The 221,121-nt window shown below is 59.9% G+C and carries 229 protein-coding genes and 1 pseudogene (2 of these 230 cut by a window edge); 87 read left to right on the forward strand and 143 right to left on the reverse strand.

The window, feature by feature from the left end; translation table 11 throughout:
- Positions 1-617 carry the 3' end of an LLM class flavin-dependent oxidoreductase gene (locus CCGE531_RS23435; RefSeq protein ID WP_120668246.1) on the forward strand. 781 nt of this gene lie to the left of the window's left edge, so only the last 617 of its 1,398 coding nucleotides appear in the window; the start codon falls outside the window, past its left edge; its stop codon occupies positions 615-617.
- 70 nt (positions 618-687) lie between these two features.
- Here CCGE531_RS23435 and CCGE531_RS23440 read toward each other — a convergent pair whose 3' ends face one another.
- Positions 688-1,725, reverse strand: coding sequence for a dipeptidase (locus CCGE531_RS23440; protein WP_120668248.1), 1,038 nt, complete (start codon positions 1,723-1,725; stop codon positions 688-690).
- Positions 1,726-2,163: 438 nt separating this feature from the next.
- Between CCGE531_RS23440 and CCGE531_RS34375 the strand changes: the two genes are divergently transcribed.
- The 4 genes from CCGE531_RS34375 (at position 2,164) to CCGE531_RS23455 (ending at position 4,716) form a co-directional block, all read left to right on the forward strand.
- Positions 2,164-2,310, forward strand: a complete 147-nt coding sequence (locus CCGE531_RS34375) for a hypothetical protein (protein ID WP_162943984.1) — start codon at positions 2,164-2,166, stop codon at positions 2,308-2,310.
- An 89-nt stretch (positions 2,311-2,399) separates the two neighbouring features.
- Positions 2,400-3,587 carry an AraC family transcriptional regulator gene (locus CCGE531_RS23445; RefSeq protein WP_245459258.1) on the forward strand — a complete coding sequence of 396 codons (1,188 nt, stop codon included), beginning with the start codon at positions 2,400-2,402 and terminating at the stop codon, positions 3,585-3,587.
- 275 nt (positions 3,588-3,862) lie between these two features.
- Positions 3,863-4,084 carry a hypothetical protein gene (locus CCGE531_RS23450; protein ID WP_120668252.1) on the forward strand — a complete coding sequence of 74 codons (222 nt, stop codon included), beginning with the start codon at positions 3,863-3,865 and terminating at the stop codon, positions 4,082-4,084.
- A gap of 191 nt (positions 4,085-4,275) precedes the next feature.
- Positions 4,276-4,716 carry a VOC family protein gene (locus CCGE531_RS23455; protein ID WP_120668254.1) on the forward strand — a complete coding sequence of 147 codons (441 nt, stop codon included), beginning with the start codon at positions 4,276-4,278 and terminating at the stop codon, positions 4,714-4,716.
- Positions 4,717-4,850: 134 nt separating this feature from the next.
- On the opposite strand, the gene CCGE531_RS23460 is transcribed toward CCGE531_RS23455, so the two are convergent.
- The 4 genes from CCGE531_RS23460 to CCGE531_RS23475 form a co-directional block, all read right to left on the reverse strand.
- On the reverse strand, positions 4,851-5,228 hold the full coding sequence (locus tag CCGE531_RS23460) for a hypothetical protein (protein ID WP_120668256.1): 378 nt from the start codon (positions 5,226-5,228) through the stop codon (positions 4,851-4,853).
- Between the two features lie 223 nt (positions 5,229-5,451).
- The gene (locus CCGE531_RS23465) at positions 5,452-5,808 is read right to left on the reverse strand and encodes a hypothetical protein (RefSeq protein ID WP_120668258.1); all 357 of its coding nucleotides are present in this window, start codon (positions 5,806-5,808) and stop codon (positions 5,452-5,454) included.
- A gap of 118 nt (positions 5,809-5,926) precedes the next feature.
- Positions 5,927-6,751, reverse strand: a complete 825-nt coding sequence (locus tag CCGE531_RS23470) for a hypothetical protein (RefSeq protein WP_120668260.1) — start codon at positions 6,749-6,751, stop codon at positions 5,927-5,929.
- A gap of 181 nt (positions 6,752-6,932) precedes the next feature.
- Positions 6,933-7,931: a LacI family DNA-binding transcriptional regulator gene (locus CCGE531_RS23475; RefSeq protein ID WP_120668262.1), complete on the reverse strand. Its 999-nt coding sequence runs from the start codon at positions 7,929-7,931 to the stop codon at positions 6,933-6,935.
- A gap of 169 nt (positions 7,932-8,100) precedes the next feature.
- On the opposite strand from CCGE531_RS23475, the gene ltnD reads away from it, so the two are divergent.
- The 6 genes from ltnD (at position 8,101) to CCGE531_RS23505 (ending at position 13,563) form a co-directional block, all read left to right on the forward strand.
- Positions 8,101-9,009 carry an L-threonate dehydrogenase gene (ltnD, locus tag CCGE531_RS23480; RefSeq protein ID WP_120668264.1) on the forward strand — a complete coding sequence of 303 codons (909 nt, stop codon included), beginning with the start codon at positions 8,101-8,103 and terminating at the stop codon, positions 9,007-9,009.
- Between the two features lie 6 nt (positions 9,010-9,015).
- Positions 9,016-10,290, forward strand: a complete 1,275-nt coding sequence (gene otnK, locus CCGE531_RS23485) for a 3-oxo-tetronate kinase (protein WP_120668266.1) — start codon at positions 9,016-9,018, stop codon at positions 10,288-10,290.
- A complete protein-coding gene (otnC, locus tag CCGE531_RS23490; protein WP_120668268.1) occupies positions 10,287-10,937 on the forward strand; it encodes a 3-oxo-tetronate 4-phosphate decarboxylase in 651 nt (216 codons plus the stop codon). The genes otnK and otnC overlap by 4 nt, the downstream gene beginning before the upstream one ends.
- A gap of 2 nt (positions 10,938-10,939) precedes the next feature.
- Positions 10,940-11,704, forward strand: coding sequence for a TIM barrel protein (locus CCGE531_RS23495; RefSeq protein ID WP_120668270.1), 765 nt, complete (start codon positions 10,940-10,942; stop codon positions 11,702-11,704).
- A 99-nt stretch (positions 11,705-11,803) separates the two neighbouring features.
- Positions 11,804-12,790, forward strand: coding sequence for a D-erythronate dehydrogenase (gene denD / locus CCGE531_RS23500; RefSeq protein ID WP_120668272.1), 987 nt, complete (start codon positions 11,804-11,806; stop codon positions 12,788-12,790).
- Positions 12,787-13,563 carry an SDR family oxidoreductase gene (locus CCGE531_RS23505; protein WP_120668274.1) on the forward strand — a complete coding sequence of 259 codons (777 nt, stop codon included), beginning with the start codon at positions 12,787-12,789 and terminating at the stop codon, positions 13,561-13,563. Before denD ends, CCGE531_RS23505 begins: the two co-directional genes overlap by 4 nt.
- 57 nt (positions 13,564-13,620) lie before the next feature.
- On the opposite strand, the gene CCGE531_RS23510 is transcribed toward CCGE531_RS23505, so the two are convergent.
- The 4 genes from CCGE531_RS23510 to CCGE531_RS23525 form a co-directional block, all read right to left on the reverse strand.
- On the reverse strand, positions 13,621-14,583 hold the full coding sequence (locus tag CCGE531_RS23510; RefSeq protein WP_120668276.1) for a trypsin-like peptidase domain-containing protein: 963 nt from the start codon (positions 14,581-14,583) through the stop codon (positions 13,621-13,623).
- A gap of 162 nt (positions 14,584-14,745) precedes the next feature.
- Positions 14,746-16,329, reverse strand: coding sequence for a diguanylate cyclase (locus CCGE531_RS23515; RefSeq protein ID WP_245459277.1), 1,584 nt, complete (start codon positions 16,327-16,329; stop codon positions 14,746-14,748).
- 620 nt (positions 16,330-16,949) lie between these two features.
- A complete protein-coding gene (locus CCGE531_RS23520) occupies positions 16,950-17,894 on the reverse strand; it encodes a sialidase family protein (RefSeq protein WP_120668278.1) in 945 nt (314 codons plus the stop codon).
- A 392-nt stretch (positions 17,895-18,286) separates the two neighbouring features.
- Entirely contained in the window at positions 18,287-18,793 is a 507-nt protein-coding gene (locus CCGE531_RS23525; RefSeq protein WP_120668280.1) for a hypothetical protein, read from the reverse strand.
- A 169-nt stretch (positions 18,794-18,962) separates the two neighbouring features.
- Here CCGE531_RS23525 and CCGE531_RS23530 point away from each other — a divergent pair, with 169 nt between their 5' ends.
- Entirely contained in the window at positions 18,963-19,595 is a 633-nt protein-coding gene (locus CCGE531_RS23530) for a hypothetical protein (protein WP_120668282.1), read from the forward strand.
- A 291-nt stretch (positions 19,596-19,886) separates the two neighbouring features.
- Positions 19,887-21,107: an ROK family transcriptional regulator gene (locus tag CCGE531_RS23535; RefSeq protein WP_120668284.1), complete on the forward strand. Its 1,221-nt coding sequence runs from the start codon at positions 19,887-19,889 to the stop codon at positions 21,105-21,107.
- A gap of 85 nt (positions 21,108-21,192) precedes the next feature.
- Here the strand turns inward: CCGE531_RS23535 and CCGE531_RS23540 are convergent, their stop codons facing one another.
- The 8 genes from CCGE531_RS23540 to CCGE531_RS23575 all read right to left on the reverse strand — a co-directional run bounded on the left by CCGE531_RS23540 (position 21,193) and on the right by CCGE531_RS23575 (position 29,799).
- On the reverse strand, positions 21,193-23,214 hold the full coding sequence (locus CCGE531_RS23540; protein ID WP_120668286.1) for a beta-N-acetylhexosaminidase: 2,022 nt from the start codon (positions 23,212-23,214) through the stop codon (positions 21,193-21,195).
- A gap of 28 nt (positions 23,215-23,242) precedes the next feature.
- On the reverse strand, positions 23,243-23,713 hold the full coding sequence (locus CCGE531_RS23545; RefSeq protein ID WP_120668288.1) for a GNAT family N-acetyltransferase: 471 nt from the start codon (positions 23,711-23,713) through the stop codon (positions 23,243-23,245).
- Between the two features lie 13 nt (positions 23,714-23,726).
- Entirely contained in the window at positions 23,727-24,653 is a 927-nt protein-coding gene (locus CCGE531_RS23550) for an ABC transporter ATP-binding protein (RefSeq protein ID WP_120668290.1), read from the reverse strand.
- On the reverse strand, positions 24,650-25,465 hold the full coding sequence (locus CCGE531_RS23555) for an ABC transporter ATP-binding protein (RefSeq protein WP_120668292.1): 816 nt from the start codon (positions 25,463-25,465) through the stop codon (positions 24,650-24,652). Before CCGE531_RS23555 ends, CCGE531_RS23550 begins: the two co-directional genes overlap by 4 nt.
- Positions 25,462-26,364 carry an ABC transporter permease gene (locus CCGE531_RS23560; protein WP_120668294.1) on the reverse strand — a complete coding sequence of 301 codons (903 nt, stop codon included), beginning with the start codon at positions 26,362-26,364 and terminating at the stop codon, positions 25,462-25,464. Before CCGE531_RS23560 ends, CCGE531_RS23555 begins: the two co-directional genes overlap by 4 nt.
- A complete protein-coding gene (locus CCGE531_RS23565) occupies positions 26,361-27,344 on the reverse strand; it encodes an ABC transporter permease (RefSeq protein ID WP_120668296.1) in 984 nt (327 codons plus the stop codon). Before CCGE531_RS23565 ends, CCGE531_RS23560 begins: the two co-directional genes overlap by 4 nt.
- A 22-nt stretch (positions 27,345-27,366) precedes the next feature.
- Positions 27,367-29,058 (reverse strand): ABC transporter substrate-binding protein, encoded by a 1,692-nt coding sequence (locus tag CCGE531_RS23570; protein ID WP_120668298.1) that lies wholly within the window; start codon positions 29,056-29,058, stop codon positions 27,367-27,369.
- A gap of 345 nt (positions 29,059-29,403) precedes the next feature.
- A complete protein-coding gene (locus CCGE531_RS23575) occupies positions 29,404-29,799 on the reverse strand; it encodes a RidA family protein (protein WP_120668300.1) in 396 nt (131 codons plus the stop codon).
- A 392-nt stretch (positions 29,800-30,191) separates the two neighbouring features.
- Here CCGE531_RS23575 and CCGE531_RS23580 point away from each other — a divergent pair, with 392 nt between their 5' ends.
- Together CCGE531_RS23580 and ligD (CCGE531_RS23585) are read left to right on the forward strand one after the other, a co-directional pair.
- Positions 30,192-30,986, forward strand: a complete 795-nt coding sequence (locus CCGE531_RS23580) for an SDR family oxidoreductase (protein WP_120668302.1) — start codon at positions 30,192-30,194, stop codon at positions 30,984-30,986.
- A gap of 91 nt (positions 30,987-31,077) precedes the next feature.
- Complete coding sequence (gene ligD, locus CCGE531_RS23585) at positions 31,078-31,965, forward strand: non-homologous end-joining DNA ligase (RefSeq protein ID WP_120668304.1); 888 nt, start codon at positions 31,078-31,080, stop codon at positions 31,963-31,965.
- A 2-nt stretch (positions 31,966-31,967) separates the two neighbouring features.
- Here ligD (CCGE531_RS23585) and CCGE531_RS23590 read toward each other — a convergent pair whose 3' ends face one another.
- From CCGE531_RS23590 to CCGE531_RS23615, 5 genes are all read right to left on the reverse strand, one after another.
- A complete protein-coding gene (locus CCGE531_RS23590) occupies positions 31,968-32,534 on the reverse strand; it encodes an isoprenylcysteine carboxylmethyltransferase family protein (protein ID WP_120668306.1) in 567 nt (188 codons plus the stop codon).
- A gap of 3 nt (positions 32,535-32,537) precedes the next feature.
- On the reverse strand, positions 32,538-33,275 hold the full coding sequence (locus CCGE531_RS23595; protein ID WP_120668308.1) for a glutathione S-transferase: 738 nt from the start codon (positions 33,273-33,275) through the stop codon (positions 32,538-32,540).
- Positions 33,276-33,466: 191 nt separating this feature from the next.
- Positions 33,467-33,781 (reverse strand): plasmid stabilization protein, encoded by a 315-nt coding sequence (locus tag CCGE531_RS23600; RefSeq protein ID WP_120668310.1) that lies wholly within the window; start codon positions 33,779-33,781, stop codon positions 33,467-33,469.
- Between the two features lie 39 nt (positions 33,782-33,820).
- Positions 33,821-34,012, reverse strand: a complete 192-nt coding sequence (locus CCGE531_RS23605; protein ID WP_120669357.1) for a hypothetical protein — start codon at positions 34,010-34,012, stop codon at positions 33,821-33,823.
- A 274-nt stretch (positions 34,013-34,286) separates the two neighbouring features.
- Positions 34,287-34,559, reverse strand: coding sequence for a DUF2934 domain-containing protein (locus CCGE531_RS23615; protein ID WP_120669359.1), 273 nt, complete (start codon positions 34,557-34,559; stop codon positions 34,287-34,289).
- Between the two features lie 350 nt (positions 34,560-34,909).
- Between CCGE531_RS23615 and CCGE531_RS23620 the strand changes: the two genes are divergently transcribed.
- The 3 genes from CCGE531_RS23620 (at position 34,910) to CCGE531_RS23630 (ending at position 38,332) form a co-directional block, all read left to right on the forward strand.
- On the forward strand, positions 34,910-36,373 hold the full coding sequence (locus CCGE531_RS23620; protein WP_120668312.1) for a phosphatidylserine/phosphatidylglycerophosphate/cardiolipin synthase family protein: 1,464 nt from the start codon (positions 34,910-34,912) through the stop codon (positions 36,371-36,373).
- 123 nt (positions 36,374-36,496) lie between these two features.
- Positions 36,497-37,336 carry an endonuclease/exonuclease/phosphatase family protein gene (locus CCGE531_RS23625; RefSeq protein WP_120668314.1) on the forward strand — a complete coding sequence of 280 codons (840 nt, stop codon included), beginning with the start codon at positions 36,497-36,499 and terminating at the stop codon, positions 37,334-37,336.
- Positions 37,337-37,534: 198 nt separating this feature from the next.
- Entirely contained in the window at positions 37,535-38,332 is a 798-nt protein-coding gene (locus tag CCGE531_RS23630) for an NAD(P)-dependent oxidoreductase (protein ID WP_120668315.1), read from the forward strand.
- 101 nt (positions 38,333-38,433) lie between these two features.
- On the opposite strand, the gene CCGE531_RS23635 is transcribed toward CCGE531_RS23630, so the two are convergent.
- The 12 genes from CCGE531_RS23635 to kdpF form a co-directional block, all read right to left on the reverse strand.
- Positions 38,434-39,480, reverse strand: a complete 1,047-nt coding sequence (locus CCGE531_RS23635) for a sulfate/molybdate ABC transporter ATP-binding protein (protein WP_120668317.1) — start codon at positions 39,478-39,480, stop codon at positions 38,434-38,436.
- 11 nt (positions 39,481-39,491) lie between these two features.
- Positions 39,492-40,364: a sulfate ABC transporter permease subunit CysW gene (gene cysW, locus CCGE531_RS23640; RefSeq protein WP_120668319.1), complete on the reverse strand. Its 873-nt coding sequence runs from the start codon at positions 40,362-40,364 to the stop codon at positions 39,492-39,494.
- The gene (cysT, locus tag CCGE531_RS23645) at positions 40,354-41,211 is read right to left on the reverse strand and encodes a sulfate ABC transporter permease subunit CysT (protein ID WP_120668321.1); all 858 of its coding nucleotides are present in this window, start codon (positions 41,209-41,211) and stop codon (positions 40,354-40,356) included. The genes cysW and cysT overlap by 11 nt, the downstream gene beginning before the upstream one ends.
- A 6-nt stretch (positions 41,212-41,217) precedes the next feature.
- Complete coding sequence (locus tag CCGE531_RS23650; protein WP_120668322.1) at positions 41,218-42,246, reverse strand: sulfate ABC transporter substrate-binding protein; 1,029 nt, start codon at positions 42,244-42,246, stop codon at positions 41,218-41,220.
- A 161-nt stretch (positions 42,247-42,407) separates the two neighbouring features.
- A complete protein-coding gene (locus tag CCGE531_RS23655) occupies positions 42,408-42,863 on the reverse strand; it encodes a PTS sugar transporter subunit IIA (RefSeq protein WP_120668324.1) in 456 nt (151 codons plus the stop codon).
- Positions 42,864-42,965: 102 nt separating this feature from the next.
- On the reverse strand, positions 42,966-43,658 hold the full coding sequence (locus CCGE531_RS23660; RefSeq protein WP_120668326.1) for a response regulator transcription factor: 693 nt from the start codon (positions 43,656-43,658) through the stop codon (positions 42,966-42,968).
- Positions 43,655-46,366 (reverse strand): sensor histidine kinase KdpD, encoded by a 2,712-nt coding sequence (locus CCGE531_RS23665; protein WP_120668328.1) that lies wholly within the window; start codon positions 46,364-46,366, stop codon positions 43,655-43,657. The genes CCGE531_RS23660 and CCGE531_RS23665 overlap by 4 nt, the downstream gene beginning before the upstream one ends.
- A gap of 59 nt (positions 46,367-46,425) precedes the next feature.
- Entirely contained in the window at positions 46,426-47,031 is a 606-nt protein-coding gene (locus CCGE531_RS23670) for a K(+)-transporting ATPase subunit C (protein WP_120668330.1), read from the reverse strand.
- An 11-nt stretch (positions 47,032-47,042) separates the two neighbouring features.
- On the reverse strand, positions 47,043-49,130 hold the full coding sequence (gene kdpB / locus CCGE531_RS23675) for a potassium-transporting ATPase subunit KdpB (RefSeq protein ID WP_120668332.1): 2,088 nt from the start codon (positions 49,128-49,130) through the stop codon (positions 47,043-47,045).
- Between the two features lie 48 nt (positions 49,131-49,178).
- Positions 49,179-49,340 carry a hypothetical protein gene (locus tag CCGE531_RS34380; RefSeq protein ID WP_159444778.1) on the reverse strand — a complete coding sequence of 54 codons (162 nt, stop codon included), beginning with the start codon at positions 49,338-49,340 and terminating at the stop codon, positions 49,179-49,181.
- A gap of 12 nt (positions 49,341-49,352) precedes the next feature.
- Positions 49,353-51,056 carry a potassium-transporting ATPase subunit KdpA gene (kdpA, locus tag CCGE531_RS23680; RefSeq protein ID WP_120668334.1) on the reverse strand — a complete coding sequence of 568 codons (1,704 nt, stop codon included), beginning with the start codon at positions 51,054-51,056 and terminating at the stop codon, positions 49,353-49,355.
- Between the two features lie 27 nt (positions 51,057-51,083).
- On the reverse strand, positions 51,084-51,173 hold the full coding sequence (gene kdpF / locus CCGE531_RS23685) for a K(+)-transporting ATPase subunit F (RefSeq protein ID WP_041678183.1): 90 nt from the start codon (positions 51,171-51,173) through the stop codon (positions 51,084-51,086).
- A 497-nt stretch (positions 51,174-51,670) separates the two neighbouring features.
- Here kdpF and CCGE531_RS23690 point away from each other — a divergent pair, with 497 nt between their 5' ends.
- Entirely contained in the window at positions 51,671-52,690 is a 1,020-nt protein-coding gene (locus CCGE531_RS23690; RefSeq protein ID WP_120668336.1) for a LacI family DNA-binding transcriptional regulator, read from the forward strand.
- A 24-nt stretch (positions 52,691-52,714) separates the two neighbouring features.
- On the opposite strand, the gene CCGE531_RS23695 is transcribed toward CCGE531_RS23690, so the two are convergent.
- The 7 genes from CCGE531_RS23695 to CCGE531_RS23725 form a co-directional block, all read right to left on the reverse strand.
- The gene (locus tag CCGE531_RS23695) at positions 52,715-53,725 is read right to left on the reverse strand and encodes a zinc-dependent alcohol dehydrogenase family protein (RefSeq protein ID WP_120668338.1); all 1,011 of its coding nucleotides are present in this window, start codon (positions 53,723-53,725) and stop codon (positions 52,715-52,717) included.
- 101 nt (positions 53,726-53,826) lie between these two features.
- Positions 53,827-54,885 (reverse strand): carbohydrate kinase family protein, encoded by a 1,059-nt coding sequence (locus CCGE531_RS23700; protein ID WP_120669361.1) that lies wholly within the window; start codon positions 54,883-54,885, stop codon positions 53,827-53,829.
- Positions 54,885-55,556: a D-lyxose/D-mannose family sugar isomerase gene (locus CCGE531_RS23705; RefSeq protein WP_120668340.1), complete on the reverse strand. Its 672-nt coding sequence runs from the start codon at positions 55,554-55,556 to the stop codon at positions 54,885-54,887. The genes CCGE531_RS23700 and CCGE531_RS23705 overlap by 1 nt, the downstream gene beginning before the upstream one ends.
- Positions 55,553-56,710, reverse strand: a complete 1,158-nt coding sequence (locus CCGE531_RS23710) for a Gfo/Idh/MocA family oxidoreductase (RefSeq protein ID WP_120668342.1) — start codon at positions 56,708-56,710, stop codon at positions 55,553-55,555. Before CCGE531_RS23710 ends, CCGE531_RS23705 begins: the two co-directional genes overlap by 4 nt.
- A 21-nt stretch (positions 56,711-56,731) precedes the next feature.
- Positions 56,732-57,556, reverse strand: a complete 825-nt coding sequence (locus tag CCGE531_RS23715; protein ID WP_120668344.1) for an aldolase — start codon at positions 57,554-57,556, stop codon at positions 56,732-56,734.
- 193 nt (positions 57,557-57,749) lie between these two features.
- Positions 57,750-58,748: a Tim44 domain-containing protein gene (locus tag CCGE531_RS23720; protein ID WP_120668346.1), complete on the reverse strand. Its 999-nt coding sequence runs from the start codon at positions 58,746-58,748 to the stop codon at positions 57,750-57,752.
- Between the two features lie 201 nt (positions 58,749-58,949).
- Positions 58,950-59,171 carry a hypothetical protein gene (locus CCGE531_RS23725; RefSeq protein ID WP_120668348.1) on the reverse strand — a complete coding sequence of 74 codons (222 nt, stop codon included), beginning with the start codon at positions 59,169-59,171 and terminating at the stop codon, positions 58,950-58,952.
- 347 nt (positions 59,172-59,518) lie between these two features.
- On the opposite strand from CCGE531_RS23725, the gene CCGE531_RS23730 reads away from it, so the two are divergent.
- Positions 59,519-59,797 carry an HU family DNA-binding protein gene (locus CCGE531_RS23730; RefSeq protein ID WP_120668350.1) on the forward strand — a complete coding sequence of 93 codons (279 nt, stop codon included), beginning with the start codon at positions 59,519-59,521 and terminating at the stop codon, positions 59,795-59,797.
- A 126-nt stretch (positions 59,798-59,923) separates the two neighbouring features.
- Here the strand turns inward: CCGE531_RS23730 and CCGE531_RS23735 are convergent, their stop codons facing one another.
- The 3 genes from CCGE531_RS23735 to CCGE531_RS23745 all read right to left on the reverse strand — a co-directional run bounded on the left by CCGE531_RS23735 (position 59,924) and on the right by CCGE531_RS23745 (position 62,126).
- Positions 59,924-60,787, reverse strand: coding sequence for a glycerophosphodiester phosphodiesterase family protein (locus CCGE531_RS23735; protein WP_120668351.1), 864 nt, complete (start codon positions 60,785-60,787; stop codon positions 59,924-59,926).
- 461 nt (positions 60,788-61,248) lie between these two features.
- Entirely contained in the window at positions 61,249-61,791 is a 543-nt protein-coding gene (locus CCGE531_RS23740) for a DUF1269 domain-containing protein (RefSeq protein WP_120668353.1), read from the reverse strand.
- Between the two features lie 44 nt (positions 61,792-61,835).
- Positions 61,836-62,126 (reverse strand): hypothetical protein, encoded by a 291-nt coding sequence (locus CCGE531_RS23745; protein ID WP_120668355.1) that lies wholly within the window; start codon positions 62,124-62,126, stop codon positions 61,836-61,838.
- 356 nt (positions 62,127-62,482) lie between these two features.
- Between CCGE531_RS23745 and CCGE531_RS23750 the strand changes: the two genes are divergently transcribed.
- On the forward strand, positions 62,483-62,962 hold the full coding sequence (locus CCGE531_RS23750) for a pyridoxamine 5'-phosphate oxidase family protein (protein ID WP_120669363.1): 480 nt from the start codon (positions 62,483-62,485) through the stop codon (positions 62,960-62,962).
- A gap of 184 nt (positions 62,963-63,146) precedes the next feature.
- Here the strand turns inward: CCGE531_RS23750 and CCGE531_RS23755 are convergent, their stop codons facing one another.
- Positions 63,147-63,371 carry a hypothetical protein gene (locus CCGE531_RS23755; RefSeq protein ID WP_120668356.1) on the reverse strand — a complete coding sequence of 75 codons (225 nt, stop codon included), beginning with the start codon at positions 63,369-63,371 and terminating at the stop codon, positions 63,147-63,149.
- A 311-nt stretch (positions 63,372-63,682) separates the two neighbouring features.
- Positions 63,683-63,850 carry a hypothetical protein gene (locus tag CCGE531_RS34385; protein ID WP_162943985.1) on the reverse strand — a complete coding sequence of 56 codons (168 nt, stop codon included), beginning with the start codon at positions 63,848-63,850 and terminating at the stop codon, positions 63,683-63,685.
- A 176-nt stretch (positions 63,851-64,026) separates the two neighbouring features.
- Between CCGE531_RS34385 and CCGE531_RS23760 the strand changes: the two genes are divergently transcribed.
- Positions 64,027-64,791, forward strand: coding sequence for a putative nucleotide-diphospho-sugar transferase (locus CCGE531_RS23760; protein WP_245459279.1), 765 nt, complete (start codon positions 64,027-64,029; stop codon positions 64,789-64,791).
- A 61-nt stretch (positions 64,792-64,852) separates the two neighbouring features.
- On the opposite strand, the gene CCGE531_RS23765 is transcribed toward CCGE531_RS23760, so the two are convergent.
- Positions 64,853-65,782 (reverse strand): phytanoyl-CoA dioxygenase family protein, encoded by a 930-nt coding sequence (locus CCGE531_RS23765; protein ID WP_120668358.1) that lies wholly within the window; start codon positions 65,780-65,782, stop codon positions 64,853-64,855.
- Positions 65,783-65,879: 97 nt separating this feature from the next.
- On the opposite strand from CCGE531_RS23765, the gene CCGE531_RS23770 reads away from it, so the two are divergent.
- Both CCGE531_RS23770 and gabD read left to right on the forward strand, forming a co-directional pair.
- Positions 65,880-66,704: an AraC family transcriptional regulator gene (locus tag CCGE531_RS23770; protein ID WP_120668360.1), complete on the forward strand. Its 825-nt coding sequence runs from the start codon at positions 65,880-65,882 to the stop codon at positions 66,702-66,704.
- Between the two features lie 198 nt (positions 66,705-66,902).
- Positions 66,903-68,357 carry an NADP-dependent succinate-semialdehyde dehydrogenase gene (gene gabD / locus CCGE531_RS23775; RefSeq protein WP_120668361.1) on the forward strand — a complete coding sequence of 485 codons (1,455 nt, stop codon included), beginning with the start codon at positions 66,903-66,905 and terminating at the stop codon, positions 68,355-68,357.
- Positions 68,358-68,384: 27 nt separating this feature from the next.
- Here the strand turns inward: gabD and CCGE531_RS23780 are convergent, their stop codons facing one another.
- From CCGE531_RS23780 to CCGE531_RS23790, 3 genes are read right to left on the reverse strand one after another with little or no spacing between them, the layout of a single operon-like run.
- Complete coding sequence (locus tag CCGE531_RS23780) at positions 68,385-69,092, reverse strand: DUF2807 domain-containing protein (RefSeq protein WP_120668363.1); 708 nt, start codon at positions 69,090-69,092, stop codon at positions 68,385-68,387.
- A 34-nt stretch (positions 69,093-69,126) separates the two neighbouring features.
- A complete protein-coding gene (locus CCGE531_RS23785; protein WP_120668365.1) occupies positions 69,127-69,699 on the reverse strand; it encodes a DUF1700 domain-containing protein in 573 nt (190 codons plus the stop codon).
- Entirely contained in the window at positions 69,696-70,022 is a 327-nt protein-coding gene (locus CCGE531_RS23790; protein ID WP_120668367.1) for a PadR family transcriptional regulator, read from the reverse strand. The genes CCGE531_RS23785 and CCGE531_RS23790 overlap by 4 nt, the downstream gene beginning before the upstream one ends.
- Before the next feature lie 173 nt (positions 70,023-70,195).
- Between CCGE531_RS23790 and CCGE531_RS23795 the strand changes: the two genes are divergently transcribed.
- From CCGE531_RS23795 to CCGE531_RS23805, 3 genes are all read left to right on the forward strand, one after another.
- A complete protein-coding gene (locus CCGE531_RS23795) occupies positions 70,196-71,179 on the forward strand; it encodes a dienelactone hydrolase (RefSeq protein WP_120668369.1) in 984 nt (327 codons plus the stop codon).
- Positions 71,180-71,277: 98 nt separating this feature from the next.
- Entirely contained in the window at positions 71,278-71,697 is a 420-nt protein-coding gene (locus CCGE531_RS23800; protein ID WP_120668371.1) for an NUDIX domain-containing protein, read from the forward strand.
- Positions 71,698-71,954: 257 nt separating this feature from the next.
- Positions 71,955-72,512 (forward strand): MucR family transcriptional regulator, encoded by a 558-nt coding sequence (locus CCGE531_RS23805; RefSeq protein ID WP_348633017.1) that lies wholly within the window; start codon positions 71,955-71,957, stop codon positions 72,510-72,512.
- Positions 72,513-72,654: 142 nt separating this feature from the next.
- On the opposite strand, the gene CCGE531_RS23810 is transcribed toward CCGE531_RS23805, so the two are convergent.
- The 4 genes from CCGE531_RS23810 to CCGE531_RS23825 form a co-directional block, all read right to left on the reverse strand.
- Positions 72,655-73,926: an MFS transporter gene (locus CCGE531_RS23810; RefSeq protein ID WP_120668375.1), complete on the reverse strand. Its 1,272-nt coding sequence runs from the start codon at positions 73,924-73,926 to the stop codon at positions 72,655-72,657.
- Complete coding sequence (locus CCGE531_RS23815) at positions 73,923-74,600, reverse strand: FadR/GntR family transcriptional regulator (protein ID WP_120668377.1); 678 nt, start codon at positions 74,598-74,600, stop codon at positions 73,923-73,925. Before CCGE531_RS23815 ends, CCGE531_RS23810 begins: the two co-directional genes overlap by 4 nt.
- Positions 74,601-74,691: 91 nt before the next feature.
- A complete protein-coding gene (locus tag CCGE531_RS23820) occupies positions 74,692-75,894 on the reverse strand; it encodes an MFS transporter (RefSeq protein WP_120669367.1) in 1,203 nt (400 codons plus the stop codon).
- Positions 75,895-76,058: 164 nt separating this feature from the next.
- Positions 76,059-76,751 (reverse strand): GntR family transcriptional regulator, encoded by a 693-nt coding sequence (locus tag CCGE531_RS23825; RefSeq protein WP_205586507.1) that lies wholly within the window; start codon positions 76,749-76,751, stop codon positions 76,059-76,061.
- Between the two features lie 441 nt (positions 76,752-77,192).
- Between CCGE531_RS23825 and CCGE531_RS23830 the strand changes: the two genes are divergently transcribed.
- The 5 genes from CCGE531_RS23830 (at position 77,193) to CCGE531_RS23850 (ending at position 84,177) form a co-directional block, all read left to right on the forward strand.
- Positions 77,193-79,019, forward strand: a complete 1,827-nt coding sequence (locus CCGE531_RS23830) for an ABC transporter ATP-binding protein (protein ID WP_162943986.1) — start codon at positions 77,193-77,195, stop codon at positions 79,017-79,019.
- Between the two features lie 44 nt (positions 79,020-79,063).
- Positions 79,064-80,599: an ABC transporter substrate-binding protein gene (locus CCGE531_RS23835; protein WP_120668379.1), complete on the forward strand. Its 1,536-nt coding sequence runs from the start codon at positions 79,064-79,066 to the stop codon at positions 80,597-80,599.
- Between the two features lie 63 nt (positions 80,600-80,662).
- A complete protein-coding gene (locus CCGE531_RS23840; RefSeq protein WP_120668381.1) occupies positions 80,663-81,586 on the forward strand; it encodes an ABC transporter permease in 924 nt (307 codons plus the stop codon).
- A 5-nt stretch (positions 81,587-81,591) separates the two neighbouring features.
- A complete protein-coding gene (locus CCGE531_RS23845; protein ID WP_120668383.1) occupies positions 81,592-82,440 on the forward strand; it encodes an ABC transporter permease in 849 nt (282 codons plus the stop codon).
- Positions 82,441-82,446: 6 nt separating this feature from the next.
- Complete coding sequence (locus CCGE531_RS23850) at positions 82,447-84,177, forward strand: M14 family metallopeptidase (protein ID WP_120668385.1); 1,731 nt, start codon at positions 82,447-82,449, stop codon at positions 84,175-84,177.
- Here the strand turns inward: CCGE531_RS23850 and CCGE531_RS23855 are convergent.
- On the reverse strand, positions 84,174-85,046 hold the full coding sequence (locus CCGE531_RS23855) for a LysR family transcriptional regulator (protein ID WP_120668387.1): 873 nt from the start codon (positions 85,044-85,046) through the stop codon (positions 84,174-84,176). The two genes, CCGE531_RS23850 and CCGE531_RS23855, sit on opposite strands and share 4 nt — an antisense overlap.
- Positions 85,047-85,150: 104 nt before the next feature.
- Between CCGE531_RS23855 and CCGE531_RS23860 the strand changes: the two genes are divergently transcribed.
- The 3 genes from CCGE531_RS23860 (at position 85,151) to CCGE531_RS23870 (ending at position 88,231) form a co-directional block, all read left to right on the forward strand.
- Entirely contained in the window at positions 85,151-86,389 is a 1,239-nt protein-coding gene (locus CCGE531_RS23860) for a YbfB/YjiJ family MFS transporter (RefSeq protein ID WP_120668389.1), read from the forward strand.
- Positions 86,390-86,406: 17 nt separating this feature from the next.
- On the forward strand, positions 86,407-86,889 hold the full coding sequence (locus CCGE531_RS23865; RefSeq protein WP_120668390.1) for a nuclear transport factor 2 family protein: 483 nt from the start codon (positions 86,407-86,409) through the stop codon (positions 86,887-86,889).
- 76 nt (positions 86,890-86,965) lie between these two features.
- Positions 86,966-88,231: a glycoside hydrolase family 5 protein gene (locus tag CCGE531_RS23870; protein ID WP_120668392.1), complete on the forward strand. Its 1,266-nt coding sequence runs from the start codon at positions 86,966-86,968 to the stop codon at positions 88,229-88,231.
- 33 nt (positions 88,232-88,264) lie between these two features.
- Here the strand turns inward: CCGE531_RS23870 and CCGE531_RS23875 are convergent, their stop codons facing one another.
- Both CCGE531_RS23875 and CCGE531_RS23880 read right to left on the reverse strand, forming a co-directional pair.
- On the reverse strand, positions 88,265-89,329 hold the full coding sequence (locus CCGE531_RS23875) for a glycosyltransferase (protein ID WP_120668394.1): 1,065 nt from the start codon (positions 89,327-89,329) through the stop codon (positions 88,265-88,267).
- Between the two features lie 237 nt (positions 89,330-89,566).
- Positions 89,567-90,361, reverse strand: coding sequence for an SDR family oxidoreductase (locus tag CCGE531_RS23880; protein WP_120669373.1), 795 nt, complete (start codon positions 90,359-90,361; stop codon positions 89,567-89,569).
- 156 nt (positions 90,362-90,517) lie between these two features.
- Between CCGE531_RS23880 and CCGE531_RS23885 the strand changes: the two genes are divergently transcribed.
- A protein-coding gene (locus CCGE531_RS23885; RefSeq protein WP_162943987.1) for an IS3 family transposase occupies positions 90,518-91,656 on the forward strand; the annotation gives its coding sequence in 2 pieces (ribosomal slippage) (positions 90,518-90,776 and positions 90,776-91,656; 1,140 coding nt in all).
- Between the two features lie 323 nt (positions 91,657-91,979).
- Here the strand turns inward: CCGE531_RS23885 and CCGE531_RS23895 are convergent.
- Together CCGE531_RS23895 and CCGE531_RS23900 are read right to left on the reverse strand one after the other, a co-directional pair.
- Complete coding sequence (locus tag CCGE531_RS23895) at positions 91,980-92,558, reverse strand: hypothetical protein (RefSeq protein WP_120668398.1); 579 nt, start codon at positions 92,556-92,558, stop codon at positions 91,980-91,982.
- Between the two features lie 590 nt (positions 92,559-93,148).
- Positions 93,149-94,483, reverse strand: a complete 1,335-nt coding sequence (locus CCGE531_RS23900) for an aspartate aminotransferase family protein (RefSeq protein ID WP_120669375.1) — start codon at positions 94,481-94,483, stop codon at positions 93,149-93,151.
- A 143-nt stretch (positions 94,484-94,626) separates the two neighbouring features.
- Here CCGE531_RS23900 and CCGE531_RS23905 point away from each other — a divergent pair, with 143 nt between their 5' ends.
- Together CCGE531_RS23905 and CCGE531_RS23910 are read left to right on the forward strand one after the other, a co-directional pair.
- Complete coding sequence (locus CCGE531_RS23905) at positions 94,627-95,175, forward strand: cupin domain-containing protein (RefSeq protein WP_120669377.1); 549 nt, start codon at positions 94,627-94,629, stop codon at positions 95,173-95,175.
- A 424-nt stretch (positions 95,176-95,599) separates the two neighbouring features.
- The gene (locus tag CCGE531_RS23910; protein WP_120668400.1) at positions 95,600-96,442 is read left to right on the forward strand and encodes a S1/P1 nuclease; all 843 of its coding nucleotides are present in this window, start codon (positions 95,600-95,602) and stop codon (positions 96,440-96,442) included.
- Positions 96,443-96,464: 22 nt separating this feature from the next.
- Here CCGE531_RS23910 and mnhG read toward each other — a convergent pair whose 3' ends face one another.
- Genes mnhG through CCGE531_RS23940 form a run of 6 tightly spaced genes read right to left on the reverse strand, consistent with a single transcriptional unit; the run spans position 96,465 to position 102,486 of the window.
- Positions 96,465-96,848 carry a monovalent cation/H(+) antiporter subunit G gene (mnhG, locus tag CCGE531_RS23915; RefSeq protein WP_120668402.1) on the reverse strand — a complete coding sequence of 128 codons (384 nt, stop codon included), beginning with the start codon at positions 96,846-96,848 and terminating at the stop codon, positions 96,465-96,467.
- Positions 96,845-97,126, reverse strand: coding sequence for a K+/H+ antiporter subunit F (locus CCGE531_RS23920; RefSeq protein ID WP_068393522.1), 282 nt, complete (start codon positions 97,124-97,126; stop codon positions 96,845-96,847). Before CCGE531_RS23920 ends, mnhG begins: the two co-directional genes overlap by 4 nt.
- On the reverse strand, positions 97,123-97,599 hold the full coding sequence (locus CCGE531_RS23925) for a Na+/H+ antiporter subunit E (RefSeq protein WP_120668404.1): 477 nt from the start codon (positions 97,597-97,599) through the stop codon (positions 97,123-97,125). Before CCGE531_RS23925 ends, CCGE531_RS23920 begins: the two co-directional genes overlap by 4 nt.
- Positions 97,599-99,230, reverse strand: coding sequence for a monovalent cation/H+ antiporter subunit D (locus tag CCGE531_RS23930; protein ID WP_120668406.1), 1,632 nt, complete (start codon positions 99,228-99,230; stop codon positions 97,599-97,601). The genes CCGE531_RS23925 and CCGE531_RS23930 overlap by 1 nt, the downstream gene beginning before the upstream one ends.
- Positions 99,227-99,565, reverse strand: a complete 339-nt coding sequence (locus tag CCGE531_RS23935; protein ID WP_120668408.1) for a Na+/H+ antiporter subunit C — start codon at positions 99,563-99,565, stop codon at positions 99,227-99,229. The genes CCGE531_RS23930 and CCGE531_RS23935 overlap by 4 nt, the downstream gene beginning before the upstream one ends.
- A complete protein-coding gene (locus CCGE531_RS23940; protein WP_245459389.1) occupies positions 99,565-102,486 on the reverse strand; it encodes a monovalent cation/H+ antiporter subunit A in 2,922 nt (973 codons plus the stop codon). Before CCGE531_RS23940 ends, CCGE531_RS23935 begins: the two co-directional genes overlap by 1 nt.
- Positions 102,487-102,609: 123 nt before the next feature.
- Here CCGE531_RS23940 and CCGE531_RS23945 point away from each other — a divergent pair.
- A pseudogene (locus CCGE531_RS23945) lies at positions 102,610-102,850 on the forward strand (helix-turn-helix domain-containing protein); the annotation flags it as partial.
- Between the two features lie 363 nt (positions 102,851-103,213).
- Here CCGE531_RS23945 and CCGE531_RS23950 read toward each other — a convergent pair.
- The 8 genes from CCGE531_RS23950 to CCGE531_RS23980 all read right to left on the reverse strand — a co-directional run bounded on the left by CCGE531_RS23950 (position 103,214) and on the right by CCGE531_RS23980 (position 109,014).
- Complete coding sequence (locus CCGE531_RS23950; protein ID WP_120668412.1) at positions 103,214-103,546, reverse strand: cytochrome C oxidase subunit IV family protein; 333 nt, start codon at positions 103,544-103,546, stop codon at positions 103,214-103,216.
- A gap of 9 nt (positions 103,547-103,555) precedes the next feature.
- Positions 103,556-104,278, reverse strand: coding sequence for a heme-copper oxidase subunit III family protein (locus CCGE531_RS23955; protein ID WP_120669381.1), 723 nt, complete (start codon positions 104,276-104,278; stop codon positions 103,556-103,558).
- 12 nt (positions 104,279-104,290) lie between these two features.
- Positions 104,291-104,995, reverse strand: coding sequence for a cytochrome c oxidase subunit 3 (locus tag CCGE531_RS23960; protein ID WP_120668414.1), 705 nt, complete (start codon positions 104,993-104,995; stop codon positions 104,291-104,293).
- A complete protein-coding gene (locus tag CCGE531_RS23965; RefSeq protein WP_120668416.1) occupies positions 104,992-106,770 on the reverse strand; it encodes a cbb3-type cytochrome c oxidase subunit I in 1,779 nt (592 codons plus the stop codon). Before CCGE531_RS23965 ends, CCGE531_RS23960 begins: the two co-directional genes overlap by 4 nt.
- 56 nt (positions 106,771-106,826) lie before the next feature.
- On the reverse strand, positions 106,827-107,630 hold the full coding sequence (locus CCGE531_RS23970) for a cytochrome c oxidase subunit II (protein ID WP_120668418.1): 804 nt from the start codon (positions 107,628-107,630) through the stop codon (positions 106,827-106,829).
- Between the two features lie 76 nt (positions 107,631-107,706).
- A complete protein-coding gene (locus tag CCGE531_RS35240; RefSeq protein WP_281024460.1) occupies positions 107,707-107,829 on the reverse strand; it encodes a hypothetical protein in 123 nt (40 codons plus the stop codon).
- 13 nt (positions 107,830-107,842) lie between these two features.
- Positions 107,843-108,229 (reverse strand): cytochrome c family protein, encoded by a 387-nt coding sequence (locus CCGE531_RS23975; RefSeq protein WP_120668420.1) that lies wholly within the window; start codon positions 108,227-108,229, stop codon positions 107,843-107,845.
- A 425-nt stretch (positions 108,230-108,654) separates the two neighbouring features.
- On the reverse strand, positions 108,655-109,014 hold the full coding sequence (locus tag CCGE531_RS23980) for an SPW repeat protein (RefSeq protein WP_120668422.1): 360 nt from the start codon (positions 109,012-109,014) through the stop codon (positions 108,655-108,657).
- A 387-nt stretch (positions 109,015-109,401) separates the two neighbouring features.
- Here CCGE531_RS23980 and CCGE531_RS23985 point away from each other — a divergent pair, with 387 nt between their 5' ends.
- On the forward strand, positions 109,402-110,322 hold the full coding sequence (locus CCGE531_RS23985; RefSeq protein ID WP_120668423.1) for an ornithine cyclodeaminase family protein: 921 nt from the start codon (positions 109,402-109,404) through the stop codon (positions 110,320-110,322).
- Positions 110,323-110,802: 480 nt separating this feature from the next.
- The gene (locus CCGE531_RS23990; RefSeq protein ID WP_120668425.1) at positions 110,803-112,767 is read left to right on the forward strand and encodes a methyl-accepting chemotaxis protein; all 1,965 of its coding nucleotides are present in this window, start codon (positions 110,803-110,805) and stop codon (positions 112,765-112,767) included.
- Positions 112,768-112,969: 202 nt separating this feature from the next.
- Here CCGE531_RS23990 and CCGE531_RS23995 read toward each other — a convergent pair whose 3' ends face one another.
- Positions 112,970-113,365, reverse strand: coding sequence for a VOC family protein (locus tag CCGE531_RS23995; RefSeq protein ID WP_120669382.1), 396 nt, complete (start codon positions 113,363-113,365; stop codon positions 112,970-112,972).
- Between the two features lie 132 nt (positions 113,366-113,497).
- Between CCGE531_RS23995 and CCGE531_RS24000 the strand changes: the two genes are divergently transcribed.
- From CCGE531_RS24000 to CCGE531_RS24015, 4 genes are all read left to right on the forward strand, one after another.
- Complete coding sequence (locus CCGE531_RS24000; protein ID WP_120668427.1) at positions 113,498-114,001, forward strand: NUDIX domain-containing protein; 504 nt, start codon at positions 113,498-113,500, stop codon at positions 113,999-114,001.
- A 129-nt stretch (positions 114,002-114,130) separates the two neighbouring features.
- Positions 114,131-114,481, forward strand: a complete 351-nt coding sequence (locus CCGE531_RS24005) for a metalloregulator ArsR/SmtB family transcription factor (RefSeq protein WP_120668429.1) — start codon at positions 114,131-114,133, stop codon at positions 114,479-114,481.
- The gene (locus CCGE531_RS24010) at positions 114,474-114,992 is read left to right on the forward strand and encodes an SRPBCC family protein (RefSeq protein WP_120668431.1); all 519 of its coding nucleotides are present in this window, start codon (positions 114,474-114,476) and stop codon (positions 114,990-114,992) included. The genes CCGE531_RS24005 and CCGE531_RS24010 overlap by 8 nt, the downstream gene beginning before the upstream one ends.
- 242 nt (positions 114,993-115,234) lie before the next feature.
- On the forward strand, positions 115,235-116,290 hold the full coding sequence (locus CCGE531_RS24015) for a 2-oxoglutarate and iron-dependent oxygenase domain-containing protein (protein WP_120669384.1): 1,056 nt from the start codon (positions 115,235-115,237) through the stop codon (positions 116,288-116,290).
- A 52-nt stretch (positions 116,291-116,342) separates the two neighbouring features.
- Here CCGE531_RS24015 and CCGE531_RS24020 read toward each other — a convergent pair whose 3' ends face one another.
- Both CCGE531_RS24020 and CCGE531_RS24025 read right to left on the reverse strand, forming a co-directional pair.
- A complete protein-coding gene (locus CCGE531_RS24020; RefSeq protein WP_120668433.1) occupies positions 116,343-116,663 on the reverse strand; it encodes a 2Fe-2S iron-sulfur cluster-binding protein in 321 nt (106 codons plus the stop codon).
- A gap of 29 nt (positions 116,664-116,692) precedes the next feature.
- Complete coding sequence (locus CCGE531_RS24025; protein WP_120669386.1) at positions 116,693-117,925, reverse strand: cytochrome P450; 1,233 nt, start codon at positions 117,923-117,925, stop codon at positions 116,693-116,695.
- Positions 117,926-118,047: 122 nt separating this feature from the next.
- Between CCGE531_RS24025 and CCGE531_RS24030 the strand changes: the two genes are divergently transcribed.
- Positions 118,048-118,929 carry an AraC family transcriptional regulator gene (locus CCGE531_RS24030; protein ID WP_245459280.1) on the forward strand — a complete coding sequence of 294 codons (882 nt, stop codon included), beginning with the start codon at positions 118,048-118,050 and terminating at the stop codon, positions 118,927-118,929.
- A 148-nt stretch (positions 118,930-119,077) separates the two neighbouring features.
- Positions 119,078-120,004 carry a cation transporter gene (locus CCGE531_RS24035; protein WP_120668435.1) on the forward strand — a complete coding sequence of 309 codons (927 nt, stop codon included), beginning with the start codon at positions 119,078-119,080 and terminating at the stop codon, positions 120,002-120,004.
- Between the two features lie 29 nt (positions 120,005-120,033).
- Here the strand turns inward: CCGE531_RS24035 and CCGE531_RS24040 are convergent, their stop codons facing one another.
- From CCGE531_RS24040 to CCGE531_RS24050, 3 genes are all read right to left on the reverse strand, one after another.
- Positions 120,034-121,197, reverse strand: coding sequence for an acyltransferase (locus tag CCGE531_RS24040; protein WP_245459281.1), 1,164 nt, complete (start codon positions 121,195-121,197; stop codon positions 120,034-120,036).
- Between the two features lie 253 nt (positions 121,198-121,450).
- Positions 121,451-122,827: a HAMP domain-containing sensor histidine kinase gene (locus tag CCGE531_RS24045; RefSeq protein WP_120668437.1), complete on the reverse strand. Its 1,377-nt coding sequence runs from the start codon at positions 122,825-122,827 to the stop codon at positions 121,451-121,453.
- Complete coding sequence (locus CCGE531_RS24050) at positions 122,827-123,501, reverse strand: response regulator transcription factor (RefSeq protein ID WP_120668439.1); 675 nt, start codon at positions 123,499-123,501, stop codon at positions 122,827-122,829. Before CCGE531_RS24050 ends, CCGE531_RS24045 begins: the two co-directional genes overlap by 1 nt.
- Before the next feature lie 251 nt (positions 123,502-123,752).
- On the opposite strand from CCGE531_RS24050, the gene CCGE531_RS24055 reads away from it, so the two are divergent.
- Entirely contained in the window at positions 123,753-124,385 is a 633-nt protein-coding gene (locus tag CCGE531_RS24055) for a methyltransferase domain-containing protein (RefSeq protein WP_245459283.1), read from the forward strand.
- Positions 124,382-125,029, forward strand: a complete 648-nt coding sequence (locus CCGE531_RS24060) for a VTT domain-containing protein (RefSeq protein WP_120668443.1) — start codon at positions 124,382-124,384, stop codon at positions 125,027-125,029. Before CCGE531_RS24055 ends, CCGE531_RS24060 begins: the two co-directional genes overlap by 4 nt.
- A gap of 136 nt (positions 125,030-125,165) precedes the next feature.
- Here the strand turns inward: CCGE531_RS24060 and CCGE531_RS24065 are convergent, their stop codons facing one another.
- The 4 genes from CCGE531_RS24065 to CCGE531_RS24080 form a co-directional block, all read right to left on the reverse strand.
- Positions 125,166-125,978 carry a class I SAM-dependent methyltransferase gene (locus CCGE531_RS24065; protein ID WP_120668445.1) on the reverse strand — a complete coding sequence of 271 codons (813 nt, stop codon included), beginning with the start codon at positions 125,976-125,978 and terminating at the stop codon, positions 125,166-125,168.
- Between the two features lie 102 nt (positions 125,979-126,080).
- Positions 126,081-126,839 carry a phosphonate metabolism transcriptional regulator PhnF gene (phnF, locus tag CCGE531_RS24070; RefSeq protein WP_120668447.1) on the reverse strand — a complete coding sequence of 253 codons (759 nt, stop codon included), beginning with the start codon at positions 126,837-126,839 and terminating at the stop codon, positions 126,081-126,083.
- 248 nt (positions 126,840-127,087) lie between these two features.
- A complete protein-coding gene (locus CCGE531_RS24075; protein ID WP_120668449.1) occupies positions 127,088-127,867 on the reverse strand; it encodes an MBL fold metallo-hydrolase in 780 nt (259 codons plus the stop codon).
- Between the two features lie 82 nt (positions 127,868-127,949).
- Positions 127,950-128,318, reverse strand: coding sequence for a nuclear transport factor 2 family protein (locus CCGE531_RS24080; protein ID WP_120669392.1), 369 nt, complete (start codon positions 128,316-128,318; stop codon positions 127,950-127,952).
- Between the two features lie 177 nt (positions 128,319-128,495).
- Between CCGE531_RS24080 and CCGE531_RS24085 the strand changes: the two genes are divergently transcribed.
- Entirely contained in the window at positions 128,496-129,377 is an 882-nt protein-coding gene (locus tag CCGE531_RS24085; RefSeq protein ID WP_120669394.1) for a LysR family transcriptional regulator, read from the forward strand.
- Positions 129,378-129,562: 185 nt separating this feature from the next.
- On the opposite strand, the gene CCGE531_RS24090 is transcribed toward CCGE531_RS24085, so the two are convergent.
- A protein-coding gene (locus tag CCGE531_RS24090) for an IS5 family transposase (RefSeq protein WP_120663716.1) occupies positions 129,563-130,332 on the reverse strand; the annotation gives its coding sequence in 2 pieces (ribosomal slippage) (positions 129,563-130,018 and positions 130,021-130,332; 768 coding nt in all).
- A gap of 94 nt (positions 130,333-130,426) precedes the next feature.
- Complete coding sequence (gene greA / locus CCGE531_RS24095; protein WP_120669396.1) at positions 130,427-130,909, reverse strand: transcription elongation factor GreA; 483 nt, start codon at positions 130,907-130,909, stop codon at positions 130,427-130,429.
- Positions 130,910-131,032: 123 nt separating this feature from the next.
- Between greA and CCGE531_RS24100 the strand changes: the two genes are divergently transcribed.
- The 3 genes from CCGE531_RS24100 (at position 131,033) to CCGE531_RS24110 (ending at position 133,129) form a co-directional block, all read left to right on the forward strand.
- Positions 131,033-131,491 (forward strand): DUF1801 domain-containing protein, encoded by a 459-nt coding sequence (locus CCGE531_RS24100; protein WP_120668450.1) that lies wholly within the window; start codon positions 131,033-131,035, stop codon positions 131,489-131,491.
- A gap of 163 nt (positions 131,492-131,654) precedes the next feature.
- A protein-coding gene (locus CCGE531_RS24105) for an IS5 family transposase (protein WP_120663716.1) occupies positions 131,655-132,424 on the forward strand; the annotation gives its coding sequence in 2 pieces (ribosomal slippage) (positions 131,655-131,966 and positions 131,969-132,424; 768 coding nt in all).
- A gap of 78 nt (positions 132,425-132,502) precedes the next feature.
- Positions 132,503-133,129 (forward strand): LysE family translocator, encoded by a 627-nt coding sequence (locus CCGE531_RS24110; protein ID WP_205586508.1) that lies wholly within the window; start codon positions 132,503-132,505, stop codon positions 133,127-133,129.
- Between the two features lie 97 nt (positions 133,130-133,226).
- Here the strand turns inward: CCGE531_RS24110 and CCGE531_RS24115 are convergent, their stop codons facing one another.
- Entirely contained in the window at positions 133,227-134,180 is a 954-nt protein-coding gene (locus CCGE531_RS24115; RefSeq protein ID WP_120668452.1) for a hypothetical protein, read from the reverse strand.
- A gap of 316 nt (positions 134,181-134,496) precedes the next feature.
- Here CCGE531_RS24115 and CCGE531_RS24120 point away from each other — a divergent pair, with 316 nt between their 5' ends.
- Positions 134,497-136,206: a winged helix-turn-helix domain-containing protein gene (locus CCGE531_RS24120; protein WP_120668454.1), complete on the forward strand. Its 1,710-nt coding sequence runs from the start codon at positions 134,497-134,499 to the stop codon at positions 136,204-136,206.
- Between the two features lie 104 nt (positions 136,207-136,310).
- Here CCGE531_RS24120 and CCGE531_RS24125 read toward each other — a convergent pair whose 3' ends face one another.
- The gene (locus tag CCGE531_RS24125; RefSeq protein ID WP_120668455.1) at positions 136,311-136,733 is read right to left on the reverse strand and encodes a helix-turn-helix domain-containing protein; all 423 of its coding nucleotides are present in this window, start codon (positions 136,731-136,733) and stop codon (positions 136,311-136,313) included.
- Between the two features lie 147 nt (positions 136,734-136,880).
- Here CCGE531_RS24125 and CCGE531_RS24130 point away from each other — a divergent pair, with 147 nt between their 5' ends.
- The gene (locus tag CCGE531_RS24130; protein WP_120668457.1) at positions 136,881-137,273 is read left to right on the forward strand and encodes a DoxX family protein; all 393 of its coding nucleotides are present in this window, start codon (positions 136,881-136,883) and stop codon (positions 137,271-137,273) included.
- 40 nt (positions 137,274-137,313) lie between these two features.
- The gene (locus CCGE531_RS24135) at positions 137,314-138,057 is read left to right on the forward strand and encodes an SDR family oxidoreductase (protein WP_120668458.1); all 744 of its coding nucleotides are present in this window, start codon (positions 137,314-137,316) and stop codon (positions 138,055-138,057) included.
- A gap of 109 nt (positions 138,058-138,166) precedes the next feature.
- On the opposite strand, the gene CCGE531_RS24140 is transcribed toward CCGE531_RS24135, so the two are convergent.
- From CCGE531_RS24140 to CCGE531_RS24200, 13 genes are all read right to left on the reverse strand, one after another.
- Entirely contained in the window at positions 138,167-139,003 is an 837-nt protein-coding gene (locus tag CCGE531_RS24140; protein ID WP_120668460.1) for a bifunctional allantoicase/(S)-ureidoglycine aminohydrolase, read from the reverse strand.
- A gap of 90 nt (positions 139,004-139,093) precedes the next feature.
- Positions 139,094-139,759 (reverse strand): ankyrin repeat domain-containing protein, encoded by a 666-nt coding sequence (locus CCGE531_RS24145; RefSeq protein WP_120668462.1) that lies wholly within the window; start codon positions 139,757-139,759, stop codon positions 139,094-139,096.
- 133 nt (positions 139,760-139,892) lie between these two features.
- Complete coding sequence (locus CCGE531_RS24150; RefSeq protein WP_120668464.1) at positions 139,893-141,344, reverse strand: HAMP domain-containing sensor histidine kinase; 1,452 nt, start codon at positions 141,342-141,344, stop codon at positions 139,893-139,895.
- Positions 141,341-142,015, reverse strand: coding sequence for a response regulator transcription factor (locus tag CCGE531_RS24155; protein ID WP_120668466.1), 675 nt, complete (start codon positions 142,013-142,015; stop codon positions 141,341-141,343). The genes CCGE531_RS24150 and CCGE531_RS24155 overlap by 4 nt, the downstream gene beginning before the upstream one ends.
- Positions 142,016-142,160: 145 nt before the next feature.
- On the reverse strand, positions 142,161-142,505 hold the full coding sequence (locus tag CCGE531_RS24160; protein WP_120668468.1) for a type II toxin-antitoxin system RelE/ParE family toxin: 345 nt from the start codon (positions 142,503-142,505) through the stop codon (positions 142,161-142,163).
- Positions 142,492-142,767, reverse strand: a complete 276-nt coding sequence (locus CCGE531_RS24165) for a type II toxin-antitoxin system ParD family antitoxin (protein ID WP_120668470.1) — start codon at positions 142,765-142,767, stop codon at positions 142,492-142,494. Before CCGE531_RS24165 ends, CCGE531_RS24160 begins: the two co-directional genes overlap by 14 nt.
- Before the next feature lie 81 nt (positions 142,768-142,848).
- Positions 142,849-143,505 carry a class II aldolase/adducin family protein gene (locus tag CCGE531_RS24170; protein ID WP_120669400.1) on the reverse strand — a complete coding sequence of 219 codons (657 nt, stop codon included), beginning with the start codon at positions 143,503-143,505 and terminating at the stop codon, positions 142,849-142,851.
- Positions 143,506-143,537: 32 nt separating this feature from the next.
- Positions 143,538-144,926, reverse strand: a complete 1,389-nt coding sequence (locus CCGE531_RS24175; RefSeq protein ID WP_120668474.1) for an FGGY family carbohydrate kinase — start codon at positions 144,924-144,926, stop codon at positions 143,538-143,540.
- Complete coding sequence (locus tag CCGE531_RS24180; RefSeq protein WP_120668476.1) at positions 144,923-145,981, reverse strand: ABC transporter permease; 1,059 nt, start codon at positions 145,979-145,981, stop codon at positions 144,923-144,925. Before CCGE531_RS24180 ends, CCGE531_RS24175 begins: the two co-directional genes overlap by 4 nt.
- Positions 145,974-147,008: an ABC transporter permease gene (locus CCGE531_RS24185; RefSeq protein WP_120668478.1), complete on the reverse strand. Its 1,035-nt coding sequence runs from the start codon at positions 147,006-147,008 to the stop codon at positions 145,974-145,976. The genes CCGE531_RS24180 and CCGE531_RS24185 overlap by 8 nt, the downstream gene beginning before the upstream one ends.
- A complete protein-coding gene (locus CCGE531_RS24190; RefSeq protein ID WP_120668480.1) occupies positions 147,001-148,494 on the reverse strand; it encodes a sugar ABC transporter ATP-binding protein in 1,494 nt (497 codons plus the stop codon). The genes CCGE531_RS24185 and CCGE531_RS24190 overlap by 8 nt, the downstream gene beginning before the upstream one ends.
- 72 nt (positions 148,495-148,566) lie before the next feature.
- A complete protein-coding gene (locus CCGE531_RS24195) occupies positions 148,567-149,574 on the reverse strand; it encodes a substrate-binding domain-containing protein (RefSeq protein ID WP_120668482.1) in 1,008 nt (335 codons plus the stop codon).
- Positions 149,538-150,608, reverse strand: coding sequence for a LacI family DNA-binding transcriptional regulator (locus CCGE531_RS24200; RefSeq protein WP_120669401.1), 1,071 nt, complete (start codon positions 150,606-150,608; stop codon positions 149,538-149,540). Before CCGE531_RS24200 ends, CCGE531_RS24195 begins: the two co-directional genes overlap by 37 nt.
- Positions 150,609-150,786: 178 nt before the next feature.
- Here CCGE531_RS24200 and CCGE531_RS24205 point away from each other — a divergent pair, with 178 nt between their 5' ends.
- Positions 150,787-151,683, forward strand: a complete 897-nt coding sequence (locus CCGE531_RS24205; protein ID WP_120668484.1) for a sugar phosphate isomerase/epimerase family protein — start codon at positions 150,787-150,789, stop codon at positions 151,681-151,683.
- 134 nt (positions 151,684-151,817) lie between these two features.
- Here CCGE531_RS24205 and CCGE531_RS24210 read toward each other — a convergent pair whose 3' ends face one another.
- From CCGE531_RS24210 to CCGE531_RS24250, 9 genes are all read right to left on the reverse strand, one after another.
- Positions 151,818-153,092: an IS4 family transposase gene (locus tag CCGE531_RS24210; RefSeq protein ID WP_245458850.1), complete on the reverse strand. Its 1,275-nt coding sequence runs from the start codon at positions 153,090-153,092 to the stop codon at positions 151,818-151,820.
- 212 nt (positions 153,093-153,304) lie between these two features.
- Positions 153,305-154,072: a L,D-transpeptidase gene (locus tag CCGE531_RS24215; RefSeq protein ID WP_120668486.1), complete on the reverse strand. Its 768-nt coding sequence runs from the start codon at positions 154,070-154,072 to the stop codon at positions 153,305-153,307.
- A 190-nt stretch (positions 154,073-154,262) separates the two neighbouring features.
- Entirely contained in the window at positions 154,263-155,603 is a 1,341-nt protein-coding gene (locus CCGE531_RS24220; protein WP_120668488.1) for a cyclopropane-fatty-acyl-phospholipid synthase family protein, read from the reverse strand.
- Between the two features lie 419 nt (positions 155,604-156,022).
- Positions 156,023-156,796 (reverse strand): SDR family oxidoreductase, encoded by a 774-nt coding sequence (locus CCGE531_RS24225; RefSeq protein ID WP_120668490.1) that lies wholly within the window; start codon positions 156,794-156,796, stop codon positions 156,023-156,025.
- 11 nt (positions 156,797-156,807) lie between these two features.
- The gene (locus tag CCGE531_RS24230) at positions 156,808-157,533 is read right to left on the reverse strand and encodes an SDR family oxidoreductase (protein WP_120668492.1); all 726 of its coding nucleotides are present in this window, start codon (positions 157,531-157,533) and stop codon (positions 156,808-156,810) included.
- A gap of 23 nt (positions 157,534-157,556) precedes the next feature.
- Positions 157,557-158,834 (reverse strand): D-tagatose-bisphosphate aldolase, class II, non-catalytic subunit, encoded by a 1,278-nt coding sequence (locus tag CCGE531_RS24235; RefSeq protein ID WP_120668494.1) that lies wholly within the window; start codon positions 158,832-158,834, stop codon positions 157,557-157,559.
- Entirely contained in the window at positions 158,834-159,811 is a 978-nt protein-coding gene (locus CCGE531_RS24240; RefSeq protein ID WP_120668496.1) for a sugar kinase, read from the reverse strand. The genes CCGE531_RS24235 and CCGE531_RS24240 overlap by 1 nt, the downstream gene beginning before the upstream one ends.
- 29 nt (positions 159,812-159,840) lie before the next feature.
- Positions 159,841-161,049, reverse strand: a complete 1,209-nt coding sequence (locus tag CCGE531_RS24245; protein WP_120668498.1) for an ROK family transcriptional regulator — start codon at positions 161,047-161,049, stop codon at positions 159,841-159,843.
- A 65-nt stretch (positions 161,050-161,114) separates the two neighbouring features.
- Positions 161,115-161,999 carry a sugar phosphate isomerase/epimerase gene (locus CCGE531_RS24250; protein WP_120668500.1) on the reverse strand — a complete coding sequence of 295 codons (885 nt, stop codon included), beginning with the start codon at positions 161,997-161,999 and terminating at the stop codon, positions 161,115-161,117.
- 293 nt (positions 162,000-162,292) lie between these two features.
- Between CCGE531_RS24250 and CCGE531_RS24255 the strand changes: the two genes are divergently transcribed.
- The 6 genes from CCGE531_RS24255 (at position 162,293) to CCGE531_RS24280 (ending at position 167,614) form a co-directional block, all read left to right on the forward strand.
- The gene (locus CCGE531_RS24255; RefSeq protein ID WP_120668502.1) at positions 162,293-163,726 is read left to right on the forward strand and encodes an extracellular solute-binding protein; all 1,434 of its coding nucleotides are present in this window, start codon (positions 162,293-162,295) and stop codon (positions 163,724-163,726) included.
- A 96-nt stretch (positions 163,727-163,822) separates the two neighbouring features.
- Entirely contained in the window at positions 163,823-164,698 is an 876-nt protein-coding gene (locus tag CCGE531_RS24260) for a sugar ABC transporter permease (protein ID WP_120668504.1), read from the forward strand.
- Positions 164,699-164,702: 4 nt separating this feature from the next.
- A complete protein-coding gene (locus CCGE531_RS24265; protein ID WP_120668505.1) occupies positions 164,703-165,539 on the forward strand; it encodes a carbohydrate ABC transporter permease in 837 nt (278 codons plus the stop codon).
- Between the two features lie 4 nt (positions 165,540-165,543).
- Positions 165,544-165,750 (forward strand): DUF2160 family membrane protein, encoded by a 207-nt coding sequence (locus CCGE531_RS24270; protein WP_120668507.1) that lies wholly within the window; start codon positions 165,544-165,546, stop codon positions 165,748-165,750.
- Positions 165,751-165,814: 64 nt separating this feature from the next.
- Positions 165,815-166,876: a sn-glycerol-3-phosphate ABC transporter ATP-binding protein UgpC gene (gene ugpC / locus CCGE531_RS24275; RefSeq protein ID WP_120668509.1), complete on the forward strand. Its 1,062-nt coding sequence runs from the start codon at positions 165,815-165,817 to the stop codon at positions 166,874-166,876.
- Between the two features lie 12 nt (positions 166,877-166,888).
- Positions 166,889-167,614, forward strand: coding sequence for an SDR family oxidoreductase (locus tag CCGE531_RS24280; RefSeq protein WP_120668511.1), 726 nt, complete (start codon positions 166,889-166,891; stop codon positions 167,612-167,614).
- 234 nt (positions 167,615-167,848) lie between these two features.
- On the opposite strand, the gene CCGE531_RS24285 is transcribed toward CCGE531_RS24280, so the two are convergent.
- The 5 genes from CCGE531_RS24285 to bhcA form a co-directional block, all read right to left on the reverse strand.
- The gene (locus tag CCGE531_RS24285) at positions 167,849-168,847 is read right to left on the reverse strand and encodes a glyceraldehyde 3-phosphate dehydrogenase NAD-binding domain-containing protein (RefSeq protein WP_120668513.1); all 999 of its coding nucleotides are present in this window, start codon (positions 168,845-168,847) and stop codon (positions 167,849-167,851) included.
- A 76-nt stretch (positions 168,848-168,923) separates the two neighbouring features.
- The gene (bhcD, locus tag CCGE531_RS24290; protein ID WP_120668515.1) at positions 168,924-169,889 is read right to left on the reverse strand and encodes an iminosuccinate reductase BhcD; all 966 of its coding nucleotides are present in this window, start codon (positions 169,887-169,889) and stop codon (positions 168,924-168,926) included.
- Between the two features lie 43 nt (positions 169,890-169,932).
- Complete coding sequence (bhcC, locus tag CCGE531_RS24295) at positions 169,933-171,096, reverse strand: 3-hydroxy-D-aspartate aldolase BhcC (protein WP_120668517.1); 1,164 nt, start codon at positions 171,094-171,096, stop codon at positions 169,933-169,935.
- A gap of 13 nt (positions 171,097-171,109) precedes the next feature.
- Complete coding sequence (gene bhcB / locus CCGE531_RS24300; RefSeq protein WP_120668519.1) at positions 171,110-172,057, reverse strand: beta-hydroxyaspartate dehydratase BhcB; 948 nt, start codon at positions 172,055-172,057, stop codon at positions 171,110-171,112.
- Positions 172,058-172,068: 11 nt separating this feature from the next.
- Positions 172,069-173,259: an L-aspartate--glyoxylate aminotransferase BhcA gene (bhcA, locus tag CCGE531_RS24305; RefSeq protein ID WP_120668521.1), complete on the reverse strand. Its 1,191-nt coding sequence runs from the start codon at positions 173,257-173,259 to the stop codon at positions 172,069-172,071.
- A 194-nt stretch (positions 173,260-173,453) separates the two neighbouring features.
- On the opposite strand from bhcA, the gene bhcR reads away from it, so the two are divergent.
- From bhcR to CCGE531_RS24325, 4 genes are all read left to right on the forward strand, one after another.
- Entirely contained in the window at positions 173,454-174,263 is an 810-nt protein-coding gene (gene bhcR, locus CCGE531_RS24310) for an HTH-type transcriptional regulator BhcR (RefSeq protein WP_120668523.1), read from the forward strand.
- Positions 174,264-174,398: 135 nt separating this feature from the next.
- Positions 174,399-174,704 (forward strand): type II toxin-antitoxin system RelE/ParE family toxin, encoded by a 306-nt coding sequence (locus CCGE531_RS24315; RefSeq protein WP_120668525.1) that lies wholly within the window; start codon positions 174,399-174,401, stop codon positions 174,702-174,704.
- Positions 174,697-174,990, forward strand: a complete 294-nt coding sequence (locus CCGE531_RS24320) for an addiction module antidote protein (protein WP_120668527.1) — start codon at positions 174,697-174,699, stop codon at positions 174,988-174,990. Before CCGE531_RS24315 ends, CCGE531_RS24320 begins: the two co-directional genes overlap by 8 nt.
- 565 nt (positions 174,991-175,555) lie before the next feature.
- A complete protein-coding gene (locus tag CCGE531_RS24325) occupies positions 175,556-176,848 on the forward strand; it encodes an NCS2 family permease (protein ID WP_120668529.1) in 1,293 nt (430 codons plus the stop codon).
- A gap of 225 nt (positions 176,849-177,073) precedes the next feature.
- Here CCGE531_RS24325 and CCGE531_RS24330 read toward each other — a convergent pair whose 3' ends face one another.
- Complete coding sequence (locus CCGE531_RS24330) at positions 177,074-177,559, reverse strand: ureidoglycolate lyase (protein ID WP_120668531.1); 486 nt, start codon at positions 177,557-177,559, stop codon at positions 177,074-177,076.
- 43 nt (positions 177,560-177,602) lie between these two features.
- Positions 177,603-179,057: an allantoinase PuuE gene (gene puuE / locus CCGE531_RS24335; protein ID WP_120668533.1), complete on the reverse strand. Its 1,455-nt coding sequence runs from the start codon at positions 179,055-179,057 to the stop codon at positions 177,603-177,605.
- Positions 179,058-179,217: 160 nt separating this feature from the next.
- Here puuE and uraH point away from each other — a divergent pair, with 160 nt between their 5' ends.
- From uraH to xdhC, 4 genes are read left to right on the forward strand one after another with little or no spacing between them, the layout of a single operon-like run.
- Positions 179,218-179,583: a hydroxyisourate hydrolase gene (gene uraH / locus CCGE531_RS24340; RefSeq protein WP_120668535.1), complete on the forward strand. Its 366-nt coding sequence runs from the start codon at positions 179,218-179,220 to the stop codon at positions 179,581-179,583.
- Between the two features lie 3 nt (positions 179,584-179,586).
- The gene (xdhA, locus tag CCGE531_RS24345; protein ID WP_120668537.1) at positions 179,587-181,071 is read left to right on the forward strand and encodes a xanthine dehydrogenase small subunit; all 1,485 of its coding nucleotides are present in this window, start codon (positions 179,587-179,589) and stop codon (positions 181,069-181,071) included.
- A gap of 3 nt (positions 181,072-181,074) precedes the next feature.
- Entirely contained in the window at positions 181,075-183,429 is a 2,355-nt protein-coding gene (gene xdhB, locus CCGE531_RS24350; RefSeq protein ID WP_120668539.1) for a xanthine dehydrogenase molybdopterin binding subunit, read from the forward strand.
- 4 nt (positions 183,430-183,433) lie between these two features.
- Positions 183,434-184,282 (forward strand): xanthine dehydrogenase accessory protein XdhC, encoded by an 849-nt coding sequence (gene xdhC / locus CCGE531_RS24355; RefSeq protein ID WP_120668541.1) that lies wholly within the window; start codon positions 183,434-183,436, stop codon positions 184,280-184,282.
- Here the strand turns inward: xdhC and CCGE531_RS24360 are convergent.
- Positions 184,272-185,216 (reverse strand): LysR family transcriptional regulator, encoded by a 945-nt coding sequence (locus CCGE531_RS24360; protein WP_120668543.1) that lies wholly within the window; start codon positions 185,214-185,216, stop codon positions 184,272-184,274. The genes xdhC and CCGE531_RS24360 overlap by 11 nt on opposite strands.
- 169 nt (positions 185,217-185,385) lie before the next feature.
- On the opposite strand from CCGE531_RS24360, the gene CCGE531_RS24365 reads away from it, so the two are divergent.
- The 5 genes from CCGE531_RS24365 (at position 185,386) to ligD (CCGE531_RS24385) (ending at position 193,644) form a co-directional block, all read left to right on the forward strand.
- Positions 185,386-186,624 carry a urate hydroxylase PuuD gene (locus CCGE531_RS24365; protein ID WP_120668545.1) on the forward strand — a complete coding sequence of 413 codons (1,239 nt, stop codon included), beginning with the start codon at positions 185,386-185,388 and terminating at the stop codon, positions 186,622-186,624.
- Positions 186,621-187,973, forward strand: a complete 1,353-nt coding sequence (gene guaD / locus CCGE531_RS24370; protein ID WP_120668547.1) for a guanine deaminase — start codon at positions 186,621-186,623, stop codon at positions 187,971-187,973. The genes CCGE531_RS24365 and guaD overlap by 4 nt, the downstream gene beginning before the upstream one ends.
- 262 nt (positions 187,974-188,235) lie before the next feature.
- Entirely contained in the window at positions 188,236-189,864 is a 1,629-nt protein-coding gene (locus tag CCGE531_RS24375; protein WP_120668549.1) for an MFS transporter, read from the forward strand.
- A gap of 313 nt (positions 189,865-190,177) precedes the next feature.
- A complete protein-coding gene (locus CCGE531_RS24380; RefSeq protein WP_120668551.1) occupies positions 190,178-191,065 on the forward strand; it encodes a Ku protein in 888 nt (295 codons plus the stop codon).
- A 2-nt stretch (positions 191,066-191,067) separates the two neighbouring features.
- Complete coding sequence (gene ligD, locus CCGE531_RS24385) at positions 191,068-193,644, forward strand: DNA ligase D (RefSeq protein WP_120668553.1); 2,577 nt, start codon at positions 191,068-191,070, stop codon at positions 193,642-193,644.
- 9 nt (positions 193,645-193,653) lie between these two features.
- On the opposite strand, the gene CCGE531_RS24390 is transcribed toward ligD (CCGE531_RS24385), so the two are convergent.
- Positions 193,654-194,460 carry a Ku protein gene (locus tag CCGE531_RS24390; RefSeq protein WP_120668555.1) on the reverse strand — a complete coding sequence of 269 codons (807 nt, stop codon included), beginning with the start codon at positions 194,458-194,460 and terminating at the stop codon, positions 193,654-193,656.
- 179 nt (positions 194,461-194,639) lie between these two features.
- Here CCGE531_RS24390 and CCGE531_RS24395 point away from each other — a divergent pair, with 179 nt between their 5' ends.
- Both CCGE531_RS24395 and CCGE531_RS24405 read left to right on the forward strand, forming a co-directional pair.
- Positions 194,640-195,497 (forward strand): AraC family transcriptional regulator, encoded by an 858-nt coding sequence (locus CCGE531_RS24395; protein ID WP_120668556.1) that lies wholly within the window; start codon positions 194,640-194,642, stop codon positions 195,495-195,497.
- 203 nt (positions 195,498-195,700) lie between these two features.
- Complete coding sequence (locus tag CCGE531_RS24405; protein ID WP_120668560.1) at positions 195,701-196,573, forward strand: NAD(P)H-binding protein; 873 nt, start codon at positions 195,701-195,703, stop codon at positions 196,571-196,573.
- Between the two features lie 15 nt (positions 196,574-196,588).
- On the opposite strand, the gene CCGE531_RS24410 is transcribed toward CCGE531_RS24405, so the two are convergent.
- The 3 genes from CCGE531_RS24410 to CCGE531_RS24420 form a co-directional block, all read right to left on the reverse strand.
- Positions 196,589-198,196: a DHA2 family efflux MFS transporter permease subunit gene (locus tag CCGE531_RS24410; RefSeq protein WP_120668562.1), complete on the reverse strand. Its 1,608-nt coding sequence runs from the start codon at positions 198,194-198,196 to the stop codon at positions 196,589-196,591.
- A gap of 1 nt (position 198,197) precedes the next feature.
- A complete protein-coding gene (locus CCGE531_RS24415) occupies positions 198,198-199,337 on the reverse strand; it encodes an HlyD family secretion protein (protein WP_120668564.1) in 1,140 nt (379 codons plus the stop codon).
- Between the two features lie 62 nt (positions 199,338-199,399).
- Complete coding sequence (locus CCGE531_RS24420) at positions 199,400-200,050, reverse strand: UdgX family uracil-DNA binding protein (protein ID WP_120668566.1); 651 nt, start codon at positions 200,048-200,050, stop codon at positions 199,400-199,402.
- 143 nt (positions 200,051-200,193) lie between these two features.
- Here CCGE531_RS24420 and CCGE531_RS24425 point away from each other — a divergent pair, with 143 nt between their 5' ends.
- Positions 200,194-200,547 carry a hypothetical protein gene (locus tag CCGE531_RS24425; protein WP_120668568.1) on the forward strand — a complete coding sequence of 118 codons (354 nt, stop codon included), beginning with the start codon at positions 200,194-200,196 and terminating at the stop codon, positions 200,545-200,547.
- 441 nt (positions 200,548-200,988) lie between these two features.
- Here the strand turns inward: CCGE531_RS24425 and CCGE531_RS24430 are convergent, their stop codons facing one another.
- Positions 200,989-201,390, reverse strand: coding sequence for an SgcJ/EcaC family oxidoreductase (locus tag CCGE531_RS24430; RefSeq protein WP_120668570.1), 402 nt, complete (start codon positions 201,388-201,390; stop codon positions 200,989-200,991).
- Between the two features lie 129 nt (positions 201,391-201,519).
- On the opposite strand from CCGE531_RS24430, the gene CCGE531_RS24435 reads away from it, so the two are divergent.
- Positions 201,520-202,422, forward strand: coding sequence for a LysR family transcriptional regulator (locus CCGE531_RS24435; protein WP_120669403.1), 903 nt, complete (start codon positions 201,520-201,522; stop codon positions 202,420-202,422).
- 264 nt (positions 202,423-202,686) lie between these two features.
- Here CCGE531_RS24435 and CCGE531_RS24440 read toward each other — a convergent pair whose 3' ends face one another.
- Both CCGE531_RS24440 and CCGE531_RS24445 read right to left on the reverse strand, forming a co-directional pair.
- The gene (locus tag CCGE531_RS24440) at positions 202,687-202,878 is read right to left on the reverse strand and encodes a hypothetical protein (RefSeq protein ID WP_120668571.1); all 192 of its coding nucleotides are present in this window, start codon (positions 202,876-202,878) and stop codon (positions 202,687-202,689) included.
- On the reverse strand, positions 202,875-203,231 hold the full coding sequence (locus CCGE531_RS24445; RefSeq protein ID WP_348633018.1) for a DUF982 domain-containing protein: 357 nt from the start codon (positions 203,229-203,231) through the stop codon (positions 202,875-202,877). The genes CCGE531_RS24440 and CCGE531_RS24445 overlap by 4 nt, the downstream gene beginning before the upstream one ends.
- A gap of 175 nt (positions 203,232-203,406) precedes the next feature.
- Between CCGE531_RS24445 and CCGE531_RS24450 the strand changes: the two genes are divergently transcribed.
- Positions 203,407-203,796 (forward strand): response regulator, encoded by a 390-nt coding sequence (locus CCGE531_RS24450; protein ID WP_120668575.1) that lies wholly within the window; start codon positions 203,407-203,409, stop codon positions 203,794-203,796.
- A 59-nt stretch (positions 203,797-203,855) separates the two neighbouring features.
- Here the strand turns inward: CCGE531_RS24450 and CCGE531_RS24455 are convergent, their stop codons facing one another.
- Positions 203,856-204,359, reverse strand: a complete 504-nt coding sequence (locus CCGE531_RS24455) for a sigma-70 family RNA polymerase sigma factor (RefSeq protein WP_120668577.1) — start codon at positions 204,357-204,359, stop codon at positions 203,856-203,858.
- Positions 204,360-204,675: 316 nt separating this feature from the next.
- Complete coding sequence (locus tag CCGE531_RS24460; protein WP_120668579.1) at positions 204,676-205,233, reverse strand: NADH-quinone oxidoreductase subunit B; 558 nt, start codon at positions 205,231-205,233, stop codon at positions 204,676-204,678.
- Between the two features lie 169 nt (positions 205,234-205,402).
- On the opposite strand from CCGE531_RS24460, the gene CCGE531_RS24465 reads away from it, so the two are divergent.
- The 3 genes from CCGE531_RS24465 (at position 205,403) to CCGE531_RS24475 (ending at position 207,113) form a co-directional block, all read left to right on the forward strand.
- On the forward strand, positions 205,403-205,723 hold the full coding sequence (locus CCGE531_RS24465; RefSeq protein WP_120668581.1) for a hypothetical protein: 321 nt from the start codon (positions 205,403-205,405) through the stop codon (positions 205,721-205,723).
- Between the two features lie 126 nt (positions 205,724-205,849).
- Entirely contained in the window at positions 205,850-206,077 is a 228-nt protein-coding gene (locus CCGE531_RS24470) for a hypothetical protein (protein ID WP_245459285.1), read from the forward strand.
- A gap of 67 nt (positions 206,078-206,144) precedes the next feature.
- Positions 206,145-207,113: a DUF72 domain-containing protein gene (locus CCGE531_RS24475; protein ID WP_120668585.1), complete on the forward strand. Its 969-nt coding sequence runs from the start codon at positions 206,145-206,147 to the stop codon at positions 207,111-207,113.
- 44 nt (positions 207,114-207,157) lie between these two features.
- Here the strand turns inward: CCGE531_RS24475 and CCGE531_RS24480 are convergent, their stop codons facing one another.
- The 4 genes from CCGE531_RS24480 to CCGE531_RS24490 all read right to left on the reverse strand — a co-directional run bounded on the left by CCGE531_RS24480 (position 207,158) and on the right by CCGE531_RS24490 (position 208,431).
- The gene (locus tag CCGE531_RS24480) at positions 207,158-207,427 is read right to left on the reverse strand and encodes a hypothetical protein (RefSeq protein WP_120668587.1); all 270 of its coding nucleotides are present in this window, start codon (positions 207,425-207,427) and stop codon (positions 207,158-207,160) included.
- A 44-nt stretch (positions 207,428-207,471) separates the two neighbouring features.
- On the reverse strand, positions 207,472-207,660 hold the full coding sequence (locus tag CCGE531_RS24485; RefSeq protein ID WP_120668589.1) for a DUF3008 family protein: 189 nt from the start codon (positions 207,658-207,660) through the stop codon (positions 207,472-207,474).
- A 37-nt stretch (positions 207,661-207,697) separates the two neighbouring features.
- Positions 207,698-207,868 (reverse strand): hypothetical protein, encoded by a 171-nt coding sequence (locus CCGE531_RS34390; protein ID WP_162943990.1) that lies wholly within the window; start codon positions 207,866-207,868, stop codon positions 207,698-207,700.
- A 101-nt stretch (positions 207,869-207,969) separates the two neighbouring features.
- On the reverse strand, positions 207,970-208,431 hold the full coding sequence (locus CCGE531_RS24490) for a YbhB/YbcL family Raf kinase inhibitor-like protein (RefSeq protein WP_120668591.1): 462 nt from the start codon (positions 208,429-208,431) through the stop codon (positions 207,970-207,972).
- 140 nt (positions 208,432-208,571) lie between these two features.
- On the opposite strand from CCGE531_RS24490, the gene CCGE531_RS24495 reads away from it, so the two are divergent.
- Positions 208,572-208,808, forward strand: a complete 237-nt coding sequence (locus tag CCGE531_RS24495) for a DUF2934 domain-containing protein (RefSeq protein WP_120668593.1) — start codon at positions 208,572-208,574, stop codon at positions 208,806-208,808.
- Between the two features lie 118 nt (positions 208,809-208,926).
- Here CCGE531_RS24495 and CCGE531_RS24500 read toward each other — a convergent pair whose 3' ends face one another.
- A complete protein-coding gene (locus tag CCGE531_RS24500; protein WP_120668595.1) occupies positions 208,927-209,265 on the reverse strand; it encodes a hypothetical protein in 339 nt (112 codons plus the stop codon).
- Between the two features lie 342 nt (positions 209,266-209,607).
- Between CCGE531_RS24500 and CCGE531_RS24510 the strand changes: the two genes are divergently transcribed.
- Entirely contained in the window at positions 209,608-210,048 is a 441-nt protein-coding gene (locus tag CCGE531_RS24510) for a hypothetical protein (RefSeq protein ID WP_120668599.1), read from the forward strand.
- An 11-nt stretch (positions 210,049-210,059) separates the two neighbouring features.
- On the opposite strand, the gene CCGE531_RS34395 is transcribed toward CCGE531_RS24510, so the two are convergent.
- From CCGE531_RS34395 to CCGE531_RS24530, 5 genes are all read right to left on the reverse strand, one after another.
- Complete coding sequence (locus CCGE531_RS34395; RefSeq protein WP_162943991.1) at positions 210,060-210,203, reverse strand: hypothetical protein; 144 nt, start codon at positions 210,201-210,203, stop codon at positions 210,060-210,062.
- Positions 210,204-210,217: 14 nt separating this feature from the next.
- Entirely contained in the window at positions 210,218-210,715 is a 498-nt protein-coding gene (locus CCGE531_RS24515) for a BON domain-containing protein (protein ID WP_120668601.1), read from the reverse strand.
- Between the two features lie 69 nt (positions 210,716-210,784).
- Complete coding sequence (locus tag CCGE531_RS24520) at positions 210,785-211,513, reverse strand: MgtC/SapB family protein (RefSeq protein ID WP_120668603.1); 729 nt, start codon at positions 211,511-211,513, stop codon at positions 210,785-210,787.
- Positions 211,514-211,791: 278 nt separating this feature from the next.
- Positions 211,792-214,866, reverse strand: a complete 3,075-nt coding sequence (locus CCGE531_RS24525) for an efflux RND transporter permease subunit (RefSeq protein ID WP_120668605.1) — start codon at positions 214,864-214,866, stop codon at positions 211,792-211,794.
- Positions 214,867-214,875: 9 nt separating this feature from the next.
- Entirely contained in the window at positions 214,876-215,997 is a 1,122-nt protein-coding gene (locus CCGE531_RS24530) for an efflux RND transporter periplasmic adaptor subunit (protein WP_245459286.1), read from the reverse strand.
- Here CCGE531_RS24530 and CCGE531_RS24535 point away from each other — a divergent pair.
- Positions 215,975-216,349, forward strand: coding sequence for a hypothetical protein (locus tag CCGE531_RS24535; protein ID WP_162943992.1), 375 nt, complete (start codon positions 215,975-215,977; stop codon positions 216,347-216,349). The genes CCGE531_RS24530 and CCGE531_RS24535 overlap by 23 nt on opposite strands.
- A 144-nt stretch (positions 216,350-216,493) precedes the next feature.
- On the opposite strand, the gene CCGE531_RS24540 is transcribed toward CCGE531_RS24535, so the two are convergent.
- The 7 genes from CCGE531_RS24540 to CCGE531_RS24570 all read right to left on the reverse strand — a co-directional run.
- On the reverse strand, positions 216,494-217,264 hold the full coding sequence (locus CCGE531_RS24540) for a LuxR family transcriptional regulator (RefSeq protein WP_120668610.1): 771 nt from the start codon (positions 217,262-217,264) through the stop codon (positions 216,494-216,496).
- Between the two features lie 287 nt (positions 217,265-217,551).
- Complete coding sequence (locus CCGE531_RS24545) at positions 217,552-218,151, reverse strand: acyl-homoserine-lactone synthase (protein WP_120668612.1); 600 nt, start codon at positions 218,149-218,151, stop codon at positions 217,552-217,554.
- Positions 218,152-218,226: 75 nt separating this feature from the next.
- Entirely contained in the window at positions 218,227-218,991 is a 765-nt protein-coding gene (locus tag CCGE531_RS24550) for a LuxR family transcriptional regulator (protein ID WP_120668614.1), read from the reverse strand.
- A 383-nt stretch (positions 218,992-219,374) separates the two neighbouring features.
- A complete protein-coding gene (locus tag CCGE531_RS24555; protein WP_120668616.1) occupies positions 219,375-219,845 on the reverse strand; it encodes an MEKHLA domain-containing protein in 471 nt (156 codons plus the stop codon).
- Between the two features lie 118 nt (positions 219,846-219,963).
- Positions 219,964-220,563 carry a TetR/AcrR family transcriptional regulator gene (locus CCGE531_RS24560; RefSeq protein ID WP_245459288.1) on the reverse strand — a complete coding sequence of 200 codons (600 nt, stop codon included), beginning with the start codon at positions 220,561-220,563 and terminating at the stop codon, positions 219,964-219,966.
- Positions 220,564-220,577: 14 nt separating this feature from the next.
- Positions 220,578-221,006: a hypothetical protein gene (locus tag CCGE531_RS24565; RefSeq protein WP_162943993.1), complete on the reverse strand. Its 429-nt coding sequence runs from the start codon at positions 221,004-221,006 to the stop codon at positions 220,578-220,580.
- A protein-coding gene (locus CCGE531_RS24570) for a hypothetical protein (protein WP_120668620.1) crosses the window boundary here: on the reverse strand, positions 221,003-221,121 show its 3' portion. The gene runs 94 nt beyond the window's last position; the window shows 119 of its 213 coding nt (coding positions 95-213); the start codon falls outside the window, past its right edge; it ends in the stop codon at positions 221,003-221,005. The genes CCGE531_RS24565 and CCGE531_RS24570 overlap by 4 nt, the downstream gene beginning before the upstream one ends.

Below are 221,121 nucleotides of genomic sequence, written 5' to 3' on the forward strand. Positions count from 1 at the left end.
TTCGCGAGGCGGCCGAGCGCGTCGGTCGCAACCCGCGTGAAATCCTCGCCTTCAATCTCCAGACCGTCATCCTTGGCGAGACCGATGCCGAGGCGCAACGCAAGTTCGACGAATATCGCCAATATATTTCGCTCGAAGGCGCGCAGGCCTTGATCTCCGGCTGGACCGGCATCGATTTCGGCCAGTTCGCCCCCGACGAGGTGCTTCGTCATCGCCATACCAACGCCGTGCAATCAGCCGTCGAGACCTTCACCACGATCGATCCGGGCAAGGAGTGGACGGCGCGTGAAATGGCTGACTGGGTCGGCATCGGCGGCTTCGGCCCGGTCTTTGTCGGGTCGCCGCAAACCGTTGCGGATCTGATGGAGGAATGGGTCGCGGATACCGATGTCGACGGCTTCAATCTGGCCTATGCCGTCACTCCCGAGAGCTTCGAGGATGCCGTCGATCTTCTGGTGCCGGAATTGCAAAAGCGCGGCGTCTACAAGACCGAATATCGCGCAGGCACCCTGCGCGAGAAGCTCGACGGCAACAGCCCAAGGCTCGCGGCACCGCATCCCGCGACCGGCTATCGCAATCTCGGCGAAGCCGCCGCCCTTTCGAGACGCGTCGGATAGGCTCCAGGCAAAGGCTCCGCCAGCTTTTGGCCACTTGTGCTGCCTTGGGCAGAAACGAGGACGTCTGGTCTCAGCCGCCCCAGGTCTGCTCGAGAACGCGAACCCAGTTCTGATGGGCGATCTTTGCAAGCGCCTGCTCATCGAACCCATGCGCGCGCAAGGCGTCGATCAGCTTCGGCAAGCCGCTGGCATCGCCAAGCGCCGCCGGAATGGTCGTGCCGTCGAAATCGGAACCGAGCGCGACGTGCTCTATGCCGATCCGTTCGGCAATGTAGGCAACGTGGCGAACGAGGATGTCGAGCGGCGTATCCGTGTTCCTTACACCGTCGTCGCGCAGGAATAGCACGCCGAAATTGATCCCGACCAGACCGCCGGTATCGCGGATCGCGTCGAGCTGCCTGTCGGTCAGGTTGCGGCTATGCGGGGAAAGCGCATGCGCATTGGAATGCGAGGCGACCAGCGGCGCATTCGACAATTTCGCAATATCCCAGAATCCCTGCTCGTTCATGTGCGAGAGATCGATCATGATCCTGAGCTCGTTGCAGGCGCGGATCAGATCCTTGCCGGCATCGGTGAGGCCGGGGCCGATATCCGGCGTCGAGGGAAAGCGGAAAGGCACGCCATGGGCAAAGACGTTCGGGCGGCTCCAGACAGGTCCGAGCGTGCGCAGGCCAGCCTGATGCAGGACGTAAAGGGCATCGAGATCGGCCGCAACCGCTTCCGCGCCCTCGATATGGAAAACGGCGGCGAATTGGCCTTCGGCGATCGCCCGCTTGATATCGGCGGCCGAACGGCAAACCTTCACGGCACCCTCGGACCGGGCCTCGATCGCAAGGAGAAGCCGCGCCATGGCCAGGGTTTCGTTCAGCGCGTCGGGCTGGGCAGGTGTGGCAAAATCGGCGTTCTCGGACTTCGGCTGATCCGGCGACGGGATGAATATGGCACAGAGCCCGCCTGCGAGGCCGCCACGGCGAGCGCGGGGCAGATCGATATGCCCGGCAGCTTCGCCATTCAGGAAAGCGTTGACGGAATTCAAGCCGCCGCGGCGCAGCCGAAGCAGCACGTCGTTGTGGCCATCAAAGACGGGGATAATCGAGGATTCGGTCATGTCTCATTCCAAAACTGCAGTTGATATCTGCGTAGGCAAACTTGGCTGGATGGGCAAATGCAAACTACGCATAGGCTCCGCGAAAAACGGAATCCGCTGCTCGCAAGACACACCGTTGAAGCTCCACGAAGATATGATGGAGACCGGGCCGCGCCAAGCCTCGCCATATGTGGCATAGAGCTAACACCAAAAGACGGCAACGCCTTCAGGCGAATACCGGCATGACATTAGTCTGCAGCGCAGCCCGAAGGCACAACAAATCCCGAATAATTTCAGACCAGATTTGCGGAGGCGCCCATTGCGCGGCCGCAGTCGGCTCTTGCGCGGACCTCGATCGGCCCGCCATCCTGAAATCGCTCCATGTGTGTACCGGCGCGATACAAATCAACGCGGCCTGATGTCATGGTTTAGAACAATTGCCACGCGAATATGACGTTGATGACCCGCAAGGCTTGCCTTTTTGAAAACGCGCTGCAAATGAAAGGTTTGGCGTCATCAGGTAACGAAGGATGCGGCAAGGTGCAACATGTCGTTTCGCTGGAGAAAAGACAGCCCGAAGCAGGCTTTGGACCTTATTCCCATTGAAACAGGCGACCATCTATCCGCCGACATCATGAGCGGCCATTTGAAAGGCGACGCCATGTTTTATCCTGACGGTATTCGAGGAGACCGGATTGTCTGATTTGCGGCGCGAAGAACAATCCGCATCTGCGTCCGTCGAGGCGAAGGATCGGTCTTGGCGCGAGGACAGAAGGCCCCAGCCGTCAGACCGGCGACGCTTTCCGCGACCGGAAAAGGCAGCCGCCGAAGAAACTTTGCCGCCACCGGCCCTGCAGCCGCTGCAGTTTTCCACGCGCGCGCTCGAACCGGCGGCGCAATTTGCCGCGTGGCAGGCCTATATCGCGCCGCTGGCCGACATCCGGCTGCCGGATAATGTCCCGCAGGAGACCGGCTTTCCTGCAGACCACATGGCCTGGAATCTTGGTGGCATGCTTATCACCCAGCAGGATACGCCCCCTCACAGCTTCATGCGCTCACAGGCGAAGGTAAAAGCCAACCTCGTCGATCATTGGCATATTTCGGTGCTGCGCGATGGCCGGACGTGGACGGAGGTCGACGGGCGTGTGTTGGAAGGTGAGCCGGGCAAGATAGAATTGCGCTCTCTCGGACAACCATTTCGAGGGCGATCGACCGCCGCGAAGACCCTCTCGCTCTTTCTGCCGCGAGCATTGCTGTTCGAGGTTCCCGCCCCAGTCGAGATCGAAAACAACATCGCCCTTTCCGGGATCTTCACCGATATGCTGATCGAATATCTCGACAGCATCACTGACAATCTTCCTCGCTTTGCGGTCACGGATCTGCCGCATGTCGTCCAGACGGTGCGCAACATGATCGTGGCTTCCGTTTCGACGTCGGCGGCGCAATCGACGGGCGTCGAACAACATAACACCCTCGCGGTGACGGAGCGCGTGCGGCGGTTCGTCGAAAGCAATCTTGCCGCAGGCGATCTGACGGTGGACCAGATATGCCGGCAGCTCGGCATATCCCGCACCAGGCTTTACCAAATCTTCGAGCAATATGGCGGCGTGCATCATTATATCCAGCGACGCCGTCTCTTGTCGGCCCATGCCGCGCTCAGCGATCCGGCCAACCGGGAGCAGATCCTCGATATCGCCTTTAGCGTCGGGTTTTCGTCGGCAGCACACTTCAGCCGGGCGTTCAGCAAGGAATTCGGCTACAGCCCTCGCGAGGCAAGAAACCTCACCATTCCGCGCTATCTTGGGCAAGTCGCCTCGCCGGCATCGCCCGGCAGCACCCATTCCTTCGAAGAATGGCTAAGGACCCTCGGCTACTATCATTAGAGACGATCGATTTGATATCCGACAAGGGCGCGTTAAGCGGATTGCTTCGCGCAATGGGCGATACATTCGCTTCCGCCATCTCGCGGCTGAGCCGCCAGATCGCACTTCAGCAATTGCGAAAATGGACGCTGCTGCAAGTTTCAGGATGCACGGCTAACGACATGCCGCGCGTAACCTATTAGAAAAGAAGCATAATAATCGTTTGGACATCAAAGTCTTGATGTGTGGCGAATGTACCCTCCGTCCACCAAGACACAGCTTTAGGGAACATAGCAATGGTATCGACCCGCCAGACAATAAACATCAGCAAGCCTCAGCATCCTTCCAATGACGCCTATCGCGCGGTCGAGCGCGAAGAGGTCCTTGAAGTGGCGTTTCGCGATTTCGTGCAAATGATGCTTGCCGCCGGCTGGAATGAACCGGAAGTCGCTTTGACCCTGGCTGATATAGCCGACGACTACGTCATGGCTCTCGCTGGTAGAGTTGCCGAAAAATAGTGTTGCGTACCCGTCCGTGCCCCGCAGGGGTGGGCACGAACGGTCAGCGGCAATTCTTCAGCATGCCGCCGGCGCCACCGCTCACCAAGAAGGCGGCTCGCCGGCGGCACGAATTTTATCCACCGACACGGCAGGCATGTCTCCTTCATGCGGCGCCCTATTCGGGCGGGACTTGAAGAAAGCGAATAGTGATGAAAGTCAGGCAACATCTCTGGTTTCGGCGCGACATGGAATCAGCGATCGAGTTTTACGCGGCGCTTATTCCGAATTCGGCAACCGGGTGGATCTCGAGCATCTTGACCGACAATCCGAATGGTCCGGCCGGCAGCGTGAAGTTCGCAGGTTTCACGCTCGGCAACCGTTCTTTCATGGGCTTCGAGGCCGGGCCACTCGATCGCTCCGAGCATTGCTCTTCCATCATCTTCGAATGCGCAACGCAGGCCGAGGCGGATCGTTTGCGCGATGCTCTGGGAAAGGGCTATTCGACGGACAGACGCAGCCCGGTGGTAGATCCCTGGGGCGTGTCCTGGCAGTTCATGGTGACGTCGCAAAGCGATGACATCGAAGCATCAGCCGTATCCGACATGACCGGCAGCGCTGTTGCTTCGAAAAAGAAATTCGCCGCCGCCTGAGATTGGGCGAGAAACGGCAACAAAGCTCAAGAGCAGCAACGGCGCATTCTTTTCAGCCAGTCGAAGGGATGCGCGGCCGCGAAGGTAAGCGGAAGCCGATCCACACTCGGCTTCCGCTTACGCAATATCTGCTATCAGTTGAGAGCCGGGCAACCGCTTCGGTTGGCGAAGGCCATGCGGTCTGGGCCGCCGTCATTCCAGCCACGAACGATGATACGCCGTCCATTGTTTTCAACGGAATCGATGCGCCGGAAGCCTTCGGCACGGGCAGCCCGCATGAGATCGCGCCGGCTGCAGCCGCGATCACGGTCCCAATCGCGATTCCGGTCCCGGTCACCGTCCCAGCCGCGCGGCGGGCGGTTCCAATCCCGGCCCTGGTCACGTTGCCAGGGCGGCGGTGCGTAGCCGTCATCGCCGCCATAGTACTGCGCCGAGGCGGCTGAGGTCATCAGTTGCAGTGCGGCCAGCCCGATCAGGGCGACACGCGATACTCGTACGAAACGTTCCAACATTTCCCTTACCCCATTTTCTCTTATGGACGAGGCAGAGATATACCAACTCGCCTGAACTCTGCCTGAACGCCATCGGAGCCTGATCATGGCACACGGTCGGACGTCAAGGGGACTAGCGAAGGAATAGTCGTTGGCGACCGTGCAGATGCGCTCGCAATTTCCTCGACTGCAGCTAAAGTGCGTCGATATCGCAAAACTGCCGCACATTTTTGCGCGACGTGCATTAGGGAGTACGATCTCCATCCCGCCAATCGCTGATGGCCGAATGGACCGACTGGGACAGAAGCATTGCGCCGGCGAGACAATAGAGCAGCGCGATAATGGCCGTCTCCATGATCAACGGCAGGAAAGCAAAACGAGCACCCGGGCTGTCTTCCTCTTCAGGAAGTAGATCCGGCAGCCCAAGGATCATGGCCACCAGCGGCGAGGCCAGGATCGTGACGAAGGCAGCTGCATGAAACCAGAGGCGTAGCCGAGGTAATTTTCCCGCCGCCCAGAAGGCCAAAAGCGGCGCGCCGATATTGCAGATCAAGCCAAGCAAAACGGCAATCTCTGTCGGCAGGATCGAATCGTCGTACATGAATCTCCAATCCCCTGATGCTACCCAGATTAGTGTCACGCACACGAAATGACAACTTGCTTATATGCCGGCGCTGTCGCCGCAATTCGGGTTTTCAGTGCCCGCAGATGATCGGATGTCATCGCCACCACGCCTCCCGCCTGCCCCACTTCAGATCGCTTCGGCGGCTCCTGCCGGCCGATTTCCTATCGCCCTTCAGATGATCGAGATAGCCACCGAGGACGCTGTTTATGAAGACATGGGTCTTGGTCAGGCTTGAGCCGAGACGCTTGAAGCTCGCTTCCTTGTCGCTTTCCATCTGCTGAAGCACCTTCCAGAAGACGAAGCTGTCATGGCTCTCCTTCATCGTCAGGAAATAGCCGGAGGAATAAGCGCCCTCGAAGCGTTCGGCAAAGGTCAATATTTCGCGATGGCGAAGATTGTACCCCACCCATCCGCATTCGGGATAGATTCTCCGGTTGAGATAGGCGGCAAGCTGATCTCCGCGCGGCGCGATCCCGTCGAGAAAGCTCTTCGGGATATCTCTGTGGGTGATCGTATCGGCGTCCAGCCATATCAGCTGGTCGACCATGTTATGGTAGCGCCTGACGGCATCGGCGACCGCGAAGACCTTGTTGGAGAAGCGCACCGCATCCCAGCGGAAATCGCGCGCGAGCCACTTGCGCGAGGGCCGAAATCCATTGGCCTGCGGGTTGTTGCCATAGGCTTTTCGAAAGTCGCGCAACCGCGGCAAAGCCTCAAGATGATCGAAAACCAGAAGACGGCGATCCTTCTCTTCGATCTCGACATTCTCGGCATAAACCACCAGGGAAATGTCCTTCGGCCAGCAAGCGAGGAAGGTCTCGATACACCTCTTGCCGTAGTCGCGATAACCCTTTTCGTGAAAGGTCGTGACAACGATATGGCTCAACTCTTCCCGTCGCCACGGATTTATGGAAAGCATCGACACTCGAACTCCGCTAGATAGCAAACTCGATGCCGGTCTAGCCGACGAGTTCGGCCCGCCCATGTCCGAATGTTTCTGTCTGGTGGAATTTGTGGGAAATCTTGTTGCTGAACGTAAGAGGCCGCACTGTCTTCAATACCGGCCTGACATCGCGGCTCCGCTGTGCGGACGGCGATATCTAACGCCCGATGCCGGTGATCGTCGGTTTGAACACGATGGTTTTCTCGCCGATATCTCCGTCGTCGGCGACAGCGCGGCGAACCAACTGCGCGGCCATCTCGCCCATGGCGCGCCGTGGCGAACGGGAGGTCGCGATCGGCGCCGGCAAGGAACCAACCAGATCCAGCCCATTGAATCCGGCAATCAGCACCTGGCCGGGAACCGCAACGCCGAGTTCCATACAGGCGAACAATCCGCCGCTCGCCATGTCATCGTTCGAGTAATAGATACAATCGACGTCGGGCGCCGCCGCGAGCATCGCCGTCGTCAGCTGCTTTCCGAGCGCGATCGAGGAAAAGGCGTCGTCAATCTGCTGCGCGGTGAAACCCAGGCCATGCGCGTGCAATATTCGCTCGAAGCCGGCCTTGCGCTTGCCGGCACGCAGGTCCCTTTTCAGCGCGCTGCCGACATAGCCGAACCGACGGCGGCCTGCGCCAACGAGCGCTTCAGCCATGTCTTCGCCCGCCGTGCCATGCGACAGCCCGACATTGAAATCGATCGGCGCACCGTCCAGATCCATCAGCTGGATGACCGGAATATTGGCGTGGCGGAGCAAGTCCACCGTCTCCTCCGGCTGGTCCAGACCGGTGACGATAATGGCACAGGGCTGCCAGGAGAGCATGTCGCGAATGATGTCGCGCTCCTTTGCCATGTCATAGTCGGAGATGCCAAACACGGCCTGCATGCCGGAACCGTCCAACCCGGCGGAAATGCCGGCAAGAATCTCCGGAAAGACGATGTTCGACATGCTGGGAACGACGACGGCCACCAGACTGGTACGCTGCGAGGACAGCGAGAGCGCCAGCCTGTTGCCCACATAGTTCATCCGTGTTGCCGCCTCGATGACCCTGTCGCGCGTCTCGCTGGAGACGTCAGCCACGCCGCGCAGGGCGCGCGAAGCCGTCATCTTGCTGACGCCCGCTTCGTTCGCGACTTCTTCCAGAGTGGGTTTGCGCATCCCCAAGCAACCCTCGATGAACCATAACGGCTGGCACAATGCCGCTCTTCTTCATAGAATGTTTCTCCGAAAAGGCAAACATCGGCCTATTGACAATTCCCGGGAGAATAGGGCTATGTTACCGATACCGGTACCGGTAACATGAGCTGAAAATCGTAGAGGTAGCGCCATGCAGAACACGAAGAAGGCCGCCGTCATCGGCCTGGGGTCCATGGGTTGGGGCGCTGCCCTATCGCTTCTGAAAGCGGGCTTTACCGTGCGCGGCTGCGATGTTCGCAGCGAGGTCCTCGCCCGCCTTGCCGAGAACGGCGGCACACCCTGCACGACGCCGGCGTCGGCGGCGGAAGACGCCGACGCGGTCCTCATCTATGTCGTCAACAGCAAGCAGACCGAGGACGTCCTTTTCGGGCAGAATGGAGCGTTGCAGACCGCGCGGCCCTCGACGGTGTTTCTGCTCTGCACTACCATGGCTCCGAGCGCCACAACAGCCATCGCCGAAAGGCTGGAAGCATCCGGCATGCTCGTCATCGATGCCCCCGTCTCCGGTGGCCACATTCGCGCCCTTGCGGGCGAGATCACCGTCATGGCGTCCGGCGCGCCCGAGGCCTTCGATCGCGCATCCGGGGTACTCGACGCCATTTCAGCCAAGGTGTTCCGGCTGGGTGATCGCCCCGGCGCCGGCTCGCATGTCAAGATGATCAACCAGTTGCTGGCCGGCGTGCACATCGCCGCGACAGCCGAAGCGATGACCCTTGCCGCCAAGGCCGGCATTGACTTGAAAACGCTCTATGAGGTGATCCGCGTTTCCGCCGGCTCGTCCTGGATGTTCGAGAACCGGGGCGAGCACATCGTTTCAGGCGACTATACGCCGCGCTCGGCGGTCAACATCTTCGTCAAGGACCTCGGCATCGTCACATCGGAGGCCGGCAGAGCCGGAGCTGTCACGCCGCTCGCCGCAGCCGCGCTCGATCTCTTCATGGAAGCATCGGAAGCCGGTCTCGGCCTCGAGGACGACGCCGCGGTCGCTAAAATCCTGGCGCGCAAGAGCGGCGCCAGCCTGCCGGGCGTAAAGGACTAGTAGACAATGACGCTCCTACTTGGCTGCATTGCGGATGACTTTACCGGGGCAACCGATCTTGCCGCACTGCTCGCCCGCAGCGGATTGCCGGTTTCGCTGCGGATCGGCGTACCGCAGGAGAAACGCGATCGGAGCGAGACCGCCGCCTTCGAGGTCATCGCCCTGAAATGCCGGACATCACCGATCGACATGTCAGTAAAACAGGCTCGACAAGCACTGGACTGGCTAAAGGAAGCCGGTGCAAGCCGCTTCTTTTGGAAATATTGCTCGACATTCGACAGCACGGCCGAAGGCAACATCGGTCCGGTCGCTGAAATGCTGATGGCGGAGACCGGCGCGGCCCAGACGATCTACTGCCCGGCCTTCCCGGAGAACGGGCGTAGCGTCTTCATGGGTCATCTTTTCGTCGGCGAGCAGCTTCTGTCGGAAAGCCCGATGAAGGACCATCCGCTGACGCCGATGCGCGATTCAAGCCTTGTGCGGCTTCTGACGCCGCAAGTGGCCGGCGCAGTCGGCCTTGCCAACCGCAATGTCGTTGTGAAAGGTGCGGCAGCACTGAGAGTAAAGTTAGCGCAACTCGGCAGCGACGGTGTTCAACATGTGATCGTCGATGCCGTATGCGACGATGACCTCCGCACGATCGCCGCAGCATCCTTCGACATGCCGCTGCTGACGGGCGGCAGTGCGATTGCCGGCCAGCTTCCGCAATTCTACATCGAACAGGGTCTCGCCAGCCTCTCCGAACATCGACTGGCGCTGCCCAAGGTCGCCGGCGGCTCGATCGTTCTATCGGGGAGCTGCTCCGCCATGACGCGCCGGCAGGTTGCCAATTATGCCGGACAGGTCGCCAGCCTGCGGCTCGATCCGATCGCGCTTGCAGAGGAAAGTGCCGATACCGCGCTGGAATGGCTGCGTCGGCAATCTGCCGATGCGCCGAAGCTCATCTACGCCACCGCCGAGCCCGGCGAGGTGCGGCGGGCACAGGAGCAATTGGGCCGGCACAAGGCGGGTCAGGTGGTTGAGGACGCTCTTTCCGAAATCGCCCGCGCGGCCTTCGATTGCGGCACGCGCCGCTTCGTCGTCGCCGGCGGCGAGACCTCAGGCGCGATCACGCAGGCGCTCGGCGTCACCCATCTGGCGATCGGCCCGGAGATAGCGCCGGGTGTCCCCTGGACATTCGCGACAGTCGAGGGAGAGGCGATCGCACTCGCCCTGAAATCGGGCAATTTCGGCGGCGAAGGCTTCTTCATGGATGCTTTCGACCGGTTGGAGGCTGCATGAGCGAAGAAGCCGGACTGCGCGAACACATATGCATGATGGCGAAATCGCTTTACGATCGGGGCCTCACCGCCGGCTCCTCCGGCAATATTTCCGCGCGCCTCAGGGACGGTCGGCTGCTGGTGACGCCGACAGGCAGTTCCTTCGGGCGTCTCGATCCCGCGCGCCTCTCGCTCTTCGATGCAGAAGGGCGCCTGATCGGCGGGGACAAGCCGACGAAGGAAATGCCGCTGCATTCAGCCTTCTACGAGACGCGGCCGAAAAAGACCGGCGCCGTCGTCCATCTCCACTCCAGCCATTCGGTTGCGCTCTCGATCTTGCCCGACGTCGATGCCGACAACATGCTGCCGCCCTTGACAGCTTATTCGATCATGAAGCTCGGCAAGGTGAAGCTTCTGCCCTATTTCATGCCGGGCGATCCGGCCATGGGCGATGCCATTCGCGGCCTTGCCGGCAAGCGCAGCGCCGTGATGCTAGCGGCGCACGGACCTGTTGTCTCTGCCAAGGATCTGGAGGCGGCTGTCTATGCGATAGAGGAATTGGAGGAGACGGCAAAGCTTGCCATGTTGACGCGCGGGGCCAATCCTTCGCTGCTGACGGATGCGCAGATCGCCGATCTCGTTCGCACCTATGATGTGGAGTGGGACTGAACATGACGCGCTTTTCCGCCAATCTGGGATTCCTGTGGCAGGAGCTTTCCCTTCCCGATGCGATCCGCGCCGCCAAGGCTGCCGGTTTCGATGCCGTGGAATGCCACTACCCCTATGACACTTCCGCCGAAGCCGTGCGTCAGGCATTGGACGAAACCGGTCTTCCCATGCTTGGCCTCAATACCGCCCGCGGCAATGTCGCGGCTGGCGATAACGGGCTTGCCGCCATTCCGGGGCGCGAGGACGAAGCGCGTGGCGTCATCGATCAGGCGATGGACTATGCGGCCGCCATCGGCGCACGAAACGTGCATGTGATGGCCGGCAAGGCTGCCGGCGACGAGGCTCGAACCACCTTCATCGCCAATCTGCGCTATGCCTGCGAACGCGCCGGCAAAGTGGGAGCGACCGTGCTGATCGAGCCGCTCAACCATCGCGACGCGCCCGGCTACTTCCTGCAGACGGCGGATCAGGCGCTCGAGATCATTGCTGAAGTGGGCGCCGAGAACGTCAAACTGATGTTCGACTGCTATCACATCCAGATCATGCAGGGCGACCTGACCCATAGGCTGCAAGCACATATGCCGGCCATCGGCCACATCCAGATCGCCGCCGTTCCGGACCGGCGCGAACCGGACCATGGGGAGATCGATTACCGTCACCTTCTGCAGTTCCTGGAAACGCTTGGCTATGACAAGCCGATCGGCGCGGAATATCGGCCGGCAACCACGACGGACGCAGGGCTCGCCTGGCTGCAGGCATACAGATGAAACAACGGCCGGCATCCCGGATGCCCGAAGGCCGCCAAAGACATTCACTCGGGAATGATCCCGAAGACTGATACCAGCCTATTGGGAGGAAAAGCCGATATGCATGTTTTGATCTTGGGCGCTGCGGGCATGGTCGGCCGCAAGCTTGTCAACCGCATCGCCGCTGAGCCGAAGGCTCTCGGACAGACCATCGAGCGCTTGACGCTGGTCGATGCCTTCCAGCCACCGGTGCCGGAAGCGCTTGCATCCGTATCGAAGGCCCTGACGATCGACCTTGCGACCGTTGGTGTTGCAGACAAGCTCATCGAAGACCGCCCGGATATGATCTTCCATCTCGCCGCCATCGTCTCCGGCGAAGCCGAAGCCGATTTCGACAAGGGCTATACCGTCAATCTCGACGGCACGCGGGCACTGTTCGAAGCCATTCGCCAACGAGGCCTGAAATCCGCCTATGCCCCGCGCGTCATCTTCGCCTCCTCTATTGCCGTGTTCGGAACCCCCTTCCCCAACGTCATCGGCGACGAATTCCTGACTGCGCCGCTGACGAGCTACGGCACGCAGAAGGCGATCACGGAACTCCTGCTCGCCGATTATTCGCGTCGCGGCATTTTCGATGGCATCGGCATCAGATTGCCGACCATATGCGTGCGCCCCGGCGCTCCGAACAAGGCCGCTTCCGGCTTCTTCTCCAACATCCTGCGCGAACCGCTTGTCGGCAGGCAAGCCATTCTGCCGGTCAGCGATACCGTGCGGCACTGGTTCGCGAGCCCGCGCTCGGCGGTCGGCTTCTTCGTACACGCCGCAACGCTCGACACCGCGAAGGTCGGGCCGCGGCGCAATCTCACCATGCCCGGGCTTTCGGCGCTCGTTTCCGATGAGATCGACGCCCTGCGCCGCGTCGGCGGCGACAAGGCGGTTGCGCTCATCCGCCGGGAGCCCGATCCGGTGATCGAACGCATCGTTTCCGGCTGGGCGACCCAATTCGACGCCAAGCGCGCGAGCAATCTCGGCTTCAAGGCAGAACAGAGCTTTGACGAGATCCTGCGGGCGCATATCGAAGACGAACTCGACGGGAGGGTCGCATGACGGAGGTGTCAGCGCACATGCAGAACGCAATCGCCTTGGTGACAGGCGGCGGCACGGGTATCGGCCGCGCCATCGCCAAGGCACTCGGCTCGGCCGGCTTCAAGGTCGTCATCTCGGGCCGTCGGGCCGACGTTCTGGAAAAAGCCGCCCGCGAGCTCACCGAGGAAACCGGGGCGGAATTTCTTGCCGTTACGGCCGATGTCAGCGACCCCAACTCGGTCCGCAGCCTCTTCGATGCCATTGCCGGCCACTTTGGCCGCCTTGACCTTCTGATCAACAATGCCGGCATGGGCCTGCCGGCCGTGCCGATGGAAGAGCTGAGCTTCGAGCAATGGAGTGCCATTCTCGGCGCGAACCTGACCGGCGCATTCCTCTGCACGCAGCAGGCCTTCCGGCTGATGAAAGCTCAGGTGCCCCAAGGCGGCCGCATCATCAACAATGGCTCGATCTCGGCCACCACGCCACGGCCGCATTCCGCGCCCTATACCGCGACGAAGCACGCGATCACCGGCCTGACAAAATCGACTGCCCTCGATGGCCGTCCTTTCGACATTGCCTGCGGCCAGATCGATATCGGCAATGCCGCCACCGACATGACGGCGCGGATGAGCGCCGGCGTGCTGCAGGCAAATGGCGAGACCGCAGCCGAACCGACGATCTCGGCGGAGCATATCGCACGCGCCGTCGTCTACATGGCCACGCTGCCGCTGGATGCCAACGTTCTCTCCATGACCGTCATGGCAACGAAAATGCCGCTCGTCGGCAGAGGATAACAAGCAATCGGCAGTGTCGAGGGCACGACGCTGCCGATTGTATGGATGGCGTACGCGCTAGATGGCCGGGCGCGCCGAAGGCTTGATTTGCCTTCGTTCGATCAGGCCACCGACACTGAAGATCAGCACCTCGATCTCCGTGTCGATCTTGTCTCCATCAAGCAGCCTGACGACATCGTCAATGCCGGATACCGCCTGGCCGTCGATGGCAAGCAGGTAGTCACCCTCCTGCAAGCCGCCCTTTTCGGCCGGACTATCCTTTTCGACACGGCGCAGACGGACAGCCGTCGAATGCGTGATGCCGGCCTCCAGCGCGACGCGCCGATGCAATTCGACCGTATCGGCGGCAATGCCGATATAGGCACGCCTGACATGGCCGAAGCGCAGGATCTCGGACACAACATGCTTGGCGGTGTTCGAGGCGACCGAAAACGCGATGCTCTGCGCACCCTGGATGACGGCGGTATTGACGCCGATCACCTCGCCGGCGGACGAAACCAGCGGCCCGCCGGAATTGCCGGGGTTAAGAGCAGCATCCGTCTGGATGATGTCTTCCATCAGGCGGCCGCTCGCCGCGCGCATCGACCGGCCAAGCGCCGAGACGATGCCGGCGGTAACCGTCCATTCGAAGCCAAGAGGATTGCCGATGGCAATCGCAATATGCCCGCGCTTCAGCGATTTGGAATCGCCGAGTCTCGCCCAATTGCCCGGCCAGTCATTGGCGCGGATGAGCGCGAGGTCGGTATCCGGATCGCGCCCGAGCACCCTTCCCTCGACGGTTGCCCCTTCCGGGGTCTTGATGCGCACGGTCTTTGCGTCATCGACGACATGATTGTTCGTCACAACGAGGCCATCCGGCGAAATGGCGAAGCCGGAACCATGCCCGGCGCGGCCGCCCAACCGCTCGATCCGGCTGACGGCCGGCCCGACGACGTCGACGGCACTCGATACCGATTGAGAATAGGCATCCAGCAGCCCGGCATCGGATGACGGCTGGATGTCGCGATCAATAAAGCCCATGAAAACTCCTCCGACGCGGACGCGTCGCAACGAGGACCGGCAGCAGCTGTGAAAAGCAGGAGGCTGTCAGTTCGACAGATTGAAACAGTGGCTACTGAAATGAGGAGAGATCAGGCCAAGTTCAAGAGCCGCGCATGGCCGGTGCGTTTCCGAACCGCCCTCTTATCTCAAGCGCCCTGAAACAGTCTGTTGACGGCGGCCATCGCTCGCCGTCCGCCAGGTATTCCGGCCATTGGCTTTAGCCCGATAAAGGGCGCGATCCGCCTCCTGAACCAGAACCTCTCCGTCCTCGCCATTCTCCGGCGCCGCCGAAACGCCGATGCTGATACCGATATCGACCGTCGCGCCCTCGACGCGAAACGAGGATTTGAAGGCAGCAATGCAACCCTTGGCCACATCGGCGATATCGCCCACTTCCCCGATCATCAGGATGGCAAATTCATCGCCGCCCAAGCGCGCAACCATATGGCCTCTGGCCGCACCGCGCAGCCGCTCGGCCACCATCTTGAGAACCTCATCGCCAGCCGCATGCCCGAAAGTGTCATTGACCGGCTTGAACCCATCTAGATCAAGGCAGAAAACAGCGATGCCCTTTCCACAGTTCATCTTCAAGGCTTCATCGAGGGCCTTGTAGAAGCACATCCGGTTCGGCAATCCGGTCAGCATGTCATGTCGTGCCAGTCGATTGGCTTCGGCCTCGGCGAGAATGCGGTCGCTGACATCGGCGATGGTCAGCAGGAGACGACGTTCCAGGCCTTCATGGAGTAGCCGAACGTAAACGAGCACGTGGCGTTCCGTCCCATCGGCCACTCTCTGGCGCCAAACGGTTCTCGCCTCGCAATCGCCTTCGAGTTCGAGAAGCCCATCCGCAAAGCGATCCGCCTCGCTCTCGACATGCATGTCGCACGCCCTCCAGGAGAGCAGTGTCGCTTTTGCGAAGCCATAGAAGTCGATTGCCGCCCGGTTGACCTGAAGGATCTGCAGACTACTGCCATCGCATAGAAGCATCGGCATCGGATTGGCATCGAAAAGCTGGCGCAACCGCTCTTCGCGCTGTTTCAACTCGCTGATGTCTATCCGCATGCCGATGGCGCCGCCGTCGGGCGTGCGCCGATCATCATGTCGAAGCCATCGCCCGTCCTGGAGCTGCTGCTCCTCCTGCGAAACCGGCTGGCGAAATTTTCGCATGCGCTGCTTCAGCCACATATCCTGGTCTTCGACGACCTCGGGCATGCGGCCGCTGGCAAGGCTGATCTTCAAGATCTCTTCGAAAGCGATACCCGGTTTGAGGTGATCGGCGATATCCGGATAGAGCTCGGCGTATTTCTCGTTCCACAGAACGTAGCGATCCCCCGCATCGAAGACGCAAACGGCTTCCGGCAGCATTTCGATCACATATCGAAGGCGCAGATTGGCCTCTCTCGCCGCCACCGCCGCATGGCGGTCTTCGCTCTCCGGCTCGATGAGAACCGCCGTCAGTATCCCATGCGCCGAAGGCCAGGTCATCACGCTCACCCGGCAATCCCGTCGATGGCCAGCGCCTGTGACGATCAATGGCTGCGACGCAGCGGCAGAGAGCGGCCAGTCCGGTATCAAATCCGAAACAGCCAAGTTGCGAGGCGGGCCTGAAAGGGCAAAGAGCTCCCGAGCTCCGGCATTGGCGAAGACGATCGTGCCGACAGCGTCGAGCACGAGTGCCGCCATCGGACACGCTTCCAGGAATGCGACGATTTCCGCGTCCAGCATCTTCTCCCAGTAGGCCTTCAAACTTATCCCCGGGCCTCGACTATAGCAGCCGATGGTAAAGGAATGCCGTAGATCATGGCAAGACGTACCGCGCGGATATACCGGATACGGATGGCATAATGCGCATGACATTCGGAGAGAAGGCCTTCTTCGGTTACATCAAGACGGCATCCCATCCTGTCCACCGGTTCGATTCCTCCCCGCCGATGCCCCCGATGCGCTACGCGCATTGGAGCCCGAGGCGCTGGCTGCTCACGTTCGCCAGATGCATGGCGCAAATTGTTTGCGTATCGGGCCGATGTCGAGCCTTCAGGCTTGTGCGGCATGGAGAGGCCGGTCAAAAGTTCCGCGAGACGTTGCCTGAACGACCTACGCCAACATTTGTGACTGGGCTCATGAAGCAGTTTGCCAAGCTCTGTCACAGCAGGACAGGACAGTGCTCGTGCCGCCGTATAGTGTCGGCGACAGGACGCTTGCCGCATCCCGTCGCAAACTCGTTTTGAGATCGCCTTGGTCACTCGGCTAATTCGAGCCTGTGCACCAGCTGCCCTGGCTGTGGGAAATCTAACTCTAAACAATGCCGTTCCCGCACCGGACCTCGGCTTTATTTCCAATTGCATTTATGCCGAAGGGAGCGATCCGCACCAAAGCCAACCATCATCGTGCCGGCCTTGATGAAAGCAATAGAGCTGGTTGTTGTATACGACCAGCGCCGGTGAGGCCGATATGCCGTATGCGTTGTCAGGGCTTGGAATGAGCCGGTCGTTCGTCCATGTGTTTCCGTCGAAGGTAGCGCCCCAGATCCAGCCGCTACCGCCGCGGCCCTGACGGAGGCAATAAAGTTTGTTCTGGAAGACGGCCAATGCCGGGGAATCGGATACGCCATAGGCATTGCCGGGAGTGGGAATGAGCTGGTCATTCGACCAGGTGCTGCCGTCAAAGGACGCACACCAGACCCAGCCGCTGTTCTCCCTGCCCTGACGGGCGCAATAGAGCTTGCCGTTGTACACGGCAAGCGCCGGTGAGCCCGAAAGGCCGTAGGCACTGTCGGCACTCGGAATCAGCTGATCCGCAGACCATGAGTTACCGTCGAAGGTGGCGCACCATAGCCATCCGCTGTCGCCGCGCCCTTGGTGAACGCAATAGAGCCTGTCATTGAAGACCGCGAGGGCAGGTGAGCCGGAGATTCCATAGGCATCGTCGTTGCTCGGAATGAGCCGGTCATCCGACCATGAATTGCCATCGAACGTGGCACACCAAACCCAGCCGCTGCTGTCCCGGCCTTGACGCACGCAGTAAAGCTTGTCCCGGAAAACGGCCAGGGCCGGCGATCCGGATATTCCGTAGGCGTTATCCTGGTCTTTGATGAGCTCGTCCGCCGACCACGAATTGCCATCGAAAGTGGCGCACCAGACCCAACCGCTGCCGCCTCTTCCCTGGCGTACGCAATACAACTTATTTCTGTAAACCGCCACGGCGGGCGTGTTCGAGAGACCGAAAGCATTGGATGAATCGGGAACCAGGGCATCGATAGCCCAATTGTCTGAACCAATAGGCGCGTTCATGTTTGCATCCTTTCAGGTTTGTCGGATTGTTTCAAAATCTTCCTCGATGGCTCAAGCTGTGCTTGAGTCATAGTTCAATAACTTCAGATGCTTATGTTCAATCTCGTTGGAGTTCGAGATTGGCAATGCGCGATCATCGCGAAGTCGGGCGAGATGGAGACTAGAAAAATTTCCGCGCGCAGTCTGCGTCCATTTTTGATGATACTAAAATTCAATGAGGAAAAGAAAAATAAACGATAAGGTTGAATAATCTAAAAAGTGAAATCGTCCTGTCATGGCGACGCCGCGCGACTCGCGGGGAAAGAGATTCTCGGACGACCTTAAGGCATGTCAGCCCGGCAAACGGCATGGTTTGAGGACGGATGGACGCCCCGCCAACGGTGCCGCAGGGACTATCTGCGTGGCCAGGCCAGCCTGCTCCAATTCACGATATAGAACACCACCGCGATGAACATTCCGGATCCGATCAGGTCGAGCCGATGGTGGCCGAAAAGGAAAAGCCCGAGAAGGGCTAGTCCGATCGCGGATGCGATGAGGAAAAGAGACGGGATCACGCTTATGATGCGGGTTCCCGCCTCGCCTTCGGCCTCGATGCCCCGACCAGTGATGTGACTGTTGGAGCCGGGCGATCTGCTGCCGAGCCTGACGGTGACCTGCCCTCTCCTTGCGCCGATCTTGCCTTTGGTTTTCTTCCCCGACGCCAGAAGCACGAGCATCATCGATATAACCATGCTGCCGAAGGCCCAGGAAAAGACCGGGCATGCCGCCATGGCGGTCGGGTTCGCATAGGTCTGGTAGAGGTGGACGGCGAAGGCGCCCATCCCGATGGTGATGGCAAGAAACAGGGAGCCGACAATCAGGAATGTAATCCTGCCGGATAGTTGCGTTTCGCCCTCCACGTGACCTCCCCATCGATCTTCATCTGCTGAGACCGTCAAAACTAGGGAAGTTCCGGCGATCTTCAAATGCCGAGGCGGTATTTGTCGAGTTTGCCTCAGACGTAGGCAAGACCTTTACGAAGCCACGCCGAGGCATAGTTAGCTGACGTATCGGAGAATGGAGGTATCCATGAGGATTTCGAGATCCGCCTCGGCGATGGTCATCGTCACTCTGTTTGCAGTACCCGTCAAAGCGGCCGGCATTGATTGCGCCAAGCCTAGCTCGACAAGCGATCAGATGATTTGCCAGGACAAATCGCTGCTTGCGCGGGATGAGATAATGGGGGCTCTGTATGCCTCCGCCCTGAAGCACGACGACGCGGACAAGATCCGGGAACGGCAACGGCGCTGGATTACGAAGGTGCAATCCTGCAGCGATGCGGCTTGCATCCGGCAGACCTATGATGACCAGATCGTCCTTCTCCAGGCGACACAGGGCGGGCAAAGCCTGTCGGCGGATTTCGCTTCGAAAAGCGCCGACGGCAATGAGGGCAACCTTGCGATCTTCGGACCCGTCGACGGCCTCGTCGCGGTTTTTCTCACCTCGACCTATGTCGGCCCGGGCGGCGCTGAAGCCGGGGACGTCAATGCCGATGGTATGAACGGTGTCGTTCCGCTAACGAAGGAACACGCCGAGCTTTCCAGAGACAGGTGCAAGGTCGGCCTTGATCGCCTCAACGCAAAGACCTGGCATGTGTCACAGACGGGTGTCTGCAATCTTGCCGACGGCGTGACCTTGCAGGGGACCTACCGCAAACAATGAGGTGATCTGCTTCGCAAGCAGGCATTGCTATCCCTGCCACGGTAATGTGCGGCGGCACGAGGCATCCGTAACAGTTCGCCGCCGGCGAAAGGCTGCCCGCCCCGCTTCGTGCGACAGGCGGCACAGTCGCCAGGCAGAAACGCGCGGCCACTTGAAGAGCTCGACAAAAGGATGGAAAATACCCGCTGGGGCAAACGCCGGCGAATGCGGCCATTTCCCCGTCACGCCACGGCGGCTCGTGACAAGCAACAACGCCAACCGAACGCCGACATAGAAAATCCCCATCCTCTCATGAAGACAATTTCAGGCACGAATCTCGAACAGGCCAAATCGCATAACCGGCGTGTCGTGATCGAGGCCATCCGCACCAACGGGCCGATGTCACGCGCGGCGATCGCCCGCATGACGGCGCTGACCACGCAGACGGTTTCGAACATCGTGGAGGAACTGGCGCGCTCGCACCTGCTGATCCCCATGGAAGCGCAGAGGATCGCCCGCGGCCAGCCGATCATTCCCTATACCATCAATCCAAGCGGCGCCTATTCCATCGGCCTCGAGCTTGGCCGCCAGCGTGCCGCCGGGGTGCTGACGGATCTATCGGGCACGGTCTGCGCCCGCATCGAGCGCCATGTCGACAGGCCGGGGCCGACCGAGGCGATGCCGGTCCTCGCCGGTATCGTTCAAGATCTGCATGAGGCCTTTTCCTTCCCCCGCGACCGGCTGCTTGGCGTGGGCATCGCCCTGCCGGGACGCTATGCCGATGGCGGCGTGACATCGCTCAGTCCGCTCAACCTGCCCGGCTGGCAGGATTTTCCGGTTGCCCGCGAACTGGAACGGCTTATCGATCTGCCCGTGCTCGTCGAAAACGATGCGACGGCCGCGGCGATCGGCGAGCGGCTCTATGGCGTTGCCCGCGGCCTTGGGAGTTTCGTCTATCTCTTCCTGGCGGGTGACGGCGGTATCGGCGCCGGCATGTTCCTCGACGGCCACCTCTACAAGGGCAGCCGCGCCAATGCCGGCGAAATCGGCCACATCATCGTCGAGCCGCATGGCAGGCTCTGCACATGCGGCAAGCGCGGCTGTCTCGATCGCTATATCTCGCCATCCGTCGCCTATGAATGTCTCGGCATAGACGATGCGCAGGAACTGGCGCCCGATGATCTCGATGCGATGATCGCAGCCAATAGTCATGGTCTGGAGATCTGGCTGGAACAGGCCGTGCAGCCGCTTCGCCAGACGATCGATTTTCTCGAGCTTGCCTTCGATCCGCAGACGATCGTGCTTGGCGGCAGCGCGCCGACGTCGCTGATGACGCGGCTTGCCGAGCGCGTGGAGCCGCTGCATGTTCCAGTGAACCCGACGGAGAAGCGGACCATTCCCCGCCTGATGATCGGCGCAACAGGGAAGGATACCGCTATCCTCGGCGCGGCCGCCCTGCCCATCTTCTCGGAAACAAACCCGCAATTCGACGTGCTGCAAAAGCCGCTGACGCATCGCGCCATGATGGGCTGATCAAGCCAGCCGATTTAGCCGCTATCGGCTTTTCTGCAGGCGCGGCCTATATAGGCCGCGCCTGCAGGATTCACGTATCAAATCGTCAGAATTGATAGAAGCCGTAGAGCAGCGGCATGGTTCCGGCCAGCGCCTTGAACCGCTCCCAGGATTTGGCAGAGGGCTTCGTCCAGCCGGTTTCCGCCAGTGCAGAAAGCCGCGGGAAGACCAGACGGTCGAAGACCGCGCGGTCGGTCATCGGCTCCGACCAGATGCAAGCCTGGATGCCGCGAAGCTTTTCCTTCTGTGCGTCCGTCCAGCCGCCGACCGGATCGAAGGTGTAGATCTTCTCCGCGTCGGAATATCCGGCCCAGCTGCCGCCCGGCTCGTCCCAATCGGGGCGCATCGCCATATCGAGATAATAGACCTGGCCCGGGCAGACGACGATTTCATATCCGCGTCCCGCAAGCTCGGCCGCCACTTCGACATTGCGCCAGCTGCAGAGATAGCTCTTGTCCTTGTCGATCCTGTCACCGTGAGCCGCCTCCTCCCAGCCGCCGGTGACGCAGCCCTTCGAGGCGAGAAATGCCTGGATGCGTTCCAGGAATTCGGCCTGCAGGACGGCAGCACCGGAGCCGTGAATATCGTCGGCCCCATGCGTGTTGGTGATGACGTTCAGGCGCTTGGCATGCGCATCCGCAATCTGGTCGCCAGCCAGCTCGCGTAGCTGTGCCAAAGCTTCCGGCGAGCCGGACCAGGCGCCGAGCGGCACTTCGTCGGCACCGATATGGATCGTCTTGAACGGGAAGAGCTCGATCAGTTCGGAGAGGATGGTCTCGGCCACCTCATAGGTCTTCTCGCGGGCCGGATTGATGCAGTTATCCGGAAAACCCTGAACCGAATAATAGCTGCCGATCTCGTCGGGATCACGAAGCTCAGGGATCGCCTGCTGCATGGCATAGCAATGGCCGGGCATGTCGATCTCGGGCAGGATCTCGATGCCGAAGCCTTTGGCGTGAGCGACGATCTCGCGCACGGCCGCCTTGGTGTAGTAACCGCCGGTGCGAGCCGGGCTGGAGCCCAGAAGCGGCGGCAAGGGCAGGCCGTGGCCGCGCCATGCGCCGATCTCCGTCAACGCCGGATAGGCGTCGATCTCGACGCGCCAGGATTCGTCGTCCGACAGGTGCCAGTGGAAGCGGTTGAGCTTGTTCCAGGCAAGCACCGCCATCAGCTTCTTGATTTCGGCCGAGCCGTAGAACTGGCGGGAGACATCGAGATGCAGACCGCGCCAGCCCATCGAGGGCTCGTCGACGATCTCGCCGACGGCCGGGAAATGGAAGGACTGCGGATGCAGGCGCGCGCCGCGCCAGATCTGGCCGATGGTCACAAGGCCATAGACGAAGCCGGTCTGGGCACTTGCCTCGACTATTATCGCCTGCGGCGAGAACGTCAGCTTATAGGCTTCCGGGCCAAGGCCCTCGACGGCCCGCAGCTCGACCGGCACGGCGCCTTCGGCTTCGGAACGTACGAGACCCTCGGCTGCGAAGAGATGTTCGACGAGAGCGGTGAAGCTTGCAGCCGCAGCCTGTGCCTCCGGCGCACTCGCCTTCAGCACAAAGCCTGCCGGCAGCGGTCGCCGCGAAGAGACCGCGACATGGTTCGGCCATGGGATGATCGACAGGGGCACCGGTGGATTGGCCGGCACGGGATAGATCTCGGCCCCGCGCTTCAATGGCGCATTGCTCGACGATGTGCGTGTCGGTTCAGCGGCAAGCGACACGGCGGCTCCATCTGGCAGCGCGAGATAGGCGCTGGTGGCACCGTCGGTCCAGTGGCGGAACGGCCAGCTCAAGGCATGGACCGTGATGGTCCATGTCTCGCCACCAGCCAGCACGAAGCCTTCCGGCGGCTGGAATTCGGTGAAGTTGGAAAGCCGCTTGGTGACCGTCGCACCGTCGACGACGCCGGCCGGATCGACGCGGCCGGGGCCGCTGACGCAAAGCGAGAAGCCGGAAAGCGGCTCCGACGACAGGTTCTTCAGCCGCAGGACATAGGAAAATTCCTTGTCGTCGGTCGGCGGGTTCCAGGTTGTTTCAAGCCGCAGAGCCAGGGATCGCGGTGTGGACATGAGCACTCTCTCTTCCTGAAGGGATCGTTCAAAGCTTGAGCATGCCGGCATAGATGCCGGGTGCGGAATTGGGGATCTGTATCGCGCCGACCGTCTTCTCATAGAATTCCGATGGGCCGACATCGCCGATGACGGTGTACGCATAGCCCATGGCCTTCTGGTCGTTGAGGCAGGCAAAGAGCAGCGCGCGGCCGATGCCGAGGCCGCGAACGCTTTCATCAACGCCGGTCGGGCCGAAGAAACCGCGTGCCGTCGCCTCGTGGCAGGCAAAGCCGACAAGCTCCTGATTGCGCGTGGCGATGAAGCATGTCGGCGGCTGGCGCGTCATCGCCGCCGTCGTCTCGCTTGCCCACCCCTCGCTGAAATGCTTGCCGACCCAGCTCGTGATCAGCCGCAGCTCCGGCGGCAGCGCGCGCCGGATGGTGACGCCCGCTTTCGCCATGCGCTCGGACGATTGCGTGTCGACCGGCAGGGTCGATAGATTGGCCAGGTAATCCAAGGGCAAAATCCTTCTAGTTCGATGCGACGAGCGCACGCATGAAATGATTGGGACCTATCTGCTCGACCACGGTCGAGACCGGCCGGCTGAGCGCGCGGATCTTCTCGGCCTGCTCGAGGAAGCGGGCACTGCCGCCGGTCACGAACCGGCGGCCGCCATCCGGCACCGCCGAAAGCAGAAGCTGAGTGTAGGGGTGCTTCGGATTAGCAAGGACGGCATTGGTCTCGCCCCACTCCACCATCTGGCCGGCAAACATCACCACGATCTCTTCGGCAACGTGGGCTGCCGTTGCGATATCATGGGTGATGTAAAGCATGGCGAGATCATTTTCCCGCTTTACCCGCGCCAGCAGATCCAGAATGTCCTTGCGGATCGACACGTCGAGCATCGAGGTCGGCTCGTCCGCCACCAGCACGCTCGGCGCGACCGCCAGTGCGCGGGCGATATTGACGCGCTGGCGCTGACCGCCTGACAGTTCGTGCGGGAATTTCTGGCGCGTCACCGAGGGATCGAGCCCAACGCTCTCGAGCAGCTTCGATATGTCGTCGTCGCGTTCCGCCTTCGGCTTGTCCTGGCCGTGCAGCTGCAGCGGTCTTGCGATGTGATGATTGATCGTAAAGGCCGGGTTGAGCGACGAGAACGGGTCCTGGAAGACCATCTGGACCTCCTTGCGGTACATCCGCTCGTCCTTGCCCGAACCCCACGCCGTGCGGTCCTGCCCACGGAAGAGGAGCCGTCCGGCCGTCGGCTTGTCGAGCCGGGCGATGATGCGGGCACATGTGGTCTTGCCGCAACCGGATTCGCCGACGAGCGCCAGCGCCTTTCCTGCGAAAAGCGAGAAGGAAACGCCCTTCAACGCATGCACGGAGCCGAAATGGCGCTGGATATCATCCAGCTGGATAACGGGTTCTGCAGTCATAGCCTGTATCTGCGGTTTCATGCGAAAACTCCGGAAGGGTCGGCGCTAGCCGGAAGCTGCGGGATGGCGTTCCAGAGCTTGCGCGTATACTCATGAATGGGCGACCGGCTGACCTGCGCGACATCGCCGACCTCGACCAGCTCGCCCTTCAGCATGACGCCCATGCGGTGGCAAAGCTGCGCCATCAGATGCAGGTCATGGGTGATGAACAGCACCGAGAAACCATAGGTCTGCTGCAGGTCGAGAACCTGTTCCAGTATCTCGCGCTGCACGACGACATCGAGCGCCGTCGTCGGTTCGTCCATGATGATGAGTTCGGGACGCAGCGCCAGGCAGATGGCGATGACGATGCGCTGGCGCATGCCGCCGGAAAACTGGTGCGGGTAATCGCTGACGCGGTGCGGGGGAATGCCCACCAGCTTGAACATCTCTTCGGCACGAACGCGCGATTCCTGGCGCGAGCATCCGGTATGGCGATGCAGGACGTCGTGGAACTGCGCCTCCACCCGCATCAGCGGATTGAGCGAATTCATGGCGCTCTGGAACACCATGCCGATCCGCTTCCAGCGGATCCTCTGCAGCTCACCTTCCGGCATCCTCAGAAGATCCTGCCCATCCAGCCGGATGCTTCCGCCGCTGATCCAAGCAGGCGCCTTCGAGAGCCGCGTGATCGCATAGGCGATCGTGCTCTTGCCGCAGCCGGATTCGCCGGCAAGACCGAAGATCTCGCCGCGGCCGATATTGAAGGATACATCCTTCACGGCCCGGAAGTCGCCCTTGTCGAGCAGATAGTCGATGTCGAGATGTTCGATCTCAAGCAGATTGCCGCTCATTGCTCGGCCCTCATCATGCGATTGCGGGCGCGCGTCAGGCGGAACCAGCGGGTCAAGGCCGGGCCGGAGCGCAATTGCGGATTGGCGATTTCGTCGAAGGTGAAGTTGATCAGCGCGAGACCAAGCCCGGTCAGCGCGATGCCGATGGCCGGCATGCCGATATCCCACCAGGCGCCGACCATGACGGCCGAGGCATTCTGGGCATTGTAGAGCATGGTGCCCCAGGTGACCTTCAGCGGATCGCCGAAGCCGAGATATTCGAGTGTGGTCTGGGCGACGATCGCGTAGATGATGCTGCCGACGAGGTTGATGCCGATGAGCGGCGTCAGGTTCGGCAGGATCTCGACAAAGATGATGCGCCAGGCCGGTTCACCGATCATCTTGGCGGCGGTGACGAAATCGCGGTTGCGCAGCGCCATCGTCTGCGAACGCGTCATGCGCGCACCCCATGGCCAGGACGTCAACGCGATGATGGTCATGATCGTCATCGGGCCGACCGTGCCCGCAAAGGAGGCGAGCAGGATGAGGAGCGGCATGTTGGGTATGACCAGCACGGCGTTGGTCGCAAGATCGAGCGCGGCGTCCGTCTTGCCGCCGGTATAACCGGCGACGAGGCCGATGGCCGTGCCCAGCACCGTAATGGCGATGCCCGTCGCAAAGCCGACGGACAGCGAGCTTCTCGCTCCCCAGACGAATTGCCTATAGACGTCACGGCCCATCTTTGTGGTGCCGAAGACATGCTCGACGGATGGCGGCTGATGCGAGCGGCCGACGCGTGCGCCGGGTTCGCCCGGAGCGATGACCGGGGCGAAGATCGCCATCAGGCACAGAACGGCAACGATGACGAAACCGACAAGCGCCTTTTTCTGACTGAAAATGGATCGCAGCGAAAAGCTCATCGGCCTGCCTCCCTCAATCTTGGATCGACGAGGCCATAGATGATGTCGACAAGGAAATTGGCGCCGAGGGTTGCGAGCGTCATCAGCAGCAATTGCCCCTGGATGACAGGATAGTCGCGCGCCACGCTGGCGGTAAACAGTGTCAGGCCAAGGCCCGGATAGTTGAAGACGATCTCGGTGACGATCGAGCCGCCAAAGACCGCGCCGAGCATCAGCGCCAGGTTGGTCAGGACCGGCAACAGCGCATTGCGCGCGCCATAGCCGAACATGACGGCGAGGTTGCTCAGCCCCTTGGCCCGCCCCATCGTCACGTAATCCTCTCCGAGCACGACGATCATCGACGAGCGCATGGTCGTCTGGAATTCGCCGACCAGGAACGGAGACAGCGTCAGCACCGGCAGGATCGCGTGCATGAACACGCTCCCGAAGAAGGTGAAGTTGAAGCCCGGATCGAGGTTGGGATCATAGGCATATCCCACAGGGAACCAGCGCAGCGACACGGCAAAAGCGAACAGGGTGGTGAGCGCTATGATAACGGGCGGTATCGAGAACAGGATGACGGCAAAGGGCGATACGATCGTATCGAACCGCCCGCCGCGCCTCCAGGCCGCGATGGCGCCGAGCACGACGCCGACGCACAACGAAAAGATGATCGCCGTTACCACAAGGAAGAGGGTCCACAGCGTCGCCCGGCTCAGCACCTGAACCACTGTCTGCGGATAATATTTGACCGAAACGCCAAGATCGAAGGTGGCGAGCCCTTTGAGATAGTCGAGAAACTGCATGATGATCGGCTGATCGATCTCGCCGAAGCGGGCCTTGATCGCCTCGACAGCCGCAGGCGTGGCCCGCGGCCCGAGCTGGGCGATCATGGCGTCGACGGGACTCCCCGGCATAAGCCGGGGAAGAATGAAGTTCACGACGATCGCGAAGGCCAACGCCACCGCATAGACGCCGAGGCGCCGGCTTGAAACACGCATCTCTGCTTCCTTCGCTTTGGCCTTATTGGACCGGCTTCAGACGCAGCAGATGCACGAGACGCATGCGGTTGTTGTCGTGGTTTTCCGGGTTCATCACCGGATCCTTGTCCGTGACCCAACCGGTGAAACGCTTGCTCGAATACTGATACCAGGTCGGGCCGTTGAAGACGGGAACGACCGGGAATTCGTCGGCGATGACAAGCTGAATGTCGTTGAAGATCTTCTTGTGATCGCCATCGGAAGACGACTTCAGATACTGATCGAACAGCGCATCGAGCTTCGGATTGGAGTAACGGGCCGCAGCGACAGTCAGCTTGCCGGCATAGGCCGTCGACAGGCTCTGATAGTAGCCCTGGAACGGGGTAGCGCTATCGGCACGCGAGTTCATGACGACATCGAAGCTGCCATCGAGAAGCTGCTTGCGCCACTGCTCGTATTCGGGCGTGGCGACGGAAGCATTGATACCCACGGCGCGCAGCCCTTCGACGGCGATCTGCACTGCGTCGATCCAGTCGGTCCAGCCATTCGGCACGATGATCGGGAAGGTGATCGGCTTGCCGCTCGGCGTCGTGCGGAAACCGTCGGCACCCTTCTTGTAGCCGGCATCATCGAGGATCTTGTTCGCCTTGTCGGTATCGAAGCCCATGAAGGCGTCCTTATCGCCTTCGGCGGCCTTATCGCGCCAGGATTCGAAACGCGGCGGCAGGCCGCTGGCATGCAGATTGACGACCGGATAGCCGAAACCGGCAATATCGACCATCGATTTGCGGTCCATCGCCAAGCTGAAGGCATGCCGGAAGTTGAGGTCCTTGAAAGCCTCGAGATTGCCTGTATTCGTCGATTTGAAGTTCATCTCGTAGGCAACGGTTTCCGCCGGCGGCTGCCAGTAGCCATTGTGCTTGGGATCGAGCGCAACGAAGGTCTTGTCGATCTGTGGCAGGAACGAGCCGATCCAATCCACAGTGCCCTCAGGCAGCAGCGCCAGCATCTGGTCGTTGCCCGAGATCTGCGGCAAGCGCAGGCAATCGACATGCAGCGAAGCGGCATCCCAATAATTCGGATTGCGGCACTGCTCGTAGATCTGCGGCGTGAAGCGGCGGACCTCGGTCATGGGACCGGATCCGACCGGCTTGTCGTTCTTGAAGGCGACCGGATCGGCAACATCCTTCCAGATATGCTCCGGCACGACGGCAAGGTCGGCCAGGGATTCGGGGAATTGGGAATTCACGGCCTTGAGGTTGATCTTCACCTGCGTCGGCGAAGGTGCCTCGACGGAAGCAACCGTTTGGCCAACGCCCACGATATCTACGGCCGGGTTCTTCAGCATCAGGTCGAGGGTGTATTTCACGTCGGCCGGGGTCAGCGGCTGGCCGTCCGACCACTTCACGCCGGGACGGAGATCATAGGTGATCGACATCAGATCATCCGAGAACTTGTAGCTTGTCGCCAAACGCCAGACGGGCTTGCCGCCGTCATTGGCGTTGAAGATGACCAGCGGCTCATAGATGAAATCCATCGTGCTCTGGCGGCGTCCGGCCAGATCGAACGGATTGAAGTTGCTGACCCAGCTGGTCTGTTCCTCGATGTGCATCGTCAGCACGGATTCAGCTGCCGAGGCGATGCCGGAACCGAAAGCCAGCGAGGCGCCAAGTGCCGCCACTGCCCAAGACGTCCGGCAGAAGAGATTGCGCAGTGTCCTTTTCCTCATTCCCATTTGTCGTTCCCTCTTATTGTTTTCGAGTAGTCAATCAAATTGATTTAATATTGAGTTTTGAGACTCGTCAATCGCTGATTGGAAATCAACAGGGATGGATTGGACGTGATGGGAGACTGCCGCCGATGGGACGGCGATCTCAAACAATGGGGTTTGGGGAAATCGGCGAAGCTTCGCCATCTCATGCCGGCACATGCAGAACCGGCATCACAAGCGCGAAAATCAGGCGCGTTGGAAATCAGTTATCGAGCGACCCCTACCGCAAAGCGGATGGAACAGCCGGATACGCCGATCGGGATGCAAGCGCAGAGCTCACTGCGATCGAAACCGTCAAGCAATTTCCGCTCAGTCGAGCGGCTTGTAAGCCACGACGTCCATCTCAACCTTGACATCGACCATCATCGGCGACTGCACGGTCGAGCGCGCTGGCGGATGGTCGATGAAATGCTTCTCGAATACCGCATTGAAGCTCGAGAAATCGCGGGCATCGTCCAGCCAGACATTGACCTTCACGACATGTTCGAGCGTGCAATCGGCAAGTGCAAGAACATCCTTGATATTGGCGATGACCTGCTCCGTCTGCGTCACGACATTGCCGGTGACGATTTCACCGTTGATGGTCGGCACCTGGCCCGAGACATAAACAAAGTCGCCGGCGCGAACTGCCTTGGCAAAGGGACGGCGCTGGCCACCAGCCTGATTGTCGGCAACATCGAAACGGATCAGCTTGTTCTTGCTCATGATATGTTCGGTCTCTCTTTGTTGCCGGCCGCCATCGCCTCATCATCGTGAGGAGCGACCAGCTTCTTTGGCATCTTCATTATCCACCACGGCGCTTCCACGCCAGATCGTTTTCGTGTCGTTCAGTGGGCATTCTCGGATATTCCGGATTTTTCTCAATTAGAACGTGAAGTTCGAGATTTCAATAACTTATAGTTAAATCAATATGTTATATAAGAATCCGCAAGTACGATTCAGCTCCAACGATGAAAGCTGGCAGACCAGACATCCGATCCAAAGAGCATATCGCGTCCTTTTGTCAGTCCCTGCCCCGATTGCCTTTCCGCCTCTGCGCCTGATAAGACAGGCGCATATTTCGTCATATGATTCACTGACATTCAGGAGGAGTTATCATGGCAGAACTCGCGCAATTGCTTGCGTCTATCCGCATCCCCGATCTGGCTGGAAAACGGGTGTTGATCACCGGTGCTTCGACAGGCATCGGCGCTGCCGTCGCGCTGGCCTTTGCCGCACAGGGCATGAAGGTCGGCCTTCATTTCAATGCGAGCCGCGAACCGGCGGAAAAGCTGGCGGCCGAGATCAAGGCCAGTGGCGGGATAGTCCATCTAATCCAGGGTGATATCTCGCAAGATGGCGAGACCGAACGCGTCGTCAGGGATGCGGCCGAAGCGCTGGGTGGCCTCGATGGGCTGGTCAACAATGCCGGTGGCATGCTGGGGCGGCTTCCCACCACCGACATGACGGATGAGCATTACGACCGGGTGATGAACCTCAACGCCCGCTCCGTGCTCGCGGCAACCCGCGCGGCCCACCCCTATCTCAAGCGACAGGGCGGCTTCATTATTAACACGACCTCGATCGCCGCGCGTAATGGCGGCGGCAACGGCGCGATCCTCTATGCGGCCTCCAAGGGGTTCGTCTCGACGATCACCCACGGCCACGCCAAGGAATTTGTCAACGACAAGATCCGCGTCAATGCGGTCGCACCTGGCGTCATCGCAACGCCCTTCCACGAGCGCTATACCAACGACGAACAGATGGAAATTCAGCGCAAGACGATCCCCATGGGCTTCGTCGGCACGCCGGAGGATTGCGTCGGCGCCTATCTGTTCCTCGCCTCCGCAACGCTCTCCGGCTACATCACCGGCCAGGTCGTCGAGGTCAATGGTGGCCAGCTCATGCCGTGACAATGGCAGCTGATCGACTTTATGCGCCGGACAATGCTAATCTTGCCCGGCGCGGCGGCTCTCTCGTCGCAGAGAATGGAGCGCATGCGAGATGGCAAAGACGCCTCTTCAGGACGGTATGAAGACGTCGGTCGAACTGACGCATCCGGAGCGGGTCTATTGGCCCGATGACGGGGTCAGCAAGCAGGATCTTCTCGATTACTATGCGCGGGCCTGGCGGCGCATGGCCCCTTTCGTCGTCGATCGCCCGCTGGCGTTGCTGCGCTGCCCTGATGGTATCGACGGGCCGCGATTCTTCCAGAAACACGCCTGGAAAGGCATCAATCCGCATATCGCGGAAATTGCCGATCCCGAAGATAAGGATGCCGCAAAGCTTCTGAAGATCGAGGACTTCGATGGCCTGGCTGCTCTCGTTCAATCCGCGGCGCTGGAAATACATCCCTGGGGCACGACCACCGATCACTGGGAAAAACCCGATATGATCATCATGGATCTCGATCCAGGCGAGGATGTCGCCTGGGGCAAGGTCACCGCCGCGGCGAAGGAAATAAAGGAGCGCTTTTCCGCCCAGGGATTGACTTCATTCCTCAAGACCTCGGGCGGCAAGGGCCTGCATGTCGTCGTATCCCTCAAGCCGCAGGCAAACTGGCAGCAGGTCAAGGAGGCTGCCGAGACGATGGCGCATGCGATGAGCGCCGATAGCCCTGAGGCGTATTTGTCGGTCGCCAGCAAGGCGAAGCGGACAGGCCACATCTTTATCGATTACCTGCGCAACGGCCGTGGCAATACCGCCGTTGCCCCTTATTCGACGCGCGCAAGAAAGGGTGCCGCGGTTTCCATGCCGATCAGCTGGGAGGAATTGGACGGCAAGATCGGTCCGGCTTCCTTCACCATCGGAAACGCAGCCTCACGTTTGAACCAATCGAGCACCGATCCCTGGGCCGACTTTTTCGCGGCAGCATCGCCGCTCAAAGTCTGACGCTATAGAAGAAACGGGACCAGTGCCGGCGTGCTGGCCTTGTAATCGGCGTAGGTCGAACCGAAAGTCTCGCTCATCCAACTTTCCTCGATGGATACGCGACGCAATACGGCATAAAGCACCGCGACGATCGCAAGGACGGCGGCAATATCGCCGCGAGCAATTGCCGAGCCGACAATGGCGAGCATCAGACCGGAATAGATCGGATGGCGGACAAGCGCATAGGGGCCGGAACGGATCAGCGCGTGATCTTCCTTGAGGGTGATTACGCCGCTCCAGTTGCGGCCGATGTGGTAGCGAGCCCATACGGCGAAAAGCAGTCCGATGACGGTCAAAGCCGCGCCGATCGTATAGAACGCCAGATCATGCGGGATGATGCGAAACCGCAAGGCCCCCAGCCACGAAGGATTGGCGGCCAGAAGGAAGGCGCCGATCCAGATCGGCGCGGTATTGCCGAGCCGCGACAGCGAGTCTTCCTGCCGCACGGTTTTCTTGGCCCCGAAGGACGCAAAGAGCCAGATCAGCAGCCAGATGATCCAGCACGCGGGAATGAATTGATAGAGGAGCATCGCTCACGCCATATCTTTATCCAGCTCCGAATAGTGCCGGAAAATGCCGTCCTCATTGAAGGGGATGCGGCGATCGGATTGAAGATAGCGAGCAATATTGGGCAGTTTCATGACAGCATCATGCAGCGCCGTCAAAAGCGGATAGTGCTGGCCGAGACAGGCGGTTGCGCGTGGAAAAGCATAGCGCAATCCTTCATGGATCTGGAAGAGCGAGAGATCGACATAGGTCAGGCTCTTGCCGAAAATATGGCTCGGTCCATCCGGGTTCTGCTGCAGCACGCGCTCGAAATATCCGAGGAATTTCGGAATACGATTGTCGATGAATTCGGCGGTGCGAGCCTTGGCCTCTTGCTTCTGGTCTTCGTAATATTTCGAAATGGCGATCGGATGATGCGTATCGTGTACCTCGGCGACGAGATCGGTGATCGTCAATTGTAGGCCATTCAACACATGGCGCTGTCCTTCGTCCTTTGGCGCAACACCAAGTTTCAGGCCGAGATACATCAGGATATTCGCCACATGCGGAATAAGGAGGTCGCCATCCTTGAGAAACGGCGGAGCAAACGGGATGCCGGATTCCACACCATTTTCCATGATCGCCAGCATGGCCGGCATTCCCTGCCCTTCGCTGGCCTGGCCACGGCAGATATCGACATAGTCGGCACCGGCATGCTCCAGCGCCAGCCGGACGAATTCGCCACGTCCCTGGATGTCATCCCAATAATAGAGTTCATAACGCATTCGGCTTTCCCTCCCGAGAATTGAAGACAACCACCAGCGACGATCGGCGTAAGGCACTGGTTGGCCTCGCGCGGAAATCTAGCGCCGGTATCGCGGAACGGAAGGGGCGTTGACGATCGCAACCGGCCGAAATGACATCACATCACCGGCCGGAAGCAGGCCAACCACAGAATTCGCGCCTCACACACAGCCTATGAATGCGTGCGATGTTCGTGACGTTTACGCGTCGCGGCCGCCTTCTTTGCGGAGGCGGAGCGCTCGGACGCTGGCCGTTTTGCCGCGGCGCGTCCGCCGATCTTGCCGCCTTTCTCGGAAGATTCATGACTTTCCGGATGACCGCGGCCCGAGCCGGACTTTTTGCCGCCGCCGCTTTCCTTGTTGACGGTCGCCCAAGCGCGTCGCTCCGCTTCTCCGTGAGAAACGCCGCGGTCCTCATAGCCTTCCTCGATATGCTCGGCCTTGCGCTTCTGCTTGCCGCTATAGGCGGATTTGTCTCCTCGTGGCATGGTCTTTCTCCTCACTATGGAAGAAAGACCAACACGTCGTCATGGAAAAGGTTCCGATACACGGCCAGGAGAATTGCGATTGGCCGATAATGGCCACAAGCGCCGCTCATGTCGCGGCGTCCGGCGCTTGGCTGAAGCCGGGAAAAACACGCCGACGGAACGGTCGATGATCAGGATGAGGATCAGTGCCGCCAGAAGATAGATCGCCGCAAGCACGAGAAGGGACGTCACCTCATCACCTCCGCGCTGCCAGCGAAACGCAAAAGACAGCACGCTGCGACGATCGTCGTAACAATCATTTCCGGATCATCTTTACGGCTGCGGCTCATTGCGTGGCTCCCTTCTCACTCAGTAGCACCGATGTGTGACAACTATTTCGCGATTGGGACCCAAATTACCGAAATTATTGAGAATATTTCGCCAACGGCAGTTCAAAAAAGAGAGGCGGCTCGATGTCTGCCATCGAACCGCCCCGTCTCCGCCACACCTCTAAAACCGGCGCGCCCTACGCCTTTGCGGTTGCGGCTTTCTTCGATGCCTTCTTGGAAGCTGGTTTGGCGACCACCTCATCGGCGGCTGCCGCCGCGGCAACCGCCTGCTTGCGTTTGATCTTGAGTTTGGCCTCGCCTCCACCGGCGGTCGTGACACTTTCGTCGAGCGCGGTTCGCTCACCGCTCGCCCGTTCCCAGTGTTCGACATCGCACCCGAAGGGATGACCCTCCTCTTCCCAGATGGCATATGCGCGCTTCTTGATCCATTCGTCCCGAGGTTCCAACATCTGCTGTTCTCCGTTCGCATCATTGAACATGGTTTTGATGAACAATGCCCGTTCTTGAAATGCGGGCTTTCATGCCTCCCCCGAGCAGCCAAGACGCCATGACTTTAAAATGCCATGGCTCGTTTTCTATGGGTCTCGGCTCTCGAACCGCAGTGGCGCCTCAAACAAGAAACAAGGTTACCGTAGGGGACAGTAGCGAAGCAGCCGAAGCACCCTAAGTATGAAGGCGGCAACAATGGTCTTCAATTAAAATTATCTAATAGGATGAGTTTTAGCACCATAATCGACCAAAGATCTTTGATCGCAAGCCCGCTTATTGCAGCTTTTGCGGGCAAAGATATACTCGCGCCATGATCGACCTGGTGGATGCCCATTGGGGCCAAATTCTCGCTGTCCTGTCCATTACGCTGGGGGCAGCCGCCGCGATCCACGCGGCAATGACCAAAGAGGATGTTCGCGCGGCGATCGGCTGGGTCGGTGTCGTCATCCTGTCGCCCATCATCGGTGCCGTGCTCTATGCTTTCGCGGGTATCAATCGCATCCGCCGGGCCTCGCTCAGTTCACAGAGAGACGCACTCTTTCGCAAGGATGCGAATGGAGAACTCTCCAGCTTCGATGCCGATGACGACCAGGTGCGGCGGCTTTTCGGCGAGCGTTTCCGCTCGATGAAAACGCTCGGCGACCGCGTCGTCCGCTATACGATGAGCACCGGCAACACGATCGAAATGCTGAGCAGCGGCGATGCTGCCTATGCGGCAATGAAAGCCGCCATAGACGGCGCCGAACGCAGCATCCTGATGGAAACCTATATCTTCGATCGCGACCCGATCGGCCTGCGCATCGCCGACGCCCTGATCGCCGCCGCCAAGCGTGGCGTCGGCGTGCGCGTGCTGATCGACGCCGTCGGTGCCCGCTACTCCGTGCCGAGTATCATGGGTTATCTCAGCCAGGGCGGAGTGGACGTCAACGTATTCAATGGCAATGTCATCATCGGCCTCAGACTGCCCTACGCCAATCTGCGCACCCACCGCAAGATTCTGAGCATCGACGGGCGGATCGCCTTTACCGGCGGCATGAATATCCGCCAGGGATTCACGCGGGAATTCGCCCACGACCATTACGCCCGCGACATGCATTTCTGCGTGACGGGCCCGGCGATAGCCGATCTCTTCAACACCGCCGCCGAGGACTGGCGCTTTACGACCGGCGAGGTCCTCAGTGGTCCGGAATGGCGGATTGCGGCGCCCTCCAACGAGCCGGGAGCGCCGGTCTTCATGCGGGTGGTCGCTTCCGGTCCCGACCGCAGCGTCGAGACCAATCACAAGATGCTCATCGGCGCCTTGTCGGTGGCGCATAAATCGATCCGCATCATGTCGCCCTATTTCCTGCCGGACCGCGAACTGATCAGCGCGCTGGTCACGGCTGCCCGGCGCGGCGTCGAGGTCGACATCGTCGTGCCGACCGCCAACAATCTCGTGCTTGTCGACCGCGCCATGACGGCGCAGTTCGACCAGATGCTGAAAAATTATTGCCGCATCTGGCGCGCCGAGGGGCCGTTCAATCATTCCAAACTGCTGGCGATCGACGGAATCTGGGCTTATGTCGGCTCCTCCAATCTCGATCCCCGTTCCCTACGCCTGAATTTCGAGGTGGATCTGGAAGTGCTCGATCGCGGTTTTGCCGACACCATCGATGCCCATATCGGCACAATCCTGGAAACGGCGCATCCGGTCGAACTCGAAAAACTGCGGGCACGGCCCTTTGCCATCAAGCTCATCGAGAAGGTTCTCTGGCTCGGTTCACCCTATCTCTGACGGTCGAGCCCCATGGACAATCTGTCCCTGTCGCAGCCTTTTTACATGACAAGGCCGATTGTCGCTTCTTATACTCCCTTGAATGTGCCCGACAGGTCTGATCAAGGAACGGTCGACGGATAGATGAAAAAGAACAAAGAAAGTCTCCGTGCGAGCATTCTGGAAAGCCTGAAGAGCCGAAACAAATCGCGCCCCAAGCCGGCCGGCAAGCCGGATCGTATCGAGGGCACGTTGATCGCCTCCTACAATGTCCATAAATGCGTCGGCGCCGACCGGCGGTTCGATCCGGAAAGAACCAGCAGGGTCATTCATGAGATCGATGCAGACGTCATCGGCCTGCAGGAAGCCGATACGCGTTTCGGGGAACGCACGGGCATTCTCGATCTGCGCCGGCTCGAGCGCGAGACTGGGCTTATCCCCGTGCCCGTCGCCGGCGTTGCCAAGGCACATGGCTGGCATGGCAATGTCGTTCTTTTCAAGCAGGGCACGGTGCGCGAGGTGCATCAGATAAGCCTGCCGGGACTGGAGCCGCGCGGTGCCCTGATCGCCGAACTGGAATTGGCGCGCGGCGGAAACCTCAGGATCATTGCCGCGCATCTCGGCCTGCTCCACCGATCGCGGGCCCAGCAGACACGCCTGATCGTCGACCTGATGAGCGACGGCGGCGAGATCCCGACCATCCTGCTCGGCGACCTCAACGAGTGGCGGCTGGGCGACCGCTCATCGCTCAACACCTTCCAGGCCGCCTTCGGCCCGCTTCCTCCCGCTGTTCCGAGCTTTCCCTCGACGCTGCCGCTGCTGGCGCTCGATCGTATCATGGCAAACCGCCGCGGCATGATCTCGGCGGTCGAGGTGCATGACTCGCCGCTGGCCCGCGTTGCTTCCGACCATCTGCCCATCAAGGCCGTGGTCAGCCTGGAAACACTGGACAGTGACGCAGAGGCACGGTCGCAGACCGCCTAAGGCGCGCAAAAGTGTGCAGCGGTTTCGCGCGACATGCGAAAAATCAAGAACTTAAAGCGCCCGGAGCGAATCTGAAAGATCGCGATGCGCTTTGGACATCATCGATACGCTTCATGTTAACTTCGCATATATAGGTGATGACTGCCGAAAAATCATCTTATAACCTGCTCGCCGAAGAGACCGATCCCGGAGACAATCATGCTGAAAACTCTATTGCTGACTGGCGCCGCCGGCGGCGTCGGCCAGGCAATCAGGCCGCTTCTGTCGCAAATCGCCGAGAGCGTCGTATTGTCCGATCTGGCGCCGATAACCGATCTGCGTCCGAACGAGCGTTTCGTTGCCTGCGACCTTTCCGATCGTGGCGGCGTCGACGCCATGGTTAGGGGTGTCGATGGCATCATCCATCTGGGCGGCATCTCGGTGGAGAAGCCCTTCGACCTGATCCTGCCGGGCAATATCGTCGGTCTCTATAATCTCTACGAGGCGGCGCGCGCCGCCGGCAAGCCGCGCATCGTCTTTGCAAGCTCCAACCATACGATCGGCTTCTATCGCCGGGACGAGCGGATCGACAATAAGGTACCAACGCGGCCGGATTCGCTTTACGGCGTTTCGAAGGTATTCGGCGAAGCGGTCGCCAGCCTCTACTTCGACAAGTTCGGCCAGGAAACGCTTTCGGTGCGCATAGGCTCCTGCTTCCCCGAGCCGCGCAATACGCGCATGCTCGCCACCTGGTTCAGCGTCAGGGATTTTCTCTCCCTTTGCGGCTGCGCTTTCGACGCCCCCAGGCTCGGGCACACGATCGTCTACGGCGCCTCCGACAATGACGAACAATGGTGGGACAACAGCAACGCTGCCTTCCTCGGCTGGAGGCCGCGCGATAGCGCAGCACCTTGGCGGGCCGAAATCCTGTCGAAAGCGCCTCCGGAGGATCCGAATGATCCGACCGTCATCTACCAGGGCGGCGGCTTTGCCTCAGCCGCCCATCCGGAGGACTGATCCTCAGGCAATTCCAGGAAAAGTGCGCTGCGGCCTTCCTGGAATTGCTGGAAAACAACGACGTGGAGCGGCCCGGAGATTCCGAGAAAAGCTGAACCGCCTTAGTTGCCGTTGCGAAACAGCTTCCAGCGTGTCGGCCTGAAGGCGATGCGGTTGCGATCCAAGGCATCCGCCTTGTTCGGCGGCAGTTCGATTTCGATAGGATCGTGCTGGGCGCCGATGTTGATCTCGAGATGGCGGGTGCCTGCCACACGCCTGCTGGCAACGAGCAGGCCCGCGATCGCGCCGCCGTCGCCATCACGGAGCTCGATGTCATGGGGGCGGAAATAGAGGTAGGCTTCGCCATCGGGCTCATGCGGCGTGCTAAGCCCTAGCGGCTTGTCATCGAACCAGATCTCGCCGCTGGTGATGCGGACCTTGAGGCGATTGGACTGACCGATGAAACCATAGACGAAAGGAGAATTCGGCGTGTCGTAGATCTCGTCCGGCGTTCCGACCTGCTCGATAGCACCCTTGTTGAGCACGACGACGCGGTCGGCGAGCTCCAGCGCCTCTTCCTGGTCATGGGTCACGAAGACGGTGGTATGGCCGGTCCGGTCATGGATTTCCCGCAGCCATTTACGCAGGTCCTTGCGGACCTGTGCATCGAGAGCGCCGAAGGGCTCGTCCAGCAGCAGCACGTTCGGCTCGACCGCCATGGCGCGCGCCAGCGCCACACGCTGGCGCTGGCCGCCGGAAAGCTGGGCCGGATAGCGCTTCTCCAGCCCGTTCAGCTGCACAAGTTCCAACAGCTCCACGGCACGCCGGCGAATTTCATCGCGTGGCGGACGGCGCGATGCCGAGCGGACTTTCAGGCCGAAAGAGATATTATCAAGCACGGTCATGTGCCGAAACAGCGCGTAGTGCTGAAACACGAAGCCGATATTGCGCTGCTGCACCGTCTTTCGCGACGCATCCTCGTCACCGAAGAAGATCTGTCCCTCCGTCGGCGTCTCCAATCCGGCAATCAGGCGCAGCAGCGTCGTCTTGCCGGAGCCCGATGGACCAAGAAGCGCAATCAATTCGCTCGAGCGGATATCCAGGGACACATCATGCAATGCGGGAAAGCGACCGAATTCCTTGCGCAGTTTTTGAACGCGAACTTCCATCAAGAATTCCTTCAGTGACGCCGGCTGGCTGCGATCTCTTCGCTATAGCGCATTTCCAGCAACGTCTTCAGTATAAGTGTGACAAGGGCGAGCAGGGCCAGGAGCGTGGCAACTGCGAAGGCCCCCGAGAAATTATATTCGTTATAAAGAATCTCGACCTGCAGGGGCATGGTGTTGGTTTCGCCACGGATATGGCCCGAAACGACCGAAACGGCTCCGAACTCCCCCATGGCGCGGGCATTGCAGAGCAATACGCCGTAAAGCAGGCCCCATTTGATATTCGGCAGCGTGACATACCAGAAGGTCTGCCAGCCATTGGCCCCAAGCGAAAGGGCCGCCTCCTCGTCCGCGCTGCCTTGCTCCTGCATCAGCGGGATCAGCTCGCGCGCGACGAAGGGAAAGGTGACGAACATCGTTGCCAGGACAAGCCCCGGAACCGCAAACAGGATCTGTATGCCATGGCTCTGTAAGTAAGGGCCGAGCACGCTGTTCGAACTGAAGAGCAGCACGAAGACTAGGCCGGAAATAACAGGAGAAACGGAAAACGGCAGATCGATCAGCGTCGTCAGGAAGGCTTTGCCCTTGAATTCGAACTTGGCGATCGCCCATGCGGCGGCAACACCGCAGACGAGATTCAGCGGCACACTGATGCCCGCAACGATCAATGTGAGCCGGATCGCCGCGAAGGTCTCTTCATCGACCAGGGCCTCAAAGAAAGTCTCGATCCCCTTGCGGAAAGCCTCGACGAAGACGGCGGCCAGAGGCAGGAGCACCATCAGCGTCAGAAAGACGAGCGAAATCAATATGAAAATGATGCGGGCCGCCCGGCTTTCGGTGATGACGGAATGACCCGTTTCAGCAGCGGCAGAAAGATCATGCGCCATAGCCATATCTCCTTCTGCTCCACGACTGGATGAGATTGATGATCAAAAGCATGGTGAAGGAAATGAACAGCATCACCGTCGCGATCGACGTCGCCGCGGCGTAATTGTATTCCTCCAGACGAATGACGATGAGCAGCGGAGCGATTTCCGAGACATAGGGCCTGTTTCCGGCGATGAAGATGACCGATCCGTATTCGCCGGCCGCACGCGCGAATGCGAGCGCAAAGCCCGTCAGCGCCGCAGGCGCCAATCCCGGCAGCAGCACGCGCGTGATCGTCTGAAAGCGGTTCGCTCCAAGGGTTGCCGCCGCCTCTTCGACCTCACGGTCGATCTCCTCCATGACCGGCTGCGCCGTGCGAACCACGAAGGGCAAGCCGACGAAAATCAGCGCGATGACGATACCGACCGGGGTGAAGGCGATCTTGATGCCGAGCGGCGCCAGGAACTGGCCGATCCATCCATTCGGCGCATAAAGCGTCGTCAAGGCAATGCCGGCAACCGCCGTCGGCAGCGCGAACGGCAGATCGACCATGGCATCGAGGATGCGCTTGCCTGGAAAGCGATAACGCACCAGCACCCAGGCAAGGATAAGCCCAAGCACGGCGTTGACGAGCGCGGCAATGAAGGCGCCGCCGAAGCTCATGCGCAGCGCATAGAGCGTGCGCACATCAAGAGCCAAAGCCCAAAATTTTTCCCAGCCGAGAGAGCTGCTCTTCCACAGCAAGCCCGACAGCGGAATGAGAACAATGAAGATGAGCCAAGCCAAGGTAACGCCGAGCGCCAATCCGAAGCCCGGAATGACGCTCGGCTGCCGTAACCGCCACCGTTTGCGGATTATAGAATGCATTCAGTCTTATTGTCCCGGCTTGTAGATCTGATCGAAGACGCCCCCGTCAGCGAAGAATTTCGGCTGAGCTTGAGACCATCCGCCGAAATCGTCAATGGTCGCCAGCTTCAAGGCCGGGAAACGGGCGACATCCTTGGGATCTGCCGCTTCCGGCTTGATCGGCCGGTAATAGTGCTTGGCGGCGATCTTCTGACCTTCATCCGAGTACAGATAGTTCAGATAGGCTTCCGCGACCTTGCGCGTGCCCTTGGTGTCGACATTGCCATCGACGACGGCAACCGGCGGATCGGCGCGGATCGAGACGGACGGGGTCACGATCTCGAATTTGTCCGGGCCGAGCTCATCGAGCGAGAGATAGGCTTCGTTTTCCCAAGCAAGCAGAACATCGCCGAGGCCACGCTGAACGAAGGTCGTCGTCGCGCCGCGCGCGCCGGTATCGAGAACCGGGACATGCTTCAGGAGTTGGGCGACATATTCCTGCGCCTTGGCATCGTCGCCGCCATTGGCCTGCTTGGCCCAGGCCCAGGCCGCAAGGATATTCCAGCGGGCACCGCCCGATGTTTTCGGGTTCGGCGTGATGACTTCGACGCCGTCCTTGACCAGGTCCGCCCAGTCCTTGATGCCCTTGGGATTGCCCTTGCGCACCAGGAAGACGATTGTCGAGGTATAGGGAACCGAATTGTTCGGGAACTTGGTCTTCCAGTCGGCGGGGATCTTGTGCGTCGCCTTGGCGATCGCGTCGATATCGCCTTCAAGCGCCAGCGTCACGACATCGGCGTCGAGACCATCGATGACCGAGCGGGCCTGCGCGCCGGAACCGCCATGCGAAGCCTTGATGTTGATGGTTTCGCCCGTATCCTTCTTCCACTTGGCAGCAAAAGCGGCGTTGAAATCCTTATACAATTCACGCGTCGGATCGTAGGAAACATTGAGAAACGTCTTGTCCGCCGCCCAGGTCGGCGCAACGGCCGCGACTGAAAAACCGCCGATCAGAACCGCGGTGGCGAGAAGCCGGGAAAGCTTTATCGTCTGCATGGATGCACCCCTTCGTTTGTCCCTAAACCCTATCAACTTGGTCGTATAAAGTAACGAAGACCGTTCCCGTTTTGGGCAACTCCAGAGAACAGCATCCCATAGAATCCCGAAAAGTGAAATCACATTCCAGAATAGCGGGCAGCCGCTTGATCCGAGCGCCCTCAGACGACGGAGTCGGACATAAAAACCGAATAGAGCTCGTCGGCGCTCCTGGCCTGCCGCATCGCCGTCAAGACGCCCTCTGTGCGCAGCCGCCTGGCGATCGCGGCAAGCACATTCAGATAGTCGCTGCGGCCGCCTTCCCCGAAAAGCAGCACGAATGCCCATTCCGTCGGAACGTCGTCTATAGCCTCGAAATCGACGGCATGGGCAAAGCGCACCATCAATCCGCGCGGTCTGGTCATGCCGGCGATAGCGGCATGCGGAACGGCAACGCCATTGCCGATGCCGGTGGTGCCCAGCCTCTCGCGAGCCTCCAGCACCCGCAGGACCATGGCCTCATCCAGGCCGAAGCAACTGGCCGCCTTCGATGACAGCATCTGCAGCGCCCGCCATTTGGTCGGCACCGACAGGCCGATGAAGGCATGTTCGGGAAGAATGATCGTGGAAAGGTCCATGGTCGCACTCAAGGTCGAGCAATCGGTCGTTCTGAAATGATTTTCATCGTTGCGAGATCGAGGTGGAAATACCTCGACAACGGATTAGAGGTACTGACGACATCAATCCGGCTCGCGCAGGCGATAGCCGACGCCCGTCTCGGTCGTGATATAATGCGGCTGATCGGGAATCTCCTCGATCTTCTGCCGGAGCTGGCGAACATAGACGCGCAGGTACTGCACGTCGGCCGCCGGCCCCCAGATCTGCTTCAACAGGAACTGATGCGTCAGCACCTTGCCGGCGTGCTGGGCAAGCACGCGCAGGATGTCGTATTCCTTCGGCGAAAGCTTGATCTCCTTGCCGTCGACCTTGACGATGCGCTTGACGAGATCGATGGAAAGGCCGCCGGTCTGGAAGATCGCCTTCTCGCCCTGCTGCTGCAGCCGATGGCGCAGCGCCACGCGAATGCGGGCCGCAAGTTCGTTGACGCCGAAGGGCTTGGTCACATAGTCGTCGGCGCCGCTTTCGAGCGCCTTGACGATACCGGCCTCGTCCGTGCGGCTGGATAGAATGACGACCGGGATCTGCACCCCATCCTCGCGCCATTCCAAGAGCAGATCCTGGCCCGATTTGTCGGGGAGGCCGAGATCGAGCACGATCAGGTCGGGCTGGTCCTCGTCCACCGAGGCTCGAGCAGACGCTGCATTCTGCGCCTCGTTGACGACGTAGCCCTGGGCACCGAGACCGACGCGCAGCAATTTGCGGATCGGCGGCTCGTCATCGACGACGAGAATCTTGACGGCGGTGGTGTTCATTTCAGTTCATCCAGCTTCGGGACATCTGTTGGTTTTGGCAGGCGAATGGTGAAGACAGCCCCTTGCCGATCCGTTCTGTTGCCGGCGGCGATCGTGCCGCCCATCGCCTCGATGAAACCGCGGCAGATGGAAAGGCCAAGGCCGGTGCCGGCGCGCACCTGATCGCCCTTGCGCACGCGGTAGAACGTATCGAAGACGCGTTCGAGGTCGGCGGGCGGAATGCCCTGCCCCTCATCCATGACCCTGAAGACGATATTGTCGATATCGGCCCAGGCTTCGAGGCGGATGGCCGATCCTTCCGGCGCGTATTTGGCGGCGTTGTCGAGCAGGTTGAACAGCACCTGCTCGAACAGCACCGGATCGACCTTCACCATCGGCAGATCGACGGGCATCTGCACGTCGACGCGGTGATGGGCCAGGATTTTTTTCGCCCTCCGCAACGCGCTGCCGACGATATCGCCGGCATAATGCAGGGCATAATTCGGCTCCATGGCGCCGGATTCGATCTTGGTCATATCAAGCAGATTGGCGATGAAGCGGTTGAGCCGTTCGGACTCATCGATAACGGTGGAAAGAAGGTCGACCCGGTCTTCGTTCGGCAACGTCTCCAGATAATCGCGCAAGGTTCCGGCCGCACCGAGGATGGCGGCAAGCGGCGTCTTCAGGTCATGGGAAATGGATGTCAGCAGCGCGGAGCGCAGCCGATCCGCTTCCACGGCCAGCTTCGCGCGGTCGACATCGGCCACCAGTTGCACGCGCTCGATGGCGAGTGCCGCCTGGTCGGCGAGAGCATCGAGCAGCCGCTGCTGCTCAGGCGTCAGGAGCGGGCCGTCGCGACGATCGCTATCGAGGCCGATGACGCCGACGGCGGTTCGGCCTGTGCGGAGCGGAACGTAAAGGCGCTTGGCGCCGGGCAACGTATCGGCGCCGCGACCGGCCGCATGATTGTGCTCCCAGGCCCAGCGCGCCGCCGCGATATCGGCGTCATCAAGCGTATCGTCAGGCGGATAGCCGGCCCTGACGGCGATGGTGCCATGCTCGGGAAGAAGCAGCACGACCCGCAGCTTCAGCATCGAGGCCAGCTGAAAGGCCGTTGCCCAGAGAACGTCGTCGAGCGTGCCGGTGCCGGCGAGCTTCTTGGAGAAGAGATAGAGATCCTCGGTCGTCCGAGCGCGCTGTCGCGCCGCCACCGCCTGCCGTTGCACCGTCGCCGTCAGATTGCTGGCGATCACCGCGACGCCTAGGAAGAAGAAGAAGGCGAGCACGCTTTCCGGATCGCTGATCGTTAGCGTATAGCGCGGCGGCAGGAAGAAGAAATTGAAGGCGAGCGCGCCGAGAAAACAGGAATAGAGCGCCGGACGCAGCCCTTGCGTGACAGCGCTGGCAAGAACCGCCATCAGGAAGACGAGCGCTAGGTTGCGCACATCCAGCACCTGATCGAGGATGACGCAGAAACCGAGCGCAATGGCCACATAGAGCGTTGCCAGAATATAGCCGCGCAACTGGAAAGGCGGTGGCGAAGGCGCGACCTTGACGCCGCGGTTCGTCGCCTGGCCATCCGCATCGCTGCCGGAAATGACGTGGACGCTGATGTCTCCGGCCTTGCGGATGAGATCATAAGAAACCGAACGGCGGGACCAATCGCGCCAGGAGCCGATTTTCGGCGAACCGATGACGATGTGGGTCACATTGTTGCTGGCCGAATGGCGAAGCAGTTCCTCCGCCACCTCGCGGCCCGGAAGGGTAATAGCCTCGCCGCCGAGCTGTTCGGCAAGCCTGAGCGTTGCGGCAATCGTGTCACGCTGCGCCTCCGTCAAGCCGATCGAGCGGTTGGTTTCGACATAGACGGCCGCCCAGGGCGCGCGCAGGCGCGACGCCATGCGCGCGGCATAGCGCACCAAGGATGCCGAGCGCGGATGATGATCGATGGAGACGAGCACGCGCTCGCCGGCAGCCCAGGGACCTGGGATCGCATGCGCCTGCATATGGGTCAGGAGCTGGTCGTCGACGCGCTGGGCGGTGCGCCGCAGCGCCAGCTCGCGCAGCGCCGTCAGGTTGCCGGGCGTGAAATAATTGGTCAGCGCCCGCTCGGCCGTCTTCGACACATAGACCTTGCCGTCATGCAGCCGCTTGATGAGATCGTCCGGCGTCAGGTCGATGATCTCGACATCGTCGGCAAGATCGATGATGGAATCGGGCACGGTCTCGCGCACGCGGATGCGGGTGATCTGCGAGACGACGTCGTTCAGGCTTTCGACATGCTGGATATTCAGCGTCGTGTAAACGTCGATCCCGCGTTCGAGAAGCTCCTTCACATCGAGGTAGCGCTTCGGATGCCGGCTGCCATGCGCGTTGGTGTGGGCGAGTTCGTCGACCAGCACCAGTTCGGGACGGCGCTCCAGGATCGCGTCGAGATCCATCTCCTCGAGCGCGCGCCCCTTGTAATCGACATTGATGCGCGGAATGATCTCGAACCCGTCGAGCAAGGCCTGCGTCTCGCGACGGCCGTGAGTCTCGACGACGCCGACGACGACATCGACGCCGTCCGCGATCTTCGCCCTGCCGGACATCAGCATCTCGTAGGTCTTGCCGACGCCGGGGGCCGCACCCAGGAAAACCTTCAATCGCCCGCGTGTCTCGGCCCGCGCCTTTTCGAGAAGCGCATCGGGGGAAGGCCTGCTCAACATGTCGCGGCTTTCATCTGCCATTCGCGGGTCGTCTTTCCTGATAAGGTTGAGACGGCACTAACCGTCTCAACCCCTTCAACTTATTGAGTCATAGAAGCATCGAGCGCCTGGTTCAATGCCAGCACATTGACCACCGGCTCGCCGAGAACGCCGAGCTCTCGCGGCTCGATGGCAGCCTCGACGAGTGACTTGACCTTGGCCTCATCGATGTTGCGCGCCTTGGCCACGCGCGGGATTTGGAAATAGGCATCTTCAGCCGAGATGTCAGGATCGAGGCCGCTGCCCGATGTGGTCACCATATCGATCGGAACCGGCACATTCGGGTTCTGCGCCTGCAACGTCGCGGCGTCGCTCTTGATACGGGTGATCAGGCTCGAATTGGTCGGACCGAGATTGGAGCCGCCGGAATTGGCGGCATTATAGGGTGCGGAAACCGATTTGGTCGGGTCATTCGGGTCGGCGCCTGTCGTGGCCGACGGGCGGCCATGGAAATAGCGGTCGGTCGTGAAACTCTGGCCGATGAGGCTGGAGCCGATCACCTTGCCGTCCTTCTCCACCAGGCTGCCATTCGCCTGATGGGGGAAGAGGGCCTGGGCGACGCCTGTCATGGCGAGCGGATAGGCAAGGCCGGTCAAAACGGTCGTGGCGACGATCATAACGATGGCGGGTCTGATTTGTTTCAGCATGGGAAATCTCCTTAGACCAGGCCGATGGCGGTAATCGCCATGTCGATGGCTTTGATGCCGATAAAGGGTACGATGATACCGCCAAGGCCGTAGATCAGCAGGTTGCGGCTGAGCAGCGCGCCGGCACCGATCGGGCGATAGCGAACGCCCTTCAGCGACAGCGGGATCAGCGCGACGATGATCAGCGCATTGAAGATGATCGCCGAGAGGATGGCGCTTTGCGGCGTCGCCAGCCCCATGATGTTCAGCATCTTCAGCTGCGGATAGAAGGCAATGAACATGGCCGGGATGATAGCGAAGTACTTCGCGATGTCGTTGGCGATCGAGAAGGTCGTCAGCGCGCCACGGGTCATCAGCAGCTGCTTGCCAATCTCGACGATCTCGATGAGCTTCGTCGGGTCGCTGTCGAGATCGACCATGTTGCCGGCTTCGCGGGCGGCGACCGTACCGGTGTTCATGGCAACGCCGACATCGGCCTGGGCAAGTGCGGGCGCATCGTTCGTGCCGTCGCCGCACATGGCGACGAGCTTGCCCTGCGCCTGCTCCTGGCGCATCAGCGCCAGCTTCATTTCCGGGGTCGCCTGGGCGAGGAAGTCGTCGACGCCGGCTTCGGCGGCAATGGCGGCTGCCGTCAGCGGGTTGTCGCCCGTGATCATCACGGTGCGGATACCCATGCGGCGCAGTTCCGCAAAGCGTTCGCGGATCCCGCCCTTGACGATGTCCTTGAGGTGGATGACGCCGAGAAGGCGGCCATCACGGGCAACGGCAAGCGGTGTGCCGCCGGCCTTGGCGATCTCGTCGGCGATCACCTGCAGCTCGCGCAGCGTTTCGCTTGATGTGCGGGACATGACGGCGGCGCCTTCATGGCTACCGTTGGCAGCACCTTGCACATAGGCGACCACGGCATCGACGGCGCCTTTTCGGATCGAGGAGCCTTCGAGGTCGACGCCGCTCATGCGGGTCTGCGCGGTAAAGGGAACGAAGGTCGCCTTCAGGCTCGTCATGTCGCGGCCGCGGATCGCATATTTCTCCTTGGCAAGCACGACGATCGAGCGCCCTTCCGGCGTCTCGTCGGCAAGCGAGGCAAGCTGTGCGGCATCGGCGAGATCCTGCTCGCTGATACCCCGGACCGGGCGGAAAGCGGTCGCCTGGCGGTTGCCGAGCGTGATCGTACCGGTCTTGTCGAGGAGCAGTGTGTCGACGTCGCCTGCGGCTTCGACGGCGCGGCCCGACATGGCGAGCACGTTGAAGCGCACCAGGCGATCCATGCCGGCAATACCGATCGCCGAAAGCAATGCACCGATGGTGGTCGGGATCAGCGTCACGAAGAGCGCGACGAGCACGACCGTCTGGATCGAACCGCCGGCATAGGCGGCAAAGCTCGGGATGGTGACGGTCGCCAAAACGAAGATCAGCGTCATGCCGGCCAGCAGGATGTTGAGCGCGATTTCGTTCGGCGTCTTCTGCCGTTCGGCACCTTCGACCAGCGCGATCATGCGGTCGATGAAGGTCGAGCCGGCGGCAGCGGTGATGCGCACGCGGATTTCATCCGACAGAACCTGCGTACCGCCGGTGACCGCCGAGCGGTCGCCGCCCGATTCACGGATCACAGGCGCGGATTCACCGGTGATCGCGGCTTCGTTGACAGAAGCGACGCCTTCGATGACTTCGCCATCAGACGGGATGATATCGCCGGCTTCGACCAGAACGACGTCACCGACCTTCAGGCTGGTACCAGGCACCATCTTGTAGTCGGTGCGGCTGTTGCCGGTCAGAAGTTTGGCTTGCGTTTCGGTGCGCGACTTGCGCAGCGAATCCGCCTGTGCCTTGCCGCGGCCTTCGGCGACGGCCTCGGCGAAATTGGCAAACAGCACCGTGAACCACAGCCAGATATTGATCTGCAGCGAGAAGCCGAGATTGCCGCCGCCGGTGATGAGATCGCGCAGGAAGAGGACAGTCGTCAGTGCCGAAACGACGGCGACCACGAACATGACGGGGTTTTTGGCAAGCGTACGCGGGTTCAACTTCGTGAACGAAGCGCCGATCGCCGGAACGAGAATGCGAGAATCCAGAATACTCGCTGATTTTAACTGGCTCATAAGAGGCTCCAGCGTGAAGAGGAAAACGTCAGATCGGAACGCAGCCGATCAGCCGATCAAAAATCCGAAGACGACAAGGCCGAGGAACAGGGCAACCATCGCCAGCAAAATGGCGTCGGACGCACAGGTTATTCCGGCCGGGCCACGCCCCCTGTCGAAGGGGCGTGGATCGATGACTTTTCTAAGCTTGCCTAGAAGCGGTTGGCTCATGGCCGTCATTCCTTAAAAGGTCTGGCCCGCGATCATCGCCAGATGCTCGACGATCGGTCCGAGCGCCAGCGCCGGGAAGAAGGTCAGGCCGCCGACGATGAGGATGGTGCCGACCAGCAGGCCGACGAAAAGCGGGCCATCCGTCGGGAAGGTGCCGGCCGAAGCGGGAACCGTCTTCTTGCTGATCAGCGAGCCGGCGATCGCAAGGGCCGGAACGATGACCAGGAAGCGGCCGATCAGCATGGCGATACCAAGCGTAATATTGTACCAAGGCGTGTTGCCGGAGAGGCCGCCGAAGGCCGAGCCGTTGTTTGCCGCCGCCGAACTGTAGGCATAGAGGATCTCCGAGAAGCCGTGCGGGCCGGCATTGCTGACCGACGCAACGGCGGACGGCAATACCACGGAGATTGCCGTGAAGATCAGCATGCCGGCGGGCAGGCAAAGCACGGCGAGCATTGCCATCTTCACTTCCTTGGCCTCGATCTTCTTGCCGAGATATTCCGGCGTGCGCCCGACCATCAGGCCGGCAACGAAGATGGCGATGACGACGAACATCAGAATGCCGTAGAAACCGGCGCCGACGCCGCCGACAATGACTTCGCCGAGCTGCAGGTTGATGAGGGGGATCAGGCCGCCGATCGCCGTGAAGCTGTCGAGCATGCCGTTGACCGCGCCGCAGGATGCCGCGGTAGTGATGACGGCGAAGAGCGAGGAGGCAGCAATCCCGAAGCGGACTTCCTTGCCTTCCATATTGCCGCCCTGGATTCCGAGCGCGTGAACAAGCGGATTGCCGGCCGCTTCAGCCCAATAGGTGACGATCACGCCGGCGATGAACAGCGTGCCCATCGCGGCCAGGATCGCCCAGCCCTGCCGCTGGCTGCCGACCATGCGGCCGAAGACGTTGGTGAGCGCCGCGCCGACGGCGAAGATCGACAGCATCTGCAGGAGATTGGAGATCGCGTCCGGGTTTTCGAAGGGATGCGCCGAGTTGGCATTGAAGAAGCCACCGCCGTTCGTGCCGAGCATCTTGATGGCAAGCTGCGAGGCAACGGGTCCGACGGCAATCGTCTGCTGCGCCCCTTCGAGCGTCGTCGCATTGACATAGGGTCCAAGCGTCTGCGGGACGCCGAGATAGACGAATACAATCGTCAAGACGATGCAGATCGGCAGCAGGACGTAGAGCGTGGCTCTTGTCATGTCGACCCAGAAATTGCCGATAGCCTTGCCCGAAGCACGCGCAAATGCGCGGATCAGCGCAATGGCGATGGCAATGCCGGTTGCGGCAGACACGAAGTTCTGCACGGTCAGGCCGGCCATCTGCACGAGATAGGACATCGTGCTTTCGCCGCCGTAGTTCTGCCAATTGGTATTGGTGACGAAGCTGGTCGCCGTATTGAAGGACAGTTCCGGCCCGACCGCGGTCATGCCAGCCGGATTATACGGCAGGCCGGCCTGCAGTCGCTGCAGCGCGTAGAGGACGAGAAAGCCGGCAAGGCTGAACAGCAGCATGGAGACCGAATAGGTCGTCCAGTGCTGCTCTTCGCGCTCGTTCGTGCCGGCCAAACGATAAAGCCCCCGCTCCACAGGACGGAGGACGAAGGAGAGGAAGGTGCGCTCGCCGGTAAAGACACGCGTCATGTAACCGCCGAGCGGTTTGACGAGCAGGAGTAGGATCCCGATGTAAAGGAGGATCTGAAGCCATCCGTTGAAGGTCATGGAGGTAACTTTCCCTATCCAGCGCTGTCAGAAGCGCTCGGGGCGAATAAGAGCATAGACCAGGTAGACAGTGAGAAAGATCGTCACGCCGCCACCAAGAATGTAATCGAGAAGCATTGCCGTCTCTCCGACTAGAGGCTGTCGCAGGCCTTGGTATAAGCGACGCAAAGGAGGAAGAATAAAACGCCGATCCCGACAAGAATGATGTCCATCATCGATCGCGAGTCCTTGATTGTTATTGTTGAATGCAGAAATAATGGAGGGCGCTTCACACGAAAGCGCCTCTTTTCATTCTGCCTGGGGAAGAGCACTTCAGGTGTATCTTCGCCATGCAATATGCGACCGAACCGCATTAAGGTTCGAGACGGACGGAAAGGGAAAGATATAAAAATCTTATAAATGCCGATGGGGTTGCCGAGATGAGCGGGGATGGCCCTATGTCCAGCCTGGACCGCTCGCCTGAGGCAGTCGACAAGGATATAGCGAGATACGAATGCTGAGCCGGCATCGCGCTTGATGCCGCTTCCCACCAGTGATTTAGTCGACGGATACGGATCGAGTTTTTACAACCCGGTCCCACGATATGCGACCGCCAGAAAAAGAAATGCGAGCCAGTGACAACCAGCATCAGACATATCGCCAAACTCGCGGGAACATCGGTCTCATCGGTCTCGCGTGTGCTGAACAATAGCGGCTATGCCTCTCCGGAACTGCGGGAGCGCGTGGAGGCTGCCATCCGCGCACTCAACTACACGCCGAGCAAGGGCGCGCGCATGCTTCGCGGCGCCCCGAGCCGGATGATCGGACTGATGCTGCCGTCGATCGACGTGCCTTTCTTCGGCATCCTTGCCCATGCCATCGAACAGGACCTGTTCCGGCGCGGCTATCAGACCCTGATCTGCAGCACGGCCGAAAACATGGATCACGAGGCGCGCTACATTTCCATGCTGCTGTCCCAGCGCGTCGACGGCGTCATCGTGGCAAGCGCCTTCGGCAGCACCGAGCATTTCGAAGCGCTGCGCGACGCACATATCCCGATCGTCGCCATCGACCGTGAGCTCACGGGAATTGCCGACGATGCCGTCATGGCCGATCATGAGGAGGGCGGGCGCTTGATGGCCCGCCATCTGATCGGCCTCGGCCATCGTTTGATCGGCATTGTCGGCGCACCTGCACACAGCCAGCCCGTCCAGCTCCGCCTTCGCGGCATCACGGCGGAAATGGCCGAGAGCGGCATAGCACCAGCGATCGTGACCATGGCCGAGGAGCACAGCTTCGCGGCGACCTATCCGCTCGCAAGGGAATTGGTGGCCTCCCGCCCCGAGGTGACGGCCATCATCGGCACAACGGATATTTCAGCGATTGCCGCAATCCATGCCGTTCAGGATCACGGCTTTTCCGTACCGCGCGACTATTCGGTCATCGGCTTCGACGATCTGCCGGAGGCGGCCTATGTCTTCCCCCGGCTGACGACCGTCGCCCAGCCGATCCGCAGTGTCGGCGAACAGGCGGTCCGGCGATTGGAGACGCTGATCGAAGAGCACGAGGCGGATCGGGAGCCCGGAAAAGACACCATCGTCAAGGTTCCCGTCACCTTGATCGAGCGCGATTCCACCGGGCCTGTCCGCAAATGAATGCATGTCGCCTGGAGGCGGCATTCAGGGCCGGACGATGACCTTGATCTCGCCGGCCAGTGGCGCGCTGCCGACTACTTCGGCAACATCTTCGAGACCTATGGTCTTGGTGACAAGCGAATCCAGCTCCAGAATGCCGCCCGCGACCATGGCCGCAGCCCGGGAATGGGTGAAGGGATTGAGATAGGCCGGCCTGATTTCGACTTCGTTGACAAGCAGATCGAACGGCAGAACGGGTACTTCGAGGCCCGCCGGCGTCACTCCGAACAGCACGAAGGCACCCCCGCGCCGCACCATCCGCACGCCGGTCTGCAGCGTCTCTGGGACTCCAGCGCATTCTATGACGACATCCACGCCGCCATCGGTCGCGTCCTTGACGGCGGCAACCGCATCCGCCGCCGTCGGGTCGAGGGCCAGCGTCGCCCCGAGCCGCAATGCCGCCTCGCGCCGCGACAGCTGGCGGGTGATCAGGATGATCTGGTCGGCACCCGCAAGACGGGCCAGCTGCACCATCAGCAGGCCGATCACGCCGCCGCCCAATATGGCGACGCTGTCGCCAGGGCGGATCTTCGCCTTGTCGATGGCATGGATGCAGCAGGCGAGCGGCTCGCAAAAAGCGCCGTGGACGGGATCGAGATCGGGAGGCAGTGTGAACGCCTGGCCGCAGGGAACCGCGACATATTCGGCAAAGCCGCCGTCCCGCGTCACCCCGATGGCTTTCAGATTGGCGCAGAGATTAGGCCGCCCGCGTCGGCAGGCGGGGCAAGTGCCGCAAGCGATATTCGGATCCACGGTCACGAGCTCACCGCCTATGAAGGACGAAACGCCCTCGCCCACCTCCTCCACGAGACCACAGAATTCATGGCCCAATGCCACCGGCATGGCCGTCGGATATTCACCCTTGTACATGTGCCGGTCGGACCCGCAGATGCCGGCCGCCAGAACCCTGACGATGATATCTCCTGGTCCGGCGCTCGGCTTTTCCACAGTGCGCATGGCCATGGATCCGATCGATTCCAAACGGACTGCCCTCATTCTCCTCCTCCGAGCATAAGGTTCAATGTCTTGATCCTATCGCGCCACTCCCGTCGGCACCATAGCATCAAATGATACACTGCCGCTCTGCAGCCGGCACATCAAGCACATGCATGCTGCATCGCCTTCACATCCTTGAGAAGCGTTGCCATGTCTGGGATGCCGTCCGTCGCTGTCACGCCTCCGAGGCAACGGGCGGCGGCGGCATGGGCGGCGGCGCAGATGCGCTCGACGGGCCAATCCTCATGCAGGCCGTAAAGTACGGCGGCGCAGAAGGCATCGCCGGCACCGACGGTACTGACGATTTCAGCCGGATCGACCGGTCGCGAACGGCAAACGATTGGCGGGCGGCCCGGCGCAAACCAGAAGCAGACCTCCGGGGCATGGATGATAGCGCCCCTGGCGACGCCCGCCGCCAGCAGCCGCTCACCGGCCGTCAGAAGTGCGGATTCGATCAACTCGCCTTTCACGTCACGCACGCTCACGCCGGTTGCACGCCCCGCCTCGATTTCATTGATGACGAGGAAATCACAATAGGGCAGAGCCGCGCCGACCTTTGCCGCAAACTCGGGATCTTCGCTGGAGACGAAATCGACACAGGTGGTCAGGCCGGCGTCGCGTGCGGCTTTCAGCAGACGCGATGCCCCGGATCGGCCGTCCGCATCAATCATGTCGAGACCGGGCAATAGCATCAAATAGCCGAGATAAAACAGCCGGTAACCGGCGTCCGCAAAGACTGCAGGCGAGACCAGCGCATCCGTCACCGCATCACTGGCGCCGCCATGATAGAAGAAGGTGCGGTTCTGCCCCGGTACATTCATGACATGCGTGTGCGCCGTCGCGCGGTCGGGGAGTTCGCGCAGACCGCTTGCATCGATGCCGGCGCTCTGAAGCCGTGCCCTGACGATCTCCCCATCGATATCCGCACCGATGCAGCCGGCCGCGGCGAGCTTGCCGGGAAAACCGAGCGAGGCGAGGTCTGTGACGACATTGGCCGCCCCTCCTCCAACGCCGATGTCCTGATGCAGGATATGGGCGAGATTACCCTGCTCGGGCCAATAGGACAGCGTATGCACGCGATCGACGATGAAATTTCCCGCGCAGACAATGCCTCCCTTGTCCTTCTTCTCGCCGCCTCGAACCTCCTCCCCGGTCCGCATCAGCCACCCGCCTCGTTCCATAAGGGTATGAGAGGCGGCTCATCCTCCTCGATTACGGCAAAGCGGCCGATCGGCTCCAGAAAGTAGTTATCTCTGTTATCGTCATTGACCTGGCTGACTTCGCCGACGAACACAGGCCCGCCGCCCTTTCGGCCATAGAAGCGATGATAGAGGCCGGTATGGATCGTCACGCTCTGGCCGGGGGACAGAATGAGCGGCTCCCATGCGGCAAGCTTTCTCGGCAAGCCATCGACCGGAACAGTCACATCATCCTGCAGCGCATTGCCTTCGGCGTCGACGGCAGTAAATTCGATGACGAGGTCGCCGCCGGCCCTGTTGATGATGTCTTCCATCTTGGCTTGATGGCGATGGGTCGGCGTCACCTGCCCCTCCTCGACGAAAAGCAGCTTCTCGGCATAGGTGCGCTCGCCCTCGACACCGACGATGCCGTTGCGCAGGCAAAACAGCACGAGGCCGCATTCGGCGAACCGGCCTGAGCCGAAATCGGTGACGTCCCATCCCAATTGATGGCTACGCAGATAGCGCGCCGCCTCCGGATTGGCGGCGAAATCCGCCGCCGTCCAATATCCCCATCTCGGCAAGGACCATCGCCAATGGTCTAGGGTTTTGCTTGCGCGCCGTAGCGCTTGATTGATCTCGGAGCGCTTCATCGGGCGGGCGCTCCTTCATAGCCGACCGGCACGACGATATTCTCGCGACCGGATTTCAGTGCCGCCGTCAGCACAGCGTGGTGCGCCTGCGCTTCTTCCGACGTCGCACAGGCAAAGCCATTGGCATTCCCGCCTGCCAGCTCGTCGACGAAGGCGGCCCACATCTGCTGGATAGCATCGGCGAAGCCGAACTCGAAAATCTTGCCAGTAATTGCGGGGAAGAGCGAGCCATAGCCGAGGTCCTCGGTGCTCCAGGCCTGCGCGCCACCGGTATAATCCATCCACTGCCATTGCCGTGGCGACTTGGTGGTGAAGAAGGCGCTCTTCTTCATGCCGAGGATGCGAATGTACCAGGTATTGGCTTCGCCCGGCGCGATGCGCCAGGTCTTCAGCACCATCGGGAAATCCTGATCTTTTGTCTGCACGCGGCTGCTGATCGTTGCATTGTCCCAGGTCGTGCATGGCACCGTGCCGCCCTTGCCGTCCGGGCGCTCGGTGATTTTCTTCACCAATTGCGCATGCAGCGTTTGCGGGCGCCAGCCGAGCCGCAGGGGCACGTGTAGGACATGCATGCCGAGATCGCCCATGCAGCCATATTCGCCGTTGATATCGGCCATGCGCTTCCAGTTGATCGGCTTCTGCCTGTCTATGTCGGAGGAATGCAGGAAGCCGGCTTCGACTTCGAGGATATCGCCCATCTCGCCGCTTTCGGCGAGCGCGATAACTTTCTGCGCACCGGGAAAGAATGGCATTTCCGACGAGCAGCGAACCAGAAGCCCAGGGTTTTCGGCCAAAACCGCCATGATCTCGCGGTTCTGCGCCGCATCCATGCCGAACGGCTTTTCGCCGAGCAAATGCTTTCCGGCCTTCAGGATATCGATATAAAACTGCTGGTGAAGCACGTGCGGCACAGCGCAATAGACAGCATCGACATCCGGATTGGCGAGCAGCTCCTTGTAGTCGCCGGTGCACTGACGGACCGACGGCACATTGTCCTTGAACCAGTCGAGAAGTGTGGCATTGGTGTCGCAGACGGCAACGATTTCCGGCCGCGCCCTGGTATCGGCAAGATGCAGCCAGCGGGCGGCGGCACTTGCGAATTCGCGTCCCATCAGGCCGCAGCCGATGACGCCGAAGCGGAATACTCTTTTCATGTTTCCTCCTCCCAGGATGCGTCAGGCGAGATGCCGCGAGGCATCTTCGACGGAAGCCTCCTCATGGACGATCGCCATCAGGGCGCGAGTCATGCCCGCGGGATTGTTGTGCTGGATGACGTTGCGGCCATAGACGATGCCGCGGGCGCCCTGCTCCATCAGTTGCTTGGTGCGTGAAAGGATTTCCCGATCCGACACGCGGCCGCCGCCGCGCACCAGCACGGGCAACCCTTGGGCGATCTCGATGACGCGGTGGTATTCCTGCACATTGTCGCAGGGGTCCGCCTTGATGATGTCGGCACCGAGCTCGGCGGCCTGACGTACCAGCGGCAGGATCTTGTCGATCGCGCCATCGACCATATAGGCGCCCTTGGAATTGTCCTGCATGACCAGCGGCTCGACCATCAGCGGCATGCGGTAGATCTCGCATTCGCGCTTCAGGCTGTTCACGTTGCGCACGCAAGCGCGGTAGACCTCGGGCTGGTTCGGTAGCATCAGGAGATTGACGACGACGCAGGCGGCATCCAGCGCGACCGCCTGCTCCACGCCCCGATCGATCATCTCGGAAAACAGCGCCGAGGGCAGCGGATTTCCGTAGATATTGGCGATGTCAGTCCGCAGGACCAGGGCCGGGCGATGCTTGCCGCGGATTGCCTGCAGAATGGGCGCAGTCCCCGGCGGAAGCTGGATGGCATCGGGCGCGGCATCGGCAATGACCCTGATCGCCGTCCGCATATCCTCGATGCCGGAAAGAAAAGTCCGCTCATTGAACATGCCGTGATCGATGGCGACGTCGAAGCAATTTCCGGACACGCCGAACAGGCGGTTGAGCCGCGCGGATTTCATCCATTTCCTCCCAATGTGGTAACGTTTCCACATGGGCACATTAGAGGACAGGCTTGGCGAGTCAAGGCGGCTGCCGCATCGTTTCGACACCGCTCGACTTCTTCAGGTTTTAAAGAATAGGGATTATCAGTTTCCGGATATGACCAGCCGCCCCCGATCCCTCGCGGGGCGGCCCTCTACGGAAGCCGCGTGATTAGTGCAGCTCCGTCCCCTGAATGGCGGAAAGCGTCCAATCCGAACCCGGCTTGCGCACGAAGGTCCAGAGTTCGGTCGTCTCGGAGTGATTGCGATCGTCACCGTCGACGAGCTTTCCTGTCTTGCGGTCGACCAGGGCATCGATGCTCGAATAGTGCATCGCAAGCGTTGCATATTCGGCATTGTCCTCGCGCCAGGCCTCGGCAACATCCCCCTGCAGCAGGCGGACGTCGGAAACGCTGTTGCGCACGCCATTCGTGGCGTTTTCCCCGAGCTCTTCGGCCAGGTAGGACATCGCCTCCGGCGTGGTCAGCCGGCGTAGCGTGGCATAGTCCTCTTTGCCGTAGGCCGACTGGATTTCGGTGAGGAGACGCTCGAAGCGATCGAGGTCAGCCTGCTGCAACCCGATCTCGTCCTGAGCCTGCCGCGCTTTCTGTGCGGACGCCGCTCCACCGCCGATGGACGGAATGGAGAACGAAGGCCGCGACGATGCGCTCGCATCGTTCATCGGATTCATATTGTAGGGGGCGCCCGAGCCGGGTGCTGCATATGGCGTGCGCTGACGGTTTGCGAAGAACCGCATGGCAAAGCTGATCAGCAGCACGATCAGAGCGATCTGCAGCAGCATGCCGAGGAAGCCGATTCCGCCGCCGAAACCATGGCCGAGCAGCATGCCGAGAAGGCCGCCGGCGATCAGGCCGCCGATCATCGATCCGCCGAAACCACCGAAGAGTCCCGGACGCTGGGGCGCGCTAAGCGGCGGCTGGGTCGTTGTCTGCTGCTGCGGCCGCTGCGTCATGGTCCGATCAATAGGAGCTGCCTGTGTCGGAGCAGTCCTCGTGATGGCCGGCGTATCGAAGGTCCGCGTCCCGCGGCTTCCGAATCCGCTCGATCCGGCCCGACGCGCATCGGCAGCGTCAAAGGTCGCTACGGACGAAGCGGCGGCAAGGATGACGATGGCTGCGATCTTGGCAAAACGCGGAACGGCACTCGGCATTGGCTCTCCTGTCATCGGGCAGAAAATCACTTTTGCACCCATATGGGAACGTCAGGCTGCGATTGTAAGTTGGCACCCCGTTAAATCTCAATCCAGGGCACGGGAAGACGGGCCACCGATCGGCCGGTTTCGTCTTCGGACGCGCCGAAGACCATGACCTTCCCAATGTTTCGGAAGTGACCGGCTGCCGGCGCGACGCGCTTAATTTTCGTCAACGCCTTCGAACAAACCGTCATAAACCTCCATCAGCGCATTGGTGATCGCCTGGCCGAGCGCGTTGCCGGCTTCGCGGACATCGTCGTCCGTCCCATCCCGCGCCGCCTTGGCCAGTTCAAAGCCCTGCTCGCTGATGATCTGCTTTGCGACCTCGATGGCCCAGAGACCGAAGTCGCCGCGATTGTCTATGTTGATCGCGCCGTCCATTGCTTGTCCTAATCATTCGCCGTGACCAGTCTCTATACCCCCATCCGGCAAAAAGGCCAGCCTTGATTATACCACCTCATTGTATGGCCATCGGCAGAATTTAAAGGCGACTCGCAGCCGATCGCGGGCAGATTCGCAGTGAATCAGCCTTGGGCGCGCCTTCATCCCAATAGGCGACGCCTAGCGCAGCTCTCATGAAATCGCCCGCGGACGGCTTACGAAATGGCTTCAATATGACGGAAATTGTGGAAATGCAGGCTTTCTCGGCCTTTCATGTCAGGACTCCTCGTGACAATGAACATCTCCAATGGAAATGATTCCGCTGTTAACAATACGGGGGAAGCCTCATGACCACTACCAATGAAATTGCAGACAAGATTGCCGCTGACCATAAGCTGACCAAGGCTCAGGGCAAGACGATCGTCGAAGCCGTCTTTGCCGCCATCGCCGGAGCCGCAACCTCCGGCGCCGAAACCTCCATTCCGGGTTTTGGCAAGTTCAAGGTCAAGGACACGCCGGAAAGGGAAGCACGCAATCCCGGAACCGGCGCGACCATCAAGGTTGCGGCATCGAAGAAGCTTACCTTCGCGCCCGCAAAGGCGCTGAAGGATACGCTCAACAAGTAATCGCGATCCAAGCCGTCAAGGTTCGATGCATTGAACGGCCGGCCGTACCGAGTAAGGCCGGCCGTTCACTATAGTTACCGAATGCTTGGCAGACATCCGGGCTCAATCGGAAGGGACCCGGTGTTATCAGCCTTGAAAGCGTGACATCGAAAACGGCGGCGGCGCTCGACGGGCGTCGAGATAAGTTCTCAATGCCTCTGCTTCGTCGGTCTGAATGGCGGAGACGCCGGCGTCGATCAAGCGGCCCCAGACTGTTTCCGGATTGTTCAGCGCGGCGGAATCCGTGAAGCCTGCGCAGGAAACCGAATTGAGCGTATTGACCCACAGGCTGATGCCCGCCTGCCGGAAGAGCGCCTTTCGTTCGGCAACCTGCTCCAATCGGTCGAAATAGATCTCGCACAGGAATGGGTTCAGCTGAAACAGGACGTCGAGCTGGCTTTCCGCATCCAAAGCCTCAAGCCGGGTCTTGGCCATGAACGGAACCGCTTGCGACGATATATTGTCCCGGATCCAGGCGAGATCTTCCCGGGTCTTCAGAGCGCCCCAGAAATCGACTTGCTGATCAACGCGCATGGCGCGGGCACAGGCAATCACCTCCGGGATTATGGCCCTGTGCTTGACATCGAGATGCACGAAAATGCGGTCCCGTGTCAGATCAAAAACATCCTTCAGGCTCGGCAGCTTCTCTCCCGTCATCGGGTTTGTTTCGCCCCCGTCGCGGTCGCGCAGACCAAGGCTCGACAATTGCTGCAATGTCAGCCGCTCCGGCTCCTGGTCGACGCCGGCCATGCGCTCGAGCGTATCGTCATGCAGAAGGAAAAGCTCGCCGTCGCTGCTGCGCCGCACGTCGATCTCGACCACGTCGTAACCGGCGGAAATTGCCCGCTCGATCGAGAGCAGGCTATTTTCCGGCGCAGCTTGCCAGATACCGCGATGGACGACGACCGCGCAGTCTCGCGTCGGATCGGCGATATAATCGATATAATTCATGTTATGTCCCGATCGAATCGCCCGTAATTGGACATTTCGATCGGGGCGTATCATGGGACTTTGACAGATCTGCAAAGCGCAATGCCTGTTGCAACCGATGACATACGCCTTCCGCGCCTCGAACCTGCTTGCAGGCGATCATCACCCGCAGCGCCTGCACCGCTGCGCGCTGGGTTTGAATGAGGGACGCTTTGGGTTTTGACGGAGGCTGGCTTTGACGAGATGCGGGCTCGGTCATCGCGCAACTTTTCGTCCGGAAACGTATGCTGACAATGGCCGTTTGGGTCTTGCCCCTCCCCTTACTGCAATGCCGCTGAGCGCCGGATGAACCCGCCCTCAGAATGGCAGCATTCGGCATAATATGGAAAGAGCGCGTCCAACGGCAACCAGCTGATTGCACCGCCTTCTGCCGTGCTTCTTGTTCCGAAGCACGGCCGTTGGCTGCGGCTCAGACCCCGCGCTCAAACCGTGGCGGGAGCCGCGGATGTCGGCGTGGTCTCGTCAACGAGGACCTGTCGCAGTCGCGTTTCCTGATCGGGCGATAGCGAGGTGCGCAACAGCCTTGCATGCTCGCCCTTGAACTCGGCAAGCACCTTCTCCGGCTGAACCTTGCGGATCAGCAGGAAGAGCGCGGAACTGTTCGTGGGGATGGTTTCAGCAAGCTTCTTGATGAGATCGTCGTCGATCCCGTAATCGGCCATCGATCCGGCAAGAGCGCCGGAACCGGCGCCGATTGCCCCACCGACCACAAGTCCGGCAAGAGGATTGAGGAACAGCAGGCCTACGAGCGATCCCCACAGGGCGCCCGAAAGTCCGCCGCTGGCGGCGCCTGCCGCAGTCAGATTGACGCTCTGCTTGAGACGGACCTTGCCGGACTCGTCGCGAACGGCAATCACCGCGTCTTCCAGGTCGATCAGATATTCCTTCTCGAGCTGGACGAGGCGATTGAGGACGGCATCCGCCTCATCGGCACTATCGAAACCAAGCACTATGAGTTCTGACATCGAAATCCTCCGGGTCGTGTTGTCGGAACAGGAACTAGGGCCGATTAGTGAACAGCCATGCTGATCAACCGGTAAGGATGAGTAGCATTGAACTGCGAGATCATTGCGACAGCCTGCTGCAGCAATTCTTCGGCTTGTTCGGGATCATCTCGCGCTAGTTCGTCGGCATTGACGCGGATCGCTTCCGCCATGTCGGTTGAAAGCGCGGCAAACTGCTTGTTGCCCTCGACAAGGGCCTCAAGCGCCGTGCCTTCCAGCGTCCTGGCGACATCGATGAGAATTTCCTCGCGCTCTTCGATGCTGAGATCTTCGATCGTTTTGGTTTTATCTTCCATTTTGGTTACTCACTCTTCATAGACGTGATGACAACCGAGCTCATGAAGCCTCGGCTACTCCTCACGTAGGAAGACGCAATTTCGGGTTCAAGGTTCCCTTGCTTGACCCGGCATCTGCTAAATCATGATGCCGTCGACCGGAGAAGGACCTTCGCCGGGAGCCACCAAGCGCAACCTTGTACCAGCATCTCCATGCAAGGCGCCCAACCGTATCGTCCTCGCCAATGCGGAACAATGCCACCGCCGCACGGTTTGATTGACGTAGCCGGTCGCCTCTTCGTTCGGAAAAGGCTTTCGGCTGCGCTGCCTTCGAAATGACGCGAGATTTCGCGGATCAGACGAACGGGATAATCGACATGACGAACACCGACGAGAATACCCACGTTTGGGAACTGGTCGACAAGATCGGTTTTTGTATGCTCACCACTCAAATATCCGGCAGCCTGCGCGCCCGGCCGATGGCCGCGCACCCGGAGCCGATTGAAAATGCAATCTATTTCCTGACGGATATTGCCGGCCACAAGGATGAAGAGATCGCCCGCTGGCCGAATGTCTGCCTTTCTTTCGCAGATACCAAGGGCCAGAAATATGTCTCGATATCCGGCACGGCGGAAGTCAGCAACGACCGCGAACGCGTGGAAGACCTCTGGACGACCGGTGCCAGGGCCTGGTGGCGCAGTGCCGACGATCCATCCATTCGCGTCTTGAAAGTGACGCCTTCTTTCGCCGAATACTGGGACAGTCCCGGGACCATCATCAGCTACATCAAGATGGCCGCCGCCGCCGTTTCGAATTCAAAGCCAGACATGGGCGAGAACGTGAAGGTCGAGCTTTAGAGGCGACAGATCACCCGCTAGCCATGCCGCGCCAACCAGGGCCGCGTGGTTTGCGCAGCGCCCAGGCCAGAGCGGTTCAGCCTTTAATGGAATCTCTGAACCGCTCTATCTCTTTGTTTCCTAGCAATTCCGGACGGAAAACCGCTGCGCACTTTTCCCGGAATTGCTGTAGGTGCATGAATTCCTATTCTTCCCATTCCTCTTCGTCGGCGGAAAGCAGATCCACCAAGGCTGCCACGTTGCCGGCAGGCAAATGGTGGCCCTCGCCGATCAAAGCCTCATCGCTGTTTACCCAGGCCCAAGCCTCGGACAATTCCGTCGGCGTTGCGCCTGTTGCAACAATTTCGGCGATAAGGGTCTCGTCTACAGAGCCGAGTACGGAGGTGACGTCTTGCGAGGTCAATGTCATGTCCTGCTCCTCTTCCTGTTTGCCAGACCATGAACATCCCTGGGATATAGAAACTTGAGGATAAACTTCCACCCGTGACCACGCCGCGCTTGCACGAGATATCATCCTTAACGAACTGAAATAGCTTGATAAATACCCAATGATCGGCCGCGGAAAATCCCGCCAGTCGCCGCGCAGCGTTTACTCCGCAACTACGGCGGCGGCTTCCCGAGACTCATCGAACGCATGCACCAGCTATACGACGTGCTTACCGAAATACCCTGATCAGGCGATCAGGAGATCGGTTCAGGATCGCATCAATCGCAAACTCATCAGAAAGTCGGGCCGGCCGCGCCGCTTTTCAGCGTGAAATAAGCAAAGGCTGCTACGAAAAACGCGATGACGGCCAGGATCGACAACAAACGCTTGAGCCAAGGAGGCGTTTGCCTCGGCGGCTTTGGCTTAGGACGACGTTCAAATTTGATGACATTATCGGACATGACAATCGATTAGCGAAGATCAAACAGTTTGCCAATCCGGTATGGACGTCAGGGCGACGTTTCCAAAAGGCGGCCGGACTAGGCGCTCAATTCATCCCAACTTTTAATCTTGTCCGCAACGCCTCGGGAGCGGTGGCGGATATTCGACTGAAATCCACTAACTCTGAAGGTGCCTCTTGAATATCCTGAATAAAATTCGCCCCTGGACGGCGCAGCAGCGTGCATTGATTGTCCCATTCCCGGCAGAACAAGATCTGGCCGAGCGCAAATCCACGGCAACGACCGCCGACGGCCCGATCGTCGCCTTCTTCACCGAAGGCAGTTTCTACGAAGACGAGAAGGATCGCATGTGCCGCTCGGCCGAGCGCATCGGACTGAGCGTTCGGGCGACGGCGCTGCCCAGCGCCGGCAGCTGGGTACTGAATGCCGGGCTGAAACCCGGCTTCCTGCTACAGGAAAGGGCGAGGCTGCGCGGGCCTATGCTTTACGTCGACGTCGATGCGGTCTTTCACCGCAATCCCTGGCCGGAACTTCGCAAGCTCGATTGCGACCTTGCGGCCTATTACGAAGCCGATGGACGCCTCGTCAGCGCGACAATTCTCATCAACGACACGCCAGAGGCCGCGCGCCTCATCGAATGCTGGCGCGAAGGATGCCTTGCCAAGCCCGACATGTGGGATCAGCTCGTTCTCGAGCAGATCATCGCCGAGGACGCCGCGCGTGCGCAACCGCGGTTCCGCATCGCCCAACTGCCCGTCTCCTTCTGCTGGATCTTCGATCGCATCGAAAACGAGCCCGTCGGCGAAGTCTTCATCGAGCAGCTCCAGGCAAGCCGCGAGGCGACCAAGCGCAAGCGCTGGTTCGGCCGCATCGGCAAACGCCTGAAGCGTCGCCGCGATCGGGTCGAGGAAATCGAACGCATTCTCGGCAGTCACGATTGAGGTAAGCCACCCAGTTCGTGCTTTGACTTCGGCAAGCAACGGCAAGCCGCCGGCGGCATGATCACAGCATGTCGCCGAGCGTCCAATGGTTGTTCCACCTGATATCGATCTCGTCCTCGACGTTCTGATACCGGATGTCGGTCGAGAGGCGCAGTCGTTGCTGCCGGTCCTGGTTGGTGGTCGAGGCGTGAATCATGAAGGGCGAATGGAGCATGACGTCGCCCGCCTCGTACTCGGCGACCAGCCAGCGTGTATCGAAGCGCTCCGCCATATCGGGCAGATCCTTTGAAACCCAGCCGCCTTCCGTCATGTTGCGGTTATAGGCACTCACGCGCTCCTCGGGACCGAGATCCTTGTTCTGCTCGCTGAACTCGCGCTCCATCCTGGCGCCGATGGCATGCGATCCCTCCAGATAGGTGAGGCCGCCCATTTCGACGGGGATATCGCCGATCGGTATCCATGACGTCACGATCCGGCTGGTTCCGCCGCGAAGATAGACCAGGTCGTAATGGGCCGGCGTCGCCGTTGTCGTTCCCGGCCGGACATGACGCATGATCTTGCGCTTGTGCAGGTAGGAAATGCCCGACAGGAATTCGTCCATGAAGCGGGACATGCGGGGCTGCGCGCAGAAGCCCTCATAGGCGACCGAACGGACGAGCGACATCAGGCAACGATCGACATCCCTGCCTTCGGGTGCCGCGGCAGACGCGATGCCGTCCCTCGGATCCGTTCCCTTCTCGATCAGCCCCGTCGCCGCCATATGGCCGAAAACCCAGCCGCGGAAGTCGATGACGTCCTGGCGCGGCAAATAACCCTTGAGCCACACATAGCCATTCTCTTCATAGAGGCGACGGATGGCCTTAACGCCGATGCCCGGATCGGTCGGCGTCAGATAACCGAGCCGATCGGGTGCTGCGGAAAGAACCTTCCCGTTGGCGACCAGATTGAGCTCGCGCTCGCCGGATTGCGTGACTTGCATGGAAATCGACATTTCACTCGCCTATGGTTCGATGTGATTGCCCATTGAATCTAGCAGTGAGCGATGTTTCACTACATGGACGAAAATCATACTGGACTTTTCGCTCATCATGAGACCGACAGAAGCCGTCTACCGATCACCACTCGTAGCCGCCGGCGGATTAGCCATCACCGGCAGCGGAAGGCAGCATGCCATGCACGCCGTCAAGGCGCGGAAGCTGCCGAGCTATGCGGTGGTTCTTGTCGAGAATGGCCAGGGTTTTCTCGAGACCGACGCTTGCGGTCGCCTAGATGTGAAAGGCCCGGCCCTCTTCTGGCTCTTTCCAAACCGCCAGCACTCATACGGCCCGGATGCGGATGGCTGGAACGAGCGATGGGCTCTTTTCGAGGGCTCCCTGCTGCGGGACTTTCTGAGGCTGCGCCTCATCAGCGAACAGGATCCGCTCGTCAATCTGCGCAATCTCGATCGCATCCAGCGCCTTTTCGGCGGCATTCATGCCGATCTGCTCGAAGATTCGAATCTTGCGAGAGCTTCGGCCGCCGCCTCGCTCCACCAGATCGTCATCCTGGCGGCGCAACAGGCCAGCCAGGCCACGCCTTCCCTTCAGGAAGGAGCCGATATGGCCGAAATCGTCGAGGCGCTTCGGCACAGGGCGACGCAACCCCTCGATATCGCGGCTCTCGCCGCCGAATACGGAATGTCGCCCGCGACATTCCGCAGAAAGATCGCAAGGGAAGTCGGCCTGCCGCCGAAAGGCTTTCAGCTTAGGGTGCGCATGGATCATGCCAAGGAACTCCTGGCAACGACGGACGACAAGATCGAGATCATCGCCGCCAAGGTCGGGATCGACGATGCATTCTACTTCTCGCGGCTGTTCCATGAGCGGGAAAACTGCACGCCGCGTGAATTTCGCTCGCGGTTCAGGAGGAGTTGAACGGTCAGCACCACGACCGTCAGGCCGCTGGAGTATCTACTCCCAAATCCGGGTTCGAACATGGTAGCCTGTTTACCGGTGCGGAAGTGGCGGAGCCTCGATTAAAGGCACAGCCGATTATCGCGCCTTAAACGTTACCCTTGAGAGCGGGTGAAAACGCCCGCTTCTCATCAACGTTCGCGAGGCGAGGAGGCAGTCATGAATTTGAAAGACGCAACATTGTTCCGGCAGGCCACATTGATCGGCGGCGACTGGATCGAGGCCGATCCATCCAACGCGATCAAGGTCGACAGTCCGGCGACGGGCGAGATCATCGGCCTTGTTCCCAATCTGGGCGCTACGGAGACCAAGAAGGCGATTGCAGCGGCCGAAGTCACACAGAAGGAATGGGCTGCCCGCACCGCCAAGGAACGCTCCGGCATCCTGCGCCGCTGGTTCGAGCTGATGATGGAAAACCAGGATGATCTTGGGCGCATCCTGACGGCCGAACAGGGCAAGCCGCTGCCCGAGGCCAAGGGCGAGATCGCCTATGGCGCAAGCTTCATCGAATGGTTTGCCGAAGAGGCGCGCCGCGTCTATGGCGACATCATCCCCGGCCACCAGAAGGACAAGCGTATTCTGGTCATGAAGCAGCCGATCGGCGTCGTGGCGGCGATCACGCCCTGGAATTTCCCGAATGCCATGATCACACGCAAGGCCGGTCCTGCCTTTGCCGCCGGCTGCGCCATGGTCTTGAAGCCGGCCTCGCAGACGCCGTTTTCGGCGATCGCGATTGCGATCCTTGCCGAACGCGCAGGGCTTCCGAAGGGTCTCTTCAGCGTGATCACAGGTTCTGCGCGCGCCATTGGCGCCGAGATGACGGCAAGCCCGGTCGTGCGCAAGCTCACCTTTACCGGCTCGACCGAAGTCGGCGCCGAGCTCTACAAACAGAGCGCGCCGACCATCAAGAAGCTCGGGCTGGAGCTCGGCGGCAACGCGCCCTTCATCGTGTTTGACGATGCCGATCTCGATGCCGCCGTGGAAGGCGCGCTGATCGCCAAATTCCGCAACAACGGCCAGACCTGCGTCTGCGCCAACCGTCTCTATGTGCAGGACGGCGTCTATGACGCCTTTGCCGAGAAGCTCGCAAGAGCCGTCGGCACGCTCAAGACCGGCAACGGCTTCGACGAAGGCATCAATCTCGGCCCGCTGATCGATGAGGCAGCCCTTGCCAAGGTCGAGGAACATGTTGCCGACGCGCTCTCCAAGGGTGGCCGCATCGTTGCCGGCGGTCATCGCCATCAGCTCGGCGGACGTTTCTATGAGGCAACCGTGCTGGCCAATGTCACGCCGACGATGGCTGTCGCGAAGGAAGAGACCTTCGGTCCCGTGGCTCCCCTCTTCCGCTTCAAGGACGAGGCCGATGTCATCGCGCAGGCCAACGACACCGAGTTCGGTCTTGCCTCCTATTTCTATGCCAAGGATCTCGCCCGTGTCTTCAGGGTCGCCGAAGCGCTGGAATATGGCATGGTCGGCGTCAATACCGGCCTGATCTCGACGGCCGAAGCGCCCTTCGGCGGCGTCAAGCTCTCCGGCCTCGGCCGCGAGGGATCGCGCTACGGCATCGAGGAATTCACCGAAATCAAATATGTCTGCCTCGGCGGTATCGTTTGAGTTCAAGAAAGGGCCATCCGGCCAGGTTTACGGCACCTGCACGAGGCGGCCGCTGCCCCTGATTTCGGAATGCCGCAGGACCGGGTGCCCATACAGCTCGATGTTGCCGCTTCCGCTGATCGATATATCCGCATCGGTGGCGGCGGCAACCTGAGCGTCGCCGCTACCGCGGATTCTAATCTTCACGGATTGAGCAGCCAAATCCTTGAGACGAGCAGCGCCTGAACCGGAAACCTCCAGATCGACGGAGTGTGCGCTGCCCACGGCGGTGACACTGCCGCTTCCCGATATGCTCAAGCGCAGGTCGGCCTGGTCGAGCTGAGACAAGGCGAGATCGCCGCTACCACGCACCTTCCAATTAGTGACGCGCGGCCCCGACAGGCTGACATCGAATTTGGATGTGGACCAGCCCGGATTGCAATCCAGGCTCAGTCTGCCTCCCTCCAGCCGCACATGATCGAGAAGCGCTGGATCGCCGCTGACGACCGCTTCTGCCTTCCCGCCGGGCTGATACTGAACGGAAGCCGGTATATCGATCGCAAGACTGCCATTGGAGCTGAAAGGCAACGTGATCTGCCGTTTGCCGGAGGTCGCAGACCCGCAAGAGGATTGCATGCCACCCCACCAATGCCCCGCATTGGCCCAGTCCGGCCCGGAAAGCCCGATTCCCAAAGCAAGAAAGACGAATGCACAAATCAGTCCGGTCGTCGCGACAGTCGCTAATTTCCCGTTCATTGTCCATTTCCTCCAACGATGTACGGTCCGGCGCTCAAGCTCGATGGTCATCTGCCTGCGCCAAGCGGAAATGCAAGCGGGCATATTGCCCAAGCATGCGTATGCCCAAGCTCAATCCCATCAGCAGCAAGGCGCCCCCGCCCACGAAGCAGCTCACTAATCCCGCACCGATCAGCAGGCGGGCCAGCATGCCGACGGAGGGCAAACCGATGTGGAACAGCACGGTCGTGACGACGATCTTCAGGCCAACGACACCAACTGCCACTAGTGCGATCGTAAGGCCGAGCGTGACGAACATCGCCACAAACAACAGAGGCAACAGGAAGAAGATATCGACGATGGCAAGGCCGGCCAGCGCCATCATGGCAGCCAGCAGATTCGGCACGCTCCAATGGGCCTCAAAGCGGCGCAGCCCCACATCCGCGCGCAACTCCCTTGCGATCCTGGCGGGATCGCCCAGCGCGGCTGAAACCTCATCCTCGCTTCGGCCCGAGGCCTCGGATTCGGCAAAATGGGCAGCATAATCGGCCACGACATCGTCGACCTCGTGAGGAGGAAGGCCTGCAAGTCCCAGTTTCAATGTGCGCAAAAAGGCTTCCCTGGTCATGGCAAATCCTCGAGTAGCTTGTCGACGGAGCTTGCTAGCGAGCGCCAGTCGCGGCGATGGGCTTCGAAAATCGAACGGCCGAGCGGCGTGAGCCGATAATATTTGCGCGGCGGACCATTGCTCGACTCGACGATGCGGGTTGCGACCAGGCCGTCATTCTGCATTCGGCGCATCAGCGGGTAGATCGTTCCCTCTCCCATGCCGACGGCCGCGACCAGCGTGCTGGCGATCTCGTAGCCGTAGCTTTCGCCCCGCGACAGCACGGCCAGGACGCATAGATCGAGAACGCCCTTCCGCAATTGAACTTGGATCGAGTCAGCCATGAACGCCTCTGTTTACAAGACGAATATAACAAGCTATCTGTTTATGCAAGATAGCTCGATGGTTTTCACGATCGACATACGCGGCCTTCGCGTCATGGGATTTACAGACCGGCTCGCTTTTCCATCGCAGCCCATCGCGCAGCGTATATCTCTGGTTAAATGGAGCAGTTTTAATGATCCGCTTTGGCCTTGCCCTCGTGGCCGCACTCTCTCTTGTCGCGCCATCGGGATATGCGGCAGGTTTGAAATTCATTCAGATCTCAGGTGATGCGGATAACCCGGCGATCGACGCCGCCATCTGGTCTCCTTGCGCAACCCCTCCCACACAAATGAGGATCGGAGCCCTGGCAGTACCAGCAACGCCGGATTGCCCGATTTTGGGCGAGGGGTTACCACTCATCATCATCTCGCACGGCTATGGCGGCTGGTATCTAGGCCATCACGATACCGCAGAAGCGCTTGCCGACGCTGGCTTCATTGTCGTTGCCATCAATCATCCGCACGCCAATCATGCAGACATGAGCAAGGCAAACGGTCTTGGCGTATTGATCGAGCGTCCTGCCGACATCAAGCGCACCGTCGATTTCATGCTTGACGCCTCCCCCGATGCTGCAAAGATCGATCCTCGGCGGGTCGGCTTCTACGGATTTTCCCAGGGCGGGTATACGGGCCTCGTCGTTGCGGGAGCCAATCCGGATTTCACCAAGCTGCCGCCACGCTGTGCAGATCCGAAAGCAGCCGGCTGTCCGCCAGCCGGTCAAGCCCAGCCTTCCCGGCGACAACCGCCACCGCAGTCATTGACCCACGACCCTCGCATCAAGGCGGTCGTTGTCGCCGACCCATTGAGCATCATATTCCCGACCGCCGACAGTGTGAAAGATGTCAAAATTCCACTTCAGCTTTGGGGCTCAGAACTGGGAGGGGGCGGTGGAGCATCTCCCGAAAATGTCGCAACGCTTGCACGGCTATTGCCAGAAAAGCCTGATTTTCGGATCGTCCCCAATGCCGTACATTTGTCGTTTCTGACGCCTTGTCCGGAAAAAAGCCCATCGTCCGATGCCTGCACCGATGCGCCGGGCTTCGATCGCGCTGCGTTTCATAAGCAATTCAACGCCACAGTCGTTGCATTTTTCCGCCAGCATCTGACGCAGCAGTAACGGCAAACACATCGGAGCGCGAAGCGGCATATGGCGCGGAACTATTCGCAGACGTTATGAGCGTTGAAACTCGCCCGCGAATCCGATCAGATCAGATCATGGCAAACACGATACGCATAGCGGCGGCCCTGATGCTGCGCCCGGATGGGAAGACATTGCTCGTGCGCAAGCGCGGCACTATTGCCTTCATGCAACCCGGCGGCAAGGTGGAACCGCAGGAGACGGAGGAATCGGCGCTGGTCAGGGAACTCTTCGAAGAGCTGGGCCTTGCGGCAGAGACGAAGGATCTGACTTTCCTCGGCCGCTTCCAAGCACCGGCCGCCGACGAACCGGACCATATCGTCGTTGCGGACATATTCCGGCTGCATGTGGGCGATGCGGCAATCACGGCAGCGGCAGAGATCGAGGAGATATGCTGGGTATCGCCCCACAATCCGGGACACATAGCTATGGCTCCCCTGACCGAGTATCATATCCTTCCCCATTATCGGCAGCAGAATATGTCCGCGAGCCAATAACGTCGAATTCCACCCGGCTCGAAACGGGCGGAGGGCGACTCGCCGATTTCCTGGAAATTCGTGGCCCGGAATATTGCGTAGAACGCAATTTCGTCCGCCTGTTCACCTATGCGCGGCAGACGCTTTGCCCGCGCGCGCCAGCCGCCAATTGTGCGTCGCTTTACGTGGTAGAGAGTGAAATTTAAACATTGTAACAAAATGAAAAATTAAAAGATTTCAACTTTAGCGGCGAGCATATTTACTACGAATATGATAACATGCGCAGAATACACAAAGGTCTCGTTATTTTAATTGAAAGTAAAAACAACTTTAGATACACAAGTAAAAAAACACGACGTGAGGCCGAAATGAAAAGAGAAAATACCGCCAGCCGCGAGAGGTTTATTGAGCTGACAAGCAAGATCGTCTCTGCCTATGTTCTTTGCAATGCGACCGCGCCTGAGGATTTGCCAAGGCTCATCTTGGAAACATATGCCGCGCTTACGGGTTCTTGGCAACCTGCGCAGTCGACATCGGAAAAGTCGCCGAAGCCGGCGGTGCCGATCAAGAAATCCGTTACCGATGAATATCTGATCTGCCTGGAAGACGGCGGGAAGTACAAATCGCTGAAACGGCATCTCAACACCAAATACGGCCTGACGCCCGAAGAATATCGAAAAAAATGGGGCTTGCCCGCGGACTATCCGATGGTCTCGGCGAGCTATGCAGCCACACGGTCGACGCTGGCGAAGAAAGCGCTCCTCGGCCATACCAAGAGCGTGGCCGATATCACGCCAGCCCCCGAACCGGTCCGGCGGCAGCGGAAGGCCGGCTGATTTAGAGCATTTCCGCTTTTCTTCGAATGGCGAAAACGCTCTATCTTCTTATTTCCCAGCGCATTCCGGACGCCCCCCGCGCGCACCTTGGCGACAATCAGGCACTGGCGCCCAGACACTGCGCGATCAAGACGCTGCACGATCAGGGAGTTTCGATCGTCCTGGCATTGACGGTGATCGCGCGACCGGCAAACCAGCCGTTGATGGCAGCGCCGAAGCCGAGCAGCACAAACAATACGGCGCTCCATGCGAAGCTTCCGGTCCAGCCGTGGATCATGCCGACGACGAGCGGACCGACTGCAGCAAGCAGGTAACCGACGAATTGCGCCATTCCGGAGAGATGGGCCGCCACATGCGCGTCGGGCGACCGCAACACGATCACGGTCAGCGCCACCGCGATCAATCCGCCCTGCCCGATACCTTGCAGCACGGCCCAGAACCAGACTGTCCAAAGCGGTGCGAAGAGCAGGCCCAGCAGTGCTACGACCGCGATCAGGCAGAGAATGACATTGATGGCACGCTGGTCTCTGCCCCTGACGGCGATATGAGGTGCGACGAGGCACGCGGCCGCCTGCACCACGACCGAGGCGGAGACAATCGCGCCGGCGGTGACGCCATCGAGGCCGCGTTCGCGCAGGATAGGCACGAGCCAGCCGAAAACGCAGTAAGCAAGTGCCGATTGCAGCCCCATGAAAAGCGTCACTTGCCAGGCGATGCGATCCGACCAGAGGCCGGTGACACGAAACCCACTGCGACGCACCTGGCGGCGCGTGCTGATCACCTGAGGCAGCCAGAGAAGTCCGACAACGAGGGCCGGCAAGGCCCACGCAGCAAGCGCACCACCGAGCGATCCACCAAGGGCGTGCTCGATCGGAAGCGTGAACCCGGCGGCGCTTGCCGCGCCGGCGCATAGCGCCATCGTATAGCAACCCGTCATCAGGGCGGCCTTGTCCGGGAAATCGCGCTTGACGAGCCCAGGCAACAGCACGTTGCCGATGGCAATACATGCGCCGGTCAGCGCCGTTCCGAGGAACAGCAGGGAAATAGAGGAAAATCCGCGCAGCGCCGTGCCAAGCGCAAGCAGGACGATGACCCCAAGCAGGACGCGCTCGGTTCCCATACGCTGCGCAAGCCTTGCCGCAAACGGCGAAAACAGCCCCATGCAGACCACCGGCAAGGTCGTGAGGATGCCGGTGCCGAAGGCCGAAAGGCCAAGCCCGGACCTGATTTCCGGCAGAAGCGCCGAAGCGCTCGAAAAGACCGGCCTGAGATTGAAGGCGATGAGCACGAGGCTTGCGCCCAGCAGAAACCTGCCGATCGGCGATTTGCCTCCATGTGGCTGCGGCGCCGGAATTTCATCGGCCTCGGCATCGATCAATTCGAGCGAGGCAGCATTTTGCGAAGACATGGTCATGACATCAGCAACCGATCAAGAGTGGCAACGATGGGCGCCATGAAGCGGCGTACGACGGCATCGGCCGCTTCAGGATTGCCGGCTTCGATGGCGTCGACGATCGCGATATGCGCCTGCATATCCGGCTCGGGAATATCCTCGTCGAGCGTCGCAGCGATCGTCTCGGCAATGGAGAGAGAGAAGAAATCGTAGATCTCGATCATTGCCCTGTTCTGTGAAGCCGCAACGACCGCCTTGTGGAAGGCAAGGTCACGCTCGATGAACGCAGCCTTGTCACCGCCGGCATAGTTCCCGCGCGTAACCAGCAAGACGCGCAGCTCAGAAACAATTTCCGGCGAATGGCGTAAGGCAGCGAGCCGTGCGGCCTCGACCTCGAGCGCAAGCCGGGCCTCGAACTGATCGCGCAAGCCGGCGCGGCGCGCCATGTCCAGGGGGCGGCTGACATCCGTCACCGAACGCACATAGGTGCCCGACCCCTGCCGCGTTTCGAGATAGCCCTGGGAGGCCAGCACCCTCACCGCCTCGCGGATCGTGCCGCGGCTGACTGATAGCATGGATGAGAGCGAGGCTTCATTCGGCAGCTTTTCGCCGACAAGCCAACGTCGGGCGGTGATTTCGGCGCGGATTGCTTCGATGGCATTGTCCGCAAGTGTGGTTTTGGTCAGGGCGCGCATGATCGATTGCCATCAAGTCATCGGATGACTTTACGATTTAGCCGGCCGATGGCTTCACGTCAATGCCGTTTGCCCGGAAGGGATAGAATGGCTAGTTGTGGCGCCTCGCCTTTTCGAAGAAAAGCAGCAAGGCAAGGCCAAGCAGACCGGCCGTAGCACCGATAAGTGCCGTTCCGGAATAGCTGCTGATCGCCGTGCCGATGGCGAAGAGAAGAGCGCTCAAGCCTGCACTGAGGAAGATATTGACCGATATGAGAGCGCTGCCGAGACCGGGACGCTCGGCGATCAGATCCTGCAGATAGGTGATGGGAATGCTGATGAGCGCCGCGGCGCCGATGCCGCTGATGAGGGTCAGCGCATAGACGTGCCAGGGCTCGTAGGCCAATCCGAGCAGGACCAGGTAGACGACGTAGATGACCGTGCCGATCGCCAGCTCCATGACATGGGTCATGATCCGCTGCGCGCGTCCCCAGAGGATGATGAATATGACTTCGAGAAGGGCGACGATCCCGACGAGGATGCCGATATCAGCCACCGTTCCGTGCGCCGCGCCGGTGACAATGAGCGGCAGAATGGCGCCGTTGACATGCAGCGTACTGCTGATCAGCGCGACTGCGATCAAGCGCACGAAGACCGGTGGCGAAATGACCTCGCCCAGCGCAGCAAGATAGGAAAGATGGTGCGCCGCCGCCCTGTCGGTTCCGTCCTGATGCGGAAGGAAAACGGCGATCAATCCGAAGCAGACCGCGCAGGCGAGGCCCGCGAAGAGATAAGCCGGCAGCATGCTCGCTGAATTTGCAAGCAGCGCGCCGGTTATGCCGGGCACCAAAACCCAGGAGAGCGAGATCATCGCACGGACGCCGGAATTGACCGTGGCGACATCGTTGCGCTCCATTCCGCTTGTCGCGACCCTGACATTGGCAAAGAGCAGCGAGTTAAGGGAGCCGTAGACCGGCAGGAAAAGCAAGGCGCTGAGAATGAAAGTCGCTTGCGCCGGAACGACATAGACGGCGCCATAACCCAGCACACCGAAAATGGCGACCGTCAGCATCATCACGCGGTATTCGCCGAGGCGGTCGGCCAGATTTCCCAGCAGGATGCTGACGACGACATTCACCGCCGCCGCGCAGAAGATCAGCGTCGAATATAGTCCGTTGCTAAGCCCGAGTTCGCGGATGCCGACGATCGACTGATAGGGCGATGTCGCGGCTCCGGCGAAACCGAAGGCAAAGATGGCAAGCATGCTCACCCGGATGGTCGGGTCGCGGAAAACATCAGGAAGAAGGCGGGTCATCGGCGGGTCTAGGATTTGAGAATTACCCGGAAGCTGGGCGAAATACTTGTCGCCGCCGATCTTTCCGTCAAAGGCGATCAAGACGCAAATGGTTGCATCGCGCTTTGACTCATCCGGCAGGGATTGTCCACAGCATTCATCGTATCAATCGCAGCAATCGGGCTTCAGCCGGGCATCGCCCTCGAATAGGCGGCCAGGATGAAGCGCTCCGCCTGATAGAGATATTTCTCCAGCGCTTCGGTGGCACTCGCCGGCACCCCTTCCTCGAGGTGCGAAAGAATGGTCGCGTTCTGGCCGACATAGGGAGCATGCAGATATTCAGGATCGCGGATCAGGCCGAAGACGAGACGCAGTTCCAGGGAGATCTGCGCATAGAAGGCGGAAAGCCTGGGACTGTCGGCCAGCTCCACGATGGCGGCATGAAAGGCGATATCGGCGCTGCCGACCTCCAGCCATTCGCCACGGTCGCGATGCTGGACAGCGGCATCGACGGCCGCCCGCATCTTGTCGACGCTCGGATGCCGGTGATGTGCATTGGCAAGCGCCGCACATTCGATCAGGCGGCGAATATGGAAGATATCCATGATCGTCGAGATGCTCGGGGTGGAAACGAAGACGCCGCGATTGGCCTCATGGCGCAGCACGCCGTCTTTCGTCAGCAGCCGGAACACTTCTCGGAGCGTATTGCGCGAGACCTGCAACTCCTCGCAAAGGGCCGCCTCGGACAGGTGGCTGCCGGGCGACAGCGTGCCGCTGATCACGCGCTCGCGGATACGGGCGGCGGTCAGCTCCGCGACCGTCTGCCCGGTCTCCACCGCTGCCGTCGGCTCGATGCTCGCAAGATTTGTCTGCTTCATTTGCTCTCCCGGCGCCTGCGCTCAATCGTCTGCCGATACCCGCCTATATCAATCATTTCCTGGAAAGCGAGTAGCAATCCCATGCTTGTCTGCGGCTGTCAGAATGTCCCTGACGGAGATGTCCGTTGGACGATTTGTGCAGGTTTGTCCCCATTTTTGATTGCGAGCACGAAAATTGTTCAACAATATAGACCAGATTGTTGTTTGATGCTATCTCAAGCCCTAACAAATATAATGGGAACGCGGATACAGATGTTCATGGAACGCCCGTTTTGTAGAAAACGTCACCCCGCCTTGCCAGGCTTGAATTGATATGGGCGTGCACATGCTAGTATCCGATCTCAAAGGCGACCTCGGCGAGGTCTTTAGCGCGTTTGATGAAAAGAGCGGCGGCGCCATCCCGTGCTCCATGAACGACCTTCCCAAGGCCGAGGTAAGCGCATGACGAATGCGATGGGCGACAACAAACCGCTTCTGTCTGTGGCGGATCTGACCGTGCGGTTCGGCGAAAACCGCGTGGTCGAAGGGCTTTCCTTTTCGGTCGAGCCGGGCCGGACGCTCGCGGTGGTGGGCGAATCCGGCTCCGGAAAATCCGTGACCTCGCTTTCGATCATGCGCCTTGCCGATATGATGGGTGCGCGCTTCGAGACTGGCAGCATCCTTTTCAACGGGAAAGACCTGCTCAAGCTCTCGCAAAAGGATATGCGCTCCGTTCGCGGCAAGGAGATCGCCATGATCTTCCAGGAGCCGATGACCTCGCTCAATCCCGTTTTCACCATCGGTGACCAAATCTGCGAAGTCCTTGTTCTTCACGAAAACATCGGCAAATCCGCCGCAGTGGCGGAAGCCCACCGCCTTCTCGAAATGGTGCGCCTGCCGGATGCGGAGGCGCTGTTGAAGCGCTATCCGCATCAGCTGTCCGGCGGCATGCGCCAGCGTGTCATGATCGCCATGGCGCTCGCCTGCCGCCCCAAGCTCCTGATCGCAGACGAGCCGACGACAGCGCTCGACGTGACCATCCAGGCGCAGATCCTCAACATCATGCGGGACCTGCAGAAGGATCTCGGCATGGGCATGATCTTTATCACCCACGACATGGGCGTGGTTGCCGAAATGGCCGACGACGTGGTGGTCATGTGGAAGGGCAACAAGGTCGAGGAAGGCCCGGTGCGCGAGATATTCGCCAATCCGAAGCACCCTTATACGAAGGCGCTGCTGGCCGCGGTGCCGAAGCTTGGCAGCATGACCGGCCAGGATTTTCCGAAGCGCACGCCTTTGACCGTGCTCGATGGCGGCGAGCCGAAAGTCGTCGGTGAGGAACGGGTGCAGAATACCGCCCGCTACGACCAACAGCCGCTGCTGTCGGTGCACGATCTCTTCGTACGCTTTGATATCAGAAAGAACATATTCGGCCAGGTCACGCATCGCTGCAGCGCCGTCCAGAAGGTCGCTTTCAACATTCATCCCGGCGAGACACTGGCGCTGGTCGGCGAATCCGGTTCCGGCAAATCGACCATCGGCCGCACCATCCAGCAATTGCAGAAGGCGCGCTCCGGCGAAATCACCTTTAACGGCAAAAGCTTCGCCGCCATGTCGGCGCTCGAGCGTTTCCGCCTGCGGCGCGATGTGCAGTATATTTTCCAGGATCCCTTCGCTTCGCTCGACCCGCGCAAGACTGTGGGATTCTCGATTGCGGAACCGATCAACACGCACGGCATCATCTCCGGATCGAAGGCGGTGCGCCGCAGGGTGGACGAGCTTCTGGAGCGCGTCGGCCTGACGTCTGCCCATGCCGATCGCTATCCGCATGAGTTCTCCGGCGGTCAACGCCAGCGCGTCTGCATTGCCCGCGCGCTTGCCTCCGACCCGAAGCTCATCATCGCCGACGAAGCCCTCTCCGCCCTCGACGTGTCGATCCAGGCGCAGATCATCAATCTCCTCATGGATCTGCAGGCCGAGCGCGGGCTCGCCTATCTGTTCATCAGCCACGACATGGCCGTAGTGGAGAAGATCAGCCACCGCGTCGCCGTGCTCTATCTCGGCCAGATCATGGAGATCGGCAGCCGCCGGCAGGTCTTCGAAACGCCGATGCACGCCTATACGCAGCGCCTGCTCTCGGCCGTGCCGATCGCCGATCCGACGCAGGAACGCCGAACCGCCCTGAGCGAGGGAGAGATCCCCAATCCCGTCCGCCGTGTCGGCGACGAGCCGCCGGTTCTGGCTCACGAGGAAATCAATTCAGGCCACTTCATCGCCAAGAGCGCCTGACCGACCGCCAACCATTGCATCGATCTGAAGAGGAAACAGGGTCAATGAGAAAAATGAAATGGGGATTGAAAACGGCTTTGACAGCGCTTGTCCTGTCGAGCGTCGCCATCAACGCCGAGCCCGCTTTGGCGGCGGGCAAGTTGACGGTGTCATCGTCGCAGGATCCAGGCAGCTGGGACCCGATCGATACGTTCCTTGTGGCATGGGCGGCCGTCTCGACCAATATCTTCGATGGGCTCACCTATCGCGGCCCCGACCTCAAGCTGGTCCCGGGCCTCGCCGAATCCTGGGAAGAACTGGATCAGGGCAAGCGCATCCGCTTCAAGCTGCGCCACAACGTGAAATTCCATGACGGCGAGCCCTTCAATGCCGATGCGGTGAAGTTCACCTTCGACCGCCTGCTCGGCGAACAGGGCGCCAAGGGGCCGCAGCGCTCGAACTATACCGCGATCGACAGCGTCGACATTATCGACGACTACACGGTAGACATCAAGCTGAAGACGCCCGATCCGGTGCTGCTGACCAAGTTGGCCGGCTATGGCGCCATGATCGTGCCGCCGAAATACATCAAGGAAAAGGGCGAGGACTATTTCAACCTCAACCCGGTCGGCACCGGCGCGTTCAAGTTCGTTTCCTATACGCCGAAGGTGAACATCAAGCTCGAAGCCAATCCGGATTATTGGGGCGGCGCGCCGAAGCTCTCCGAGCTCGAATATCGCTTCATCAGCGAGCCGGCGACGGCGGTTGCCGAGCTTCAGGCCGGCCGCGTCGATCTCGTCATCCCGCCGACCATCCCGATCGGCATGCTGCCGGTCATCCAAGGCGACTCCAAGCTGGAAATCGCCAGCGTTCCCGGCCCGACGGTCGATGCGCTGCGCTTCAACACCCGCGGTGGCATTACGGCCGATCCGCGCGTGCGCAAGGCGATCATCATGGCCGTCGATCGCGACACGATCGTCAAGTCGATCCTCGCAGGCCAGGGAACCGAGATCGTCAGCTTCCAGAACGCCCTGTCCTTCGGCTACGATCCCGCCCTGAAGCCGCTCGCCTATGATCCGGCAGGCGCCAAGAAGCTGCTCGCGGAGGCCGGCATCAAGCCTGGAGCCGCACTCCAGATCGACATTCGCGGCAATGACGCGACCATGAACGAAGTGGCGCAGGTCGTCGCGAGCTACCTGCAGATGGTTGGCCTGACGGCCACCATCAAACCTTATGAAACCAACGTTCTGCTGAACGACATCATCCCGCAGGGCAAGACCGGCGCGATGTTCCAGCAGAAATGGGGCGGCTGGACCTTCGACTACGACAACACCGCCTATTCGATGTACCACTCGGGCGAAAAGTGGAATCCGTACGAAAAGGATGCCGCTCTCGACAAGCTGCTGGAATCGCAGCGCCCGCTCACCGATCGCGCCGAGCGCGAGAAGGTGCTGAAAGACATCGGCAAGTATGTCGCCGACAAGGCGCTGGAGCTGCCGCTTTACAACAGCAATGCGATCTACGGCGTCAGCAAGCGGGTCAAGGGCTTCGTGCCCGCACCCGATACCCGTATCAAGCTGAACGAAGTCACCGTCGAATAGTCGTCAAACAAGACGCCGCCGGCTCAGTCGGCGGCGTCGTCCGAAAGCTCTTAGGGTAAAAACGTGGCCGGTTTTCTCATCAAGCGATTGCTGCAGGCGATTTTCGTCGTGATTGCGATCACCCTTCTCGTCTCATTCGCCATTCGCCTGACGGGCGACCCTGCTTTGATGATGTTTCAGGGCGGCGGCAGCATGACGGAAGACGATCTCGCACGCATTCGCACCGCACTCGGCACGGATCAGCCCTTCCTCGTGCAATATTTCACCTTCTTAAAGGGGCTGCTGACGCTCGATTTCGGGCGCAGCTTCACCGGCGGCACGCCGGTTTCGCAACTGATTGCCAACGCCCTGCCCGCGACGTTGCTGCTTGCCTTCATTTCCATGGTCGTGTCGATCGCGCTGTCCATTCCGCTCGGGATCAAGGCGGCGACCGCGCGCGGCAAGACGGCGGACCAGATCATCCGCGTTCTCTCGCTGCTTGGCCTTTCCTTCCCGAACTTCTGGCTGGCGCTGATGCTGGTGCTCTTGTTTTCCGTTACGCTCGGCTGGCTGCCGCCAAGCGGCATGGTCGGGATTTCGAGCTACATCATGCCGACCGTGACGATGGGCGTGATCCTGACGGCAACCAATGTGCGTTTGGTGCGCACCGCCATGCTAGAGACGTTGCAATCGCAATATATCATGGTTGCGCGCGCCAAGGGCCTCAGCGAGAGCAAAGTGCTCTACAAGCATGCGCTGCGCAATTGCGCGATACCACTCATCACCTATTTCGGCATCCAGTTCGGCGGGTTGCTCGGCGGCATCGTCGTCATCGAGCGCGTCTTCAATTGGCCCGGTCTCGGGACGCTTGCATTCGATGCCGTAGGCGCCCGCGACTACCCGGTGCTGCAGGGCGTCATCACCGTGCTGGCGCTCTTCATCGTCGGCGTCAACCTTCTCGTCGACATCGCCTACGGGCTTGTCGACCCCCGTATCCGCACGGAGTAACGCCGATGGCCGCCACGATCTCACGACGTTCGCGTTTCCTGAGCTTCGAATTCATATTCGGCGCATTGCTCACCGTCGTTATCTGCCTTGCCGTACTTCTCTCCGATGTCCTGTTTCCCGGCGGAGCGGAAAAGATCGATCTGATGGCGAGGCTAGCGCACCCCTTCGCCAGCCTCGCCCATCCGTTCGGCACTGATCCGCTCGGGCGCGATGTGCTGGCCCGCGTCGTCGCGGGTGGACGAATATCCCTGCTCGTCGGCCTTACCTCCGTGATCGGCGGCGTGGTCCTCGGCGTGCTTGTGGGACTTGCTGCGGGTTACTATCGCGGCATCTGGGATATGATTCTCATGCGCTTCGCCGATATTCAACTTGCCATGCCCTTCATTCTTCTGGCGATCACCTTCATCGCCATCGTCGGCGGCAGCCTCACCAATACCATCATCCTGCTGATCGTCTCGCAATGGGTGCAATATGCTCGCCTGGTGCGCGGCTCGGTGCTGAGCCTGCGTGAGCGGGAATTCATCCTCTCGGCGCGCGCGATCGGCGTCAAAGACTGGCGCATCATCTTCCAGCACCTGCTGCCGAACCTCGTCGGGCCGGTGATCGTGCTGATGACGCTGAACATCGCCAACAATATCCTCCTGGAAAGCAGCCTCACCTTCCTCGGCTTGGGTGTCGACCCCACCATTCCAAGCTGGGGCGGCATGCTCGCCGATGGCCGCACCTATCTGCAGACGGCCTGGTGGGTCAGCCTCTTTCCCGGTCTCGCAATCCTCTTGACCGTGCTCGGCCTCAATCTCCTTGGCGACTGGCTGCGCGACAGCCTCGACCCGACAGGCAGAACGACAAGGTAAGACATCATGACCCTGATTTTCGAAAGGAGCTTTGAGCGCACGCTCTCGCGGCTCGTCGCCGATGCCAAGGCCGGCCAGAATTTCGAGGCTTGGACCTTCGATGACCGCCAGAGCCGACTGGCGGCGGAGCGCCAGCTGAAGGAAAAGGGCGTGCAGGCCCGCATCCGCAGTGCCTACAAGCCGCTGGTGAATGCCTTCGTCGAAGAGATTGAACTGCAGGATGTGGATGCAATCGAGATCCTCTACCCTGTGCATCCCAATGCGCCGGACAACCGCTTCCGGCTGGAAGCCTATCCGCTTGCGGCGATGGTCGGCGATCGCGAGATCGCCTTTGTCGCGAGAGCCGACAGCGAATTTCATTATGACGTTTTGTTGAAGACCAATGCCGGCAACGAGCGCCGATTGAGAGTGCTGGTGCCCAACCGCGTCCATATCGATGCGGCGGGTGAAACGAGTGTTTCCCCGACCGGCTGGCTGGTGCGCGAAGGTAATGCGACGGGCGAGCGACTACTTACCGACTACGAAGGGCTCTTCGAGGAGACCATCGCCGCGATCATCCACTTCGACTGGGGCGCAAGCGAACCCTATTTCGAAGAACTGAATATCCGCGCCGCTCTGCCGGCGACGGATGAGGCTTTGCCCGTCGGCGACGAAGTCATGAGTCTGCGGGAAGCGCTGCACGAGGACTTCTATTTTTCGCTGCTCGAATTTTTCCAGAAGAAGTCCGGCCGGCCGCTGGGCGACCGTGGGCTGAAGCCGGGGCAGATCGTTCCGCAGATTCTGCCATCCCCAGGTGAAGTCTCCGTGAAAGTGGAAACGCAGCCGCTGACCTCCCGCTTCTGGGAGGGAGCAGAGCAGCAGATCGAGACGGCAGCGGAACCTTTGGCCGTACAGCAGATCGAAGCCGTGCTCGCCGGGATCGGCGGCGAGGCGTTTGAAGCAGCTACGCGCTCCGGCCGCGTCGTCAAAGCAAGCTATATCAAGGGTCGCGATGCCGCCGTGATGATCAGCGGCGGCCAGCACGCCAATGAGACTACTGGCGGCGCGGGCGCATTACGTGCCGCACAACGGCTCGCCGGGATCGAAGGCGCGCATTTCACCATCTCACCGCTGGAAAACCCCGATGGCTATGCGCTGCACCAGCGCCTGCGCAAGGATAGCCCGCGCCACATGTATCATGCCGCCCGCTATACCGCGCTCGGCGACGACCTCGAATACCGCACCGAGGACAATGCCGGCCCATATCTCTACGAGAAGAAAATCCGCTTCCAGGCGGAGGAACTGAGCGGCGCGCAGCTGCACGTCAACCTGCACGGCTACCCGGCGCATGAATGGACACGCCCACTTTCCGGCTACGTTCCCCGCAATTTCGCCATGTGGACGCTGCCGAAGGGTTTCTTCCTGATCGCCCGCTACCATGCCGGCTGGGAAGCTCAGGCGGAGCAGCTTCTGGACAAGGTCACCAGACATCTCGGCACCATACCGGGGCTTTTGGACTATAATGATCGACAGATCGCGCTTTACGAAATCCATGCCGGCGAAACCGGCTTCCGCATCATCAACGGCTTCCCCTGCCTCGCCAATGTCGACGATCGCCACACCGTGCCGATGACCTTGATCACCGAATATCCCGACGAGACCATCTACGGCGAAGCGTTTGTCGCCGGTCATACCGCGCAGATGGAAACCGTGCTTTCGGCCTACCGCGCCTGGCAGGGGATCATGGCGTCGAGCTAAGCGGAATGAGCTGAGCGCACCATGTCCAGAAATGCAGTCATGGCGCTGGATGCATAGGCATCCGAGCGACGCACGAAGAGCGTATCCACCAGCGATCGCTCCGGCGGAAGCTCATGGATCGCAACCCGGCCATCCCTGCAGGCGGCGGCGACAACGCCTCTTGGCAGCAGCGTGACGCCGACGCCGGCCGACACGCAGCTGATGATCGTGTCGAGGGAGCCGAATTCCAGCGGCTTCGACGTGACGATGCCCATATCGGCCAGAAGCGACTCCAGCCGCTGCCGATAGGAACATCCGATCTGGAAGACGATGGTCTTCAGATCGGCGATACCGGCCAAATCTTCCATCGCACGGATGGCCGGTGACGTGACAAGAACCAGCTCTTCGCGAAAGACCACCGCGTGATCGAGATCGGGATAACTGACAGGACCTGCCACGAATGCCCCCTCGACCTTGCATGCGACGACATCGTCAATCAGCCTGCGGGTCGTGCCTGTCGTAACGACGAGGCGCACCTGCGGATAGGTCTTGGCAAACTCACTCAACAGCGGCGACAATCGCAGCGCCGTGGTTGTCTCCAGGCTGCCGATTGCGAGCGTTCCGCCCGGCGAGCCGTCGTCCCGCGCGGCGCTGCCCGCTTCGGCCAGAAGCTTTGTGATACGGCCGACGAACGGCAATATGCGCTGCCCCGCCGGTGTGGTCGACACGCCCCTCGCATGCCGCTGGAACAGGCTGACACCTAGCTCCTCTTCCAACGCCCGGATGCGCGCGGTCACGTTCGACTGGACCGTGTGCAGCTCCTGCGCCGCGCGATTCATGCTGCCGTGTCGCGATACGGCTTCGAAAACCCTGAGATCGGCCACATCCATTCTACCTATCTCCTTTAGAGATAACTCTTCTCATAATTATTCAGTTTTTATGATATACGCCAAGGCGTATTCTCTCAAGCACCGAAAAGCTTGAGAGAATATCCATGACCGACGCGACGACACATGAAACCGAACGGAACCATCAGGGTGCCCAGCGCGCATGGCGCGCCATTCTGTCGGCGTTTTGTGCCTGTCTGATCGGCATCGGGCTCGCCCGCTTCGCCTATACGCCGCTTCTGCCTGCCATCGTCGATGCGCATTGGTTCGAGGCGTCGGCGGCCGCCTATCTCGGTGCGGCAAACCTTTCCGGCTATCTGGTAGGCGCCTTGCTCGGACGACCGGTCGCGGCACGTATTTCCACCATCCTGACGCTAAGGATCATGATGCTTGCCGCAACCGCAGCCTTCTTCGCCTGCGCCTTCCCAATCAGCTTTCCATGGTTCTTCACCTGGCGTTTCGCGGCCGGCCTTGCCGGTGGTGCCCTGATGGTCCTAGCGGCGCCGACCGTCCTGCCGCTTGTCGCGCCCTCCCGCCGCGGGCTTGCCAGCGGCGTGATCTTCATGGGCATTGGCGCTGGCGTTGCCCTGTCGGGCACGCTGGTTCCTCTTCTCCTCCAGCAAGGCCTACGCGAAACATGGCTCGGTCTCGGCATCCTGTCGCTGCTCTTGACAATCATTGCCTGGGCTGGATGGCCGCGCGACATCGCCAGCCATTCCGTACAGCCCCACCATGCCACGCACGTGCCGAAGCGCTGGACGCTGCGCGCGCTCTATATCGAATATGCGCTGAATGCCGCCGGCTGGGTTCCACACATGATCTTCCTCGTGGATTTCGTTGCCCACGGCTTGGGAAAAGGCCTGCAGGTTGGCGCGGAATATTGGGTGCTGTTCGGCCTCGGCGCGACCATCGGCCCGATCCTTGCCGGCCATCTCGCAGACCGCACCGGTTTTGCCGCGGCGCTGCGGTTTGCCTTTCTGCTTGAAGCCTTCGCGGTCGTCATTCCCGCCCTTGGTCTCGGACAGGCATGGCTCATCGCTTCGAGCCTGATCGTCGGCGCATTCGTGACCGGCACGGTTCCCTTGATGCTCGGCAGGATCGCGGAATTGCTGCCACACCACCCGGCGCAGCAGAAAGTCGCCTGGAGCCTGGCAACCGTATTCTTTGCCCTGTTCCAGGCAGCAGCCGCCTACGGACTTTCCTTCGTCTTCGCCCGAACCGGCGGAAACTACTACGTGCTCTTCTTCATCGGAACCGGCGCCATGGTCCTGGCCTTGGCGATCGACCTCGCCGTCGCGGTGTTCGTCCGCACTCCTCGGGAGTACGCCCAGGATCATGACACATAAAAATAGGAGCCTCGGACATGGCAAAGCTTTTGACTGAAATCACTGGCGGTGAAGACATGGTGGGCGACGGCGGCGCCCTCGATGCGCTCATCGACTTCTACCGCGCCTTCAATGCCGGCGACCTGGATGCCTTGGCCGCCAATTGGGTCGATGGCGACAAGCCAAGCATGGACAATCCGATCGGAGGCATCAGGCGCGGATGGCCTTCGATCCGCGATGGTTATCAGAGGCTGTTTACAGGGAAGGCGAAGGTTCGGGTCGCATTCCATGACTTTACCAGCCAGGGCGGCGCTGATTGGCATCTGTTCGTCGGGCGAGAAAAAGGAAGCTGCGTCACAGCCGACGGGAGCATCGAACTTCGCATTCGCACGACGCGCTGGTTCACTAAGATCGATGGCGTCTGGCGGCAGCTACATCATCACGGCTCCATCGAGGAACCTGCCCTGCTTGCAGCCTATCAGCAGATCATCTTCGGTGCGCCGCTGGATCGGCCGGCGTAGCTTTCGTCGCAAGATTTTAATCGCACGCGCGATATCATGCCCACATGGCGCCAAAGTTTCGGGCAAGTTGAGGTTCATGAGGCATTTTCTGCTGTTGCTCGCCGGCTTGTCCGCCGTCTGCCTGGCTGTATTTGCGCCGCCGGCGCATGCGGAGGGATTCGTCCGCGCCGATCATCAGCAAATCGTTGATGGCAAGGATCATCAGCTGCTTCTGCGCGGTCTCGGCCTTGGAGGATGGATGGTGCAGGAAGGCTACATGATGGGCCTTTCCAATCTGAAGGCGCAGCACGTCATCCGCCACCGCATTTCCACGCTCATCGGCCAGAAAAGGACCGAACAGTTCTACCAGTCCTGGCGCGACAATGGCGTAACGAAAGCCGATATCGACGCGATGGCCGGATGGGGCTTCAACAGCGTGCGCCTGCCGATGCACTGGAAATTGTTCCTCAAGGACAGGCGCGGCAGGGATGGTTCAAGGCATATCGTTTGGAACGAAGAAGGCTTTCGGCGAGTCGATGCGCTGATCGGCTGGCTGAAGGCCAACGATATGTATCTGATCCTCGATTTGCATGCAGCGCCCGGCGGCCAAGGGCATGATATCGCCATTTCGGACCGCGATCCGAATGAGCCATCGCTATGGGACAGCAGCGAAAACCAGGCGACAATGATCGCCCTCTGGAGCGAGATAGCGCGTCGCTACAAAGATGAACCAACGATCGCGGGTTACGATCTGCTCAACGAACCGAATTGGAACTTTCAAGACGAGAGCAACAAGGGCGGCTGCCGCGAAACCGAAAACCGACCCTTGCGCGACATCTACGTGCGCACCATTCGTGCAATCCGCTCGATCGACACCAACCACATGCTGATCATCGAAGGCAATTGCTGGGGCAACAATTATGCCGGCGTGCTTCCGATCGAGGATCGCAACACGGCGCTCAGCTTTCACAAATACTGGACGCCGACGACGCAGGAATCGATCGAACCGTTCCTGAAGCTGCGCGAGCAATATGACATGCCGCTATGGAACGGCGAATCCGGCGAAAATAATAACGGCTGGTACGCGCGCGCCGTGGCGCTGCAGGAGAAGAACGGCATCGGCTGGTCATGGTGGCCCCTGAAGAAAATCGGCGCAGGCAACCCGCTCGAAATCAAGACGAATCCAAATTACCGCCAATTGACCGCCTATCTTCGCGGAGAAGGCAAAAAACCTTCGGCCAAGAATGCCTTCGCGGGATTGATGCAGCTGGCGACCGACAGCCGCTTCGACCAGAATATTACGCATCAAGGCGTGATTGACGCATTGATGGGGGCTTCGCGCAAACCAGCCACGCCCGATTAGGGCCGTTTGATCATTCGCGTAACTGAATTCGCCCTACCCCACGGCGTGCCGGATCGTCTTCGACAGGCGCAAGAGGAACCGGGGTCTCGAGGAAGCAACGAGCTTCCATGAGAGGATCGCTTTTGCCATATGGCGGGGAAGGACGCCGACGGAAAGAAACCAGGCGGCCAGCATCGCACGGCGCCTTCTGGATGCGTTCATCTTCAGGCTGGCGACCGCTCCGGCGGCGCCGAGAGAGAGCCGGGAATCGTCGGCAACAGGATGTTGTTCCCTGTCGATGCAGAGCGATGCCAGGCGCTCCTCCAAATGCACCGGATCGCGCAGACCGGCATTCTGGGGTACTTCCAAGCCGATTTCCGTTGCCTGATCCGACAGGGCTTCCAGCCGGCGAAAATCATGCTGTATGCGCCAGCGCGCGCGCTGGCCGAGCCTTTCCGCAAAGACGGAATGGTTGGCGCCGTGAATACGATAGGCACCGAGGCAATCATCGATGGATGTCACCTCCCCATGCAGGGGCGCAACCGTCGCCAGATACCCGTCGGCGCCCTGTCGAAACTCCCGCTCCGGAACGGGCATCACCCTGTCGAGAACCGAGCGGTCGAATGCCAGGCCGCTCGTAACGGTCGTCTGGTAGCGCCCCTTTCGCAACAGCTCCGGAGTGACATCGCCGGAATCGAAGGAGAGTTCCGCTGGTGGAAACACATCCTTCACCTGCATATACTCATCGACGATATGCAGCCTGAACTGCACCTGAGCTGTCTTCTCTTCCCAGGCCTCGACCACCTCCGATACCGCATTCGGATAGAGATAATCATCTGCATCGAGAAACAGCACGATCTTGCCGCGACTGGATGCGAAGCCTGTGTTGAATGCTGCGGCATGTCCGCCATTCACCTCTCTGAAACACGTCTTAATTCGTGAGTCATAAGAAGCAATGACATCGGCTGTCGCATCCGTCGATGCATCATCGACGACGATGACTTCGGCATTGTCGTAGTTCTGCTCCAACGCGCTGTCGATGCTGCGCCTCAGAAAATGGGCGTAGTTGTAATTCGCAATAACGATGGAAACTGGAATGCGGTCGTGGATGGAATACATCGCATTGAACCTCGCAGATCTGCTTTGGCCGCGGCGAACCTTCTCATCAGGTCCTTGTGATTGAATCTGCTGCCGGCGGGTGGGCATGACGCGCGAGTGGCGCCACAAATATCAGGCAGCGGCTGTCTGGATCGTGTCGATCCGTCTTACGTTCCCAAGCCTCTTCAGTTTTATGGCTTTTAAATGACCGGCACTCCTGATTTGAATGCCGGTCGTTCCATCCGCTACGCTGTCGCTTCAATTTGCCTTGTAGCGTTGAGCGGCCGAAGAACGTGACAGATGAGGCAATAGCGCTTGTCGCGCAGCTTCATAAGCCTTCTGCAATTCGGCATCTTCCAGCGCCGGGATCGTCACCAACTCGCCTTGGTCAAATCCCACCAGGGAAGCATCGACCATCTCCTCTGCGGACATCACGATCGCGGAAGGCAGATGTTCCACGGATGTGCCCGCAACCGCCCAGAATTCCGTGGCCGTCGCCCCAGGCAGAACAGCCTGTACGCGAATATTCTTTTCAGCGAGTTCATGATTGAGCGACTGGCTGAAGGCGAGCACGAAGGCTTTCGTGCCGCCATAGACGCCGTTCAGCAGTTCCGGCGCGATCGCGACGATCGAGGCGATGTTGATGATGGAGCCGCCGCCGCGCTTCACGAAGCCCGGCACGACGGCATAGGTGAGCCTCATCAGCGCCGTGACATTCAGCTCGATCATCTGCTGCATCTTGTCCACCTCGGTGTCAAGCAAAGGTGCCGTTCCGCCAAAGCCGGCATTATTGACGAGCAGAGTGATCGTCTCATTCGTCTTCAACACCTGCTCGATGCGGTGCAGGTCTTTCGCGACACTCAGGTCGGCGGTGATGGTCTCTACCTTCCGCCCCGTCTCCGTGCTCAATCGATCCGCAATAGCCGAAAGACGCTCCCCATTGCGCGCAACCAGAATGAGGTCGAAGCCTCGCTTGGCAAGCCGATGCGCGTAAATGGCGCCAATGCCTGAAGAAGCGCCTGTTACCAATGCTGTTCCTAATGAATTCGCCACTGTTTCGATCCTTGTCTTGCGGCGCACCTTACTGCGTCGAACAGATAATACGTTCGAAACCGAATGGCCGAAATGTCATATTCACGACGTTTTCGGACATGGGTGATCGATGAAATCGAGCTGACTTTGGCTTAGATGCCGGAAACAGGAGAGAGCATGACGAGACGACCACGCCGGAACCACAGCCCGGCTTTCAAGGCGAAGGTGGCGCTTGCCGCCATCAGGGGTGAACAGACGCTGGTGGAATTGTCGCAGCAGTTCGACGTGCATGCCAATCAGATCAAGCAGTGGAAGGACCAGCTCCTTGAGGGGGCGACAGGCGTTTTCGGCGATGACGCCAAAGCGGAACCGGCGACTCCGACCGTCGATGTCAAAACCCTGCACGCCAAGATTGGGGAACTGACGCTTGAGAACGATTTTTTATCCGATGCGCTCGGCAAAGCCGGACTGCTGAGCGGAAAGAAATGATCAATCGCGAGCACAAACTGTCGGTCGTGCGCCAGGCGAAGCTTCTCGGCTTCAGCCGTGGCAGTGTCTATTATTCGCCGCGCCCTGTGTCAGACGGCGATCTGGCACTGATGCGGCGGATCGATGAACTGCATCTCGATTACCCGTTTGCCGGAAGTCGGATGTTGCAGGGGCTTTTGAAGGCGGAAGGGCTTCAGACAGGACGGCTTCACGTTGCGACGCTGATGAAGAAGATGGGCATTGAGGCGATTTATCGTCGTCCCAACACGTCGAAACCGGCACCTGGTCACAAGGTCTATCCGTATCTGCTCAGGAAGCTGACGGTCACCAGACCCAACCAGGTGTGGGCAATGGACCTGACCTACGTCCCCATGGCGCGGGGCTTTGTCTATCTCTGCGCCGTCGTCGATTGGTTCAGTCGCCGAGTGCTTTCATGGCGGCTGTCGATCACGATGGAGACGGCCTTTTGTATCGAGGCGGTTGAGGAAGCTCTTTGCCGATATGGAAAGCCAGACATCTTCAATACCGACCAGGGATCGCAGTTCACCTCCATCGACTTCACGGCGGTGCTGAAGAAGGCCGGGATTGAAATCTCGATGGATGGCAAGGGCGCATGGCGGGACAACGTCTTCGTCGAGCGGCTCTGGCGGTCGATCAAATACGAGGAGGTCTATCTCCATGCCTACAAGACCGTGTCCGAGGCCCGCGCTGGCATCGGCCGCTATTTGACCTTTTACAATACCCGACGTCCACATTCATCCCTTGACCGGCAGACGCCGGACCAGGCTTACTTCAACGCGCTGACACCGATGATGGTGGCGGCATAATCGAGGCGGAAATCCACTTAGCCAAACGTCGCAAGCTGTTCAGACAAACCGAGCCACCTCTAAGCTCTTATGGAGCCATCGGATACTGTCGAGGGTAATGCGCTGCAATTGCACCTTCGATGGTGCAGCCACCAACCTCGTTAGCTCTGTTGAACTATCACTATCCATTCCTTTTGAATAAGGAACGATGCGGGCGTTCGGCGACATCACAAGTTTTAACGCTTCAAAGCTTCCTGTTTGATCCACGGACCGAACAGGAAGCTTCGAAGCTCATCGATAACTGCAAGATCAAAGCCCGTTCGAAGCGAGCTTCGTCCTCTTTCTTATTCAGCGGCGCTTACGGCCTTCGCCTTGCGAGCGCGCTTCGGCCTTGCCGCTTCCGCGACGACCGGCGCGGCAGCTGCGGGAGCAGCCTTTGCCCGAGTGGCCTTCGGTGCCGACTTGCTTGCGGCAGGCTTAGCAACGAGCTTTGCCGCTGCAGGCTTGGCCTTTGCCTTGCCCTTCGAGGCAACTGCCCTGCCATCCGTCTTTGCCGCATTCAGAAGTGCGACGCGACGCTGGCGGTTCTGCTCAAGCGCCTGCTGGAAGCCGACATCCTTTTCCGCATGATAGGCAAGATCGTCGAGAAACTCCGCGACATCCTTGACCGTTTCGACGACGACATAGCTCAGCCCATGACCGGCATTGATGGAGTCACGACCGACCGTCACGCCAAAACCACCGGGGACGCGCTGGAACCAGGTGGAGCGCCACTTCCTGAAGCCGGAACCATCGCGCTCGTACTCCTCCAGATATGCCTTCTGTTCCGCTACTCGCGCACGAAAAGTATCAACAACATTCCGTGCACCAGTCTTCGGCTTATCAGCCTTCTTCGAAGACCATTTATCGAGAAAGTTTGCCATTAGTCTGCTCTCTTCAGGTTAGCGTTCCTTGCCAAGCCGCCGTTGCTCATGAAGCAACGACGGAGCTCCTCCACATGGATGCCCGCACAAATGTAAAGGATAGATGTATAATGGCAACATCAGCCGCTATTATTATCGATAGTTGGACCTTGCAGCTGCATCATTTGCCGCTCTTTTGACCCACGAAGCATGAATTTTATGGCTTTGCCCTATCGTGAAAGCGGCTGCATCATCGATGGAGCCGCATGATCCAGCCATCTGCCTGTCGGAAATGCTCTTTGGCGCTGCCAAAAATTAGCAAGACTATCTACCGATCAAGTAATGCCGGCTTTGGCTTTCATCATGCTTTGTTGTCCGGCAAACTCATGCCGGTTCGCCGCAACGGTGCCCGGGGGCGAGGGTATGTACTCCCGTTTCCCGTCCGTATTCATCTCGATCCCAGCGCATATTGCTCCTTGTTTCCATTCTTCTCCGTACCGCCTGCATCACGCCGGCGCCTGCACGGACAGCGCCATGAAAGCCGGTCGCATGGGGCACCATGACCTGGCGTCCTGGCCGGCGCTATCCGCACCGGCCAGGACAACGGATTATCAGGCCGCCCGCTTCAGCGCATCGCCGAGTATAGAGACGATCGTCTCGATCTCGGCGCGTTCGATGATCAGCGGCGGGGAGAGCGCGATGATATCGCCCGTTACGCGGATCAGCAGGCCCTTCTGGAAACAATCGACAAAGATGTCGTAGGCGCGCGTGCCGGGGGCGCCATCGCGCGGCGCGAGCTCGATGGCGCCAACGAGGCCGAGATTGCGGATATCGACCACATGCGGCAGGCCCTTCAGGGAATGCAGCGCCGTCTGCCAGTCATCCGCAAGCTCGCTTGCACGCGTCAGCAGGCCTTCCTCCTCGTAGATTTCCATGGTCGCGAGACCGGCGGCGCAGGCGACCGGATGCCCGGAATAGGTATAGCCGTGGAAGAGTTCGATCTGGTTTTCCGGGCCGGTCATGAGGCCATCATGGACCTTGCGGCTGGCGAAGACCGCGCCCATCGGGATCGTGCCGTTGGTGATGCCTTTCGCGGTCGTGACGAGATCGGGAACGACACCGAAATACTCCGTCGCAAACGGCGTACCGAGACGGCCGAAGCCGGTGATCACTTCATCGAAAATCAACAGGATGCCATACTTGTCGGCAATCGCCCGCAATCGCTCCAGATAGCCCTTCGGCGGCAGGATGACGCCGGCGGAGCCGGACATCGGCTCGACAATGACGGCGGCGATCGTTTCAGCACCATGCAGCGCGACCAGCCGCTCCAGATCTTCGGCAAGCTCGATACCATGGGCCGGAAGCCCCTTGCTGAAGGCATTGCGCTCGATGTCGAGCGTGTGGCGCATATGATCGGCGGGAATCTGCGGGAAGACGCGGCGGTTGTTGACGAGACCGCCGACGGAGATGCCGCCGAAGCCAACGCCGTGATAACCCTTTTCCCGGCCGATGATGCGGGTGCGCGTGCCCTGCCCGATCGCACGCTGATAGGCGATGGCGATTTTGAGCGCGGTGTCGACGGATTCAGAACCCGAGCCGGTGAAGAACACACGGTCGAGCCCGGCTTCCGGGCCACCCGGCGCATGTGCGGCGAGCTTTGCGGCAAAATCGAAGGCGATCGGATGACCCATCTGGAAAGTCGGGGCAAAGTCCATGGTGGAAAGCTGGCGTTCGACCGCCTGTGCGATCTTCTTGCGGCCATGGCCGGCGTTGACGCACCAGAGGCCCGCCGTCCCGTCGAGCACCTTGTTGCCGTCGACATCGGTGTAATACATGCCGTCGGCGGCGGCGAGCAGCCGGGGTGCTGCCTTGAACTGCCGGTTTGCCGTGAACGGCATCCAGAAATTGTCGAGAACTGGGGTATTGGGATGGGTGATCTTATCCATTGTCGCCTCCATTGCGCTGTCCCTGACATCAGCGATTTTCCTTTTCCGAACAAGTCCTTTTCTCATCCTCTTTAAGGCATTGATTTTGCTTCTTCGACATGAAATATTTTCGATATTTCGAACATCTGAAACCCGAGGCCCTGATGTCCGTCGATATCGGCAATCGCCTTCGTCATCTGCGCCTGGCGCGCAATCTTTCCCAGCGCGAACTCGCCAAGCGCGCCGGCGTGACCAATTCGACAATCTCTTTGATCGAATCCAATTCGGCCAATCCGTCCGTCGGCGCGCTGAAGCGTATTCTTGACGGCATCCCGATCGGGCTTGCCGAATTCTTCGCCTTCGAACCGCAGGCACCGAAGAAGGCCTTCTATGCAGCCGAGGAATTGGTCGAGATCGGCAAAGGCCCGATTTCCTATCGCCAGATCGGCGAAAATCTCTTCGGCCGCAGCCTGCAGATCCTGAAGGAGTGCTACCAGCCGGGCGCCGATACCGGCAAGGTGCCGCTGGTGCATGAAGGAGAGGAAGGCGGCATCGTCCTGTCCGGCCGCCTGGAGGTAACCGTTGACGATGAGCGGCGCATTCTCGGGCCGGGCGACGCCTATTACTTCGAAAGCCACCGGCCGCATCGCTTCCGCTGCGTCGGCCCGGTTGCTTGCGAGGTCATCAGCGCCTGCACGCCCCCAAGTTTTTAGATGCAGGGGCTGCACGATTGCCCGGAAGATATGACGACGCAAAAGGACCGGACCGCAAAAGGGGGTTCGCTCCTCGTAAACGGAACGCTTTCACGGCCGGTCCCGCAGTCCTGCAGGCCGTGCCCGCAAGAGGCGGCGCTTTTGGGCACGCATTGCGGCAATATATGGGCTGCCGATGAAGAATATGCGGCTGGATCGAACGCGGTATGCGTGCTGACGAAACCCGGCTTCGCACGGATCGACGGCAAAGGGTTTTCTCGCGCTCGTGCCGCGAAACCATCATCCAATGCTGCTATATGCTTGAAAAGGAGTGCACGCATCGCGGCCTTAACGCCGATGCGGCGGATGAGGCCGGTTTTTGCTGACATGAAAGTCACCATGGCCTGGCTGATCTGTCGATAGTCTGTCCCTGGAGGAGACCTGCATGAAAAAGGCACTGATCTCTGCGATTGCAATCTCGGCCGCCACGCTATCAATGAACAGCGAAGCCCAAGCATGGGGCGACCGCGGCCATTCGATCGTTGCCGAAATCGCATGGCGTCATCTGACCCCGTCTACCGCGGCAGCCGTTCAGGATCTGCTTGGCCCCATGTCCATGGCCTCGATCGCGAGCTGGGCCGACGATTACAAGAATACGCCGGAGGGGAAGGCCACCAAGCCGTGGCACTATGTTGATACCGAGGTCACGAAGGATCAGTATTCGTCCAGCGATTGCCCAAGCGCCGGATGCCTCGTGTCCGCGCTAAACGATCTTGCTGCTTCGGTGACGGACAAGACCCATGATGCCGCTACCCGCCGCAGGGATCTGCTGCTCCTCATCCATCTCGTCGGCGATTCGACGCAACCACTGCATTGCGGCGAAAGAAATCACGACGGCGGCGCCAATACCCTCCCCATCATTATGGAATTCACGGCCCCCGATCATAGCGCATTGCCTGTCGGAGCCGTCGCTTTGCATGCAGTCTGGGATGACTATCTGATCGGTGCGGCCGAATGGAGCTGGGGATCCTATGTCGAGCGGCTGGAAGACAAGATCGTTCCCGGCATCGCAACCCCGCCGACCGATGCCGGCTTTGCAATCGAGTGGATAAACGCGTGCCATGCCGTCACCAAACGGGTCTATGACCTGACACCGGCATCGGCCGCTGACGGGAAAATCCATGTCGGACCGACCTACCAGACGGCAGCCCATGACATCCTCGACACGCAACTTGCAACGGGCGGCCTGCGTCTCGCCGCGCTTTTGAACGCCAAGCTCTCACATTGAGCCTAAGCAAAGAATCAGGGGGCTACGAAGAGTGGCCTTCGGACGATGTCCCCTCAGGCGATAGCTTGGGCGGAACATTGCTGTTCTGCTCAGCACGATCGCGATGCAAGGCCGCGCGGGCGAGCAGCATGAAAGTGACTGGCGTCGTGACCGTTACGAAGACGCCGATCAGCAGCTCATGAATGACCAGCGACCGTGTCGAGATAGAAAAGAAGATCATCGAGGCGATCATAATCGCGCCGATACCGCCGCTCGTTCCCAATGTCGGCGCATGGATGCGCTCGTAGAACGTTCCAAGCTTCAGGAAGCCGATCGCGCCAACCAGGGTGAGAAAGGCACCGATGAGGAGCAGTCCGCCAACAGGGATGGCAGCCCATAAGGGCAAGTTTTCAAACGGCGTGCTCATTCGATCACCTCCCCGCGCATCAGGAATTTCGCAAGGGCAACGGTTGCGACAAAGCCGAGCATGCCGATGACGAGCGCCGCCTCGAAATAGACGACACGCCCGGTGCCGATGCCGAAGGTCAGAAGCAGCAGCATGGCGTTCACATAAAGTGTGTCGAGCGCGATGATGCGATCCTGCGCGCGCGGTCCGCGAAACATGCGAATGGAAGCAATCGCCATCGCCGCCACGATCATCAACTGCGCAGCCGCGACGGATATCTGGATGATCATGGCGCTCATGCGAATATCTCCATCAGCAGGTTTTCGTAGCGATTGGCGACCATGTCGCGCCATTGCGCCTCATTTTCGAGATCGAGGACATGCAGCAGCACGGTGTTGTCATTGGAATCGTATTCCAGCCATGCGGAGCCTGGCGTGCTCGTCAGAATGATCGCTAGCAGCGCAAGCGAGATCTGATCGCGCACTCTAAGCTCAAGGACAACGAAGCCCGGATTTGTCTTGCGGGAGCGACCTCTCAAAATAATCCAGGCGACTTCTAGATTCGATTTCGCGACGTCGAAAACAACCCGGAAAAACAGTTTGGGCAGCAGATACCACTTCCGCAACCGCGGCGTTTCGGGCCGCAACGATGCCATACCCCAGGAGGCGAAAACAGCGACGATAATGCCGAGAACAAGCTGGCCAAACGTGAAGCCGTTCAGCAACAGCCACATCAGGATCAAGCTCAGCGCGAGAAGCGGATAAGGCAGCATCACAAGCCTCCCGCCTTGCTTGCTTCAACTGCAGCAGTTGCAGATACAATCACCGCATTGCGGACAGCATCGACATAGATACCGGGATCGCTGAGCGTGCGGATGGTCGCATCCATGTACCGCATGACAGGACCGGCCCAGATGGTCAAGGCAAGCGTCAATGCAAGCAGACCCATGACAGGCAATATCTCGATGACAAGCACGCGCGGAACCGTGCCCTCAAGCGAACTCCAGAATGTGCGTATGCCGGCGCGCGTCATCGCAATCAGGGCGGCAATGCCCGAAAGGATGACGAGCAGGATCAGGGCCCAGACGGCGGCACTTGGCGGAATGCCGATCGCACCTGTTCCCATCATGGCCGACAGCATGGCGAACTTGGCGACGAAGCCGGAAAGCGGCGGCAGGCCGGCGAGCAGGATGCCGCAAGCTGCGAAACAGATGCCGAGCATCGCCATGGTGCCGGGCATGGCCTCGCCATCGCCTTCCGTCTGCTCCTTTTCCTCGGCATCGCCATAGGCCTCCATCGTGACGGCGAGGACGCTCGCGCCTGCATCCTGTCCGCGCTCCACCAGCTCGATTAGCATGAAGAAGGCGCTGATCGTCAGTGTCGAACTCACAAGATACATCAGCGCTCCGGACGAAATGGAGCCATCATTGATGCCGATCACCATCAGCAGCGTGCCCGATGAGACGAGCACCGAAAAACCGGCCAGGCGGCCAAGCGCCTGTGACGCCAGGACGCCGACCGTTCCGAAGATCAGCGTTGCCATGCCGCCGTAAAGAAGCACGGTCGCGCCGAAGCCGGCGGACGGGCCAGCGCTGAACAGGAGCATCGTCAGCCGCAGGATGACATAGATGCCGAGCTTGCTGAGAATCGCGAATACGCCCGCAACCGGCGCCGAAGCCGCGCTATAGGCCGTCGGCAACCAGAAGCAGAGCGGCCACATGCCGGCCTTGATGAGGAAGGCAATGCCGAGCACGCCGGCGCCCGCCTGCATCAGCATGCGGCGATCGGCCGACATTTCCGGGATGCGCACGGCCAGATCCGCCATGTTCAGCGTTCCCGCCGTGCCGTAGATCAGGCTGACGCCAATGAGGAAGAGCAGCGCGGCCGCGAGGTTGACGGCAATGTAATGCATGCCCGCCTTGACGCGGAGCGGGCCGGAACCGTGCAGCAGGAGGCCGTAGGACGCCGCCAGCATGATCTCGAAGAAGACGAAGAGGTTGAAGAGATCGCCCGTCAGGAATGCGCCGTTCACGCCCATCAGCAGCAGCTGGAACATGGTGTGAAAATGCGCGCCGACCGCATGCCAGCGCGCCAGTGAGAATATCAGCGCGGCAACCGCGACGATGGATGTCAGCAGCAGCATGAGTGCCGAAAGCCCATCGAGCACGAGCACGATGCCAAAGGGCGCGCTCCAGTTTCCGAGCAGATAGGCACGCTCCTGGCCTGTCGATCCGCCTTCCGCGCGGAAGAGCGCAAGCGCAATGGCCACGAGCAGGACCGTGGCGGACAAGCTGATGAGCGCCTTCAGCGTCCGCGAGCGCTCGTCGATGAACACGAGCAGCGCCCCGGCAATAAGCGGCACGAGGATCGGCGCGATGATGAGGTGGTGCGACCAGCCAGTCATTTCCGATCGCTCCTTCCATCGACATGGTCCGTGCCGGTCAAGCCGCGCGAGGCAAGCAGAACGACGAGAAACAGAGCCGTCGTCGCAAAACCGATGACGATCGCCGTCAATACCAGAGCTTGCGGCACGGGGTCCGCCAGCGCATGCGTCGCGGTGCCGTCGCCGAGCAGCGGCGGCACATTCATCTTCACGCCGCCGACGCCGAAGATGAAGAGATTGACGGCATAGGACAGCAGCGACAGCCCGATGATGACCTGATAGGTGCGCGGACGCAGGATCAGCCAGACACCGCAGGCCGTCATCACACCGATCGCGATGGACAAGATGAGTTCCATCAATCCCCCTTTGCCTTGTCGGCATCGAGCGCGCGCAGGCGGTTGATGCGCAGCGACTGGTGCGCAAGGGCCACGAGGATCAGGACCGTGGAACCGACGACCAGCAGGAAGACGCCGAGATCGAAGAGCAGTGCGCTTGCGGCCGGCACCTTGCCGATCAACGGCACGTCCAGATACTGGAAATGCGACGTGAGGAAGGGATAGCCGAAGAACCAGGCACCGATGCCGGTCGCGGTTGCGATCAGAAGCCCGGCTCCCATCCATCGCAGCGGCAGGATGCGGATGCGATCCTCGGCCCAGCGCGTGCCGCCGGCCAGATATTGCAGCAGGAAGCCGATCGAGAGCGTCAAGCCGGCCGAGAAGCCGCCGCCCGGAGCATCGTGTCCGCGCATGAAAATATAGACGGACAGCGCGATCACGAAGGGGAACATCCATTGCATGATCACGGAGGGCACGAGCAGATAGTCGCGCACCGTGTCGCCGGCCGAACGCTCCGGCCGTTCCTCGTCGAAACGGTTCTGGATCTGCTGCTGCTCCGGCATCTCCATGCTGTCAGGCGCCGGGCGGAAACGACGCAGCAATGCGTAGACGGTCAAAGCGACGACGCCGAGGACGGCGATTTCGCCCAGAGTATCGAAGCCGCGGAAGTCGACCAGGATCACATTGACGACGTTGCGCCCGCCGCCCTTCGAATAGGCGTTTTCGAGGAAATAATTCGCGATGGCGTCAGGCACCGGCATGGTCATGACGGCATAGGAGACGAACATCATACCGACGCCGCAGACGACGGCCAGCGCCAGGTCGCGGAAGCGGCGGAAACGGGCCCGCAGATCAACGGTCTCATCGATCCCTTCCGTCCGCTTCGGCAGCCAGCGTAAGCCTAGCAGGATGAGAACCGTCGTGACGATTTCGACGAGAAGCTGCGTGATGGCAAGATCAGGCGCGGAAAGCCAAATGAACGTCATGCAGACGATCAGGCCGACGCCGCCCAGCATCACGAGCGCGACAAGCCGGTGATATTTGGCAAAGAAGGCGGTGCCGATCGCAAGGCAGATGCCGATCGCCCAGACGGAGGCAAAGACCGGATCGGCGCCCGAAAAGGCAAAATGCTTCGCCTCGAAGCCCGACAGATAAAGCGGCAGCAGGCCGGCCGCAAAGCCTGTCACCACCACCCAGCGAAGCTGCGGCTGCAGCTTGCGCGTGCCGATCCGCTTTTCGGCCGTTCTCGCCCAATGCCAGGAAACCTCCACCAGCACGCGCTCGAAGATGCGCTGCCCCTTCAGGCGGCGGAAAATGGGCGGCCCGTCGTCGCATCGCGACAGGTAATCCTTGAACACGAAGTAGAAGGCCGCTCCGCCGACCAATGCGATGATGCTCATGATGAGTGGCAGATTGAAACCGTGCCAGAGCGAGAGGCTGTATTGCGGCGTATCGGCATTCAGAACGCTGATGACGGCCGCCTGCAGGAAGGGCGCGACCGAAAGCGCCGGAACGATGCCGACGACGAGGCAAACCACGACCAGGAGCTCGATCGGGAAGCGCATCCAGCGCGGCGGCTCATGCGGCTTGGCGATCGGCAGGTCGGTCGGCGCCTGCCCGAAGAAGACGGTCTGAATGAAGCGCAGCGAATAGGCGACGCTGAAGGCGCTTGCAAGCGTCGCCACATAGGGAAGCATGCGATCGAGAATGGAATCGGCATGGGTCTCAATGGCCTCGGCAAAGAACATTTCCTTCGACAGGAAGCCGTTGAGCAACGGAACGCCGGCCATGGCGGCACTCGCGACGATCGCGAGCGATCCGGTGAACGGCAGGTAGCGGAACAAGCCGCTGAGCCGACGCATGTCGCGCGTGCCCGTCTCGTGATCGATGATGCCGGCGGCCATGAACAGCGATGCCTTGAACGTCGCATGGTTCAGCATGTGGAAGATGGCAGCGACGGTGGCAAGCGGGCTGCCGAGACTGAGCAAGGTCGTAATGAGGCCGAGATGGCTGATCGTCGAATAGGCGAGCAGCCCCTTGAGGTCCTGCTGGAACATCGCGAAATAGGCGCCTAGCAGAAGCGTTATGATCCCGCATGCGCCGACGATGTAAAACCACTCGTTCGTACCGGCCAGAACCGGCCAGAAGCGCGCCAGCAGGAAGACGCCGGCCTTTACCAGCGTGGCGGAATGCAGGTAGGCCGAAACAGGCGTCGGCGCCGCCATGGCATTCGGAAGCCAGAAATGGAATGGGAACTGCGCGCTCTTCGTCAGCGCTCCCAGCAGGATCAGCACCAGTGCCGGCAAATAGAGCGGGTGGTTGCGGATAATATCGCCCGAGGCAAGGATCTTGTCCAGATCGTAACTGCCGACGATATGGCCAATCAGGATCAGTCCGATCAGCAGGCAGAAGCCCCCTATCCCGGTAATCGTCAGCGCCATGCGCGCGCCGTCACGGGCGGCGGCGCTATTGTGCCAATAGCTGATCAGCAGGAAGGAAAAGATGCTCGTCAGCTCCCAGAATATCGAGAGCAAAATGACATTGCCCGACAGCACGATGCCGAGCATCGCCCCCATGAAGGCGAGCAGGAAAGAGAAGAAGCGAGGAACCGAATCCTCTTCCGACATGTAGTAGCGGGCGTAGACGATGACGAGAAAACCGATCGCCGTAATGACGACCGAGAAGAGCCAGGCGAAACCATCCAGCCTGAGGCTGAAATCGACCCCCAGCTGCGGCAGCCACTCGATGCTGTATCGCACCACGCCGCCATCCTTGACGGCGGGATAGAAGCCCACTGAAATCAGCAGCGCCAGAAATGTGACCGCTCCGGCGATCGAGGCCGGACCGCGCCGCGACTGCGTGCGCAACAGGCAGACGGAAAGAAGACTTCCGATAAACGGCAGAGCCAAAAGTGCTAGAATGAAAACTGGCCCGCCGGTTATCCCAAAACGTCGTTCCTTCGCTTGGCCGGATAACGTCAGACTGCTACGGCAGCAAAACCCCTGGAAATCCGGTGGATTATGTCCTATATGATAGATATTGCCCAATATGGGCAGCTTTAAACCCTGCGTCAAGGTTAAGATGGCGATGATTTTGACACCAGCGCTCTGCCGGGCGGCCCGCGGCTTTCTCGATTGGACGCAAATGGACCTTGCGGACCGCTCTGGCGTGTCGCGCAGCACGATCCGCGACTATGAAGGTAATCGCCACAGCCTGCATCGGGCAACGGAAGCGCAGCTGCGGTTGGCGCTCGAGACGGGAGGCATCGCCTTCTTCCGGATCGAAGGACACGAGATCGGCATCTGTACCAAGGCTCCCGCCACAGAGGCACCTGCGCCGACGCATACCGAAAGCTGCGAGATCCTGACCGCCTCCGGCGAGCGCGGCCAGACGTCCCCTCCGAAGGCAGGACAATAGCGCCTGCCGCAGGGGCGAACATAGTTTTCGTCCGCAAGGAAGACATGAAGACGTCCGTGAGGCGCGCTGGACGAAAATGGCTGACGAGTTGCGGTTAGGAGTTCAGCGCGCTGTTGAGATCATGTAGCCCGACCATCGGCATCATGGGATCCGATTTCTATTCGGCATGTGCCCCCTGGGCCTGGCTGAGCCTTATTGCGAGCATTTGTCGCCCTGTTTCAAGGATGACGGACGGCCAGATGCTGCCGGATTCTACGGGCCGGCGCCGAAAAAAGCCAGCCGGGTAAGCTCCGTATAGTGCGATTCGGACACCATCAGAGCGACGAAGACAAGCACCAGGACTGGCGGAACCAGGATGGCGTAGATCAACGCCAGCCGTTCCCAGGCCATGTGCATAAAAATGGCGACGATCAGCCCCGCCTTCAGGATCATGAACAGAAGGATCAGGGACCATCGGAGATAGCCCTGGATGCCGAGAAAGTCGACGAGGTAAGAGAAGGTGCTGAGGACGAAAAGCAGCCCCCAAACCACCATGTAGAGTTTTATCGGATGCTGCTGCCCGGAATGTGCCTGCGCCTGTGCCATGTGCCATCCTCACCACAGATAGAAGAATGCAAAGATGAATACCCAGACCAGATCGACGAAGTGCCAGTATAATCCCATGATCTCGACGATCTCATAATTGCCCTTGCGGCTGGTGAAAAACCCCCGCCTTTCCTGGTCGAAGTCTCCCCGCCACACCTTGCGTGCCATGATCAGCAGAAAAAGGACCCCGATCGAGACGTGGGTGCCGTGAAAGCCCGTGATCATGAAGAAGGACGAACCGAACTGCGCCGCTCCCCAGGGGTTTCCCCAGGGACGGACTCCTTCGGTGATCAGTTTGGTCCATTCGAATGCCTGCATGCCGACGAATGTCGCGCCGAGAGCCGCCGTCGCCAACATCAGCGCGGCGGTCTTGCGGCGATCATGGCGGTATCCGAAGTTGACGGCCATGGCCATCGTCCCGCTGCTGCTGATGAGGACGAAAGTCATGATGGCGATCAGGATCAGCGGGATTTCCTGGCCCCCGATCCTAAGCGCGAAGACCTCGCTGGGATTGGGCCAGGCGACGGTGGTCGACATGCGCGCCGTCATATAGGCCAGCAGAAAACAGCCGAAAATGAAGGTGTCGCTCAAGAGGAAGATCCACATCATCGCCTTGCCCCAGGAGACGTTCTTGAACGCCCGCTGGTCCGACGACAGATCAGCCGCGACGCCGCGCAGTCCTGCGGGCCGCAGAAGTGGTTCGTTTGCCGGTCTTTCTATGGTTTCGGTCATCATCGAAGCTCCTCAGGTGACCAATTGACGGCAGAGATCGACGAAACTGTTTGCCCAGCCGGCGAAGAGCGCAAAAAGGATCAGCCAGACAACGAGCATGAAATGCCAGTAGATGGCGCAGAGATCCACGCTCAGGCGAACTCTCGCCCGAGCGTTATTGTTCCGGGCGCGGAATGTCGTCCGTCCCAGCACGAGAAGCCCGCCCAGGATGTGCAGGCCGTGCAGTCCGGTGATCATGTAGAAGAAGCTGTTGGATGGATTGTCGGCGAGCACATAGCCTGCCGCAACCAGTTGCCGCCACGCCAAAACCTGCCCGACAAGGAAGAGAACGCCCAACGCAAACGCCACTGCAAGAGCTGTGTTCAGCATCTCGCTGTGGTTTAGACGGGCTTCGGTTTTCGCCCATTGCAGCGCGACGCTGCTGGCGGCAAGGGCGGCCGTATTCACCCAAAGCAGGCGTGGGATCGGAATGCTCCACCAGTCGGTGCCGCTGAGGCGGGTGAGATAGGCGCTGATGAGGAGCGTGAACAAGGCGCCGACGACGGCGAGAAAGATGCCGAGACCAACTTTCGCCGTGGTGGCCGACGATCCCCGCATGTCAGGCGCATCGCCTGCAAGGCTTGTTTCCAGCCAGGGTTTCGAGGTCAACCGCTGCCTCGTCATCCACCAGGCGATGATGCCGGCGATCCCTGCCATGAAGATCAGAATGGCGCTCATGACAGCGCCCTTTCGGATGGCCCGCTGGAGGCCGGCTGGTTTTGCGGCAGGAAGTCCTGATCCGCTCCGGGGACACTGTAATCATATGCCCAGCGGTAGACGATCGGCAGCTCCTTGCCCCAATTTCCATGAACAGGCGGCGTTTGCGGCGTCTGCCATTCCAATGTCGTCGCCCGCCAGGGATTGCCGCCCGCTGGCCTGCCCCAGCGGAGGCTCCAGGCGAGATTGAACAGGAACAGGAGCTGAGCGGCGCCAACGACCAGCGCGGCGACAGTGATGAACATGTTCAGCGTATGCGCCGACGGCGGAATGAAGGCCGTTTCGCCAAGCTCGTAGTAGCGGCGCGGCACGCCTATCAGGCCGAGATAGTGCATCGGGAAGAAGATCGCATAGGCGCCGAGAAAGGTGATCCAGAAGTGGATATGGCCCATCGTCACGTTCAGCATGCGCCCCGTGACTTTCGGATACCAATGGTGGATCGCGCCGAAGATCACCAGGATCGGCGCGACCCCCATCACCATGTGGAAATGGGCAACGACGAACATGGTATCGGACAGCGGTACGTCGACGACGACATTGCCGAGAAAGAGGCCGGTCAGCCCGCCATTGATGAAGGTGACGATGAAGGCTAGAGCAAACAGCATCGGCAATGTCAGATGGATATCGCCACGCCAGAGCGTCAGCACCCAGTTGTAGACCTTGATCGCTGTCGGGATGGCAATGATCAACGTCGTGGTCGCGAAAAAGAAGCCGAAGTTCGGGTTCATGCCGCTAACATACATATGATGCGCCCATACGATGAAGCTCAGCGCGGCTATGATGACGATCGCCCAGACCATCATCCGGTAGCCGAAGATGTTCTTGCGCGCATGGGTGCTGATCAGATCCGAGACGATGCCAAAGGCCGGAAGTGCGACGATATAGACCTCCGGATGGCCGAAGAACCAGAACAGATGCTGGAACAGGATGGGGCTGCCGCCCCCTTGCTGCAACTGTTGGCCCATCTCGACGATGGCGGGCATGAAGAAACTCGTGCCGAGCAACCGGTCGAACAGCATCATGACCGCGGCGACGAAGAGTGCCGGGAAGGCAAGCAGCGCCATGACGGTCGCGGTGAATATGCCCCATACCGTCAGGGGCATGCGCATCAGCGTCATGCCGCGGGCGCGTCCCTGCAGCACCGTGACGACGTAATTCAGGCCACCCATCGTGAAGCCGATGATGAACAGGATCAGCGATGACAGCATCAGGATGATACCCCAGTCGCGCCCTCCCGGCGTCCCCGACAGAAGTGCCTGCGGTGGATACAACGTCCAGCCGGCGCCCGTCGGCCCACCGGGCGCGAAGAAGCCGACGACCAGCACGATGACCGCGAGCAGGTAGAGCCAGTAACTCAGCATGTTCGCATAGGGAAACACCATATCCCGGGCGCCGAGCATCAAGGGGATCAAATAATTGCCGAAGCCGCCGAGGAACAGCGCCGTCAGCAGGTAGATCACCATGATCATGCCGTGCATCGTGATGAACTGATAATAGTGCTCGGCGTCGATGAAAGAAAAGTAACCTGGAAACCCGAGCTGCAGGCGCATCAGCCAGGACAGCACCAGCGCCACCATGCCGATCGAGATGGCGGTCAGGGAATATTGAATGGCGATGACCTTGGCATCCTGGCTGAAGACATATCGCATCCACCAGCTTTTCGGGTGATAAAGCTCTACATCCTCGACTTCGGCGGGTTGGATGACCTGCTCGGTGCCGGATTCGATGTCGACCATATTCCTTTCTCCCTCTTCCCTCCGATGCGGCCTTCTCCCTTAGCTGCGCATGGCACTTACTTTTCCGCCGACGCCAGCGATTTCGAGAACGTCGGTTGTTGCTGCAGCCAGGCTTGATAGGCAGTCTCGGTATCGACGATGACGGTACCGCGCATCTGCGGATGACCAACGCCGCATAATTCCGCACACAGAACTTCGAAGGTTCCCGTCCGCGTCGGCGTGAACCAATAATAGGTCACCGTGCCGGGAATCATGTCCATCTTGGCCCGGAATTCCGGTACGTAGAAATCGTGCAGGACGTCGATCGACCGCAGAAGCATCTTGACCGGCTTGCCGGCGGGTATATGCAGTTCGCCACCTTCGACGATCACGTCGTCCAATCCCGCAGGATCGTTCTTTTTCAAGCCGAGTGGATTATCCGGGGTCACATCGCGCGTATCCGCCCGACCGAGCCGTCCGTCCGCTCCCGGCAGCCGGAAACTCCATTGCCATTGCTGAGCGACGACCTCGACCTGGCTGGCATCGGGAGGCACCGTAACGAACTGCTTCCACACGAATAGGCCCGGAGCGAGCATTGCAGCCACACCGATTGCGGTTCCGCCGGCGAGCCACCATTCCAGCCGCTTATTTTCGGGCTGGTACGCCGCCTGGTTTCCAGGGCGATGCCTGAAGCGGAAGACGCAATAGGCGATGAACAACACGACGACCGTGAAAACCACGCCGGTGATCCAGAACGTGATGGTGATCGTGTTGTCGATGTAGCTCCAGTTCGAGGCGATCGGCGTCCACCACCACGGGCTCAGCAGATGGAACGCGATCGATCCCACCACCAGCAGAACGAGAATCAATACGACAGCCATCGTCTCCTCCCTGACCCGGCCGCAAGCGTTTCCACAATCCCATCGCGAAACGTTTTAGTACTATCTCATGAACGAGTCAGGCGGGCAATTGCAGCAACGGCAGTTCATCCCGGCAAGCCACGGGACATATCGGCACCGCCTGATCGCTGCGCCGAACCCCGCCGATCCGACCGGCGACTTTAAGAAACAACTCGTCCATATCAGGCATCTCCCTATTTGGAGTATTGCTTCAGATAGGCGATCAGATTGGTAATCTCGGTATCGTCCTTCAGCCCGACAAAGGTCATTTTCGTGCCCTTCACCTTCGCCTTGGGGTCATGCAAATAGTCGCGGAGTGTCGTCTCGCTCCACACCAGGCCGCCCTTGCCCGCTTCCTGCATCGCCGGCGAATAGGCAAAATTCGGGTGTGTTCCGGCCGTTCTACCGAACAGACCATTCAACGAGGGGCCGATCTTGTTCTGGTCCGTTTCGGCTATATGGCAGATGGCGCATTTCTTGAAAACGGTGGCTCCCGCCGTGACGTCACCTTCCTGTGCAAGCGCGACAAGCGGTAAAGCAACGGCAGGAAGCAGACAGATCGGAAGAAAACGGTAAGACATGGCAATCCTCATTCTCTCCATCGCTATTCAAATCTACACGTCGAACCGCAACCGGTGATCATAGATTTATCAAATCTTGTTGCCTTTGTCGCCTATTCCTTAAATTAGATAATCGTCTTTCCTTGCGCCGGAGTAATCGGCGATTTTCGACGCGGACATCTTGAAGATGATGCCCGCCTATGGTGGTGAAGTCTTGCCCATCGAGCGTCGCGTTGTCGGCTCTTGACATCGGCTTACGGGGTCTGCACCGCTAGCATTGGTTCATATCAATGCTGCCCGATGCTCACAAGCCATTCTCGATCCGCACTCTCGCTGAAGATCGAAGCGGTATCCGTTCCGAAGCTTAAACTGACGCCAGTTGCACAGTCGTTAGATGCCGCCGCTTTACGCGGCGGATCTCATCGATATCAGGCTCGTCTCCGCACCTAAGCGTGGGCGTGGGGATGATGAACGTCCCAGACTACCCATAGTGACGCGGCCGCAATGAGCATGCCTAGGACGATATCCGTCCACATCGCGCTTACATTGGTGGCAAAGCCGAGCAGCCAGGGAGATGCAATCAACCATAGACCGAGTACCAGATTGGCCCATTCCTCCCATTCGGCAAATACTGAAAGCGTCGCAATCGCAAACGCGCCCAACAGGACGGCGACTATCCATGCGTTCCAGCTTGGCATTACCTCAGCCGTGAAGCCGAAGATCCACGGAGAGACAAACAGACACGCAGCCAGGAGCAGACTCACCCACTCCAGCGTTCTTTTTCTTTCCATCAGAGTGATTGCCATAACAACCTCCTCACAACAAGAAGCCCAATGACGGCTACATCCAGCGTGAACTCCACGCATAAGTATATAGGTAGCTACTATAGTTCCTGTTTCAAGATATTGCACGGCTGATACTTCCATTTCATGTTCGAAACCTCAGCAGCAATGGATAGTTTACCCACCTCCATCGCATTTCATATGGTTCGCTATAGCCGACAGACAAAAATGCATGCTTCGGATTGGAACCAAGCCCGAAAGGCGGCGTGAGGTTGACGCCGCACGGTCCCGCAATCGGTCTCCATACTATGCACGGCGGGCAGTGCATGCAGGGAGTAGCGCCGAAACAAAAAAGGGCTTGACCTCAACTTATATTGAGGTTGCAGCATGCCGTCGCGCCGGAGGTTCGAGATGTTGAAAATATTGCGAGATGAGGATTTGGACAGTGTCGCGCTCATGCCGGTCGCTCTCGGGGCATTGGAAGCGGCCTTCCTCGCCAAAGCATCCGGCAATATTGTTTGTCCTCCTCGGCATCATGTCTCATTTCCCGGCTGCGGCGAGCTGGTGTTTACGGTCGGCGGTATACTTGGGGAAAGGCCACTTGCGGGCTTTCGCGTGTATGAAACGTTCAATGGGCTCGAACATTCGCAGATCGTTGCCGTCTGGTCCGCGGATGATGCAAAACTTAAAGGGGTCATCCTGGGCGAACGGCTCGGCCAGATCAGAACGGGGGCGATCGGCGGCGTGGCCATACGCCATCTCAGCAATCCAAACGCCAAAACCGTCGGCGTTCTCGGCAGCGGTGCCCAGGCCCGGACGCAATTGATTGCCGCTGTTGCCGTTCGAGACATAGTCAGTGCCCGCGTCTTCAGTCGCGACGAGAAAAACCGCACGGCTTTCGCCGAGGAAATGCAACGCGAATTGGGCATAGAAATAGAACCTGCCGACAGCGTTGCGGAAACCGTGGCGTATGCCGATATCGTACTCTGTGCAACGGCCAGCAATGTGCCCGTGCTCCACGCTGCAGATTTGAAGGCGGGAGCACACATCAATACGGTCGGTCCGAAAACATTGCAGGGACACGAGCTCGGACTGGACATAGCCGACGCCGCGCATGTGATCGTCACCGACTCCCTCGAACAAACACGGGCCTACGCCTCCCCTTTTTTCCTTGCCGGATCGCCGCACGAAACCCGCATGCGGGAACTCACCGATATTGTCGCAAACAATGCGCGGGGCCGGACATTGCCGTCCGACACGACACTTTTTTGTTCGGTTGGCCTGGCAGGAACGGAGGTAGCCGTCGCGTCAGCCATATTCGACATGCTGTGAGAATGGCCCAGGCGCCGCCGAAATCCACGAATATAGGCTTACTGCCCTTCCTTATCGTCGTCAGGGGTCACGTTGCTAAAACCGCTAACGCACTGACGCAAATTGGCTTATCGTAAATATACAATGAATGATTGCGTTGCCCATAATGCAACTTTATGTTTTTCCAACTTTACACGGCTATATTATCGACCATTAGAGATTTATCATAATAATTCATAACATCTATTCCGACTACAACAAAATACAAAGCGATATTATTTGCCGCTTGACTGATGGATTTACTGATTTGAAATGAAATCATGAGAAGAAATACCATACTATATGGGAAGCCGGGGTGTGGGCGGATGAATCCGCGCCCGAAAACTTCCGGAATGACGGACTGATCGATCAGTTCCTATCCGGCGCAACGTTCCCTTGATTGAGGTCGTCACTGGCACTCGTCCGTCCTGACGAGGCTTGAGATCTTTGGGGAGAACCTTAATGGCGCGCGTGATGAAATTCGGTATTGTTGCTCGTTTGGTAGCAGGATTTTGCTTTCTGCTTATCCTGATGATTGGTCTTACGCTCTATTCAATCAGTCAGGTAGAGACCATTGATCGTAACCTAGGGGTGATCAACGACACCAACAGCGTGAAGCAACGCTATGCGATCAACTATAGGGGCAGTGTTCACGATAGAGCCATTGCAATCCGCGACGTGACACTGGTCACATCCGCGGACGAGCGTCAGGCCGCAGAGAAGCTGATCGGGACCCTCGCGGCGACCTATGCGGAAAACGAGAAAAAGATGGCGGACATGGTCGCATCGCCAACCGGTGCGACGGCACAGGAAAGAGCCATCCTCGATGAAATCGCCGGGGTTCAAGCCAAAACCAATCCGTTGGTGGCGGAGATCATCGCACATCAGGAAAAGGGTGACGGCGAAGCAGCTCGCAAGCTTCTTCTCGAACAGGCCCGGCCTCAGTTCGTCGCTTGGCTGAAAGCAATCAACAAGTTCATCGACTACCAGGAAGCCTTGAACAAATCCATCGGCGGCGAGGTTCGAGATGCTGCCGGCGGCTTCAAATCGCTTGCGTTGAGTGCGCTTGCGGTTGCGATCCTCTTGGCCACCATGGCTGCCGCCTTGACCGCCCGCTCCATTACCGGACCATTGGCCAAACTCCAGACATCGTTGAAGTCGATGGCCGAAGGAAACATGGCTGGTGATCGCACCTTGGAAAGACGTGGGGACGAAATCGGCATGCTGGCCCGAGCGGTTGCCGCGCTCCGTGATGCGATTTCAGCCAAAGCGGCACGCGATGCGGATACCGAGGCGAAACGAGCCATCGAAGAGCGAGAGAGGCTCGAGACGGAAGCCGCGGAGCGCGACGCGCTGGCTGAGCAAACCAATACAGCCGTCGCTCAATTGGCCGAAGCCCTTCGAGAATTGGCAGATGGCGATCTTACCCGCCAGATTACCAGTCCCTTCATTCCGTCGCTGGACCAGTTGCGGGTCGATTTCAACCACGCCGTGGAGAAGCTGCGATTAACGCTGCAGAAAGTCGCCGAGAATGCCAGCGCAATCGCATCGGGGGCGCAGGAAATTCGTTCGGCATCCGACGATCTTGCCAAGCGCACTGAGCAGCAAGCTGCTTCGGTGGAAGAGACGGCGGCGGCGCTGGAGGAAATCACCATAACGGTCTCTGGATCCAGTGCCCGTGCACAGGAGGCCGGCCATCTCGTGCGCAGGACCAAAGAAAATGCCGAACATTCCGGACGTGTCGTACGCAGTGCCGTCGAAGCCATGGATAAAATCGAGGCGTCTGCCACCGAGATTGGCAATATCATCGGCGTCATCGATGAAATCGCCTTCCAGACCAATCTCCTCGCCTTGAATGCTGGCGTCGAAGCCGCACGCGCCGGCGAGGCCGGCAAGGGCTTTGCGGTCGTGGCGCAGGAAGTACGCGAACTCGCTCAGCGGTCTGCGAAGGCAGCAAAAGAGATCAAGGATCTAATCAACACTTCAAATAGCCATGTGAGAAACGGCGTATCGCTGGTTGGCGAGACCGGCAAGGCGTTGGAAGAGATCGTTGTCCAGGTTCAACAGGTCGATGGCAACGTCGGGGCCATCGTTGAAGCCTCCAGGGAACAGGCAACAGGCCTGAAGGAAATCAACACCTCCGTAAACACCATGGACCAGGGCACCCAGCAAAACGCCGCGATGGTCGAGCAAGCCACCGCCGCAGCTCATAGTCTCGCATCGGAATCCGACGCTCTGTTCCAACTGCTATCGCAGTTTAAAATAGGCAATCAAACTCAAGCCCGTTCCGACAGACGCGGTCTGATTTCAGCTGCCAGCTCGGCATCCAAAGCCTTGGCGTCACCGGCAAGGCAGCTTACGGCAAAACTGGCGACAGCACTGCGCGGCAAGACCGCCGCATCGGCGGGATCGTGGGAGGAATTTTGATGATGTTGCCTACACGGCCGGATTGCGATTGTAGATCCTTCAACCTTCGAGATCGTCTGCATCATTGATGCTTAGCTGCCGCCCCATGCCGGTACCGCGACTTCGCGATACCGGCAATCCTGCTGGATATTTTCGGTGGCCGCAATCGAATGGGGCGCAATCATCCTCTCACGCTCAAACAGGTCTGAACGCAAAAATCCGATCAGGCTGTCAATGGCGCTTGCTCGATCGATTGCGGCTCACCGATCTCCACCGCATGGCCATCGGGATCATAAAAGCAGAACACCCGCTGCCCCCATTTCTGCCGTTCGACGGGATGGATGAGATCGACATGCGGGGCTATTTTCGCAAAAGCCGCATCCACATCGTCATATTCGAAATAGAGAAGCATATTTCGGCGTCCATACCGCTCTGACGTTTCGGCGACTTGCTTCCAGACCGTTTGCTCCAGCGCTTTTCCGTCATGAATTGCAAAGCCGGTTTCAAAGAGCACGAAACTCCCGAAGTCGTTCAAGATCTTGAGACCCAGCAGGCCGCTGCAGAAGATCTTCGAGCGAGCGATGTCGCCGACGAACGGAATGGGATTTACGAAACGCATCGTCAAAGCCGGCTTTGTGGAGAGGATAAAGCAAGAGAGAAACAATCTTCAAACGATTGCAATACATCTCAGGGCAAATGTCGATAATTCCGACCACCGATTCCATTTCACCTGCAACCGGAGGGCCGATCCATGACAGAAACCCAGCGAACCATGATCGTCATGGATTCGGGAGAATCCCGCTTCCAGCTGCGCGCAGGCGCCTTGATCCGCTCGAGCGGTCATATCCTCATCCACCGCGCGCTTGGAGACACTTTCTGGTCCCTACCCGGCGGCCGGGTCGAGTTTCACGAGGCAGGCGCCGAGACGCTTGCCCGCGAGATCGAAGAGGAAATCGGCTGCAAGGCAACCGTCGGCCCCCTGCGCTTCATCATCGAAAACTTCTTCGAACTTTCCGGTCGGCGCGTTCACGAGGTCGGCTTTTACTATGAGGCGGAACTCTCGCAGCCGCTTCCATTTCACGAAACGGAAGTCGCGCATCGGGTGATGGACGGTAGCGCCGACCTCGAATTTCGCTGGGCACCGTCCACGCGAGCCGGGCTCGACCAATATGAGCTGGTGCCGCCGACCCTGCGCGATCTCGTCGAGACTACTCCGACCGGCATTCGACATTTCGTACGCCGGCGCGCTGTCTGAACGACAGCCTCAATTCTTCCCTTCTGTTGCGCTGCGACACCTAATCATCTGGTTGACAATTTTAGAAGAGGTGCGCTCGCCGGAAGATTAGGTATTGACCTAAGTGTCAGAGCCTCTATAGTTAGGTACATGCCTAACAAAAGCCTGCCCATCGAAAGCACCTTCAGCGCGCTCTCCGATCCAACGCGACGAGCGGTGGTTCAAATTCTGAGCCGTGCGCCTGCAACAGTCTCTCAACTGGCCGGTTCCTTCGCCATGGCACTGCCGTCGTTCACTCAGCATCTCGGCATTCTGGAAAAGGCTGGCCTCATCGTTTCGAGAAGGGAGGGGCGGACGCGTATCTGTTCGCTCAATCCAAAGGCCCTGCAGGATGCGGAGGACTGGTTGGCGTCCTATCGGCGTCAATGGGAAGAACGCTTTGACCGCTTCGAGGTGCACCTGGAAAACATGAAGACAGAGAAAGGGAAATCGAATGAATGATCACGCCAAGAACAACATCTCGGACTGGGCTTCCTGGCCTTTGGAAAGGGAGGTCGTCATTGCCCGTGTCGTTGATGCGGACAGAGAAACGGCGTTTCTCGCATGGACCGATCCATCGCAGATCGTGAAGTGGTTCGGACCCGATGGGTTTCGCATCGAAACGCATGAGATCGACATCCGCGCGGGCGGCTTGTGGCGATTTGACATGGTCGCTCCGGACGGCACTCGCTTCTCCAATCGCATGGAGTTTCTGCGGATCGAAGCACCAAAACTGATCGAAGCCAGTCACGGCACGGACGCCGATAACGACCCGGACCGCTTCCGCATGCTGGTTACCTTCGACGAACAGGATAATGGTAAAACCGTCGTCACCCTGCGCCAGATGCACCCGACACCCGAGCGCCGCGCCGTCGTCATTGGATTCGGTGCAGTTCAATACGGCGCCCAGACGTTGGACAAACTTGCAAATCACCTCACGGAGAAATCCAGCGTTTCGAATGCCAGGAACTGACCACCAGGAATGCCGAGGCCATAGACGAAGTCCGCGTTTGTCTCGTTCCTATCGAGGTTGGCCGCTGTTCCTGCGAGCAGGACTCACAGAAACAGCAGCCGCAAAAACCCATTCCAACAGATCTGCGATCTTTGAGATTATCTTCTTTGCCTTCGCGCCCGATGGATTCTAGCTTCGACCTGAATGACGAAGTTGCCATCTGGAAAGACAGCAACAAGATCACCTTGAAAGAGGAGCAACCGTTGACCCTTCACACCACGCCGTCAGGCGTCGACGCCTCGTTGCCGACGCTCGACCTGTCGCGCTTCCGTGCCTCGCCTTCGGAACGCCAGGCATTCGTTGCGGAGCTTCGCGCTGTGCTCTACAACCACGGCTTCTTCTATCTGACGGGCCATGGCGTCGATCCGAAGCTGATCGAAAATGTCGTTGCCACCGCGAAGCGCTTCTTCGTGCTGCCGCTCGAAGAAAAGCTCAAGATCGAGATGGTGAAGTCGCCGCATTTCCGAGGCTACAATCGGGCTGGACAGGAACGCACCCGCGGCGAACAGGACTGGCGCGAGCAGCTCGACATTAACACCGAGAGCGCTCCCTTCGAGATCGGCCCGGGCACGCCGGCCTGGCGGCGGCTGCAGGGGCCGAACCAGTGGCCGGAGGCGCTGCCGGAGCTCAAACCCCTTTTGCTCGCCTATCAGGCGGAGGTGACGCGGATCGGCATTGATGTGCTGCAGGCGATCGCCGCAGCTCTCGGCCAGCCGGAAAACGTCTTTGCCGACATTTATGAGCCGCAGCCCTCACAGCTTCTGAAGATCATCCGCTATCCGGGCCGCGATGTCGCCGAAACGGATCAGGGCGTCGGCGCCCACAAGGACGGCGGCTTCGTGACCGTGCTGCTGCAGGATACGACACCCGGCCTGCGCGTGCGCACGGAAGACGGCGTCTGGATCGATGCGCCGCCTGTTCCCGGTACCTTCGTCATCAACACCGGCGAATTGCTGGAACTTGCAACGAATGGTTTCGTACGCGCCGACGTGCATGATGTCATCGCACCGCCTGCAGGCGTCGAACGCTTCTCCGTCGCGTTCTTCCTGGGCTCCCGGCCGGACGCCACGATCCCCCTCATCGAATTGCCGGACGAGTTGAAGCGCGCCGAGCGCGGCATCTCGGTCGATCCGCTCAATCCGATCTTCCGCGAGGTCGGCCAAAACCAGCTGAAGAGCCGGTTGCGGTCACACCCGGATGTCGCCCGCATCCACTATGCCGATCTGCTCGCATCGGAACAGTCGGCTACAGCTGGTTGAGGGAAAGCTCCAGGCGAGGTGGTGTATCGTCCATCTCGTCTCGATATTGCGCTTATTGTTGGCTGTCCGGCACGACGACACGCATGCCGTCGACGACGCTGCTTGCGAGGATCTGACAGCTGAGACGGCTGTTCGGCATCGGCTCCATGACGAACTCGATCATCGATGCCTCATCTTCGGAAGGCGGCGGCAGGAGATCGAGATGGGGCTGCTCGACATAGCAATGACAGGTGCCGCAAGCCAAGGCGCCGCCACATTGTGCCACGATGCCATCGATACCGCTCCTGACGGCGACGGCCATCACTGTCTCGCCATCCTGGGCCTGCACACGGATCTCGCGACCGGTGGGATCGATGAACACGATTTCACACATTGTATTCTCCATGCTTTCGGCAAAACCGGTCATGCGGCAGCGAGCTTGATGTCGAGGCGTTGCGGGCCGCGCACCGACAGCCCGCGCTTGTAGGCGGGGCTTTCATCCAGCAGTTCGATGGAACGGGTCCGCTGCAAGAGCGTCGAGAAGATGATCTCCATATCCAGCCGGGCAAGATGATTGCCAAGACAGAAATGGGCGCCGCCACCGAATGCCAGGTGCCGATTGGGATTGCGCTCGACATTGAACCGATCGGGCGCCTCGAATTGTTCGGGATCGCGATTGGCCGCACCATACAGCAGGCCGACCTTCGCGCCTCTCGGCAGTCGCTCGCCGGCGATCACCTTCTCTTCCGTGAGGTAGCGATGAAAGAATGGCAGCGGCGACTCGAAGCGGAACATCTCCTGGATGGCGGTCGACATGAGGCCCGGCGTTTCCCTGAGCTTGGCCAGCGCATCGGCATATCGCATGAGGGCATGCATGCCGCTGCCGAGCACGTCGATCGTCGAGCCATGGCCGGCCATCAGGATCAGCATACAGGTGGAAACGAGCTCGTCTTCGCTCAGCTCGCCGGCGACATGCGCCTCGGTCAGCCGACAGAGAAGATCGTCGCGCGGGTTGCGCATGCGGTCGGCGATGAGCTCCTTGAGCAGCTCGTAGAATTCCGTCGTGGCACGCTCGGCGAGCGCCTTGCGTTCAGCACTGCGATCGACGTCGAAATATTGCACGACCTCTTCCGACCATTTGCGCAGCTGCCCGGCATATTCCTCCGGCACGCCGAGAACCGAGCCGATGATGTGGCCCGGAACCTGCGAGGCAAGATCCTCGACGAAATCGATCGTGCCGGCTTGCAGGAGACGATCGAGCAGCCGATCGACGAAATCCTGTATCATCCCTCGCTGGCGAGCGACGAGCGCGGGCGTGAATTCACGAAACACCTTGCGGCGCAGCCGGTCATGGGTTTCGCCGTCGGAATCCAGCAGGCTGAATTGTACGAAGCGCGAATGGTTCGGCATGTCGTGCCAGTTCTGCCGGACCTTTCGTTCCTCTATCTCTTCCGGGGAGAGAAAGAATTCGAGCGAGCGCACGAGCGTCTTGTCGCCGGCGGCAGCGGCGACATCCTGATAGCGCGACAGCAACCATATGTCGAAATGCTCGTAATAGACCAGGCCTGGGCTGGCGCGCAGTTCGCGGTAGGAGCCATAGGGGTCGTCCGTGAAGGCTTGCGAGAGCGGATCAAATGCTGGGGTTGCCGTCGACATGCTCAGGACCTCGTCCATTCTGGTTCATCGGCCGCAGATTACAGCCTCGAACAGTGAAAAGACATGGATGCGAACCGCAGCCATATGGATAAAACTCTCATCTCCGAATAAGACCTGACGGCATGACCGATGAAGCAAGCTCAGGCGATATTTCCCCTCAGGACGACGTCTTCTTTCAGACGCCGGGCAGGCTGTCCCGCGCCCTCCCCTTTGCGCTTCTCGCCGCCGGGCGGCGCATCTGCACGCCTGCGGAAATGCCGATCGCCCATCGTTTCAACCAGCACACACTCGTCCTCACCCTCAGCGGAAAAGGCCTGTTGCAGGTCAACGGTCTCTCAAGCCTCTTGCACGAAGGGACGATCGCCTGGCTGGATTCCTCGATGCTGTATTCGCATCGCTGCGAGCCGCACCATTCGCATTGGTCCTATCTCTGGCTGGGGTTCGCCGGGCACGGGCTCGATACCCTGTTCGACAGCCTGGGCGTGATTGCCAACCCGGTCTTTGGCATTTCAAGCCCGCGCGATCCGCAGGCGCTGTTCGAAAGCATCCTCCAGGAAGTGGAGACGGGCAGTTTCCTCTCGGACAGCCGATGTTTCGCCCTGCTCGCGCAATTGATCTCGCTTCTGGTTTCCGAGCGCGCGGAACATGGCGAGCTGAGCGGCGCGGTTCAACGATTGCAGCGGGTCGTGGAATTGGTCCGCGCCGACCTTACGCGTCCCTGGACGGTGGGTGAGCTTGCCATTGCCGCCAATCTGAGCCAGGCGCAGTTGTTTCGCCGCTTCCGTCAGAGAATGGGGACGACGCCTCTCGATTGGCTCCGCCACGAGCGCGTGAACGCCGCGAAGCGATTGCTTGTCGTGACGGAGGAGCAGATCGGCAGGATCGCCGCCCAATGCGGCTATCCCGACCCGTTCCACTTCGCCCGCGACTTCAAGAAGCTGGTCGGCGTCACGCCAAGCGAATTCAAGCGGCAGGGTCAGAGCACTCGGCCGCGCGAACCCTGATCGAACAACGCATTTTGCCTCCGCGTAAAGAAGAAGCTCTTTTGCTATGGTTAGCCCGGATTGGCTTGGACAAGATGACACGATAAAAGTCCGGCGAGCAAGCAAAATTATCTGAAACGCAATCGCGTCCCTCGCCGGAGATTGAAAAGTGACAACCGAACAAAGCGTCCTGCGCATCTCCATTATCGTGACGTTCGTTCTGGCGGTCGCCGGCATTGTCTTCGGTCTTCTCTCCGGCTCCTACGCGATCGTCTTCGACGGCGTCTATGCGCTCACGGATGCGAGCATGACGATCGTTGCGCTGATCGTCTCCAGCCTAATCGTGTCCTCCGCAACGAACACCGCGTCCGGCGGCAGGTTCGCCAAGCATTTCACCATGGGCTTCTGGCATCTCGAACCCATGGTGCTCGGCCTCAATGGCGTGCTTTTGACGGGGGCCGCGGTCTATGCCCTGATCAACGCGATCGGCAGCATCATGGCCGGCGGCCGGCATCTCTCCTTCGATCAAGCCATCATCTACGCGGTGCTGACCATGATCATCGCCTTCCTGATGGCTGTCTATGGCAAACGTGCGAACGAGACGCTCGGATCCAGTTTCATTGCACTCGACGCCAAGGCCTGGGTGATGACGGGCTGCTTGAGCGGGGCGCTGCTGCTCGCCTTCATCTTCGGCTTTTTCATTCAGGGGACGAGCCTGGAATGGATGTCGCCCTATGTCGATCCGGTTGCTCTGGCTCTGGTTTGCCTCATCGTCATTCCCATGCCGATCGGCACGATCAAGCAGGCCTTTGCCGATATCCTGCTCGTGACGCCTTCCGATCTGCGGGAACATGTCGATCGCGTCGCCACCGACATCGTCCGACGCTACGATTTCGAATCCTATCGCTCCTATGTCGCACGCGTCGGCCGCGGCAAGCAGATCGAGCTCTATTTCATCGTGCCACCGAACGGACCGGCGAAGAGGCTGGAGGAATGGGACCATATTCGCGACGAGATCGGCGAGACGATCGGCGACGAAGGGCCGGACCGTTGGCTGACGATCGCCTTCACGACCGATCCGGAATGGGCCGACTGAGCGATGGGGCGGAGGTCTTGCAACTTTGCTTAGGCACTCTCGGTGTCTACCGCCGGGAGCGTGCCAGTTGGTATACGCTTCCGCCCCGAGCGAAGCACGAGGCGTTGGATGCGGCTCGTAAACGGTTTCTCAACAGCTCTGAAGAGCAGCAGGGAAAACAAGGCAGCAGCGAGCGTGGCGAATATGACGAACAGGCCGAGAGGAAGAGCTCCGCCGAGCGCCTTCGCCCAGATGGCCCGCATTGGCCGCAGGATAAAGGGATGGGCAAGATAGAGGCTATAGGAGGCATCGCCCAGGGCGACGCCCCATAGGACGAGCTTCCCCTGAGGCAAGACGGGGCCGATTGCGGCCGCAAGAACGAATAGCGCCGCAGGCAGGCCGCTTCGCAGGAACTGCGGCAGGGCCGCATCGTCCCAGGGCGAAGAGATGCGTACGAAACCGAGAAGGCCTATGGCCATGAGCCCGAGCGCTGCTGCGCTGCCGATCCTCACGCCGCTGCGAAAGATCAAGGCGACATAGACGCCGAAGAGGAACTCCAGAATGATGGGGTTCGTCCAGAAGGCTATCTGGACATGGCCCGGATCGATAAGCCTTCCGACAAGCGCCATGCCTGCCATCAGCACCGACAGCCAGACGATACCCAGCCTTATCGGCAGCAGGAGTGCAGCCGCGAAGAACACGTAGAACAGCATCTCGTAGTTCAGCGTCCAGGCGAGCGCGAGCACCGGCCTGATCTCATCGCCGCCGCGCCCGGACGGAATGAAGAAATAAGATGCCAGAACATGGGACACGGAGCCGATGGGAACGGCCAGCAGCGAGGGTGCTACGAGCGCGCCGATAAGCAAGAGGCTCGTCAACAGCCAGTAGAGCGGGATCACGCGGGCGCAGCGCCGCAGGAAGAAACGCAGCGGAGCACCACTCTTGCCGAACTCCGACGCGGCCGTATGGGTCATGATGAAGCCGGAGAGGACGAAGAATATGTCCACCCCGAAACCGAGATTCCATCCGGAGCCATCGACCGCTGCCCGCCCTGTCGCCCCGGCCAGCATCTCGGTCTCGTGCAAGGCGTGAGCAACGACAACGGACAAAGCGGCGAGCGCGCGCAGCACCTGAAGATTCGACAGCAGGCGGGATGACTTGCCAACATCACTGCCGGCAGCCGGACCCTCAAGTATTTCCCTATAAAACCACACCGGAAATCTCAGTAAATATCGTCTTGGATCTCCATTTATGACGCTAGACAATATAACAACTCGTCGCCACGCGCATAAATCGGCGGCCCTGCTTTAAATCATGGTTATTCTTCAGTTAAGCTTGCAGATGTTGGCACCGGTGCCCAACTAGTCATATTTCTTGACGTTACCCGCTCCTCCCGACCGAAGGGAGCATCGATGCCATTGGCTCTGCATTTAGGGGCTTGATCGTGAATCATTTGCTGACCAACTCTCAGGCCGGTCGCGCGGTGCAATCGGCAACCCAGTCCAAGGGAAACGACATTCTCAGGCAGGCGCCTTTGGAGCCGGCATTAACCACGGCGACGCTGCCGCCGTGGAGCTGCATAATTTCCCGAACCAGATTAAGTCCCAGACCGGCGCCACGGCCATCAGGTCCCAGGCGATTGAAGGGCTCAAAAATCTGCTCATGTTCATCCCTCGCAATGCCGTTGCCCTCGTCGCAGACTTCGATGGAGTCGCTTTTTGCGACGCGTACCGTAATCGTTCCTTGGCGTCCGCCATGGTCTATGGCGTTTTGAACTAGATTCGTCAGCGCTCGTTCCAATGACGTCTGATCGCCCGTCACCACTATCTCATCGCATTCCCGCTCGAAGGCTACGTCATAGCCGGCACCAAGCGCCAGCGGGCCGAGGTCGAACAGCACCTGCTTGGCCATCGCGACTAGATTCACCGGCAGAAAATGGTTCCGCTTCTGGTCGAGGCGCTGAAGGTCGAGAAGTTGACCGGCGAGTGTCGTCAGCCGCGCCGCGTCCTCCAGCAGGTCGCGCTTGTCGGTGCCGGCGGGGAGTGCGGAAACGCGCGCGTTCAGGATGGCAATCGGCGTGCGCAGTTCATGGGCTGCCTGGGCCAGAAAATGCTGATGTCGCTCATAGCCCGCATCCAGGCGGCGTAGTGCATCGTTGACCGCACTGACAAGTCCGCTGATTTCGATGGGCACATCGCTCACCTGCAGTCGGACGCCACGCTTGTCGAATTCGATGTGGACGGCTTGCGCTACAGTCCGGCCTAGACCGGTGAGCGCCCGGCGTACCACCAGTGGAGTGGCCAGCGACGTCGCCAGCGCCATCAGCACGATGACAGGCAGTATCACCAAGAGGAACCCGCCTGAAATACCCCTTGCAAGCCGCTGCGCGGACATCTGCCCTTTCGTACCCGTCAGAATCTGGACCCTCCCGGCAGGGCTTTCGACCCATTTGATCACCGCATCGGGTTTTCCGGCCAATTCAGGTCGGTCGCTCAGCCGGGCGTCGCTGAGTTGGCCGAGCACTGCGACCAGCGGTAGATAGGCAATAGGAATGTTGCCCGCTTGTAGCCGGCGCCCCTCCGGGTCGCGGATCGTGAACCACAGGTCCGGTGCCTTGGCGCGAAGATGAACGAGATCCGGCGTCTCTCGCAGTACCAATCCACCAGCTGCGTCGCGCTCAATCGCTTCGGCCAGCACATCGAGGCTGCCACCTTCATAGTCGTCAAGCAGGTAGCCGGTACTCCAGACCGTCGCAATGACCATGAGAAGGACAACCGCAATCATGCCCGCCTGCAGTGTCACCAGCCTGCTGACGAGCAGCCATTTCAGCGAAGGCTGTCGCATCACGCCGTCTCGCGGAGGAGATAGCCGACGCCACGGATGCCGTCGATGGTGATGCCGGCCTGTGCATCGGCGAGTTTGCGACGAACGCGTGAGATATGGGTATCGAGTGCATTTGACTCGATTTCGTCGTTCATGCCGAAGACGGCTTCCATCAAGGTTTCGCGCAGCACCATGCGGCCCATGCGCCGCATCAGCGCTTCAAGCACCAGCAATTCCCGACGCGGCATGCGCAGATGGGCGCCTTGTACGTTTGCCTCACGATGGACGAAATCGAAAGACAAGCGACCGAGACTGACGATGTCGGGCTGCAGATGAACCGGCCGACGCAAGATCGCCCGCAATCGGGCCAGAAGCTCATCGAAGGCAAAGGGCTTGCCGAGATAGTCATCCGCGCCGCTGTCCAGTCCGGCGACCCGGTCAGCCAGGTCACCCTTCGCGGTCAGCACCAGTACAGGCACGACATTGCCCCTGACGCGCAGCAACTTGACCAGCGAGAGGCCATCCCCATCAGGCAGCCGACGGTCCAGCACAACGACATCGTAAATATCGTCGTGAAGGGCGGCCTCTGCCTCCGACAGGCTCGCCACGTCGTCCACAACCATACCATGACGAGCCAACCCGTTGCGCAGGACAAGAGCCATTGGGCGCTCGTCTTCGACCAAAAGCACACGCATTCAGTAAACTCCATCCCCCGCCCGCATCGATAGGGCATTCAAGTGCTAGCATCGCTGCATTGAGATAACCTTGCAAAGATCGCCTCATTGCCCTCGTTTCCGGCGTCGAACGGCGCGTGCGGCTTTTTTGAAGTCCTTCAAGATGACAGGTTCTCTCAATCTGGGTGTGTAAGACCTCGCTTGCTCATCTCGAAAGGACGAACCAATGCTCGTTACCCCTAGCCGCCTAGCGGCCGATCGTCGTTCCCCGATTGAGGACGGTCATCATGTACATCACTGATGCCGCCTCGTTCCTTCTTGCCTGGCTTCGTAACCCGCGCGCCATTTCGGCGGTTACCCCGTCAGGCCCGCGCGTCTCGGCGTTAATGACCCAAGGCATTGGGGCAACCACCGGCCCGGTCATGGAACTGGGGCCTGGCACCGGCTCCTTCACTTATTCGCTCCTGGCGCGTGGCGTGCGTGAGGACGATCTTACGCTGGTCGAGCTTAACGCCGATTTCGCCGAACTTTTGCAAAGGCGCTTCCCCAAGGCGCGCGTGCTCCGTTTGGACGCGACGCGGATCGGCGAGGCGGACCTGTTCAAAGGCACCTCATTCGGTGCGGTCGTCAGCGGATTGGGTTTTCGTGCCATGCGGTCGCGCGAAATCCGCGCTATTTTAGGTGGGGCCTTCAAAAATCTCAGGCCCGGCGGCGCATTTCATCAGATCACCTACGGCCCGCGCTGTCCGGTGCCGGATCAGGTTCTGGGTCACTTGAAACTCAAAGAAGCGCGGATCGGCGGAACGATCTGGAACTTGCCGCCGGCTTCCGTCTACCGGATCTCCAGGGCGGCGGATTGCAAAGTCCCGAAACATGCCGAGCTGGCTGGATTGCAACCCGCATGACGGCTCAGGAACTGGTGGCGCAAGCTCCCGGCACCGTCACACTATTCACGAGCTTTGGGCTGGCTGGCATTTTCTGTCTCGCCATCATGGAGAAATTTGTCCCACTTTTTCCATCCTATATCCTTCTCATGCTTCTCGGCTTGATGATGCCGGATCTTCTTGCGCTCGGCTTGTCCATTGCTGCAGTGACGGCTGGTTCCGTCACTGGCGGGCTTGGCTGGTATGGCATTGGTTGGGTATTCGGGCCGCGAAGGGTGCGTCGGGTTGTCGCTCGCTATGGCGGATACCTATTGCTAAAGCTATCCTTCTACGATCGGCTGGCCGGTACTTACCGCCGCAACCATTTCTGGGTAACGCTGTCTGGTCAGGTCATTCCCGCGGTCAGGATCTATCTGGCCCTGCCGGCCGGCGCTTTGCGGCTTGACCCCCGAACCTTCCTGGCGGCGACCTCGCTTGGTTGCTTGATGTGGAATGGGTCCTTCCAGTGCCTCGGCTATGCCCTGCGCCGCAGCGGAAGAGACATAACACAGATCGGCTTGTGGACCGCTATGGCGATCATTGCGGCCGAGGGCGTGGTCTTATTCATCGTGGGCATCAGGAACAAGACCGTCAAAGGCCGAACGCGGACGCCGCTGCCGCCCTGACCGACTGATATCCCTTGGCGCTGGATGATTTTGGATCGAATGATCCTAAAATCTGAATCCGCGCTGGAATCAAATAGGTAGAGCATGATGTCGTCCGGAAACCGTTTACACTTTTCGGCGTCACGTTCCAGGCACGTTAGGCCGTGGCTAAAATTATATGCGCTTGAATTTTGGCGGCAACTTCGCCATTGCCATGTCTGTCAGCGATCGCGGATGCGGCGTAGTCGGTTGCAGCCTCCAGACTTTCCGCTTCCCTGGCCTCGATTTCATTGCGAAGAAGCGTTCCCTGGCAATAGGCAACGGCCGGAAGGCGTGGCGAGGATGCACGGCTTTGTTCGGCTCTCGTTTCGATCACCACATCGGAGAAACCGGCATTCTCGAGATCGCTGCGAATCCGCTCCACATCGTGGTAGCCATGTGGGGTGCGTGCCAGAAAACGCGGCGGATCGTTCGGGAAAATCCGGGCCAGCGCGTTCGTCACGTCATCGGCGAAGATGTTCTCCTCAAGGCGATCCCAGACGTTGAACAGGAAATGCCCTCCAAGCTTCAGAACACGCTTTGCTTCGCGATACGCAGCGGAACGGTCGGGAAAGAACATGGCACCGAACTGGCAGCAGACGAGATCGAAAGACGCATCGTCAAACGGCAGCATCATGGCGTCTGCCTGCCGCCATGAGATGCGGCTGTCGGGAGCCTGCCGCGAAGCGGCATAATCGAGCATCGGCTGATTGAGGTCGGTGACGACATAGCGTGCATCGGGGGACAGCTTGGGCGCCAAGACGCGGGTGACGGCCCCGGTGCCTGCGGCAATTTCGAGAACGGCGGTCGGCGCCAGGGACGCTGCCCGCCGTGCAAGATCTGCGGCGTAAGGTTCGAAAATCAGCGGCACCATATAGCGGTCGTAATTTTCCGGAATCGAGCCAGCAAATACCTTGTCCGTCTCCAACATCGCCATCACCCGCAGCGCGCTTATTGGCTCGCGAGGATAGCATATTGCAGATGACGCGTCATTCGGTCTCTCCGAGAGACGCAGCGCGGGAGCCGCGCCTGCTCAGCCCGCATCACCGCGCGCAAGCACGTCCAGAAGCTGGCTGGTATTGTCGATCGAGAATTGCACGCGCTCGCCCGGCCATACAGATTCGGAATAGGAGATCGGCGTGCCTTTGAGATCGACGTCCACCTTTCTCGACACAGCCACCGGCTGCGCCATGGACTGGCGGAGCTGCTTCGCCTCCTCGCTCGTCGGCAGACGGACGATGATGTCGGTGCGCAGGCGGATATAGTCGGGGATACCATATTCGGCCAGAATGACGGTTACGCTCCGTCCGCTGCGCCGCGCCTCATCGAAGCCCGGAAAACGGCGCACAGGGTAATAGGCATGCGAATAGTTGATCGGCTCCTCGTCGGCAAAGCCGCGCCGGACGATATGGTAGACCGGCTCGCCATGGGGAAGCCGCAAGGCCTCCGCGATCATCTCTGAGGCTGGAACCACCTCTTCATGAATGGCCTGCCCAAGCGGCTCCCTGCCCTGATCGAGCAGGTTCTGGGAAAAGCGCGTGCGCTCCGACAGGCGGTAGTCGAGACGGCTATCCCTGACAAAGGTCCCACGCCCCTGCTCGACCAGCACGAGCCCCCGGCTTTCAAGACGGGAAATGGCGCGCCGTATGGTGTGGCGCCCGACGCCGAAGCGCTCCATCAGGTCGGATTCAGTTGGAAGCTGCGCCTTTGGTGACAGCCGGCCGGTCAGAATATCCTCGGCAATATCGCTCTCGACCTGTTGCCACTGCCCGTGCAGCAATTTTTTTTCCATGCCCGCCCTTCCGAATCTAGCCATCTCATTCGAATGTCGAAGATCCTACAGCATCGTTTTTCAATCTCTACCTGATGATCGAGATCCGATAAACAGTGCCTGAAGCCAATTTCACCATCGGGCTTTGGCGTTTAGCCAAGTTCTCCTTGGGTATCATTCGTCATCGCTGCATAAATATCCGAATGAATGCGCGCCCGCGCGTTGCTGCAGCGGAGCATGATGTACAAAGTCAATTCGGCAACTGGCGACTACATGGCCGAAATGAACTCATATCCGTGCCCCTCCTCGACTATTCTACCGATGCCTGGTCGTCCCAGGTGAGCGCCGGCAAGCCACGTGTGTGCAGCCGCTGCATCTTGGAGCAGCTTGATCCGGCTAGCCCTCGCTATGGACTCGTCGGCGTCATAGGCCCAGGTAAGCTCGGGACGGGCAAACTGTGCAGCAGGAACGTGGATCACGTCGCCGCAGAATAAAATATCGTCCTCGCCAGTGCTGAGGAGATAACCCATATGGCCCGGAGCATGCCCGGGTATCGCCACCGCCAGCAAATGATCGTCCAGCCGGTCTCCTCCGCTGATCGGGGCCAGGAGTGGCCGAAAATCCGCCAGTCGTGGCTCGGCGAGGAAATCCTCAACGGCGTCCTCCGCAATCACGATCTTGTTTAAGTTTCCAAATGCTCGCCGCCCGTCAGGCGTAAGAAGACCGTTGATGTGGTCGCCATGGGCATGGGTGAGCGCGACCATCGTGATGGACGATGTGTCGATGCCTGCCTCGCACATAGCCTCCTCGAGGTGGCCCATGGACGGGTCCCAGCTTGCCCCGGCTCCACAATCTATCAAAACGCGCTCGCTGCCAGAGCGATCGAGCAGGAAGCAGTTGACCGACAGGCGAACGAGCGACTCTTCCCGCCGAGGCGATACTATCTGCGTAGATATTTTGCCGTTCGGATATCTGAGCAATTGGGCCGGCAGGTCGACATATCCGTCGGAAAGCGACCAAACCTTCGACGATCCCGAAGCACAAGCCATGATGTTGGCGCTTTGAGACAGAAATTTCACGGGTAACCTGCCAAGCCGGGTGTTTCAATTTTCTATTGCCGCACTGAAGCCGTTACGTTTTCGAAGTCATCACCTTCTGAACGATCTTCCAGGTTCCGTTGACCTTCAAGCATGACAATAGGTCCGTGAAGTGGCGCGGCGGTACCTGCAATTTCACCTTCAGAAGCGCGAGGTCTCTTTCGACGTCAATTAATAGGATCTCGTCGTCACGCTCCACGCCCTGCTGTTTTGGAGCTTTGGTATTACGCACGACTGCTAACCACGTCGCAATCGGCGTCACGCCCACGTCGCCGTCGTCGGCGACCTTCGTCACGGAGCTCAAGGAATGAAATATGGACGCAAATTTCTCAGCATCCATTTCATAGGCGGCGTCAAAATAGGTCTGCGCCAGGGTGCGCAAAGCGCAAACATCGGTATCCATGCTCACCTCGTTGTTAGGTCCAACTATCATACGCGCCGCAATTCCGTGCCGAGCCCCGGAGAGGCGGAAGCGTAGAGAAGTCGACTCGCATCAGCTTGTTGGTCAAATCTAGGGCAAAGGCACTTATGAGAAAAGATACGTTTGACAGGATTGAGTCATGATTGATATTCATAAATGATGGGAAATTACCTGGATGAACTCGCTACGTTTGCAATCGTCGCCAGTGAGCGAAGCTTTACACGCGCCGCGGTGAAGCTGGGCGTCTCCCAGTCCGCCCTGAGCCACACGATCCGGAAACTTGAGCAGCAACTCGAGATCCAGCTTCTTGCCCGGACTACCAAGAGTGTAGCGCCAACCGCTGCAGGCGCAGCTCTTTTGAAGGACCTGTCTCCGGCGCTTGAGCAAATTACTCGTGCGCTGGACAAAGCCCGAAGCGTTCGCCACCGACCCGCGGGACGCCTTAGAATTGTGATGTCACGGTCGGCTGCGGTGATGGTATTGTTGCCGAGGCTCACCGCATTCGCCGAGGCTTACCCCGACGTCGTTCTTGACGTTGTTACCGTCACTGGTCCCGTCGACATCGTCGCGGGCGAGTTTGATGCCGGTATTCAACTCGGCGAGTATGTTCAAAAGGATATGATTGCGGTGCGCGTCTCGCAGGAGTTGCGTTTGGCGGTGGTGGGATCGCCCGGCTATTTCGCGTCACGAAGCATTCCTCGGAAGCCCAAGGATCTAAATGATCATCGATGTCTAAACCTGCGTCTCCCGAACGGTCCGTATCGGTGGCAGTTCGAGCAGGGACGCAAGGCGATCACAATCGGTGTGAACGGCCCGCTCATAATCGACGATACCAACCTCGTGATTCAGGCGGCGCTCACCGGAGCCGGCCTTGGGCTCGCATATGAAGAGCAGGTTATGGAGCATGTTGCCGAGCACAGCCTCATTCGAGTGCTGGAGAATTGGACGCCCCCTGTTCCCGGCTTCTTCATGTATTACCCCAGTCGCCAGCATCAGCCCGCTGCGCTTGCTGCGCTGGTAAACGCCCTGCGATGCTCTTAAAAAACGGGCCGATACGCGGGATCGATTTAAAGGTGGTGCGGGTGGCCAGGGTCGAACCGGCACTCCTCTCGGACCTGGATTTTGAAGGGAGTCGCGTCTACAAACTGCGGCGCCGTTGCTGTAGTCGGGTGCTTCACCAGATACCGATTTCCGGTATCTGAGCAGCGCAAAATCGGTATTTCGGATTAGGTCACCGACTCATAAGATCGTAGCCAGATACGAATTGAGGCGAGCTGGATAGATGCGAGGAAGTTGTCGTCGCGTTTGTCATATCGTGTTGCGATGGCCCGGAAGTGTTTGAGTTTGTTGAAGAACCGCTCGACAGCGTTGCGTTGTTTGTAGAGCCGTGAGCTGAAGGCAGGAATATTGACCCTGTTTGGCATGGGACGGATACAGCCCCATGCTCCACGTGCTTTGAGGTCTTGTCGCAGCCTGTCGCTATCATAAGCGCGATCAGCCAGAAGTATTTGACCGGGCCCGATGGTCGCAAACATATCGGTCGCCGAGCGTCCGTCATGGGCCTGTCCGGCTGTCAGCTTTAAGCGGATCGGTCGGCCATCGGCATCGACAAGAGCATGGATTTTGGTTGTCAGCCCGCCGCGCGAGCGACCCATGCAACCGGATCGCTCGTCTTTTTTTGACCGTTGGCAGCATGTTGGTGAACGCGGATCGACGAGCTGTCGATCATCTGGATGTCGCCATCGTAAGCTTCTGATATTGCATCGAGAATACGTGCCCAATGCCCCGCGTGACGCCATCGGTTAAAGCGGTTGACACAGGTCGTATAAGGGCCATAGCGCGCGGGAATATCCGCCCACGGCGCACCAGTTCTCAGCCGCCAGAAGATCCCATTCAATACGCGTCGGTCATCAACGCGGGCCTTACCACGAACCTTTGTCGGCAGAAGGGGTTCGATCACCGACCATTCGAAATCCGTCAAATCAAAGCGCGCCATCTCTGCCTCCAAGCCTGACAGACAGAGAATCACAAATCATTCAAATCCAAAACTATTTTATGGGTATGTGACCTAGTGTGAAAGGAGACGGAAGCTATTCGATCACGATGATCTCCAGCTCCTCCTTGCCAAGGTTGACGACATCGCCAACCTTCTTTCCCATCAGCAACCTTGCAACGGGTGAAACATATGAAATCGATCCCGCCCTGGGATCGGCTTCATCCTCTCCGACGATGCGATATTTCTGCACGCGGCCGTCTTCCCGGCTATAGGTCACCATGCTCCCGAAGGCGACGATGTCAAACGAGCCGGGAGCCGCGACGACCTCGGCCGTTCGAACCCTTTCCGCGAAATAGCGTGCATCGCGCAACGGAATGGCAGTCTGTCGCCGACGTTCATTGATGTCTTCTATGGCATTTGCCGTGTCATACGCGTTTCGCGCTTCCTGAAGCTGCAGTTCCAGAGCCTTCAGCCCGGCCTCCGTGACGAGGTTCGGATGCGCAGAAATGGGCCGCTCGGGCAGCACGGTTTCCGCTGCCGCTTCGGCACTTTCTTCCTTCATGAACGCCGTGCTCAATTTCAAACTCCATTTCGATGCTTTGTACTCTTTCGATATCTCCAACCGCTCGGCCTTGACGATGGAGCTGATCGGCAAATCAGCCCTATACTATAGACCAGATAGCAAGCTTGGAGAAATGCAATGGCCGATCGAAAGCCCAAGTCGCCGACAAAGACACCGTCCAAGCAGGCGGCATCGGAACCGAGACTGCTTTCAGGCGGCAATCCGCAGATCGCCAAGGGCGACGGTGACGCGCCGGTGCAAGCCTATATTGCCGCCATGTCGGGCTGGAAGAGCGAGGTCGGACGCCGGATCGATGCGCTCGTCGTCCAAGCCGTCCCCGACGTTCGAAAGGCGGTCAAATGGAATTCGCCACTCTATGGCTTGGACGGCGATGGCTGGTTCCTGGGCATCCATTGCTTCACGAAACACGTCAAAGTCGCGTTCTTTCGCGGCGCATCGATCCATCCGATCCCGCCCGGAGATTCGAAAAGCAAGGAAACGCGCTACCTCAATATCAATGAAGGCGACACGCTGGACGAAGCGCAGTTTACCGATTGGGTGACGCAGGCAAGCCGGCTGCCCGGTGAGCGCATGTAGGTCTCCGCAGACTAAAGAGCGACGGCAAACCGCTCCGAACGACAAGCGCAAAATCCGAAGCGACTGTTGCAACAGCCCTCAATTCGACTAGGTCACATACCCATAAAATAGTTTTGGATTTGAATGATTTGTGATTCTCTGTCTGTCAGGCTTGGAGGCAGAGATGGCGCGCTTTGATTTGACGGATTTCGAATGGTCGGTGATCGAACCCCTTCTGCCGACAAAGGTTCGTGGTAAGGCCCGCGTTGATGACCGACGCGTATTGAATGGGATCTTCTGGCGGCTGAGAACTGGTGCGCCGTGGGCGGATATTCCCGCGCGCTATGGCCCTTATACGACCTGTGTCAACCGCTTTAACCGATGGCGTCACGCGGGGCATTGGGCACGTATTCTCGATGCAATATCAGAAGCTTACGATGGCGACATCCAGATGATCGACAGCTCGTCGATCCGCGTTCACCAACATGCTGCCAACGGTCAAAAAAAGACGAGCGATCCGGTTGCATGGGTCGCTCGCGCGGCGGGCTGACAACCAAAATCCATGCTCTTGTCGATGCCGATGGCCGACCGATCCGCTTAAAGCTGACAGCCGGACAGGCCCATGACGGACGCTCGGCGACCGATATGTTTGCGACCATCGGGCCCGGTCAAATACTTCTGGCTGATCGCGCTTATGATAGCGACAGGCTGCGACAAGACCTCAAAGCACGTGGAGCATGGGGCTGTATCCGTCCCATGCCAAACAGGGTCAATATTCCTGCCTTCAGCTCACGGCTCTACAAACAACGCAACGCTGTCGAGCGGTTCTTCAACAAACTCAAACACTTCCGGGCCATCGCAACACGATATGACAAACGCGACGACAACTTCCTCGCATCTATCCAGCTCGCCTCAATTCGTATCTGGCTACGATCTTATGAGTCGGTGACCTAGTCTTCAACCAATAGTGATGGATGCAAATCACCGCTTTCGCGAGCTTTGCCCATAAATCATCAACGTGAGAAGAGATCGATGATCAGCCTCGGTGTTTTGACGACGTATATCTTGGTGGTGCTCGGTCTGATGGTCATTCCCGGGCCTGCCACGCTGCTCACGCTCGCCAGAGCCGTCAGCGGCGGCAAGCGTGCCGGATTGGCAACCGGCCTTGGCATTGCCGCCGGCGATCTCCTCCATACGATGATGGCGACCTTCGGATTGTCGGCGCTGCTCGCCACATCCGCTTTGGCCTTCGAGATCGTCAAATATGCCGGTGTCATCTATCTGATCTATCTCGGCTTCAAGGCCTTCATCGAAAAGAGCGGCAGCATCGACGTCCCAACCGCGCAGGCCATCACGCCCATCCGGGCGTTTCGGCAAGGCTTCTTCACCGAGATCCTCAACCCCAAGACCGCCCTTTTCTTCCTGGCATTCCTGCCGCAGTTCATCCATCCGGAAAGCGGCTCCGTCATCGCGCAATTCGCACTGCTCGGCGCTATCTTCGTCGCCCTCAGCATTGGGGTCACGTCGCTTCTGGCGATCGGCGCCGGATCGATCGGCGGCTGGCTGCGCCGCAACCGCACCATCGGACGCTGGCAGGGAAAGGTTATCGGCACGATCTATATGGCATTGGGCGTGAGGCTTGCCCTTCAGCAGCAATGACGCGCTTTCGCGCAACCGGCTAAAACCTATGCCCGGGCCGTTCATCCATCCGGCTCTTTCGCGTGCTTCTGCCTATTTGCTTCCAGAGCCATCAGCTTCAGATATCGTCGGTGGCGACAGACTTTTCGGATAGCGGGACAAGAACTGTCGAAGCTTCTGTAAAAGCATCGTCCAGTATATCCAGCTTGCTGGCATGCGCATGCGCATATTCTTCGTAAAAGCCATGCGAGATCCAGATCCGCGAACGACCCCGCCGACCGCTCCAGCCGATTCCGCCGATCGATTCCGCCGCTGCAAACTTGCGGCTGGTATGGGCTCGCGACAGGCCGAATGATTGTGCGAGATAGGAAATCGAGCTTACATCCGTCAGCAGCCTATCTTGTCCCAGCATCTCCGGCTCTATTCCGGCAATCAGGCGGTCCATCAGCAAGCCGCCTGCATCGGCCCAGGTGAAGATCGTGTAGAGCGGGCCGGGGCTGCGTATCACAGGGCTCGTCAGGAGCGCGTGCGCGGCAAGCGGCTGGATCAACATCACCAGGTTTTCCGGCTCCGAAAGAAACCGGGCCGCCCTGCTCCCTCCATCGATGAGATCGAGGGCCTGGAAATGCACGCTATACCAATGGGTCAGCATCAACAACGTAAGCGGCGCCGGCGCGACCTGATCCGATTGGCCATCGGCGATCGGACGAACGACATCATATTTCAGCGCTTCGTCGAAAAACGCATAGGCCGTGTTGCGGCTGGCAATACCGTATTGCAGCGCAAGGTTGCCGAGACTGCGTCTGCTCACCCCGCGCCGCGCCGTACGAACCGACCGAAAGTAATCGCCCAATGCGGCATGGCACAGGAGCCAACGTTGCTGCGTGGCAAAAAGCGCCGCGGTCCGAGGCGACGCCTCGTAGACCGCGACAAAACTCCGTGCCAGTAACAGGATGGCGCGGGGAAACATCTCCGCATCGATGAGACCGCCTGTCTTGCCGACCGGCCCTGTCCGGATTGCGCGTAGAGCATCAGCCGATCGAGCAACCGGAAAATCAAGCACCTTACCCATGGGAAGCTTTCTCGAGATTGTCGGCTCGTTGACGCCCACGACGCAGCCATGCCGTTCACTACCGAACAATAGGCGGAGCAGCGCGGGACGTCCTGATAACACCCCAGCAAGCTTCTGATTTTTTCTGATATTTTTCTGAAATCAGCGATTCGGCAGACAAAATCAGCGGTTAGCCGATTTGGTTCTGGAATTGCGTCCGGCTTATCCGCGCAACGGCTCGTTTCCCGACAGGGCCTCGACACGTTGACTGTCGAGTTAAGCTCTCTTTATATTGCATCATATTTTAAACCTTGCAGTTGAGGATCGTTGGGAGCAGGTGTTCTTTTTTGCCGGGTTCGTTCTCGATCCAGATCGTGCCGAGCTTCATGGGCCGGACGGCTCGGCGATCCGGCTGCGCCCCAAAGCGTTTGAACTGCTGAGACTGCTCGTCGCGAACAACAGGCGCATCGTTGGCAAGCAGGAACTGATGGAGGCCGTCTGGCCGGGCATTTATGTCGCAGAGGACAGCCTGTTTCAGTGCGTTCGTGAAATCCGCACGGCATTGGGTGATACGGAACGGCACATGATCAAGCTTGTGTCCGGCCGCGGCTATCTCTTCACCGCCGAGGTCTCCACCGAACAGCCGGGATCGGCTCCACTGCCTGTCGCGATCGATACTCAAGCTTCAGATGCTGGGCCACGATACCGGCCCGGCTCGCGCAAGGCTCTGGCTTTCGGGGCATTTGCAATTCTGTGTGCGATCGTCGTCGTGTTCAGCCTCACCGTCTTTTCCTTCAGGATCGGCGATGTCTTCGGATCGAGCCGGCCGATCGTCGAAGTCCTGCCGATCGTTGACAGCATCGGCGATCCTCAAAGCAACGCGCTGGCGCAAGCAGTCGCGGCCGAGATGATCAACGGCTTAGCGAAGATCGACGGAATCCGCTTGATAGCCTCCAGGGAACAAGGCCCGGTGAAGACGGCCGAAGCGATTTCAGGACATGCCCACGGAGCCGGTCTCCTCCTTCAGGGAGAGCTGCAAAGAAGCCCGCAATCCTGGATCTTTCAGACACGCCTGATCAATGTGGGCAGCCGGGAAATCGAATCCGTTGCTGAAATTACGCTCGACGCCAGCGAACCCGACAAGCAGCGTCTCGCAGCTCGGCTCGCTGCCGGCGCGGGCTATGAACTTGCACTCCGCCTGAACAAATTTGGCCAAACCGACGACGAACGGCCGACGGGAGCCGCCAGCGTCGCGATACAACAGGCAACCGCATCGATTAACCAGACGACAAAGGAACGCTTTGCGACGGCGCGCGCGATCCTTGAAAAATATCTGAGCGATCAGCCGAACAATGCCGATCTCCAGATCGCGCTTGCGGCGCTGCATCTGCGTGGGGTCCAGCTGGCCTGGTATAGTCCGGCGGAGGGCAAGGCAGCTGAGAATGAGGCAGGATCCCTATTGGAACACGCCCTGCGGACCAGACCGGACTCCATCCCGGTGCTTGGGGTCTATTGTCGTTTTCTGACCGTCACCAACCAATTTTCGGAGAGCCTCGTGGCCTGCGCAAGAGCGTTGAGCCTCAATCCCTGGGATGGCACGGCCTTGTTCCATCTCGGCCTCACACAGATTCAATTGGGGCGTTTCGAGGATGCGCTCGCAACATTCGAGCAGGCAGACCGCTTCAATACGCCGGAGGTTTCGCGCTGGACCTGGCTGTTGGGGGCGGGATGGGCCGATATAATTTTGAATCACAATGAAGACGCGATTGGGTGGCTGCAGCGTTCTATCGCAATCACACCAGGAACGGGACGCGCGCACATGCTCCTAGCTATCGCCTATCAGCGATTGGGCCGATCAGATGACGCAAAGCAGGCCCTTGCCGAGGGATTGCAGCTGCGGCCGGGCTCGACAGCCGCCAATATTTCCCTGCCCACTCGCAACACCAGCCCGACCTATCTCGAAGCGCGCCAGAAGATTATCCAAACGCTGATCGAGATCGGGTTACCCGCGGGCGATGATGAGCAAAAGCCAGACGACAAGAAGTGACGACGATGCGTTGTCGAATATCCCGCGTCGGCTATCGAATTCGCAGGCGGCCACTCTTCTGCTGTCGATCAGAGGCGACGCGAGCTGAACACCGGCCCTCTCCATCAGCGTGTTCGTCGCGTTACCGGTGCGCTGCTTGCCGAGGCGACTGAACTATTGGCTTTGCGTCCCCGCGCGCTCGGCTTCGGCGGCAGGCTCTTTCCGTATTCGTTCCACCAGACCGTCAGCGCTTCCATCGTCGGGCCGAGCCCCCGCGCTTTAGGAGTGATCTCGTAGTCAACGCGAGGTGGCACCTCCGCGAACACTGTGCGCGAAATGAGCCCATCCGCCTCGAGTTCGCGCAGTTGGGCCGTCAGCATGTGCTGGGTAATGCCGGGGATCGCTTTGCGCAGTTCTCCGAAACGATAGACCCGCTGATTCAGCAGCCACATGATCTCCAGTTTCCATTTGCCCGAGAGCAGCGCGAATGCGCGCCGCATCTCCTCGTGCATGTTGATCTCGTCATCGGCCATGGTCTGGTTTTCCATACTAATAGCAAGTAATTCATCCTACTTGCAGATATCAATATTAGTCGACATTTTCAATGTGGACAGCGGTTGGGCATGTGAAAAATGCGCGCTGGCCCTGATTTGGAAATTTGCGAAACAGTAAGAGCAGCGACGAGGAAAAACCGCATGGCCGCGACATACATCTACTGGAGCAGCACGATACTATTGTCGCTGCTGTATCTGAGCTCCGCGTTTCTATACCTGACCAAGGGAGACTGGGTTCGCCAGACGCTCGCCGGGCTGAACTACCCGGCTCCTTACCTCGTCCCGTTGATGATCGTAGTGAAGGTGCTTGGGCCGATCGCGATCCTCTCGCGTGTCAGCGTTCCCCTGAGCGATCTGGCCTATGCCGGTATCTTCTTTCACCTGGTGCTGTCCGGCTCGGCGCATCTTGGTGTCCGCAAGCCCATGGGGGCTTTGCCGGCAATCATCGGCCTCGCGCTGCTGGCCGCTTCCTTCACCGCACAGAATGCCGCGCGCGACGTGCCGTCGCCTTACGCTCAACTCGCCGTGCGCTGACGCGGCGAAACCCATCAACACCCAGAACATGGAGAAGATCATGGGTAGACTCGAAGGAAAAGTTGCGCTCGTCACCGGCGCCAGTCGCGGCATCGGCCGCGCCACTGCCAAGCTGTTCGCGGCAGAAGGCGCCAAGGTCGCCCTGCTGTCGCGTACGCCAGCCAGCGTCGAGGCTGTCGTGGCGGACATCGAGGCCGACGGCGGCATCGCGTTGTCGGTTCCCGCCGATATCGGCAAGGCCGATGAGATCAAGGCTGCTGTAGACAAGGTGGTGGCCGCCTATGGCTGGCTCGACATTCTCGTAAACAATGCCTTCGATCCGTCTGTTCCCTACTCATCCATCCTGGAACTCTCGACGGATCAGCTACAGCGCAATTTTGACATCGGCCCGATCGCCTATCTGCACTTCATGCAGGCGGCATATCCGCACCTCAAGGCGAGCGAACAGGGCCGCGTCATCAACTTCGGCTCGATGGCCGGCGTGATCGGCCTCGCCGGTATGGGTCCTTACAACATGGCGAAAGAGGCCGTGCGGGCGCTCACGAGAACGGCCGCACGCGAGTGGGCTGCGGACAAGATCACCGTCAATAATGTCCTACCGGTGGCTGAAACATGGGGGCCTGAAGCCAATGTTCCACCGCCGACAAACCCGCTCGGCCGTTACGGATCGCCGGAAGAAGACATCGCGCCTGTCGTTCTCTTCCTCGCGAGCAAGGATGCGCAATTCCTGACGGGCTACACGCTCACGCCTGATGGCGGCTTACTCATCGATAGCGCGCGCTGATCGGCAACGACTACGTCAAGATCGTCCGACTGGCGGCGGCAATGCCATAGCCGCCGAACGGGCAAAACCCGGCGCCCAAAAGCGCCCGGGTTCCCGAGTATCCTCGAGCTTAACGGCGCGGACCGAAAGGACGAAGCGCCATGTGGCGGTTGACGTCCTTGTAGAGCAGGTAGCGGAAGGGACCGGGGCCTCCGGCATAGCAGGCCTGCGGGCAGAAGGCGCGCAGCCACATGAAGTCGCCGGCCTCCACCTCGACCCAATCCTGGTTCAGACGATAGACGGCCTTGCCTTCCAGCACGTAGAGGCCGTGCTCCATGACATGGGTTTCCGCGAAGGGAATGACGGCGCCGGGCTGCAGGGTGACGATCGTCACATGCATGTCGTGGCGCAGGTCGGAGGGATCGACGAAGCGGGTAGTCGCCCAGCCTCCGTCGGTGCCCGGCATGACCGACGGCGTGATGTCCTTCTCGTTGAGGATGAGCGGCTGCGGATGATCCAACCCCTCGACAGCCTCGTAGGCCTTGCGAATCCAGTGGAAGCGGGCATGCGCGCCCGCGCGGTTGTGCAGCGACCACTTCAGGCCCGGCGGCAGGAAGGCATAGCCGCCCGGCTGGAGGACATGCTTGCCGGAGGGCAGTGTCAGTTCGATCTCACCGTCGACGACGAAGAGCACGCCTTCGGCCTCGGCATCCTGTTCCGGCCTGTCGCTGCCGCCACCCGGCGCCACTTCCATGACATATTGCGAAAAGGTCTCGGCGAAACCAGAGAGCGGCCGTGCGATCACCCAGCAGCGGGTATCGTTCCAGAAGGGCAGATAGCTGGTGACGATGTCCTGCATCACCCCCTTGGGGATGACGGCATAGGCCTCCGTGAATACCGCCCGCCCCGTCAGGAGATCGCTCTGCGGCGGATGACCGCCAAGAGAAGAATAGTAATTTCTTTGCATCGTCTGGATCCTTCATTCTCATGGTTTCGCGGAGGCTGCGGCATGTGCCTCCGCCATATAGCGGATTGCGCTACAAGCGGAAATGCCGCGTCACGTGGCCCCCGCTTTCTCAAGCAATTTCACTATCTTGTCGTAGCCGCGGCTGCGGGCATGCTGAAGCGGCATTACGCCGTCATTGTCGGCGAGATTGACGTTTGCGCCGGCAACGATCAGCAGTTCGACGATCCGAACGTGAGGTGGACCGCCATCGCTGAGGATGATCGCCTCCAAAAGCGCCGTCCAGCCGAGCCGGTTGACATGGTCGACATCGACCCCGGCCTTGATCAAGGTATCGACCGTTTCGACATGGCCGCGCTCGGACGCGGGAATGAGCGCCGTGCCGCCATAGCGATTGATGCTTTTGAGATCCGCGCCATGAGCAAGCGCGAGCTTGAGAATATCAAGATGGCCGCGGGCGCCGGCATAGAGATAGGGACTGTCCTCAATCTCGTCCTTGGCATTGACGTTAGCGTCTGCCTCGATCAGCGCCCGCGCGGCCTCCACCTTGCTGCCATGCGTCGCGACAAGCAGTGCCGTCGCGCCGCTTGCGTCTCGCGTCTCGATGTCGGCGCCGCTGGCGAGCAGTTCCCGGATGGCGGCGACGTCGCCCGCTGCGGCCGCCTTGTGTAATCGAAGATCCATTGTATCGCCGAAGGCAAGGAAAGGAGTGCAGACAGCCGTCAGGAAAAGCCAGGCTGACAGCAAAAATTTCAACATGCCTCATCTCGTTGGTGTTTCTGTCTGAACCTAGCAGGGAACTCCGCTCCAGAAAATCGAATATCCAAGCCGGGACCGCTGAGAAAATGAAAACACTTTCAGGATTTTCCGTTGCTATGACCGAGCCATAGCTTCACCGTTTTCCGCGCCAGCCCTTGTCCGCCACCACGACCGAGGGAGGGATGGAGCCGATCTCCAGCCGCACACAGAAGCCTTGGCCGGTGTCGGGGAATAAAACTCTTCCACCGTGGATCTCGGCCGCCTTCTTGACCAGATTCAGTCCCAGGCCAGCTCCGGAGGAACTGGCATTGATGCGGCGAAATGGCTCAAAGACACGATCGCGCTCCGCCAGCGGTATGCCTGGACCTTCGTCGCAGACGTCGATCGTGCCGGCTGCACCGACCCGAACGACAATCGAACCTTTTCCTCCCGCATGATCGATCGCATTTCGGATCAGGTTGACGACCGCCATCTCGATCGTCGAGGTCTGGATCACAAACACCGCTTCCTCGGGGCTCGGCTCGAAGTCGAAATCGTAGCCGGCATCCATCGCAATCGGTGCAAGATCGGCGGCGATGTTCTCGACCACGATATTCAGATCTTTCTTCTCCGCGCGCAGCTCGACCGCGCCGATGGCCTGCATTTCCAGAAGTTGATGCGCCACGCGGGAGAGGCGGTCGATATCGTCCCGAAGCTGATGGCTCACCTCGGCCTCGGGGAGAAGATCGGCCCGCGTCCGCGCAATCGCAATCGGCGTTCTCAGCTCATGCGCGGCGTCGGCGAGGAAGCGATTGTGCCTCTTATAGCCTTCATCCAGCTTCGAAAGCGCATGGTTGAACGCGTCCACCAGCGGGATGATCTCGGTCGGAACCTTCGAACGCTCAAGCCGGGCTGAGCGCGTATCGAAATCGATCGCCTGCGCCTGTGTTGCCGTTTCCACGAGGCCGCTCAGCGACCGGCCGACGGCGCGTGGTGTGACGAGCAGCGTTGCGATACCAGTGAGCGCCAGTATGGGAAACACACCGATGAAGATGACGAATGCCAGGGCCGGCAAGACACTCAACCAGTGGATTTCGCCATGCGGACCCTTGGCGACCTCGACACGCATATTGATCCACACATTGAGGCCGTCACTGTCAAAGCCTCGTTCGGTGGCCGCCATGATCTGCAGCTTGCCAACCGAGGTATCCCGGTTCTCGACCGTGGCATGCGCACCGTTGCCCGCTTCCACCCTCGCCCGATCGATCGTCCGGGGAAAGCCTTCCTTGAGAGCGGCTGTCGGTATCTCTCCATATTGAAGGAGAAGCCCCTTGTCGTCCCGGACGGTGAACCAGAGCTCCGGATAGCGCCGCTTCAGCTCGACGACCTCTTGAGTCTCGGCCACCTGCAGCTGCCCGTCATCGTCCCTTGTAACCTGTTGCGCGACGACGCGGACGGCCTCTTCGTTGGCATCCTCCAGCTCCGGATTGATGATCCAGATCCAGCCAACGAGAAGAACGAAGAAGAGAACGAGGATAAAGGCCTGCAGGGCGATGAGGCGCTTTATCAGCCCCCAACGCAACGACCGGCCGCGCTCTGTCTTCATGCCTTCGTCCGGACGAGATAGCCAATGTTTCGAACGGCTCTTATCTCGACCGTGGCTTCGGCCAGCAGGAGCTTCTTTCGGATTCGCGAGATGTGCGCGTCCAAGGCATTCGATCCGATTTCGTCCTCCAATGCATAAACCGCCTCGACGAGGTTCGGCCTCGTGACGATACGGTTCGGACGGCGCATCAGCGCCTCCAGCACCAGGTATTCGCGCCGGGGAAATTCGACAAGCGACCCGGCAATGGAGATTTCATTGCTTCGCGGATCGACGCTCAGATTGCCGAAGCTCAGATATCTGTCGGAAAGCGTGGGGCCGCGTCTTTGCAGAGCTCGCAGGCGGGCGAGCAATTCCTCGATTGCGAAAGGCTTGGCAAGATAGTCGTCGGCACCGCTATCAAGTCCGTCCACGCGATGGTCGACCGTGCCGAGAGCGGTCAAAACAAGGATCGGCACGGGGTGCCGGCGTTGACGAAGCGCAGCAACAAGATCGAGGCCCTCGCCATCCGGCAGGCGACGGTCCAGGACTAGGACATCATAGGTGCCGACGCGGGCCATGGCCTCGGCATCCGCAATCGTCCGGACGTGATCGGCGAGCACATCGCGGCGCCTCAATGCCTCGAGCAGCGCTCGAGCCATTTCGGGCTCATCCTCAAGAAGCAAGATTCGCAATGACTTTCCCCCCAAAGAACGGCGCTTGCCATCCTTTGCCCCACTGACAGCCAAAGATTGCAGCTACATTACACGCGGATTTAAGAAGTGGTACTGGGTTGCGCCGGTTGTTACAGGCGGCGGGACATGGCCGAGACGTCTGTCGCTAACTTTCCAGCAAGCGCGCCAGCATCCGCCTGATGTGATCCTGGCCGCCAAAGAAAATCGCGGCGACGACGATGGTCCGACGTTCCTCGATCGGCAGAAACCAGACGGCAGCCTTGTCTCGCCGCATGAAGCGAATACCGGGATGGATATCCGATCGCAACATTCCGATGTAAGGCGTCTCGACCAGCCGATCGATCGCCAGACGAAGCTCGCGAATACGGTCGGCGCCACGCTCCAGCGCTTCCTCGGGCGCATCTCCGAGGTCGAGATAGACGGCGAACAGATGATCGAAGATCAGCTCGAAATCGCGATCCGCCTCTCTTGAATATTCAAGGTTCCACACGAAGAGCTCGCCGCTTCCGCTCGATCATGCTTTCGATCCGCTCTTCCATGTCCGTTACAGAGATTTTCGGCCCATCGACCCGGCGCTGGATGAGCGCGCGGAGCGCCTCCGTCTCTGCCGCCTCCGCCTCGGTTTTTTGCCGAAGCAGCTCCAGGCCCTGTTGGAGGACGGAACTCAAGCTGGAATAGCGTCCCGCCTCGACGAGCGAGCGGGCAAATGCATCCTGCTGATCGGTCAACGATATCGACGACTTGACGCTCACTGGCTATCTCCTTCAAGCGTTAAAGTGCTACCCAGTCGCACATATGTCAAGGCGTCGCATCAAGACGACCTCGGGCCGAGGTTACTGCCGGCGCTTCGCAGTGTCGTTGACGCCGCCCAGATCCGGCGCAATCCCATAACTCATATTCTTCATCTGCTGGATGACGCGCGCCATCTCCTCGTCATCGAGAATGGGGGGTTCGCCGAGCGTCAGTGCCTGAACATAAAGGCGCGACAGGGTTTCGACTTCGATGGCGAGCGCAAGCGCGGCCGCCGGCGTCTTGCCGAGCGAGATCTGTCCATGCTGACCAAGCAGGCAGGCAAGCCTGTCCTGCAGTGCCTCGATCGCCGCATCCGAAAGGGCTTGCGTGCCGAAGGTGGCATAGCGCGCGCAGCGGATCGTCGTGCCTCCCGCGACACCGGTCATATAGTGGAAGCTCGGGATGGTCTTGTGGTGCACGGCAAGCGTGGTCGCGTAGACCGAATGGCAATGGAGAACGCAGTCGATATCCTGGCGGGAGGCAAGGATATCGCGATGAAAGCGCCATTCCGACGACGGCCGGCGTTCACCCTCGTAACTGCCGTCAAAATACATCTGCACCAGATCCTTCGGCTGCATCATGTCATAGGGAAGAGACGTGGGCGTGATCAGGAAGCCCTTGGGATTGCGCACCGACATGTTGCCGGCCGTTCCCTGATTGATGCCGGACGCGTTCATCCGGCGGCAGATCGCTACCATTTCCTCGCGCTGGGCGTTGTCGTCATGTGTCGTCACGATATTTGCTCCATGGTCTTGATCAGCGCCTGCCAGCGGCGCTGATAGGATGAAAGTTCGGGAAAGTCGGAAATATCCGGCGCCTCGGCTGCCAGCGGCGCGGGCGAAATGCGCTTTTCATGGGCAGCGAGCATGGCAGCGCCTGTCGCCGTGCCCGTCGTGCTGCGGCTCACAAGCACCCGCCGGTCGGGCAAGAGCGCCGCAACGGCGGCGCCATAGAGAGGATCGACGACAAAATTCCCGTCGAGCACCACTGTTCCCGCAGCAGGCAGATCCCGGATGCAGTCTGCCGTCAGCAACGCCGAATAGAGCACGGCGAGCGTGAAGCGGACGTCTCCTTCGTCTGCAAGCGGACCCTCCAGGCGGCCATGGTGCGCCGTGCCGGGAAAGAGCCCGTCGTCCGAGCCGAAGGTCGGCAGCGCAAAGGTGCCAGAGGTAACGATCCTCCGCAGTGCCTGCAACGAGGCCGGTCCCGGAGCCTTTGCGGCGACGGCGGAAAATTCACGCCCGCCCATGGTCAACATGCCGGGCATAGGATTGCCGAACACATCGGCATTACAGGAATGACCGGGCAGCTCGATATCGAAATCGACACCCAGGCAGTCCGTGAGCGCAACGATCCACGTGCCCGTCGAAATCACTATGAAATCGGAGAGGTCGGCCGCCTGGTAACGGTAGAAGTTCGCCGAGGAGTCGTGCACGCCGCACAGGATACGCGTCGTTGCCTTCAGGCCGCTGCGCCCCGCAAGCTCCGGCTTCAAAAACCCAAGCGTTTCCCAGGCCCGCCGCATCGGCGGCATCAGGCGCTGCCAGCCGCGGCTTGCAACGAGTGCGGCCGGCCGCCCGTCGGCCGAGGCCCAAAGATGCGATTGCGCCGCCAGGCTCGTGACCTCGCTGGACAGGACCCCTGACAGGCGGAAAGCCCAATATTGCGGGGTGGCGAGATAGGCGCTGGCAGCCGCGAATGTCTCCGGCCAGTGCATTTCCTGCCAGAGCATTTGCCGCGCGAGATGCGCCGCGCCCAACATGATGGCGCTGGCCCTTTCGCGATAGGGGCCAACGATCGCCCTGTAATAGGCGTCGACATCGGCGGGTATGGGCTGCTCGTAGTCGATCATCGGCATTGCCGCACCTTGTCGATCGACCAGCACGCCTCCGGAACCATGCGCGCAGGTGACGATCGCGTCGATATCGTGGCGTTTTCCCAATGCGGCCAGACTATCGATGAGCCAGTCTTCCAGCTCATCGAGGTCATGATGGCGATAGGGCGGCGCCTCCTTGACCCAGTTCGGCGTCAACAGCGTTTCGAGCACGCGACCGTCGTCGCTTGCCGCCGATAGCTTCACATTCGTCTTGCCGATGTCGAAAACCGCGACGATGCTCATTTCGGACCGAGAAAACGTGTTGGCAGCAGCCCCATGAGATAGGGCCGCGCCGTCTGAACCATGGCGACGAAGATGAGAATGCCACCCCATATCGCGACCGTCAGATAGTTGCTGAGGCCGAACTGGTTGAAGCCCGAGGATATCACCTGCAGGATCGCGAGCGCCAGCATCAGGCCGCCGGCCGTGCCGAAGCCGCCGAACGGATCGACGCCGCCGAGCACGGCCGCAAGGATGGTCACCAGCAGATAGGATTGCGCATAATCCGCGCTGGCCGAATTGAACGTCGCCAGCATGACCAGGGCGGCGAAGAAGCAGATCACGCTCGACATGACGTAGACGCCGACCAGCACCCGGCGCGTGTCGATCGCCGAATAACGCGCCGCCTCGATATTGGAGCCGATCATGGCGCAGGCGACGCCGAAGGCGGTGCGCCGCAATATGAGGCTGACGATGACGGCGACGACGATCAGCAGCAGAAAGATCATCGGCACGCCGACCATGGTGGTCGTGCCGATACGGCTGAAGCCGTCCGGTATGCCTGACAGTGCCATGCCGCGCGTGAGATAGATGCTGATGCCGTCGATCAGCGACTTCGTGCCGAGCGTGATCAGGATCGGATGGACGCCGGTATAGGCAATGAGCAGGCCGGTAACGAAGCCGATGAGCAGGCACAATACGAGACCGGCAACAAGCGCCAGAGCGATCACGGCAATTGCCGTCCCGGTGCCGCTAGCAGGCGGGATCAGGCTCTGCATGGTGAAGGCCATCAGCAGCGCGCACTGGTTCGTCGTCGCGATGATCGCCAGATTGAGGCCGCCCGTTATCAGCGGCGCCATCATTGCCAGAGACAGAAGTCCGAGCAGCGGCATCTGGTACATGAAGGATTGCAGCGTGCCGATCGAAGCGAAATTCGGAATGAACAGGGAAAAGCCGGCGACCAGAAGAATCAGCAGGATGACGAGACCCATGTGAGCGCCTGGAACGCCCGTCCGCATACGCGCCATCAGGTCGGCAAGGCTGCTGTTGATGTTATAGAGAACTGGAGGTTCAGCCATTGGACGGCGCTCCTGCGATGATGCGGTGGCGGCGGCCCGGACGCGAGCTGATCACGGTGATCGAGGTCGAGACCAGAATGGTGATGCCGATGACGATCTGGAAGAAATAGGAGGAGACGCCAAGCAGGTTGAGCCCGTTCTGCAGGACGGCCAGCAGCACGATGCCGAGCAGCACGCCGGGCACGGTGCCGATGCCACCCGTCAGGCTGGCGCCGCCGAGCACCGCGGCGGACAATACCGCAAGTTCGGTATTGTACATGGCATTGGGCACGCTTTCGCCGACCCGGTGCGCTTGCAGCAGGCCGGCTACCGCCGCCATCAGTCCGAGATAGCCGTAGGCGACGAATTGCAGCCGGCCGATATTCATGCCGATGCGCCGTGCGGCCTCGCCATTCCCGCCCATGGCATAGAGCTGGCGCCCGACGGAAGACCTCTTCATCCACGCCCAGGTGAACAGCGTCACCACCACCATGGCGACAATCGGCAGCGTCACGCGGACGATATCACCCGACGCCGTCTCCATGCGCCAGAAGACGATGCGGTTCGTCCACCAGTCCGGCAAGGTGTAGATCGATTTGCCGCCCGAGAAATACATCAGCAACGAGAAGCTGACGCTCATCATGGCGATCGTGGCGATGATCGATGTGATGCGCACATAGTGGACCAGCAGCGCATTCAGGCAGCCGAGGCCAACGCCGATCGCCAGGCCGCAGACGATGACGGCGGGTGCGGAAAATCCGAACTGCGTTGCCAGCAGTGCCGCGCAATATTGCGCCACGGAGGCGGTTGCCGCGAAGGAGATGTCGATGCCGCCCGAAACCAGCACGACGAAAAGGCCCATCGCCATAATCGCCTGCACGGAATAGGTTTCGAGCAGATCGATGATATTGGCGAGCGTCAGGAAGTCTCGCGCCGTCAGCGAGAAAACGAGCACCACCAGAGCGATGACGGCCAGCAGCCATGTTTCGGGGCGTCGCTTCAATTGCGCCACGAAGGATGATCCGGCCGTCTTGCTGTGCTCATGCATAGATGCGTTCCTTCATATCGGCCTCGCTGACGTTCCCGGGCACCGCCTCGCCGACAATGCGGCCGGCGCGCATGTGCAGAATGCGGTCGCAAGTGGCAAACAGCTCAGACACTTCGTCGGAGATGAGAATGATGGCGACGCCCTGGCGGGCCAGATCGGCCACCACGTCGTAAATGCCCTGCTTGTTCTTGATGTCGACGCCGACGGTCGGGGAATCGAGGATCAGAACCTTCGGCCGCGTGGCGAGCCATTTCGCCAAAACGACCCGCTGCTGATTGCCGCCGGAAAGCGTCTGCACGGCACGATCGGCGGAGGGGACCTTAATGGCGAGCCGTTTTACCCAATCTTCGGCAAGCTGCCTGCGTGTCTTGTCGGGAATAAGCCCCAGCCGGCTTGCCATGCCCCGCATGACGGCGAGCATGATGTTGTCGCCGATCGACTGTTGCAGAATGACGCCGAGGCTCAGGCGATCCTCGGAGACATAGGCGATGCCGGCACGCACCGCGTCACGATTGGAGCGGAGCGAAAGCTGCCGGCCATCGAGGCGGATGCTGCCGCTTTCGGCACGATGCATGCCAAACAGCGTCAAGGCCAGTTCGGTGCGGCCCGATCCCAACAATCCGGAGATGCCCAGAACCTCTCCACGATGCAGGGTGAAATTGATGTCGGCGAACTCGCCGCGACGCGACAGACCGCCGACCTCGAGAACGGGCGCGGCCTCGCCCATATCGCGGGCGACGATCGCATGATCGATATCGAGCCCGGTCATCAGATGCGCGATCTTCTTCTCGCTCATCTGATCGGCAGGCCACGTGCCGACCTTGCGGCCGTCGCGCATCACGGTGACGCGTTCGGCGATCTCGACCACCTCATCGAGCCGGTGGGAAACGAAGACGACGGCAATGCCGTCCGCCTTGAGCCGTCCGACGATCCCCAGCAGACGGTCGACCTCCGCGCGCGTCAACGACGCCGTCGGCTCATCCATGAAGATCAGCCGCGCCTCGGCTGCCAGGCCGCGCGCAATGGCGACGATCTGACGCTCGGCCACCGAGAGATCGGAGACCACGAGATCGAGATCGAGCGCAAAGCCGAGCCTTGCTAGGACGGTGCTGGCCTTCTCGCGCATCTGCTTCCAGTTGACCGCTTTCACGAGCCGGTCGAGATGGCTCTCGACGGCGATGTTTTCGACAACGGACAGATTGGGAAAGAGGGACAGGTCCTGAAAGATCACCTGGATTCCCAAAGCCTTGGCACCGGCTGGATCCAGCGGAAGAACCGGCTTGCCCTCGATCTCGATCATGCCTGCCGTGGGCGGATGCACGCCAGCCACGGTCTTGATGAGTGTCGACTTGCCGCAGCCGTTTTCACCAACAAGGCAATGGATTTCGCCGGGCCGCACGTCCCAATCGATCTCCTCCAATGCGCGCACGCCGCCGAACCGCTTGGACAGTCCGGTCAATCGCAGAAACGGAATATCGTCGCTCATCGATCCACTCCGATTGAGGCAGGGCGGCCGGCGGCGGCATTTGCGCCAACCGCCGGCCCTCGGGAGGAACGCCTAGAGACCGAGCGCTACGAGCCGGTCGATATTTTCCTTATCGAGCGACTCCAGCTTCTGGGCCTGAATGAGCTTCTTGTCGGGATAGACGCGAACCTTGCCGACGCCGGTCAGCTCCATATTGTCGGTCGGCTCCTTGCCGGCGGCCAACAGGGAAGCGAGCTGGACGAAGATTTCGCCTGCCGTCATCGGATTCCAGATGAAGCCGCCGCGGATCGTGCCGGATTTGACGTATTTGACGCCCTGCCCTGGCGAGAAGCCGCCGACCAGCACGATCGACTTCGCCTTTTCGCGATCGTCGAGAACGCGCGCCGCGCCGATCGGCCCCTGCGAGCCGAATGTCAGGATGCCCTTGAGATCCGGGTGTGCGCGCAACTGATCCTGCGTTGTCTTGAGGCTTTCATCCAGGCTTTCAGCCACGCCGAAGCGGTCGCCGAGCATCTGCATCTTCGGATATTTCTGCTTCTGATAGGCAATCGCCGCGTCGGCCCAGGCATTATGCAGCGGAACCGTCAGCGAACCGACATAGACGATATACTTGCCTTCCTCGCCCATCTGCTTGGCGAGCAGATCCATATGCGCCTGACCGTAGCCTTCGATGGTCGTCAGCTCGAAGTCCCAATCCGCCTCCTTCTGGCTCGGACCTTCATGGGCCAGCACCTTGATGCCGGCAGCCCGCGCGCGGCCAAGAACGGGATCGAGCGCGGCGGAATCATTCGGCACGATGCCGATGACGGCGACCTTGCGGGCGATCAGATCTTCGATGGCACGCACCTGCTGCGCGGCGTCGGCTTGCGTCGGCCCGACCATCCAGGCATTCGCCTTGAATTCCGGTGCCGCCTTCTTGATGCCGACTTCCATGGCATTGAACCAGGGAATGCCGCCGATCTTGACCACGACGCCGACCTGCGGCTCGGCCGCCTGAGCGACACCGATCGTCGCACCAAGCGTACCGGCAACGACGGCGCCGCCTATTCCGGTGAGTATGGTTCGTCTTGTAACTTCCATTTTTCTCCTCCCAGTTTCGTGTTACCCGCCTCCTCAAGCGGGCTCCGCGGCGTCGAACCACGGATCTCGACGGCGCAGCGCAGGCGCCGTGTAACCGGTTTTCCGGCAGAACCGGTCATGCGCCGCAACAACAGCGCCCAGGCCTGTTCGGCCATTTCCTCGACGGGCTGGCGCACGGCCGTGATGCCGGGTGCGACCAGCTGCATCCATTCCATATCGTCGAAGCTCGCAAAGGCGAGATCGCCGGGCACGGAAAGCCCGATCTCCGCCATGGTGCGATAGGTCAGGAGCGTCGTGCCGTGATCGAGCGAAAACAGCGCGCCAGGCAACGGGCGGCGGCGAAGCCGCTCTTCGAGACGCTGCGCGCCGTTGGCATCATCGATGCCGATTTCCAGCATTTCGACATGCATGCGCCTGGCTGCCGCCTGTACGCCCTCCCAGCGTTCGCGCACATTGCTGATCGAAAGGCTGCTGCCGACAACCATGCAATCACGATAGCCCTGCTCATCGAGATGGGCGGCGATCGCGCCGGCGGCCGGACCATTATCGACGGCAATGAGATCGAAGCCGGCCGCGTCCGGTATGCGGTCGGCAAGGACGATCGGCGCGAAAAAGCCGTTTGGCAGCCGCTCGGCAAAGGCGCCGTCGCAGGGAATGACGATCAGACCAGCCGGGCGCCAGGCGCGGATCTTGCGCAGGCGATCGGCCTCTTCCTCGGCGTTGTTGCGTGCGGACACGACGACCAGATCATAGTCGTCGAGGCGCGCCAGATGCTCCAGCGTCGAGACGAAGGAGGCAAACATCGGATTGGTAAGATCAGGCACGACGACGCCAACAAGCTGCGTCTTGCGCGAGCGCAACCGCGAGGCGCCAAGATCGACAACGTAGCCGAGCTCGCGCACCGCATCGTTCACGCGCCGGGCAAAATCGGGCGAGACGGTCGGCTTGCCGTTCAGAACATTCGAGACGGTCGCCACCGAGACGCCCGCCCTTTCGGCCACCATCTTTATGGAGGGAGTTCGCGATTTCGACATCTTGCCCTCCTCCACTATCAATCTCCGATTGAGCTTACGAAAATTCTGGTGAAACGTTTTATTGTAAGCTAAACCTGTATATGTGCGGTGTCAACATGAACGCTTTTAAGTATAAAACGATTCATGTCTTTCGCATTGCAGCAATTTCTTTTGCATCCACGAAACCGGGAGGACGATCATGAACAAGCTGGGAGTTCACGCGCTGGTCTGGGAGGCTGGCTGGGGCCGCGACGAATGCGCCCGCGCAATCGCAAAGAGCGCCGAGGTGGGCTACGATTTCATCGAGGCGCCGGCGCTCGATCCCAGCCTGATCGATCCTGAATTCACCCGTCGCCAGCTGGAAAAAAGCGGCATCGGCATCAATTTCTCGCTCGGCCTCGATTTCGACAGCGACATCTCAAGCGGCGACAAGGAGAAGGGTCGGCGCGGCAAGGAAAAGCTGGAACAGGCAATCGCCGTCTGCCGCGATTGCGGCGGCGACTATATCGGCGGCATCCTGCACTCGGCATTCGGGAAATATTCCGAGCCGACGACGGCCGCGGGCGTCGCACAATCGGTCGACATTCTGCGTCAGGTGGCCGAGACGGCGGCAAAAAGCAACATCACGCTCGTTCTGGAAGTGGTCAACCGCTACGAATCCAATGTCCTCAACACGGCCGCCCAAGGCGTGGAAATGTGCAAGCGCATCGGCATGCCGAATGTGAAGGTGCATCTGGACGTCTACCATATGAACATCGAGGAATCCGACATTCAGGCCGCCATTCTCGAAACCGGCGACCATCTCGGCTATTTCCACACCGGCGATTCCCATCGCGGCTATATGGGCTCGGGCACGATCGACCTCACCGGCGTCTTCAGGGCCCTCGTCCGCTCCGGCTACAAGGGACCGATCACCTTCGAATCCTTCTCCTCCCGCGTCGTCGGCCAGCCACTCGAAGGTATTCTCGGCATCTGGCGCAACCTATGGGATGACGGACGCGATCTCGCCGAACATGCGCTGATGTATACGAAGGCGCAGCTCAAGGCCGCCCAGGAAGCCCAGCGTCAGAGCCAGCAGCGCAGCCGCCTGCCCTGATAGCCAACCGGCTTGGACATTCCGTGAACGACATTCCATCGGGCAGGCGCAGCGGTTCCCCGCTTGCGGCGGGGTAACGCATGCGAAATGAGATTGTTGCCGCGCACTTCCTTCTCCCCTCGGGGCTATTGGATTCACACATTGTCGGCGGCGGAGAGGAGGAGTGCTACGCCGCGCTTGGCGGCCTGGAACTGTTGCCATCCGTCGAGCATGACGATCGGTCCTGGCTTTCCGTAGTAGCCGGTCCATCCGCCGAGGCGGGCGCAGACCCAGGCGGCATAGGCCAGCGACCCTCTGGGATGGGGGTTCTTCTGTTTGGCGGTCTTGCCCTCCAGCTTGGCGCAGAAGGCTTCCAGCAGCGGCTGGTCGCTTGGCTCGAAGGCGTCTTCGATGGGGCGCAAGGTGGCGCCGGGCGGAGCGCCGTCGCGGGCATGGACCAGTTGCTGCACGATCACGGCCGCGACGAAGGCAGCCATCACCAAATTGCTCAGCGCGCCCTCGTCCTCGATGCGCAGGCCTTCGATATCAAAGCCCTGCGTCTTCAGGGTGCGGAACAATTGCTCGATCGCCCAGCGACGGCGATAAAGGGCGATGACCGCCGCCGCCTCGTCGGCATCCGACACGGCATAGCTTGTCAGCAGCCGCCAATGGATCGGCGTCTCGCCCGGTGGTGCGGCGGTCTCGCGCACATCCACCAGATAAAGACGTACGCCATCCGGGGTCTTCCTGTAGATGCCGTTCTTCGGGGGCAGCAATGTCACCGCGCTGAAGCGGATCGCCAGTTGCGTGTCGCGCTCCTTGCGGCCCGGCTTGGCCGGCAGGCTAAAGGCTAGGTTGACCGCAACCGGCAAGGCATCCGCCAGACAAAGCAGCGACGGCTGGTCCTTGCCGAGGCTGCGGTCCCTCGCAACCCGGATGACGAGGTCGACATTGACGGGTCGGCGGGCGAAGGCCTCGTAGATATCGCTTTCACGGTCGGCAATGATGGTGATGTGGCGTGCAGCGGCGCAAACCTTCGCCGCACGATCGGCGCCCTCCAGCCAGCGATAGCTCTCCTTCTCCTCGATCGGACGCGCGCGCTGCGTGCCGCGCTCGCCCTGGTCGCGGCTTAGAAACTGCCCGTGGATTGCCCCGACGATCGCGCCATCGTCGGCGTCGACCCCGATCATCGCATGCAGATAAAGACCGCCACCGCCGTCGGAGCGGACCACCGTCGTATCCTGAATGGCCAGGATATGCCGATCCGCGCAGCGGCTAGCCGTGCGCAAGGCCGCCTCATCGATCATCGCCTGCGGATCGACCGCTCCATTGCGCAAGAACCGGCTCAAGCGGATCTCTCCGGCCCGATTGCCGCCGAGCTTGCGCACCCGCATTCCCTGGCCTGCCGTCGAAACCAGGCGCTCCAGCAAGAACGCCCCCCTTTTTCCAGCCGACGGTCGCCAAACCGTCCCAAGCTCAAATCATCCATCGCTCAATTCTCCTGCCGGCAGCAACAGAATCAGAACCTCATTCCATACGCAATTCCAAATGTGTGAATGCCATAGCCCCGAGGGGAGAAGGTGCTTACGGCGCCGACATGCCTCATATGCGATTACCCCGCCGCAAGCGGGAAGCCGCTTGCTCAGGCGGAAACCCCTTTGCTTTGCAGCGGCGACTGATGAACCACAATGCGCGCGTGATAGGGAATGCGCGCATAAAGATCTGTGACATCCTGATTGACCAATCGAACGCAGCCTGATGACGCTGCCTTGCCGATCGAGCGCCATTCCGGCGAGCCATGCAGACGGTAGAGCGTATCCTTGCCGTTCTGGAAGATATAAAGCGCGCGCGCACCCAGAGGGTTCTTGATACCCGGGTCCATGCCGCCATTGGCCACTGAATATTTCGCAAGTTCCGGTTTGCGGGCGATCATGTCGCCCGGCGGTTTCCAGCGCGGCCAATGCTGCCGCCAATGGATGACCCCCTCGCCTTCCCATGCGAAGCCGTCGCGGCCGATGCCGACGCCATATCGCATGGCGGTGCCGCCGGGTTCCACGACATAGAGGAATCTCGACGCCGTATCCACGACCACCGTGCCGGCCGGCTCCCCGGTCGGATCGGGAACGCGCTGCCGGTAAAATTTCGGATCGAGCTTTCGATAAGGGATCGCCGGAATGACATGGCCGCCATCCACCAGAGACGCATAGCGAGCTTCGAGTTCCGGATCCGGCGCGATTGCGTTCTCAGCTTGCGAAGCGACGGGAACGACGGGCGGCATGCGAGCCGGAGCGACGATTGGCGTTGGAACCGGAGCCGTCGTGGCACACCCCGCAAGCGATGCAGTCGCGGAGATGGATCCGAGTATGAAAGCCCGTCGTGAGAGAGTCTTTTCGTTCTTGGCTGAGCGCATTTCGGTCCTGATAATCCTCACAAATTGGTGCCGCCCTTTCAGTCAATGAAAGCTGAAAGGGAAACATGTCTAATCATCCATGGCGATAACCCCATAGCCAATTGCGATCCATGATGGCAAGCATCGCCGATGCCGGCTGGCGTCAATCCGCACGATACGGTAACGCCAGCTGCCATATCGAAAGCTGTCTTCAGAGGTTCCGGGAAGATTCCAAGCCGGATTGATTTTGCTGACACGGCTTACGCTCGTCATGCACGGCCAGATCCCGTCTGGCCCGCGCGCTCGCGGCTTCGATCGGCTGCGCCTTCCCCTGCTCTGCGATAACAGCCCGCGCCCGCTCGATATCGACCATGTAGTCACGCGCCAGCGGCAGAGGAGAGACATTCTTCGTCAGCTGCAATTGCCAGTTCATGTGCCCCATGCGGAGGAAGGCGAGCTCGGATCCGATCAGATAGAATTCGAACATCCGACAGAATCGTTCGTCATAGAGTTTGGCCAGGGTGCTCCTGTTCTTCATGAAGCGATCCCGCCATTGCTCAAGGGTCTTGGCATAGTGGAGGCGAAGGATTTCGATGTCTGTCGTCCACAGCCCGGTTTTCTCGACAACGGACAGGACTTCGGAGAGCGCCGGCGAATAACCGCCGGGGAAAATATATTTTGCGATCCAGGGATTCGTGCTGCCTGGCCCGTCGGACCGGCCGATCGCATGGATCAGAGCAACGCCATCCTCCTTGAGCACGGCGCGGATTTTGTCGAAGAAGGCCCGGTAATGATTGATGCCGACATGCTCGAACATGCCGACGGAGACGATGCGGTCGACGGGCCGCGTCCAGGACCGGTAATCCAGCAGCTCGAACGTCACCATATGCTCAAGACCGGCGTCCTTCGCGCGCGCTTTCGCGGCCAGCAATTGCTCTTCCGAAAGGGTGAGGCCCGTGACCCGCGCTCCGAATTCCCTGGCGAGATAAAGCGCCATGCCGCCCCAGCCGCAGCCGATATCCAGAACCTCGAGGCCTGGACGATCGAGCATGAGCTTCGATGCGATATGCCGCTTCTTCTTGAGCTGCGCCTCCTCGAGCGTCTCGTCGCCGACAGGGAAATAGGCGCAGGAATACTGCCGGTCGTCATCAAGCATCAGCGAATAAAGGCGCGCATCGAGATCGTAGTGATGGGCAACGTTGCGCTTCGAGCGTCCGGCGAAATTCAGCTGATCGAGATGTCGGCGCAGCCAGCGCACCTTGTCCATGACCTTGCTGAAGGGGTGGGTGCCGCCCTCCTCCATATTCAGGACGAGCAAGTCCATCATTTGAAAGAGATCGCCGGAGCCCGGCTCGACATCACCGTCCATATAGGCCTCACCGAGCGCAAGGGCTGGATTGAAGACGAGGCGGCGTTTTGCGCGGGCGGTTTTTATTTTCATCGTTGCGCGCGGTTCCGATCCCGTACCGAAATTGCGCGTGGAACCATCGGGAAAAATGACCGTGAGCGTTCCGATTTTGATCAAGCTGGAAAGAGCTGCTTCTAGGAACATGAAAACTACCTGCTTATCGTTTCCTTGCGGGCGGCGCAGCTGCCCGAGGGCGGCCGAGAACCCAAGACGGTATTTCAATGCAGAAAGCGTACTACCTAATATGGTAGAATAGCCAAATCATTTGCGACATCAAGGTTGCGTGAACTTGATTGTGACAATGCCCATACGGTTGCATCGCCATCGTCGCCGACGATCCGCCACGACGACGAATTCAGGACCTTCGCTTCACATATGCGAAGCATCGCCCCCACGCGGGATTAAAGTATTCCCGGAAAAGCGTTCAGCGGCTTTCCTGCCGGAGTTTAGGCAAAACAATGGGATGGATCGGCCGTGAGAGCCCGGGAAACACGCCAGTCTCGTCCGAGGACAAGACTGGCGCATGATGAAGCCGGCCGCTCTTCTTCCATCAAGCGGAACGCCTACCAGCAGGTAAAGCCCGCATCGACATTGACGATGGCGCCCGTCATCAGGCTTGCAGCATCCGATGCGAGGAAGAGGACCGCGCTCGCGACTTCCTCGGGCGTGCCCATCCGCCCCATCGGCGTGTCGGCAAGCCATATCGGAATGCGATCGCGATTGGCCTCGACCGCCATGACCATCGGCGTCTCGATATAGGTCGGGGCGACGGCATTCACCCTTACGCCGTGCTCAGCCCATTCGGCCGCCATCGAACGCGTGAGATGATGGACCGCCGCCTTGGACACGTTATACGGCGTCTGCGGCTGCGGCCGATTGCAGATGGTTCCGGACATCGAACCGAGATTGACGATGGCGCCGCGCTTCATCGCGACCATGTGACGGCCGAAGGAACGCGAGCACCAGAACACGCCATTGACGTTGACATCCATCATGCGCAGCCAATCGGCATCCGTGACATCCTGCGACGGGATGCCGCTCTGGCCGATCCCGGCATTGTTCACCAGGATCGTCACGGCACGGCCGCCATCGGCAAGCTCGGTGGCGATCGCTTCCATCCGCGCGGACTCGGTCACATCGCCGATCCGCAGGTCGATGTCGTAGCCCTTCTCCCGCAGGGCGAGCGCCTCTCGGGCATCGGCCTCGCCGCGCTCGATGACGATAACGGACGCTCCGGCCTCGGCCAGCGCCTCCACGCAGCAAAGGCCGATCGCACGGCCGCCGCCGGTGACCACCGCACGCTCGCCGTCAAGGCGAAATTTTTTCTGGTAGCTCATGGTACGGCTCCTCAGATGTCGAAAGCGCTCGGCAGGACCACAACGTCGCGGATCGTGACGTTGCGCGGGCGCGTCAGCATGAACATGATCGCATCGGCCACTTCTTTGGGTTCGATCAACGCGCCGGCCTCCTTTGCCTTGCGCAGGTTTTCTTCAGGCCAATCGGCGAGCAGGGCGCTGATGACGGGGCCTGGAGAAACCGAGCCAACGCGGATTCCGCTCTTCAGAAGCTGACGACGCATGGTTTGCACGAAGCATGTCATCGCCCATTTCGACGGCGAATAAACGGGCTCCCAAGGCACCGGGGAATGGCCCGCGACCGAGCTGGTGATGATGATGTCGCCGGTTCCCCGCTCGATCATATGCGGCGCCACCGTCCGGACGTTCTTGATGACGACATTGACGTTCAGGTTGAGCATCCGGTCGATGGCGTCGAGATTGGCCTCCACCAGGTCGCCGCCGATATAGGTGCCGGCATTGGCATGCAGAATGTCGAGATGTCCGACCTTGGCGAGGATGCCGTCCAGCAGCGAGGCGCATTGCTCGGTATCCAGCAGGTCGATGGCGAGCGGGATAGCCCTCTCTCCCAGGCGCTCGCAAACCGATCCCAGCGCCTTTTCGTCGCGATCGACGAGAACCACCGTCGCCCCGGCCGCGATCATGGCTTCCGTGGATGCCAATCCGATCCCGGATGCTGCCCCGGTCACCGCAGCCACTTTTCCCTTCAATTCGTCCATTCTCTCCTCCTTGGGTTAGACTTCTATCGTCTTCCTGCACCGCAAGCCGCGTGATACTCCGCAAGGCTCCGGGTAACTCGCCAGATCAGGACCTCCTCGGGGTCCAGCGGCGCATCGGCAAAATGCTGCGCGGCAGGCATATGCTGCCAGAACAGCGGCAGTGGTATGGTCCGCCCCCGCAAAGCATCACATAGTTTCTCGACAGCCGACTGGGCGTCCGCCGAAGCCCAGTAATAGCGGATGCGGTCGGATAGCGAATAATGCCGCAGCCACCGCTTTTCCCCTTCCGTTCCGTGATAGTGCTGGCTCCAGTTCTTCGGATGAGCCAGCATCAACGTTTCCATGGCGACATGGAGCGGCCGCTCGCCATAATCGGACACGAGATCGGAAGCGATCAGATCCAGCCCGTAAAGGGCCTCACGCAACACGAAAGTCAGTTCGGGGCCGACCTTCAGGATGGGAAACCCGTCTTCGACAAGAGCGGTCAGCGGCGCAGTGCCTTGGTAGTCGGTCGAGTGGGCTTCGAAAACGAATTGCCGCTCGTCGGCCAGCACGGACTTCAGCTCGGCTATCTTGCTGCGGTCGTAGGCAATGACATTGTGATTGCCGAATTCGACGCCCGGTTGGACGACCAGTCCGATGGCGCGTCCAAACGCCTCGTGCAGGCCAGCTTCCTCAAACACGCGACGATGGATATCGATCGTCTTGCGGGCAGCCGAGGCGGCTGTCGGCTCAATGGCCGTCAGCGCATGATCGGCGCCGCCCGGCGGCGGGACCTCCGTGCCGATCACATAGACCGGCATGGCGCCGCCGCTCCTTCTTGCCGAAGCTTCGGCGACACCAGCAAGGCGTGCCGCGCGATGGGCGGTGGTCTCGTCGTCGAGCGCCACGGGCTCGCCCCTGCAGCCCATCGAGGCGTCCAGGTGGATTTTTCGAAATCCGGCATCGACATAAGCGGCGACCATTTTCTCCGCTTCGGCCATGGCGTCTTCAGCCTGACGATCCCGCCAAGGATTTGGGCCGAGATGATCCCCACCCAGAACGATGAGCTGCTCCGGGCAGTCCTCCTCCTCGGCGATCCGCCGGACAAGGGCAGCGAAGTCGCCCGGCGTCATGCCGGTATAACCGCCCAGGTGATTGACCTGGTTGCAGGTCGCCTCGATCAGCACAGTACTCGAATGCAGGCGTCCGTGCCGGAGCGCGGCCCTGAGTACCAGCGGGTGCGCCGAGCATACCGAGGTGATGCCCTTCGGCCGGCCTTCGGCTCTCAGCCTCGCCAGTTGATTGAGATGGATCTGCATCAGGTGCGCCTCGCGGTCGCGGCGATGAACGCATCGAGTTCCTCGCGGGTGCCGGCACCTTCCATCGGGCCGACGACGGTGACATTGCGAGCGCCGGCCGCCGCCGCATAGGTCAGGGCATCTTCTGCAGACATGCCCAGGCGGCGGCAGGTGAGATAGGCGCCGCCAAAACAATCGCCGGCGCCGGTCGGATCGATTTCCTTGACGATAAAGGCCGGAGCATCGATGCGCTCGCCCCTGCTGTTGAAATAGGTCGCCCCATCCGCTCCCCGCTTCAGCACGATCTCCTTGACCCCGATATCGAACAGGCGGCGGATCGCATTCGCTTCGCCTTCGACACCCGCCGCCCGCTCCAATTCCTCTCCGGACGGCAGCAGCAGATCGGCGGCGGCGGCGAGCTTGGCAAAACGGCGTTCGGTGTCCTCGTCGAGCCTGAGTTCTTTGCGGATATTCGGATCGATGGAAAGCGTGCCGCCGCGAGCCTTGACGATATCGACGGCCCTGTCGATCACCGCGCATGCGCTCGGGACCGACAACGCCGAGCCCATGACATGCAGATGACCGCCGCGAGCGATGAGATCGCGGACAGCTTCGCTCCAGCCGAAACGCGCGGCGGCGGACTTGGCGATGTTGTAGACGAAATCGCGGGAGCCGTTCTCGCGGTAACGAACGAAGGCGCTGCCCGTCGGGTAATCGGGGTCAATGGATATCGCTGAGATATCGACGCCATCGCGCTTCAGCCTTTCGATATTCACCCGGCCAAAATCGTCGGCGCCGACAGCGCCGATCATGGCTGCGTTGCCGCCGAGCCGCCCGCATTGGGAAATGAAAATCGCCGGCGCACCGCTGGCGAAAGGCCCGATGAGTGGCTGGGCTTCGACGAACCCATCGCCGACGGTCGTGGCGACGATCTCCACGAGAATTTCCCCGACGCATATCGTCGGGCCGAGCTGGTCAGGAGCCAGTGCTGAAGTCATCGCAGTCATGCTTTCGATACCTGTTGTTGTCAAACCGCCGCGCGCGGCTGCATGCCATCATCACCGCTGAACTCCTCGTTTTCCAGCGAAAGGAAGCGCTGATGAAGCATGCAAGCGGCTCCGAATGCGGACCCGAATTCCGCGTCTTCGTCAACGACGATTTCGGGATTGGGAAAGGGAATATTCTGGCCCTCGGCCATGTGGACGGCGACGCGGGCGGCAACCATCGGATAGAGAGATGCCACCGAGCCACCGAGCACGATCCTGCCGGGGTCGATCAGCCGACAGGCCTGCAATAGCGCATATGCCAGATGACGCGACCATGTCTCCGCAATGTTGACGGCCGCCGGAACACGGTCACGAACGCCGACCCAAAAGTCCTGCAGATCGGCGTCGCTCCGCCCGACCGCCTCGCGATACTGCCTGATCAGCACTTCGCGCCCGATCAGCTGTTCGAATTTCTGCCCGCCGCTCCCGGACACGAGAGTGTGGCCGATCTCGCCGGCCAGGCCATGGCCGCCGCGAAACAGCTTGCCGTCGATGACGATCCCGCCGCCGACGCCGGTCTCCATGAGCAGGAAGAGCGTCACGCCTGCGATGCGACTGCGATAACTGTCCCCTATCGCAAAGGCATTCGCATCGTTCTCTACTGCGATCGGAACCTCGACCGGAAATGCGGACCGGCAGATTTCCTTCAGCGGGACATCCCGCCATCCGAGAATTGGCGCAAGGCTCACAGACCCATCGGGCCGAATATGGGCCGGCGTCGATATGCCCAGCCCCCTGCACCGCGCCATCATCTCCTTTGTCATGTCGCCGACGATAAGTGCCACGCCATGTTCGACGGCCCTCTCGACCGTCGAAGACAGCGTGTCGAAGGCAACCTTGCGGCAAACCCTGACTTCGGCGGCAAGATCGATAACGACAGCGGATATGTGCTCCACACCGATCTCGATGCCGACGAAAAACGCGGCATCGGGGATGAGTTCCAGCATGATCCCCGGCCGTCCCGCGCGCGATTGCTCTCCGCGCCTGCTGCCCGCCTCCAACTCATGAACAAATCCGCCCTCCGTCAACTCGGCGACGATCTCACCCGAGGACGAGCGGTTCATGCCGAGCTTTCGCGCCAGATCCGCGCGGCTCATGCCGCGATGGCTGTAGATCGCCTGCAGGGCCGCAACGAGATTGCTCTGGCGAATTCTACGCGGCGAGCTTCCGATGGAGACGGTGTCGTTCATGTTCCAATCCCTTCAAATCGACCCGCGCCAACTTACACGGCCGGAGCGGGTCATACGAAGGATTATCAGGGACGAGCGCTTGTGGCACGCCGCCGTCTGGCCTCGTCATATTTGAGCTCGATATAACGCTTCGCATGGGCGGCAAGGGGATCGTTGTCGGTCCATGTGTCGCGCCAGATCGCACAGGCGAGCGACAATCCCTCGTCGACGACGGCAGCCGAAAAGCTCTCGAACACGATGTCGCGCTTGTAGCCGATATCGAGGAGGGCGTCGAAAATGAGGTCGAAGTCGATGACGCCGTCGCCGAGATAGCCTCGATTGCTTTCGCCGATGTGGAAGTAACCGACCTTGTCGCCGGCCAGGCGGATCGCCGCGGCGGGATTGGCCTCCTCGATGTTCATGTGGAACGTATCGAGATGCAGGCGAACATGATCGGAGCCGGTCTCGGAGATGAATTTCAGCCCTTGCGCGGTCGTGTTCAACAGATTGGTCTCGAACCGGTTGACGATTTCGAGGACGAGATCGACTTTCGCTTGCCCGGCCACTTCGGCCGTCGCCGCAATGGCGGCGACGCTGTTGTCCCAGCCCTTCCTCGTTGGCTGGCGATTGTACTTGGTATGCGCGGAATAAAGGATCCCGCCGAGCTTGTTGCCGCCGATGTCCCGGACTGCGCGCACCGCATCGGCCAGCATCCGCTTGCCATCCGCAACGACCGAGGGATCCTCGCTCGACACGTCCTTGTCGGGCGGCAACCCCATCGTCACGCCGATCTCCACGTCAAGCGACTGCGCGAGCCTCGCAAGCCGGTCCAGGTTGAATTTTTCGGGGCGAAGATAGGCGAACTCGATGGTTCCATAACCGTGCTCGGCCGTTTTTTGCAGGGCCGTTTCGAGCCCTTCCTGGGTTTGGCCGCTCGTCCATACAAATGAATGGATTCCCAAGCGTCGCATCGTCGTATCCTCGCGGTTCTTCCCAGGTATTTTGGACAGAATTAAGTTACTTAGTATGGCAAAGCAACAAATAAATTTATCAACGTGACTTTTGTTTTGGCACGAATATCGTTGCGCTGCAGCATTTTATGGCACGGCTGATATGCAGGTACCATTTCGCCGACATTATCGACAACCAAAACAACAGCATAGCTCCATAATTTGCATGTTAAGGCAACAAATATTGCAAACGCCGGAATTTGGAGCTAAGAATCCCTCGGCGAATGATCTCGCTGTAATCTGGGAGGATTGAAATGAGATACGCTATGAAAGCCAGCGCCATAGCGCTGACGCTTAGCCTTGCCGGCGTCGCTTCGCCGGCCTGGGCAGACTTCTGGTCCGACGCCGGAGCGAAATTCAAGGGCGTGACGCTGCATGGAGTGACCGAGTCCACGCCCCCTTCCAACTTCATCAAGGATGTGCTGGCACCCGAATTCGAGAAGAAAACGGGCATCAAGGTCGAAATCGAAACGACGTCCTGGGATCAGATGTACGACAAGGCGATCAAGGACATGGAAGCCGGCACCGGCATCTATGACGTCGTCTACATCGAGCAGGACATCGTCTATTCCTATATGGCGCGAAACTTCCTGACCGATATCACCAAGGCACTGAAGAACCAGCCGGATCTGAAGGCGCCGACCTACGATGCCGCCAACTTCACCAGCTTCTCCAACTACTTCAAGGACGCGAACGGGGATCTTTACGGCGTTCCGATGGAGGCTTTCCTCAAGACCTATCTCTATCGCAAGGACCTGTTTGAAGATCCGGAAATCCAGGCGGCTTTCAAGCAGAAGACGGGCCATGATCTGAAACCCGCGATGACCCACGAGCAATATACGGAAATCGCCGACTTCTTTACCCAATGGGGCAAGGATCACAACATGCAGCTATGGGGCTCGACGGCGCAGGCCCATACGGGCCATCCAGCCTCATGGTACGAATTCTTCGAGTCCGTCGCGCCGACCTTCGGCGTCTACAACTGGGGCATCGATGCCGGGAAGGACTATGCCGCGACTGTCGAGCATGGTGGCCAGATGAACAGCGACAAGGCGAAGGCCGCGCTGAAATGGTGGCTGCATCTGCGCGACATCGCGCCGCCGGAATCCTCGCAATCCACATGGACGGAAGTCGCCACGACCTTTGCCGCCGGCCGGGTGGCGCAGGGTCTGGTCTATGGCGAGAACGCGGCATGGATCGCGACCGATTCATCACAGTCGAAGGTCACGGGCAAGGTCGGCTTCGCTCTGCCGCCGCTCAAGCCGGGCGTGCTCGAGGCAGCCGAAGCCGGCAAGGGTTATGTCGGCTATTATGACGGCGGCGCCTTCGGCCTGCCTGTCTCCTCCAAGAACCAGGAGGCCGCCCTGCTCTTCCTGCAATTCATCGGCCAGAACGAGGTGCAGCCCGATTGGGCCGTCGCCGCGCCGCGCGTCACCAATACCGCCACCTTCGACGACCCCAAGATCAAGGCCATGGATGTCAAGCTTGGCGGCTTCTATACGATGCTGAAAGATCAGGGCAAGCTCTTCGCAGGCGCCCCGCCCTATCCGTTCCACGCCCAGGTGCGCGAAGCAACCGCCCCGATTTTCTTCGACATCCTGACCGGCAAGATCGGCCCGGACGAGGGCCTCGACAAGATGGCGGCGAAGACGGAGGAAGAGCTGACCTCGCTCGGCTATCGCAAATAGCCTTCCCTTCCGAACGGGCAGGCCGCGGTCAATAGCGGCCGGTCTTCCCGTCGCTGCAAAACGGGCACCTTAGCAACCGCCACAGGGGGATAGGCGATGCATTCACAGAAGCTCGGCTGGCTCTTGCTGTCACCAACCATAGTGATCCTCGGGCTCTTCGGCATTTTTCCGTTCGTCTATGTCGTCTGGGTTTCCTTTCATGCGTGGAATCCCTTTGCCGCCAATCCCCACATGGTCTTCAACTGGGCGGAAAATTACCGCAAGGTCGTTTTCGATCAGCAGTTCCTGGCGTCCCTGGGCATCACGGCCGCGTTCGTCTTCTTCGCCGTGACCTCGGAGATCGTGCTCGGCTATGTGCTCGCGCAGGCGCTCCTGAAGGATTTCCCCGGCAAGGCGATATTCCGCACCATCCATACCCTGCCGTTGATCATGGCGCCGATCATCGTCGGATCCGTCTGGAAGCTGATGACGACGCCCTCGATCGGCATCATCCCATATCTGCTGCACAGCTGGTTCGGCTTCGATCTCAACATCGGCCAAAGCGCGCTTGCGGCTTTCATTGTCACAGTGATCATGGACATCTGGCATTGGACGCCGCTGGTGACGCTTTCGCTGATCGCCGCCCTGGTGTCATTGCCGCCGGACCCGTTCGAGCAGGCGCAGATCGACGGCGCGGGCAAGAGCCAGATCTTCTGGCACATCACTCTTCCGATGATCCGGCCGGCCTTGATCGCCACCGTCTTCATCCGGCTCATGGATGCGCTGCGGACGGTGGACGAAGTACTGATGCTGACCGGCGGCGGCCCCGGCTCCGCGACGCGCTACCTCGGCGTGCACATCTTCAGGGAAGTCTTTCCCAAGACGAACTACGGCTATGGTTCGGCCATCTCCGTCGTCGTGCTGTATCTGACCATCGTCGTCTGCTGGCTGCTCTATGTCAGCCTGATCGCGCCGCGCGCCAAGAAAGGTTGAAGCGATGAAGACCCGCAATCCTTGGCTTCTGGTCGTCATGTGGATCGCCATCAGCTTTGCGACCCTCTTTCCGATCTACTGGCTCTTCGTCATCTCGGTGAAGCCGACGGTCGAGCTGTTCTCGACGCCCGAAATCATCCTGAGAAGCCTGTTCTGGAAGAACTACACCGACGTCCTGAACAACCCGACGCTGCGCGGCTATATGGTGAACTCGCTGCTCATTTCCTCGGGCAATGCGCTGCTGGTGACGACGCTCGGCTTTCTGGCCTGCTACGCGCTTTCGCGGTTCGACCTTGCCGGCAAGGAGAGCATCTTTTTCTGGACGATCACCAACAGAATGGCGCCGCCGGCCGTATTCCTGCTGCCGCTCTTTCTGCTGCTCACCCAGGTCTACAAGATCGGCAGCTTTTCCTTTGCGGATTCGCGGATCGGCATGATCCTCGTCTATTGCTCGTTCAACCTTCCCTTCGCGATCTGGACGCTTCGTCCGACCGTCGAAGGTATTCCCAAAGAGCTTGACGAGGCCGCCTATGTCGACGGCGCAAGCACATGGACCGTTCTATCGGATATCATATTCCCGCTGGCGCGACCGGGGTTGGCGGTGACGCTGATCCTCACCTGGGTTTTCGCATGGAACGAGTATCTGCTCGCAGCCACCCTGACCAATTTCAGGGCGCGCACCTTGACCACCGGCCTTTCGGAATATGTCACGACGACAGGCACGCAATGGGGGATCATGGCGGCGATATCGGTCTTCACCCTCATTCCCGCTCTCATCGTCTTCACCGTCGTGCAGCGCCACATCGTTGCGGGCCTGACCTTCGGTGCCGTGAAAGGATAATGCCATGCCTTCGGAATCCGAAAACGGCGAGCACAAGGCGGGGTTCCTGCCGATAGAAACGAATTGGTTCGACCGGCTGTTCATCTCGGTCGTCATCTGGGTGGCGTTGTCGCTGCTCTGGATGCGCTTCATCGAACCATTGGGACTGTCGGTCTGGATAGCGACGGCGATTTCCGTCGTGCTCGGCGCCTACATCATCCGGCGCGGGTGAGGCAAGGAATGCCGGCAACGGCCATGAAAACACAGCATGCATTGCGGCATCTGGGAGGAAGACATTGGCAAACGTACAGATTAGCGACGTCACGAAGAAATATGGCGCCCTTCAGGTCATGCATGGTGTCAGCGTCGACATCGACGACGGTGAATTCGTCGTTCTGGTAGGCCCCTCCGGCTGCGGAAAATCCACGCTGCTGCGCATGGTCGCGGGCCTTGAGACGGTCAGCGGCGGCGATATCAGGATTGGGGGCCGCATCGTCACCAATGCTCCGCCGAAGGAGCGCGACATCGCCATGGTCTTTCAATCCTACGCGCTCTATCCGCACAAGACGGTCGCCGAGAACATGGGCTTTCCCCTGAAGATGGCGAAACGCCCCAAGGCGGAAATCGATGAAAAGGTGCGCCGCGCCGCCGAAATCCTCGATCTCTCCCGTTACCTCGATCGCTATCCGAAACAACTGTCCGGCGGCCAGCGCCAGCGCGTCGCCATGGGCCGCGCCATCGTCCGAGATCCGCAGGTCTTCCTCTTCGACGAGCCCCTTTCGAACCTCGATGCCAAGCTTCGTGTGACGATGCGGGTCGAGATCAAGGAATTGCATCAACGGCTGAAAACCACCACCATCTACGTCACGCACGACCAGATCGAGGCCATGACGATGGCCAGCAAGATCGTCGTGATGCGCGACGGACGGGTGGAGCAGGTCGGCAGGCCGCTGGAGCTATATGATTTTCCGGCGAATATCTTCGTCGCAGGCTTTATCGGCAGTCCTTCGATGAATTTCCTGAAGGGCCGGATCGGCAATCGCGATGGTCGCAAGGTCGTCATCACCGAGCAAGGCGTCGTTCTGCCGGTGGAGACGGTGAACGCCGAGGACGGAAGGCCGGTGACCTATGGAATTCGGCCCGAACACATCACCATCGGCGATGGCGGAATCCCCGTCGAGGTGTCCGTATTCGAACCGACCGGCTCCGAGACGCTGATCTTCGGCCGGGTCGGCGGCGTGCCGATCGATGCACTCATTCGCGAGCGGATCGAAATCGCGTCGGGGCGAACAATGCATTTTCGTATTGACCCGCGCCATGTTCATATCTTCGATCAGGAAACCGGCACGAGATTGTAAAAGGACGTTCTGATGAATTTCGAAGGGAAGAAAGTGATCGTCACCGGCGCAGGCAAGGGCATTGGCCGCGTGACGGCGGAAATACTTGTGAAACGCGGCGCCCGCGTCGTGGCCTTGACCAGAAGTGCGGCGGACGTCGCCGCGCTGCGCGATGAACTGGGCTGCGAGGCCATTCAGATCGATCTTGCCGACGCCGGAAAGACGCGGGAGGCGGCATTGGCCGCTCTTCCAGCGGATTATCTCGTCAATTGCGCGGGGACGACCGAGCTGCAGTCATTTCTCGAAACCACGGTCGAAGCCTTCGATCACTTGGTCGCGGTCAATACCCGCGCGCCGATGATCGTGGCACAGGAATTTGCCCGCTCGTTGATCGAAAGGGGCTTATCCGGCGCGATCGTCAACGTATCCTCCGTCGCCGCCTTCGTCGGCATACCGGATCATGCGGCCTATTGCGCTTCGAAAAGCGGGCTGGACGGCCTGACGCGCGTGATGGCGAAAGAGCTGGCGCCGAAAGGCATTCGCGTCAATGGCGTCCATCCGACCGTCACGCTGACACCGATGGCCATCAAGGCTTGGAGCGACCCCGAAAAGGCAGCGCCGATGCGCGAACGGATCCCGGTCGGTCGATTTGCCGAACCTGCTGACGTCGCCGAGGTCATCCTGTTCCTGCTTTCGGACGAGGCGGCCATGGTCAACGGCATCTCGATGCCGGTCGACGGCGGCTATATGATCGCCTGAGATCGCCCGGCTTGATGGTGTCGCGCGGCCATATCGTTGCTGGTGCGCCGTCGCATGGATTTCAGCGATATGGAGCTGCCGTCAGGCAGCCTCTTCGTAGATCAGATCGGGCGCAGCGGTCCATTCTCCCCGCCCGCATGCTCGCCGCAGGCGACTTGGTCAAGGCAGAGTGCCTTGAACGACACGGCCATCGCCGGTGACGCTGCTTCAATGCGGTTGCCAAAAGGAAGCCTTCTAATTCACGCGCCCGATATATTGAGCCATGTCGAACATCCGGTTGGAAAAGCCCCATTCGTTGTCGTACCAGCCGAACACCCTGAGGAGGCCACCGGCGGAAAGCGACATCTCCGGTCCACTTAAGACGAGCGATTCAGGGCGGCCGCGCAGATCGACCGACACCAATGGCTTCTCGATCCAGCCCAATACCGGCGATCCCTCGGCGACATGCTTCAATCTTGCGCGCATGGTGTCCAGGTCCGAAACGTTCCGAACCGCAACCGTCAGATCGATCGCCGAGACGCTGGCGGTCGGCACACGAAGGGCGCGCGCTTCGATGAGACCGGCGAGATGAGGAAGCACGTCGCCGACGATCGCATGCGCGCTCGTCGTCGTCGGTACCATCGAAAGGGCGGCGGCGCGGCTGCGCGACAGTTCCGATCGCGGCTGATCGATCGTCGGCTGGCTCGCCGTGTAGCAATGAACCGTGGTCATCTGGCCGCCGATAATGCCGAATTCCCGGTCGACAACGCGCAAAAGCGGTGCAAGCGCATTCGTCGTGCATGATGCGTTTGAAATCACGGCCTGGTCGCGGAAGGCCTCCTCGTTCGCCCCCAGCACCAGCGTCACATCGGCCGCGGCGGAAGGGCCGGAAATGAGAACTCTCCTTGCTCCGGCCGTAATTCCCCGCTGCGCTACGACCCGTGATTTGGCATGTCCGGTACATTCCAGGACAACATCGATGCCGCGAAGATCGAGCTTGCTGATGTCGGGAGCATTGTGAAACGGTATCGAAACGCCGCCGACGACAAGGAACTGCTCCTCGAAGGAAACCGGCTCCGTCCAAGGACCGTACACGCTGTCGAATTCAAAGAGATAAGCACATGTCTCCAGATCGGCGATATCGTTGATCAGCACGACTTCGATGTCGCGACGATCCCGCAGAAGGAGGCGCAGGACGGAACGTCCGATCCTGCCAAATCCGTTGATTGCAATCCTTATTGGCCGGGCCGACATGCGAATCTCCACCTACTCCATCAAGTGGAAACTTTAGACGACATCGCCGCCTCGTGCCTCCCCCAAATGCGCCGTTTCAGAAATCGACCTCGATTGCCACGCCTTTCGCCAAAGCGAGCGCGACGGCCGCTGAAGCAACGGCAAGATCCTGAAGGCCGACACCCGTACCATCGAACAGTGTGACTTGATCCTGAGACGTTCGGCCGGGATGTGTTCCGTTGATAACGGCGCCAATTTCGACGATGGCCTCTTTCCGGATCAGCCCCTTTTCGATGGCGTGCTGTGTTTCGCCGATCGTTATGGCCTGCGCGACTTCATCGGTGAAGACGGTTGCGGCGGCGAGGAGCTCGGCCTCGACCTCCTGCTTGCCCTTCGTATCCGTGCCCATGCAGGCGAGATGCGTGCCGGCGCGGACCTGCGAAGCCTTGAGGAGCGGAGCGAAGGACGATGTAATCGAAATGATGACATCGGATTCAGCCCCCAGTCGATCGCGATCGACTGCCTCGAAGGGAAGGCCCTCCTCCTTGGCAACCTCCTCCAGACGGCTCAGCATGTCGGGATGCGGGTTCCAGGCGACGATCTTTTCGAATGCGCGCTGCTCAAGGGCTGCGCGCAACTGAAACGTCGACTGGTGACCCGCGCCGATCATGCCGAGGACCTTCGCGTCTTTTCGGGCGAGATATTTGATCGAGATTGCCGATGCGGCGGCCGTCCGCAGCGCGGTCAGCAGGTTGCCGCCGACCACGGCACGACATTTTCCGGTATCCGCGTCAAACAGGAAGATGGCGGACTGGTGGTTCGTAAGGCCTCTGCTGGCATTGTTTGGCCAGAACCCGCCAGACTTGAGGCCGAGCGCCAGGCTCTTGCGATCGAAGCCGGACTTGAAGCCATACAGCGCATCGGCATGGCCGATCGCCTCCCGGATTACGGGAAAATTATAGGCCGACCTGTTCGCCATCGAGGCGAAGACCTCTTCGACCGCCTTGAGACAATCAGAGGGCGTGACCAACTCGGCGATGGCACTTTCAGGAATGATGATCATTGTATTTCCGCCGGGTTTCCGGGGGCCAAAGCCCCCTATTTCATCAGTAAGCCTTGCCGCGCGCCGACACCGGCCAAAGCGTTTCAACCTTGCCGTTACGCACGCCGACATACCAGTCGTGAACATTGCAGGTCGGATCGCAATGGCCCGGAACAAGGCGGAGTTTCTCGTTGATCTTGAGAACGCCGTTCGGATCTTCGATAACGCCGTGCTCGTCGGAGCATTTGATGTATTTCACGTCATTGCGACCATAGACAAAGGGCAGGCCGGAATCGACCGACTGTGCCTTGAGGCCGGCATCGCAGATTGCCTTGTCGGGCTTTGCATGGCTCATGACGCTCGTCAGGATGAACAGGGCATTCTCCCATTCGCCCTGGTCGATCCGCTTGCCGTCCTTGTCCTGGATGCGACCGTAGTCGGCATCCATGAATGCGTAACTGCCGCACTGCAGCTCATTGTAGACGCCCGAATTGCTCTCGAAATAGTAGCTGCCGGTGCCGCCGCCGCTGACCAGCTCAGGCTCGAGACCTTCGGCCTTGAGGGTATCGACGGCATCCTTGACCTGGGCAATGGCCGCGTCGAGCTTCGCCTTGCGGTCTTCATATTTATCGATGTGCTGCATCGCGCCCTGATAGGCCTGGATGCCGGTGAACTTGAGACCGGGTGCCGCATGGATGGCATTGGCGATCTCGACGACGGCTGACGTCGTCGTGACGCCGCAGCGTCCTGCGCCGCAATCGATCTCCACGAGGCATTCCAGCGTCGTGCCGTATTTCTGTACCGCCTTCGACAGCTCTTCAACATTTGAGAGATCATCGACGCAGACGATGATGCGTGCGCCGTGCTGCGGCAGAAGCGCCAGGCGGTCGATCTTTGCCGGATCGCGAACCTGGTTCGAGACCAGGACATCCTTGATGCCGCCGCGCACGAAAACTTCGGCCTCGGAAACCTTCTGGCAGCAGACCCCGATTGCACCGCCAAGTTCCTGCTGAAGCCTGAGGACATCGACGGATTTATGCATCTTGCCATGCGCCCTGTGCCGCATGTTGTGGGCCTTGGCATAGTCGCCCATCCTGCGGATGTTATGCTCGAGCGCATCGAGATCGAGGATCAGGCATGGTGTCTGGATTTCGTCGACGCTCATGCCGGGAAGAGCCGGCACATCGTAGCCGACTTCCATGCCGGCGAATTTCGGTTCCATGTTCATTGCTCTTTCTCCCTTATTGCCAAGGCAATTTATCGAGGTCGACGTTTCCGCCGGTGATGATGATGCCAATGCGTTGACCGGCGAAAACCTCCCTATTCTTGATGATCGCCGCCAGCGGGACGGCGCTGGAGGGTTCCATGACGATCTTCATCCGCTTCCAGATGAGCTTCATCGCATCGACGATGTCCTCTTCGGAGGCCGTCAGGATATCGGTCACGTGGTTTCTGACGAAATGCCAGGTCAGATCTTTGAGCGGCACCTTCAGACCGTCGGCCACCGTATTCGGCGCGTCATCGGCAATGATATAGCCCGCCTTGAAGCTGCGGTAGGCATCATCGGCCTGCTCGGGTTCGGCCGCGTAGATCCTGACGTTCGGCGCGAGGTTCGACAATGTAAGGCAGGTTCCCGACACCATGCCGCCGCCGCCAATCGGCGCCACGACGGCATCGAGGCCGTCGACCTGCTCGATCAGCTCCATCGAGCAGGTCGCCTGGCCTGCAATGACGCGCGGATCATTGTAGGGATGCACGAATTCAGCGCCGGTCTCGGCAACGACCTCCGCAAAGACGGCCTCGCGCGACGAGGTCGAAGGTTCGCATTCGACCACCCTGCCGCCATATCCCCTGACGGCATCCTTCTTTGCCTGCGGGGCGGTCCGCGGCATGACGACGGTGCAGGGAATGCCTCGCCGCCCGGCGGCGTAAGAAAGGCACGTTCCGTGGTTGCCGGATGAATGCGTGGCAACGCCGCGGGCTGCCCGCTCGTCGCTCAGGCCGAAAACAGCGTTGGATGCGCCGCGGGCCTTGAACGCGCCGGCTTTCTGGAAGTTCTCGCATTTGAAGAACAGTTCGGCGCCGACAAGCGAGTTGATGAAACTGGAGGTGAGAACCGGTGTGCGATGGATGTAGGGCTTGATGCGCGTATGCGCAGCCACCATGTCGGCCAATGTCGGAATGTACATCGTATAGCTCCTCAGGCCGCGGCCTGAATCTTCGATTGGTGGTCGTTGCGATAGTGCTCCTGCGCAGCCGCAACGCCCGAACCGAGTTTGACGTTGAGACCAAGATCGACCATGGCCATCTCGGCCGTCGCAATGCCCGACAGAGCCATGACGTCAGTCAAACTGCCGAGATGCCCGATCCGGAACACCTTGCCGGCAACCTCGCCCAACCCGGTTCCGAAAGCGACATCGTACTTCTTCGCGGCATGCGCGACGATCGAGGTGGCGTCGAAACCTTGCGGCGTGCGGATCGCACTCACCGTGTCGGAATAGAGTTCCTCGCTTCTGGCGCACAGATCGAGACCCCACGCCCAAACGGCGGCGCGAATGCCGCCGGCAATACGGCGATGTCTTACAAATACGTTCTCCAGGCCTTCCGCCAAAAGCAGTTCGGTCGACAGCTTCAAGCCATTCAGAAGTCCGACCGCCGGGGTATAGGGATAGGCGTTGTTCGCATAACTCTTCGCCATATCGCGAATGTCGAAGAAGGTGCGCGGGAGCTTTGCATGGTCGACGGCTGCCAGGGCCTTCGGGGAAAAAGCCGTGATCGCCAGGCCGGCCGGCAGCATGAAGCCCTTTTGCGAACCGGTCACGGCGATATCGACGGACCATTCGTCCATGCGGAAATCCATCGAGGCGATGGAGCTGACGCCATCGACGAACAACAGGGCGGGATGGCCGGCAGCGTCGATCGCCCGGCGGATAGCCGCGATATCGGATTTAACGCCAGTTGCCGTCTCGTTGTGCGTGACCAGTACAGCCTTGATTTCATGCGCGGTATCGGCTGCGAGAACCTCCTCATAGCGATCGGCGGGAGCGCCGCCGCCCCACTCGGCCTCGATGATATCGACCTTGAGGCCATGGCGTTGGCACATGTCGATCCAGCGATGGCTGAACATGCCATAGCGGGCCGCCAATACGCGGTCACCCGGGCTGAGTGTATTGGTAATGGCCGTTTCCCATCCACCGGTTCCCGTGGACGGAAATACGAATATGGAGGCCTTCTCGGTTTTCATGACCTTCTTTACGCCGGCAAGCGCCGGCCGCAGAATTTCGCCGAAGAGCGGGGAGCGATGATCGAGCGTGGGCATGTCCGCAGCCTTGCGAAGGACTTCGGGCATATTCGTCGGACCAGGGATGAAAACCGGATTTTGCATGTACATCTGGGTGTCCTCCTAATGTTGAACGATGGATAGCATGTCCGGCACAGGAGATAAATTTTTTTGAAATCATTTTTCATGATGTGCGAAATATAGATATTATCTAGTTAGAACAGATATTTGACTTTTTTCATTAGTTAATTTATTTTTTCAGAACGGAATTTTCTGCAATAGACTTCTCAAGGAGACGATGACCGATGGCTGTCGAAATGCGCCGACGAGGACGTCCCAAGGCTTTCAATGGTCCTCAGACACAAAATACGATCCAGGCACTCGATCGCGCATTGGACGTGCTTGATGCGCTCTCGACACCGGAGGGGATGACGCTCTCGGAGCTCGCCGGGAAGCTCGGGCAATCCGCGGCAACCATGCACCGCGTGCTCGCGACGCTGGAGCGGCGCGAATTCGTCGAGATCAGCCCCGACCGCCAGGTATGGTATATCGGCCCGGAGGCATACCGGCTCGGCTCCGCCTTTCTCCGGCGCACCAATGTCGTCGAGCGAAGCCGCCCGATCATGCGGGAGCTCATGCTGGAAACGGGTGAGACCTCCAACCTCGGCATCGAGAAGGATGGAAATGTCCTGTTCATCAGCCAGGTGGAGACCCACGAGTCGATCCGGGCCTTTTTCCCGCCGGGGACGCTGTCGCCACTGCATGCCTCCGGCATCGGCAAGGCGCTGCTGAGCACCTATGACGATGATCGCCTCGCTACGCTTTTCAGGAAAAAGGAGCTGGAACGCTTCACCGAGAATACCATGCGCTCCTTTGAGCAGCTGCGCGAGGAACTGCTGAAGACGCGGGACCGCGGCTATTCCTTCGACGATGAGGAGCGGACCAAGGGAATGCGCTGCGTCGCCGCACCGATCCTGAACGTGCATGGGGAAGCCATAGCAGGCATTTCCGTCTCCGGACCGAAGCATCGTCTCCAGGACGCCGACATCCACCGGATCGGTGAACGCGTGAGGAGTGCTGCCGGAATGGTATCTCGTCGCCTCGGAGCTCCGTGAGATTGAGCAACCTCATCGCGGAATCCACGGGCAGCTAGTTGGGGGGGGCGTTCCGGCTGGAGGTATCTATTCCATCGACTGGACCAGAAAGGAACGATGTTGCGCAGATGTAGTTTTTAGACTACAACCGCGCCCATGATTGAGTTAAAGCAAACCGCGACCTTCGCAAAATGGGAATCCCGCCTCCAAGACAAGCGAGCCAAAACCATTATCGCGGCGCGACTGATGCGGTTGGCTGAAGGCTTGCCGGGCGACGTCGAACCGGTAGGCGAAGGCGTTAGCGAACTGCGGATTCACTACGGCTCTGGATATCGCATCTACTTCCAGCGGCGCGGAAATCTCCTGATCGTGTTGCTATGCGGCGGGAACAAAGGATCGCAAGCCCGCGACATCGCCGCCGCCAAGAAACTGGCTAAAGAATGGAGTGCACAAGATGACTGAAAAACTGACCACCTACGACCCTGCCGCCGCGCTGGTGGACGATGAAGAAATCGCCGCTTTCATGGCGGATGCCTTTGAAACTGGCGACGCCGCCTATGTTGCCAAGGCGCTTGGTGTTGTCGCCCGGGCTAAAGGCATGACCGAAATATCTCGCAAAACCGGGCTATCTCGGGAACAGCTCTACCGTTCGTTTAGCGAACGCGGAAACCCGACACTCAAAACGACACTTGCAGTGATGCGCGCACTTGGCGTTGACATAACCGCCAAGCCCCATACCGCACAATGACCGTACCCTTTAGCTTCCAGTCGTCTGTGTTCGATTTGAACTAAAGCTTGTTTGCGGCAACGATGAGTCTTTGTAGATCAAGGCCTTACAAGACTGAAATCCATGAAAGTTCCATCGACCCGCGAAAAGCAGCTTTAGGATATTATTTCGCTCCGCTCGGAACGGCTCCCTGAAACGAGGGAAGTCTCGGCACGGTCCGTGCCGTATGGATCGCTTCGGCTACGATGGCGGTTCCCGGTGTAAAATAAGTTGGCTTTACCGCCTCGCACCTATAGGTTGGATATGACACCGTGTTGCCTGATCGATGTCGGTATCGACATTTGACAATCTTTTCCTCGAGTCCATCGCACCAGGGCGTAGCGCGGCCCACACGGAAATAGTCTGAAAAACTAGAATGTCTTTCGCAAATTGCAGGGAAATCCGGCTCTAGCGCCCGGAGCCTTTAACGGCGCACAATCTCTCTCGCCACGAAACGCCGGTCACAGGCGCTTCTCGCGCCCACATCGGAGGAGATGCGGGCAAGCCCCATGACATTCATGAGCGCCTGAAACGCTTGGGAGGAACAATGCTTGAACGACTTTTCAAATTGAGTGAGCACGGCACGTCCGTGCGCACCGAACTCATCGCGGGCGTGACGACGTTCTTGACGATGTCCTATATCATCTTCGTCAATCCGGATATTCTGTCGACCACCGGCATGGACCGCAATGCCATATTCGTCGCCACCTGTCTTGCCGCGGCACTGGGTTCCATCGTCATGGGGCTTGTTGCCAACTGGCCGATCGGCATGGCGCCGGGCATGGGGCTGAATGCCTTCTTTGCCTTTACAGTCGTCGCCACACTCGGATTCAGCTGGCAGCAGGCGCTCGGCGCGGTCTTCATTTCGGGCGCCATCTTCGTCTTGCTGACGGTCACCGGTGTGCGCAGCTGGCTGATCGAAGGCATTCCGCGTTCGCTCAGAAGCGCGATCGCCGCCGGTATCGGTCTCTTTCTGGCGATCATCGCGCTCAAGAGCGCCGGCATCGTCGTTGCCAACAAGGCGACACTCATCGGTCTTGGAGACCTGAAACAGACGGGCCCCCTTCTTGCGATCTTCGGCTTCTTCGTCATCGCCGTTCTCGATGCGATGCGCGTAAGGGGCTCGATCCTGATCGGCATTCTATCCGTCACCGTCCTCTCCTGGATCCTCGGCGTCAGCCAGTTCCACGGCATCGTTTCGGCTCCGCCCTCGATGATGCCGACCTTCCTGCAGCTCGACATCGTGGGCGCCCTCCATGGCGGCCTGGTCCACATCATCCTCGTCTTCGTGCTCGTCGAGGTCTTCGACGCGACCGGAACGCTGATCGGCGTCGCCAAGCGGGCAAAGCTTCTCGAGGAAGGAAAACCAAACCGCCTGAGCCGGGCTCTGCTTGCCGACAGCGCGGCCATCGTCGCCGGCTCGCTGATGGGCACCAGCAGCACAACGGCCTATGTCGAAAGTGCCTCGGGCGTTCAGGCGGGCGGCCGCACCGGCCTGACGGCGTTGACCATCGCCGTGCTTTTCCTGGCGTCTCTGTTCTTTTCACCGCTCGCGGGCTCCGTTCCCGCCTATGCAACCGCACCAGCCCTGCTCTATGTCGCCGGCCTGATGATGCGCGAGTTGACCGAGATCGAATGGGACGACCTGACCGAGGCGGCACCGGCAGCGCTGACGGCACTTGCAATGCCGTTCACCTACTCGATCGCCAATGGTCTTGCCTTCGGGTTCATCAGCTACGTCGTCCTGAAGGTTGGCACCGGGCGCTGGAAGACGCTTCATCTGGCGACGCAGATCGTTGCCGCCTTGTTCGTCGTTCGCTTCGCCTTCTTCGCGGCCTAGCCACGACAGCGCATTTTGGACACTTCAGGGAGCCGGATCGTCCGTTGCGATGGTCCGGCTTCCAATCTATTTGCAAGATCCGCCTGTTGCACGGATGGGCAATGCCTAAGAACCGCCAGCGGGAGACAGTAGATCGCAGATAGTATGCAAAACAAGATATCCGAAGAATAAAGGGGCGCCGCAATTGCGGCGCCCCTTTTTATTCCTTCGAACCCAGTCTCCTGATCAACGGATCAGGAACGGCTCCGCAAAGAAGTGCTCTTCCAGATTGACACCCTCGCCGCCACGGTCGACGACGGCAAAATCCGAGACGCCGTCGAGAGGTGTGAGGATGCCATGCCAGATATTGCGGCCGATATTGACACCCTGCCTGGGCTTCGTCCGGAAGGCCAAAGGCTCCCCCGGCCCATTTGCGGTTTCCTGCGCCACGACAATCAGGAAGGGGTTGTCGGTCAGCGGTATGAAGGCCTGGCTACCGAGCGGATGCCGCTCCACCATCTTCAATTCCAGCGGCAGCTCGTAGGGCTCGCCGCGCAGCAGGCTGATCATCGGCCGCGCCTTGTCGCCGGTTGCTTCGATCTTGGCAAGATCATGGTATCGCACACATTTCCCGGCGTTGATGGGGTAATTATAGGCCCCTTCCATCTCTATCACCTCGCCGAAGGGGAAGAAGGCAACACGCGTCAACGGCTGAATCTCGATCACTTTCATGCACGCTCTCCTCACTTGTGCTCTTGATGCGCTATGGCCGACCTCACGCCGCACTCGGCTGTGTGCTTCGATGCAGCCCTTCTCCATCAGGAAACATGGCGGCGAGCCGCAGGAACGCGATCCGCTCCACCTGCCGGCAGGCGGTGGCGAATTCGGTGTCGCGGTCATTCTCGATCCGGGCCTCGAAGGCGGCCAGGATCCCGGATTTCGTATGATCCCGCACGGCAATGATGAACGGGAAGCCGAACTTTGCGACGTAGCTGTCGTTGAGATCGGTGAAATGCGCCCGCTCGTCGTCCGTCAGCGCGTCAAGGCCGGCGGAGGCCTGCTCTTCCGTCGAGCTTGCCGTCAGACGCCTGGCCTGCGCCAGCTTGCCGGCAAGATCCGGATGGGCGACGAGCACGCCAAGCCGCTCCTCCTCGCTTGCCGCTCGGAACTGGAAGGCGAGCGCGGCATGAAGCCCGATCGCCGTATCATTTGCCGGCGAAAGTTCGCCAGCGAAGGCACGGCGGGCGATCCAGGGCGAATGTTCGAAGACGCTGCCGAAGCGCTCGACAAAGGTGCCTTCCGGCATCTGCGAGGGTCGCTCGACGGCCGGCTTCGGCGGATGGGTTTTCGCCCAATGTTCGGCAATATCGATGCGGCGAGCGATCCAGACCTTCTCGTGGCTCTGGACGTAATCAATGAAGCGGGCGAGCGCCATGATGCGTCCCGGACGCCCGATCAGGCGACAGTGCAGGCCGATGCTCATCATCCTCGGGCTGCCGGCTGCACCTTCGGCATAGAGCGCGTCGAAGGAATCCTTCAGGTAGCTGAAGAACTGATCGCCGCTGTTGAACCCCTGCGGCGTCGCAAAGCGCATGTCATTGGCGTCGAGCGTATAGGGAATGATGAGCTGATGGCGGCCGCCATGCTCATGCCAATAGGGAAGGTCGTCGGCATAGGTGTCGGAGATGTAATCGAAACCTGCTTCCGTCACCAGACCAACAGTGTTGACCGAGCAGCGGCCGGTATACCAGCCGCGCGGCCGCTCGCCGGTAATGAGCGTGTGCAGGCGAATCGCCTCAGCGATCGCCGCGCGTTCCTCGTCCGGATCCATATCCTTGTGCTCGACCCATTTGAGGCCATGCGAGGCGATCTCCCAGCCGGCCTCTTGCATAGCGGCGACCTGCGCCGGCGAGCGTCGGAGAGCGGTTGCGACGCCATAGACCGTGACGGGCAGCTGCTTCTCGATGAAAAGCCGGTGCAGACGCCAGAAGCCGGCGCGGGCGCCATATTCGTAGATCGATTCCATGTTCCAGTGGCGCTGGCCCGGCCATGGAGCAGCGCCGACGATCTCCGAAAGAAAGGCTTCGGATGCCGCGTCGCCATGCAGCACGCAGTTCTCGCCACCCTCTTCATAATTCAGGACGAATTGCACGGCGATGCGTGCATCGCCCGGCCATTGAGCCGCCGGCGGCGTTCGGCCATATCCGTGCATGTCACGGCAATATCGCATGAAACACTCCTCCAAATGTCTTCGATGGCAAATGTCTAACCGCAAATCGCGCGCGCTATTCCCCTTGGAAATTTTGAAAGTCTCGAACGATCCGACTGCTTTTCATGGGAATGAGCCTGTCGGATAGTGGAGGCAGGAGCGCTACGTTCGGGAGAAAAACATGCAGTCTCATTCGCCAGGAGCCGGCCGGCTCACGACCCACGTGCTGGATACCGCGCTCGGCAAGCCCGCAAGGGGTCTGCGCATCGATCTCTACCGGATCGAGGACGACACGCATCGCCACCTCATATCCGCCGAGACCAATGATGACGGCCGCTGCGATGCGCCGCTCCTGTCGGGAGAAACCATGAAGGCCGGCACCTACGAACTGTGCTTCCATGCCGGCGATTATCTCGGCCGCCCATCCGAAGGCCCGATGTTCCTGGATATCATCCCGATCCGGTTCGGCCTCGCCGACGAGGGAGCGCATTACCATGTGCCGTTGCTCCTTTCGCCCTACAGCTATTCCACCTATCGCGGGAGCTGAGCGATGACAGCTATGAAAATCCGTTCCGAACTGCGTTTCATCCTGAACGGCCAGGACGTGGCTCTTAGCAACGTCGCGCCGGACCAGACCTTGCTCGATTGGCTGCGGCTTTCCCGCTCGTTGAAGGGTACGAAGGAAGGCTGCGCCGAGGGCGACTGCGGCGCCTGCACGGTGCTTGTGGGACGGCTGACACCGGCGGGCGGGCTTGTCTACGAAGGCGTTAACGCCTGCATTCGTTTCCTCGGCTCACTCGACGGCTGCCATATCGTCACTGTCGAACATCTGACAGCCAGCGACGAGCGTCTGCATCCAGTGCAGCAGGCCATGATCGATTTCCACGGTTCGCAATGCGGCTTCTGCACCCCGGGCTTCGTCATGTCGCTCTATGGGCTCTGGATGCAGACGCCGAACCCGACGGACCAGCAGATCGAAACGGCGCTCCAGGGCAATCTCTGTCGCTGCACCGGCTACGAGCCGATCCTGCGCGCCGCGCGGGCCATTTCCAGCTATGGCGGGACTGAGAACGACCCCTTGCTTATTGAGCGCGAAACGATGGTTGCGCGGCTGAAGGCTCTTGCCGACGGCGCGCGCGTCGAAATCGGCGAAGGCCGTCATCGGCTGATCGTGCCGGCTGGCCTCGACGATTTCGCCTCTGCTCTCGAAGCGTCGCCGACGGCGACGGTGGTGGCCGGTTCCACCGACGTCGGCCTCTGGGTCACCAAGCATATGCGCGACATCTCGCCGGTGATCTTTATTGCCGGACTGCAGGAATTAAAATCGATTGGCGTGAAAGATGACGTCATCACCATCGGCGCCGGCATCACCTATTCGGAGGCGATCGCGACGCTTTCGCGACATATTCCAGCGCTCGGTCCGCTGATTGCCCGTATCGGCGGCCAGCAGGTGCGCAACATGGGCACGATCGGCGGCAACATCGCCAACGGCTCGCCGATCGGCGATACCCCGCCTCCCCTGATCGCGCTCGGCACATCGCTGACGCTGCGCAAGGGCGAAACCCGCCGCACGATAGCGCTTGAGGATTTCTTCATTGCCTATGGTAAGCAGGATCGTAAGCCCGGCGAATTCGTCGAAGCTGTGCATATTCCGGTTCCGGCAGCGGGCGAAAACTTCGCCGTCTACAAGGTGACTAAGCGCCGGGACGAGGACATTACAGCGACGCTTGGCGCCTTCCGCCTGCAACTTGCTGCCGATGGCACGGTCGCCGGCATCTGGATCGCCTATGGCGGCATGGCCGCGACGCCGAAACGGGCCTTCGCCGTTGAACAAGCATTGCTCGGCCAACCCTGGAACGAGAAGACGGTGGAGACGGCAATGGAGAAATACGCCGAGGATTATGCACCGCTGACCGATATGCGCGCGACCGCGGAATACCGCGCACTCGCAGCCAAGAACCTTCTCTTGCGTTTCTACCTCGAAACGACGTCCCGTGCGGCACCGGCTCAGGTGTCCAGATATGAGGCTGCATAGGCCATGAACAAACACGCTTCTGACATCAAGGCCGAAACCATCGTCGGTGGGGTTCATACCAGCCCACGCCATGACTCCGCGCACAAGCATGTCTCCGGCACGGCCGTCTATATTGATGACATTACCAAACCCACAGGCACGCTGCATGCCGGTCTTGGCCTGTCCACCGTGGCGCACGGCATCCTGAAATCGGTCGATCTAACTGCCGTACACGCCGCACCCGGCGTCGTCGCCGTACTGACCCATGAAGACGTGCCCGGCGTCAACGATATCTCGCCCTCCTACATGCACGACGATCCGGTGCTTGCGGCCGGCAAGGTCGAGTTTCACGGACAGCCGATCTTCTGCGTGATCGCCGAGACGCGCGAGCAGGCCCGCCGCGCCGCGCGGTTAGCCAAGATCGACTATGAGGAATTGCCAGCCGAGATCGACATCTGGAATCTCGATGTTTCGACCCATCGTCAGGTCGTCACCCCGCTGACACTGAAGCGTGGCGATGCGGCGGAAAACCTTGAGCGTGCGCCGCGTCGCGTAAAGGGCCGCATGCGGCTCGGTGGCCAGGATCATTTCTATCTCGAAGGCCAGGTCTCGCTTGCCGTGCCCGGCGAGGATGACGAGGTCGTCGTCTATTGCTCCACCCAGGGCCCGAGCGAAACACAGCATATGGTTGCCCATGCGCTCGGCGTGCCGAGCAATGCCGTGACGATCGAGGTTCGCCGCATGGGCGGTGGCTTCGGCGGCAAGGAAACGCAGGCGAACCAATGCGCCGCAATCGCAGCCATCGCCGCCAGGAAGCTGAAGCGCGCCGTCAAGGTCCGGCTCGACCGCGATGAGGACATGGTCGCCACCGGCAAGCGGCACGATTTTGCCATCGACTACGATGTCGGTTTCGACGATGAGGGTCGCATCCTGGCCGTCGATTATACGTTTGCGCTCCGGGCCGGCTTTTCCGCCGATCTTTCCGGCCCGGTCGGCGACCGCGCGCTGTTCCACTGCGACAATGCCTATTTCTTCCCGCATGTTCATGCGAAATCGGCGCCGCTCTACACCAACACCGTCTCCAACACCGCCTTCCGCGGCTTTGGCGCGCCGCAGGGCATGGTGGGTGCCGAGCGCGTCATCGACGAGGTGGCCTTTGCGGTCGGCAAGGATCCGCTCGACATCCGGAAGCTGAATTTCTATGACGCGATGGGCGTTAAGGGCGAACGCAATATCACCCCCTATCACCAGACCGTCGAGGATTGCATCATCCAGCGCATCGTCGCCGAGCTTGAGGAAAGCGCCGATTACGCCGGGCGGCGCCGGGCGATCGCCGAATTCAACGCAAAGAGCCGCATCGTCAAGCGCGGCATCGCGCTGACCCCGGTGAAATTCGGCATCTCCTTCACCAAGACGGAATCGAACCAGGCCGGCGCGCTGGTGCATGTCTATAGCGACGGCTCCGTGCATATGAACCATGGCGGCACAGAGATGGGACAAGGCCTGCATCTGAAGGTGGCGCAGGTCGTGGCGGAGGAGTTCCAGATCGATCTCGACCGGGTGAAGATCACCGCAACGACGACGGCCAAGGTGCCGAACACCTCTCCGACCGCTGCCTCCTCGGGCGCGGACCTGAACGGCATGGCGGCTCAGAACGCCGCGCGCCAGATCAAGGACCGGCTGATCGCCTTCGCCGCCGAAAGCCACCAGGTGCCGCGCGATCAGGTGGTGTTCCTGCCCAATCGCGTGCGGATCGGCGATATCGAGATGTCCTTCCCCGATCTCATCAGGAAGGCCTATATGGCCCGCGTCCAGCTCTCGGCCGCCGGCTTCTACAAGACGCCGAAGATCCATTGGGACCGCAAGGCGGGCCGTGGCCATGCCTTCTACTATTATGCCTATGGCGCTGCCTGCTCGGAGGTGTCGATCGACACGCTGACCGGCGAATATGTCGTTGAGCGCACCGATATTCTCCACGATACCGGCCGCTCGCTGAACAAGGCGATCGATATCGGCCAGATCGAGGGCGGCTTCATTCAGGGCATGGGCTGGCTGACGACGGAGGAGCTCTGGTGGGATGGTAAAGGACGGCTGCGCACCCATGCGCCCTCGACCTATAAGATCCCGCTTGCATCCGATCGCCCGAAGATTTTCAATGTAGCCCTGACCGACTGGTCGGAAGCCTATGAGCCGACGATCCATCGTTCGAAAGCAGTCGGCGAGCCGCCGTTGCCGCTCGGCATTTCCGTCTTGCACGCCCTATCGGACGCGGTGGCAAGCGTTGGCGACCACAGGATCTGCCCGCGCCTCGATGCGCCGGCAACGCCCGAGCGGGTGCTGATGGCAATCGAGCGTCTCAAGACCGCGCGAAAGGAGTGAGGTTATGTCTGCCGCCTGCGAAGATATCCGGGATTTCCTGCGTCGCGAACCAGCGTCGATTCTCGTCGAGGTGACCCGCGTCGCGGGCTCGGCGCCGCGCGATACCGATGCCTGGATGCTGGTGTCGGAACGGGCGATCTTCGCGACGATCGGTGGCGGGCAGCTCGAATATATGGCGATAGACCAGGCGCGCCGGGCCTTGCGCTCCGGCCTCGCGGCCGAGCCGATGAACGTGCCGCTCGGCCCGGAGATCGGCCAATGCTGCGGCGGTCGGGTGGGCCTTGCCTTCACTGCGCTCAATACCGAGCTTGCGAGCGATCTCGTCGCCCGCAGCGACCGGGAGATGGCCGCGCGTCCGCATGTCTATGTTTTCGGGGCCGGCCATGTCGGCGATGCGCTCGCCTTGGCGCTTTCGCTGGCGCCGCTGCGTGTCATTCTGGTGGATACGCGCGAGAATGAACTCACCGCCTCCAACGTGCCGCGCATCGAGACCTGCCTGACGGCCATGCCGGAGGCCGTCGTGCGCGATGCGCCAGCCGGCAGCAGTTTCGTGATCCTCACCCATGATCACGCGCTCGATTTCCTGATTGCCGCAGAGGCGCTCAAGCGTGACGATGCCGCCTATGTCGGCATGATCGGCTCGAAGACGAAACGCGCCACCTTCCGCAACTGGCTGTCGCGGGAAACCGTCCGGCCGGACCTTTTCGATCGCCTCGTCTGCCCGATCGGCGGGACGGCGGTGAAGGACAAGCGCCCCACCGTCATCGCCACCCTCGCTGCCGCCGAGATCATGACGGCTGCACTGACTTGGACCGCCGATCGCGCAAAACTTACTGGAGCCGTCAGCCGCTAGCGGCTGCGGCCGCTGGCTCGTCCTCAAGCAGCTTGCCGATGAGCCGCTGACAGCGCTCGGCCATGAAGTCGATCATCAGACGGACCTTCGGGTCCTGAAACCGCTTGTGCGGATAGATCGCCGCGAGCTGCACCGGGGCCGGTGGGCTCTCCTTCAGGATTTCCACCAGTCGCCCTTCCCTCAAATAAGCCTTCACCTCGAACAGCGGCTTGTTGATGATGCCGCGATCTTCCAGTGCCCACTGGGTCAGCACATCGCCGTCGTCGCTATCATAAGGTCCGGCGACCTCGAACTTGCGATGACCTTCCGCCGTCATCAGCGTCCAGTAATATTCCTTGGATCCTGGATAGCGCAGCAGAAGACAGTCATGCTTATCGGCAATCAAAGCGTCGACGCTTGCCGGCACGCCACGCTGCGCGAGATAGGCCGGCGACGCGCATAGCACCCGTTCGCAATTGAGAATGCCGCGCATGCGCAGATTCGAATCCTCCAGCACGCCAAGCTTGAAGGCGACATCGACGCCTTCGGCAAGGATATCGACATTGTGGTCCGACAGGCGGACGCGCACTTCGATATCCGGATATTTGTCGTGGAATTCCGGAATGCCTGACGCGATCAACCGCCGGCCGATGCCGAGCGGCGCGGTGATCCTGAGCGAACCCTTCGGGTTGCGCGAGAGATCGGCGATCGCCGCTTCCGCCTCATTGACAGCCTCGATGATCTTCACGGCCTTTTCATAGAAGACGCGGCCGTGTTCGGTCGGCGAAAGCTTACGCGTCGTGCGGTTGAAGAGGCGCACGCCGAGATGACGCTCTAGCTCCTTGATGCGATTGCTCGCAACCGCGGGCGTAACACGCTGGTCGCGCCCTGCTGCCGAAAGGGTACCGAGTTCGACCACGCGAACGAAGACACGGACATTATCAAGATAGGACATGGCCTCTTTCTACCACATCGGCCTACGGAACAAACCGGGGGTCATCTTATAGATTTTTTTGAAAGTGTTGCGGATTAACCGGGATTTTCGAGAAAATCGCGCGATGGCAAACAGTCCCATGAAGATCAGGCCCATGAAGATCGGGCCATGAAGATCGGGAGGAGTTCCCATGTATGAATATGCCATCGCCTGGGACTGGCTGACATTCGCCGTCCGCTGGCTGCACGTCATCACCGCGATTGCCTGGATTGGCTCGTCATTCTATTTCGTCGCGCTCGACCTGGGCCTGAAAAAGCATCCGGCCCTGCCGCCCGGCGCCTATGGCGAGGAATGGCAGGTCCATGGCGGCGGCTTCTATCATATCCAGAAATATCTTGTGGCGCCCGCCAACATGCCTGATCATCTCGTCTGGTTCAAATGGGAAAGCTATGTCACCTGGCTTTCGGGCTTCGGCATGCTCTGTCTCGTCTATTATGCCGGCGCCGACCTCTACATGATCGACCCTGCCGTGCTCGACGTCTCCAAGCCGGTAGCAATCGCCATTTCGCTCTGCTCGATCGCCGGCGGCTGGATCATGTACGACCTGATCTGCAAATCGCCCTTCGGCAATGACAATACGCGGCTGATGGTGGCGCTGTACTTCATTCTGGTCGCGGTGGCCTGGGGTTATACCCACCTGTTCACGGGCCGCGCCGCCTTCCTGCATCTCGGCGCCTTCACGGCGACGATCATGTCGGCCAACGTCTTCTTCATCATCATTCCGAACCAGAAGATCGTCGTCGCCGACCTGATCGCCGGCCGCACGCCCGATCCGAAATACGGCAGGATCGCCAAGCAGCGCTCGACGCACAACAACTACCTGACGCTGCCCGTGCTGTTCCTGATGCTGTCGAATCACTATCCGCTGGCCTTCGGCACGCAATTCAACTGGATCATCGCCTCGATCGTCTTCCTGATGGGCGTCACGATCCGCCACTGGTTCAACACCCGCCACGCCAATGCCGGCAACCCGACCTGGACGTGGATCGTCACCGTTGTCCTGTTCATCATCATCATGTGGCTTTCGACGGTGCCGAAGATCCTGACGGGCGAACCGGCGACAAAGATTTCCGCAACCCAGCAGCCCTTCGTCACGGCCGAAGCTTTCCCGAAAGTCCGCGATACCATCATGGGGCGCTGCTCCATGTGCCATGCGAAGGAGCCGAGCTGGGAGGGCATCATCGCGCCGCCGAAAGGCGTGGTCTTCGAGACCGACCGCGACATCGCCGCCCACGCCCGCGAAATCTATCTGCAAGCCGGCCGCAGCCATGCCATGCCGCCGGCCAACGCCTCGCACATTACCGACGAGGAGCGCCGCCTGCTCGTCTCCTGGTACGAAAGTGCCGTCAATGGGGAGAAGACCCAATGAATGAAATCCTGATCCGTGGCCGTGTCCTGACCTTCCTTGCCGAGCCGCAGGGCATCGATGATGCCGCGTCCTATCGCTATATCGAGGACGGCGCGGTCTACGTTCGCGACGGCAAGATCGTGGACATCGGCCTGTATAACGACATTCGCAAGCTGGCGGATGCCGGCATCAGGATCGCCGACCATCGTCCGAACCTCATCCTGCCCGGCTTCATCGACACGCATCTGCATTTCCCGCAGACGCAGGCGATCGCATCTTATGGCGCGCAGCTGCTCGAATGGCTGAACACCTATATTTTCGTCGAGGAGCAGAAATTCGCCCGTGCCGCGCACGCGGCCGAGGTGGCCGACCGCTTCATGGACGAACTCCTGTCGAACGGCACGACGACGGCGGTCGCCTATTGCTCGGTGCACCCGGAAAGCGTCGACGCCTATTTCGCGGCGGCCGAAGCACGGGGCATGTGCATGATCGGCGGCAAGGTGATGATGGACCGCAACGCGCCGGACGCGCTGCGCGATACGCCGCAGCGCGGCTATGACGAGACGAAGCGGCTGATCGAGAAATGGCACGGCCGCGGTCGCGCGCATTACGCTATCAGCCCGCGCTTTGCGATCACCTCCACCCCCGAGCAGATGGAGATGAGCAAGGCGCTCGTTGCCGAGCATCCGGACTGCTACGTCCAGACGCATCTCTCCGAAAATCGCGACGAGATCGCCTTTGCCACCTCCCTTTATCCCGAGGCGAAGGACTACACGGATATCTACGCCCGCTACGGTCTGCTCAACGATCGTATGCTGCTCGGCCATTGCATCCATATGAGCGAACGGGAAGTTTCCGTTCTGGCCGAAACCGGCGCGGTCGGTGTCTTCTGCCCGACTTCGAACCTCTTCCTCGGCTCCGGGCTGTTCAACGCCGCCCGGTTCGACAAGCTTGGCGCGCGCTGGTCGGTTGCAACCGATGTCGGCGCCGGCACCAGCTTCTCCATGCTGGAGACGATGGACGAGGCCTACAAGGTGCTGCATCTGCAGGGGCAGCGGCTGACGCCGTTCAATTCCTTCTACCGCTTGACGCGCGGCAATGCCCTGGCGCTCGGACTGGAGAAGCAGATCGGCTCGCTCCAGGCAGGCGCGGATGCCGATATCGTCGTGCTTGATTCCAGCGCCAAGTCGGCAATGGAATTCCGCATGCGCACGGCAACGTCGCTGGCCGAGGAGCTCTTCATCCTCCAGACCATGGGGGATGACCGCTGCATCAGGGAGGTCTATGTTGCCGGCAAGGCGATGAAGACGAAGGATGCGAAGCATGAGGCGATGGTGAATCAAAGATCGGAAGCCACCCTGTTCGCGTGAGGATTTCCATGCGGCATCAATCCATCTGGGGAAAACGGGCACAAGCCTGACGGATAAATAAAGCGCGCCTTCGCCCGGCCACAGGTCTGAGGATCAGGCCCGGCGCGGCGCGCATTTTCTGCTTCACCAGTGAGAATATTATTCCAAAATCATTTCGGAAATTAGCAAATCGCTATAGGCTGGGTTCGACTCGGCTGCGCATGCGCTTTGGGGGAGTTTGCCGCGCCCGTCGAGCAAGACAATCCGATAAAGAAAAGCCGACATGCCCAATAGAACCTCGCCGCTCGTCGCCTTCCAGTCCAAGACATTCCGTTCGCTCTGGTCGGCAACGCTCATCTCCAATCTCGGCGGGCTGATCGAAGGCGTCGGCGCTGCCTGGCTCATGACCAGCCTTGCCACCTCTCACGGCATGGTGGCGCTGGTCCAGTCCTCCACCACGCTGCCTGTCATGATCTTTTCGCTCGCGGCCGGGGCGCTGGCCGACAATTACGACCGAAGACGGATCATGCTGATCGCACAGATGCTGATGTTGTGCGTGTCCGCGACGCTGGCGGTGCTGTCCTACAGTAATGCCTTGACGCCCTGGCTGCTGCTTAGCCTCACATTCCTGATCGGATGCGGCGGCGCCTTGCACAATCCGTCCTGGCAGGCCTCCATGGGCGATGTCGTGCCGCGCGACCACCTGCCGGGCGCCGTCGCGCTCAACAGCATGAGCTACAACCTGATGCGCAGCATCGGGCCGGCAATCGGCGGCGTCATCGTGGCGGCGGCCGGAGCCGCTTTCGCATTTCTTTTCAACGTTTTCTGTTATTTCGCCCTCATCTCTGCCTTGTTGCGCTGGAAAAAAGCGCCTCCCGGCAATGTCCTGCCGCGCGAGCCCTTCGGCAGTGCGATGTCGGCCGGCTTTCGCTATGTCCTGATGTCGCCGAACCTGCTCAAGGTGATGTGCCGCGGCTTCGTCTTCGGCCTGACGGCGATCGTCATTCTAGCACTGCTGCCGCTCGTCGCGCGTGATCATGTGCACGGCACGGCGATCACCTACGGCATCATGCTCGGCTTCTTCGGCTTCGGCGCGATCTGCGGCGCGCTGCTGATCGGCCGCATTCGCGATCTCCTCAGCAATGAATGGGTGATCCGCGGCGCGTTCTTCACGCTGGCGGTCAGCTGCTTCTTTCTGGCACTGAGCAATCAGGTATGGCTGAGCTGTCTTCTCCTCATGCCGGCGGGCGTTGCCTGGGTGCAGGCCTTCTCGCTGTTCAACGTCACCGTCCAGCTTTCCACGCCGCGCTGGGTCGTCGGCCGTGCGCTTTCGCTCTACCAGACCGCTACCTTCGGCGGCATGGCCGTGGGAAGCTGGCTCTGGGGCGAACTGGCCGACGCCCATGGTGTCACCGGCGCGCTCCTCATCGCGAGCGCCTCCTTGGCCGTAGGCGGCCTGCTCGGCATCCTGCTGCATCAGCCGGACTTCGAATCCCTCAATCTCGATCCGACCAACACCTTCAGCGAACCGCAGCTTCAGCTCGACCTGCGCTCCCGAAGCGGTCCGATCCTGGTCATGGTGGATTACAGCATCGATCAGGAAGACGTGCCGGAATTTCTGGCCGTCATGGCCCAGCGGCGGCGGATGAGGATCCGGGACGGCGCAAAGCAATGGTCGCTGTTGCGCGACCTGGAAAAGCCGAGCACCTGGACGGAGAGCTATCATCTGCCGACCTGGATAGACTATATCCGCCACAGCCAGCGCCAGACGCATGCAGACGTCGAGGTCGCCGAACGCCTCGATGCCCTGCATCGCGGCGATCAGCCGCCGGTCATCCACCATATGATCGAACGGCAGACGGTGCCGAGGCATGACGACATGCCCTTGAAGCCTTATCTCGACGCAACCTGATGGTGCTTACAGCTGGGATGCCTGCTCCTCTCAACCGCTGGGGCTGCGATCAGCTGAAGAAGCGTTTCGGCGATCAACGGGCGCCCTTCGGATGCGTCGCATCGGACTATACCAGCTGGAAGTGACCTTGGGCTGATATCGATGGACGCGACTTCCTTAAGGAGCCGCGTCCTCACGCGATGCCACGGGCGTTACTCGATGGTTCCCGGCGTGGCTGACAGTGCACCGCTTCCGAGCAGGAAGGGAACAATGATCGGCGAATGTCGTTTGACTTCCATTGTCGACCTGGAGCCTAGACGACTGGAGCCCGCATATGAGCCCGCGCGCGCAATGGAAAGGATATCTGAAATTCGGAGAGGTCAGCTGCGCCGTCGCCCTTTACACGGCGGTCTCGACCTCGGAGCGGATTTCCTTCCATACGCTGAACCGGGAAACCGGCAATCGTGTCAGGCGCGAATTCATCGATAGCCAGACCGAAAAACCGGTGCCGCGCGACGACCAGGTCAAGGGTTATGAACTCAACAAGGACGACTACATCGTGCTGGAACCCGAGGAGGTCGCCGCCGCCGTGCCGGAAAGCGACAAGGTTCTGCGCGTAAAGGCTTTTCTGGCGTGCTCTGATATTGACGACGTCTATTTTGACCGGCCCTACTATCTTGCCCCTTCCGCATCGGCCAGCGAAGAAGCCTTTGCGCTGATCCGCGAGGGCATGCGCAGGAAGAAAGTGGCCGCCATTGCCCGGGCGGTCCTCTTTCGCCGTCTGCGAACGCTCATGATCCGCCCACACGGCAAGGGGCTGATCGCCACTACCCTGAACTTCGACTATGAGGTTCGCTCGGCCAGGGACGCTTTCGAGGACGTGCCCGACATGAAGATCAAGGGTGAGATGCTCGATCTCGCCAAGCATATCATTGCCACGAAGGAAGGCAGCTTCGACGCCGGCGAATTCGACGATCGCTATGAAGCCGCACTGAAGGAGCTCGTCAAAGCCAAGATCGAAGGCAGGGCGATCCCGCAACGCAAGCATGCGAAGGTCGCCAAGGTTACCGATCTCATGGAGGCCTTGCGCCAAAGCGCCGGCGCGGAAGGCCGCGGCAAGGCAAGCCCGAAGCGCGCCCCGCAAAAATCCGGCTCGACCTCTCGCAAGACAGAGAAATCGCGATCCGCGTCCACGTCACGTTCGCAACGCAAGGCTGGCTGACGATGGTCTTGGAAACCTATAACCGTAAACGTGACTTCACGAGAACGACCGAGCCGAAAGGGCGCGCAGACAAGGGAAAGCGGAGAGCCTCAGGAGACAGCTTCGTCATCCAGAAACATGATGCGCGCCGCCTCCATTATGATTTCCGCCTTGAACTGGATGGCGTCTTGAAGAGCTGGGCCGTGACCAGGGGGCCGAGCCTCGTGCCGGGCGAAAAGCGGCTCGCCGTGCTGACCGAAGACCATCCACTGGAATACGGCGATTTCGAAGGCACCATCCCGAAAGGCGAATATGGCGGAGGCACCGTCCTCGTCTGGGACAAGGGCTCCTGGACGCCGCTTGGCGATCCTCATAGAGGTCTGAGCAAGGGACATCTCGAATTCGAGCTCCATGGAAAAAAGCTCGGTGGCCGCTGGCACCTGATCCGCATGGCGGGAAAGCTGCGCGAGAAGCGGGAAAACTGGCTGCTGATCAAGGGGGAGGACGATGCGGCCCGCCCGGAAGGGGCGCCCGACATTCTCGAAGAGCGGCCGGAATCGGCGAAAACGGGGCGCGTCATCGACGAAGTCGAGGGCGAAAAACCGGGCTGGTCCTCGAAGACCGGCAAGATCGATCGCAGGAAGAGCCGGACGAAAAATGGCGTCGCCGAGGAAAAGACGCGTAAAGCCGAGCCGGAAGCAGATGCGGAGGCTGTCGATCCATCCTCCCTGAAGGGCGCCAGGAAGGCCTCTTTGCCGGCCTTCATCGAGCCGGCCCTGGCAACGCTCGTGGCAAAGCCCCCCTCGGGCGCGCGCTGGCTTCACGAAATCAAATTCGACGGCTATCGGCTTGAGGTCCGCATGGAGGCCGGGCGCATCAAGCTGCTCACCCGCAGCGGGCTCGACTGGACCGGCAAGTTCGGCAAGGAAATTATCGCCGCCTTCAAGGACCTGCCTGTCGGCACGGCGATCATCGATGGCGAACTGGTCGTCGAGCCGGCTGCCGGCGCCTCGGACTTTTCAGCACTTCAGGCGGATCTCAGTGAGGGCCGCAGCGATCGCTTCATCTTCTATGCCTTCGATCTCCTCTATCTGGATGGCTACGATCTCGGCTCTTGTCCATTGGTCAGTCGCAAGGAATTACTGCAGAAGATCATCTCATCCGAGACCGGTATGCTTCGCTTCAGCAGCCATTTTGATGCAAATGGCGATCTGCTGCTGAGCCATGCCTGCCGGTTGAGCCTGGAAGGGATCGTCTCCAAGGTCGCCAACGATCCCTATCGCCCCGGCCGCGGAAAGAGCTGGGTCAAATCGAAATGTTCGTCGCGGCAGGAATTCGTCATCGGCGGCTGGGTTCCCTCCACGACATCGCGAAAGGCGATCGGCTCGCTGGTTCTCGGCGTCTATGACCGTGGCAAGCTCGAACATGTCGGTCGCGTCGGCACGGGCTATACACACATCGTTGCCGAGCAGCTTTTCAAAACACTCGACCGCCTGAAAGCGGAGAAGAATCCCTTTGCAACGAAGCTGACGGCGGAAGAAAATCGTGGCGTGCGCTTCGTGCGACCCGAACTGGTAGCCGAGGTCGAGTTCCGTGCCTGGACGGCCGATGGTCATCTGCGTCATGCCTCCTTCCGTGGCTTGAGAGAGGACAAGAAGCCGCTTGATATCGTTCGGGAAACACCGAAAACCGCCACGGTAACCTCAACCGAAAAACCGGCCCGCAGCAGCGTTTCCTTGACGCACGGCGACCGCCTCTACTGGCCGGACGAGGGCGTTACCAAGGCAGGACTTGCGGACTATTACACGGAGGTTTGGCGCTACATGGGTCCCTACGTCGTCGGCCGGCCGCTTGCGCTCGTGCGCTGCCCGAACGGCATTACCGGCCAGCACTTCTTCCAGAAGCACGCCTGGAAAGGCATGAACCGGAATATCGCCCTGGCGAAAGATCCGCAGGACGAAGAGCCCTATGTGAGTATCAACGACCTGAACGGGTTGATCGGCCTCGTGCAGGCGGCCGTTCTCGAAATCCATCCCTGGGGATCGATGGTCGGCAATTGGGAAAAGCCTGACATGATCATCATGGACCTCGATCCGGGGCCGGGCGTCGCCTGGACCGAGGTCATCGCCGCCGCGGAAGAAACGGGCGAGCGGCTGAAACAGGCCGGCTTGGTCCCCTTCATAAAGACATCGGGTGGCAAGGGGCTGCACATCGTCTGCCCGCTGGTCGCGAAGGCCGAATGGCCTGTGGTCAAGGCTTTCACAAAGGGTATCGCCGACGCGATGGCGGCTGACAGCCCCGGGCGCTATGTTTCGACCATCACGAAATCGAAACGACGCGGCAAGATCCTTATCGATTATCTCAGAAACCAGCGTGGCTCGACGGCGGTCGCCCCCTATTCGACCCGCGCTCGCCCAGGCGCCGCCGTCTCCATGCCGCTCTTGTGGGAGGAACTGAGCCCGGCTATCGGCCCGGACTACTTCACCGTGCCCAACGTAGCGACGCGGCTTGCCGCGCTTCGTTCCGATCCCTGGGCCGATTTCAGGGCCGCCGCAGAGCCCTTGCGTCAATCGCAAGCAAAAGGCAAACGTGGCTCATGATCAAGCCTGCTATCGCTTCCTGGCGCCCTTCTCCTGCGAAAGGCTCTTTCGAAGCGCATCCATGATGCTGATGACATTGCTCGGCGCGGCTTCCTCCTCCACCTTCGCCTTGGTGGGACGCTTCCGGCCCTTCTTCTTGGAGGCGATAATCTCGAGCAGCTTCTCCTGGACGGGATCCGAGACCATGCCGGGATCCCATGGCTTCGTCCGTTCCTCTATGAGCTCCTCGACCAACTGCATCAGCTTGGTGTCCATCGATTTCGATCCGATATCGCCGAAATAATCCCGATCGTCACGCACCTCGTCGCCAAAGCGCAAGGTCCAAAGCACGATCCCCTTGTCTCTCGGCTCCAGCATGACGGCGCGCTCGCGGCGATACATGACCAGCCGGGATATGCCGACCATGCGGCTCGCCGCCATCGCGTCGCGGATGACGCAGTAAGCCTCCTCGCCGACGGGATCATCCGGCGTCAGATAATGCGGGGTATCGAACCATATCCATTCGAGGCTGTCGCGCGGCACGAACATGTCGATATCGATCGTCCGCGTACTTTCCAGGGCGACCGCATCGAGCTCCTCGTCTTCGAGCATGACATAGTCATCCTCGCCACGCTCATAGCCCTTGACTTCATCGTCCTCATCCACCGCGTTGCCGGTGACGGAATCCACATATCGGCTGACGATGCGATTGCCTGTCTTCCTGTTGAGCGTATGGAAACGAACCTTCTCATTGTCGCTGGTTGCGGGCGCCATGGCGACAGGGCAGGTCACGAGCGACAGCTTGAGGTAGCCCTTCCAGAATGATCGCGGAGCCATGAATTTTTCCTCCGATACGAGAAGGAGGAACGGTCTTCGCCTTGCATGGTTCCGCTCGACCGGCTCATGGCTTCCGTCGCGGCTGAAAGGCAACTCGACCGGATAGGTAAGCTTGCCTATACTCCGATGCTCCGGATCGCTTCAAACCAGGGGCGATGGATTGGCGGGAACAGCAAATCATGGATCAGCTCAACAGCGCCGCCACGACGCTCTTTTCCAGCAGGGAACGCGGCTGGAAGGGACTGGAGGCGAACTTCCTGCATCTCCGGGCTGGCCGCACCCATGTGCCTGGATCGCAGACGCATCGGCTGGGCATTCACTTCGGGCGAGCCGTGAACGCATTTTGCCAATGCGATGGCCTGCAGCATCGCCGCCGACAGAAACACGGCGATATCGACATCGTTCCGGCGGAACTGGATGGCTGGTGGGAAGATGACCGCGACTGCACCATTCTGCGCCTGAATATTCACCCGGAACTCCTTCAGTCCGCCGCTCACGCGCTTGGCCGAAATCCCGGCACGCTTTCGCTGAAACCAAAATTCCAGCTTCGGGATGCCCGGCTGGAATCGATCGCCTGGGCGATCAAGACAGAGATCGAGGCAGCCGTACCGTCAGACCGGACCTATGCCGAGGCATTGGGGTTGGCTTTGGCAATTCGCCTTGTGGAAAGCGACGGGCAGGAAGCGACATACATTCCTGCGACGGGCGTGGCGTTGACGAGCAAGCAAAGGCGCCGCCTGGCGGAATTTATCGAAGAGCATATCGACAAATCGCTGTCTCTCGCCGATCTGGCGGAGGTTGCCGGGCTCAGCGTATCGCATCTGAAGCCGCTCTTTCGCGCCACATTCGGGATGCCGGTTCATCAATATGTCCTGGCAAGCCGGGTCGAGCGTGCAAGATTGCTCATCCTGTCCGGCAACATGTCCCTTGCCCAGGTCGCGGCGGCGACCGGCTTTGCCCATCAGAGTCACATGAGCCATTGGATGCGTCGCATTCTGGGTCTCACCCCCGGAATGATAAACCGAATGCATTCCTAAATCGCGTCGCGATCTCTCGGATTCGCTTCTGGCGCTTTAGGTCCTTGAATTTGTGCATGTCGTAGTCGCAAAACCGCTGCACACTTTTGCGTGACATGCTTTGGCGTCGATTGTCGTCCGAACCTGCAACTGACCGTCCAAACATGTGCGATCCGGTGAGCACAGACGGATAGGCTGCAGGGATATCGACAGGAGAAGACCCCATGCATGCAATTCTCGGTGCCGGCGGCAAGGTTGGCCGCACGACCATCGCCTCCCTACGCAAGGCCGACGTTCCGGTTCGCGCCATCTTGCGGGATCCCTCGAAAGCAAAGGAATTTTCCGAACTCGGCTGCGAAGTCGCCATGGCCGACGCGAGCGATCATAAGGCTTTGACCGCCGCGTTCGATGGGGCGAGTGCCGTTCAAGTCATCTGTCCAGTCGATGTTCGCGCGCAGCATCCCCGCTTAAGCATGATGCAACTGATCGAGTCAGTCGGTGTGGCCCTGGCCGCGGCCAAACCTCGAACCGTTCTCGCCATTTCCGACTATGGCGCACAACACAGTTCGGGAACCGGCGTCACCTTGATCTTTCACGCTTTGGAAATGCGTCTCCGAAAGCTGGATTCCAGGCTTATCCTTCTAAGATCGGCCGAGCACATGGAGAACTGGGCTCGTCTGGCAAAGGCCTCAGCCGAGAGCGGGCGGCTGCCGAGTTTCTACCATCCCTTGACCAAGGCTCTTCCGACGGTCTCAGCCTTCGACGTGGGCGCGGTCGCTGCCGATCTGCTTCTGGACAAGACAGACGCAATCGAGAGAATTGTCCATGTCGAAGGGCCACGGCGCTATACGCCGGAAGATGTCGCCGCTGCCATAGCGTCTTTGACGGGCCGCGACGTCATCGCTCGACCACTGCCCGAGGCCGACTGGCAGACAGCATTGCAACGAGCCGGCCTGTCCGAGGAATATGCGCAATTGCTCGTCGAACTCTATATCGCCCACAATGCCGGCCGAATAGACGCGGAAGGCGGTGTTGGCGAGATACGTCGAGGGGCGACCGAAATGATCGACGTGTTGCGGCGACTTCTCAAGAGCTGAGAGCGTATATCGCTGTCAATGCGAACCGCCGCCGCCGCCTTCCTTGAGATCGACATTGCTGAGGATCAATGCAAGCGGAATGGCGCAAAGCACGATCAGCATCAGCACATGGAACACATCGATATAGGCGAGATAGCTCGCCTGGGTCTGCACCTGCTGCCCGATCCAGGCGGTCGCCTGCGCCTTCGCGTCTGCCACCGTCGCCCCCTTCTCGGCAAAATAGCGCGACATGGTCTGCAGCGTCTCCTGGTAGGCCGGCGAGGATGGCACGACATGCTCCACAAGGCGGCTCTGATGCCATTGCTCGCGATGGGCCAGGACGTTCGACGCGACACAGACGCCGATCGAACCGCCAATGTTGCGGGCCGCATTGATCATGGCGGACGCCTGGTTGGTCTGCTCCGGCTTGAGGCCGTAATAGGAAGCTGAGGTGATCGGGATGAAGATCAGCGGCAGACCAAGTCCGATATAGAGGCGCGACCAGACGAAGAAACCAAAGTTCAGGCCGGGATAGAGCCGCGTCAATTGCCACATGGACATGGCAATGATCGCAGCGCCGATGGCAATCAGATATTTCGGCTGAACCAATGAATTCGCGCGCCCGGCGACGAACATCATGACCATGGTGACAAGCCCGCCCGGCGACAGGGCAAGTCCGGCCCAGGTCGCCGTGTATCCGTAGTTCTGCTGCACGACTTCGGGAATGAACTGCGTCGTCGCGATCAGGATGGCACCGGTCGCCATCATGACGATGAAGCAGGACCCGAACTGACGGGTGCCAAGCAACCATCCGTCGATGATCGGGTTGGCTTTGGTCAGAACCCAGGGAATCGCGAGGAGAAATGCGAGCACGCATATGCCGGTCATCGCAATGATAAAGCCGGCGCCGAACCAATCGTCCGTCTGGCCTCGATCCAGCACGAGTTCCAGTGAGCCTAGAAAGGTCGCTACCAGCAGGAAGCCGACGAGATCGAAGCGGACTCTTTTTCGGCGAAACTCCTCGCGTATGCGCTTCGTCTGAGGCGTTTCCTTCAACAGCACATAGACAAGGGCAAAGGCGAAGACGCCGACGGGGCCGTTGATGAGAAAACACCAGTGCCAGGAAAGATTGTCCGAGAGATAGCCGCCTAATGTCGGCCCGATGACCGGCGCGACGACGACGGCCACGCCAAAAAGAGCGAAGGCCTGCCCGCGCTTTGCCGGCGGAAAGGCATCCGCGAGGATCGCCTGCGAGGTCGGCACCATGCCGCCGCCGGCAAAGCCCTGGATCATCCGGAACATCAGCAATGTTTCCAGATTCCAGGATAGCCCGCACAGGACGGAAGCAATCGTGAAGGTCGCCAGGCATAGGAGATAGAACCTGCGACGGCCGAACCGCTCTGCAAAATAGCTGCTGGCAACCAGCACGATCGCATTGGAGACGAGATAGGTGGTGACCACCCAGGAAGCCTGGTCGGAACTGACGGCCAGACCGCCGGAAATATAGCGCAACGCCACATTGGCAATCGTCGTATCGAGCACCTCCATGAAGGTCGCCAGCGACACCACGATGGCAATCAGCCACGGGTTGGTGCCTTGCGCGGAGGACGCCCCTGCCCCGGCCGTTGCGCTTGCGCCGCTCATGTCAGCTCCTCGGGCGCACCGTCACCGTCGGCACCACGGACATGCCGGGGCCGATGGCGACATCTGCGGGCCATTTGTCGACGATGATCTTGACCGGCACGCGCTGAGTGACCTTGACGTAGTTGCCGGTCGCATTCTCGGCCGGCAATAGAGAGAAGGCCGTTCCGGAGCCCGGCTGGACGGATGCTACCTTGCCGTGGAGCGTGTGATCCGGATAGGCATCGATCGTCAGGTCGACCGGCTGGCCCGGCCGCATGTCCGTCAGCTGCGTCTCCTTGAAGTTTGCCGTAATCCAGATTTCGTCGGGCACGAATGTCGAGATCGCCTGCCCAGCATCGATATATTGGCCCTTGGCGCCGGTGAGACGGACAACGCGACCCAGCTGGGCTGCGGTGATCGTCGTATAGCTTAGATTCTGCTGTGCCTCTTCCGCCTGCGCTTGGGCCTGTTTCAGGCTGGCGAGCGCGCTGGATTTCTGGGCTTCCGACACGGTCTTGTTCTTCAATGCGGATGTCACACTCGCCTGCATCTGCGCAAGGCTTGCCTGATCCTGTTGCAGGGTCGACGCTGCCTGCTGGACGGCCTGCACGCTGCCGGAACCGGTCTTGACCAATTGCTGCTGGCGATTGGATTCCTGCTGCGCATATTGGAGGGCTGCGGTGGCGGAATTCTGCTGCGCTCTGGCGACGTCGACAGAAGCGTCGGCCGCTTCGATCTGCGCGCCGGCGCTATCAACGGCCGCCTTGGCCACCTCCACCTGGCCATTAGCCTGATCGAGCGCGATCTGATAGTCACGCGGCTCGATCCGCAAAATGACATCGCCGGCCTTGACATGCTGGTTGTCCGTTACGGGAACGTCCGCGACATAACCGGAAACCTTGGCGGCCACGGAAAAGCTGCGCGCGCCGACGAAAGCATCATCCGTCGACTCGTAAGGATAGAAATAGATCTTCCAGCCGAACCATGCGGCGATAATCAGAGCCACCAGCACCACAATGCCGGAGAGGATCCAGAAGGGGTGACGACGGACGAATGAAGGCCGTTTTCCCTCCGAGACGTCGTTTTGACGATCGGCGGCAGCGGGCTGCTGTTTCGGCCGAGCCGGCTTGGTTTCCATGATATCGGGTTGATTGTCAGCCATGACATGACCTTTGCTTGTTGTCGTGTGGGGTTCAGCTCCCGGTCAATCGGTTGAAACGATGGTCAATGCCGCAGAAAGCGCCGGATCTTTTTCAGGTCCCGAACGAAGGCGAGCCGGCTCTTCTCCTTTTCATCCTGTTCCCTGATCCGCAAAAGTGCCGAGGGGTGAATGGTCACGAGAACATCGGGCTTTCCCGAGGAATAGAGTATATGGCCACGGTCGCGCATGACCTTGACCTTCGAACCGAGCAGCGAGGATACCGCTGTCGCGCCGAGTGCGACGACCAGTTTGGGCTTCAGGAGCTCGAGTTCAGCCCCGAGCCACCAGGCGCAACGCTGCACCTCTCCGGCATTGGGCCTTGCATGCAGGCGCTTCTTGCCGCGCATCTGGTATTTGAAATGCTTGACGGCGTTGGTGACGTAGCAGCGATCCCGATCCACGCCCGCCTCTTCGAGGCATTGATCGAGAAGCCGGCCCGCCGGTCCGACGAAAGGCCGCGCGGCCAAATCCTCCTTGTCGCCGGGCTGTTCGCCGACAAGCACGATATCGGCCACGTCGGGGCCTTCGCCGAAGACGAGATGGGTGGCATTGCGATAAAGATCGCACCGCGTGCATGAACGAGCATCGTCGCGCAGCTCACCGAGGGTTTCTGCGTCCGCATGTTCATATGCCAGCGAGGGACCTGTACCGGCCAAAGGAAATCTATCGAGCATTGGGGGCTCGCAATGGTTCCAGACTCTACGACGATCAACTAATCGCCGTTCTCTTTGTTCCATGCTCGGATGCCCTCCGCAGGGGAACCCACTCCTTCGCTGCTCGTTAGAACGATGAAACAGTAAGAACGGAGGAACCCGCCATGAACAGCGGCAGCAAAATAGGCTCCTTTGCGCTGAGCGCATTCTTCAACGACGAATATGATGCGGAGGCAGCGGCCCAGGCACTCATGGATGCCGGCATACCCAAGGACGCAATCACCATGACGCCGGGCAATCGACCGGATACGTCGCCGATCGATCATATGGGCTTTCTCGATGCGTTGACTGGAATCTTCTTTCACGAGGAACAGCGCGCCGCCTATGCGGCGGCTCTCGAACAAGGCGGAACGCTGGTTACCGTGCAGGAAATGAACGAGGCGCAGCACAATATCGCCCTGCCGATCCTCGCCGAGAAGGGTCAGATCGACGTCAACGAACGAGAAGGCGACAGCTGATCCGTTTGCCTTGCCGTGCGGGAACAGCCGATAAGCGCGACGGTTCGGGACCGCTGGTAGACGGCGACCAGCCAAAAAAGGAATCCACGGCGGAAACGGAAATCCGCGACATGTTTGTGCCTAATCTGCATATTGACACTTTCAAGGTGAAGAGCAAGAATTTCCATTAGGTATTGCCGCACACATCCCGGCGTGCCGACCGGTGCTTGGAGTGGGGCTGCCCACAGGACATAGATGTTTTGCGGGCATTCGGTTCTCCCCCTCGGCAGGCGTCACCGACCGGCACTTGTGTTTCGGCCGATCGTGACCGGTTACCAAGGCGGAGGAGAAATTCCGGATTTAAAAGGATGGTGGGTCGGCAATACAGTCTATAGCCGCCCACCTTCTAACCTGGAGAGCAAAGTTCGTTATGCGGGGTTGGACGCTTTTCTTAACGCCGAACTACCGGGATGTAGGCACCTTATTGAACATATACCGCGCGATCTTCCAATCACCGCCATCCTTTCTGAATACGAACAGCTCCCGATTCTCTTCGGAATGGGATTCGTTCGTCTGCAATACGGTGAACCGCACCTGTGAATGCGATCTCGCGAATGCGTAGTCTTCGCTGACCACTATCTCGTCGATGTCGATTTTGGGTTCGAGCTTGATCATACCGAAGCCGTGATCGAAGAAAGCCCTGAGTTGCTCCGCTCCCTCCACCGTCGGGGCGTCCACTCCCATCAGCACGGCATCAAGGGTAAACAACGGGAGCACCATCTCGGTTTTCGATTGATTCAGTGCGTCGATATATTTTTCGATGACCTGCTCGATCTGGGTTTTGTCTGTATGGTTCTGTGACATGCGGTTTTCCTTACATTTCGTTTTCTGATCTGGAACGAGTGCTAGAAATAGACCGCCATGTGCAGGTGGATTAGCCCGTATATTTCGATTATATTATCCGCTTTGTCGGATAGTGAATGGGAGCGGCCTGTGGACTTGAATGGCGCGAAGATATTCGTTCGGGTCGTGCAGATGGGAAGCTTTACAAGAGCCGCAGCGGAACTGGGCCTTCCCAACTCGACTGTTAGCGACAGGATTTCCGACCTCGAGAAAGCCCTTGGGGTAAGCCTTCTCGTTCGGACGACCAGAAAACTCCGTCTCACGGATGCTGGAAGCATATTCTTCAAGAAAGCCGAGCTGGCTGTGGCCGCCCTGACGAGCGCCGGCGAAGAAACCTCGTCATTCCAACAACACCCGTCCGGCACCCTGAAAATCACAGCGCCCGTCGACTTCGACTACACCTCGGTCTGCGAGGCGGTGATAGAGTACAACAAGAAGTTCCCCGAAGTGAGAGTCGAGATGCTGCTGACGGATCGTCTTGTGGACTTGGTCGGTGAAGGATTCGATATCGCCATCAGGGCAAGTCCGCTCAAAGACGCAGGTTTTACGGCAAAGCGAATGGGGGAAGCCGGACTGATACTGGTGGCCGCTCCCCAATACCTGGAACAATCTTCCGCGATCAGTCAGCCAGGCGAACTGGCATTTCATCAATGCCTTGTCATTTTGCCCGAACAGGACGCCAACAGCTTGGCCACCTGGAATTTGGTTTCCACCGACGGCCAGAAAGCCAAGATAGTTCCGCGAGCCCGGATTTCCTCAAACTCCGTTGGCGCAATCAAGCATCTCGCGTTGATCGGTGAAGGGATTGCCCTTATGCCGCCAACTTTGGTTCGTGGCGACATTTCGAGGAAGCAGTTGGTCCATGTACTCCCGGGGTGGTCAACGGCCCCATGGCCCAGCTATCTCGTATACGCATCCCACAGGAATTCGTCTCCGAAAGTCAAAGAGATGATACCGCTCCTCGAGCCCCGCATCCGCAGCATTATATGGTAATCCGTCGCCATCCTGCATACTTGCCGCTTTGAGCTGACAAGGAGATGGCCGACCATGAGCGATAACAAGGAGATCGGTGCGGTTTTAGGAAGCGATGGCGCAAGACCGAAACCCGACCGGACGGACTCGCCAATCTGAGCGTCAAGGACATGATCCCTTCATTTACCGGTGCGACAGCCGTCATGAACCACGCAAGCATGGGTCACGCTGCGGCTATCTAAGACATAAGCAAATCCGGGTCAGCGAGGCGATAATCGTCCTCGATCAGGCTGAGGGGCGCCCTGGCACATCCCGATCACTCAGGATCTTCTGCGCGTCCATGAACCCATGCGCCCACTTGTCTCGACGGTGGTCGCCTTCCGGAAAGGGGTTGTTGTCGCCGGTCGCACCCTTCTGGAAGGCCTTCGCGCCGAGTTCATAAGCGTCCGTTTCGGAAATCTTATCGTCGTTGCTCATGGCCGATATCCGCCTCTTGTCATCAAGCGCGCATCAAGGCAGGCCATCACGAAAGCTGTTCTGGATGCCTCGACCGGAATCTGGTGCGAAACGGCTGCGACGCAGCGCTCCCTCGCATGGGCGTAGGACGAACCTCTTTCGCACGGCCATCGCCGCGACAGGAAATGGATTGCATCTTCCGGCCCCTGGACTGTCTGGCAGCTCTGATCTCCAGCGGTGAGGCGGACAGGCGCGTTCCAAAGCGTTTTAAATTCGACATCAATGACTTCGTACATGCTATCCTCCCATTTTCTTGGAGGCCCTCTCCCCTTATAATGAACCACAGGCGCGGGCCATTTGTTCCCGAAGCTCATCCCATCGACATGCTGTCACGAGATTCTTTCTTTTCGGGTTTGGAAACTTTTATCGGCGTTGATTGTTGTTGACGCCAAGACCCTGAGGTGAACGCCAACCTTTGTCCCGCCTTGCGATTCACTTTCAGTTCACGCGAAACCATTTATAAGCGATCAACTCGCTCTGGATTGATGTATGGACGATTCGACCGCCCCCTATAGCCAGATGTTCTGGGGCAAACGGCTTTTGATCGTGGAGGACAGCTATTTCCTCGCCGATGAGGCACGACAAAAATTGCTAGAGCTCGGCGCGACCATAGTCGGGCCGGTCGATGATATGGACGCCGTCGAACTGATTGAGGCAGGCGGCGCGGATGCGGCGATCCTGGATTTGCATCTTGCTACGGGGCGCGCCTTTTCCCTTGTCGAGCGGCTTGAGAGACAGGGGCTTCCCTATGTCTTCGCCCTCGTCCGAGAGCCGTCCGGCGCGATGGCGGATTTTACCGGCTTTGTGCTGTGTGAGAAATCGGTAGCCATGGAGCAGATCGCCAAGGCTTTGTTCGGCAACCGGAAACGAGATATCTAGCACCCCTTCCCTGAATCATGCGACGGGCCCTGAATCATGCGACGGGAGTGCGATCCCCGTTAGCGCCTATCCTCGTCGAGGCGGGCGGCCAATTGCTGCCGTGCTCGATTGATCCTGCTTTTCACAGTGCCGATCGCGCAGCCGAATTTTTCCGCCGCGGCATCATAGGAGCGACCCTCTATGACGACATATTCAAGCACCGCCCGATAAGGCTCGGGCAAGAGATTGCAGGCCTCCTCCAGCTCCCTTGCCCGGATTGTCCATTCCTGCGACGGCAGGGCGATGCCATCACCGGAAACACAATTCTTGCTGCCCGGAGCCTCCCGCTTCGCAATGCGGAACTTCGTGCAAAACGTATTGCGCATGATGGTGAACAGCCACGATTTCAGTCGGCTGCCACGGTCAAACTGATTGAGATTGGCCAGTGCCTTCGCCAGCGTCTCCTGAACCAGATCGTCCGCATCGTTGGTATTTCTGTGAAAGGTACGCGCAAAGGCGCGAAGGGCCGGAATAAGTTCGACTATTTCGGTTTGCAGACCGGTTGTTCGAGGCAGATCGGTCACAACTTTATCTCCTTAGCGAGTTTTATGAGAGCGAGTTCTCGCTCGCATGTGCACGCAGCGCCCGATCTCGCTCAACGTAAGCCATGCCCGATGAAAACCGGCATCCATGGTGGCGCTGGCCAAATCGCCATTGAACTTGATTTGAACAATCTTTGCTTTTCGCTGTGCGCCGCAATGCTTCGGATTATCTCCGAGGGCTATGCTCTGTGCATCTTGCTGGAAAACGGTTGCACTCCGGGCTTGTTCCATCCAGTTCCAAAAAATCGCCGGGTGCCGACGAGGAAAGGACAAAAAAGTGAGGCAGCTCGGATTTCGCTTATCGCTCGATTGTCCCGTTGCGGCGAATCTTGCGTTGGAGAAGCAGAATGCCGTAGAGCAAGGCTTCCGCGGTCGGCGGACAGCCCGGCACGTAAATATCGACGGGAACGACCCGGTCGCACCCGCGCACGACCGAGTAGGAATAGTGATAGTAGCCGCCGCCGTTGGCGCAGGAGCCCATCGAGATGACATAGCGCGGCTCGGGCATCTGGTCGTAAACCTTGCGCAGCGCCGGTGCCATCTTGTTGCAAAGGGTGCCTGCGACAATCATCAAATCCGATTGCCTCGGGCTGGCCCTTGGCGCCGCACCGATGCGTTCGACGTCATAGCGCGGCATTGACATCTGCATCATTTCGATCGCGCAGCAGGCGAGCCCGAACGTCATCCACATCAGCGATCCCGTGCGCGCCCAAGTGATCAACTCGTCCGTGCTGGTGACAAGAAAGCCTTTGTCGGCAAGCTCGTTATTGATCGTCCCCAGGAATGGATCGCCGCCTGGAGCCTCGCCGGGATGTTGAAAATCTCCGATCACAGGACGGTCCTTGAAGGAAGACATGGTCCGTTCTCCATGGAAAACACACCTCTAACTTCCGCGGGGCCTGCTTGTTCCATGCATGAGGCTTCTTCGAAGGCGTGATCCTGCCAAGGCAAAAATCCAAAAAACCAGGAAACAACCACTCTTCTGTTGAGTTTGAACGTGGCGAACAGAAGAGAGAAACGATCCGATGTTGACGAAAATCATCGCAGCCAGTGCCTTGTCTATCGGCATGGCCACGGCTGTCATGGCACAGCAGTCCGGCACTGGCATCGGCACCGGCGGGTCCGGCAGCGGCAACGGCAACGGCGCCGCGACGGGCACGCAAAACGACGGCATGTCCAACGGAAACGGAGGCGCCACCGGCAAGGATACGAGCGGCACTCCCAACTCCAATGGCCAGTCGCAGGATTGCAATGCCATGAAGACAGGCAAGAACACCACCCAGGGCAACAGCACGCAGGACAGCCAATCGAACGACAGCACGTCGAACAGGAGTTGTCCTCAATAACGGAAGCTCGCGAAAATCCGGACACGCGTTCGCAATTCGCGGGCCACCAGACGTCGCCACAGGCATCCACGTCAACCGGATCAGGTGTGGATTGCCGGCACATGCAGCAATCGAGGAGTAGACCCCATGAAAAGCCCAGAATCCATGAGAAACGGTGCTCAGGAACTTGCGAAGGAATATCTGCGGCTCGGCGGACACAGGCTTCTGGTCATGGATGACAATATCCTGTCGACCAACAGCTGGGAGGCAGATCCCCCGGAAGCCGAGACCTTCTGGAAACGGGAGATCGAGATACTCGAGCCAAGGCAACGCAACGAAGTGATGTCGTTCCTCCCTTCCATCAATGTCACCTAGTGGCAGGGTTCATCGACGTTGCCGCAATCGTCCCGACGCAAGCCGCTCCAGACATGGCGATGAATAGATGACAGAGACAGGCGCGATCCGTATCGGTATTTCTGGCTGGACCTTTGCCCCCTGGCGCGGCGTTTTCTATCCGAAGGGCACGACGCGGAAGCGCGAGCTGGCCTATGCCTCCCGCCAGTTTCCCTCCATCGAAATCAACGGAACATTCTACGGGCTGCAACGTCCCGAGGCCTTTGCGAAATGGCGCGACGAGACGCCGGATGGCTTCGTCTTCGCCGTCAAGGGCTCGCGCTACATAACCCATATGCGCAGGCTGCGCGATGTCGAGACGCCGCTTGCCAATTTCATGGCTTCGGGCCTGCTGCGCCTCGGACGGAAGCTTGGCCCGATCCTCTGGCAGTTTCCGCCGCGACTGCGGTTCGATCCCGAACTCTTTTCCGCCTTCATGGCGATGCTGCCGAAGGACACTCGTGCCGCGGCCAGGGTCGCCAGGGGACGCGATGCACGGCTGGAAGGCCGCGACTGGCTGGAGACCGACGAAAACAGGCCGCTGCGCCATGCATTCGAGATCCGCAACGAAAGCTTTGAGCACGCCGCTTTCATCAGGTTGCTAAGAGAACACAAGATGGGTCTGGTCTGCGCCGACACGGTCGAGTGGCCGTTGCTGATGGATCTCACGGCCGATTTTGTCTATTGCCGCCTCCATGGCTCGGAAGAACTCTATGTCAGCGGCTACGATGACAAGGCCCTGGATATATGGGCAAGACGGATCAGCGCCTGGGCGCACGGCCTCGAGCCCGCCGATGCCAAGCGCGTATTGAAGCCGCTGAAATCGTCTGGGAAGGGCCGCGACGTCTACGTCTATTTCGACAATGACGTGAAAGTCCGGGCACCGGTCGATGCCCGACGGCTCGCCGAGCGGCTCGGGCTTGCCTCCCCCCTCGAAACCGCCTCACCCCCTGCACGCAAGCCGCAACATAAGCCCGAGGTTACAGAAGAGGCCCGCCAGCATTGGCCGGCCCGATAGGGTTTCTCTTCAACGCACCAGAAAGGCCGCCACTCCGGTTCAAATCACTCCAAGCGGCCCCATGCCGGGTCCCAGCGCACGCCCTCGGACAGTTCCACATAAATGGGCCTGACCGCCTTGCCGGTCATCTTGTTGCGCGCCGTCCGAAAGGCGTCATCGGGCTCCATTTCCTCACCCGGAAAAACGACATCGTCTTCGCCGGGCGGTGTAGCCTTGCGCAGGAAGCCCCTGATCTGATCGCCGGAATGATAGAATTTGACGACAATGGAGCCAGGCGGAACCTCATTCTTGCGATATCGCCGGTAGGTTTCCATCTTGCACCTCCTCACATCGGCGGGCATTTGCCGAATAGCTATGGTCAGGATTTGGCCGCGTGTTCCGGTTTTCCCTTTTGCTTGGTCGAAGCCATGTCGCGAAGTTCCTTTTCGCTCATGGAGTCGACCATGCTCTTCGATGCCCCCTTCAGCTCGCTCTTCTTCCTCTCGCCGCGCTTGGCGGCGAGCGCCGCACCGGCTGCCATTTGTTGTGATTTCGACTTTGCGGGCATGATGAGCCCTCCTTCGACTTGTTTTCGATTCCTTTGCCTATCCGGCGAAGCGCACCAGCAGGATGATCAACACCATCGCGGCGAGACCGCCGATGAATATGACGCGCTGCCACCGCCGTTTCAGGATGATCTCGCCTTGGCGAACATCCTCGGCCGCGAAGGTGCGTGGTTCGTCCTTTTTTGAATTGCCTTGGTCTTTTTCGCTCATTGCCACCATCCAGTGGACGCCGGATTTCGGCGGCCATTCACCTCGTGTTGGGTGCGATCGGCGCTGAAATGCGCCGACCGCATGTGCTTGCGAAGCATGGCCTAAGACTGATAGGTGCCGATGAGGCTTGCCTCTGCCAGCATGTGTTTCTTCATCTTCTGCCACATGGCCTCGGCTCCGATGGCATCCGGAAGCGTAACCCTTGGTACATCGAGGGCGGCAAGCCGGAAAATATAGCGATGAGGGGGATCACCTCTCGGCGGCCTCGGACCATCGTAGCGGGCATTGCCGAAATCGTTCTTGTAAAAGCGAAGCGCCTGCTCCTGCATGGTATCGACGCTTTCGGCCAATCCAGTCCATTCCGCCGGAATGTTGGCGATGCCGCAATGGCGGAACGTGCCGCTCGGCGCATCCGGATCCTCGACGATCAAGGCAAAGCTCTGGGTTTTAGCGGGAGCGCCACCCCAAGAAAGCGGAGGGAATAAATTCTCGCCATCCAGCGCGTATTTGCTCGGGATAGGCTCGTCCTCAGCGAAGGCCTTGCTGATCAGCGTCAAAGCCATCTGGTCCTTCCTTTCTGTCGTGGATTCATGCGTTTGTGAAGTTCTGGACATAAGGTGCAACCCGTCAGCACCATTATTGTTCCCCGCGCGGAACATTCATACTCAAGTGCGGTTCTGTGCATCCAAAAGGGAGGAAAAAAATGACGGATGAACGGTCAGAATGGATCAGCAAACGGGCTTACGCCATTTGGGAGGCAGCGGGACGCCCCTGGGGATACAGCCACCATCATTGGGAACAGGCGACCGCGGAGCGGGAGATCATGGAGCGAACGCGGGCATCCGTCGATGGCGAAGAAGTGCTGATAAGGCTTCGGCAGAAAGTTGCGATGCGCGAAGCCGAGAACGATGCCTCTCCGAAGGACCGTAACGTCGGATAGTTTCTTCACGCAGCAAATTCTCGCAGAGACAATTTCCGGGCTTGCATCGCCCGGCGTGGGTTGGTTGGCGAACAGCCGGGCACAGAGCTCAATCATGGCTGCTTCGCAGGATCCCCTCCTAATTCTGAGTTCCGTCGCGGTTCGGCTGGGCCGGCGTGCTCTTGGTGCCCTGCTGATTGTTTTCCAACCGGTCTGTTGGCGCGGGCTGAGCCGCTTGTCCGGTAGGCGGAGTATTGTCGACCGTGCCGCCCTGCGGCTGCCCGCCGGAGGAGCTTATGGCTAGCGCCGGGTTCTCCGATTTATTTGGCTCGATATGACGGCCCCATAGTTCAACGCCAGCCCATACGATTGCGGCCAGAACCAGCGCCGTGACCAACACGGTGAGAAGATGCACGCCACGCACGCCCTGGCGGGCCTCGGTCGCCGAAAGCGGCTTTTTGGGTTCCTCAGATGCCATTGCAGAGGCCTCCGTTCGTTGCAAATACATATCGGCCTAACCTCAACGCCCGGAGATGGTTCCATCGCGCGACGCCGCATCCGGTTGGCATCGGCCGGAACAATGCGCATAGCCGAGCGTTAGTTTCATGAGGCTGCAGATCGTGCCAAGCGGACGCGATGGTGCTGAAGAATATGGAGATTTTTCCGTTTTCTCTCCATAGCCAACGAAACGGCAGGCGAGCTTCTTACCCATCCGATCCGCAGCCTCCCCGTCACCAGGGGTCTAAGATAGATGAACCTCTGAAGCCGGCCGGACGCGTCTTTCGCCACGAGAAACTCCATACCGTCATCGAGGTGAACAATGGCAAAGAATATCACCAGCGCGGTGTCGTCGACGCCTACACCGGTTTTGACTCGATCGCTTCAACGCAGGTTCGATTGGCCGGGCCATTTGAATGGCTGGACGCTACCCGGATGCCGTCGCATCCTGCTGACAGCGGCGATGGCCGCTGCCATTTCTTCGACCCTCGCATTCGCACAACAAGCGCCGAACGACGACCGATGCAACGCCGCGGACACGAATCGACAGGCCGAAAACAAACAGACAGGCGACGCGCAGGCGACCCCGGCACCGGAAGACAACCCTAGTCAAAAACTGGCGGACTGCGACGGCGTTCTCAAGCCGCCGGCCGTCGGCGACAGTCAAATGGAAAAGCCTGCCCCGAAGGTTGGCAGGACCCCCATTATCAAGCCGGGCGATCCGCGAAATGGCCAGCAGAATAGTCAGCAGCCCAGCAAATGACGATGCATCCGTTACGGCTTCGGCTCCGGTTGTTCGAGTGGCCCGCTGGTCACGATCGAATCCCGGCTGTTGCCGGCGGTAAATGGCTTGATAACGAGAATGGCCAGTACCGATGCGATCATCAGGCCGAAGACGGCGATCAACAACATGCGCATCTCGACGTTCCCATCTACCGCGTTTTGCGAACGGCAAGGTTGCTGTCGTGTCCGACGATGCCGCCTGCCTGCCGGGAGATCGCTTCCGCGCGCTGCTTGGCTTCGTGATTTTCGACGGATCCCTCGATGATGACGCGCCCGCGGCTTACGGTCACGAAAATGCCCGCGGTATCGAGCAGCCCATCCGCTTTCAGCCTGCTTTCGATTTCCGCGCGAATTTCGGCATCGGCCCTTTCATGTTGCGATTGCGGGCCGGAGCGCAGCTCGGAGATCCTGAAGAAGATTTCATCGACCTCCTCTCTGCGGCGCCGATCGCATTCGGCCGAATCCTCGCAGCGCGCATCGTCAGTTCCCGGTTGCGGCGGAATTTCCTGCGCCGCCGATGCTCCTGTCGCAAGCTCCCGCGTGACATCTCCGGAGCCGCCGGCCGCCTGATCGAGCGCCTGCAGGGTGCGAATATCGGCGCGATCCGGAGGATCCCTTGCCGTTTTCGTATTCTTGATCTCGGTCATCGTTTTCTCCCATGTTTGATAGGGAAAAACCTTTGTCGTCCGGGAATGTTCCGCTCTTGATGCCGGTGGTCACCAACCAGTCGTCAGCATCTCGAAGGATACGATCTTGTGATGCTCTTGAAGAGAGGTGAGCAGTTGTGCGCCGCCGGCATCCAATGCCGCCTGCATCCATCGCACCTCGTAAGAAATATGCGCCGTTGCCTCCGTCGGACCCATCGTCTTGCCGATAAAGGCGAAGGCATATCCGCGCGGCTCGAGCGCCGTTTGCACGTCGGCGATCGCAACGCCGGCATCGCGCGGAAGCTCGATCACGAACCGCGCCTTCTGCCGGCGCGGTATCAGCTTATCGAACCATTTGAGGGGCGATAGCACGATAAAGGCGATAACGGCACCGGCCGAACCGACGGCCAATTGTCCGCCGCCGATGCACAAGCCGACCGCGGTCATGATCCACAGGGTCGCCGCCGTCGTCACGCCGGTCACCAGATCACCGCGCTTGAGGATGGCGCCGCCGCCGATGAAGCCGACCCCGGTCAGTACGCCGAGAGGAAAGCGCAGTACGTCCATCGAGGCGAATGACTGCGGTGTCTTGCCCAATGTCGACAGCAGCAGATTGGCCTGGATCATCGTCAGGCAGGCCGCCAATCCCACTAGGATCGTCGTGCGAAATCCGGCCGCATGACCGCCAATCTCGCGGTTAGTGCCGACCAAGGCACCGGCGGCCGTCACCAACGCGAGCCGAACGGCGATATCGAGCCAGTTCGGATCGAGGGGCATGGCATCCATCAGATTTGGCATGGCAATTCCCCGGCGGAAAACCCCGCAGGTCGGTTCTCTGCTGTGAGAACCGACCTGTGGGCTTTTCGTTCCGTGGCGTCGCTCATCCCGAGACGGCGAATTCCGATCGCGGAGCTTTAACCATCCCCGCGCTTGTCGAACTTCTGCATGGCTATGGCTGCGAGGTGTCGCTCAGCCGCGACTGATGACGGCACATCGCCCATGATGACGATTGGGCGCGCCATGCGGTGCGGCTGCACCACCCTTCATTCTGATGGCAGCCTCCACAGCCGGCTGGATCAATGCACGGGCGCCGGCTCTGCTTCGGACGCATTCTGCTTGTGGTGGTCGGCGGCGAGCAGCATGTAGACGGCGGGGACCACGAAGAGCGTGAACAATGTCCCGATAGCGAGCCCCGTCGCGATCACCAGGCCCATGTTGAAGCGGGCGGATGCGCCGGCGCCGGTCGCCAGGATCAGCGGCACGACGCCCAGAACCATGGCGCCGGTCGTCATCAGGATCGGACGCAGACGGATGCCGCAGGCACCCTCGATCGCTTCCCGTTTGGTCTTTCCGGACACCTGCAGCGTATTTGCCACCTCGACGATCAGGATGCCGTGCTTGCTGATCAGCCCCATCAGCGTCACCAAGCCGACCTGCGTATAGATGTTCATCGTCGCGCCGCCGATGCCGAGGCTGATGAAGGCGAGCGCGCCTGCGATCGACATGGGCACCGATACGAGAATAATCAGCGGGTCGCGGAAGCTGTTGAACTGCGCCGACAGCGCCAGGAAGACGATGATCAGGGCGAGAGCGAAAGTAGTGGCCATGCCGCTGGATTCCTGCACGTATTGACGTGACTGGCCTCCGTAATCGACCGAATAACCCTGTGGCAGCGTGCGCGCCGCGATCGACTTTAAGGTTTCCAGGGCATCGCCGACGGCAACACCCGGCGCCGGCACGCCGGAGACGGTGGCAGAGTTCAATTGCTGGAAGTGCGCGACCGAACGCGGCGTCGCCTCGAGTTTCGCCGTGGCGATCGCCGAAAGCGGGATCTTGGAACCGTTCACGCTTGCGATCGGATAGTTCATGATCTGATCGATAGTCTGGCGCGAGCGCTGCTCAACCTGCGGGATGACCTGATAAGAGCGATTGTCGATGCTGAAATAATTGACGTAGCCGCCGCCCAGCATGGCGGCGAGCGCAGAGCCGACATTATTCATGGACAGGCCAAGCATCGACGCCTTGCTGCGGTCGATCTGGATCGAATACTGCGGATTATCGACGTAGAGATCTTTCGTCAGAAAGATGAACTCGCCGGATTTCTGCGCTTCCTGCAGGAAGGTGCTGGACACTTCGTTGAGCTGATCGAAGCTGCCGGTGCTTCCGATGGCAAACTGCACCGGCAAGCCGCTGGCGCCGGGCAGCGGCGGGATCTGGAAGACCACCGCCTGCCCGCCGGCGATCTTTGCGAGATCGGCCTGTACCAGTGGCTGCAGTTGGTCCGCCGTCCGGCTGCGCTGGTTCCACGGCTTCAGCACCATGCCCTCGAAAGACGTGCCCGGCACCTCGACCTGCAGGGTCTTGTCGGTTTCGGGGAAACTGCGGAAGATCTTGGTGACCTGGTCGGAATTGAGCAGCTTCTGTTGAAGTGTCGCATTGGGGGCGTTGGTCACCTGCGAGGCAAGAAATCCCTGGTCTTCATTGGGAGCCAGCTCGCTCTTGGCGCTGGTGTAGAGGAAATAGATGCTGCCGAGGACAATCACGGCAAATACCAGCGTCACCGGCACCGTATTCAGACTGCCATGCAGCATGCGCACATAGGGCCGATGGATTTCCGAGAAGCGGCGGTCGATGAAATCGGAAATGCGCTCCTCCCAGCCGCTACGGTCGGTCAGATGCGGCTTCAGGATGCGCGAACACATCATCGGCGTCAGTGTCAGCGCGATGATCATGGAAACGGTAACGGCGCCAACCAGCGTAAAGGCGAATTCGGTGAATAGAGCGCCGGTCAGGCCGCCCTGAAAGCCGATCGGCACATAGACGGCAACCAGCACGACCGTCATGGCGAGGATCGGCCCGACCAATTCGTGCGCCGCGGCCAGTGCCGCCTGCATCGGTGGCGCCCCTTCCTCGATATGACGGTTGACGTTCTCCACGACGATGATGGCGTCATCGACCACAAGCCCGATGGCGAGCACCAAAGCCAACAAAGTCAGAAGGTTGACGGAAAAGCCGAAGATCAGCATCATCACGAAGGTGCCGACCAGCGACAGCGGTATGGCGACGATAGGAATGGCAACCGATCGCGGCGAGCCGAGAAATGCGAACACCACGAAAATGACGATCACCAGAGCCTCGATCAAGCTCTTGACGACCTCGTCGATCGACTGGGTGACGAAGGTGCTGGAATCGTAGACGATGTAGCCCTCCAGCCCCTGCGGCAGTTGCGCCAGAATAGCCGGAAACACGGCGCGCACACCCGCAATCACGTCAAGCAGATTTGCCGTCGGCGCAATTTGGATACCCATGAACACGCCGTCCTGGGCGTCGAATCCGATCTGGACATCGGGGTTCTGCGAGCCGAGCGCGACGGTTGCGACATCCTTCAAGCGAACGATCGTATCGCCGATCTGCTTGACGACCATCTCCCTGAACTCGTCGGCCGAATGCAGATCCGTCTGCGCCGTCAGCACCGTCTGCGTCATCTGGCCGCGGGTCCTGCCGATACCGGAAATATAGTTGTTGTTCCCAAGCGCGGTCCAGACATCGCCGGCCGTCAGCCCGTAGGCGGCGAGCTTATCAGGCTTCAGCCAGGCCCTCAGCGCGAATGTTCTGCCGCCGAGGATTTCAGCCGTCTGCACGCCGGTGACCGCCTGCAGTTTCGGCTGGACAACGCGGGTCAGATAGTCGGTGATCTGATTGCTGGCGAGAACATCGCTGCGGAAGCCGATATACATCGCATCGATCGACTGGCCGATCGAAACCGACATGATGGGCTGTTGCGTGCCGGTGGGCAGCTGGTTGAGAACCGAGGATACCTTGGCGTTGATTTCCGTCATCGCCGCGTCGGCGTTATAGTTGAGGCGCAGGTTGACCGTTATCGTCGAACTACCGCTGGTGCTCGACGACGTCATGTAGTCAATGCCGTTGGCCTGGGCGATGGCGTTTTCAAGCGGCGTCGTGATGAAGCCGGCGATAACGTCGGGCGCGGCACCTGGATAGGTGGTCGTCACGGTCACGACGGCATTCTGGGTCTGTGGGTACTGGCGCACCGTCAGCGCGCGGAACGACTGATAGCCGATCACGACAATCAACGCGCTGACGACGAGAGCAAGCACAGGGCGCCGGATGAAGATATCGGTGATATTCATCGCCACACCTCAGTTGGGATTTGCCGGATTGGCATTGGGATCGTTCGACGGCTGCACCTCGTTGTTGACGATGACCGGCGAGCCGTTGTTCAGTTTCAGCTGACCGGAGGTCACCACCACTTCACCTGCGTTCAATCCCTTGGTCACCGCGATCTGCTCGCCACGCGCCTGTCCGGTGCTGACGAACTTCTGACTGGCGACGAGCTGCGGCTTTCCATCCTGCCCGCCGCCCTTGTCGGTCACCACATAGACGACATTGCCGTAGGGGTTGAGGGTGACGGCGGTCTGCGGCAGGGCGATATAATCTTTTGGCTCCCCAACCGTTACCGATGCGTTGCCGAACATTCCGGGCAGGAGTTTGCGATCGGAATTCGGGAAGGTTGCCCGGATTGTCATGTTGCGGCTTTGTGTATCCACCAGCGGGCTGATCGCCGTGATCTTGCCGTCGAAGGTCTGGTTCGCATAGGCATCGACCGTTGTCGTCACCGCCTGTCCGACCTTCAGTTGCGACAAGGCCTGCTGCGGCATCGAGAAATCGAACTGGATCGGATCGAGCGACTGTAGCGTGACGACTGCGGTTCCGGCCGGCAAATATTCGCCGAGGCTGACCAGCCGGATGCCGAGATGCCCATCGAAGGGTGCGCGGATCGAATATTGATCGATCAACGCCTGCTGTGACGCGACCTGTGCCTGCGCGGCCTTCCATGTGGCCAAATCGCTATCGACCTGGCTTTGCGCAATAGTATTCGCCTTGATCAGCTTTGAATCGCGGTCATAGGCGATCTGCGCGTTCGCCGCCGACGCCTGGTATTGCTGCAGCGTCGCGATCTGCTGATCGGCAAGCAGCTGCACGATGAGATCGCCTTTCCTGACATCCTGGCCATCCTGAAAGCCGATCTTCTGGACGATGCCCTGGACCTGGGCGGAAAGATTGGCGCCCTCGATGGCATTGAAGCTGCCTATGGATTGCAGCGTCGTTTGCCACGGGCTCATCGCCGCCGTAATTGTCGAGACTGTCTGCGGTGGTGCCTTGAGGTTAGCCAGATACGCCGCGATCATGCGGTTCTTGAATGCCTGGAAGCCGAAAATCCCGCCCAGGATCAGGCCTATGACGATCAGCATGATCACCATGCGCTTTATCATGACTGGTAACTCTATTTTTCGAGAACAGGTCTCTGGGAATTCTGATGGTGTCGGCTCTGGCGAGGCTCACGGAACCCCTTCCGCGCCAATGTTGCCGTGTCCTTACCGGCGCATGCGATCGACGTATGTTTTGAAAGCGATTTTTATCAGGAGTGGCGGGATCGCGGGGATAGTCGCCGCCGAACAACGCCTTTCCGCCGCCGGGGGCGGTGTTGACTTCGCCGTGATTGAAGCTGGTGGCGTCCAAATCGGCCGTCCTCAGCAAACAGACCTGTCAAACGTCATTCGCACGCCTCTGCTTCTGATTCAGCACGAGTTTTTACGATCCGAATTACGATAGCCAATTTGTTATGTCCGAACCATATCTAGTAAAGCCCTGAATAAAGGCAATAATAGTACCGAAACAATCGTCGCCCAGACGAAGCGAACTCATTCGCCAGATCAATATTGCGGGCGAAGCTTCGCGGCTGCCGAGAGCCGCTTCCTATCTTATCAGGCCGAGCCGAATGGCTATCGCGATGGCATTGGTCGTGTTTTTTGCTTCGAGCTTGTCGCGAACCGAACGCAGATGCTTTTCGGCGCCGTGATAGGTGATGCCCATCCGCACGGCAATCTCATGATCCCGCAAGCCATCCGCTGCCAATTGCAGCGCCCGTCTTTCCCTGGGCGTGACGCCCTTCAGCAAAGGAAGCTGATCCAGTTCCCTGAGCTGGAGGGCACGATCCACGGCAAAGGTCGCCAGCAATTGCAGACCGCCGCGCTCCTGCTCCCTGATCTCGATATGATCACCGCCGATGGAAAAGCCTATGACGGTGCCATCAAAAGTCTGAAGGCCGATGGTGAAACCCTCGCGCAAGCCAAACTCCCCGGCTTCCCCCATGACATCGCGCGCCATCGCATTCCGCAGTCTTTGCCCCTCTATGTCCCGCCAGAAGAACGGCGCATGCTGCTCCTTGACCATGCGTATGGTCGGATCGTGACGCAGATAGTCATGGCTGAAATAACGGGAGACCCAATCGGTCGGCCACGCATTGAGAAGGATATGGCCGACTTGCTGCCGCTTCGTCTCGCCAATTGGCGGCATTGTGCCCGCCAGCACATGTGTCGCGCCGAAGCGGCCGATATAGACGAGCACCAGCCGCAGGATATCGGCTTCGGTCTGTGCTGCCTCCATGGCAATTATCAAGGCCGTCGTTTCTTCAAGCAGATGCGCCGGCATCGTTTCCGCGGAAGATGACGAGGAATGCGTCTTCATACTGGTCTCACAGACTATTCGAAAGCTGAGAAGGATTGTTTATATTAAACATTCCTAATTGATTATGAATACCCCAAGGAAGGAGAAATTGGAGAGGCCAAAACCTGCCTTCGGTACCCCCAATATGCAACAATCCACCGCAGGACAGGCGATGCTGGCGGGACGCGTCAGGCGCTCCAGAACGGAGCTGAGCAGACCGTGCTGGAGGGCTGATCTTATAGAGGAGTGAGGCTGCATGTCGGATAGCAGATGCGCGCGTGCCGCTAAAGTATCCCATGGCGTTCCTTCTAAGCCGCGCGACGGCGCAGGTCCGTCTTCAGGGAACGAAGCTTTGCCAATGTGCGCTCATCGAACGATGCAGTGACCGCCACGACATCCTCTCCTGAAACCGACTGCGGCAATCCGAGCGCGCTGACCCGGAAATGAAGCTGCAGCAGCCGGAGGATCCAAAGCGGCTGCATTTCGATGATCACGGTATTGATACCGGTTTCCAAACCCCATTCGACAAAACCCGAAAGCAGCGTGTTGGAAACCGCGCTTAGGGCACGGCCATGTTCTCTGTAGGCCGGCTCGACACAATAGCGTGTCCATTCCCATATGTGCCGACCGACGGGCCTTTCCTGCTCGCAGAGTTGCGGGAGCACTTCGGACAGAAGGTGGGGTTTGATGGAGGGCAGCATTCGCTGATATCCAAGAACATCGCCTTCATTGATGAACAGCATATGCACGGCGTCTGCCGTATCGAATTGATCGATCTCGCGACCATCGGCACGCGTCAGATCGTTCCATCCGCGCTCCTCGACGAATACGCGGTGCCGCAGGCGAAACGCCTGATCCATCTCGTCCTGATAGTCGTGTATGTTCCGGCCGGTGATAATATGAAGCATCTCTACAGCTCTCCTGTTTGGGCAAGCTGATCATCGAGCCGTTTCACGATCACCACAGGTACGGAAAAGCGTACCTCACGAAATCAGCCCCTTTCGCAGAGCAAGGGCAATTGCGTGATTGGTATTGCGCGAACCAAGCTTTTCGCGGCAGGAGCGCATGTACTTGTCGATGGCATGATCCGTGATTCCGAGGCGCGAGGCGATCTGCCGCTCCTTCCAGCCTTCGGCCGCCAGCTGAAGAACCTCGCGCTCCCGTGCGGTCAATTTAAGGATGCTGCTGTTTTGCTGAGTGTGCCGGATCCGCAAGGCGCGATAGACCGCAAAATTCGCAACAAGCGCCAGATTTTTCTTGTTTTCCGGCGCGAGCTGCAGCCGCTCGCCGGCGATCGAAAAGCCGACATGTTCCTGCCCCAGGCTCGGAAGCGTCATGGTGAAACCCTCCGCAAGGCCGAACTCCTTGGCTTCGCCCATGACCCGCATACCGGACCGAAGTCCGACGACTTCGTTCTCATCCCAGAAAAAACTTTCAAGCCCTTCGCGTACCAGCGTGATCGTCGGATCCTTGAAGAGATAGTTTTGAGAAAAATAGCGTGCCGACCAATCATTCGGCCAGGCATTGATCAGGACATGGCCTATCTGCTGGCGTTTGGTCGCGCCAATCTGGGGCATGGTGCCGACCAGGACATTGGTCGCGCCGAACGGCTCCACATATCGAATGACGACCTCAGCCAGTTCCTCCTGAGTTGTGCAGGCCTCGAGCTCGGCCAGGAAATACTGTGTTTCCTCAAGGGTCCGAGTGGGAAAAATTGGATTGCCGGGCAATATCCAGTGTTTTGACATAACAACGATCTTCGAAGTTTCACGATGGAGCAAGAAACATGGCCACGACACCGGCCAGAAACTTCGGGCAGTGCATTGGTGATTATTTGCTCATATATTCAACGATATGGTCTTATCAACGCGACCATGCCAGGATGGTGTCAGCCAACGCGCCTGACGCAGCAATGCCGAAGTATTTTGGCTTACCATACACCTCGTACGGTCGCTTGACGACCGGCGCCGATGCAAATGAAACATGCGTTGGATCCGGAAACCGGGCGTCTGTTCCCTCAGCCTCACCGAGGATGGCCGCGGCTTATTGCCGTCTTGCGGACTTGGAGCATGATGCGGAAAAGTGTAAGCGATTTTCGGATGACATCGGGCTCTCCCTATTTGAATCCGTGCTAGGCATCCTTCCATTTGGAAAATGTAGCGGCCTGTCCGCGCAAATTCCCGTCGCGGTCCACGAGCTGCCAGACAATGCCGTCTTCGATCCAGAAGCGACGCCCGGATTTTGCAATCCGCAGCCCGCGATAATCGGAAATAAAGCCATTGCTCGTCACAGCGTCCAATAGCCGTTGGCGCTCCGCACGATCTGGAAGCTCCGCCGAAAGCCGCGAGGGAAGCGTCACGAACTCGTCCCACGGATATTCGAAGCAGTTCTGTGCAGCCTTGTTGGCATAGACGAAACGGGGATCGGCATCCGTATTGTGGGCAACGACCACAAAGGGCGCATCGCGATAGAGCCAATCCGGCACGGACCCTTCATCAACAAGCGCAACGCCAACGATGCGACGAAAACTGTCCGTCAGAAGGTCAAAGAACGCATTATCGACCGATAAATCCACAGCCTTGCCTTCAGCTTCGCCAGCCATCCATCCCATCCTGTCACTCGGTGCATCGATGGTGCGATACTTAGCAAAACGCCATGAAGATCAAGTGGCGAGAGCCGGTCCCCCATGAGACAACTTGTGGATTGTTGGCGCAGGTAGCTCAGGGGCAGACGGAGCGCCGACAGAAATCGGTGACGACATCGACCAGTTTCTGGCGGTCGACGGACGATCCCTCGGCCAGACAGTCATCGACGGCGCTATGCATGGCGTTAAAGAGCATGACGGCCGAAAGCCGGGCGTCGATGAAGGAGAAGGCTTTGGCTTCCTGTCCTTCGAGCAGGAAGGATGAAAGGCGGTCTACCAGCGAATTGGCGCGTTTCATGCTTCGTTTGGCCGGGTGGAACTCATGGAAAACCAGATCGTGCAGCGCGACCTCGTCGAGGTAGCCGACAACGCATGACCCTATCCAGACATCGAGCCGATGCATCCAACTGCCGGAGGATGCCGCTGCGGCAGCCGCGTCGATCTTTTCGCAGAAGCGCGCGATGAAGCGCGCCTTCAGAGCGGCCAGAACATCTTCCTTCGTCTGGAAATAGAGATAGAAGGTGCCCTTGGCGACATCGGCGGCCTCGACGATTTCCGCAACACTGGTCGCGGCAAAGCCCTTCTCCAGAAACAGACACTGCGCGGCGTCCATCAGCTCCTCCCGGCGGATTTCCGGGGGCTTGGTGCGCGGGCGCGGGCGTTCTGCGGTGGTCACGGACTTTTCCTCATCTACAGGCTATCGATGGCAAGGCCCGCCGGCTGGAGAATGGAACGGCATAGCCATTCCGCTGCAGGCGGTGCCTTGTCGAAGATTTCTAGCGGCATATGAAGCGGAAGACGAGCAAGACTTTGCCGCACGCCGTCAGCCGTCGCCACCGGAACGACGACGGCAATGCCGAGAAGAAACCGATGGAGGGCGTCGCGGGCAATCCCGATCCGCTGCGCCACCATAGCCAGTATGGCCGCATCGTTCGCAAGCGGCGGTCCGTATGCCGAGATCAACAGAAGGGCAAACGGCTTTTCATGCACCAGCCAGCGCTCGACGGTATCAAGGCCCGATCTTATCCCATCAGCATCCAGCCTTGCCTCCGCGACCACAATCCCCAGCGGCCAATGCGTCTCGTCGCAATCGGGCAACAGCGTTTTGAACGCCATCATGACGGCCTGCACAAATCAGTCAGGCTCCGCAGCACATGTCCCATGTTCACCGGCTTTCCTCGCACCGCGGAAACGGAGGCAGGCCACATCGTCGCCTCGTTGACCTCATCGAAGA

Source organism: Rhizobium sp. CCGE531 (assembly GCF_003627795.1).
Classification (GTDB): Bacteria; Pseudomonadota; Alphaproteobacteria; order Rhizobiales; family Rhizobiaceae; genus Rhizobium.

What these genes read in the sequence shown, in the direction of transcription:
- CCGE531_RS23440 (WP_120668248.1), bottom strand. Translation starts at nt 1,725, where the DNA reads ATGACCGAATCCTCGATTATCCCCGTCTTTGATGGCCACAACGACGTG.
- CCGE531_RS34375 (WP_162943984.1), top strand. Translation starts at nt 2,164, where the DNA reads ATGACCCGCAAGGCTTGCCTTTTTGAAAACGCGCTGCAAATGAAAGGT.
- CCGE531_RS23450 (WP_120668252.1), top strand. Translation starts at nt 3,863, where the DNA reads ATGGTATCGACCCGCCAGACAATAAACATCAGCAAGCCTCAGCATCCT.
- CCGE531_RS23455 (WP_120668254.1), top strand. Translation starts at nt 4,276, where the DNA reads ATGAAAGTCAGGCAACATCTCTGGTTTCGGCGCGACATGGAATCAGCG.
- CCGE531_RS23460 (WP_120668256.1), bottom strand. Translation starts at nt 5,228, where the DNA reads ATGTTGGAACGTTTCGTACGAGTATCGCGTGTCGCCCTGATCGGGCTG.
- CCGE531_RS23465 (WP_120668258.1), bottom strand. Translation starts at nt 5,808, where the DNA reads ATGTACGACGATTCGATCCTGCCGACAGAGATTGCCGTTTTGCTTGGC.
- CCGE531_RS23470 (WP_120668260.1), bottom strand. Translation starts at nt 6,751, where the DNA reads ATGCTTTCCATAAATCCGTGGCGACGGGAAGAGTTGAGCCATATCGTT.
- CCGE531_RS23475 (WP_120668262.1), bottom strand. Translation starts at nt 7,931, where the DNA reads ATGCGCAAACCCACTCTGGAAGAAGTCGCGAACGAAGCGGGCGTCAGC.
- ltnD (WP_120668264.1), top strand. Translation starts at nt 8,101, where the DNA reads ATGCAGAACACGAAGAAGGCCGCCGTCATCGGCCTGGGGTCCATGGGT.
- otnK (WP_120668266.1), top strand. Translation starts at nt 9,016, where the DNA reads ATGACGCTCCTACTTGGCTGCATTGCGGATGACTTTACCGGGGCAACC.
- otnC (WP_120668268.1), top strand. Translation starts at nt 10,287, where the DNA reads ATGAGCGAAGAAGCCGGACTGCGCGAACACATATGCATGATGGCGAAA.
- CCGE531_RS23495 (WP_120668270.1), top strand. Translation starts at nt 10,940, where the DNA reads ATGACGCGCTTTTCCGCCAATCTGGGATTCCTGTGGCAGGAGCTTTCC.
- denD (WP_120668272.1), top strand. Translation starts at nt 11,804, where the DNA reads ATGCATGTTTTGATCTTGGGCGCTGCGGGCATGGTCGGCCGCAAGCTT.
- CCGE531_RS23505 (WP_120668274.1), top strand. Translation starts at nt 12,787, where the DNA reads ATGACGGAGGTGTCAGCGCACATGCAGAACGCAATCGCCTTGGTGACA.
- CCGE531_RS23510 (WP_120668276.1), bottom strand. Translation starts at nt 14,583, where the DNA reads ATGGGCTTTATTGATCGCGACATCCAGCCGTCATCCGATGCCGGGCTG.
- CCGE531_RS23515 (WP_245459277.1), bottom strand. Translation starts at nt 16,329, where the DNA reads ATGCTGGACGCGGAAATCGTCGCATTCCTGGAAGCGTGTCCGATGGCG.
- CCGE531_RS23520 (WP_120668278.1), bottom strand. Translation starts at nt 17,894, where the DNA reads ATGAACGCGCCTATTGGTTCAGACAATTGGGCTATCGATGCCCTGGTT.
- CCGE531_RS23530 (WP_120668282.1), top strand. Translation starts at nt 18,963, where the DNA reads ATGAGGATTTCGAGATCCGCCTCGGCGATGGTCATCGTCACTCTGTTT.
- CCGE531_RS23535 (WP_120668284.1), top strand. Translation starts at nt 19,887, where the DNA reads ATGAAGACAATTTCAGGCACGAATCTCGAACAGGCCAAATCGCATAAC.
- CCGE531_RS23540 (WP_120668286.1), bottom strand. Translation starts at nt 23,214, where the DNA reads ATGTCCACACCGCGATCCCTGGCTCTGCGGCTTGAAACAACCTGGAAC.
- CCGE531_RS23550 (WP_120668290.1), bottom strand. Translation starts at nt 24,653, where the DNA reads ATGAAACCGCAGATACAGGCTATGACTGCAGAACCCGTTATCCAGCTG.
- CCGE531_RS23555 (WP_120668292.1), bottom strand. Translation starts at nt 25,465, where the DNA reads ATGAGCGGCAATCTGCTTGAGATCGAACATCTCGACATCGACTATCTG.
- CCGE531_RS23560 (WP_120668294.1), bottom strand. Translation starts at nt 26,364, where the DNA reads ATGAGCTTTTCGCTGCGATCCATTTTCAGTCAGAAAAAGGCGCTTGTC.
- CCGE531_RS23565 (WP_120668296.1), bottom strand. Translation starts at nt 27,344, where the DNA reads ATGCGTGTTTCAAGCCGGCGCCTCGGCGTCTATGCGGTGGCGTTGGCC.
- CCGE531_RS23570 (WP_120668298.1), bottom strand. Translation starts at nt 29,058, where the DNA reads ATGGGAATGAGGAAAAGGACACTGCGCAATCTCTTCTGCCGGACGTCT.
- CCGE531_RS23575 (WP_120668300.1), bottom strand. Translation starts at nt 29,799, where the DNA reads ATGAGCAAGAACAAGCTGATCCGTTTCGATGTTGCCGACAATCAGGCT.
- CCGE531_RS23580 (WP_120668302.1), top strand. Translation starts at nt 30,192, where the DNA reads ATGGCAGAACTCGCGCAATTGCTTGCGTCTATCCGCATCCCCGATCTG.
- ligD (WP_120668304.1), top strand. Translation starts at nt 31,078, where the DNA reads ATGGCAAAGACGCCTCTTCAGGACGGTATGAAGACGTCGGTCGAACTG.
- CCGE531_RS23590 (WP_120668306.1), bottom strand. Translation starts at nt 32,534, where the DNA reads ATGCTCCTCTATCAATTCATTCCCGCGTGCTGGATCATCTGGCTGCTG.
- CCGE531_RS23595 (WP_120668308.1), bottom strand. Translation starts at nt 33,275, where the DNA reads ATGCGTTATGAACTCTATTATTGGGATGACATCCAGGGACGTGGCGAA.
- CCGE531_RS23600 (WP_120668310.1), bottom strand. Translation starts at nt 33,781, where the DNA reads ATGCCACGAGGAGACAAATCCGCCTATAGCGGCAAGCAGAAGCGCAAG.
- CCGE531_RS23615 (WP_120669359.1), bottom strand. Translation starts at nt 34,559, where the DNA reads ATGTTGGAACCTCGGGACGAATGGATCAAGAAGCGCGCATATGCCATC.
- CCGE531_RS23620 (WP_120668312.1), top strand. Translation starts at nt 34,910, where the DNA reads ATGATCGACCTGGTGGATGCCCATTGGGGCCAAATTCTCGCTGTCCTG.
- CCGE531_RS23625 (WP_120668314.1), top strand. Translation starts at nt 36,497, where the DNA reads ATGAAAAAGAACAAAGAAAGTCTCCGTGCGAGCATTCTGGAAAGCCTG.
- CCGE531_RS23630 (WP_120668315.1), top strand. Translation starts at nt 37,535, where the DNA reads ATGCTGAAAACTCTATTGCTGACTGGCGCCGCCGGCGGCGTCGGCCAG.
- CCGE531_RS23635 (WP_120668317.1), bottom strand. Translation starts at nt 39,480, where the DNA reads ATGGAAGTTCGCGTTCAAAAACTGCGCAAGGAATTCGGTCGCTTTCCC.
- cysW (WP_120668319.1), bottom strand. Translation starts at nt 40,364, where the DNA reads ATGGCGCATGATCTTTCTGCCGCTGCTGAAACGGGTCATTCCGTCATC.
- cysT (WP_120668321.1), bottom strand. Translation starts at nt 41,211, where the DNA reads ATGCATTCTATAATCCGCAAACGGTGGCGGTTACGGCAGCCGAGCGTC.
- CCGE531_RS23650 (WP_120668322.1), bottom strand. Translation starts at nt 42,246, where the DNA reads ATGCAGACGATAAAGCTTTCCCGGCTTCTCGCCACCGCGGTTCTGATC.
- CCGE531_RS23655 (WP_120668324.1), bottom strand. Translation starts at nt 42,863, where the DNA reads ATGGACCTTTCCACGATCATTCTTCCCGAACATGCCTTCATCGGCCTG.
- CCGE531_RS23660 (WP_120668326.1), bottom strand. Translation starts at nt 43,658, where the DNA reads ATGAACACCACCGCCGTCAAGATTCTCGTCGTCGATGACGAGCCGCCG.
- CCGE531_RS23665 (WP_120668328.1), bottom strand. Translation starts at nt 46,366, where the DNA reads ATGGCAGATGAAAGCCGCGACATGTTGAGCAGGCCTTCCCCCGATGCG.
- CCGE531_RS23670 (WP_120668330.1), bottom strand. Translation starts at nt 47,031, where the DNA reads ATGCTGAAACAAATCAGACCCGCCATCGTTATGATCGTCGCCACGACC.
- kdpB (WP_120668332.1), bottom strand. Translation starts at nt 49,130, where the DNA reads ATGAGCCAGTTAAAATCAGCGAGTATTCTGGATTCTCGCATTCTCGTT.
- CCGE531_RS34380 (WP_159444778.1), bottom strand. Translation starts at nt 49,340, where the DNA reads ATGAGCCAACCGCTTCTAGGCAAGCTTAGAAAAGTCATCGATCCACGC.
- kdpA (WP_120668334.1), bottom strand. Translation starts at nt 51,056, where the DNA reads ATGACCTTCAACGGATGGCTTCAGATCCTCCTTTACATCGGGATCCTA.
- kdpF (WP_041678183.1), bottom strand. Translation starts at nt 51,173, where the DNA reads ATGCTTCTCGATTACATTCTTGGTGGCGGCGTGACGATCTTTCTCACT.
- CCGE531_RS23695 (WP_120668338.1), bottom strand. Translation starts at nt 53,725, where the DNA reads ATGAGGGCAGTCCGTTTGGAATCGATCGGATCCATGGCCATGCGCACT.
- CCGE531_RS23700 (WP_120669361.1), bottom strand. Translation starts at nt 54,885, where the DNA reads ATGCGGACCGGGGAGGAGGTTCGAGGCGGCGAGAAGAAGGACAAGGGA.
- CCGE531_RS23705 (WP_120668340.1), bottom strand. Translation starts at nt 55,556, where the DNA reads ATGAAGCGCTCCGAGATCAATCAAGCGCTACGGCGCGCAAGCAAAACC.
- CCGE531_RS23710 (WP_120668342.1), bottom strand. Translation starts at nt 56,710, where the DNA reads ATGAAAAGAGTATTCCGCTTCGGCGTCATCGGCTGCGGCCTGATGGGA.
- CCGE531_RS23715 (WP_120668344.1), bottom strand. Translation starts at nt 57,556, where the DNA reads ATGAAATCCGCGCGGCTCAACCGCCTGTTCGGCGTGTCCGGAAATTGC.
- CCGE531_RS23720 (WP_120668346.1), bottom strand. Translation starts at nt 58,748, where the DNA reads ATGCCGAGTGCCGTTCCGCGTTTTGCCAAGATCGCAGCCATCGTCATC.
- CCGE531_RS23725 (WP_120668348.1), bottom strand. Translation starts at nt 59,171, where the DNA reads ATGGACGGCGCGATCAACATAGACAATCGCGGCGACTTCGGTCTCTGG.
- CCGE531_RS23730 (WP_120668350.1), top strand. Translation starts at nt 59,519, where the DNA reads ATGACCACTACCAATGAAATTGCAGACAAGATTGCCGCTGACCATAAG.
- CCGE531_RS23735 (WP_120668351.1), bottom strand. Translation starts at nt 60,787, where the DNA reads ATGAATTATATCGATTATATCGCCGATCCGACGCGAGACTGCGCGGTC.
- CCGE531_RS23740 (WP_120668353.1), bottom strand. Translation starts at nt 61,791, where the DNA reads ATGTCAGAACTCATAGTGCTTGGTTTCGATAGTGCCGATGAGGCGGAT.
- CCGE531_RS23745 (WP_120668355.1), bottom strand. Translation starts at nt 62,126, where the DNA reads ATGGAAGATAAAACCAAAACGATCGAAGATCTCAGCATCGAAGAGCGC.
- CCGE531_RS23750 (WP_120669363.1), top strand. Translation starts at nt 62,483, where the DNA reads ATGACGAACACCGACGAGAATACCCACGTTTGGGAACTGGTCGACAAG.
- CCGE531_RS23755 (WP_120668356.1), bottom strand. Translation starts at nt 63,371, where the DNA reads ATGACATTGACCTCGCAAGACGTCACCTCCGTACTCGGCTCTGTAGAC.
- CCGE531_RS34385 (WP_162943985.1), bottom strand. Translation starts at nt 63,850, where the DNA reads ATGTCCGATAATGTCATCAAATTTGAACGTCGTCCTAAGCCAAAGCCG.
- CCGE531_RS23765 (WP_120668358.1), bottom strand. Translation starts at nt 65,782, where the DNA reads ATGTCGATTTCCATGCAAGTCACGCAATCCGGCGAGCGCGAGCTCAAT.
- CCGE531_RS23770 (WP_120668360.1), top strand. Translation starts at nt 65,880, where the DNA reads ATGAGACCGACAGAAGCCGTCTACCGATCACCACTCGTAGCCGCCGGC.
- gabD (WP_120668361.1), top strand. Translation starts at nt 66,903, where the DNA reads ATGAATTTGAAAGACGCAACATTGTTCCGGCAGGCCACATTGATCGGC.
- CCGE531_RS23780 (WP_120668363.1), bottom strand. Translation starts at nt 69,092, where the DNA reads ATGAACGGGAAATTAGCGACTGTCGCGACGACCGGACTGATTTGTGCA.
- CCGE531_RS23785 (WP_120668365.1), bottom strand. Translation starts at nt 69,699, where the DNA reads ATGACCAGGGAAGCCTTTTTGCGCACATTGAAACTGGGACTTGCAGGC.
- CCGE531_RS23790 (WP_120668367.1), bottom strand. Translation starts at nt 70,022, where the DNA reads ATGGCTGACTCGATCCAAGTTCAATTGCGGAAGGGCGTTCTCGATCTA.
- CCGE531_RS23795 (WP_120668369.1), top strand. Translation starts at nt 70,196, where the DNA reads ATGATCCGCTTTGGCCTTGCCCTCGTGGCCGCACTCTCTCTTGTCGCG.
- CCGE531_RS23800 (WP_120668371.1), top strand. Translation starts at nt 71,278, where the DNA reads ATGGCAAACACGATACGCATAGCGGCGGCCCTGATGCTGCGCCCGGAT.
- CCGE531_RS23805 (WP_348633017.1), top strand. Translation starts at nt 71,955, where the DNA reads ATGCGCAGAATACACAAAGGTCTCGTTATTTTAATTGAAAGTAAAAAC.
- CCGE531_RS23810 (WP_120668375.1), bottom strand. Translation starts at nt 73,926, where the DNA reads ATGACCATGTCTTCGCAAAATGCTGCCTCGCTCGAATTGATCGATGCC.
- CCGE531_RS23815 (WP_120668377.1), bottom strand. Translation starts at nt 74,600, where the DNA reads ATGCGCGCCCTGACCAAAACCACACTTGCGGACAATGCCATCGAAGCA.
- CCGE531_RS23820 (WP_120669367.1), bottom strand. Translation starts at nt 75,894, where the DNA reads ATGACCCGCCTTCTTCCTGATGTTTTCCGCGACCCGACCATCCGGGTG.
- CCGE531_RS23825 (WP_205586507.1), bottom strand. Translation starts at nt 76,751, where the DNA reads ATGAAGCAGACAAATCTTGCGAGCATCGAGCCGACGGCAGCGGTGGAG.
- CCGE531_RS23830 (WP_162943986.1), top strand. Translation starts at nt 77,193, where the DNA reads ATGACGAATGCGATGGGCGACAACAAACCGCTTCTGTCTGTGGCGGAT.
- CCGE531_RS23835 (WP_120668379.1), top strand. Translation starts at nt 79,064, where the DNA reads ATGAGAAAAATGAAATGGGGATTGAAAACGGCTTTGACAGCGCTTGTC.
- CCGE531_RS23845 (WP_120668383.1), top strand. Translation starts at nt 81,592, where the DNA reads ATGGCCGCCACGATCTCACGACGTTCGCGTTTCCTGAGCTTCGAATTC.
- CCGE531_RS23850 (WP_120668385.1), top strand. Translation starts at nt 82,447, where the DNA reads ATGACCCTGATTTTCGAAAGGAGCTTTGAGCGCACGCTCTCGCGGCTC.
- CCGE531_RS23855 (WP_120668387.1), bottom strand. Translation starts at nt 85,046, where the DNA reads ATGGATGTGGCCGATCTCAGGGTTTTCGAAGCCGTATCGCGACACGGC.
- CCGE531_RS23860 (WP_120668389.1), top strand. Translation starts at nt 85,151, where the DNA reads ATGACCGACGCGACGACACATGAAACCGAACGGAACCATCAGGGTGCC.
- CCGE531_RS23865 (WP_120668390.1), top strand. Translation starts at nt 86,407, where the DNA reads ATGGCAAAGCTTTTGACTGAAATCACTGGCGGTGAAGACATGGTGGGC.
- CCGE531_RS23870 (WP_120668392.1), top strand. Translation starts at nt 86,966, where the DNA reads ATGAGGCATTTTCTGCTGTTGCTCGCCGGCTTGTCCGCCGTCTGCCTG.
- CCGE531_RS23875 (WP_120668394.1), bottom strand. Translation starts at nt 89,329, where the DNA reads ATGTATTCCATCCACGACCGCATTCCAGTTTCCATCGTTATTGCGAAT.
- CCGE531_RS23895 (WP_120668398.1), bottom strand. Translation starts at nt 92,558, where the DNA reads ATGGCAAACTTTCTCGATAAATGGTCTTCGAAGAAGGCTGATAAGCCG.
- CCGE531_RS23900 (WP_120669375.1), bottom strand. Translation starts at nt 94,483, where the DNA reads ATGGATAAGATCACCCATCCCAATACCCCAGTTCTCGACAATTTCTGG.
- CCGE531_RS23905 (WP_120669377.1), top strand. Translation starts at nt 94,627, where the DNA reads ATGTCCGTCGATATCGGCAATCGCCTTCGTCATCTGCGCCTGGCGCGC.
- CCGE531_RS23910 (WP_120668400.1), top strand. Translation starts at nt 95,600, where the DNA reads ATGAAAAAGGCACTGATCTCTGCGATTGCAATCTCGGCCGCCACGCTA.
- mnhG (WP_120668402.1), bottom strand. Translation starts at nt 96,848, where the DNA reads ATGAGCACGCCGTTTGAAAACTTGCCCTTATGGGCTGCCATCCCTGTT.
- CCGE531_RS23920 (WP_068393522.1), bottom strand. Translation starts at nt 97,126, where the DNA reads ATGAGCGCCATGATCATCCAGATATCCGTCGCGGCTGCGCAGTTGATG.
- CCGE531_RS23925 (WP_120668404.1), bottom strand. Translation starts at nt 97,599, where the DNA reads ATGCTGCCTTATCCGCTTCTCGCGCTGAGCTTGATCCTGATGTGGCTG.
- CCGE531_RS23930 (WP_120668406.1), bottom strand. Translation starts at nt 99,230, where the DNA reads ATGACTGGCTGGTCGCACCACCTCATCATCGCGCCGATCCTCGTGCCG.
- CCGE531_RS23935 (WP_120668408.1), bottom strand. Translation starts at nt 99,565, where the DNA reads ATGGAACTCATCTTGTCCATCGCGATCGGTGTGATGACGGCCTGCGGT.
- CCGE531_RS23950 (WP_120668412.1), bottom strand. Translation starts at nt 103,546, where the DNA reads ATGGCACAGGCGCAGGCACATTCCGGGCAGCAGCATCCGATAAAACTC.
- CCGE531_RS23955 (WP_120669381.1), bottom strand. Translation starts at nt 104,278, where the DNA reads ATGACCGAAACCATAGAAAGACCGGCAAACGAACCACTTCTGCGGCCC.
- CCGE531_RS23960 (WP_120668414.1), bottom strand. Translation starts at nt 104,995, where the DNA reads ATGAGCGCCATTCTGATCTTCATGGCAGGGATCGCCGGCATCATCGCC.
- CCGE531_RS23965 (WP_120668416.1), bottom strand. Translation starts at nt 106,770, where the DNA reads ATGGTCGACATCGAATCCGGCACCGAGCAGGTCATCCAACCCGCCGAA.
- CCGE531_RS23970 (WP_120668418.1), bottom strand. Translation starts at nt 107,630, where the DNA reads ATGGCTGTCGTATTGATTCTCGTTCTGCTGGTGGTGGGATCGATCGCG.
- CCGE531_RS35240 (WP_281024460.1), bottom strand. Translation starts at nt 107,829, where the DNA reads ATGGACGAGTTGTTTCTTAAAGTCGCCGGTCGGATCGGCGGGGTTCGG.
- CCGE531_RS23975 (WP_120668420.1), bottom strand. Translation starts at nt 108,229, where the DNA reads ATGTCTTACCGTTTTCTTCCGATCTGTCTGCTTCCTGCCGTTGCTTTA.
- CCGE531_RS23980 (WP_120668422.1), bottom strand. Translation starts at nt 109,014, where the DNA reads ATGGCAATCACTCTGATGGAAAGAAAAAGAACGCTGGAGTGGGTGAGT.
- CCGE531_RS23985 (WP_120668423.1), top strand. Translation starts at nt 109,402, where the DNA reads ATGTTGAAAATATTGCGAGATGAGGATTTGGACAGTGTCGCGCTCATG.
- CCGE531_RS23990 (WP_120668425.1), top strand. Translation starts at nt 110,803, where the DNA reads ATGGCGCGCGTGATGAAATTCGGTATTGTTGCTCGTTTGGTAGCAGGA.
- CCGE531_RS23995 (WP_120669382.1), bottom strand. Translation starts at nt 113,365, where the DNA reads ATGCGTTTCGTAAATCCCATTCCGTTCGTCGGCGACATCGCTCGCTCG.
- CCGE531_RS24000 (WP_120668427.1), top strand. Translation starts at nt 113,498, where the DNA reads ATGACAGAAACCCAGCGAACCATGATCGTCATGGATTCGGGAGAATCC.
- CCGE531_RS24005 (WP_120668429.1), top strand. Translation starts at nt 114,131, where the DNA reads ATGCCTAACAAAAGCCTGCCCATCGAAAGCACCTTCAGCGCGCTCTCC.
- CCGE531_RS24010 (WP_120668431.1), top strand. Translation starts at nt 114,474, where the DNA reads ATGAATGATCACGCCAAGAACAACATCTCGGACTGGGCTTCCTGGCCT.
- CCGE531_RS24020 (WP_120668433.1), bottom strand. Translation starts at nt 116,663, where the DNA reads ATGTGTGAAATCGTGTTCATCGATCCCACCGGTCGCGAGATCCGTGTG.
- CCGE531_RS24025 (WP_120669386.1), bottom strand. Translation starts at nt 117,925, where the DNA reads ATGTCGACGGCAACCCCAGCATTTGATCCGCTCTCGCAAGCCTTCACG.
- CCGE531_RS24030 (WP_245459280.1), top strand. Translation starts at nt 118,048, where the DNA reads ATGACCGATGAAGCAAGCTCAGGCGATATTTCCCCTCAGGACGACGTC.
- CCGE531_RS24045 (WP_120668437.1), bottom strand. Translation starts at nt 122,827, where the DNA reads ATGCGACAGCCTTCGCTGAAATGGCTGCTCGTCAGCAGGCTGGTGACA.
- CCGE531_RS24050 (WP_120668439.1), bottom strand. Translation starts at nt 123,501, where the DNA reads ATGCGTGTGCTTTTGGTCGAAGACGAGCGCCCAATGGCTCTTGTCCTG.
- CCGE531_RS24060 (WP_120668443.1), top strand. Translation starts at nt 124,382, where the DNA reads ATGACGGCTCAGGAACTGGTGGCGCAAGCTCCCGGCACCGTCACACTA.
- CCGE531_RS24065 (WP_120668445.1), bottom strand. Translation starts at nt 125,978, where the DNA reads ATGTTGGAGACGGACAAGGTATTTGCTGGCTCGATTCCGGAAAATTAC.
- phnF (WP_120668447.1), bottom strand. Translation starts at nt 126,839, where the DNA reads ATGGAAAAAAAATTGCTGCACGGGCAGTGGCAACAGGTCGAGAGCGAT.
- CCGE531_RS24075 (WP_120668449.1), bottom strand. Translation starts at nt 127,867, where the DNA reads ATGGCTTGTGCTTCGGGATCGTCGAAGGTTTGGTCGCTTTCCGACGGA.
- CCGE531_RS24080 (WP_120669392.1), bottom strand. Translation starts at nt 128,318, where the DNA reads ATGGATACCGATGTTTGCGCTTTGCGCACCCTGGCGCAGACCTATTTT.
- CCGE531_RS24085 (WP_120669394.1), top strand. Translation starts at nt 128,496, where the DNA reads ATGGGAAATTACCTGGATGAACTCGCTACGTTTGCAATCGTCGCCAGT.
- CCGE531_RS24100 (WP_120668450.1), top strand. Translation starts at nt 131,033, where the DNA reads ATGGCCGATCGAAAGCCCAAGTCGCCGACAAAGACACCGTCCAAGCAG.
- CCGE531_RS24110 (WP_205586508.1), top strand. Translation starts at nt 132,503, where the DNA reads ATGATCAGCCTCGGTGTTTTGACGACGTATATCTTGGTGGTGCTCGGT.
- CCGE531_RS24115 (WP_120668452.1), bottom strand. Translation starts at nt 134,180, where the DNA reads ATGGGTAAGGTGCTTGATTTTCCGGTTGCTCGATCGGCTGATGCTCTA.
- CCGE531_RS24125 (WP_120668455.1), bottom strand. Translation starts at nt 136,733, where the DNA reads ATGGAAAACCAGACCATGGCCGATGACGAGATCAACATGCACGAGGAG.
- CCGE531_RS24130 (WP_120668457.1), top strand. Translation starts at nt 136,881, where the DNA reads ATGGCCGCGACATACATCTACTGGAGCAGCACGATACTATTGTCGCTG.
- CCGE531_RS24135 (WP_120668458.1), top strand. Translation starts at nt 137,314, where the DNA reads ATGGGTAGACTCGAAGGAAAAGTTGCGCTCGTCACCGGCGCCAGTCGC.
- CCGE531_RS24140 (WP_120668460.1), bottom strand. Translation starts at nt 139,003, where the DNA reads ATGCAAAGAAATTACTATTCTTCTCTTGGCGGTCATCCGCCGCAGAGC.
- CCGE531_RS24145 (WP_120668462.1), bottom strand. Translation starts at nt 139,759, where the DNA reads ATGTTGAAATTTTTGCTGTCAGCCTGGCTTTTCCTGACGGCTGTCTGC.
- CCGE531_RS24150 (WP_120668464.1), bottom strand. Translation starts at nt 141,344, where the DNA reads ATGAAGACAGAGCGCGGCCGGTCGTTGCGTTGGGGGCTGATAAAGCGC.
- CCGE531_RS24170 (WP_120669400.1), bottom strand. Translation starts at nt 143,505, where the DNA reads ATGGTAGCGATCTGCCGCCGGATGAACGCGTCCGGCATCAATCAGGGA.
- CCGE531_RS24175 (WP_120668474.1), bottom strand. Translation starts at nt 144,926, where the DNA reads ATGAGCATCGTCGCGGTTTTCGACATCGGCAAGACGAATGTGAAGCTA.
- CCGE531_RS24180 (WP_120668476.1), bottom strand. Translation starts at nt 145,981, where the DNA reads ATGGCTGAACCTCCAGTTCTCTATAACATCAACAGCAGCCTTGCCGAC.
- CCGE531_RS24185 (WP_120668478.1), bottom strand. Translation starts at nt 147,008, where the DNA reads ATGCATGAGCACAGCAAGACGGCCGGATCATCCTTCGTGGCGCAATTG.
- CCGE531_RS24190 (WP_120668480.1), bottom strand. Translation starts at nt 148,494, where the DNA reads ATGAGCGACGATATTCCGTTTCTGCGATTGACCGGACTGTCCAAGCGG.
- CCGE531_RS24195 (WP_120668482.1), bottom strand. Translation starts at nt 149,574, where the DNA reads ATGGAAGTTACAAGACGAACCATACTCACCGGAATAGGCGGCGCCGTC.
- CCGE531_RS24200 (WP_120669401.1), bottom strand. Translation starts at nt 150,608, where the DNA reads ATGTCGAAATCGCGAACTCCCTCCATAAAGATGGTGGCCGAAAGGGCG.
- CCGE531_RS24205 (WP_120668484.1), top strand. Translation starts at nt 150,787, where the DNA reads ATGAACAAGCTGGGAGTTCACGCGCTGGTCTGGGAGGCTGGCTGGGGC.
- CCGE531_RS24215 (WP_120668486.1), bottom strand. Translation starts at nt 154,072, where the DNA reads ATGCGCTCAGCCAAGAACGAAAAGACTCTCTCACGACGGGCTTTCATA.
- CCGE531_RS24220 (WP_120668488.1), bottom strand. Translation starts at nt 155,603, where the DNA reads ATGTTCCTAGAAGCAGCTCTTTCCAGCTTGATCAAAATCGGAACGCTC.
- CCGE531_RS24225 (WP_120668490.1), bottom strand. Translation starts at nt 156,796, where the DNA reads ATGAGCTACCAGAAAAAATTTCGCCTTGACGGCGAGCGTGCGGTGGTC.
- CCGE531_RS24230 (WP_120668492.1), bottom strand. Translation starts at nt 157,533, where the DNA reads ATGGACGAATTGAAGGGAAAAGTGGCTGCGGTGACCGGGGCAGCATCC.
- CCGE531_RS24235 (WP_120668494.1), bottom strand. Translation starts at nt 158,834, where the DNA reads ATGCAGATCCATCTCAATCAACTGGCGAGGCTGAGAGCCGAAGGCCGG.
- CCGE531_RS24240 (WP_120668496.1), bottom strand. Translation starts at nt 159,811, where the DNA reads ATGACTTCAGCACTGGCTCCTGACCAGCTCGGCCCGACGATATGCGTC.
- CCGE531_RS24245 (WP_120668498.1), bottom strand. Translation starts at nt 161,049, where the DNA reads ATGAACGACACCGTCTCCATCGGAAGCTCGCCGCGTAGAATTCGCCAG.
- CCGE531_RS24250 (WP_120668500.1), bottom strand. Translation starts at nt 161,999, where the DNA reads ATGCGACGCTTGGGAATCCATTCATTTGTATGGACGAGCGGCCAAACC.
- CCGE531_RS24255 (WP_120668502.1), top strand. Translation starts at nt 162,293, where the DNA reads ATGAGATACGCTATGAAAGCCAGCGCCATAGCGCTGACGCTTAGCCTT.
- CCGE531_RS24260 (WP_120668504.1), top strand. Translation starts at nt 163,823, where the DNA reads ATGCATTCACAGAAGCTCGGCTGGCTCTTGCTGTCACCAACCATAGTG.
- CCGE531_RS24265 (WP_120668505.1), top strand. Translation starts at nt 164,703, where the DNA reads ATGAAGACCCGCAATCCTTGGCTTCTGGTCGTCATGTGGATCGCCATC.
- CCGE531_RS24270 (WP_120668507.1), top strand. Translation starts at nt 165,544, where the DNA reads ATGCCTTCGGAATCCGAAAACGGCGAGCACAAGGCGGGGTTCCTGCCG.
- CCGE531_RS24280 (WP_120668511.1), top strand. Translation starts at nt 166,889, where the DNA reads ATGAATTTCGAAGGGAAGAAAGTGATCGTCACCGGCGCAGGCAAGGGC.
- CCGE531_RS24285 (WP_120668513.1), bottom strand. Translation starts at nt 168,847, where the DNA reads ATGTCGGCCCGGCCAATAAGGATTGCAATCAACGGATTTGGCAGGATC.
- bhcD (WP_120668515.1), bottom strand. Translation starts at nt 169,889, where the DNA reads ATGATCATCATTCCTGAAAGTGCCATCGCCGAGTTGGTCACGCCCTCT.
- bhcC (WP_120668517.1), bottom strand. Translation starts at nt 171,096, where the DNA reads ATGAACATGGAACCGAAATTCGCCGGCATGGAAGTCGGCTACGATGTG.
- bhcB (WP_120668519.1), bottom strand. Translation starts at nt 172,057, where the DNA reads ATGTACATTCCGACATTGGCCGACATGGTGGCTGCGCATACGCGCATC.
- bhcA (WP_120668521.1), bottom strand. Translation starts at nt 173,259, where the DNA reads ATGTACATGCAAAATCCGGTTTTCATCCCTGGTCCGACGAATATGCCC.
- bhcR (WP_120668523.1), top strand. Translation starts at nt 173,454, where the DNA reads ATGGCTGTCGAAATGCGCCGACGAGGACGTCCCAAGGCTTTCAATGGT.
- CCGE531_RS24315 (WP_120668525.1), top strand. Translation starts at nt 174,399, where the DNA reads ATGATTGAGTTAAAGCAAACCGCGACCTTCGCAAAATGGGAATCCCGC.
- CCGE531_RS24320 (WP_120668527.1), top strand. Translation starts at nt 174,697, where the DNA reads ATGACTGAAAAACTGACCACCTACGACCCTGCCGCCGCGCTGGTGGAC.
- CCGE531_RS24325 (WP_120668529.1), top strand. Translation starts at nt 175,556, where the DNA reads ATGCTTGAACGACTTTTCAAATTGAGTGAGCACGGCACGTCCGTGCGC.
- CCGE531_RS24330 (WP_120668531.1), bottom strand. Translation starts at nt 177,559, where the DNA reads ATGAAAGTGATCGAGATTCAGCCGTTGACGCGTGTTGCCTTCTTCCCC.
- puuE (WP_120668533.1), bottom strand. Translation starts at nt 179,057, where the DNA reads ATGCGATATTGCCGTGACATGCACGGATATGGCCGAACGCCGCCGGCG.
- uraH (WP_120668535.1), top strand. Translation starts at nt 179,218, where the DNA reads ATGCAGTCTCATTCGCCAGGAGCCGGCCGGCTCACGACCCACGTGCTG.
- xdhA (WP_120668537.1), top strand. Translation starts at nt 179,587, where the DNA reads ATGACAGCTATGAAAATCCGTTCCGAACTGCGTTTCATCCTGAACGGC.
- xdhB (WP_120668539.1), top strand. Translation starts at nt 181,075, where the DNA reads ATGAACAAACACGCTTCTGACATCAAGGCCGAAACCATCGTCGGTGGG.
- xdhC (WP_120668541.1), top strand. Translation starts at nt 183,434, where the DNA reads ATGTCTGCCGCCTGCGAAGATATCCGGGATTTCCTGCGTCGCGAACCA.
- CCGE531_RS24360 (WP_120668543.1), bottom strand. Translation starts at nt 185,216, where the DNA reads ATGTCCTATCTTGATAATGTCCGTGTCTTCGTTCGCGTGGTCGAACTC.
- CCGE531_RS24365 (WP_120668545.1), top strand. Translation starts at nt 185,386, where the DNA reads ATGTATGAATATGCCATCGCCTGGGACTGGCTGACATTCGCCGTCCGC.
- guaD (WP_120668547.1), top strand. Translation starts at nt 186,621, where the DNA reads ATGAATGAAATCCTGATCCGTGGCCGTGTCCTGACCTTCCTTGCCGAG.
- CCGE531_RS24375 (WP_120668549.1), top strand. Translation starts at nt 188,236, where the DNA reads ATGCCCAATAGAACCTCGCCGCTCGTCGCCTTCCAGTCCAAGACATTC.
- CCGE531_RS24380 (WP_120668551.1), top strand. Translation starts at nt 190,178, where the DNA reads ATGAGCCCGCGCGCGCAATGGAAAGGATATCTGAAATTCGGAGAGGTC.
- ligD (WP_120668553.1), top strand. Translation starts at nt 191,068, where the DNA reads ATGGTCTTGGAAACCTATAACCGTAAACGTGACTTCACGAGAACGACC.
- CCGE531_RS24390 (WP_120668555.1), bottom strand. Translation starts at nt 194,460, where the DNA reads ATGGCTCCGCGATCATTCTGGAAGGGCTACCTCAAGCTGTCGCTCGTG.
- CCGE531_RS24395 (WP_120668556.1), top strand. Translation starts at nt 194,640, where the DNA reads ATGGATCAGCTCAACAGCGCCGCCACGACGCTCTTTTCCAGCAGGGAA.
- CCGE531_RS24405 (WP_120668560.1), top strand. Translation starts at nt 195,701, where the DNA reads ATGCATGCAATTCTCGGTGCCGGCGGCAAGGTTGGCCGCACGACCATC.
- CCGE531_RS24410 (WP_120668562.1), bottom strand. Translation starts at nt 198,196, where the DNA reads ATGAGCGGCGCAAGCGCAACGGCCGGGGCAGGGGCGTCCTCCGCGCAA.
- CCGE531_RS24415 (WP_120668564.1), bottom strand. Translation starts at nt 199,337, where the DNA reads ATGGCTGACAATCAACCCGATATCATGGAAACCAAGCCGGCTCGGCCG.
- CCGE531_RS24420 (WP_120668566.1), bottom strand. Translation starts at nt 200,050, where the DNA reads ATGCTCGATAGATTTCCTTTGGCCGGTACAGGTCCCTCGCTGGCATAT.
- CCGE531_RS24425 (WP_120668568.1), top strand. Translation starts at nt 200,194, where the DNA reads ATGAACAGCGGCAGCAAAATAGGCTCCTTTGCGCTGAGCGCATTCTTC.
- CCGE531_RS24430 (WP_120668570.1), bottom strand. Translation starts at nt 201,390, where the DNA reads ATGTCACAGAACCATACAGACAAAACCCAGATCGAGCAGGTCATCGAA.
- CCGE531_RS24440 (WP_120668571.1), bottom strand. Translation starts at nt 202,878, where the DNA reads ATGAGCAACGACGATAAGATTTCCGAAACGGACGCTTATGAACTCGGC.
- CCGE531_RS24445 (WP_348633018.1), bottom strand. Translation starts at nt 203,231, where the DNA reads ATGAGCTTCGGGAACAAATGGCCCGCGCCTGTGGTTCATTATAAGGGG.
- CCGE531_RS24450 (WP_120668575.1), top strand. Translation starts at nt 203,407, where the DNA reads ATGGACGATTCGACCGCCCCCTATAGCCAGATGTTCTGGGGCAAACGG.
- CCGE531_RS24460 (WP_120668579.1), bottom strand. Translation starts at nt 205,233, where the DNA reads ATGTCTTCCTTCAAGGACCGTCCTGTGATCGGAGATTTTCAACATCCC.
- CCGE531_RS24465 (WP_120668581.1), top strand. Translation starts at nt 205,403, where the DNA reads ATGTTGACGAAAATCATCGCAGCCAGTGCCTTGTCTATCGGCATGGCC.
- CCGE531_RS24470 (WP_245459285.1), top strand. Translation starts at nt 205,850, where the DNA reads ATGAAAAGCCCAGAATCCATGAGAAACGGTGCTCAGGAACTTGCGAAG.
- CCGE531_RS24475 (WP_120668585.1), top strand. Translation starts at nt 206,145, where the DNA reads ATGACAGAGACAGGCGCGATCCGTATCGGTATTTCTGGCTGGACCTTT.
- CCGE531_RS24480 (WP_120668587.1), bottom strand. Translation starts at nt 207,427, where the DNA reads ATGGAAACCTACCGGCGATATCGCAAGAATGAGGTTCCGCCTGGCTCC.
- CCGE531_RS24485 (WP_120668589.1), bottom strand. Translation starts at nt 207,660, where the DNA reads ATGCCCGCAAAGTCGAAATCACAACAAATGGCAGCCGGTGCGGCGCTC.
- CCGE531_RS34390 (WP_162943990.1), bottom strand. Translation starts at nt 207,868, where the DNA reads ATGAGCGAAAAAGACCAAGGCAATTCAAAAAAGGACGAACCACGCACC.
- CCGE531_RS24490 (WP_120668591.1), bottom strand. Translation starts at nt 208,431, where the DNA reads ATGGCTTTGACGCTGATCAGCAAGGCCTTCGCTGAGGACGAGCCTATC.
- CCGE531_RS24495 (WP_120668593.1), top strand. Translation starts at nt 208,572, where the DNA reads ATGACGGATGAACGGTCAGAATGGATCAGCAAACGGGCTTACGCCATT.
- CCGE531_RS24500 (WP_120668595.1), bottom strand. Translation starts at nt 209,265, where the DNA reads ATGGCATCTGAGGAACCCAAAAAGCCGCTTTCGGCGACCGAGGCCCGC.
- CCGE531_RS24510 (WP_120668599.1), top strand. Translation starts at nt 209,608, where the DNA reads ATGGCAAAGAATATCACCAGCGCGGTGTCGTCGACGCCTACACCGGTT.
- CCGE531_RS34395 (WP_162943991.1), bottom strand. Translation starts at nt 210,203, where the DNA reads ATGCGCATGTTGTTGATCGCCGTCTTCGGCCTGATGATCGCATCGGTA.
- CCGE531_RS24515 (WP_120668601.1), bottom strand. Translation starts at nt 210,715, where the DNA reads ATGACCGAGATCAAGAATACGAAAACGGCAAGGGATCCTCCGGATCGC.
- CCGE531_RS24520 (WP_120668603.1), bottom strand. Translation starts at nt 211,513, where the DNA reads ATGCCAAATCTGATGGATGCCATGCCCCTCGATCCGAACTGGCTCGAT.
- CCGE531_RS24525 (WP_120668605.1), bottom strand. Translation starts at nt 214,866, where the DNA reads ATGAATATCACCGATATCTTCATCCGGCGCCCTGTGCTTGCTCTCGTC.
- CCGE531_RS24535 (WP_162943992.1), top strand. Translation starts at nt 215,975, where the DNA reads ATGACGATCAGCATGATCACCATGCGCTTTATCATGACTGGTAACTCT.
- CCGE531_RS24530 (WP_245459286.1), bottom strand. Translation starts at nt 215,997, where the DNA reads ATGGTGATCATGCTGATCGTCATAGGCCTGATCCTGGGCGGGATTTTC.
- CCGE531_RS24540 (WP_120668610.1), bottom strand. Translation starts at nt 217,264, where the DNA reads ATGAAGACGCATTCCTCGTCATCTTCCGCGGAAACGATGCCGGCGCAT.
- CCGE531_RS24545 (WP_120668612.1), bottom strand. Translation starts at nt 218,151, where the DNA reads ATGCTTCATATTATCACCGGCCGGAACATACACGACTATCAGGACGAG.
- CCGE531_RS24550 (WP_120668614.1), bottom strand. Translation starts at nt 218,991, where the DNA reads ATGTCAAAACACTGGATATTGCCCGGCAATCCAATTTTTCCCACTCGG.
- CCGE531_RS24555 (WP_120668616.1), bottom strand. Translation starts at nt 219,845, where the DNA reads ATGGCTGGCGAAGCTGAAGGCAAGGCTGTGGATTTATCGGTCGATAAT.
- CCGE531_RS24565 (WP_162943993.1), bottom strand. Translation starts at nt 221,006, where the DNA reads ATGATGGCGTTCAAAACGCTGTTGCCCGATTGCGACGAGACGCATTGG.